The sequence below is a fragment of the Nonomuraea sp. NPDC052265 genome (genome assembly GCF_044547985.1).
Classification (GTDB): domain Bacteria; phylum Actinomycetota; class Actinomycetes; order Streptosporangiales; family Streptosporangiaceae; genus Nonomuraea.
In genome coordinates this window covers 585484-780481 of the sequence record NZ_JBIUBJ010000003.1, presented here as the reverse complement: position 1 = coordinate 780481, position 194998 = coordinate 585484, and the positions used below count along the sequence as shown (strand labels likewise).

195 protein-coding genes, 2 tRNA genes and 2 pseudogenes (1 of these 199 cut by a window edge) are annotated in these 194998 nt (G+C 69.5%); 50 read left to right on the top strand and 149 right to left on the bottom strand.

From position 1 onward, the window contains the following. Positions 1–183 precede the first annotated feature (183 nt). Positions 184–747 carry a lantibiotic dehydratase gene (locus ACIHAD_RS13455; protein WP_397354640.1) on the top strand — a complete coding sequence of 188 codons (564 nt, stop codon included), beginning with the start codon at positions 184–186 and terminating at the stop codon, positions 745–747. 459 nt (positions 748–1206) lie between these two features. After that, on the top strand, positions 1207–1773 hold the full coding sequence (locus ACIHAD_RS13450; RefSeq protein WP_397354639.1) for a hypothetical protein: 567 nt from the start codon (positions 1207–1209) through the stop codon (positions 1771–1773). Between the two features lie 443 nt (positions 1774–2216). On the opposite strand, the gene ACIHAD_RS13445 is transcribed toward ACIHAD_RS13450, so the two are convergent. After that, positions 2217–2723 (bottom strand): GNAT family N-acetyltransferase, encoded by a 507-nt coding sequence (locus ACIHAD_RS13445; RefSeq protein WP_397354638.1) that lies wholly within the window; start codon positions 2721–2723, stop codon positions 2217–2219. Positions 2724–3286: 563 nt separating this feature from the next. Here ACIHAD_RS13445 and ACIHAD_RS13440 point away from each other — a divergent pair. Together ACIHAD_RS13440 and ACIHAD_RS13435 are read left to right on the top strand one after the other, a co-directional pair. Continuing rightward, on the top strand, positions 3287–4846 hold the full coding sequence (locus tag ACIHAD_RS13440; protein ID WP_397354637.1) for a PHP domain-containing protein: 1560 nt from the start codon (positions 3287–3289) through the stop codon (positions 4844–4846). A gap of 231 nt (positions 4847–5077) precedes the next feature. Next, a complete protein-coding gene (locus ACIHAD_RS13435) occupies positions 5078–5281 on the top strand; it encodes a hypothetical protein (protein WP_397354636.1) in 204 nt (67 codons plus the stop codon). A 150-nt stretch (positions 5282–5431) separates the two neighbouring features. Here the strand turns inward: ACIHAD_RS13435 and ACIHAD_RS13430 are convergent. From ACIHAD_RS13430 to ACIHAD_RS13420, 3 genes and pseudogenes are all read right to left on the bottom strand, one after another. Beyond that, positions 5432–5917, bottom strand: a pseudogene (locus ACIHAD_RS13430) (ABC transporter substrate-binding protein); the annotation flags it as partial. 60 nt (positions 5918–5977) lie between these two features. Then, entirely contained in the window at positions 5978–6679 is a 702-nt protein-coding gene (locus ACIHAD_RS13425; RefSeq protein ID WP_397354635.1) for a response regulator, read from the bottom strand. Next, positions 6676–7908 (bottom strand): sensor histidine kinase, encoded by a 1233-nt coding sequence (locus tag ACIHAD_RS13420; protein ID WP_397354634.1) that lies wholly within the window; start codon positions 7906–7908, stop codon positions 6676–6678. The genes ACIHAD_RS13425 and ACIHAD_RS13420 overlap by 4 nt, the downstream gene beginning before the upstream one ends. Positions 7909–8401: 493 nt before the next feature. Between ACIHAD_RS13420 and ACIHAD_RS13415 the strand changes: the two genes are divergently transcribed. The 4 genes from ACIHAD_RS13415 to ACIHAD_RS13400 all read left to right on the top strand — a co-directional run bounded on the left by ACIHAD_RS13415 (position 8402) and on the right by ACIHAD_RS13400 (position 13389). Further along, positions 8402–9697 carry an alpha/beta hydrolase gene (locus ACIHAD_RS13415; RefSeq protein WP_397354633.1) on the top strand — a complete coding sequence of 432 codons (1296 nt, stop codon included), beginning with the start codon at positions 8402–8404 and terminating at the stop codon, positions 9695–9697. Between the two features lie 341 nt (positions 9698–10038). Beyond that, complete coding sequence (locus ACIHAD_RS13410; RefSeq protein ID WP_397354632.1) at positions 10039–10293, top strand: hypothetical protein; 255 nt, start codon at positions 10039–10041, stop codon at positions 10291–10293. A 627-nt stretch (positions 10294–10920) separates the two neighbouring features. Beyond that, a protein-coding gene (locus ACIHAD_RS13405; protein WP_397354631.1) for an IS5 family transposase occupies positions 10921–11822 on the top strand; the annotation gives its coding sequence in 2 pieces (ribosomal slippage) (positions 10921–11674 and positions 11674–11822; 903 coding nt in all). Next, positions 11731–13389 (top strand): NF041680 family putative transposase, encoded by a 1659-nt coding sequence (locus tag ACIHAD_RS13400; protein ID WP_397354630.1) that lies wholly within the window; start codon positions 11731–11733, stop codon positions 13387–13389. The genes ACIHAD_RS13405 and ACIHAD_RS13400 overlap by 92 nt, the downstream gene beginning before the upstream one ends. A 132-nt stretch (positions 13390–13521) precedes the next feature. Here ACIHAD_RS13400 and ACIHAD_RS13395 read toward each other — a convergent pair whose 3' ends face one another. Then, a complete protein-coding gene (locus tag ACIHAD_RS13395; RefSeq protein ID WP_397354629.1) occupies positions 13522–13965 on the bottom strand; it encodes a winged helix-turn-helix transcriptional regulator in 444 nt (147 codons plus the stop codon). A gap of 131 nt (positions 13966–14096) precedes the next feature. Between ACIHAD_RS13395 and ACIHAD_RS13390 the strand changes: the two genes are divergently transcribed. Together ACIHAD_RS13390 and ACIHAD_RS13385 are read left to right on the top strand one after the other, a co-directional pair. Then, positions 14097–14969 carry an aldo/keto reductase family oxidoreductase gene (locus ACIHAD_RS13390; RefSeq protein WP_397354628.1) on the top strand — a complete coding sequence of 291 codons (873 nt, stop codon included), beginning with the start codon at positions 14097–14099 and terminating at the stop codon, positions 14967–14969. Between the two features lie 142 nt (positions 14970–15111). Beyond that, entirely contained in the window at positions 15112–15264 is a 153-nt protein-coding gene (locus tag ACIHAD_RS13385) for a hypothetical protein (protein WP_397354627.1), read from the top strand. A 331-nt stretch (positions 15265–15595) separates the two neighbouring features. Here ACIHAD_RS13385 and ACIHAD_RS13380 read toward each other — a convergent pair whose 3' ends face one another. From ACIHAD_RS13380 to ACIHAD_RS13365, 4 genes are all read right to left on the bottom strand, one after another. Then, on the bottom strand, positions 15596–19048 hold the full coding sequence (locus tag ACIHAD_RS13380; RefSeq protein WP_397354626.1) for a LamG-like jellyroll fold domain-containing protein: 3453 nt from the start codon (positions 19046–19048) through the stop codon (positions 15596–15598). A 95-nt stretch (positions 19049–19143) separates the two neighbouring features. Beyond that, positions 19144–25095: an RHS repeat-associated core domain-containing protein gene (locus ACIHAD_RS13375; RefSeq protein WP_397354625.1), complete on the bottom strand. Its 5952-nt coding sequence runs from the start codon at positions 25093–25095 to the stop codon at positions 19144–19146. Positions 25096–26194: 1099 nt separating this feature from the next. Beyond that, positions 26195–26695, bottom strand: a complete 501-nt coding sequence (locus ACIHAD_RS13370; protein WP_397354623.1) for an SDR family NAD(P)-dependent oxidoreductase — start codon at positions 26693–26695, stop codon at positions 26195–26197. 251 nt (positions 26696–26946) lie between these two features. Continuing rightward, the gene (locus ACIHAD_RS13365; protein WP_397354622.1) at positions 26947–27213 is read right to left on the bottom strand and encodes a hypothetical protein; all 267 of its coding nucleotides are present in this window, start codon (positions 27211–27213) and stop codon (positions 26947–26949) included. A gap of 3 nt (positions 27214–27216) precedes the next feature. Between ACIHAD_RS13365 and ACIHAD_RS13360 the strand changes: the two genes are divergently transcribed. The 4 genes from ACIHAD_RS13360 (at position 27217) to ACIHAD_RS13345 (ending at position 29601) form a co-directional block, all read left to right on the top strand. After that, positions 27217–27624 (top strand): hypothetical protein, encoded by a 408-nt coding sequence (locus tag ACIHAD_RS13360; RefSeq protein WP_397354621.1) that lies wholly within the window; start codon positions 27217–27219, stop codon positions 27622–27624. A gap of 86 nt (positions 27625–27710) precedes the next feature. Further along, the gene (locus ACIHAD_RS13355) at positions 27711–28073 is read left to right on the top strand and encodes an SDR family NAD(P)-dependent oxidoreductase (RefSeq protein ID WP_397354620.1); all 363 of its coding nucleotides are present in this window, start codon (positions 27711–27713) and stop codon (positions 28071–28073) included. A gap of 74 nt (positions 28074–28147) precedes the next feature. Next, positions 28148–28612, top strand: a complete 465-nt coding sequence (locus ACIHAD_RS13350; protein ID WP_397354619.1) for a GNAT family N-acetyltransferase — start codon at positions 28148–28150, stop codon at positions 28610–28612. Between the two features lie 128 nt (positions 28613–28740). After that, positions 28741–29601, top strand: a complete 861-nt coding sequence (locus tag ACIHAD_RS13345) for a UvrD-helicase domain-containing protein (protein ID WP_397354618.1) — start codon at positions 28741–28743, stop codon at positions 29599–29601. Between the two features lie 721 nt (positions 29602–30322). Here the strand turns inward: ACIHAD_RS13345 and ACIHAD_RS13340 are convergent. Genes ACIHAD_RS13340 through ACIHAD_RS13310 form a run of 7 tightly spaced genes read right to left on the bottom strand, consistent with a single transcriptional unit; the run spans position 30323 to position 37811 of the window. Beyond that, positions 30323–32131 carry a glycoside hydrolase family 15 protein gene (locus tag ACIHAD_RS13340; RefSeq protein WP_397354617.1) on the bottom strand — a complete coding sequence of 603 codons (1809 nt, stop codon included), beginning with the start codon at positions 32129–32131 and terminating at the stop codon, positions 30323–30325. After that, the gene (locus tag ACIHAD_RS13335) at positions 32128–32616 is read right to left on the bottom strand and encodes a hypothetical protein (RefSeq protein WP_397354616.1); all 489 of its coding nucleotides are present in this window, start codon (positions 32614–32616) and stop codon (positions 32128–32130) included. The genes ACIHAD_RS13340 and ACIHAD_RS13335 overlap by 4 nt, the downstream gene beginning before the upstream one ends. 20 nt (positions 32617–32636) lie before the next feature. Beyond that, positions 32637–33983 (bottom strand): molybdopterin-dependent oxidoreductase, encoded by a 1347-nt coding sequence (locus ACIHAD_RS13330; protein ID WP_397354615.1) that lies wholly within the window; start codon positions 33981–33983, stop codon positions 32637–32639. Positions 33984–34020: 37 nt separating this feature from the next. Then, on the bottom strand, positions 34021–35493 hold the full coding sequence (locus ACIHAD_RS13325; RefSeq protein WP_397354614.1) for a glycosyltransferase 87 family protein: 1473 nt from the start codon (positions 35491–35493) through the stop codon (positions 34021–34023). Continuing rightward, positions 35490–36500 (bottom strand): NAD-dependent epimerase/dehydratase family protein, encoded by a 1011-nt coding sequence (locus ACIHAD_RS13320; RefSeq protein ID WP_397354613.1) that lies wholly within the window; start codon positions 36498–36500, stop codon positions 35490–35492. Before ACIHAD_RS13320 ends, ACIHAD_RS13325 begins: the two co-directional genes overlap by 4 nt. Next, positions 36497–37150: a TIGR04282 family arsenosugar biosynthesis glycosyltransferase gene (locus tag ACIHAD_RS13315; RefSeq protein WP_397354612.1), complete on the bottom strand. Its 654-nt coding sequence runs from the start codon at positions 37148–37150 to the stop codon at positions 36497–36499. Before ACIHAD_RS13315 ends, ACIHAD_RS13320 begins: the two co-directional genes overlap by 4 nt. A gap of 1 nt (position 37151) precedes the next feature. Next, positions 37152–37811, bottom strand: coding sequence for a glycosyltransferase family 2 protein (locus ACIHAD_RS13310; RefSeq protein ID WP_397354611.1), 660 nt, complete (start codon positions 37809–37811; stop codon positions 37152–37154). Between the two features lie 343 nt (positions 37812–38154). Here ACIHAD_RS13310 and ACIHAD_RS13305 point away from each other — a divergent pair, with 343 nt between their 5' ends. Continuing rightward, a complete protein-coding gene (locus tag ACIHAD_RS13305; RefSeq protein WP_397354610.1) occupies positions 38155–38766 on the top strand; it encodes an SAM-dependent methyltransferase in 612 nt (203 codons plus the stop codon). 651 nt (positions 38767–39417) lie between these two features. Here the strand turns inward: ACIHAD_RS13305 and ACIHAD_RS13300 are convergent. After that, the gene (locus tag ACIHAD_RS13300) at positions 39418–40638 is read right to left on the bottom strand and encodes an IS630 family transposase (protein WP_397354609.1); all 1221 of its coding nucleotides are present in this window, start codon (positions 40636–40638) and stop codon (positions 39418–39420) included. A gap of 31 nt (positions 40639–40669) precedes the next feature. On the opposite strand from ACIHAD_RS13300, the gene ACIHAD_RS13295 reads away from it, so the two are divergent. From ACIHAD_RS13295 to ACIHAD_RS13285, 3 genes are read left to right on the top strand one after another with little or no spacing between them, the layout of a single operon-like run. After that, positions 40670–41599: a type IV secretory system conjugative DNA transfer family protein gene (locus tag ACIHAD_RS13295; protein ID WP_397354608.1), complete on the top strand. Its 930-nt coding sequence runs from the start codon at positions 40670–40672 to the stop codon at positions 41597–41599. Positions 41600–41611: 12 nt separating this feature from the next. Next, on the top strand, positions 41612–42412 hold the full coding sequence (locus ACIHAD_RS13290; protein ID WP_397354607.1) for a replication-relaxation family protein: 801 nt from the start codon (positions 41612–41614) through the stop codon (positions 42410–42412). Next, positions 42406–43113 (top strand): hypothetical protein, encoded by a 708-nt coding sequence (locus tag ACIHAD_RS13285; protein WP_397354606.1) that lies wholly within the window; start codon positions 42406–42408, stop codon positions 43111–43113. Before ACIHAD_RS13290 ends, ACIHAD_RS13285 begins: the two co-directional genes overlap by 7 nt. Before the next feature lie 220 nt (positions 43114–43333). On the opposite strand, the gene ACIHAD_RS13280 is transcribed toward ACIHAD_RS13285, so the two are convergent. The 3 genes from ACIHAD_RS13280 to ACIHAD_RS13270 all read right to left on the bottom strand — a co-directional run bounded on the left by ACIHAD_RS13280 (position 43334) and on the right by ACIHAD_RS13270 (position 46294). Further along, complete coding sequence (locus ACIHAD_RS13280) at positions 43334–44146, bottom strand: cytochrome c biogenesis CcdA family protein (RefSeq protein WP_397354605.1); 813 nt, start codon at positions 44144–44146, stop codon at positions 43334–43336. Continuing rightward, on the bottom strand, positions 44139–44918 hold the full coding sequence (locus tag ACIHAD_RS13275) for a DsbA family protein (RefSeq protein ID WP_397354604.1): 780 nt from the start codon (positions 44916–44918) through the stop codon (positions 44139–44141). Before ACIHAD_RS13275 ends, ACIHAD_RS13280 begins: the two co-directional genes overlap by 8 nt. 176 nt (positions 44919–45094) lie before the next feature. Then, positions 45095–46294: an FAD-dependent oxidoreductase gene (locus ACIHAD_RS13270; protein ID WP_397354603.1), complete on the bottom strand. Its 1200-nt coding sequence runs from the start codon at positions 46292–46294 to the stop codon at positions 45095–45097. Positions 46295–47045: 751 nt separating this feature from the next. Here ACIHAD_RS13270 and ACIHAD_RS13265 point away from each other — a divergent pair. The 4 genes and pseudogenes from ACIHAD_RS13265 to ACIHAD_RS13250 all read left to right on the top strand — a co-directional run. Next, positions 47046–47216, top strand: coding sequence for a hypothetical protein (locus ACIHAD_RS13265; RefSeq protein ID WP_397354602.1), 171 nt, complete (start codon positions 47046–47048; stop codon positions 47214–47216). Continuing rightward, positions 47213–47404: a glycosyltransferase gene (locus ACIHAD_RS13260; RefSeq protein WP_397354601.1), complete on the top strand. Its 192-nt coding sequence runs from the start codon at positions 47213–47215 to the stop codon at positions 47402–47404. The genes ACIHAD_RS13265 and ACIHAD_RS13260 overlap by 4 nt, the downstream gene beginning before the upstream one ends. A gap of 87 nt (positions 47405–47491) precedes the next feature. Then, complete coding sequence (locus tag ACIHAD_RS13255; protein ID WP_397354600.1) at positions 47492–47716, top strand: hypothetical protein; 225 nt, start codon at positions 47492–47494, stop codon at positions 47714–47716. A gap of 261 nt (positions 47717–47977) precedes the next feature. Beyond that, positions 47978–48079: pseudogene (locus tag ACIHAD_RS13250) on the top strand (hypothetical protein); the annotation flags it as partial. A gap of 213 nt (positions 48080–48292) precedes the next feature. Here ACIHAD_RS13250 and ACIHAD_RS13245 read toward each other — a convergent pair. From ACIHAD_RS13245 to ACIHAD_RS13215, 7 genes are all read right to left on the bottom strand, one after another. Beyond that, positions 48293–48907: a TetR/AcrR family transcriptional regulator gene (locus tag ACIHAD_RS13245; protein WP_397354599.1), complete on the bottom strand. Its 615-nt coding sequence runs from the start codon at positions 48905–48907 to the stop codon at positions 48293–48295. Next, positions 48904–50379: an FAD-dependent monooxygenase gene (locus ACIHAD_RS13240; RefSeq protein ID WP_397354598.1), complete on the bottom strand. Its 1476-nt coding sequence runs from the start codon at positions 50377–50379 to the stop codon at positions 48904–48906. The genes ACIHAD_RS13245 and ACIHAD_RS13240 overlap by 4 nt, the downstream gene beginning before the upstream one ends. 87 nt (positions 50380–50466) lie before the next feature. After that, entirely contained in the window at positions 50467–51246 is a 780-nt protein-coding gene (locus ACIHAD_RS13235) for an ABC transporter permease (RefSeq protein WP_397354597.1), read from the bottom strand. Beyond that, complete coding sequence (locus ACIHAD_RS13230; protein ID WP_397354596.1) at positions 51239–52174, bottom strand: ABC transporter ATP-binding protein; 936 nt, start codon at positions 52172–52174, stop codon at positions 51239–51241. Before ACIHAD_RS13230 ends, ACIHAD_RS13235 begins: the two co-directional genes overlap by 8 nt. 63 nt (positions 52175–52237) lie before the next feature. Then, positions 52238–52891, bottom strand: coding sequence for a DUF998 domain-containing protein (locus ACIHAD_RS13225; protein ID WP_397354595.1), 654 nt, complete (start codon positions 52889–52891; stop codon positions 52238–52240). A gap of 150 nt (positions 52892–53041) precedes the next feature. Next, positions 53042–54187, bottom strand: coding sequence for an FAD-dependent oxidoreductase (locus tag ACIHAD_RS13220; RefSeq protein ID WP_397354594.1), 1146 nt, complete (start codon positions 54185–54187; stop codon positions 53042–53044). Between the two features lie 15 nt (positions 54188–54202). Then, positions 54203–55207 carry an NAD-dependent epimerase/dehydratase family protein gene (locus ACIHAD_RS13215; RefSeq protein ID WP_397354593.1) on the bottom strand — a complete coding sequence of 335 codons (1005 nt, stop codon included), beginning with the start codon at positions 55205–55207 and terminating at the stop codon, positions 54203–54205. A 309-nt stretch (positions 55208–55516) separates the two neighbouring features. Here ACIHAD_RS13215 and ACIHAD_RS13210 point away from each other — a divergent pair, with 309 nt between their 5' ends. After that, entirely contained in the window at positions 55517–55975 is a 459-nt protein-coding gene (locus ACIHAD_RS13210) for a GbsR/MarR family transcriptional regulator (RefSeq protein ID WP_397354592.1), read from the top strand. A gap of 30 nt (positions 55976–56005) precedes the next feature. Here ACIHAD_RS13210 and ACIHAD_RS13205 read toward each other — a convergent pair whose 3' ends face one another. Both ACIHAD_RS13205 and ACIHAD_RS13200 read right to left on the bottom strand, forming a co-directional pair. After that, positions 56006–57298, bottom strand: coding sequence for an ArsB/NhaD family transporter (locus ACIHAD_RS13205; protein ID WP_397354591.1), 1293 nt, complete (start codon positions 57296–57298; stop codon positions 56006–56008). Beyond that, a complete protein-coding gene (locus ACIHAD_RS13200; protein ID WP_397354590.1) occupies positions 57295–57738 on the bottom strand; it encodes a CBS domain-containing protein in 444 nt (147 codons plus the stop codon). Before ACIHAD_RS13200 ends, ACIHAD_RS13205 begins: the two co-directional genes overlap by 4 nt. Before the next feature lie 402 nt (positions 57739–58140). On the opposite strand from ACIHAD_RS13200, the gene ACIHAD_RS13195 reads away from it, so the two are divergent. From ACIHAD_RS13195 to ACIHAD_RS13175, 5 genes are all read left to right on the top strand, one after another. Further along, positions 58141–59352, top strand: coding sequence for a cation:proton antiporter (locus ACIHAD_RS13195; protein ID WP_397354589.1), 1212 nt, complete (start codon positions 58141–58143; stop codon positions 59350–59352). Between the two features lie 68 nt (positions 59353–59420). Then, positions 59421–60698 carry a TrkH family potassium uptake protein gene (locus ACIHAD_RS13190; protein WP_397354665.1) on the top strand — a complete coding sequence of 426 codons (1278 nt, stop codon included), beginning with the start codon at positions 59421–59423 and terminating at the stop codon, positions 60696–60698. Next, positions 60691–61353 carry a potassium channel family protein gene (locus ACIHAD_RS13185; RefSeq protein WP_397354588.1) on the top strand — a complete coding sequence of 221 codons (663 nt, stop codon included), beginning with the start codon at positions 60691–60693 and terminating at the stop codon, positions 61351–61353. The genes ACIHAD_RS13190 and ACIHAD_RS13185 overlap by 8 nt, the downstream gene beginning before the upstream one ends. A 216-nt stretch (positions 61354–61569) precedes the next feature. After that, positions 61570–61956: an STAS domain-containing protein gene (locus tag ACIHAD_RS13180; RefSeq protein WP_397354587.1), complete on the top strand. Its 387-nt coding sequence runs from the start codon at positions 61570–61572 to the stop codon at positions 61954–61956. A gap of 4 nt (positions 61957–61960) precedes the next feature. Further along, positions 61961–62521, top strand: a complete 561-nt coding sequence (locus ACIHAD_RS13175) for a hypothetical protein (protein WP_397354586.1) — start codon at positions 61961–61963, stop codon at positions 62519–62521. Positions 62522–62529: 8 nt separating this feature from the next. Here ACIHAD_RS13175 and ACIHAD_RS13170 read toward each other — a convergent pair whose 3' ends face one another. The 3 genes from ACIHAD_RS13170 to ACIHAD_RS13160 form a co-directional block, all read right to left on the bottom strand. Beyond that, entirely contained in the window at positions 62530–63033 is a 504-nt protein-coding gene (locus ACIHAD_RS13170; RefSeq protein WP_397354584.1) for a MarR family winged helix-turn-helix transcriptional regulator, read from the bottom strand. Positions 63034–63282: 249 nt separating this feature from the next. Then, complete coding sequence (locus ACIHAD_RS13165; RefSeq protein ID WP_397354582.1) at positions 63283–64266, bottom strand: STAS domain-containing protein; 984 nt, start codon at positions 64264–64266, stop codon at positions 63283–63285. A gap of 55 nt (positions 64267–64321) precedes the next feature. Then, positions 64322–65242 (bottom strand): IS3 family transposase, encoded by a 921-nt coding sequence (locus tag ACIHAD_RS13160; protein WP_397354580.1) that lies wholly within the window; start codon positions 65240–65242, stop codon positions 64322–64324. Positions 65243–65357: 115 nt separating this feature from the next. On the opposite strand from ACIHAD_RS13160, the gene ACIHAD_RS13155 reads away from it, so the two are divergent. Both ACIHAD_RS13155 and ACIHAD_RS13150 read left to right on the top strand, forming a co-directional pair. Further along, positions 65358–66482 (top strand): IS30 family transposase, encoded by a 1125-nt coding sequence (locus tag ACIHAD_RS13155; protein ID WP_397354579.1) that lies wholly within the window; start codon positions 65358–65360, stop codon positions 66480–66482. Positions 66483–66513: 31 nt separating this feature from the next. Next, positions 66514–66801, top strand: coding sequence for a tyrosine-type recombinase/integrase (locus ACIHAD_RS13150; protein ID WP_397354663.1), 288 nt, complete (start codon positions 66514–66516; stop codon positions 66799–66801). An 82-nt stretch (positions 66802–66883) separates the two neighbouring features. Here ACIHAD_RS13150 and ACIHAD_RS13145 read toward each other — a convergent pair. After that, positions 66884–66957: transfer RNA gene (locus ACIHAD_RS13145), tRNA-Pro, on the bottom strand. Between the two features lie 150 nt (positions 66958–67107). On the opposite strand from ACIHAD_RS13145, the gene ACIHAD_RS13140 reads away from it, so the two are divergent. The 4 genes from ACIHAD_RS13140 (at position 67108) to ACIHAD_RS13125 (ending at position 69442) form a co-directional block, all read left to right on the top strand. Further along, positions 67108–67476 (top strand): hypothetical protein, encoded by a 369-nt coding sequence (locus tag ACIHAD_RS13140; protein ID WP_397354578.1) that lies wholly within the window; start codon positions 67108–67110, stop codon positions 67474–67476. 71 nt (positions 67477–67547) lie between these two features. Continuing rightward, a complete protein-coding gene (locus ACIHAD_RS13135; protein WP_397354577.1) occupies positions 67548–68093 on the top strand; it encodes a hypothetical protein in 546 nt (181 codons plus the stop codon). 6 nt (positions 68094–68099) lie between these two features. Continuing rightward, on the top strand, positions 68100–69242 hold the full coding sequence (locus ACIHAD_RS13130) for a hypothetical protein (RefSeq protein ID WP_397354576.1): 1143 nt from the start codon (positions 68100–68102) through the stop codon (positions 69240–69242). Positions 69243–69247: 5 nt separating this feature from the next. Then, on the top strand, positions 69248–69442 hold the full coding sequence (locus ACIHAD_RS13125) for a hypothetical protein (protein WP_397354575.1): 195 nt from the start codon (positions 69248–69250) through the stop codon (positions 69440–69442). Between the two features lie 174 nt (positions 69443–69616). Here ACIHAD_RS13125 and ACIHAD_RS13120 read toward each other — a convergent pair whose 3' ends face one another. Then, entirely contained in the window at positions 69617–70030 is a 414-nt protein-coding gene (locus ACIHAD_RS13120; protein WP_397354574.1) for an ATP-binding protein, read from the bottom strand. Between the two features lie 38 nt (positions 70031–70068). Then, positions 70069–70842 (bottom strand): SigB/SigF/SigG family RNA polymerase sigma factor, encoded by a 774-nt coding sequence (locus ACIHAD_RS13115; protein ID WP_397354573.1) that lies wholly within the window; start codon positions 70840–70842, stop codon positions 70069–70071. A 176-nt stretch (positions 70843–71018) separates the two neighbouring features. Between ACIHAD_RS13115 and ACIHAD_RS13110 the strand changes: the two genes are divergently transcribed. Then, positions 71019–71375, top strand: a complete 357-nt coding sequence (locus tag ACIHAD_RS13110) for an STAS domain-containing protein (RefSeq protein ID WP_397354662.1) — start codon at positions 71019–71021, stop codon at positions 71373–71375. Positions 71376–71379: 4 nt separating this feature from the next. Here the strand turns inward: ACIHAD_RS13110 and ACIHAD_RS13105 are convergent, their stop codons facing one another. Then, the gene (locus ACIHAD_RS13105; RefSeq protein ID WP_397354572.1) at positions 71380–72087 is read right to left on the bottom strand and encodes an ANTAR domain-containing response regulator; all 708 of its coding nucleotides are present in this window, start codon (positions 72085–72087) and stop codon (positions 71380–71382) included. A gap of 73 nt (positions 72088–72160) precedes the next feature. Between ACIHAD_RS13105 and ACIHAD_RS13100 the strand changes: the two genes are divergently transcribed. From ACIHAD_RS13100 to ACIHAD_RS13090, 3 genes are all read left to right on the top strand, one after another. Further along, the gene (locus tag ACIHAD_RS13100; RefSeq protein WP_397354571.1) at positions 72161–73993 is read left to right on the top strand and encodes a SpoIIE family protein phosphatase; all 1833 of its coding nucleotides are present in this window, start codon (positions 72161–72163) and stop codon (positions 73991–73993) included. Between the two features lie 106 nt (positions 73994–74099). Continuing rightward, positions 74100–75203 carry a glycosyltransferase gene (locus ACIHAD_RS13095; protein WP_397354570.1) on the top strand — a complete coding sequence of 368 codons (1104 nt, stop codon included), beginning with the start codon at positions 74100–74102 and terminating at the stop codon, positions 75201–75203. Positions 75204–75329: 126 nt separating this feature from the next. After that, entirely contained in the window at positions 75330–76049 is a 720-nt protein-coding gene (locus ACIHAD_RS13090; RefSeq protein ID WP_397354569.1) for a glycoside hydrolase family 16 protein, read from the top strand. On the opposite strand, the gene ACIHAD_RS13085 is transcribed toward ACIHAD_RS13090, so the two are convergent. Then, positions 76034–77101, bottom strand: a complete 1068-nt coding sequence (locus ACIHAD_RS13085; protein WP_397354568.1) for a PucR family transcriptional regulator — start codon at positions 77099–77101, stop codon at positions 76034–76036. The genes ACIHAD_RS13090 and ACIHAD_RS13085 overlap by 16 nt on opposite strands. A gap of 76 nt (positions 77102–77177) precedes the next feature. Between ACIHAD_RS13085 and ACIHAD_RS13080 the strand changes: the two genes are divergently transcribed. Together ACIHAD_RS13080 and pruA are read left to right on the top strand one after the other, a co-directional pair. Then, positions 77178–78095, top strand: coding sequence for a proline dehydrogenase family protein (locus tag ACIHAD_RS13080; protein ID WP_397354567.1), 918 nt, complete (start codon positions 77178–77180; stop codon positions 78093–78095). Further along, the gene (pruA, locus tag ACIHAD_RS13075) at positions 78096–79787 is read left to right on the top strand and encodes an L-glutamate gamma-semialdehyde dehydrogenase (protein WP_397354566.1); all 1692 of its coding nucleotides are present in this window, start codon (positions 78096–78098) and stop codon (positions 79785–79787) included. Between the two features lie 67 nt (positions 79788–79854). On the opposite strand, the gene ACIHAD_RS13070 is transcribed toward pruA, so the two are convergent. The 19 genes from ACIHAD_RS13070 to ACIHAD_RS12980 form a co-directional block, all read right to left on the bottom strand. Further along, positions 79855–80208: a hypothetical protein gene (locus tag ACIHAD_RS13070; RefSeq protein ID WP_397354565.1), complete on the bottom strand. Its 354-nt coding sequence runs from the start codon at positions 80206–80208 to the stop codon at positions 79855–79857. Further along, positions 80205–80579, bottom strand: a complete 375-nt coding sequence (locus tag ACIHAD_RS13065; RefSeq protein ID WP_397354564.1) for a hypothetical protein — start codon at positions 80577–80579, stop codon at positions 80205–80207. Before ACIHAD_RS13065 ends, ACIHAD_RS13070 begins: the two co-directional genes overlap by 4 nt. A gap of 68 nt (positions 80580–80647) precedes the next feature. Continuing rightward, a complete protein-coding gene (locus tag ACIHAD_RS13060; RefSeq protein ID WP_397354563.1) occupies positions 80648–80854 on the bottom strand; it encodes a hypothetical protein in 207 nt (68 codons plus the stop codon). Next, positions 80851–81129 (bottom strand): hypothetical protein, encoded by a 279-nt coding sequence (locus tag ACIHAD_RS13055; RefSeq protein ID WP_397354562.1) that lies wholly within the window; start codon positions 81127–81129, stop codon positions 80851–80853. The genes ACIHAD_RS13060 and ACIHAD_RS13055 overlap by 4 nt, the downstream gene beginning before the upstream one ends. A gap of 148 nt (positions 81130–81277) precedes the next feature. Next, a complete protein-coding gene (locus ACIHAD_RS13050; RefSeq protein WP_397354561.1) occupies positions 81278–81745 on the bottom strand; it encodes a hypothetical protein in 468 nt (155 codons plus the stop codon). 46 nt (positions 81746–81791) lie between these two features. Beyond that, positions 81792–82184 carry a hypothetical protein gene (locus ACIHAD_RS13045; protein WP_397354560.1) on the bottom strand — a complete coding sequence of 131 codons (393 nt, stop codon included), beginning with the start codon at positions 82182–82184 and terminating at the stop codon, positions 81792–81794. A gap of 3 nt (positions 82185–82187) precedes the next feature. Continuing rightward, positions 82188–83126 (bottom strand): hypothetical protein, encoded by a 939-nt coding sequence (locus tag ACIHAD_RS13040; protein WP_397354559.1) that lies wholly within the window; start codon positions 83124–83126, stop codon positions 82188–82190. 53 nt (positions 83127–83179) lie between these two features. Further along, positions 83180–83464, bottom strand: a complete 285-nt coding sequence (locus ACIHAD_RS13035; protein WP_397354558.1) for a hypothetical protein — start codon at positions 83462–83464, stop codon at positions 83180–83182. A 436-nt stretch (positions 83465–83900) separates the two neighbouring features. After that, the gene (locus ACIHAD_RS13030) at positions 83901–85001 is read right to left on the bottom strand and encodes a helix-turn-helix transcriptional regulator (RefSeq protein WP_397354556.1); all 1101 of its coding nucleotides are present in this window, start codon (positions 84999–85001) and stop codon (positions 83901–83903) included. A 4-nt stretch (positions 85002–85005) separates the two neighbouring features. After that, entirely contained in the window at positions 85006–86046 is a 1041-nt protein-coding gene (locus ACIHAD_RS13025; RefSeq protein ID WP_397354554.1) for a hypothetical protein, read from the bottom strand. Beyond that, positions 86043–87428 (bottom strand): hypothetical protein, encoded by a 1386-nt coding sequence (locus tag ACIHAD_RS13020; protein WP_397354553.1) that lies wholly within the window; start codon positions 87426–87428, stop codon positions 86043–86045. Before ACIHAD_RS13020 ends, ACIHAD_RS13025 begins: the two co-directional genes overlap by 4 nt. Before the next feature lie 108 nt (positions 87429–87536). Then, positions 87537–87935: a hypothetical protein gene (locus ACIHAD_RS13015; RefSeq protein ID WP_397354552.1), complete on the bottom strand. Its 399-nt coding sequence runs from the start codon at positions 87933–87935 to the stop codon at positions 87537–87539. Positions 87936–88127: 192 nt separating this feature from the next. After that, the gene (locus tag ACIHAD_RS13010; protein ID WP_397354551.1) at positions 88128–88400 is read right to left on the bottom strand and encodes a holin; all 273 of its coding nucleotides are present in this window, start codon (positions 88398–88400) and stop codon (positions 88128–88130) included. Next, a complete protein-coding gene (locus tag ACIHAD_RS13005) occupies positions 88379–89161 on the bottom strand; it encodes an N-acetylmuramoyl-L-alanine amidase (RefSeq protein WP_397354550.1) in 783 nt (260 codons plus the stop codon). The genes ACIHAD_RS13010 and ACIHAD_RS13005 overlap by 22 nt, the downstream gene beginning before the upstream one ends. A 194-nt stretch (positions 89162–89355) precedes the next feature. Further along, the gene (locus ACIHAD_RS13000; RefSeq protein ID WP_397354549.1) at positions 89356–89646 is read right to left on the bottom strand and encodes a hypothetical protein; all 291 of its coding nucleotides are present in this window, start codon (positions 89644–89646) and stop codon (positions 89356–89358) included. Then, entirely contained in the window at positions 89633–89935 is a 303-nt protein-coding gene (locus tag ACIHAD_RS12995) for a hypothetical protein (RefSeq protein WP_397354548.1), read from the bottom strand. The genes ACIHAD_RS13000 and ACIHAD_RS12995 overlap by 14 nt, the downstream gene beginning before the upstream one ends. Next, on the bottom strand, positions 89935–90525 hold the full coding sequence (locus ACIHAD_RS12990) for a hypothetical protein (RefSeq protein ID WP_397354547.1): 591 nt from the start codon (positions 90523–90525) through the stop codon (positions 89935–89937). Before ACIHAD_RS12990 ends, ACIHAD_RS12995 begins: the two co-directional genes overlap by 1 nt. Positions 90526–90528: 3 nt before the next feature. Then, a complete protein-coding gene (locus tag ACIHAD_RS12985; RefSeq protein ID WP_397354546.1) occupies positions 90529–90972 on the bottom strand; it encodes a hypothetical protein in 444 nt (147 codons plus the stop codon). A gap of 14 nt (positions 90973–90986) precedes the next feature. Continuing rightward, positions 90987–91949 carry a hypothetical protein gene (locus ACIHAD_RS12980; RefSeq protein WP_397354545.1) on the bottom strand — a complete coding sequence of 321 codons (963 nt, stop codon included), beginning with the start codon at positions 91947–91949 and terminating at the stop codon, positions 90987–90989. Positions 91950–92094: 145 nt separating this feature from the next. Here ACIHAD_RS12980 and ACIHAD_RS12975 point away from each other — a divergent pair, with 145 nt between their 5' ends. Beyond that, complete coding sequence (locus ACIHAD_RS12975) at positions 92095–92409, top strand: hypothetical protein (protein WP_397354544.1); 315 nt, start codon at positions 92095–92097, stop codon at positions 92407–92409. Between the two features lie 358 nt (positions 92410–92767). Here the strand turns inward: ACIHAD_RS12975 and ACIHAD_RS12970 are convergent, their stop codons facing one another. The 18 genes from ACIHAD_RS12970 to ACIHAD_RS12885 form a co-directional block, all read right to left on the bottom strand. Continuing rightward, positions 92768–92968: a hypothetical protein gene (locus tag ACIHAD_RS12970; protein ID WP_397354543.1), complete on the bottom strand. Its 201-nt coding sequence runs from the start codon at positions 92966–92968 to the stop codon at positions 92768–92770. A gap of 25 nt (positions 92969–92993) precedes the next feature. Then, the gene (locus ACIHAD_RS12965) at positions 92994–94040 is read right to left on the bottom strand and encodes a hypothetical protein (RefSeq protein ID WP_397354542.1); all 1047 of its coding nucleotides are present in this window, start codon (positions 94038–94040) and stop codon (positions 92994–92996) included. Positions 94041–94042: 2 nt separating this feature from the next. Then, positions 94043–95368 carry a hypothetical protein gene (locus ACIHAD_RS12960; RefSeq protein ID WP_397354541.1) on the bottom strand — a complete coding sequence of 442 codons (1326 nt, stop codon included), beginning with the start codon at positions 95366–95368 and terminating at the stop codon, positions 94043–94045. Positions 95369–95383: 15 nt separating this feature from the next. Further along, complete coding sequence (locus ACIHAD_RS12955) at positions 95384–99262, bottom strand: hypothetical protein (protein WP_397354540.1); 3879 nt, start codon at positions 99260–99262, stop codon at positions 95384–95386. Between the two features lie 55 nt (positions 99263–99317). Next, entirely contained in the window at positions 99318–99905 is a 588-nt protein-coding gene (locus ACIHAD_RS12950) for a hypothetical protein (protein ID WP_397354539.1), read from the bottom strand. A gap of 3 nt (positions 99906–99908) precedes the next feature. Then, complete coding sequence (locus tag ACIHAD_RS12945; RefSeq protein WP_397354538.1) at positions 99909–100391, bottom strand: hypothetical protein; 483 nt, start codon at positions 100389–100391, stop codon at positions 99909–99911. 88 nt (positions 100392–100479) lie between these two features. Further along, entirely contained in the window at positions 100480–100920 is a 441-nt protein-coding gene (locus ACIHAD_RS12940; RefSeq protein WP_397354537.1) for a hypothetical protein, read from the bottom strand. A gap of 128 nt (positions 100921–101048) precedes the next feature. Next, a complete protein-coding gene (locus ACIHAD_RS12935; RefSeq protein WP_397354536.1) occupies positions 101049–101300 on the bottom strand; it encodes a hypothetical protein in 252 nt (83 codons plus the stop codon). Positions 101301–101447: 147 nt separating this feature from the next. Then, on the bottom strand, positions 101448–102083 hold the full coding sequence (locus tag ACIHAD_RS12930) for a hypothetical protein (RefSeq protein WP_397354535.1): 636 nt from the start codon (positions 102081–102083) through the stop codon (positions 101448–101450). Between the two features lie 164 nt (positions 102084–102247). Next, positions 102248–103423 (bottom strand): hypothetical protein, encoded by a 1176-nt coding sequence (locus tag ACIHAD_RS12925; RefSeq protein ID WP_397354534.1) that lies wholly within the window; start codon positions 103421–103423, stop codon positions 102248–102250. Further along, positions 103423–103866, bottom strand: a complete 444-nt coding sequence (locus tag ACIHAD_RS12920; RefSeq protein WP_397354533.1) for a hypothetical protein — start codon at positions 103864–103866, stop codon at positions 103423–103425. Before ACIHAD_RS12920 ends, ACIHAD_RS12925 begins: the two co-directional genes overlap by 1 nt. Positions 103867–103886: 20 nt before the next feature. Continuing rightward, a complete protein-coding gene (locus tag ACIHAD_RS12915) occupies positions 103887–104279 on the bottom strand; it encodes a hypothetical protein (protein WP_397354532.1) in 393 nt (130 codons plus the stop codon). Further along, positions 104276–104743, bottom strand: a complete 468-nt coding sequence (locus ACIHAD_RS12910) for a hypothetical protein (protein ID WP_397354531.1) — start codon at positions 104741–104743, stop codon at positions 104276–104278. Before ACIHAD_RS12910 ends, ACIHAD_RS12915 begins: the two co-directional genes overlap by 4 nt. Then, entirely contained in the window at positions 104743–105294 is a 552-nt protein-coding gene (locus ACIHAD_RS12905; protein WP_397354530.1) for a hypothetical protein, read from the bottom strand. Before ACIHAD_RS12905 ends, ACIHAD_RS12910 begins: the two co-directional genes overlap by 1 nt. A 95-nt stretch (positions 105295–105389) precedes the next feature. Beyond that, a complete protein-coding gene (locus ACIHAD_RS12900; protein WP_397354529.1) occupies positions 105390–105677 on the bottom strand; it encodes a hypothetical protein in 288 nt (95 codons plus the stop codon). Then, positions 105667–105993 carry a hypothetical protein gene (locus tag ACIHAD_RS12895; protein ID WP_397354528.1) on the bottom strand — a complete coding sequence of 109 codons (327 nt, stop codon included), beginning with the start codon at positions 105991–105993 and terminating at the stop codon, positions 105667–105669. Before ACIHAD_RS12895 ends, ACIHAD_RS12900 begins: the two co-directional genes overlap by 11 nt. A gap of 54 nt (positions 105994–106047) precedes the next feature. After that, positions 106048–106176, bottom strand: coding sequence for a hypothetical protein (locus ACIHAD_RS12890; RefSeq protein ID WP_397354527.1), 129 nt, complete (start codon positions 106174–106176; stop codon positions 106048–106050). A gap of 77 nt (positions 106177–106253) precedes the next feature. Continuing rightward, complete coding sequence (locus tag ACIHAD_RS12885; protein WP_397354526.1) at positions 106254–106505, bottom strand: hypothetical protein; 252 nt, start codon at positions 106503–106505, stop codon at positions 106254–106256. 137 nt (positions 106506–106642) lie between these two features. Between ACIHAD_RS12885 and ACIHAD_RS12880 the strand changes: the two genes are divergently transcribed. Further along, positions 106643–107125, top strand: a complete 483-nt coding sequence (locus ACIHAD_RS12880; protein ID WP_397354525.1) for a hypothetical protein — start codon at positions 106643–106645, stop codon at positions 107123–107125. Here the strand turns inward: ACIHAD_RS12880 and ACIHAD_RS12875 are convergent. The 20 genes from ACIHAD_RS12875 to ACIHAD_RS12780 all read right to left on the bottom strand — a co-directional run bounded on the left by ACIHAD_RS12875 (position 107122) and on the right by ACIHAD_RS12780 (position 137438). Next, positions 107122–107499, bottom strand: a complete 378-nt coding sequence (locus ACIHAD_RS12875) for a DUF4262 domain-containing protein (protein WP_397354524.1) — start codon at positions 107497–107499, stop codon at positions 107122–107124. The two genes, ACIHAD_RS12880 and ACIHAD_RS12875, sit on opposite strands and share 4 nt — an antisense overlap. A gap of 453 nt (positions 107500–107952) precedes the next feature. Then, complete coding sequence (locus tag ACIHAD_RS12870; protein ID WP_397354523.1) at positions 107953–108498, bottom strand: hypothetical protein; 546 nt, start codon at positions 108496–108498, stop codon at positions 107953–107955. Then, entirely contained in the window at positions 108489–109286 is a 798-nt protein-coding gene (locus tag ACIHAD_RS12865) for a hypothetical protein (RefSeq protein ID WP_397354522.1), read from the bottom strand. The genes ACIHAD_RS12870 and ACIHAD_RS12865 overlap by 10 nt, the downstream gene beginning before the upstream one ends. 109 nt (positions 109287–109395) lie before the next feature. Next, positions 109396–110199 carry a hypothetical protein gene (locus ACIHAD_RS12860; RefSeq protein WP_397354521.1) on the bottom strand — a complete coding sequence of 268 codons (804 nt, stop codon included), beginning with the start codon at positions 110197–110199 and terminating at the stop codon, positions 109396–109398. A gap of 200 nt (positions 110200–110399) precedes the next feature. Continuing rightward, positions 110400–110696: a hypothetical protein gene (locus ACIHAD_RS12855; RefSeq protein WP_397354520.1), complete on the bottom strand. Its 297-nt coding sequence runs from the start codon at positions 110694–110696 to the stop codon at positions 110400–110402. Between the two features lie 10 nt (positions 110697–110706). Continuing rightward, positions 110707–112161: a hypothetical protein gene (locus ACIHAD_RS12850; protein ID WP_397354519.1), complete on the bottom strand. Its 1455-nt coding sequence runs from the start codon at positions 112159–112161 to the stop codon at positions 110707–110709. A 125-nt stretch (positions 112162–112286) separates the two neighbouring features. Then, entirely contained in the window at positions 112287–112592 is a 306-nt protein-coding gene (locus ACIHAD_RS12845; RefSeq protein WP_397354518.1) for a hypothetical protein, read from the bottom strand. A gap of 165 nt (positions 112593–112757) precedes the next feature. Then, on the bottom strand, positions 112758–113225 hold the full coding sequence (locus tag ACIHAD_RS12840; RefSeq protein ID WP_397354517.1) for a hypothetical protein: 468 nt from the start codon (positions 113223–113225) through the stop codon (positions 112758–112760). A 26-nt stretch (positions 113226–113251) separates the two neighbouring features. Further along, positions 113252–113722 (bottom strand): hypothetical protein, encoded by a 471-nt coding sequence (locus tag ACIHAD_RS12835; protein ID WP_397354516.1) that lies wholly within the window; start codon positions 113720–113722, stop codon positions 113252–113254. A 67-nt stretch (positions 113723–113789) separates the two neighbouring features. Next, entirely contained in the window at positions 113790–114434 is a 645-nt protein-coding gene (locus tag ACIHAD_RS12830) for a hypothetical protein (RefSeq protein ID WP_397354515.1), read from the bottom strand. After that, on the bottom strand, positions 114434–115117 hold the full coding sequence (locus ACIHAD_RS12825) for a hypothetical protein (RefSeq protein ID WP_397354514.1): 684 nt from the start codon (positions 115115–115117) through the stop codon (positions 114434–114436). Before ACIHAD_RS12825 ends, ACIHAD_RS12830 begins: the two co-directional genes overlap by 1 nt. Next, complete coding sequence (locus ACIHAD_RS12820) at positions 115117–115296, bottom strand: hypothetical protein (protein WP_397354513.1); 180 nt, start codon at positions 115294–115296, stop codon at positions 115117–115119. The genes ACIHAD_RS12825 and ACIHAD_RS12820 overlap by 1 nt, the downstream gene beginning before the upstream one ends. 63 nt (positions 115297–115359) lie before the next feature. Further along, positions 115360–119772: a hypothetical protein gene (locus ACIHAD_RS12815; protein WP_397354512.1), complete on the bottom strand. Its 4413-nt coding sequence runs from the start codon at positions 119770–119772 to the stop codon at positions 115360–115362. Then, positions 119769–127406, bottom strand: coding sequence for a hypothetical protein (locus ACIHAD_RS12810; protein WP_397354511.1), 7638 nt, complete (start codon positions 127404–127406; stop codon positions 119769–119771). The genes ACIHAD_RS12815 and ACIHAD_RS12810 overlap by 4 nt, the downstream gene beginning before the upstream one ends. 1 nt (position 127407) lies before the next feature. Beyond that, positions 127408–127821, bottom strand: a complete 414-nt coding sequence (locus tag ACIHAD_RS12805) for a hypothetical protein (RefSeq protein WP_397354510.1) — start codon at positions 127819–127821, stop codon at positions 127408–127410. Between the two features lie 9 nt (positions 127822–127830). Next, on the bottom strand, positions 127831–128655 hold the full coding sequence (locus ACIHAD_RS12800; RefSeq protein ID WP_397354509.1) for a hypothetical protein: 825 nt from the start codon (positions 128653–128655) through the stop codon (positions 127831–127833). A gap of 92 nt (positions 128656–128747) precedes the next feature. After that, positions 128748–130382, bottom strand: coding sequence for a major capsid protein (locus ACIHAD_RS12795; protein ID WP_397354508.1), 1635 nt, complete (start codon positions 130380–130382; stop codon positions 128748–128750). Between the two features lie 158 nt (positions 130383–130540). Then, the gene (locus ACIHAD_RS12790; RefSeq protein ID WP_397354507.1) at positions 130541–131185 is read right to left on the bottom strand and encodes a hypothetical protein; all 645 of its coding nucleotides are present in this window, start codon (positions 131183–131185) and stop codon (positions 130541–130543) included. Positions 131186–131611: 426 nt separating this feature from the next. Next, entirely contained in the window at positions 131612–134740 is a 3129-nt protein-coding gene (locus tag ACIHAD_RS12785) for a phage minor head protein (protein ID WP_397354506.1), read from the bottom strand. Next, positions 134727–137438: a hypothetical protein gene (locus tag ACIHAD_RS12780; protein ID WP_397354505.1), complete on the bottom strand. Its 2712-nt coding sequence runs from the start codon at positions 137436–137438 to the stop codon at positions 134727–134729. The genes ACIHAD_RS12785 and ACIHAD_RS12780 overlap by 14 nt, the downstream gene beginning before the upstream one ends. A 430-nt stretch (positions 137439–137868) precedes the next feature. On the opposite strand from ACIHAD_RS12780, the gene ACIHAD_RS12775 reads away from it, so the two are divergent. Then, a complete protein-coding gene (locus ACIHAD_RS12775; protein WP_397354504.1) occupies positions 137869–138462 on the top strand; it encodes an NUDIX domain-containing protein in 594 nt (197 codons plus the stop codon). Here the strand turns inward: ACIHAD_RS12775 and ACIHAD_RS12770 are convergent. Both ACIHAD_RS12770 and ACIHAD_RS12765 read right to left on the bottom strand, forming a co-directional pair. Beyond that, positions 138459–139373: a carbohydrate kinase family protein gene (locus ACIHAD_RS12770; protein ID WP_397354503.1), complete on the bottom strand. Its 915-nt coding sequence runs from the start codon at positions 139371–139373 to the stop codon at positions 138459–138461. The genes ACIHAD_RS12775 and ACIHAD_RS12770 overlap by 4 nt on opposite strands. Positions 139374–139378: 5 nt before the next feature. Further along, complete coding sequence (locus tag ACIHAD_RS12765; protein WP_397354502.1) at positions 139379–140206, bottom strand: hypothetical protein; 828 nt, start codon at positions 140204–140206, stop codon at positions 139379–139381. 69 nt (positions 140207–140275) lie between these two features. Here ACIHAD_RS12765 and ACIHAD_RS12760 point away from each other — a divergent pair, with 69 nt between their 5' ends. Next, entirely contained in the window at positions 140276–140482 is a 207-nt protein-coding gene (locus tag ACIHAD_RS12760; RefSeq protein ID WP_397354501.1) for a hypothetical protein, read from the top strand. After that, positions 140467–140895 carry a hypothetical protein gene (locus ACIHAD_RS12755; RefSeq protein WP_397354500.1) on the top strand — a complete coding sequence of 143 codons (429 nt, stop codon included), beginning with the start codon at positions 140467–140469 and terminating at the stop codon, positions 140893–140895. The genes ACIHAD_RS12760 and ACIHAD_RS12755 overlap by 16 nt, the downstream gene beginning before the upstream one ends. Positions 140896–140900: 5 nt before the next feature. On the opposite strand, the gene ACIHAD_RS12750 is transcribed toward ACIHAD_RS12755, so the two are convergent. The 3 genes from ACIHAD_RS12750 to ACIHAD_RS12740 are packed head-to-tail and all read right to left on the bottom strand — an operon-like array spanning position 140901 to position 144129. Further along, positions 140901–142298, bottom strand: coding sequence for a formyltransferase family protein (locus ACIHAD_RS12750; protein ID WP_397354499.1), 1398 nt, complete (start codon positions 142296–142298; stop codon positions 140901–140903). Further along, positions 142295–143530 carry a DegT/DnrJ/EryC1/StrS family aminotransferase gene (locus ACIHAD_RS12745; RefSeq protein WP_397354498.1) on the bottom strand — a complete coding sequence of 412 codons (1236 nt, stop codon included), beginning with the start codon at positions 143528–143530 and terminating at the stop codon, positions 142295–142297. The genes ACIHAD_RS12750 and ACIHAD_RS12745 overlap by 4 nt, the downstream gene beginning before the upstream one ends. Then, positions 143527–144129 (bottom strand): hypothetical protein, encoded by a 603-nt coding sequence (locus tag ACIHAD_RS12740; protein WP_397354497.1) that lies wholly within the window; start codon positions 144127–144129, stop codon positions 143527–143529. The genes ACIHAD_RS12745 and ACIHAD_RS12740 overlap by 4 nt, the downstream gene beginning before the upstream one ends. Positions 144130–144638: 509 nt before the next feature. Here ACIHAD_RS12740 and ACIHAD_RS12735 point away from each other — a divergent pair. Beyond that, a complete protein-coding gene (locus ACIHAD_RS12735; protein ID WP_397354496.1) occupies positions 144639–145676 on the top strand; it encodes a hypothetical protein in 1038 nt (345 codons plus the stop codon). Positions 145677–145979: 303 nt separating this feature from the next. Here ACIHAD_RS12735 and ACIHAD_RS12730 read toward each other — a convergent pair whose 3' ends face one another. The 8 genes from ACIHAD_RS12730 to ACIHAD_RS12695 all read right to left on the bottom strand — a co-directional run bounded on the left by ACIHAD_RS12730 (position 145980) and on the right by ACIHAD_RS12695 (position 154826). Then, positions 145980–148115: a B12-binding domain-containing radical SAM protein gene (locus ACIHAD_RS12730; protein ID WP_397354495.1), complete on the bottom strand. Its 2136-nt coding sequence runs from the start codon at positions 148113–148115 to the stop codon at positions 145980–145982. Between the two features lie 96 nt (positions 148116–148211). Beyond that, positions 148212–149036: an endonuclease/exonuclease/phosphatase family protein gene (locus ACIHAD_RS12725; protein ID WP_397354494.1), complete on the bottom strand. Its 825-nt coding sequence runs from the start codon at positions 149034–149036 to the stop codon at positions 148212–148214. Further along, complete coding sequence (locus tag ACIHAD_RS12720) at positions 149033–150139, bottom strand: aldo/keto reductase (protein ID WP_397354493.1); 1107 nt, start codon at positions 150137–150139, stop codon at positions 149033–149035. Before ACIHAD_RS12720 ends, ACIHAD_RS12725 begins: the two co-directional genes overlap by 4 nt. Further along, positions 150136–151095: a GNAT family N-acetyltransferase gene (locus tag ACIHAD_RS12715; protein ID WP_397354492.1), complete on the bottom strand. Its 960-nt coding sequence runs from the start codon at positions 151093–151095 to the stop codon at positions 150136–150138. Before ACIHAD_RS12715 ends, ACIHAD_RS12720 begins: the two co-directional genes overlap by 4 nt. Continuing rightward, the gene (locus ACIHAD_RS12710) at positions 151095–151805 is read right to left on the bottom strand and encodes a hypothetical protein (RefSeq protein WP_397354491.1); all 711 of its coding nucleotides are present in this window, start codon (positions 151803–151805) and stop codon (positions 151095–151097) included. Before ACIHAD_RS12710 ends, ACIHAD_RS12715 begins: the two co-directional genes overlap by 1 nt. 104 nt (positions 151806–151909) lie before the next feature. After that, complete coding sequence (locus tag ACIHAD_RS12705) at positions 151910–152698, bottom strand: methyltransferase (RefSeq protein ID WP_397354490.1); 789 nt, start codon at positions 152696–152698, stop codon at positions 151910–151912. Further along, on the bottom strand, positions 152695–153339 hold the full coding sequence (locus tag ACIHAD_RS12700; protein WP_397354489.1) for a hypothetical protein: 645 nt from the start codon (positions 153337–153339) through the stop codon (positions 152695–152697). The genes ACIHAD_RS12705 and ACIHAD_RS12700 overlap by 4 nt, the downstream gene beginning before the upstream one ends. Then, positions 153336–154826 (bottom strand): NAD(P)-dependent oxidoreductase, encoded by a 1491-nt coding sequence (locus ACIHAD_RS12695; RefSeq protein WP_397354661.1) that lies wholly within the window; start codon positions 154824–154826, stop codon positions 153336–153338. The genes ACIHAD_RS12700 and ACIHAD_RS12695 overlap by 4 nt, the downstream gene beginning before the upstream one ends. 287 nt (positions 154827–155113) lie before the next feature. On the opposite strand from ACIHAD_RS12695, the gene ACIHAD_RS12690 reads away from it, so the two are divergent. Beyond that, a complete protein-coding gene (locus ACIHAD_RS12690) occupies positions 155114–156457 on the top strand; it encodes a helix-turn-helix transcriptional regulator (RefSeq protein WP_397354488.1) in 1344 nt (447 codons plus the stop codon). Positions 156458–156540: 83 nt separating this feature from the next. On the opposite strand, the gene ACIHAD_RS12685 is transcribed toward ACIHAD_RS12690, so the two are convergent. From ACIHAD_RS12685 to ACIHAD_RS12590, 20 genes are all read right to left on the bottom strand, one after another. Then, positions 156541–157053, bottom strand: coding sequence for a DUF6624 domain-containing protein (locus tag ACIHAD_RS12685; protein WP_397354487.1), 513 nt, complete (start codon positions 157051–157053; stop codon positions 156541–156543). A gap of 33 nt (positions 157054–157086) precedes the next feature. Further along, the gene (locus ACIHAD_RS12680) at positions 157087–157257 is read right to left on the bottom strand and encodes a hypothetical protein (RefSeq protein WP_397354486.1); all 171 of its coding nucleotides are present in this window, start codon (positions 157255–157257) and stop codon (positions 157087–157089) included. Continuing rightward, positions 157247–157465 (bottom strand): hypothetical protein, encoded by a 219-nt coding sequence (locus ACIHAD_RS12675; protein ID WP_397354485.1) that lies wholly within the window; start codon positions 157463–157465, stop codon positions 157247–157249. The genes ACIHAD_RS12680 and ACIHAD_RS12675 overlap by 11 nt, the downstream gene beginning before the upstream one ends. Positions 157466–157524: 59 nt before the next feature. Beyond that, positions 157525–158451: an integrase gene (locus tag ACIHAD_RS12670; RefSeq protein WP_397354484.1), complete on the bottom strand. Its 927-nt coding sequence runs from the start codon at positions 158449–158451 to the stop codon at positions 157525–157527. Between the two features lie 303 nt (positions 158452–158754). Beyond that, positions 158755–160713, bottom strand: coding sequence for a hypothetical protein (locus ACIHAD_RS12665; RefSeq protein ID WP_397354483.1), 1959 nt, complete (start codon positions 160711–160713; stop codon positions 158755–158757). Positions 160714–161277: 564 nt separating this feature from the next. Further along, positions 161278–161532, bottom strand: a complete 255-nt coding sequence (locus ACIHAD_RS12660; RefSeq protein WP_397354482.1) for a hypothetical protein — start codon at positions 161530–161532, stop codon at positions 161278–161280. Positions 161533–161690: 158 nt separating this feature from the next. Continuing rightward, on the bottom strand, positions 161691–161918 hold the full coding sequence (locus ACIHAD_RS12655; RefSeq protein ID WP_397354481.1) for a hypothetical protein: 228 nt from the start codon (positions 161916–161918) through the stop codon (positions 161691–161693). An 11-nt stretch (positions 161919–161929) separates the two neighbouring features. Continuing rightward, a complete protein-coding gene (locus ACIHAD_RS12650; RefSeq protein WP_397354480.1) occupies positions 161930–163507 on the bottom strand; it encodes a terminase large subunit domain-containing protein in 1578 nt (525 codons plus the stop codon). A 155-nt stretch (positions 163508–163662) separates the two neighbouring features. After that, complete coding sequence (locus ACIHAD_RS12645; protein ID WP_397354479.1) at positions 163663–164241, bottom strand: hypothetical protein; 579 nt, start codon at positions 164239–164241, stop codon at positions 163663–163665. Positions 164242–164372: 131 nt separating this feature from the next. After that, on the bottom strand, positions 164373–165149 hold the full coding sequence (locus tag ACIHAD_RS12640; protein ID WP_397354478.1) for a ParB N-terminal domain-containing protein: 777 nt from the start codon (positions 165147–165149) through the stop codon (positions 164373–164375). Continuing rightward, the gene (locus tag ACIHAD_RS12635) at positions 165116–166570 is read right to left on the bottom strand and encodes a hypothetical protein (RefSeq protein WP_397354477.1); all 1455 of its coding nucleotides are present in this window, start codon (positions 166568–166570) and stop codon (positions 165116–165118) included. The genes ACIHAD_RS12640 and ACIHAD_RS12635 overlap by 34 nt, the downstream gene beginning before the upstream one ends. Positions 166571–166594: 24 nt before the next feature. Continuing rightward, positions 166595–166684: transfer RNA gene (locus tag ACIHAD_RS12630), tRNA-OTHER, on the bottom strand. A gap of 14 nt (positions 166685–166698) precedes the next feature. Continuing rightward, on the bottom strand, positions 166699–167130 hold the full coding sequence (locus tag ACIHAD_RS12625; protein WP_397354476.1) for a hypothetical protein: 432 nt from the start codon (positions 167128–167130) through the stop codon (positions 166699–166701). A 150-nt stretch (positions 167131–167280) separates the two neighbouring features. Then, a complete protein-coding gene (locus tag ACIHAD_RS12620) occupies positions 167281–168345 on the bottom strand; it encodes a ParB/RepB/Spo0J family partition protein (RefSeq protein ID WP_397354475.1) in 1065 nt (354 codons plus the stop codon). A 161-nt stretch (positions 168346–168506) separates the two neighbouring features. Next, the gene (locus tag ACIHAD_RS12615; protein ID WP_397354474.1) at positions 168507–168836 is read right to left on the bottom strand and encodes a hypothetical protein; all 330 of its coding nucleotides are present in this window, start codon (positions 168834–168836) and stop codon (positions 168507–168509) included. 76 nt (positions 168837–168912) lie between these two features. Beyond that, complete coding sequence (locus ACIHAD_RS12610) at positions 168913–169356, bottom strand: hypothetical protein (protein WP_397354473.1); 444 nt, start codon at positions 169354–169356, stop codon at positions 168913–168915. Then, on the bottom strand, positions 169353–170198 hold the full coding sequence (gene istB, locus ACIHAD_RS12605; RefSeq protein WP_397354472.1) for an IS21-like element helper ATPase IstB: 846 nt from the start codon (positions 170196–170198) through the stop codon (positions 169353–169355). The genes ACIHAD_RS12610 and istB overlap by 4 nt, the downstream gene beginning before the upstream one ends. 87 nt (positions 170199–170285) lie before the next feature. Beyond that, positions 170286–170549 (bottom strand): hypothetical protein, encoded by a 264-nt coding sequence (locus ACIHAD_RS12600; RefSeq protein ID WP_397354471.1) that lies wholly within the window; start codon positions 170547–170549, stop codon positions 170286–170288. Between the two features lie 45 nt (positions 170550–170594). Continuing rightward, positions 170595–171659, bottom strand: a complete 1065-nt coding sequence (locus tag ACIHAD_RS12595) for a Mu transposase domain-containing protein (protein WP_397354470.1) — start codon at positions 171657–171659, stop codon at positions 170595–170597. Further along, positions 171566–172399, bottom strand: coding sequence for a hypothetical protein (locus ACIHAD_RS12590; RefSeq protein WP_397354469.1), 834 nt, complete (start codon positions 172397–172399; stop codon positions 171566–171568). The genes ACIHAD_RS12595 and ACIHAD_RS12590 overlap by 94 nt, the downstream gene beginning before the upstream one ends. Positions 172400–172652: 253 nt before the next feature. Between ACIHAD_RS12590 and ACIHAD_RS12585 the strand changes: the two genes are divergently transcribed. Then, positions 172653–173360: an alpha/beta fold hydrolase gene (locus tag ACIHAD_RS12585; protein WP_397354468.1), complete on the top strand. Its 708-nt coding sequence runs from the start codon at positions 172653–172655 to the stop codon at positions 173358–173360. 217 nt (positions 173361–173577) lie between these two features. On the opposite strand, the gene ACIHAD_RS12580 is transcribed toward ACIHAD_RS12585, so the two are convergent. Next, positions 173578–176022 (bottom strand): tyrosine-type recombinase/integrase, encoded by a 2445-nt coding sequence (locus ACIHAD_RS12580; protein ID WP_397354467.1) that lies wholly within the window; start codon positions 176020–176022, stop codon positions 173578–173580. Next, on the bottom strand, positions 176015–176977 hold the full coding sequence (locus ACIHAD_RS12575; protein WP_397354660.1) for a tyrosine-type recombinase/integrase: 963 nt from the start codon (positions 176975–176977) through the stop codon (positions 176015–176017). The genes ACIHAD_RS12580 and ACIHAD_RS12575 overlap by 8 nt, the downstream gene beginning before the upstream one ends. Positions 176978–177061: 84 nt before the next feature. Between ACIHAD_RS12575 and ACIHAD_RS12570 the strand changes: the two genes are divergently transcribed. Further along, a complete protein-coding gene (locus ACIHAD_RS12570; RefSeq protein ID WP_397354466.1) occupies positions 177062–177493 on the top strand; it encodes a hypothetical protein in 432 nt (143 codons plus the stop codon). A gap of 25 nt (positions 177494–177518) precedes the next feature. Here the strand turns inward: ACIHAD_RS12570 and ACIHAD_RS12565 are convergent, their stop codons facing one another. The 9 genes from ACIHAD_RS12565 to ACIHAD_RS12525 form a co-directional block, all read right to left on the bottom strand. Next, positions 177519–179924, bottom strand: a complete 2406-nt coding sequence (locus ACIHAD_RS12565) for a tyrosine-type recombinase/integrase (RefSeq protein WP_397354465.1) — start codon at positions 179922–179924, stop codon at positions 177519–177521. Beyond that, complete coding sequence (locus ACIHAD_RS12560; RefSeq protein WP_397354464.1) at positions 179917–181122, bottom strand: tyrosine-type recombinase/integrase; 1206 nt, start codon at positions 181120–181122, stop codon at positions 179917–179919. The genes ACIHAD_RS12565 and ACIHAD_RS12560 overlap by 8 nt, the downstream gene beginning before the upstream one ends. 1 nt (position 181123) lies before the next feature. Next, entirely contained in the window at positions 181124–181408 is a 285-nt protein-coding gene (locus tag ACIHAD_RS12555; protein ID WP_397354463.1) for a hypothetical protein, read from the bottom strand. A gap of 13 nt (positions 181409–181421) precedes the next feature. Next, positions 181422–181835 carry a hypothetical protein gene (locus ACIHAD_RS12550; RefSeq protein ID WP_397354462.1) on the bottom strand — a complete coding sequence of 138 codons (414 nt, stop codon included), beginning with the start codon at positions 181833–181835 and terminating at the stop codon, positions 181422–181424. 35 nt (positions 181836–181870) lie between these two features. Next, on the bottom strand, positions 181871–182308 hold the full coding sequence (locus tag ACIHAD_RS12545) for a hypothetical protein (protein ID WP_397354461.1): 438 nt from the start codon (positions 182306–182308) through the stop codon (positions 181871–181873). A 199-nt stretch (positions 182309–182507) separates the two neighbouring features. Continuing rightward, on the bottom strand, positions 182508–183596 hold the full coding sequence (locus ACIHAD_RS12540) for a DUF6744 family protein (RefSeq protein ID WP_397354460.1): 1089 nt from the start codon (positions 183594–183596) through the stop codon (positions 182508–182510). 51 nt (positions 183597–183647) lie between these two features. Further along, positions 183648–183899 carry a hypothetical protein gene (locus tag ACIHAD_RS12535; RefSeq protein WP_397354459.1) on the bottom strand — a complete coding sequence of 84 codons (252 nt, stop codon included), beginning with the start codon at positions 183897–183899 and terminating at the stop codon, positions 183648–183650. 41 nt (positions 183900–183940) lie between these two features. Further along, complete coding sequence (locus ACIHAD_RS12530; protein ID WP_397354458.1) at positions 183941–185554, bottom strand: VWA domain-containing protein; 1614 nt, start codon at positions 185552–185554, stop codon at positions 183941–183943. A gap of 19 nt (positions 185555–185573) precedes the next feature. Next, positions 185574–186800 (bottom strand): AAA family ATPase, encoded by a 1227-nt coding sequence (locus ACIHAD_RS12525; protein WP_397354457.1) that lies wholly within the window; start codon positions 186798–186800, stop codon positions 185574–185576. A 360-nt stretch (positions 186801–187160) separates the two neighbouring features. Between ACIHAD_RS12525 and ACIHAD_RS12520 the strand changes: the two genes are divergently transcribed. Then, positions 187161–187769 (top strand): hypothetical protein, encoded by a 609-nt coding sequence (locus ACIHAD_RS12520; protein WP_397354456.1) that lies wholly within the window; start codon positions 187161–187163, stop codon positions 187767–187769. Between the two features lie 35 nt (positions 187770–187804). On the opposite strand, the gene ACIHAD_RS12515 is transcribed toward ACIHAD_RS12520, so the two are convergent. The 11 genes from ACIHAD_RS12515 to ACIHAD_RS12465 all read right to left on the bottom strand — a co-directional run. Next, positions 187805–189016, bottom strand: coding sequence for a phosphoadenosine phosphosulfate reductase family protein (locus ACIHAD_RS12515; RefSeq protein ID WP_397354455.1), 1212 nt, complete (start codon positions 189014–189016; stop codon positions 187805–187807). Beyond that, positions 189016–189234 (bottom strand): hypothetical protein, encoded by a 219-nt coding sequence (locus ACIHAD_RS12510; protein ID WP_397354454.1) that lies wholly within the window; start codon positions 189232–189234, stop codon positions 189016–189018. The genes ACIHAD_RS12515 and ACIHAD_RS12510 overlap by 1 nt, the downstream gene beginning before the upstream one ends. An 8-nt stretch (positions 189235–189242) precedes the next feature. Then, the gene (locus ACIHAD_RS12505) at positions 189243–189392 is read right to left on the bottom strand and encodes a hypothetical protein (RefSeq protein WP_397354453.1); all 150 of its coding nucleotides are present in this window, start codon (positions 189390–189392) and stop codon (positions 189243–189245) included. A 58-nt stretch (positions 189393–189450) separates the two neighbouring features. Further along, positions 189451–189744: a hypothetical protein gene (locus ACIHAD_RS12500; protein ID WP_397354452.1), complete on the bottom strand. Its 294-nt coding sequence runs from the start codon at positions 189742–189744 to the stop codon at positions 189451–189453. 215 nt (positions 189745–189959) lie between these two features. Further along, positions 189960–190238 (bottom strand): hypothetical protein, encoded by a 279-nt coding sequence (locus ACIHAD_RS12495; RefSeq protein WP_397354451.1) that lies wholly within the window; start codon positions 190236–190238, stop codon positions 189960–189962. 68 nt (positions 190239–190306) lie between these two features. Further along, positions 190307–191023 (bottom strand): hypothetical protein, encoded by a 717-nt coding sequence (locus ACIHAD_RS12490; protein WP_397354450.1) that lies wholly within the window; start codon positions 191021–191023, stop codon positions 190307–190309. A gap of 13 nt (positions 191024–191036) precedes the next feature. Then, positions 191037–192065, bottom strand: coding sequence for a hypothetical protein (locus ACIHAD_RS12485; protein ID WP_397354449.1), 1029 nt, complete (start codon positions 192063–192065; stop codon positions 191037–191039). Between the two features lie 44 nt (positions 192066–192109). Then, positions 192110–192919 (bottom strand): hypothetical protein, encoded by an 810-nt coding sequence (locus ACIHAD_RS12480; protein WP_397354448.1) that lies wholly within the window; start codon positions 192917–192919, stop codon positions 192110–192112. A gap of 77 nt (positions 192920–192996) precedes the next feature. Beyond that, positions 192997–193542 carry a hypothetical protein gene (locus ACIHAD_RS12475; protein WP_397354447.1) on the bottom strand — a complete coding sequence of 182 codons (546 nt, stop codon included), beginning with the start codon at positions 193540–193542 and terminating at the stop codon, positions 192997–192999. A gap of 153 nt (positions 193543–193695) precedes the next feature. After that, positions 193696–194898, bottom strand: a complete 1203-nt coding sequence (locus ACIHAD_RS12470) for a DUF3560 domain-containing protein (RefSeq protein WP_397354446.1) — start codon at positions 194896–194898, stop codon at positions 193696–193698. Then, on the bottom strand, positions 194895–194998 hold the final stretch of the coding sequence (locus tag ACIHAD_RS12465; RefSeq protein WP_397354445.1) for a hypothetical protein. It continues 133 nt past the right edge of the window; only the last 104 of its 237 coding nucleotides appear in the window; the start codon falls outside the window, past its right edge; it ends in the stop codon at positions 194895–194897. The genes ACIHAD_RS12470 and ACIHAD_RS12465 overlap by 4 nt, the downstream gene beginning before the upstream one ends.

Below are 194998 nucleotides of genomic sequence, written 5' to 3'. Positions count from 1 at the left end.
TACTATCCCGCCCCACCCGACGATCGCACCAGCATCACGCTGGAAGTGGCCAACGGAGGCGTCTACCCGGCAGTCCCCATCAAGCGCTGACCGGCCGGGAGGCTGGGACAGGACGGCGAGTGGGACTCCGCACAGCCGTCGCGCTCCCGGTCAGGGCAGCGCGCCGGTCGTGGATGGACGCCCATGACCTGCTCGCCCCGCTGTCACCGATCAACGCGCCAACCTCGATCGTGTACGGCGACCAGCATCCGGTCTGTCCGCTCGGCCACGGCGAGGCCCTGGCTGCCGCGAGGCCCTGGCTGCCGCGATTCCAGGAGCGATACCGCACGCTGCATCGACGGCGTCCCATCGCACGCCGTCGAAGGAACGCCGTTCGAAGCGGCCGGCGAGCATGCAGCTGACCTGGACCCAGCCATATGCGTCAACGCGATCGGTACGCAGCACGGCCGTTCTTGGCACCTGTTCCCGCGCTTCGGCATGGCGCATGCCGTCCTGCCCACGGTCGAGCCCGGCGTGGAACTGGCCCAGTTGTCGTTCCACCCGTGCCGTGTCCCGGCCGACCTGCTCACCCGCGCCCCGCAGGTGCTGCCGCGCCTGGTCAGCGTCGGGGAGTTCCGGCCTCCCGGCAAAGGGGTGCTGTTCCCGGGCGATCTGGCGGTCGGCGTCCGGAACAGCCGCCTCTACCTGGCCGAGGCAGGCCCTGAGGCGGTCGAGCTTGGCCGTCTGAGCCGGCTGCTCAGACGGTGAGGGAATGCGAGCCGTATGGCACACCCGAATTCCAGACCAATGGCCCCCAGCCATCGCTTTCTTGGTTGGTGCACCGGCGCCGGACCGAGCTGGCGGCCCGCCAGCTCACCGACCCCTGGCCCTTCCTGGAGGACGAGACCTTGTCCGGCGACCTCCGCCCACCAGCCCGCCTTCACCGAACCCTACGTCAGGGCACTCGACAGCCTGCACAGATTCGGGGCCCGTGCCACCGTCGCGCAGCGGGCAGCCGAGCTGTAACACCGCGCACCCACGCCATCCAGGACAACACACCACAACACGCCGATCCGCCTCCGGACCCCTGCGCATCTCCCCCACGCTGAGCACATGCCTGAACACCGCCGTCATCCCCGCCTCTCCGCTCGAACCACCAGGCGACTCGCCACGCGCCGCCGGACGGGTCGGCCTCTGCGTCGCAGACTCACCTCCATCCAGCTCTGGGTGGGCGTCGCGGGGATCACCGGGAGTCTCATGTCGGTGCCCGCGTTCATCGTCTCCATGAACGCGCTGCGCGTCAGCGAGCAGCAGCGATCGGAGGTCCAGCAGGCGAGACTGGCCTCTGAGCGGGCTGGCCGGCGTGATTTCGCCCTGCGCGTCACCGTGGAACCGGGCGAAGTAGACATCGCCACCCCGCTCATGACCGGCGGCACGATCACGGTCAAGAACGGGAACGCCCTCCCGACCACGATCCAGGTCCATGTCGTGCTGTCCCACGACGAGAAGGCGCAACGTCCGGTGCAGTACGCCACCTTCGACGCTCCCGCGTGCAGCCAGGTCGACTACCACATGCAGCGCGACGAGGAGCGCGTACGGACCCTCACCAGGGCCGACGGCTGGACCACGCTCGTCGTCATCGTCAACCCGCTCGACCCGCACTCCCGCTTCTGGTCGGCCGGGCTCGGGGCGGAACCGGTCACGATGGATGAGGTGACGAGGTTGAGCGCGGCGGACTCCGTCTCCATCAGCGACTTCATCCCCACGAGCCGCTACCTCCCCACCTGCGTATGAACCCCCACCGGACATGACGGCTGAGCGCCTGGGCGACGTCCGGCCAGCCCGTCATCCAGCCGCTCTCGGGGAGTGCGCGGCGGTGACAGCTCGGCGTCGATCAGCGCCCGCCCGAGCGGGGAGGCGTAGGCCAGGAAGACGCCCACCTGGCAGCTCTCCACCCGGCCCGCAGTAGCCTGGTCGGCCGGCGCCGGCAGCAGGATGGCACCGGCATCTCGTTCTCGAGCAGCTTCAGGCTCGTGCGGACGTCAAGGCTCGGCAGGCGGTGGAGCGCGGCATCAACCGCCTTCAAGACACTGTGCCATGGCCGCCAGATACGACAAGCCCGCGGTCCGCCACGAGGTGACCGTCCTCGTAACGGCCATCAACGCGCCGCCATCCTGGCTGCAGGGCGGCCCATGCGATCATTGGTCTGATACATGCCCCTGCTGGTGAGGCGTGCATCAACTTCCGGGTTTTCCTCTTCGAGGATCATGCACGTCACTGGACGCTTCGGGGTGCCCCGTTCGCAGACGGAGCTCCAGGACGTCCTCCTTGCCGAAGACCTGCCCGGTGGGAACGAACCCGGCAGAGGTGTAGAGCGCCCTGGCCGCGATGTTGTCGCCACGCACTCCCAACCGCAGCACCGGTACGTCGAACGCGTCCCGCACGTGGGCGATGACCTGTTGGAGGGCCGCTCGGGCCAGCCCCTTCCCCTGGTGATCCTTGTCGATCATCAAACGATAGAGCCAGATCTGGCCGTCATCGGGATCGGGGCCGTACATCGCGAAGCCCACGGCGCGCTCATCGTGCATCACCGCACGGGTCACGAAGCCCGGCAAGAACCGACTCTCCGCAATCGAGTACAGGTTCGACGCGATGAGATCAGCCTGGTCGTCAGCCACCCTCAGCTCGGCCACCGCTTCCCAGGTCTCCTGGCACAGGTCGTCAAGGCGCACACGAATCGACATAGGTCCTCTCTATCGGATCATTGCGCAGACCGTCATGCGAATATCACTGCGCTCAGGCACGGGTGACCATTGCGCGAATCGCCGCACGTCACGCACGGATGTCGGACAGACTGACCGCCCCATTGCCGTACCAGCAGGCCGACAGTCACATGCAAGATCGCGCCTGGGCCTTCTCCCAGTCGGCAGCCGCTGTTGGATCGAGCGCAGCCAACCCGCGCCACCGCACCGAACCGCAGCGCCGGGAACTGCCTGACCTGTTGGAGACGCTGGAGAGGCCTGGCAGCGCAGAGGCGCCCCGAACAGCGCCACAGATGGCTCGCCGGAGCCTTCCGCCGTTCGGCAAGAAGTCGCCCAGCATTCGCTTCCTCCCCATGCAAGCCGTCACGCTCCTCTGCGAACGTGACGAAGGGCCGCAGGTTCGCCTGCTCCGCCCCACTTCGTGCGCAAGCTCATGGGCCACCCGAGAACGACGCACCAGGTATTCCAGATGAAAGGTATGTCCCATGTGCCGCACCCATGCACACTCCCACAGCGCACCGGAAGGAACGGCTGCGTTCGCCGACTTGTCCGTCTCAGAGACCGAACTGTCGCCCGCCGACCTCGGTCGGCGCCGCTTTCTGCTGACCAGTGGGCTGCTCGGCATCAGCAGTCTCGGTGTCACCGCTCTGGGAGGGCTGACCACGCGTCCCGCCGCCGCAACCAGCAGAGGCTCCCGCGCGCTCCACTGGCTGGCCGGCGACCATCACGTTCATACGCAGTACAGCTACGACGGCATGTACACCATCGAGCAGCAGGCTGCGGGCGCTCTCAAGCACGGCCTGGACTGGCTGGTCATCACCGACCACGGGCACGCCGCGCACGAGAAGTTCGCGGTCGAGTCCACTTACGCCGACATCGTCACCTCCCGGGCCAAGCACCCTGAGCTGCTGTTGTGGCAGGGGCTCGAATGGAACGTTCCCGGAGGCGAGCACGCCACGGTGTTCTTCGACGGTGCTCGCGATGAGATCCAACTGCTGCGCGCGTTCGAGCGGCTCTTCGACTCCAGGATCAACGGCACCGGCGCCAGCAGCCCGGCGAACGAGGCCAAGGCGCTGGAGGCGCTCGCCTGGCTCGAGACCGCGCTGCGCACGGGTTCGGCGAGTTCCGCGCTGTTCCTGATCAACCACGTGATGCGGCGCGGCAGGTACTCCCCACGTGACCTGCGCACCTATCGCGACAAGGCGCCGAACATCGCAGTCGGCATGGAGGGCGCGCCTGGCGCCCAGAACGAGCCCAGGGCCCGCGGCGACTTCAACAACACCGCCGACGCCGACTCCTGGGCCGGCTGGCGGCCGGAACACTACCCCACGTACGGCGGCTTCGACTCCATGACCGGAATCCTGGGCGGCATGTGGGACTCGATGCTCGCCGAGGGCAAGGGCTGGTGGATCACTGCCAACTCCGACGGCCACTTCTACAACGGTGACACGATCGTCGAGCCCTCCCGACCTGCTGACTGGTACGACCAGCACGGTAGATACCCCGATCCCATCGACGGCGGCGTCCCGCTGCGGCACGCCGACTTCTGGCCCGGTCAGTTCAGCCGCACGGTTGTAGGGGCGACCTCACGCAGCTATGGCGCGGTCATGGAGGCGATCAAGGCCGGGCGATCCTGGGTGTCGATGGGCGGCCTCATCGACGGGCTGCACGTCGACGCGCACGCCCCCGGCAACGCCCCGGCCACATTCGGCGGACGGCTGTCGGTGCGGCGCGGCGACGACGTCACCATCACCATTTCCGTCGATCTCACCGGCCGTCCTAACGCCAATGAAGAGATCCCCCGGCTCGCCCGCCTGGATCTGATCCGCGGTGCGATCAGCGGGCCGGCCGCCGACCCCGACGTCTTCACCGCCCCGGACGTGAGTGTGGTCGAGTCGTTCATGCCGAAGGGCAAGGGCCGGGTCGCCCAGTTCCACTACAAGTTCCGCGACGTGCGCGAGCCGTTCTACTTCCGGCTGCGTGGCACCGACGGCAGGCGCAGCGCTCCCGGCGGGATGGAGCCGGCGGCGGACACAGGCCGCAATGAGAACCCCTGGCACGACCTCTGGTGCTACACCAATCCCACCTTCGTAGAACTGACATAGAACGATTCGACGATGCCCGTCCCACTCGAAACATGGTTTCGCAGTGGGAGCGGGGATTCGCCGTGCGACCAGAGCGACAACTGGGACCATCGCAGGGTGTGGCTCTCGCTTGTCCACCGGTCGGTAAGAGGTCTGATCGTCTGCTGACGGTGCTCATGCGCTCTGGTCTGTCCAAGACGTTGAGCTACTGGTGCTCCGGCACGAGAACCAGGTACTCCGCCACCAGCTCCGATGGCCGACCGCAGTGGCACCGTGGCGTTCTCCACCCCTGACCGGTCCAGCGGCACACTGGTGCTCGGCGTGCTGACCGTCGAGGAGAACGCGACCGCCTGTCTCGCGCGCCCGGAACACGCCTTCACCGGCATCGCACCCGGCGCCTACGAGCTGCGTCGCCACCGTGAGCAGGCGGACCAGGTCCGGCTCGTCGCCGGCTGAGGCTCTGCGCCACCGGATGTCACGCTCCGGAAGGTGATGGCCTGCCGGCGCGCTCTGTCGGCGTGCCGGCGCAGGAGCGTGCGCGGGGAGCCGATCAACCTCGGCCGGCTACGTCGCCACTCGGCGGCGCCCTCGTCACAGCCGCCGGCATCACCCGGTCCACTCACGACGGCCGCCGCTGTAGCGGAAGTAGCCCGACGGGCTGTTGGCCATGCGGTCGGAGATCGACGGGTCGGACTGGATCCGCTGGAACTGCGGCGGCGAGATGAGCGCGTTGCTGATCGCGGTCCGGTCCTCGCCCTTGTCGTCGATGAGGCGCTGCACGATCGTGTCGTCGTTCAGGCCCGTGTCAAGAACGATCTTGTCCGGGCCGGCGAACCGTACCTGGTCGCTGTCGGCCGTCCGGTTCGGGTTGCGGTCCAGCACCGCCTGCGGCCCCTTGCGGAAGCTCGTCACCTGGTACGGGCCGCTGGCGACCGGGTGCTCGCCGTACGTCTCCGGCTTGGTGCCGGCCGCGGCCGGCACCGGCGCGAAGGCCGGCATGCTGACGATCCACGGCCAGTTGCCGAACGGACGCCTCAGGTGGAAGACGAGCTTGTGGTCGCCGGCGACCTCGATGGAGTCGAGCTCCTTGCTGTCGTACGGGCCGTCGTAGTCGGTGCCGCCGGTGCTCCCGAACCGGTGAGTTGCTGGGCATCAGGTGCGGTCTCCGGCTCCAGGGACGATCAAGCCGGTCTCGTATGCGATGACCACGGCTTGGGCGCGGCTGGACAGCTTGAGCTTGGCCATGAGGCGGCCCAGGTGGGATTTGACGGTGGCCTCGGCGATGTTCAGGCGCGTGGCGATCTGCTGGTTGGTCAGGCCCTGGCCGACCAGGTGGAGCACGGCGGTTTCCTGGCTGGTGAGCCGGGCGAGTTCCTCGGGCCGGCGCCGGTCGGGTTCGGGCGCGGTGACGAAATGGTCGACCAGGCGCCGGGTGACGCTGGGCGCCAGCAGCACCTCACCGCGGGCGACCGTGGCGATCGCGGCCAGCATCTGGTCGGCGGGGGTGTCCTTGAGCAGAAATCCCGAGGCGCCGGCGCGCAGGGCGGCGAAGACGTGTTCGTCCAGGTCGAAGGTGGTCAGGATGAGGATCTTCGGTGCCGGGCCGGCGGCGTGGGCGAGGATGTGGCGCGTGGCGGCGACGCCGTCCAGGTTGGGCATGCGGATGTCCATCAAGATGACATCCGGGGCGGTCGCCGCGGCCTGGGCGATGGCTTCGTGGCCGTCGGCGGCCTCGCCGACGACCGCGAGAGCGGCGTCGGTGCGGAGGAGGGCGACCAGGCCCGCGCGGACCAGGGCCTGGTCGTCGACGACCAGGACGCGGATGGTCCCGCGGTCGGTGTCGGGGCCGGTCATCGGGGCGCCCCGGGTCGTGGTGCGCTCTGCTGCGGGTGGGCCGTGGCGAAGGCGGGCTCGGCGAGTGGGGAGGCGGGCAGGTGCGCGGTCACGGTGAAGCCGCCGTCCGTACGTGGGCCGGCGGTGAGGGTGCCGCCGTAGAGGGTGGCTCGTTCGCGCATGCCGATCAGGCCGTGCCCGTCGGCGCTGTGCCCGGTGGTGGCCGGGCCGTTGTTGCCGACCTGCAGCGTGACCGCGGCGGGCTGGTAGGTCAGGGTAAGGGTCACGTCGGCGTGTGGGGCGTGTTTGAGCACGTTGGTCAATGATTCCTGGGTGATGCGGTACAGGCACCGGTCCACGCCGGGCGGCAGCGGGCGTACCTGACCGGAGGTTTCCCGCCGGATCGACAGGCCGGACAGACGGGAGCGTTCCAGCAGCGTGTCCAGCTGGGCCAGCCCCGGCTGCGGGGCGTAGGAGTCCTCGCCGGTGTCGGACGTGAGACGCAGGACCGACAGCATGTTCCGGAGTTCGGCCAGTGCCTCGCGGGTGGTGGCGGCGATCGCGGTGAATGCTTCGCGTGCGGCGTCGGGTTCGGTGTCGATCAGGCGGCCGCCGGCACCGGACTGGATCGAGACGACCGACAGGTGGTGGGCGACCACGTCGTGCAGTTCCCTGGCGATGCGCACGCGTTCTTCGGCGACCGCTCGCAGGGCTTTCTCCTCGCGTTCGATCTCCAGGTGGCGGGCGTGCTCGATGAGGTCCTGGTGGCGCAGCCGGCGGCTGCGCACCCCCTCCCCGATGGCCCAGGCCGCGCCGAGCTGAAGCGCGTTCTCGACCAGGCTTTTGACGATCGCGAAGGTCAGCCCGGACCTGATGAGGTCGGGAACGAGGATGCCCGCCATCAGCACCAGGGCCAGGACGCCGTCGCGGTGGCCCTCCCGGCGGTGGGCCGCGACGGTGTAGAGGCTGACCAGCACCGGCGGGGCCTGGAATCCGTTGGGGTAGCCGGCCAGGCCGCAGCAGATCAGGCCCGCCGTGATCACCGCAAGGACGGGGATGGGGTGGCGCCTGCGCAGCACCAGCGGCGCGCTGGTGAGCACCGCCAGCAGGTACGCCAGCACGACCGGGTCATGGGCGGACAAGGCGGCCTGCGTCACCGCCAGCGCGGTCGACACACCGGCCAGCAGGCTGTCGGCGACCATCACCGGCAAGCCGCGCCACCAGCGGCCCCATCGTCGCACCACGTTCATGAGACGAAGGTAGCCGCCAGCATGACCCGCTTTGTCCTCCTTTGGGAGGAGTCGTCGTTAGGGCAGCGGTTGCAGAGAAGCGGGCGGTTGGTGTGCCGGTGGCAGGGCCCGGATCGACCTTCCGCACGATGTCCGCGGGCTGCTCAGGCCCCTAGTCTGGATACAGCCGGTGATCAGTGATCAACAGGGGGCGCCCCTGAGACCGGACACATCACTACCGGAGCGTCGAAATCCGACGCGCGCCGGATCCGCAGGAAACAACCCCTTCACCAAGGAACGACGCATGCTCCTCATCAAGAGTGGAACGGCTGCCGCAGTGGCACTCACGGCCGGAATCGGATTGGGCGCCGCCGGACCGGCGCAGGCGGCCACCCCCCTGGACCGCTTCCACCATCAGACGATCACCTGGCGCGCCTGCGCAACCGGACCCGGCGATCAGATGGGCGAACAGATGGACGCCGCCGGTGCTCGATGCGCCACCGTTCTGGTCCCGATGGACTACCGCAGACCGCAGGGGCGGACCCTCTCCATCGCGCTCTCCCGGATCAAGGCCACCGATTCCTCCCGGCGCCGCGGCGTCTTGCTGCTCAACCCCGGCGGGCCGGGAGGCGCCGGCCTCTCGATGACGCTCCTGGGCAAGGAGATGCCCGCGGTCGCGGCCCGTTACGACCTGGTGGGCATGGACCCCCGATTCGTCGGCCGCAGCACACCGATCAGCTGCCGGTGGCAGACCGACACCTTCCTCCGCTCGGCGGGACCCGACCGGCGCACCTTCGATGAGGGGGTGCGCCTCGCCGAACAGTTGGCGGCGGGCTGCGCCAAGGGCAATCTCCAGACCCTGCCGTACGCCACGACCAGGAACACCGCACGCGACATGGACGTGATCCGAGCCGCGCTCGGCGAGCAGAGGCTGTCCTACCTCGGCTACTCCTACGGCACCTACCTGGGTGCGACCTACCTGCAGATGTTCGGCTCGCGGGCCGACCGGGTGGTCCTCGACAGCGCCGTCGACCCGCGGGTGTACGGCCCGCGCATGTTCTCACGCGCCGCCCCCGCGATCGACGCCGCGCTGCGGCGCTGGGCGTCCTGGGCCGCGTCACACGACAAGGAGTACGGGCTGGGCGGGACACGTGACGCCGTCCTGGCGACCGTAGAGAAGATCAACCGGCATCCCGTGAAGATCGGCGGATACCGCGTCAATGCCCATGTCGTGCCGTACTGGCTGTTCGCACGCCTCTACAGCGACGCCCCGCAGTCCTATGCCGTCCTCGCCGAGGAGGCGCGGGCGCTGAGCCGCGGCGGCGAGACACCGCCGCCCGCCTCGCTGAAGGAGTTCCTTGACGGCCTGTTCACCGGTTCCGGAGAGGCCTCGGACCGGGCGGGCACGGCGATCCTGTGCGGTGACCGGGCCGCACCCCGCGACCCGGCGACCTACTACCGCGACATCCAGCGGCATCGCACCGCCGAACCACTGTTCGGACCGCTCGTCCGCAACATCTCCCCGTGCGCGTTCTGGCCGGTCAAGCCGCTTGAAGCGCCCACGAGGATCGGCAGCTCCGTACCGGCGTTGATCGTCGGCGCGGCCGGCGACCCCGCGACGCCCTATCCGGGCCAGCAGGCCATGCACCGGGCGCTGACCGGCTCCCGCATGATCACATTGAACGGCGCCTTCCGCCACGGCGTCTACCTCGCGGCGGGCAACGCCTGCGTCGACACCAAGGTCACCAGCTACCTGGTCGACGGTGTCCTGCCCGGTAAGGACGTCACCTGCGGCCGGCCGGCCGTCTGACACGTTCGCGCCCCACCACCAGCCGTCCCGGCCCCGGGCCTCGAAGCTGGAGATCTACGCTGACCTCGCTGAACCGGCTGCACGAGATCCCTCGCGCCGTCGTGGACGACGTCGCGCCCCCTGGGGTCCAGCGACGGCGGTGGGCAAGATCCGCGCCTGGGCCGACGCGCACCCCGATCGCGGCCGTGATCGACTCGTTGGGGAAGCCTTCCGCGCCGGTGCCGCGTGGGTGAACTCCAACGCCCCCGACCGGCTCCTGGCCGATCCTCGGCCTGGCGGACGGCAACCACGCCAACATGTGTGGGACGACCACGATCGAACGTTGCGGCTGATCGACTGGGATGACTCAGGACACAACGACCTTCCAGGAGGTCGACCGGCTCGGCCGCAACCTCCTGGAAGGGCTCATCGTCCTCAACGACCTGTTCCAGCGCGGCATCGCGGTCAAGGTGCCGACGGGTATCGCGGCCGGTGAGCACACCGAGCGCCACGTCAGCCCCTTGGCGATGGATCAGGGGCGGTTGTCCCCTCTGCCGGTAGTTCTGGTGTCCCTCACAACTACGGTGCGGCTGGTGACACGAACCCTTGCGACATGAGGTCGCACGTGGCGAGTGACTACGTTGAAGGAGGATCGATCATGTCGGGAACGTAGTCCAGGTCAGTGTTCGAGGCCTGTCCTCACCCTGACGTGCGTCGCGGGTAACTGCGGGGTGCGGAGCTCAGGGGAAGCCCAAGGGCCGCCGTCCGTCCGGTGGCCACAGGCGAGAGGAAGGCTGGGAGGGGCGAATGATCGTGAATCCTCGCTGATGCCTCGTTATGTCAACGCTCCGGGGCGGAAGATTAGACCGGGGTGCCAGGGACCAGCCGTTGAGAGACGGCAGGCGGCGGCCGGAGAGGGTTTCCGGCCGTGGGAACACCGCCGTCCCCGGGGTGCAGAGGACGCCCGGCCCCAGCCGTGTCTCGCGCGTGCGGAACATGGAAACCCCGTCGGGGTCCGCGCCCTGAACAAGGGGCGTGGTAGGCCGACCGTAAGGAGAGCTGAACTCCCCGGCGGGAACAGGATGCCCAGGAAGCTAACGCCGGTGGCCGAAAGGCAACGGGAAACCGAGGCAGCTAGGCCGTGTTTCAAAAGATCACGACGAGTCGGCGTGTCGCTGGTCGTGAAATGAAGAGGTCTCCGGTAATTGGTTCAACGACCAAGAAGAACGAACACCGGAGACCTCGTGGCCAGCGTAGCGGCAACGAGGCGGCACGACCTCACTGACGCGCAGTGGGCGGCGCTGCAGCCGCTCCTGCCTGCCCGATCGGGCAGAGGGCGTCCGCCGAAGTGGAGCAGGCGGCAGTTGATCGACGGGATCAGGTGGCGGATCCGGACCGGGGCACCGTGGCGGGATGGCCCGGACTGTCATGGCCACTGGTTCACCGTCTACGGACTGTTCCGGCGCTGGCAGCGAGCGAGGGTCTGGGCACAGATCCTGGCGGCGTTGCAGGCGTGCGCGGACGCTGCGGGGAAGATCGGCTGGACGGTGAGTGTGGACTCCACCGTCGTGCGGGCGCACCAGCATGCGGCCGGCGCGCGCCGGGACGGTGATGCGCAGAAGGAGCCGCCCGGTGGTGTGCACGCAGAGCCGGCTGATCATGCGCTGGGGCGCTCGCGTGGCGGGCTGAGCACCAAGTCCCATCTGGCCTGTGAGCAGGGGCGCAAGGTGATGGCCGCGGTGGTGACCGCGGGGCAGCGGGGCGACAGTCCGCAGTTCACGGCGGTGCTGGGCCGGATCCGGGTGGCCCGGATCGGCGGCGGCCGTTCCCGGACCCGCCCGGACCTGGTGCTGGCCGACAAGGCCTACACCAGCAAGGCCAACCGCGGCCATCTGCGCCGGCGTGGAATCAAGGCGTGCATCCCGAGCAAGGCCGACCAGGACGCCCACCGCAAGGCCAAGGGATCGAGGGGAGGGCGCCCGCCGGCCTTCGACCCGTGCTCTACTGGCTGCGTCACGCCGTGGAGTGCGGCATCAGCCTGCTCAAACGCAACCGTGGCATGGCCACCCGCTACGACAAGCTCGCCGTCCGCTACGAAGCCACACTCACCATCGCTGCGATCAACGAGTGGCTCAAAGCCTCATGAAACACGGCCTAATCTTGTTCTTTATCCTCCGGATTGTTGTGCTAAGCGGCGGGTTGATCGTTTCCCGGACAGCAAGACGGCCTTGAGTGATCATGCGCGGTGTCGAGTCGCTACTGATCACTACAAGGCCGTGAGGGTGAGTCTGCTGAACGAAGCCGCCTGTGTCGAGTCTTCAGAGGTGTTGTCCCGGTTCCGAAATGATGTCTACGCCTGCCTCAAGGCGCGGGCCGATGCGTTGTTCGAGCTGGCAGAGGCGCTGTTGTGCGAGCCCGGACCGGTGCACTCGCCGGTGGATCTGAGCTTGTCGCCGGAGTACCGGCGCGGGCACGGAGCCCTGTACGGCGGGCTCAACCACGGCCGGATCGATGCGGACCAGCTGCGCCAGGTGCTGGCCGGGCTGCCGTTGCCGCGCTGGCCGGACGGTCGGATCGTGCTGGCGGTCGATGTGTCGCCGTGGCTGCGCTCGGATGCCGCCTGCTCGGCCGAGCGGTTGTTCTGCCATGTATACGGCCGGGCCAAGAGCGCCTCGCAGTTCATCCCGGGCTGGCCGTACTCGTTCGTGGCGGCGCTGGAGATGGGCCGCACGTCGTGGACGGCGCCGCTGGATGTGGTGCGGCTGGGGCCGGCCGACGACGCCACCGCCGCCCAGCTCCGCGGCGTGATCGAGCGGCTGATCGCTGCCGGGCAGTGGCGCAGCGGAGATCCAGATGTGCTCATCGTGACCGACGCCGGCTACGACATCACCCGTCTGGCCTATGTCCTGCGTGACCTGCCCGTCGAACTGCTGGGACGCATCCGCTCCGACCGGGTGCTGCGCCTGCCCGCCCCACCACGCCGCTATGACCCCAAGGGCGGTCGGCCGTCCAAGCACGGTGGCGAGTTCGCTCTGGCCGACCCCGCCACCTGGCCCAAGCCCGCGGTGGCCACGGTCACGGACACCACCCATTACGGCAAGGCCGAGACCAGCGCCTGGGACCGGCTTCACCCCCGCCTCACCCACCGCGCCGCCTGGCTCGACCACGAAGGCGAACTGCCCATCATCGAAGGCACCCTGATCCGGCTGAAGGTCGAGCACCTGCCCGGCGACCGAGACGCCCCACCCATCTGGCTCTGGTCCTCCAAGACCGGCGCCACCGGCGTGGACGTGGACCGCAGCTGGCAAGCCTTCCTGCGCAGATTCGACCTGGAGCACACCTACCGCTTCTGGAAACAGACCCTTGGCTGGACCCGGCCCAGGCTGCGCGCCGCCCAGGCCGCCGACCGCTGGACCTGGCTGCTCATCATCGTGCACACCCAGCTGCGCATGGCTCGCCGGCTGACCGAGGACCTGCGTCACTTATGGGAGAAAGCAGCCTCGCGGGGGCAGCTCACTCCCGCTCGGGTCCGGCGCGGGTTTCGGAACCTGCGTCCCGCACTCGCACAGCCGGCCAGTGCGCCCAAACCCTCTCGGCCCGGCCCGGGACGTCCATCCGGGATCCCCAATCGCCGGCCCGCACCCCGATACGACGTGGGCAAGACCGTCAAACGCGGCCGCACCCTCGCAGCCCTACAACAATCCGGAGGATAAAGAACAAGCTTAGAGCCTGCGCAGATAGGTGGGTGGGACGACCGCCTCCCAAGCGACGTCCTTGAGCCCCGTCCATCTGCCCGGCCTCTTACGCGCAGACCGTTCGGCGCTGATGAGCAACCCTGGTGTGGTTCAGACGACGCGGGCGTCGTAGGTCTCGCGGTTGGCAAGCACAGCGTCCATGTGCGTCTCGGCCCAGGCCTTGACGCCTCGCATCATCTCGTACAGCGACAGGCCGAGATCGGTCAGCTCGTAGGAGACCGTGACCGGCACGGTCGGCACCACAGTGCGGGACACCAGGCCGTCGCGTTCCAGGGAGCGCAGCGTCTGAGTGAGCATCTTCTGGCTGACGCCGGCCAGCAGGCGCTGCAGCTCCGAGTAGCGCATCACCCGGGGCCCGCCGGCGCAGTCGGCGCCGGGCTGATGCGCGCTGTCGCTGCCGAGCGCGGCCAGGATCAGCGTGACCCACTTGTCCGAGATCCGATCGAGCAGCTTGCGGCTGGGGCAGGCCGCCACGAAGGCGTCGTACTCCACCTTGGCCTGTGCCCTTTGCTGGGCTGCCGTCATCGTCGCCATGGACCATTCCTCTCACGCGTGGGTGCTTTACGCACTTCGAAGTGCCTACTTCCCGATATGAAGCTACGCACCAATAGTGGTGCAAGGCTGCCGTCAGGCACCACTCCCTGGCTCAACACGAAAGGCACACCATGGGCACCCTCTCCGGTTCGCTTCCCGGCGGCACCTGGACCCTGGGCGATCTGACCGTCACCCGGTTCGGCTATGGTGCCATGCAGCTCGCCGGCCCCTGGGTCATGGGTCCGCCTGCCGACCGCGAGGGCGCACTCGCCGTTCTCCGCGAGGCCGTCGGCCTCGGCATCACCCACATCGACACCGCCGACGCCTACGGGCCACACATCACCAACAAGCTGATCCGCGAAGCGCTGCACCCGTACTCCGACTCGCTGCACATCGTGACCAAGGTCGGGGCGACCCGCGACGAGGAGGGAGGCTGGCCCCCGGCACGCAAACCTGAAGAGCTGCGCCGGGCCGTCACCGAGAACCTGGAGAACCTCGGCCTCGACACGCTCGACGTGGTCAACCTCCGGCTCGGCGACGCCCTGGGCCCCGTGCCCGGTTCGCTCGCGGAGGCGTTCGGGGCGCTCGTCGACCTCCAGCGGCAGGGCCTCATCCGGCACCTCGGCGTGAGCAACGCGACGGCGGAACAGGTCGCCGAGGCACGCTCGATCGCGCCGATCGTGTGCGTGCAGAACATGTACAACCTCGCCCACCGCCACGATGACGACCTGATCGACGAGCTCGCAGAGCAGGGCATCGCTTACGTGCCCTTCTTCCCCCTCGGCGGCTTCAGCCCGCTGCAGTCCTCGGCACTCACGGCCGTAGCCACCCGGTTGGACGCGACGCCCATGTCGGTCGCCCTGGCCTGGCTCCTGCAGCGGTCGCCGAACATCCTGCTGATCCCCGGCACCTCATCGGTGGCGCACCTGCGCGAGAACGCCGCCGGCGCGGGACTCCCGCTGCCCGACGACGATCTCGCCGAGCTCGACAAGATCGGCCGCTAACCCTACGGCGCTCACCAGCGGCTGGGCCGGATCGACCGCGGGACGCTCGGGCAGCAGCGCCGTGAATTGATCCGCGGGGTCGGTCAGCTTGCCGGAACAACGGACACAGGTCTCCCCAGTGATCACGCAGCATCGCAACTCCATGATCAGAGACACCTGGCGCAGGGATGGGAACCCGTCCCTGGCCAGCATCCACCGGGCCCTGGCCGAGCACGAGAAAACACAGGTCTACCCCGAGGCCGTCGAGCAGGCGCACGCCGAGTTTGCCGTGCTTCGGGCCGCCGGTCACCGCTGACCTTCAAGCCTCGTCGCCATGACGAAGATTACAGAGAGTTACTTTGGGGCTGGTCGCGCCGACCCGAGTGTGCCCCAGTTCGCGCGCGCGTAGAGGCGGATGCGCTCATTAGTCTCGTTGAGGACGACGGCGTCGAGAGCGGACACCGGCGAACAGCCGGCGAGGTCGGCGTAGAAGCGCAGTGGCGAGTAACTCCCCCGAAGGTCCTCTGCGGACTCCGCTTGGTGGGACTTTTCGTTCCGATGCTCGTCATGCCCCGTCGACAACTCCGGGGTTGAGCCGTGGACCGCCCCCGGGCGTGGGAGGCCCAGGGCGGTCGTTTGCGCCGGCGTCAGAACGGAGAGCCGGACGGGAGCTCCGTGTAGCCCGCGAGGGTCTGGATCTGCTCCTGGCTGAGCACTCCGGAGAATGCCCAGACGTCGTCGATCGCCCCTGGCCAGAACTCGCCCCAGGCGCCCGCCGTCTTCGAGCGGCCCAGCTGGAACGGGCCGGTGGCGTCGAAGCCGATCGTGTGCCAGCGAGCCGAGACCCGCTCCTCGGTCTCCTGCAGCCAGCCGTTGACGTACAGGCGAAGGACGTCGGCGAAGGCGTCGTAGACGATGGCCACGTGGTCCCAGACGAGCTGGCTCTGATAGGCGGAGTGCTCCGCGCGCTGCGCGGGCGCGCCCGGCGCGTCGGAGCCCGGCATCTCCACCTGCCAGCCGCCCGCGCCGCCCGCCGCGGCGGGGTCGTAGCGTACGGTGAATCCGCTGTTGGTGCCGCCCGCCTGGGAGAAGACGGCTGAGCGCGCGCCGGGCCGGCCCGCGGCGGTCACCCAGCCGGCGACGGTGAAGCTCCGGATGGTCGAGACGACCGGACCGGCCGTGGCGGCGTAGTCGCCGGTTCCGTCCAGGACCAGGGCGCCCGGCGGTGTGCCCAGCCAGCCCGCCGTCTGGTCCACATGGGCCTCACCGGCAGTGGCGAGGTCACGGCCATGGCCGCTTCCGTCCGTTCCGTCGGTGTTGAGGGTCCAGCGGCCGGTGAGCACGGGATGCCGGGTGAACAGGTCGGCGGCCTCCTCCGCGCTGACCAGGCGGTCGTAGACCTGGACATCGTCGATCTCGCCCGGGAAGAAGTCCACTTTTGCGCCGTTGTGCTTGGCGCGGCCGATGGCCAACGGGCCGGCGGCGTTCCAGGTCACGGTGAACGGCTTCACCTGTTGCAGCGCGCCGTTGACGTACAGGCGGGCGGTCTTGGCGACCGCGTCGTACACGCCGAGCAGGTGGGTCCACTCCCCTACCTGGGGCGGCGCCGTGGAGAGCACCCGTACGCCGCCCTGCACCGCGTCGGCGTTGCTCAGGCTGAACGACCATCGGTTGTCGTCCTGGACGTACTGGAGGTAGAAGCCGCTGACCACATTGCCGTCCTGGTTGACGGCGGTGGCGAAGCCGTTGGTGTGCGCGAGCCTGACCCAGGCGCCCACCGAGTAGGTCTTGGAGGTGTCGATGACCGGCCCGGACGTCTCGGCGTAACCCGTCGCGCCGTCGCCGCGCATCGCGGTGCCGACCTGACCTCTCACGCCCAGCGTCACGCCGCCGGACGTCTGCGTGGAGACGGCGGCGGTGCCCGTCCGCACGGTGGCCGACAGCGAGGCGGACCCGGCCGGCTCGTCCAGGGACCACTGCGCCCGCGGGGCGGCGCCGGCGTTGACGCGGAACATGTACGTGGCGGGCGCGCTGGCGTTGCCCGCCGCGTCGAGCGCCGTGACGTAGAGGAAGTTCACGCCCGCCCTGGTGGGCGCCACCTGGATGGTGACGGGGCCGCCGGGCGTGGCGGGCCGGTATTCACCGGCCGAGGTGGGCGTCGTGTTGATGCCGACCCAGTAGCGGGTCACGTCGCTCTGCGTGGTGCTGAGGGTGAAGGAGCCGTAGCGGCCCACGCCGTCGTACCACGGGTCGTCGGGGTCGTCCGGGTTGGACGGCGGGTAGTCGGACGAGGTCAGCGAGGGCGGCGGCGGGGCGGTCGGGTCGTAGGAGAAGTAGCAGCCCGTCGCCTCGCCCGCCGAGCTCCACGGGCTCCACTGGTAGCCGTCCCAGGAGCGTACGTGCCAGCCCAGCGGCTTGTTCGACGGGATCGTCGCGGGTGCGGGCATCTGGAACGTCGAACCTGTCGTCTTGGCCGCCGTCAGCGGCGAGTCCCACACCCCGGTGTTGTTGTCCCAGACGATGCGGAACTGCGCCTGCAGCTTGGCCGCCGATCCGGAGTCGGGGTCGGTCAGCACGGCGTACATGATCGGGGGCCGGTTGACCGTGGGCGCCGGCGAGTAGACGCACGGCCCGCCGGGGCTCATGGACAGGTTCTTCATCAGCGGCTGCGGCGGCGGGGTGTTGTACTGGATGCGCAGGTCGGCGTCCGAGGCGAAGCGTTTCCACCAGGCCATCGTCGATTCGGAGTACGCGCGCAGCCCGAAGTAGATGTTGGCGTCCTTGTTGCCGACCGCGCTCTTCACGGCGGCCAGCAGGGCGCTGCCGCCGAACTCGACCGGGGTGCGGGCGCAGTACGCCACGTCACGCGAGGCCAGGTGCTTGATCCAGTTGTCGCCGGTGCTGTTCCAGGTCGAGGTGGAGCCGAAGCCACTGGCGTGCCACAGCTGAACCGACGTGGGATTGGAGCAGTTGTACGCGTGTGTCTCGTAGGCGACGAACTCCGCCGACAATACGAGCTTCCCCGCGATGGCGCCGATCGGCATGCGGTAGAAGATCCGCTTCTTCTGGTCCTTGACGCACGCGCCGTCGTACTGGACGTCGCACAGGCCCACGCCCTGGCTGCCCGACCAGTTGTAGTACGTCGTGGTGGGGTAGCCGCTGGAGACCATCAGCCGCGCCGCCTCGCCCACCGTCTTCCACTGCGGGTCTATGTAGACGGGGAAGCGGGTGGCGGGGTCGGTCAGCAGGCCGCGGTGAGGGACGAGGGCCAGCTCGTCACGTCCCAGGCCGACGCCCACCCGCTCGACGCGCGCCCCCTCGGCCGGCCCGGCCTCCTGTCTCTCCCCGGCAGGTCGTAACGCCGTGCTCGGCGGCCCGGAGTCCCACATCAGCGGAGCGGGAGCCTCGAACACCTCGCCGCCGCCCGCCTTGTCGGTGGCGCGCAGCACTCCGGCGGCGTCAGCCGCGAGGTTCAGATCGTGCGACTGCGTCCTCAGCCTCAGGCGGGCCAGTGCGGGGTTGCGCGCCGCCGTCGGCGTCTTCACCACCAGGACGTGCGAGAACCCGTCGACATCCGCGCGCACGCTCAGGTCCACGCCGGGCAGCACCTCGGGGTAGGTCGCCGTGTCGCCGTCCACCACCGGCGCGGGCAGCGCCCCGGGCCAGGACAGGCTGAGCGTCCGTCCCGCCCTGCCCATCGTCACGAACGGCCCCGTGCCCCCGTCGGACAGCCGCAGGTCCACCGTAGAGGCGACCGGGCGGAGACCGCCTCCGGGAAGCCGGGTCAGGGACGGGTCCACAGGCGTCCACGCGCCGTCCTTGCGGGTGCGGACCGGACGCTGGTGCTGGACGAGTTCGAAGTTGCCCGAAGGAAGGGCGCGTACCTCGCGCGACTCGCCGCGCAGCGCCAGTACCTCCACCGGCTGCCCCGACGAACGTGCCTGGCGCGTCGCCTCCGCCTCGGTGACGGCGCCCCCGCTGGGCGGCACGGTTCGCGCGGCCGTCGCGGGTCTCGTCCCGACCGGCACGACGGCGACGAGGCAGACGGCGAGGGCGGTCGCCATGAGCCGCCGGGCTCTCCCGCCGGATGGCATTCGCATGGGCGTGGCTCTCCTATCTCCTTGGCTGGCCGGGTAGGCGTCGTTCTCCTGTGACGAGCGCCCCCGGTCGGGGCGCTCGTCCTACGCGGATCGCGCTACGGGGGACAGATGGCCGGATCGGATGTGCGGGTGGGCATCTTGGGCCCGAACGGCGGCATCAGCACGGTGACCCCCGCGCATTGCCCGTTCTCCTTCGCCTTCCGCAGCCATTCACTGCCCATGTCGAGGACGAGGCCGATCGCGGCGCTGCAGGCGGCGACAACGGCGAGAGCGGCGGGACCGCTCATTCCGGCCGGCTTCTCGCAGATGGCGGCGCCCAAGATGGCGGCGAGGGCGATCATCGAGTACCTGCCTGTCCTGCTGTCGAGGAACTCGCTGATGAACCTCACCACCGACCTGGGGAACATGACGGTGCAGCTGAAGCGATTGCACCGTACGCCGACGAACGGGCTGACCCAGTCGAAGTCCGGCGGTCTCAGGCAGGCGATGGGAGACGTGATGCTGCACTTGGTGGGGTCCTTCCCGATGGGGGGAAGGGGAGGCAGGCCGGGCCCCGGCAGATCCGGGATGCCGGCGTCCCCGCCCCAGAAGTCGCCGATCTTGTCCTTGATGGCGCACCAGCCGGAGCACACACGGACCGGGCCGATGGGCGGAGGGTGGTAACCACCACCGCCGCCGCCACCGCCACCACCGCGGCCGCCGCCGCCTCCGCCACCACCGCCGCCGCCGCGGCCGCCACCGCCCCCTCCACCGCCGGGACGTGGGTAGTGGTCCTTGTCGTGATTGCCGGGCGGAGGGTAGTAGTCGCCGTCGTGGTCGCAGTCGCGGGCCGCCACGAGCGTCACCCGGCCCTCGTTACCGCAGCCCGCCAGGCCGCTCGGGTCGCTGAGGGTGACGGGTGTGTTGCCTGCGTAGCTGTAGCCGTGCATCTGCTGGGGGCTGTCCAGCAGGAGCGGGTCGGTGGAGACGAACCGGCCCAGCTCCGGGTCGTAGTCACGGGCTCCCAGATGCGTCAGGCCGGTGCTCGCGTCCTCCGTCCCGCCGACGAAGGCCTTCTCGTCCGGCCAGCCCGCCGGGGCCTGGCCGCGCTCGTCCCCGAAGGGGGTGAGGCGCCGCTGGGTGACGGACTGGTTTCCGGCGTCGATGACGAGCTGCGTCGTCCCCTGGTGGTCGGGCACGAGGAAGCGCACGCCGGAGGCGGAGTAGCGCATCGCCAGCGTCCGGCCGTCGTGGGTGTAGTAGCGGATCGCCGAAGGCTGGGCCGACACGGCGGCGCCGGCCGCGACGCGGACCTCCATGCCGGGCAGATAGAGCGTGCTGCCGCCGGCGTCCCGGCGGATGAGCCGGTCGTCGGTGGCGGAATAGACGAAGGACGTGTCGGAGTCGCCGGTGGAGACCTTCGCCAGCAGGCCTCCCGCGTCCCAGGTGTAGGCCTTGTCCTGCGAACCGGTGTCCCGCGAGGTCAGGTTGCCGGCCGCGTCGTAGCCGAAGGTCTCCGTCCGGGCGCCCGCGCCGCCGGCCTGGGTGACCGACCCGAGCCGGTGGCCCTGGCCCGCGGGCGCGTTGCCGTAGGCCCGGACGGTGTCGGCCGTGCCGCCGACCCCGTGCAGGACCTCCTGGGTACGGCTGCCGGTCACGTCGTAGGCGTAGCTGTGCCAGTACGGGGCGGGCCCGCCGACGGCGGCACCCGACGGATCGGCGGCGCAGGCCGGCGTGGCCTGGCTCCACGCCTGCCGGAGTCGCTGCAACCGGTCGTAGCTGAAGCACTGGGTGTCCGTGCCCGAGCGGGAGGCGTCCGAGATCGAGGTGATGGACCCGGCCTGGTCGTGGGTGTAGGTCGCGTTGCGGTCCGTCCCGGGCACGCCTTCGCGTTCGGCGCGGGCGCTCGCCAGGCGGCCGGTGCCGTACTCGTAGGTGAAGGTCTGCCAGGCCTTCTTGCCGCCGGTGGACAGCTCGTACTGCAGAGGACGTCCCGTCGCGGAGTAGGCGGTGGCGGTGACGTAGCTGCCGAGGTTGCTCGTGAGGCGGGTGGGCCGCGACAGTTCGTCGTACGTGGTCGTGACATTCTCGGCCGGCAGGCCGCCGGCCGCCGGGAAGCCCCGGGTACGGATCGTGCCGTCCGGGTTGTAGGCGGTGGTGAAGGTGTAGCTCCCGGCCAGCGCCCCTTCCTCCTGGGGGATGACGAGGGTGTACTTCACCGGGCGCCCGGCCGAGTCGTAGGCGTCGATGCGCTCGGTGTAGGCGCGCCCGCCCGAGTAGCGGGTCTGCGAGACGAGATCCCCCTTGCGTACGGCGTCGTAGGTGTAGGACGCCATGAGGGCGCCCGTCGCGGAGCCTTCATGGACCTCGGTCACGCGGCCCAGCGGATCGTAGACCGGTACGATCGCGCGGCCCCGGGCGTCGGTGGTCTTGACCGGGCGGTCCAGGTCGTCGTAGGCCGTGACGGTGGTGCCGGTGTCGGGGTCGGTGGTGCTGGTCGTGCGGCCGCGCAGGTCGTAGGTGTAGGACCAGGTGTTGCCGGCCGGGTCCCGCATCGTGGCCTTCTGGCCGGCGGGGGTGTAGGTGTAGGTCGTCGCCTGGTACGGGCCGGTCGGGGAGGCGCCGTCGTGCTGGCGCAGCGCCGTCCTGCGGCCCCGGGCGTCGGTGATGACCACCGTGGGCGTGGCGCCGTCGGGCGGGTCGACGGCCACCCAGTCGCCGCCGTACGTGGTCACGGTGCGCCACTTCTCCTGGACGTCGTTGTTGCCCGTGACGAAGCGGCGCAGGGTCTCCCGGTTCAGGCCGTCGTAGGAGAACGTCGTCTGCGCCTCGACGTCGCCGGGCGTGGCGACCCCGAACAGGGCGGCCTCCGGCGCGCCCGCCGCGTAGTAGAGGTCGTAGGTGCGGGCGGTGTTGCCGCGGCTGTCGTAGAAGGTGTCGGTGATGAGCCGGCCGCCGCCGGGCCCGTCGATCTGGGTCTGGCGCGGGCGCTGCAGGCCGTCGAACAGCTCCTGGGTGACGTGCCTGCCGCCCGTGGGGGTCAGGGTTCTGGTCGTGACGGCGCCGATCCTGCCCTCCGCGACCTGGTAGACGTACTCGGTGTCGGGGGTGCCGGTGGTGGCGCGGCCGGGCGACCAGACCCCGGTGAGGCGGCCGAGCGTGTCGTAGGCCAGGTGGGTGGTGCGCCCGGCCGGGTCCGTACGGGCGGTGGGCAGGCCGAAGGCGGGGTCGAGTGTCTCGGTGGTGACGTGCGCGCTGGCGGCGTCGCCCGGCGTGACAGGTGGGCTCGTGGTGACGGTCTTCGTGGTCAGGCCGGCGGTCTCGGTGTACCCGGTCGTGGTCGTCCGGCCGCCCGCGTCGGTGACCGCCTCGACCCGGCCGTACCCGTCGTACACGGTGCGGACGGAGGGCACGTACGTGGCGGTGTCGCCGTCGTAGTCCGCGATCTTCTCGACCCGGGTGACGTCGCCCTTGGCCGGCGCGGCGTCCAAGGCGCCTCCGTCGTAGAAGCTGCGTACGTCGGAGACGACCTGGTCCGGCCGGGAGGGCGTGGCCGAGCAGCGGACGGCGACCGTCTCGACGCGGGAGGGCAGGCTGCGGATCCACGCGGCGGCGTTGACGGCGTAGGTGGTGCGGGTGCACAGGTCGTCGTCCTGGCGGGCGACGTCGCCCTGGTCGTCGACCTGCGTCGGCACGCCTGTCACGGAGTCGTACGTCGTGTCGGTGCGGGTCTGCCTCCAGGCGCCGCCGTCCATGGCGGTCCAGGTGCGGGAGGTGGCGACGCCGGTGAGGACCGCGGCGGAGGTCCCCCATGAGCGGGTGCGGGAAGCGGTCTCGTGCTGCCAAGGTGTGCTGACGGTCTTGTCGTGGACGGCTCCGCCGGGCCCGGTGTGGACAGTGCGTTTCAGCTCGAACCCGGCCAGGGCGTCGGCGTCGGTGTACGTGCCACCTTCGCCGTCGGAGACGGTGACGTTCTTGACGCCGCCGGAGGCGTTGAGCCGGTCGCCGTGCATGCCCCGCAAGTACTGATGCGTCTCAAGGGTGAGCGGCTCACCGTCGCCGCCGGTGGTGACCTGGACCTGGCCGTAGCCGCGCCACTGCGACCAGGTCTTCTCCTTGGTCCTGGTCAGGCCGTCGTCGTCGTCGAAGTGCCAGGCCGCGCCGCCCAGGTAGTTGTAGCCGGTCACCATGTCCGGCGAGCGGCCGGTCCGGTCTGACCGGATCACCTTGGTCACGACGTACTTGTGGAACCAGTCGGTGATCGGGCTGTCCCGGCCCGCCGGTTGCCAGATGGCGGGGAAGCACCGCTTGGTGTTGGTCTCCGGGGTGGGCAGGGCGGAGAGCGTGCAGTCCTCGCCGGAGTACTGGACCTCGATCTGGCCGCCGTACTCGTCGAAGATCGCGCCGAGCCGGTACTTGATGAACGGCGGGATGTCGTCGCCGACCCGGTCGAGACGGTTCCTGAGCTGCACGTGGTTGAACGTCACCTCGGGGAGCGTCACCGGCGTGCCGGTCGCCTTGCCCGTGTGCTTGATGCCCTCCAGGAGCAGCGCCCGGTCCACGTCGGCGTCGCCCCAGGCGTGCCGCAACGTCCAGGTGTCGATGTCGTGGTAACTCCCGTCGGCCTGCCTGATCTGCGTGGTGATGCCGACCAATCGCTGACGCGACCAGAACGTCGGGGAGATCAGCCCCTTTTTGGTGCACTCCGCGGCGCAGTTCTGGTCCCAGGGGACGTCAGGCCACCGGTCCGGCGCGGTCGCGATCTTGGCGGGGGCGCAGTCGAACGCGCTGTCGGGGATGCACCTCTCGGCGGTGTCGAACGTCACCTTGGCCGGCGGTGCGGCGAACAGGTCGTCGGCGCGCATGCCGTATTCGATCCGGGTCAGGCGGCCGCCGCGCTCGTAGGCGGCGTCGTCGGTCAGAGAGACGTCGCGCCCATAGTTGTTGCTCTCCTTGTCGTAGTAGTACGCGATGGCGTTGCCGTGGGTGTCCACGACATAGTCGAGGTTCCACCGGTAGGCCTGCCGGCAGGACGACTTCGCGAAGCCGTCCGCGTCATGGCACGGCTCGCCAGGGTCGTTGCCGAAGACGGGCATCGTCCAGGCCGATTCCGTCTGGGCCCGGCCGGTCTCCCAGCGGGGCAGCCGGTTACGGCCGAAGAAGTACTGGGTGCCGTCGGTCGTTGTCGCCTTCCAGTACTCGCCGTCGTTGTCGCCGTTCTGCGTACCGGTCACCTTCTCGAAGCGGGTGCCGTCGTCGCCGCGCACGCGCCAGGTGCCGTCGGCGGCCTTGATCAGCTCGCCGCCCTTGCCGTTCCAGGTGACGGTCGCGTTGTCCTCGGTCCAGCATTGGTCGCCGGGCGCGACGCCGTTGTTCTTCGGCGCGCCGTCGTCCGCACACGCCTTGTAGCTGCGCTCGATGGAGCCCGGCCACAGGTTGAAGCCCTCCCCCACCCAGGAGGACTGGTTGTTGGTGCTGGAGGTGCGCCCGTCCTGGGAGCTGGCGGCGTAGCCGATCGCCAGCTGCGGGGTCAGCCCGCCGGGCACCGGCGGCACCCGCATCGGGTACGACCAGGTGAAGTCGCCGGAGTTGCCGCCGCTGTTCCAGGTCGCGGCCGGGGCCAGCGGCGTCGCGCGGTAGTCGCCGAGCGCGCTCGCGGGTCCGGCTTCGGCGGCGAGCACCGCAGATCCGGCCTGGACGTCGGCGGTCAGAGTACGGGCTTCGGCGTCGTTGTCCGCGGTGACCGGGGTGGCGGTGCGGCACTCGTCCGCGTCGGGGGTGGTCAGCGCGCAGCCCGGTAACCGGACGAGCCGGAGGCGGGAGCCGTACGAACCGCCGTAGGCGCGGGTGATCGCATCGTAGGACACCCGCACCTGGGACGGTCCCCGGCTGTCAACCGTGAACAGCAACCCGCCCACTCCGGCCTTCTCGGCGATGTTCCTGCCGAGGACCCGTACCCGGGCGTCTCCTTTCGCGCGCACCGTGGTGCCGTCGTTCTCCGACGGCCACCGGGGCTGCGGCACGCTCTTGCCCACGGCGGCGTCGGCGGTGCGCGGACGGACCGCCACGCGCTCTCCCGGCACCGTCCGATGGTCGTCGGCGATCGCCGGCGGTCCCTTGACGACCGGCTCCGCACGCGCCGGTGGAGCGTGCAGAAGATTCGCCACCAAGACGGCGGCTGTCGATGCGGCCAACCACGCTTTGCCTGCCAGCACAGAACCCTCCCTGAACCGGTGCGCCGAAGACGGGTGTAGAGGAGTGAGTGCAGCGGCCAGAGCTGGCCGACTCTCACATACTAGGAATAAGCGGGCGATTTCCGCGTCTAACCGCGGTTGTATATCTGGCGGCGTCCCAACCCGCCGATCCGCGGTTGCCTCAACCTGAGGGATACAACCAGGGGGGTATACGTCCGGTGGAAGCCTCGCGGCCATCGCGTTCCCGGCCGGCGTACGCGAACCAGGCGGGTGTCGCAGGTCGCCGCTCATGCGAAGAACCCGATGAGGGCACTGATGCGACCGCCGTGAACTCCACCACGTCATAACTGCCAGCCCGTGGTCGACGACAAACGCGCTGGCGGCGCGAGGAATCCATCCGCGCCATCACCGCCGGCGTCAACGTCTTGATTGGCGTCGTCCACAAGACCCTCGCCGAAGCTCTGGCCGAGACCCCGCCGAACGAGTAAGCGCCGAGCACCCGAAGCGCGGCCGCGTTTCTCCAGATCAGGGCCCTATTCGACGGAGATTCTGATAGGACTACCGGGGCCCCAGAGGCGTTCATGGCTCCCCCGCCTCTCTGGCAGGCCACAACGTTCGTGCTAGGTGGAGAAGCTCCCGATGGGAGCGGTGTCGACGCCGTAACCCGGCTTGAGGATCCACGCGACCGGGCCCATGCATCCTGGGAAGGAGTATGAGGTTGGAGAGATTTGGACCGGAATTGAAAGGCCGCCACGATCTGGTGCAGAAAGGCTTCCACGGCCGAAAAACCCAGGTGTTCCAGCGGTACTACGAGGGAATGGAGCACCAGTTAGGGGCTCTGGGCATTGTTTTGAACTGCCTGGCGCTGTGGAGCACGGTCTAAATTGACGACGCTTTGCGCCAGCTGCGGGCGCATGGATATCCGGTACTGGATGACGACGGGGCCCGGTTCAGTCCCTTATCAGGCGGCACATCAATGTGCGCGGCCGCTATTCCTTCCAACGTCCGCAGCTGGGCGCCGGGCGCGGGCCTTGCGCGATCCTGACGCGGCGGCGGCGGCGGTGGTCAGGTGGGCCAGGAAAGCTCCGAGGACGTTCATGACGCCGGTGATGTTCAGGTCGATCTGGCGCTGCCAGTCGTCCTGGCGCAGGTCGGTGATCGGTGAGATGAGCTGTACGCCGGCGTCGTTGACGACGAGGTCGGCGGTGCCGAGCCGTTCGGCGACCTGGTCCGTCGTGTCGTTGACGGCTTGCCGGCCGGTGACGTCGACGGGGATGGCGATCGCGGTGCCGCCGGCGGCGCCGATGGAGGCGGTCAGCTCGTCGAGCCGGTCCTTGCTCCGGGCCAGCACGGCGACGTTTGCGCCGAGCGCGGCCAGGCGCAGGGCGGTGGCGGCGCCGATGCCGCTGGAGGAGCCCGTGACGACGGCCACGCAGCCTGCCAGCGGCGCTCTGGTAATCAGGGCAGCGGTCATGACTGATCCTTCCAAGGATGAGGACCGGGCCAGAGGTCAGGCCGCGTCGTCCTGTGCGGTGGCGGCGGATTTGTCCCGCCAGGGGGCTGCGTCCTGCTCGGTCCGGTCCAGCTTTACCTGCAGGCGATCGAGCGTGTCGGGCCCGAGGTACAGGTGCCCCGGCAGCTCGTCCTGGCGGGTGACCTCGTAGATCAGCGCGGCGCTCTTGACGGGGTCGCCGAGCTGGGTGTGGTTGGCGGTGGCGGCCCCGTTCAGGGTGATGTGGGCGGGGGCCGTCGTAGGCGTCGATGCTCGCCCCGCACGCTCGCGAGCTGTACGCGAACTGGCCTCGTCGCCTCCGACGCGGCCGCCATGCTCCGCCGCGACGCCGGCTGGGCGCGTTCGCGCTGGAGGCGGGCGCGGCCGAGGTCGGTGATGTGCAGCAGGAGCTTGCGGCCGTCATGGGGGTGAGGCTCGGCCCGCACCAGGTCGTCGCCGAGGAGTTGCTTCACGGTCTTGGCGGCTGAATGGTGGGTCACACCGTGATGGTGCTGCCCCTGGCCGGCCCGATCGTCACTCGTGTCGGCCCCCGGTGGGTGGTCACCGCGGTGGCCTTGCTCGTCGGCGCCGGTCTCGGCGCGGCGGCATTCGGCTTCGCCTTCTGGCCGCCGCTGCTGTTCATGGGACTCTTCGTGCTGGGAACGGCCACAGGCGTCTGGGACGTCACGGTGACCGTACACGCCGCGGCCGTCGAACGGCGGCTCGGCCGGATCCTCATGCCCCGCTTCATCGCCGGGTTCAGCGCGGGCACGGTCGCCGGCGCCTGTCTCGGTGCGCTCATGAGCACGCTGCGCGTGCCGGTGAGCCTCCCCATCGGCACGGCTACCGCCGCAGTCTTCGCCCGCGAGGGCGCCCGGCTGATGATCACCGATGTCGCCGAACGCCCCTGAGGGAGCTGGCCGGCAGAATCGACGCCCTCGGCGCGGAGGCCGCCGCCGCCCGCCTCGACGTCTCCTCGATGTAGGAATGGGAGGAGGTGATCGGCCTCGTACACGAGCGTTTCGGCACGCAGAACGTGCTGGTGAACCTCGCCGGCATCGTGGACTGGCCCGGCATCGAGGACACAGCGGAGGACGCCTGGGACCGCGTCATCGACGTCAACCAGAAGGGCACCTGGCTCGGTAGGAAGGCCGCGATGCCACTCCTGCGCGCGAGCGGCAACGCCTCGATGATCAACACCTCATCGGTGCTCGTGCTCGTCGGCAGCGGCTCGGCCGCCGCCTACCAGGCGTCCAAGGGCGCGGTCCGAGCGGGAGTTCTGCCTGGATGTGCTGAACGGCGATGGCGAGCTGCCCATGCTTGGCATCGAGGGGGCGAGGCAGAAATGCCGTGGAGCTGAGCCGGGTCCGGACCTTATGGTCGAAGGGCATAGGCAGCAGGTGCTTCGGGGCGCGAGGTCTGGAGGGTGCGAGGGTGGCGGTCGATTGGTTCGAGGGGCCGCGTGAGGCGCTGGCCGGCCTGTTCGAGCTTGCGGACGACTCACCGGCGGCGGTGAGCCGGTACTGCGAGCTGGGGCGGGTGCTGGTGGCCCGAGACGGCGTGACCGTCATCGGCCACCTGCAGCTCATCGCGGGTGAGCGAGCTGGGGAGGCGGAGGTCAAGAGCCTTGCGGTTCGGGAGGATCGTCAAGGCGCTGGAGTCGGTCGGATGCTCGTGGAGCGCGCGGTGGCGGTCTGCCGGCAGGAGCATCGGCCGACGCTTCTCGTCGCGACCGCGGCTGCCGATACGCGCGTGCTGGGCTTCTATCAGCGACTCGGGTTCCGGCTGTTGCGCGTGGAGCGGGACGTCTTCACCCCCCAGGCCGGCTATCCCGCGATGGAGGTGGACGGTATTCCACTGCGGGACCAGGTCTGGCTCTCCCTTGACCTGCAAGGCTAGCCCGCGCGGGAACGGTTGCGGCGACGGGGCTTCGCGTGGCGCGACACACCGAGCGCCTGGACGAGCTCGCCGTTCACCTGTCCGCCATACCAGACTGGAGCCGTTCGAGCTGCGCTGGAACTCGACTCATGACCGAGCTCGATCTGACCGACCCGCAGAAGTTCCTGGTCGGCGCCCACGGCAGCCTTTTCGTTGAGGCATGTCCAGGGGCGGGCAAGACCAAGGCGATCGTCGCGCGCTACGTCCGGCGCGTCGCCGAGGAGCAGCGCAGGGGTATCGCGCTGGTGTCGTTCACCAAGACCGCGATCGACGAGGTGACCGACCGATGCCGGGACCAGCCCGACAGTCTCGTCGTTCCGCACTTCGTCGGCACCATCGACGCGTTCATCAACCGATTCATCGTGACCCCCCTCTACACCCGCGACTATCGGCGAAGGGTCCGCTTCATCGAGTCCTGTCTCGTGCTCGCGAAGACGCCTTCGGATGACGGCGGGGTCGATGCCGCCTGTGAGAAGCTCGGGATCACCCAGGCTTGGCTGTCCGACGTGGTGGTCCGTATGGCTCTCACCTTGAGCAGCCATACTGGTGACATAGCCGACTATACGAAGCGGATCCGGACGTTTCTTGCCGGGTTGGCGTGGCCCACAACTCCGCCCCGCGAATTCGGTTCCCTCAGAACTCCCAACGCTGACCAGTGGACCGGTCTGGGGCTCGGCGACATGAGTAGCGGGCTTAACTGGTCCACCGTTCACGGCGCCAAGGGACGCCAGATGTCGGCTGTGGGGATGGTGATTCCCAAGAACCTTCACTGTGACGAGGACGACCTCACCGCGCTCGATCACTGGGAGTACAGAACCAGTTCCGAAGCCAAGCGGGTGCTGTACGTGGGCGTTTCAAGGGCTGAGCGGTTGCTGATGCTCGCAGTCCACAAGAACCACCGCGATCGTGTCGCTGGGATTCTGGCACGTGACAACGTTCCGTATCACTAGCCGCTGCCTGGGGGCGTCGCGCACGCTTGGGCGGAACAGCTTGCCCTGCCCAAGCGTGGTCCCCTCCAGACCCAGCGCTCCGCTCGCCCAGCCATAAGACGTGCCGAGGCCAGATCGCAGATCGACGGGATGATCTCGACTCTGATGAATGCGCGGTCCAGTTGCCGCGCAGCCAGAGCAGTGGTCGCCGCGTTGGCGAAGGGGGGCGAGGACAGTGCCGCCAGGGCGACAGCCCGCGGCATGGCTCGGAGGGAGATGTGCAGCGGCGCAGTGTCTTCAGTGCCGTGACGCCCACGGCGGCGACCACCTCATCGAAGACGACAGTGAACTCGACATCCCGATTCGGATCAGGAAGCCGAACGACCCTGCCTGCTCGCCGAGGTCCATCAAAAGGTCGCGAGGCGTCGGCCCCGAGTCGGTGGGTGCGCAGGAGGCGCCGCACCGTCGCCTCGCTGACCTGAAGGCCGAGCCGTACCATCTCCCCGTGCAGCCGTGGGTGGCCCCGGCCGGGGTCTCCCTCGCCAAGCGAATGATCGGGTCTCGAAGTTCCGGGGACGTTCCTGTAACCCGGGTCGATGCGGGTGAGTCCAGACTCGTCGCGACAGGCGACGATCTCGCCCTCAGGGAGGGACGCCGTAACCCATGGGTCAGAGCCGTCGGGGCTGTACTCGACGTGGTACAGCATGCCCGGCGCCGATGACATTGTCGGCAAGCGCAGGGCTCAATGCCGGGCGTCCCTGATGGCGCGGGCGGCGTTGATCAGGCCGATGTGGCTGAGGGCCTGGGGAAAGTTGCCGATTGCTTCTCCCGTGGTGGGGTCTGCCTCTTCGCTGAGCAGGCCGACGTCGTTGGCGCAGGAGGCGGCGGCCTCGAACGTCCGCCTGGCCGCGGCGTCCTGACCGGTGAGGGCCAGCGCGTGGGCGAGCCAGAAGGTGCACAGCAGGAATGGGCCCTCCTGGCCTGATAGCCCGTCGGCGGAACGGTAGCGGTACACCAACCCTCTCGCGTCAGTCAGCTGACCGGCGACGGTCTGCACGGTGGAACAGATCCTCGGGTCGTCCGGCGGCAGGAATCCGACCAGGGGCATCATCAGGGTGGCGGCGTCGATGTGGGTGCCGCCGAACGTCTGGGTGAACGAACCCGCCTGCTCATTCCAGCCGTGGGTCAGGATCGCGGCGTGGATCTCGTCTCGGACGCGCGTCCAGTCGGCGACCCGGTGGGCGGCCCCCAGCACGGGGGCCAGGGTGATTGCCCTGTCCAGTCCCACCCAGCACATCAGTTTTGAGTGCGTGAAGTGCCTGCTGGGGCCACGGACCTCCCACAGGCTCTGATCCGGCTCCCGCCAGCGGCGCGCGGCGGTTTCGGCCACTCCGATCAGCAGCGAGCGGGTGAGGGGATCGAACGGGCCGATGTCCCGGTAGGTCTGGTGGGCGGCGTCGAGCAGTTCGCCGTACACGTCGAGCTGACGCTGGCGCCAGGCGTCGTTGCCGACCCGCACGGGTGCGCTGTCCCGCCACCCCCGCAGATGCGGTAGCCGCCGTTCACTCAGGTCGCGCTCGCCGCCGATGCCGTACATGATCTGCAGGTCCGGATCCGCATCGACCTGAGTCGCGCATGCGCGGGACAGGAAGGCGAAGAAGGCGGTCTCTTCCTCCTCGCAGGTGGCCGTGTTCAGGGCGTGCAGGGTGAAGCTGGCATCGCGGACCCATGTGTAGCGGTAGTCCCAGTTGCGCTCCCCGCCGATGCTCTCCGGCAGGGAGGTGGTGGCTGCAGCCACGATGGCCCCTGTCGGGGCGTAGGTCATCGCACGCAGAACCCTGCCACTGTGGTTGACGTGCCAGCGCCAGGGTCCCTCATAGTCGGCGTGGCCACGTGACCAGGAGCGCCATCCCGCGACGGTGTCGCGGATCCGGCGCGCGACGGCCCAGGAGGTACGGCACGGCGGGTCGGGCGCCCAGGCCCGACCCGCCTGCAGGGCCAGACCGGCGTTCTCTCCTGCGCGCAGGGTGAGCCGGGCGTCCGCGACCGAGCCGCCGGCCCGGAATTCCACCGGACTGGACAGGGTGAGCACGTCGGCACCTCCACGGGCGATCAGGCCGCCGCGGACCGTTTGCATCAGCGGGCGGACGAGCCCGAACTCAGGCCGGGGCGCATACACGATCTCCACAGGTACCTGCCCTTCGGTGCACGCGAGCCGGCGAAGGAGCAAGCCGGGGGATGACGTGCCCAGCGCGTGCTCACGTTCGCCACGGCCCAGCGCGAGAGCGTCCAGAAGCACCAATGTGCCGCCGCGCGTCCGGAACGTGGTCTCCAGCACAAGGGTGTCCTCGACGTACCGGCGAGTCACCTCGGCCGGACATGCCGGCCGGATCGTCCAGCAGCCGGCCTCTTCGTCCAACAGCCGGGCGAAGATCGCCGGACTGTCGAAACGCGGCAGGCACAGCCAGTCGACAGAGCCGTCGGACGTGACCAGCGCGGCGGACCGGCAGTCCGACAGCATCGCGTAGTCGCCGATCGGCCGGGCGCTCAACGGCCGAACCGCCCCACAGCCAGGCGTCGCAGCACGTAGAGCAGTGCCGAGGCGGCGAAGAGCACCAGGGTGACCAGAATCCATCGATTGAGATAAGGGATGGTGCTCAAGCCGACCGCCGCCCTGTAGTTGGGCTCGGCGCCGCTCAGGATGAGTGGGAACCACACCAGCAACAGCAGTCCGGAGAACGCGGTCGGCACGCGCAGGTAGTTGATCGGAGCCGGCCGCCGCCCCGGCGGCCGACGCCGAGGCCGCGCAGCCGTACGACCACGGCGACGGGCACGGGCGGTGGAAGATCGGGCGGCGAAGTCGGCGGCGGAGTAAAGAGGGAACAGCACCAGATCATGGAGGATGACGGCCCCCACGAACCACACCAGAAAGCCCGGCCAGATCCCCGCTTCGACCACCCGGGCGGCGGCGTAAGCGGCGACCAGGAAACACAGAGCGAGTGCGAGCAAGTGCCATGCAGGGGCGCCGTAGGTCATGGCCCATCGGCTGTGGCCGTTCAAGATCGTTCCTGGGTGAAGTCGAGCTCGCGTACCCACTTCGTGTTGTGCACTCCGGGAGCGTTGGGGACGATGACCCGCGCCGGGTAGCCGTGGTCGAGGGACAGGTCAGCGCCGTTGACCTGTAGCGCCAGCAGCGAGCGCGGGTCGGCCACCTGCGCGGCGCTGAGCGAGGCCTCTCCGAAATAGCCCCCGCGTTGCAGAGACCTGGCGGTGACACCTCTCGAGCCGGTCCGGATCTCAGCGAGGCGTGCGAGGTCGGCCAGCCGTACACCGGTCCAGGTCTGGACGGTCGACCAGCCCTCCACACAGGCGATCGGCAAGGCGTAGGTGTACAGCGGCATCGCCAGCAGGTCCGCGCGGGAGAGTTCCAGCCGGTTAGGTCCCGTTAGTGTCAGCCGCCAGGACTCGCCTGTCTGGGCCTGTGTGACGCCGAGGCTCGCCGCCGTCTTGTTGACCTGGAAGTCGTTGGGGCCCGTACCGTAGAAGCGCCCATGGGGAGCGAGCAGCGCGGTACGGCGCAACGGCCCGTCGACGCACTGACCGACGGACAGGCCGAACATGACCAGCGAGCCGCCGCCGGCGAAGGCCAGCAGGCCGCGCCTGGACATCGTGGGAGGCGCCGGATCGGTGGCGACCAGGCCATCGGGGTCCGGCGGCTCCGGGCGAGTGTCCGCCACGGAGGTGCGCAGGTGGTCGCGCAGGCCGTACGTCCGCAGGGTGTGGACGACGCGGGGCAGCTTGATGACGACATGTACGACGAACGCGGCCAGGAAGATCCACGCACCATAAAAGTGGGCCGGGTAGAAGGAAAACGGGAAGACGTAGAAGAGCTGGACGTTGAGGATCCCGGTCACGAACTGGAATACCGCACCGCCGACCAGGAGCAGCAGGCTGGCCCGCTCGACGGCCTCCGCCACGGAGCGGGCGGGCGGCCAGGAGAACAGCTTGGGGATGACCGACCACAGCTTGGCCAGCAGTATCGGCACCAGTGTCAGCCCGCCGATGACGTGCGCGCCCTGGGTGACCCGGTACAACCAGACCGGGTCCGTGGGCCAGTCGAACAGGTAGAAGCCCAGCAGGCCCCTGCCGGGCGTCGTGTCGTTGCCCGGCAGGCGAGGCTCGTAAGCGGCGTACGACACCAGCCCGGTGATCGCGACGAGGGTGATTCCAGCCAGCAGGATCAGTCCGAGCACCGAGGTCAGCCAGGGACCGCGCAGCGGGCTGCGCCAGAACTCTGGCCGGAACGGCCCGGGCGGCCAGCTCCACCTCCTGAGGGGCGCGACGAGGCGGCCCTTCTTGTCGGGCTTGACCTTACGATCGCGCCCATACGACGCATCCGGCACCGATCCCCCTGAAATCCAATGTCGGCTGTCGGTCTCCTTACCGAAAGCGGTCTTTCCAAAGCCACGTCCCGGCACCCATTCGGCAATGTCCGGGCGCTCTTCGCAGCCTCAGGAAGCTGTACGCGCTGCCGGCTGGTGGGCGGACCGCGCGTACCACGAATCCGGCGGTCACCATCAGTGCGACGAGGGCGTAGGCGATGGTCCCGAAGCCAGCGCCGGTGCCCATGTAGGCCGCGCCACTCGCCAGCGGAACGCCGAGCCACTCCCACCGGCCGTCGAGGGCGACCAGCGCGACGACCAGCACGGCGTACCAGGAATAGCCGGGCGTGAACACGAGGAACCCCACCCCGGTCAGCACCAGGGCGCCTCGCCACGGCCGATCCGCGTCACCGTGTCGGAGCACATGGAAGATCACAATCCCGAGGATGCCGAGGGCCGCGTGGAACGCCCACGAGTCGGGAAGGACCAGCCGCAGCAACGCGTACCGGTCCCTGCTGCCGGCATCGTCGTACCCTTCCTCGGTCAGATAACCGAAGAGGTATCCGAGCACCGACCCGCGCGAGACGAGCACGTACGGCAGGTAGGCGAGCGCCACGACGAGTGCGGCGGGGCCGACGACGGCCAGGGCATCGACCACCCGGCGCTTCGGCGTACTACCGCCTGACGCGAGGAGCCCGGAGAGCGCTCCGGGGACGGTGACGGCGGGCAGCAGCTTGACAGCGGTCGCCGCGCCGAACAGCGCGCCGCCGAGCACCCTGTACCTGTTCGCGGTGGTCAGGGCGAGGACGGCGAGCAGGACGCCGAGCGCGTCGACGTGGGCGTTGTTCACCAGTTCGAGCGGGACGGCGGGACACCACGCGTAGCAGGCGGTATACGCCGGAGCGTCGTCCCGGGTGCCGGCCCGGTTGCTGAGCGCGATCAGCAGCACGGCCGAGGTCGCGAGTGCCAGGAGCGCACCACCGATCTGCAGCGGCTTGTGCCGTGCCTCCGCAGGCGAGAGCCCGTGCACCAGGAGGAAGTATGCCTCCGCCAGGGGCGGATAGACCGTGTGCACGGCGGGGCGGTTGATCCGCGTGCACGACGTCATCGGGTCCGCTGATGGCAGCGGGTATCGATCGGGTCCCTCGCAGCCTGCACCGCGTGGGAAGAGCCAGGAATCGCGCAGCGGCATCAGCTCCGCCTCGGCCGGAGCGTGATCGTAGGGCGAGACGCCCGCGGCCTGCACCCGTCCATCCCAGGCGTAGCGGTAGGAGTCGGTGCTGGTCGCGGGGGGTGACAGGAGGCCGGTAGCGGTTACGGCGATCCCCCCGACGATCACCAGGGACATCGCCTGACGCCTCGGCAGCCCGCGCACGGCCCACAGCGCCGCGCAGAAGATCGCCCACGCGAGTGCGTAAGGCCAGAACAGGCCGTGGCGATCCGCTGGAACGGCTTCCTCTCCGATCGCGAGCACGAGCGTGCCGACAAGGGCGAGCAGCAGGACGGCCGTTCCCGCCGCGCGGCAGTTCACGCCGGACGGGCCAGGGGCGCGGTGGCGAACTCCTTCATCCCCTCGTCGAAGCCGACCCGGGCGCGGAATCCAAGCTCCGCAGCCGCCTTGTGCGGTGCGGCCACGATGTGCCGGACGTCGCCGAGCCGGTACTCCCCCGTCGTCACCGGCTCCGGCCCGCCATGGTGCGTGGCCAGCGCCCGCGCCATGTCCCCGACGGTGCGAGGCTCTCCACTGGCGATGTTGTACGCGGCCAGTAGCCCCGGCCGGCCGCCGAAGAGCGCGGCGACGTTCGCGCGAGCGACATCGCGGACGTGGACGAAATCCCGCAACTGCCCGCCGTCCTCGAACACCCGAGGAGCTCGACCGGCCTCCAACGCGGACCGGAAGATCGCCGCCACCCCAGAGTACGGCGTGTCCCGGGGCATCCTGGGCCCGTACACATTGTGGTACCGCAACGCGACGACCGTGCCGCCGGTCTCGCGCGCCCAGTTGGCGGCCAGATGCTCCTGCGCCAGCTTGCTGGTGGCGTACCCGTTGCGTGGATCGGCCGGCGCGTCCTCGTTGATGGTGGCGCAGACCACCTCCGAGTCGCACCGAAGGCAACGGGGCTCGAAAAGACCGCGTGCCAAAGCGGCGGCGGATCGCGGCGCGGGCCGTACCCGGCCGTGTCTCGGACAGTCGTAGGCGCCCTCGCCGTAAACCACCATCGAGGAGGCCAGCACCAACCGCCCGACCTCATGCCTGGCCATCGCGGCCAGCAGCACGGCCGTGCCGTACACGTTGACCGAGGCGTAGTCCGGCAGGTCGGCCACGTTCACGCCGAGCCCGACCTTGGCCGCTTGGTGCACGACGACGTCGACTCCTGCCATCGACCGGTCGAGCGCGGCGGCGTCGCGCACATCCTCGCCGGTCCTGAGGTCGAGGCGGACCACCTCATGTCCGGCCGCTTCCAGCGCCTCCGTCACATGACTCCCGATGAATCCGGCCCCGCCGGTGACCAGTACCTTCGCCTCGCCGTCGATCATGACAACACCGCCGTTCCGGCGAGCGCGGCGGCGAAGCGGGAGTGGGGAGCCAGGGCCGCCACCTCGACCGCGTCCGCCATGGTGTCCACATCGGTCAGGCAGGGCATGCGAGCGACACTCAGCCCTGCCTCTCTCAGTCTGTTCAACTGGATCTCTCCTGTGCTCGGCTCGGACATCGGCACGCCGAGCAGCAGATCGGGGTCGGGGGCGCGCAGCCCGAGAAGCCAGAACCCACCGTCCGTCGCGGGGCCGAACACCGCGTCATGGGCGCCGAGCAGCGACACGGCACCGGCCAGCAGACTGGCGGACACCTGCGGGGTATCCATGCCTATGAGCACGATCGGGATGGGCGACGCCCGGTGGGCGTCGTCGAACGCGGCGGCGAGCCGTTCGTCCAGGCCGTCGCCGCGCTGCGAAACGACCGTGAACCCGGCGGGCAGCCACGCCCCAGGAGCCCCGTCGAGAGCGATCACGCGGCGGGTCACCGGAGCACGGGCAACCTCCCGCAATGTGTCCTCCAGCGCGGCGCAGGCCAGTGCCGCGGCCTCGTGCGGAGTACAGGGCGGGGTCAGGCGGGTCTTCACCTTTCCCGGTACGGGCTCCTTGGCGATCACCAGGAGTTGCACACTCTCGACATCGTGTGAACTCATGTCATATCGTCCTGTCGGCCATGACCCGGCGCATGTCACCGATCGCCCGGAGCGTGCCGCGCACCGTACCCGTCACCTTCGACCTCCCCGTACGGGCCAGATAGTCCACCTCGACCTCGGCGATCCGCCAGTGGGTCGCACCGGCGCGAAGCACCATCTCCAGGGGGTAGCCAAACCGACGGTCCGCCAGCTCCAATGCCAGCAGGGCGGCACGTCTGCACGCCCGCATCGGCCCCAGATCGTGCAGGTCGGCACCGGTACGGCGGCGCAGCTTCCGAGCCAGCACGGCGTTGCCGAGCCGGGCGTGCACCGGCCAGGAGGCGCCCCGACCAAGGACACGGCGGCCGAGCACCAGATCGGCCTCACCCGCCAGGACCGGCCCGGCGACGCGCGGCAACTGCCCGGGATCGAGGGACGCGTCGGCGTCCATGAAGCACACCACGTCCGCCGTCGCGGCCGTCAGCCCCGCGTGGCACGCGGCGCCGAATCCGGGCCGAGCCTCTGTCACCACCATCGCGCCGAACTCCGCCGCGACCCTCGCGGATCCGTCGGTTGAACCGTTGTCGACCACGATCGGGCGGAAGCCGCGAGGCATCCGCCCGAGCACCCAGGGCAGGGCTGCCTCCTCATTCAGGCAGGGCAGCACTACGTCGATCTCCATAGGTGGACGCTAACGCGGCATCAGCGCCCCTTCCCTTACGAAAGTATGACGTCATTCCGAGAAATGACCACTTCGGGTCCGCAAAGATACGGTTCCCAAGACGGCCTGTCGCGCGATAAGGCCAATGCATCCTGCGCCCTCGGCAGGCATGCGCCAGATCTTGACTTTTCACTTAATGCGCGCTGGACGTGTTTTTGCAAGGCCGTTACGACTCCGCACCCATAACAGCTTCGCAAGAAACCGGCACCGATCTGCCGGGGTAATGTTGCGACATGATCAACACTAGTCGCGGCAACATTCCAGCAGCCCCTTTTCTCATCACCGGCCGCTGTGGAAGAGTCCCGTGATCGGCGCTTTCTACGAAGATTCTCTCAACGGCGAAAGCGTAGAAATCGAATATGCCGACGGCCGAATGCAGCCACTCTCCGCCATGCGCTGGCTCCGGTACAACGAGGGCGACGAGCACATTCTGGCCCGATGCGGCGGACCTACTCTCGATGTCGGTTCGGGGCCAGGAAGATTGACCGTGGCGCTTACCCGGATGGGGATTCCCTCTCTGGGCATCGACATCACACCTCTGGCCGTGGAGCTGACCCGCCGCGCGGGCGGCCTGGCGCTGCGCAGGTGCATCTTCGACCCCCTTCCGGGAACCGGGTGGTGGGCCGAGGCGCTCCTGGTCGACGGCAACATCGGCATCGGTGGCGACCCGGCAGTCCTCCTCCGGCGCCTGCGCGAGCTGGTCAGGCCGGAGGGAAAAGTGATCGCCGAACTCTCGCCACCAGGTTCACAGAGCGGGGTTCACACCCTACGGCTGCGCCAGGCTGGGCGCACGGGCGACTGGTTCAGCTGGGCAACCGTCTCGATCGACGACATCGCCCCCCTAGCCGGGCGATCCGGGTTCCCCACCGTCGAACGCTGGACCGCGGCCGGGCGATGGTTCGCATCCCTCTCATGACCTACCCTGCCACGGGGCCCGGCCTCGCCGGGCGGGTCCTGCATGAGGTGTAGGCATTCCGGGGCACCAGACCAACCCGCCAGCTCGGTGGCCACACGGCCCTCTTCGAGCAGGTCGAGTACCTTGCGCCGGAACTCCGCCTCTGCTCAACCCGGGGCGCAGCAACTCCATGCCCACCGAGATGGCAGATCGCTCTGTAGAGTGGAGCGACTCGGACGGTAACGGCCCCCCACATCGGTCCGACGTCCGGCCTCGCCTCCGTGTTCGCGGAACCATGCGCATAATCGTTGCCGCGGAGGGGCCGCCCCTTCCTTTCGCCCCTGGTGATGGCGAGGCGGGCCGCGATGTCGTGCAGGTTGAGGTTCCGCGCGCAGCTAGGGTCACGGAGAGCACATCGGTTACGGCGGCGCCGCCGATGGTCTTGCGGACCCGAGCGAGGGGCTGTGTTCCTCGACCATGTCGGTGTCGCGGAGGGCGGTGGCCGTCTTCTACGCGGTGGAAACCATGGCCGCGAGGTAGACGAAGGGCCGCCAGGCGGGGGTTGTCCGCCGACGGCTGCACGTGAAGGGCTCGCTCCCGATCAGGCACGAGCCTTTCTTGGGTCTGAGAGCCTGCTGACTAAGTGGTCCGGCTGGTAAGTTATTCGAGGGTTCACGTGATCGCTTGTAGTGCGGCAGGCTGGTGATCGCAGCCGGTGGGCTGCTGGAAGTGGTGCTCCTTCTGTTCGTGTCGCTCGATCCGGGCCATCAGGTCCTCGAGGTCGGCCGGGGTGAACTTCCATCGGAAGGGCCGGGCGGTCTCGTTGTAACGGCGCTCGAAAGCGATCAGCCGGTCTTCGACCTGGTCAAGGCCGGTGAAGTCGTTGGGTGTGACGACCTTGCGTTGCACGATGGAGAAGAAGATCTCGATCTGGTTCAGCCAGGACGCGTGCACGGGAGTGTGGACCATCACCGCGTTGGGGAACCGGGCGGTGAGCCGGTCGGCGGCTGCCTTGCCGCGATGGGAGGAGCCGTTGTCCACGACCCAGAACACCCGGCGGGCCGAGGCATACGGCTCTTGCATCATGACCTGCTCGGCCAGGTCCATGAACGGGATGATGCCCGTCTTGGGCGAGCAGCGCCCGAAGACGCGGGCCTGGTGGACGTCGTAGGCGGCCAGGTAGGCCAGCGCGCCGCCCCGGTCGTAGTCGTGGTTGACGCGCATCGTGCGGGCGGTGCCGGGTGGCAGGGTGGGATGGCAGCGGCAGCGGGCCTGGATTGAGGTCTTCTCGTCAGAGGAGATCACGTACTCGTTGCCGGCCAAGGGCCGGCCGTTCCAGATGCGCTGATAGAGGTCGAGCACGTGGGCGGCCTTGGTGGCGAAGTCGGGGTCACGGATGAAGATCCAGGAGGTGTGCTGCCAGGGATTGAGCACGTCGGCGGCCAGGATCCGGCGCACGGTCGAGGCGGACATCGCCTCGGCGATGCCCCGGCCGACCGCTTCAGCGGCCAGATCGGCGCTGCTCCAGCGGGACAGCGGCGTCCCGGTCTCGGCCGGTAACTGGCAGGCCGGCGCCGTGACCTCAGCCCGCTGGACGGGGGTGAAGCGAGGCGGCCGGCCACTGCGAGGACGGTCTTTGAGCCCGTCGATGCCCTGGCGGGCAAAGCGGCCACGCCACCGCCGCACGGTATCCAGGTGGACCCGCTGACGCAGGGCGATCCGGGCGTTGGAGTAGCCGTGCGCGGCGTCCAATACGATCCGGACGCGGATGACCTGCTGGTAGGGGGCTGTGTGGGAGTGGGCCAGCTTCCTGCTCGGGCTGATGCCCGACAGCAGGGCTGAGGACGTAGTGCTGATCGATCCCGACGACCGGCATCCGAGGCCGTCCCTCAACGTCCTTCGCGGATCTGACCTGGCCACAGGCGTGGACAACCTCGTCGGCATCTTCCACGAGATCTACGCCGACTACTGGGGGCCGCGCACCGACGACATCCTGCGTGGTTGCGCGCTCACCCTGGCTCGCAACGACGGCACCCTGGCCGACATCCCGACCCTGCTGACCGACGAGTCCTTCCGCCGTCGGCAGGTCGCCACCATTGGCGATCCGCTGCTGCGTGGGTTCTGGAGTTGGTACGCCTCCCTGTCGGAGTCGGCTCAGGCCAACGTCACGGCGCCCATCATGAACAAGCTTCGGGCGTTCCTGCTGCGCCCCTTCATGCGGGACGTGCTCGGCTCCACGAGCTCCACTTTCGACCTGGGCGAAGTGCTCGACGCAAAGATCCTTCTGGCCCGGCTGCCGAAGGGCGTGCTCGGTGACGACTCCGCCCGGCTGCTCGGCTCGATGGTGCTCGCCCAGGTCTGGCAGGCCGCCTCACGCCGTGCCAAGACGGGCCACTCGCAGCCCGCCTCCGCCTTGTACGTGGACGAATGCCACAACTTCCTGACTCTGCCGCACGCGCTGGCCGACATGCTCGCCGAAGCCCGCGCGTACCGCGTCTCCCTCACCCTCGCTCACCAGCACCTGGCTCAGCTCCCCCGCCAGCTGCGCCAGGCCATCTCCTCCGACGCCCGCAACAAGATCTACTTTTCGCTCTCGCCCGACGACGCGCGCGAGGTCGAAGACCACTTCACGCCCTTCCTGACCGCGCACGACCTGGCCAACTTCGACGCCTTCCAGGCCGCTGCCCGCCTGGTCGTCCGCTCGGCGGAGGCTCCTCCGTTCACCCTGCGCACCAGACCGCTCCCCGAACCCTCCAGCGACGTCGCCCGGCACATCAGGAGCGCCGCCGCGCAAGCCCACGGCCGCACGGCAGCCGCGGCCGCTCCCAAGCCGGATGCCCGGCGCACCTTTTGAAAGGAGACCATCGTGTCCATCCGCTACACCCCGAGGATGCTCGGCGAGCTGGCCGTCCGCCTCACCCAGCGCGACCGCACCCTGATCCGACTGATCCGCGACTTCCGCGTCCTGACCTCGCCCCAGGTGAGTCAGATGTTCTTCGACACCGACGACGCAGCCCGGCGTCGACTGCTGGCGCTGACCCGGATGGGCGTACTGGAGCGCTTCCGCCCCAACCTCCCGCCCGCCATGGGAACCGCGCCCTACCACTACGTCATCGGCGAGACCGCCGCGGCGGTGCTCGCTTCGGAGGAAGGCGTCGACCTGGCCGACTTCGGCTATCGCCGTGACCGCGTCCTCAGCATCGTCTACAGCCAGAAGCTCGCTCACACCGTAGGCACCAACGGAATCGCCGCCGGCCTGTACGGGTTCGCCCGGCGTCATCTGGTAACTGAGCTGACCACATGGTGGCCCGAACAGCGCTGCACCAAGGAGTGGGGCTCCATGGCCCGTCCAGACGCTTACTGCCGATGGACCGAGGGACCCCACAGCATCGAGTTCTTCCTCGAGTACGACACCGGCACCGAGCCCTTGGATCGGGTGGCTCACAAGGTCGACGGTTACGCCCGGCTGACCGAGTCCTGCCACATCGTCACCCCCGTCCTGTTCTGGGTTCAGGGCGAACGCCGGGAAGCCAACCTCCGCAACAAGCTCAAGCGCCACCCCGGCAACATGTTCGTCCCGATGGCCTCCCTAGCGTGCCACGGTCAGGAAAGACTTCGGACCTGGCCGAGAAGGTCTTCACAACGGTCGCCGCCAAACGAGTGCTGACTCGCACGCTGGACGTGCTCCGCCCCCATCTGCGAGCCGGCGCCTATGTGGTCGGCCTGGAGCTGAGCCGCACCGCCGTCTTCCGCGGCGACGCCCCAGAACTGTTCCCGCACGACGAAGACGTCGACCGGCTGCGCCGCCAGACCGTCACCCTGGCCGAACTCCTGCACGAGCACACCCCTGGCTGGTGGCCGCCCCAGGTGAGACGCACCGCCCGCGTCCAGACCCACTGCCATCAGCACGCGATCATGGGGTTCAAACCGGATCTGGCGGTGCTGACCGCCGCCGGGGTGAACGCCGACGTGCTGGACTCGGGCTGTTGTGGGCTGGCCGGCAACTTCGGCTTCGAGCAGGGCCACTACGAGGTTTCGGAGGCCTGCGCCGAGCGGGTGCTGCTACCTGCCGTCCGCGCCGCCGCCGAAACCGACGTGATCCTCGCCGACGGCTTCAGCTGCCGTACCCAGCTCGACCAGAGCCAGGCGGGCGGGCGGCGCGGGGTGCACCTGGCCGAGCTACTACGCGCCGGACTGCACGGCGACGACGGTCAAGGGCGTCCCGAACAGCGATGGTCTCGCCGTCCTGAGCCTCCGCCCCGAGCGGCGCGGCTGCTCGTCGTGCTCACCGGCGGGGCTGCAGTCGCCGTCGCAGCTGCCCCTTGGATACGCCGAGCTCGGTCTGCTCTACGCCGACAGCGTGGGTGATAGACAACAGTTGCACTATGCAATAAATTGGGTTTGCTGACTCTCATGGGCATCAGTCGGCGATGCGGAGGACGAGTTCTGAGCGCATCCGGCGCGCAACGACGTCGGATGTGCTCAGGCTCTCCTATTTTCAGGCGGCGGGTTTCCGCAGAGCTGACGTCCGCCGGCCGTGCGATGTCTGCACGTCTTGCCTATTTGTAGCCAGGGAGGGTCCGCATGATCATTTCCCTGTTTTTCGCAGCCGCCGAACAATGAGTACGGCCAGAGCGACTCCTGCTCCTGCGACCACCAGCAGATCCGGCACGGATACGGCTACCGCCGCCTGCTGGAGGCCGGCCTCCCACGCCTCGGGGATCGGCACTGTCAGGGTCCGGGTGCCGTCGAAGGCCAGGAAGAGCACCCCGAGGCCGATGAAGACAAGCCCGGAGGCCACGGTCGTGGTGTGCAGGCGCAACCCGCCGAGCCGCAGGCCACGACCCCGCAGCCAGCGCCGGCGGCCGAGGTCGAAACGCTGCCACACGAGGGCCAGAGCCAGCAAGGGCGCGGCCATGCCCGCCGCGTACAGAGCCAGCAGCACGGCGCCGCGCAGCGTGCTGCCGGACGCTGCTGCGATGGTGAGCACCGCGCCGAGCACCGGCCCGGCACAGAACCCGGCCAACCCCGAGACGGCGCCCAGCGCCAGCACGGCACCGGGCGAGTCCCCGCGGACATGGCCGCGCAGCCGTTCCAGCGGACCGATCGCCCAGCCCTGCCCGGTCAGCTGCATCACGCCGAGCAGGATCAGCATCGCTCCCGCTGCCGTGATCAGCAGGTCTTGGTGACCGTAGAAGAACCCGGTGACCAGCGCGGAGCCCATCCCCAGCGGGACCAGCACCGCGCACAGGCCCAGGTAGAACAGAAGCGTGCGGCCGACCAGGGCGGCATGCCCGGGGAAGGCATAGGCGAAGAAGGCGGGCAGCAGCAACGCACTGCACGGGCTGAGGAGGGCGAACAGCCCGCCCAGGAAGGCAGCGGCGTACCCGACCTCACTCATGGCGGGCCTTTTCGATCTGCTTGACGAACTCCGACAGCGGCTGGGCTCCGAAGAAGAACGTGCCGTTGATCAGGAACCCCGGGGTGCCGGGCATGCCGAGCTGGGCGCCGAAGGCGAAATCCTGCTCCACCGCCTCACGTAGGGCCGGATCACGGCGGTCGGCGTCGAAGGCGGCCATGTCGAGGCCGATCCTGGCTGCCAGCGAGCGCAGCTTCTCCTCGCCGAGGCCACCGGACTGGTCAGCGTAGACCGCGTCGTGGAAGGCCCAGAACTTACCTTGCCGAGCCGCCGCGCGTCCGGCGATCGCGGCCCGCATGGACTGGCGGCCCTGGGCGGGGAAGTCGCGCCAGAACAGCCGTACCACACCCGTGTCGATGTAGCGGCGGCGCAGCTCGGGCTCGATCTCGCGGGCGAACCTTCCGCAGTTCACGCACTTGAAGTCGCCGAACTCGACGATCGTGACGGGCGCCGACGCCATACCGCGGGCCAGGGAGACAACGATCGGCGGGACCGTCGGCCCCTCCCAGGTCGGCGTCGGTTGCGCGGTCTCCTCCGACGGCTCGACGGTGTGCGTCGCGCCCGCGTCCGGCGGCTCGGTGATGGTCGGTGCCGACCCAGTGACGGCTACCGGGTCGACGTCGGAACCGGAGTGCGGAGGCCGATCCAGTGCGGCGACCGCCAGCACACCCAGCACCACTGCTGCCGCTGCCGTCATGGCCAGCACCCGGCCATGCGGACCGAGACGGGTCCGCTCGACAGGCTCTTCTCTCACGTGCCCCGTCCTTCCTGATATCAGGGACAGGATCTCGCAGTCCCGGCACGGGCGAGGACACAGGTGTCAGCAGCGGCACAATGCCTGCGGTTTCCTGGGACCGTCGCCCGGCAGGCAGAGTGCGGACGCCAAGCAAGAACCGAAAGGGGGAAAGGTCATGAACCGCCCCGGCGGCGCTACGCGACCACCGGTCTGGTCGGGGTGCCGGACGCCTGGCGCATGACGTCGGCGAGCTTGACGTCCTTGCCGGCGAGAATGGAGGTCACGTAGCCGGAGACGAAGGGCACTCGGGTGAAGCCGAGCATGATGCGCCGGATGCGTAGATCCATCGGCGAGGCAGGCAGGAACCAGCGGGCCATCGACCGGGCGTTGCGTTGCTTCTCCTCGACCACGGGCCGCCACAGGCGCTCGAAGTCGGCGGTGGCCCGCTTGATGGACGGTACGCGCGCCAGCCTGTCGGCGAGCAGGAAGGCGCCGGCGATGCCGAGCGACGCGCCCTGCCCGGCGATCAGCGACACGGCGTAGGCGGCGTCTCCCAGCAGGACGACGTGGCCGGCGCTCCACTGGGGAAGCTCGATCTGGGCGACCTGGTCGTAGTAGATCTCAGCCGTCGGCGGGCACTGCTCCAATGCGCGGGGCGTGACCCAGCCCAGGCCGGTGTAGGCCCGCTGGATCGCCTCACGCGGATCGTCCGGGAGCGTGGGGTCGGCGCTACGGTGCACCGCGAACGCGGCGACACTGCCGTCACGCAGAGCGTAGAAGGCCATCTGCCGGTCGACCGAGTCGGTGAGACAGAACGCGCGCCTTGTGGCAGCATGCACGTCCGGCGCGTCGAAGGTGAACGCCGCCGTGTGCAGGCCCAGGTAGCGTAGGTAGCGTTCCTCTGGCCCGAAGACCAGCCGGCGGACGGTCGAATGGATCCCGTCGGCGCCCACGAGCAGATCGGCGTCCAGAACAGTGCCGTCCTGGAGGGTCACCGTCACGCCGCCGGCGCTGTTGGCCACGCCGGTCAGGGCCGCGCCATAGCGCAGCTCGACCTCGGGCGGAAGGCCCTCCCGCAGTACCGCCTCGATGTCCGGGCGGAGGAGGCTCATGAGCATGCCTCGCGAGAAGCTCTTGGTCCTGAGCGTGGCGCGGGGGTGGCCGTTCCGGTCGACCAGATGCCCCTCGTCATAGTGGTAGGCCACCTGTTCGAACGCGGCCAGCAGCCCCATGGCCTCGACCGCCTCCAGTCCCGGACCAAAGAAGTCGATCATGTATCCCTGAGGGCGAGGCCCGGAGGCCCGCTCGACCACCACGACGTCGCCGCCCTGGGCGGCGAGCTGGTGCGCCAGGGCAAGGCCGCTGATGCCCGCCCCGCAGATCACTGTTCGCACTGTGTTCCTCCATCCGAGACGCGCACGGCACCGCTGAGAGCTTGTACGCCTTCAGACCCGCCACGCGGTACAGCAGAACGCGTCCAGACAGGCCGCCAGCCCAGCGGCGGTCTCAAGTCGGACAGCATGTCCGACACCGCACATGAGGGTTCTCATCGCGGTCCCTCTCTTCGCACTCGCAACTGAGGGTCGAGGTGACGCTGCGGCACCAGGCCGTCGACGGCGGCGCCCGGCAGCGCGGCCACCGCCTCAGGGATTCCCGCGCACCACCGCGGACTCCCCCATGCCACCTCTTTTGTACGGATACCTTGAACGCTCTCTCGAATCTATTCCGGATTATTGCAATATGCAATCTTTGCTTGATGCAAGATAGCTTTTTCGTGCAGAGAGAGTGCGGCACCGGCGGGCTTGAGTGGGGCAGGCTCGTGATCCGGTGACAGGCCGACCCGCCGACGCCAGACGGCATGTGATATCCCGCAACTCGACTTGCAGGAGCGGCTCCGTCCGCCTCAACCGTGGTGTGCGGCGTTCAGCGACCGCCCCGCCTTCCGCGAGTTGGAGCATCCGCACTACTCCCCGGGTCGTACGGCGCCTGCGCGCTGCGCCTGGCGAGGTAGCCGGGAGAGTCGTCCCGGGGCCGACGACATCGGGCATCCGTCAGGGCCTCGTCGAACGGTTCCGGGTACGCGGTGAGCGCCGCGACCGATACCGGCTGGCCGAGGACGTCTTCGCCTGCGCCTTCCGCGCGAAGATGGCCGAGTTCGAGAGCTTCCGAGCTCTGGCCGAGCAGGGGCTTCGGGCGGTGGGCGACGATCCGGCGCGAAGGCGCAGGCTGGAGCTCATGCGCGACATGTACGCGTTCATGATGGACCGCTTCCCGGCCCTGCTGGATGAGTGGGACGCACTCAAGGACGAGCGATGAGACCGTTGCTGATCACCGTGGGCAGCCGCGGGGACGTCCAGCCGTACCTCGCCCTGGCCCGCGGGTTGCTGGCCGCCGGGCACCGGCCGCTCCTGGCCGCGCCCCGGCGCTTCGCGCCGCTCACCGCGCACCGGGCCGACGTGGTCGTCTACCACCCCAAGTCCCTCGGCGGGCCGTACGTCGCCTAGAAGCTCGGCGTCCCTGCCCTGGCCGGTCTGCTGCTGCCGCTCTACCTGCCCACTGCCGCCTTCCCCTCCCCCATCCTCCCCGTACGGGTGCCGCGCGCGCTCAACCGGGTGAGCTGGCGCGTCTCCTCCGCCGTCGAGGCGCCCTACCGGGGCACGGTACGCGACTGGCGCGCCGGGGCGCTCGGCCTGCGTGGCACGTACCGGCCGGTCGCCGACCTGGTCGAGGCGGGCGGCGTGCTGCACGCGTGGAGCCCGTACCTGCTCCCCTCCCCCGCCGACTGGCCCGCCCAGGCGCGTCCCACCGGCTTCTGACGACGCCCACCCGCAGTGACTGGACGCCACCCGGACGGCTGGCCCGCTTCCTGGACGCCGGCGACCCGCCGATCTACGTCGGCTTCGGCAGCTCCTACGGCGGCGCGCCGGAAGCGCTGACCGCCACGGTGCTGGAGGCCGTCCGCCTGACCGGGCGCCGGGCGATCCTGGCCACCGGCTGGGGCGCCCTGCGTGCGGGATCCGAGCCGGACGGAGTCCTGGTGATCGAGGAAGCCCCGGCACGAGTGGCTCCTGCCGCGGGTGGCGGTCGCCGTGCATCACGGCGGGATCGGCACGGTGGCCGCCGCCCTGCGTGCGGGTGTCCCGCAGGTCGTCCGCCCCTTCCTCGGCGACCAGCCGTTCTGGGCCGGACGCCTGCACCGCCTCGTGGTCGCGCCCGCCCCCATCACCGGCCGCCTCAGCCCGGACGGCTGGCCGCCGCGATCGAGGCCGCGGCGACGCTCACCCGAGCCGCCCGCGCCATCGCCGCCGAGGTCAGCACCGAGAACGGCGTCGCCGCGGCCATCGCCCGCATCACCGGCGCCGACGAAACGCGTCTGTGAGGTCTGATCTCCGTCATGCCTGCGAGGCGGGTGGATACAGGCCGGCCTGGCGGTAGACGGCGGTGAGGTAGCGCAGCATCTCGGCGGCGTCCGGCGGGTTCGGCTGGAGCACGCGGTAGGTCACCGCGCCGGCCATCATGTCGATCAGGACGTCCAGGTCGGCGTCGGGGGCCACCATGCCGTCCTGCTGGGCGCGTCGCAGCATCGCCGCGGCCAGCTCACGGCGCGGCAGGATGTAGTGCTCCCAGTAGACGGCCATGAGCTGGGGGTGGCTGACGGCCGAGCCCATGATGCGCGCGACCAGCGCACGGAATTCGGGGCTCGCGGCCGTCTCGGCCGCCACGGGCAGGACGCGTTCGACGAGGTCGCGCGGCGGCAGGGCGTAGACGTCGGCGGCCGACGGCGTCACCTCGGCGCGTACCCACAGCTCGATGGCCTGGGCGAGCAGTTCCTCCTTGCTGTTCCAGCGGCGGTAGACGGTCAGTTTGCCCACTCCGGCACGCTTGGCCACCTGCTCCATGCTGGTGCCCTCGACGCCGCGCTCGACGAACAGCTCCAGCGCCGCGTTCAGGATCGCCGCGTCGGTCTCAGGATCACGCGGACGTCCCCGCCCCCGGGACGCGCTCAACCGAGGGCTCCGTCCAGCCAGCGATCGAACTCGGCCGGGCCACCCTTGCAGGCCAGATGACCGTCCGGGCGCACCAGCAGGGCCGGCCCGCTCCTCAGGCCGTTGGCGCGAAGCCGTACGACGCGATCGCCGAGCCGCCGTCGGGCGGTTCCGAAGGCGGCCTCCGCGCCGCCGCCGACCACCGCCCACGCCCCGCGCAACTCGGCGTGCAACCGCGTGCGGGTGCCGTCACTGCGCTCGCACGCCAGGTCGGGCACACGGTCGCCGGGCCGGGGCTTGCCGCCTCTTCCCCCGAGCGGCCCGCGACGGTAGCTGACCCACAGTTGCGAGGTCGTGTAGGTGGTCCACCGCTGGATCCACGCCTGGCTGAAGACGCGCATCAGCACCTGGTCACGCAGGAAGCGGCCGAGCGGGCCGCCCGCGATGTTGACCTTGGTGGCAGCCGTACTGCCCCGCAGGACCGCCGTGGCCAGCGGACGCCGTTCGGCGTGGTAGGTGTCGAGCAGCCGTTCGGTGGCCAGGCCGCGCACGACGAGGGCGAGCTTCCAGGCGAGGTTCTCCGCGTCGCCGAGCCCGGTCAGCATGCCCTGGCCGCCGAACGGCGCGTGCACGTGAGCGGCGTCTCCCGCCAGGAGGATGCGACCGGCGCGGTAGCTGTCGGCCAGCCGCCGGTGCACGCGGAACAGCGACGCCCAGGTGACCTCGCCCAGGCGCAGGCCGGTCAGGCCTGTGCGCTGCGGCAGGATGCGCCGCACGCGGTCGGCGATCTGCTCCTCGGTCGGCTTGTCGTCGGTGAATGCGGCGTCATAGGCGAGCAGGCGCCACTGGCCGCCCGGCATCGGCATGGCGCCCAGTAAGCCGTCGCGATGCGCCCAGCCGCTGGTCCCCGACCGGTCCAGCGGCGGATCTCCGTCGAGGCGGCCGTCGACCAGCAGGAACCGCTCGCTCACCTGTACCCCTGGGAAGCCGATGCCGGCCAGCTTGCGCACGGTGCTGCCGGTGCCGTCGCAGCCGACTATCCAGCCAGCATGGACGGTGGCGCCGTCGGCGAGAACGGCGGTGACTCCGGTGGCGTCCTGGCGGGCCTCGGCCAGCCCGTTGCCCCATTCCGGCTGGCCGCCCAGCGCGGCCAGCCGTTCGCGGAGCTGTTCCTCGATCCTGGCCTGGGAGATCACCATGGGTGGGGCGGCGGTGCCGAGCCCGGGGTCGCCGAACCGGATGCGCATCATCGGGCGGTCCCCGGCGTAGGTGGTGATCGTCATCGCGCGTACCGACTCCTGGGGCAGGTCGCCCAGGGCGTCGAGGCGGTCGAGGACCTCCGAGCCGCGGGCGTGCACGAAGTTCGCCCGTGACGTGGTCGCCGGGCCCACGGCCTTGTCGACGACGCGTACCGAGACGCCATGCTGGCGCAACGCGCAGGCCAGCGCCAGGCCAACGGGACCCGCGCCGACCACCAGGACCTCGACATCCATCGCGTCACCTCATTTTATTTACGAGACGGTTCCGTAAACTAATAATGCTCCTGAAGGCACGCCGAGTCCAGAGGGTGGCCGGTTCGGTCAGCGTGTGTGGTCGGCTCGGTTCCACCAAGCGGTGGTCGCCGCGGCGCCGGCCGCTCCGGTGAGCATCACCCCCAGCAGGCCCGGCGGACCTGGCGGGTCCTGGCCGGTTCCGGCGATGCCGGCGTACAGGCCGGGCACCGACCAGGGGAAGACGGCGCCGTAGCCGAGTGCGGCGATGATTTGGGAGGCGAAGATGATGCCGAACAGGACACCGACGGCGGCCAGGTAGCCGCGGCCGGCGCTGGCGGCCAGGGCCAGCGGCGTGGTGGTCAGCGCGGCCAGACCCGCCGCGGCCACGAGGTGTGCGACTGCGGCGGCCACGACCGGCGCCGACCAGCCGGGCAGGGCGAGCACCGCGCCGATCAGCAGGCCCAGCCCGGCGAGCAGCAGGGCCAGCAGCAGCGCCCATATGGCGGCGACGGTGAACTTGGCGGCCACGACGGCGGTTCGGGAGGTGGGAAGGGCGAGCAGGTCGGTGGCGGTGCGGTCGCTGAACTCCCGGCCGAACAGCCAGATGGCGATCAGCCCGTAAATGCCCAGGCCGCCGACCGCCACGGCCTGGGCGAGCAGGGCGAGGTAGCCGGGCCAGTCGGCGGTGGCGCCCGACAGTTGGGCCTTGCCGCCGAGCAGGCCGAACGCCCGTGCGCGGACGGGGTCGGCCAGGATGAACATGAACATCCCGCACACCAGCGCGGCGATGGTGAAGGCCAGCGCGGTGATCCAGGGCAGGCGGCTGCGCCGTACCTTGAGCAGCTCGGCCCACAGCGCCTCACGCATGTCCGTCTCCTTCCTCTGGTGCGACCGTACGCAGGAAGAACGCCTCCAGGTCCTCTTCCTCTGGGTGGAGCTCGGTGGGCGGCACCCCGCCGTGCACGAGGACGGTGGCGACCTGTTCCGGTTCGGCCAGGGCGCGCGGGTCGGCGAGCAGCAGACCGGTCGGCGTGGCGGGTTCGGGACGGTAGCCGTGGGCGCGCAGCAGTGCTCGGGCGGCTTGGTCGTCGCGGGTGGCCAGACGCAGGTGGCGGCGGCGGTGATGATCCAGTTGGCCGGTGTCGTGTTCGTCGAGAAGGCGGCCGTGGTGCAGGATGCCGATGCGGGTGGCCAGGTGGTCGACCTCGGCCAGCAGGTGGCTGGACAGCAGCACGGTGGTGCCGTGCTGCTGGGCCAGGTCGGCGAGCAGGGCGCGGATCTCGGCGACGCCGGCGGGGTCGAGGGCGTTGCCGGGCTCGTCGAGGATGAGCAGGTCGGGGGCGTGGATGAGGGCTCTGGCCAGGGCCAGGCGCTGGAGGTTGCCGAGCGAGAGGGTGCGGGCGCGGCGGTTGGCGTAGGGGGTGAGCGCGAGGCGTTCGATGATGTCGTCGGCGCTGCCGGGCAGGCGGCGCAGCCGTCGTACGACCTCCAGGTTCTCGCGTACGGTGAGCTCGGGGTAGGCGGCGGCCGCCTCCACCAGGTAGCCCACCCGTGCCCACGCGGAGCGGTCACCGGCGGAGACGTCGGCCCCCAGGACGCGCACGGTTCCGGCGGTGGGCGCGATCATGCCGAGCAGCATGCGGATCAGGGTCGTCTTGCCGGCGCCGTTGAGGCCAAGCAGCGCGTAGATCTCGCCTCTGCGCACACTCAGGCTGACGTCGTCGACGGCCACGACGCCGGTGTAGCGCTTGGTCAGGCCGGCCACCTCGATGACCGGGGCGCCTGCGCTGCCCATATGGTGCTCCTTCATTGCCCGATGATGGCCAGCAGGATGCACAGGCCGTACACGACCTCCACCTCACACCTCTTTGACGGCGTTGCGGCGGCGCAGGCGGGCGGCGGCGACGGTGGTCCAGGCGAAGCCGACCAGCAGAGCGGCGTGTTCGAGCAGCCCGGCGGGCGCGGGCCGGACCACGCCCTGAGCATCCAGGCGGAAGGCGACTCCCGCGGCGACGGCGAAGGCGATGACAAGAGCTCCCGACCATCGCGAGTAGACCGTCCACCTTCGGCTCCCGGCGTGCGGACCCCGTGCCAGCACGAGCGGCACGGCCGCCAGCGCGGCGAACAGCACCAGGCCGGCCAGCCCGTGGACGTGGCCCGCGGTGGTGACCACCTCGGGTCGGCCCGGCGGATAGCCGAGGGCCGGATCAGTGGGCACGATCCCCGCCACGACCATCGCCAGACCACCGGCCACCAGGAGGATCGGCGCCCAGACGGCGGCTCGCCCGGTAGGAAGAGCACGGCGTATCCCGGCGGCGAAGGCGAGCAGCAGGAGCCCGCCGAGCACGAAGTTGGCCGTTTGCAGCCAGCCGCGCTCGCCGGTGCCGAGCTGGCTGGCGCCGTTGTGCCAGAGGCTGTAGCCGGGCCGGGTGGCGCCGTCGAGCAGGAGCAGCACTGGGACGAGTACGCCGGCGGCGATGCCGCAGCCGAGAAGGGTCGTGGTCGGGCGCATGGGGAGCAAGCCTCCTAGCTCCGCGATCGGACGATCGCGGGCCGACCAGGCTTCCCGGCTCACCGACGTTCGCGCCCCTTCTGGGGCACGTTCATGCAGACGCCTGGAATGTAACACCTGGCCGCCCGCCCGGCCAGGTGTCACATGGCTTCAGCCCTTGATGAAGCGGCGGGTCATGTACCGGCGCACCGGCGGCAGGGACGCCAGCCGCAGCGGAAGCAGGCTCAGCCACAGCACCAGGGGGTTGGCCGGGGCGTAGACGCCTTTGACCCGGCGGCCGAGCTTCTGCTTGCGTTCGGCCTCGGGACGGATCGCGGCCTCCCACGCGGCCAACGCGGCGGGGATGTCTCCGGGGTGGGCGGCCAGTTCGGTGCCGAGCCGGTCGGCGCCGCCGACGGCCAGCGAGGAGCCGTACCCGGCGAACAGGGTGACGCACCAGGCGGCGTCGCCGAGCAACACCACCCGGCCCTTGCTCCAGGACGGGGCGACGACCTGGCTGATGGTGTCGAAGTAGACCGAGTCGGCCCGCGCAAGCCCGGCGAGGGCTTCGGGGATGACCCAGCCGAGGTCGCCGTAGACGCGTCCCAGCTGGGTGGCGACGTCCTCGCCCGGGCGGGCGTGGTCGGTGCGGTAGCCGAAGAAGGCGACGTTGCGGCCGTCGCCGACGCTGATGACCGCCGCGGTACGACCGTTGGATGACAGGGTGCCGGTCGCGCCGGGGGCGATGGTGGCGGGCAGCCGGTCCAGCATGAAGACGGCGACCTTGTGCTCCAGGTCGAGCAGGAAGTCCTCCTCCGGGCCGAACAGCAGAGCGCGGGTGGCCGAGTGCAGGCCGTCGGCGCCGATCAGCAGGTCGGCCTCCTCGACCGAGCTGTCGCTCAGGGTGACGCGGACGGCGTGGTCGTCCTGGTCGACGTGGGTGAGGGTGGTGCCGAAGCGGATCTCGGTGTGATCGCGAACCTTCTCGTACAGGACGGCTTCGAGGTCGCCGCGCAGGATGGTGATCGAGCGCGGCCCGGTGGTGGCGGCGATGGTGGCGCGATCGAGTGCGAAGCGGCGGGAGCCGTCGCTCTTGTGGTAAACGAGCTCGGTGGTGTCGAAGGCCTTGGCTCGCAGGTCGGACACAATGCCGAGGTGTTCGGCGGCGTCGTAGCCGATGCCGCCGAAGGTGACCGCGTAGCCGCCGCCGCGGCGGGCCGGGGCGCGTTCGACGATGAGGGTGTCCCAGCCGATCTGGTGCAGGCGCAGGGCGGTGGCCAGGCCGGCGATGCCGGCTCCGATGATGACGGCGCGCATGATGGGGTGCTTCCTTCAGTGGGAGAGCTGGTCGAGCAGCCGCTGTTCGGCGGCGGCGTCCAGCCAGGTGTCGGGGGAGGGTGCGTCGGCGCGGGGTGCCGGGTCGCCTTCGGCCTGGAGCCAGGCCCAGGTGTCGGCGAGGGTCTCGCGCAGCGGGCGGGTGGTGAGCCCTTCAGCCAAGGCGGCGCTGACGTCGGCGTCGTGCATGCCGCTCGGTACGCTGCCGTCGGGCAGCCGTAGCCCGAACTCCATGCCGAGCGGCAGGCCGTGCTGCAGGAGCAACTCGGGCGGTGTCCACACCAGTTCGGTGTCGAAGCCGGTGACGTCAAGCGCCGTGGTGAGCAGGTCGCCGAGGGTGGTCGCGCCCGGCGGGCCGGTCACGGTGAAGGCCCCGTTCAGGCCGCGTTCGGCCGAGCGCAGCATCCAGATGGCCAGGTCCCGGACGTCGAGATACTGCAGGGGCGTCTGGGCGGGAGCTGGGGCCAGGCCCCTGCCGCCCTTCTCCAGGCGGCGCAGCCACCACGGGATGCGGCCGACGTCCTCGTACGGGCCGAGGATCATGCCTGCCCTGGCCAGCAGTGCCCGCTCGCCGAAGGATTCCAGGACGGCGAGTTCGCCGCCGCGCTTGGCCGCGGCGTAGTCGGCGTCATCGGTGCTGGCGGGGTCGCCATCGACCAACGGCGCCTGCTCGTCGGCGTCCGCCGGCCAGGGCCAGCGGTGTACGCCGCGGCTGGAGACGTATCCGTAGTGCCCGGCCCGGCCGGCCAGCAGGCGAGCGCTGTCGCGCACCACCTTGGGCGCCCAGGCCCAGGTGTCGATGACCCCGTCCCACTCCTCGTCTCCCAGTGCCTGCCGTACGGACTCGGGGTCGGTGCGGTCGGCGAGCAGCGGCCGCACGCCGGGCGCGGGGTCGCGGCTGAGTCCGCGGTTGAGGGTGCTCACCTCATCGCCCCGCTCCAGCGCGGCCTCCACGACGGCGCGGCCCACGTGGTGGGTGCCGCCGAGAACCAGTAGTTTCACGATGCTCCTGAAGTGAGGGACAGCCAGAGGGCTGACGGGTGCCAGTGGTCGTGCCCGGGTGAAGTGGTCGACGTCCGGGCCGGCTGAGCACAGGCGCACCGCACGGCTCGATATGGCGTAAGGCCGTGCACACGGGCTGAGGAAGGCATCGGGTTATCTCCTGGGGTCGGCAACGCTGCTCGCCGACCAGGCTTCCCGGCACACCATCGTGTCCTCTGGGGAGAGGCCGATGTGATGACTGTATCGAAGTTTCAGAAATTACTGAAGAGTGAGTGTGTTCGATAGCCTGCCTCTTGAGAAGGAGGCGCCTTGAACGACAGGCCTGAACAGTGGCAGGCGGCGGAACATCTGGCCCTGACCTTGATCGAGGGTGGGCTCCAGCGCATGCCCGCTCGCACGCTCGCGGTCTTCCTGTTCACCGACCAGGACAGTGTCACCGCCGGCGAGATCGCCGAACGACTTGAGGCCAGTGCGGGATCGGTCTCCGGCGCCCTCAAATCGCTGCTGGCCGTCGGACTGATCGAACGCCTGCCCGCCCCCGGCAGCCGCCGTGAGCACTACCGACTCCGTGACGACGCCTGGGCCACCCTGTTCACCAGCCAGAACACCGTCATCCAGGCCATGCTCCAGGCCGCGACCGCCGGAATCGCCGCCACCGAGGAGGGCGATCCCGCTCGGCGGCGTCTGGCCCAAATGCACGCCTTCTACGAATTCCTGCTCGGCGAACTCCCCGCCTTGCTGCACCGCTGGCACCATCAGCGCGGCTGACTCCGCCCAAGACCCGTCAAAGCGGTCACGTCACATCAGGTAGCGCAGCCACAGATACGGCGCCACCAGGGCGACGGTGACACTGGTGACGATCAGGCCGTACTTGGTGAACTGCCAGAAGCTGATCGGGGTGCCGTTGCGGGCGGCGATGCCGAGCACGACGACGTTGGCGGCGGCGCCGACCGCCGTGGCGTTGCCGCCGAGGTCGGCGCCGAAGGCCAACGCCCACCACAGCACCTGCCCGGACCCGTTGCCGCCTTCGGCCTGCACCAGCTGCTCCACGATCGGGCTCACCGTGGCGACGTAGGGGATGTTGTCCACGATGGCCGAGACCACCGCCGAGCCGCCCAGCAGCCCCATCGTGGTCAGCTCGGGCCTGCCGGCGGTCGCCGCGACCGCGGCCTGCGACAGCTGTCCGATGACGCCAGTCTCGACCAGGGCGCCGACCATGACGAACAGCCCGGCGAAGAACACCAGCGTCGGCCATTCCACCTCGGCGATGGCCTGCTCGGTGCGTACCTTGGTGGCAGCCACCAGCACGCCTGCGCCCAGCAGCGCGACCACCGACGGCTCGTAGTGCAGCACCGGGTGCAGCACGAACGCGGCCATCACCAGGGCCAGCACGGCCAGCGACTGCCACAGCAGCCGCCGGTCGGCGATCGCCTCCCGCTCGTCCAGCGCCATGACCTGTTCGGCGCGCTCGGGGTCGTAGCGGAACGACCTGCCGAACAGCAGCCAGCACAAGGCGACGAACACCGCCATGAGGACGATGATCATCGGTGCCATGTGGACGAGGAAGTCGTTGAAGGTCAGGCCGCCGCGGCTGGCGATGATGATGTTGGGCGGATCGCCGACCAGCGTGGCGGCGCCGCCGATGTTGGACGCCATCGCCTCCGCGATCAGGAACGGCACCGGGCTGACCGCCAGCCGTTCGCACACCAGGAACGTCACGGGCGCGATCAGCAGCACCGTGGTGACGTTGTCCAACAGCGCCGAGGCGACCGCGGTGATCAGCACCAGCAGCACCATCAGCCGGAACGGCCGGCCACGGGCGCGTTTGGCGGCCCAGATCGCCAGGTACTCGAAGACGCCGGTCTCCTTGAGCACTCCGACGATGACCATCATGCCGAGCAGCAGGAAGATGACGTTCCAGTCGATGCCGGTGTGCTCGGAGAAGAACGCGGCCTTGGCATTGGTGGCGTGGATCAGGAGCATGATCCCGGCGCCGCCCAGAGCCGCAGCGACCCGGTGGACCTTCTCGGTGGCGATCAGCGCGTAGGCGGCCAGGAACGCCGCCACGCTCACCCAGGCGAGCACGCTCACGCGGCGAGCACCCGGTCCAGCAGCGCCTGCAGCGTCACCGCGCCCAGCAACCGCCCGTCGTCCACCACCGCCACCAGCGGGCTGCGGGTGCGCGCCATCAAGGAGGCGAGCTCCAGCACGGTGGCGTCAGGATCGGTGACCGGCAGCTCGCGCGGACGCTCCGGCAGCGCCTCGCGCACGGTGCGGCCGTCCAGTCCGCGCAGGAACGCGTCGGCATGGGCCTCGTCCACCACCCGGGCCAGCGCGGGATCCTCCAGGCAGTAACCGGGCACCGCCAGGCGCAACACCTGGGTACCGGGCAGGATCGTGAACGGTGTGCCGTCGTCTCCGACGACGACGAGGCCGGGCAGATCCTGGTCGGCGAGCAGGCGGGCCGCGTCGATCACCGGGGAATCGAGCGCGACCACGGGGAAGTCGGCAAGCAGGTCTCGGGCGCGCACCAGCACATCCTTTGCGTCAACGGGACAAGGACCTGCCGACCAGACTTCCCGGCGCACCTGGACACAAGGTATCAGGACCTGCCGGGATCACAGCCGGCGCGCACAGGACAGGCAGCCGCCGGTCGATCAGCGGCAGCGTCTTCCAGGCGCTGTGTCGTGGTGCCGGCGCCTCCTCTCACCTGCGGTCAGGGGACCGGATCGGGAAGCCGTCGAACAGGACCGCGTTGTGTCCGGTTCCGGTGGGCTCACGCGATGCCGCCGTCAAGAACTCGTATGTGCGCGTCGCCAACGCCCGCTGTTAAGGTAATCGCCGGTGCGCCGGGAAGTCTGGTCGGCAATGTTCTTGACGACGATCCGACCGGAGACCCCCGCAGCCATGATCCTTTTCCCCCGGCGTGCTTGATGGGCGCCCTGCTGACCGCGTTCGCGGGCCTGCTCCTGCTGGCGGTGCTGCTGTCCAGCCTGGCCCACCGCACCGTCCTGTCCACGGCGGCGCTGTTCCTGGTGGCCGGGTTCGTGCTGGGCGACGGCGTGCTCGGCGTCGTCTCGCTCAAGCCCGGGGACGACCTGGTGGGGACGCTGGCCGAGCTGGCGCTGTTCGCGGTGCTGTTCACCGACGGGATGCGGGTGGGCTGGGCCGAGCTGCGCAGCGCGTGGCGGCTGCCCGGGCGGGCGCTCGGCTGGGGCCTGCCGCTCACCCTGGTCATCACCGCCGCCGGCGCGCACTACCTGCTCGGGCTGGGCTGGGTCGAGTCGCTGCTGATCGGCGCGATCCTGGCCCCGACAGACCCGGTGTTCGCCGCCGCCCTGGTCGGCAACGAGAAAGTGCCGCCCCGGCTGCGGCAACTGCTCAACGTCGAATCCGGCGTCAACGACGGGCTCGCGCTGCCGTTCGTCATCCTGTTCCTGGCGATCGCCGCCGGCTCGGCCGACCTGCACCTCGGCGAGCTGGGGCTGGAGCTCGGCCTCGGCGTGCTCATCGGCGTGGCGATCCCGTGGGCGGCGATCAAGCTGGAGCAGACCCGCTGGTTCGCCACCTCCACCGCCTACGAGCCGCTCAACGCCCTGGCCATCGGCCTGCTCGTGCTGGCCGTGGGCAAGGCCACGCACGGCAACCTGTTCCTGGCCGCGTTCTCCGCCGGGATCACCGTGGCGACCTTCGGGCAGCGGCAGCGCGAATCGTTCGAGCACTTCGGCGAGCTCATCGCGGAGATCTTCAAGCTGGCGGCGCTGCTGGTGTTCGGGGCGCTCATCACGCCGTCCCTGCTGGGCTCGGTGGGCTGGCAGGGGTGGCTGTTCGCGATCCTGGCGCTGGTGGTGGCGCGGCCGGCGGCGATCTGGCTGTCGTTCCTGCGTTCCGGGCTGACCGTGCGCGAGCAGGCGGCGGTGGCGTGGTTCGGCCCGAAGGGGTTCGCCTCGGTGGTATACGGGCTGCTCGTGCTCGCCTCCGGGATCGCCGCCGCGCAGCAGGTGTTCCAGATCGTCGCCGTCACCATCGTGGCCTCGATCCTGCTCCACTCCTCCACCGACATCGTCGTGGCCCGCGGCTTCGACGACGAGCACGACGTCCCGGCCTGGTTCGGACGCCTCCGCAAGCGCGACCAGACGCTGTGAGACGGCCGTACGGACTCCTCGGCCGCTTCCAGCACCCGGCCCAGGTGATCGTCACCGGGTTCGCCACCATGGCCCTGATCGGCACCGCCCTGCTCGCCTCGCCGATCGCCACCGAGTCGGGCGAGTCGGCGGGCTGGCTGACAGCCCTGTTCACCGCGACGTCCGCGGTGTGCGTCACCGGTCTGGTGGTCGTGGACACCGCCACCCACTGGTCGGTGTTCGGCGAGTGGGTGATCGCCGGGCTGATCCAGGTCGGCGGGCTGGGCATCATGACCCTGGCGACGCTGTTCACCGTCCTGGTGACCGGACGCCTCGGCCTTCGCGCCAGGATCTTCGCGCAGGCTGAGACCAAGACCCTGCACATGACCGACGTCCGGCACGTGGTCCGCAAGGTCGTCGTCTTCAGCCTGGTCTGCGAAGCCGTCGCGGCGCTGGTCCTGACCGGCCGGTTCCTGCTCGGCTACGGCGAGCCGTTCGGACGTGCCCTCTACCTGGGCGTCTTCCATGCGATCTCGGCGTTCAACAATGCCGGGTTCGCTCTGTGGCCCGACAGCCTGATGCGCTACGTCACCGACCCGTGGATATGCCTGACCATCGCGACCGCGGTGATCGTGGGCGGGCTCGGCTTCCCGGTGGCGTTCGAGCTGCTGCGCAGCTGGCGCAGGCCCGGCCGCTGGTCTGTGCTGACCAGGATCACCGTCGGCGTCACCGTGGTCCTGCTGATCGGGGGCACGCTGGTGTTCCTGGCCACCGAATGGCGTAACCCGAGGACGCTCGGCGCGCTCGACGACTCGGGCAAACTGCTGGCCGGGTTCTTCACCGCGGTCATGCCGCGGACCGCGGGCTTCAACAGCCTCGACCTCGCCGCGATGTACCCCACCAGCTGGCTGGCCACCGACCTGCTGATGTTCATCGGCGGCGGCAGCGCCGGCACCGCGGGCGGCATCAAGGTCACCACCTTCGGCCTGCTGGCCTTCGTCATCTGGGCGGAGATGCGCGGCGAGCGCGAGGTCAACATCGGCCATCGCCGCCTCACGGACGCGGCCCAGCGGCAGGCCGTCTCGATCAGCCTCGTCAGCATCGTGCTGGTCGCGGTGTCGACGTACGTGCTGCTCGCGCTGACGCCGCACAGCCTGGACCGGGTGCTGTTCGAGGTCGTCTCGGCCTTCGGCACCGCCGGCCTGTCGACCGGCATCACCGCGGACGTCACCCCGGCCGGGCAGGTGCTGCTGACGCTGCTCATGTTCATCGGCAGGACCGGACCGCTCACCCTGGGATCCGCCCTGGCGCTGAAGGACCGCGTCCGCAACTACCAGCTGCCCGAGGAGAGGGTCATCGTTGGCTGACAAGAACCGCGATCCGGTCGTGGTGATCGGGCTCGGCCGGTTCGGCGGCTCGCTGGCACTCGAACTCACCCGGCGCGGCACCGAGGTGCTGGCCATCGACAACCATCCCAAACACGTCCAGAGCCTGGCGGGAGAGATCACCCACATCGCGACCGCCGACACGACTGACATGGCGGTCCTGCGTCAGCTCGGCGTGCCCGACTTCTACCGTGCCGTCGTCGCGATCGGCGGGGACATCGAAGCGAGCATCCTGACCGCGTCCCTGCTCGTGGAGCTGGAGATCGAGAACATCTGGGCCAAGGCGGTCAGCAGGCAGCACGGACGGATCATGGACCGGACCGGCGTCCACCACGTGGTAATCCCCGAGCACGACATGGGCGAGCGGGTCGCCCATCTGGTCAGCGGCCGGATGCTCGACTTCATGCAGGTGGACGAGAACTTCGCGCTGGTCAAGACGCACCCGCCGAAGGACTACGTCGGCATCCCGCTCGGCCGTTCAGGCCTGCGCCGCAAGCACGGCGTCACGATCGTCGCCGTCAAGAGCCCAGGAGCGGAGTTCACCTACGCCAGCGCGGAGACAGAACTCTGCTACGGCGACATCGTCATCGTCTCCGGCCCCACCGACCAGGTCGAACGCTTCGCCGAACTGCCTTAGACACATGAGGCACATCACATGTGCCACACGGCCCTGCGATCTTTTGTTTGCATACCGGATCATTGCACAAGGCAAGAAAGCTGGTAACCTGGACGAAGGTGAGCCGGGAAGTCTGGGTCGGCGCTGTCGAGTCATGTCGATCAGAAGGAGCAGTCGCATGACGTGCTCGCCCCTCTCCCGCGGCTCGCAAGAGCCTGTCCGCCTTGGATGGCCTCGATGAAACCTGGCGAACCCTATATCTCCAAGGCAGAGGTGGATTTCGACATCCGGCTCGACAAATACGGAGACATCGTCGTACTGACGTTGACGGGACGCCTGGAGGGGGTGGCCTGTAACGTTCTCCAGCAGTACCTGGTCAAGGTGCTCGCCACCGCGATCCCGACGCTCCTCGTCGTGGATCTGGCAGGTCTCATGGTGGCCGACCTCTACGGTCGCGACATCCTGCTGGCAGCCGACCGCCATGCCAAGGCGTCCGGCGGACGCATGATCGTCACCGGTGGCGGCATGCCGCCCGTACTGGCCGACAGTGCCCTGGAAGGGCGCGCGTCCATCAAGGACGCGCTCGCCGAGCTCGGGCGCAGGCGCAGGATGGCGGACGGATGACGGCGTGGCGGTGCCTGCGGTGACGCGCTTGCTGTGGAGCGCCGCGGTCACGCTGGTCACACTCACTTCTGGGTTGACTCTCGTGCGTCTCCTGGCGATGCCGGTCGAACTGGGTTACGACAGGCACATGTACGTACGCTTCAATGAGGCCGCCTACCCTGGCTTGGCTTATGTGGGCGGCGTGGCCGAACTGCTTGCTGTCGTCGTCACCGTCCCGTTGGCCATTGTCGAGCGCAGGACGAACCGATTCAGGCTCGTGGTGATGTCAGGCTTTCTGACCATCGGAGCGCTGCTGCTCTGGGCCCTGGTCGTGCAACCGGCCAACGACGTGTTCGGCACCTGGTCCCGGCAACCCCCGCCCCTCGACTGGCACGCGTGGCGGATGAGGTGGGAACTGGGCCAGGTAGGCAACTTTGTGCTGACCAATGGTGCCCTCCTCCTTCTCCTCACCGCCGCGACGGGGCGGCGAAGGGTCACTGGCCGTGCCGTCGTGCCGTTCCTGAGGAGACCGAGCCGCGGGAGCGACACGGGCATACTTGGCCTGAGGGAAGAGCAGGTGCCGTAGCGGCGAGGTCAAGCGTCAGGCCACCCCAAGGGGTACTGCGGGTGCGCGGGAGGCTCGCCACCGGCTTCGTTGAAGGCGGTCATGGCCGAGACGAGCGCCTGGCGCTGCTCGGGCGTCATGCGGCTGACGATCGCGGCGATCTCCTTGTGGCGGCGCGCGGTCACCTCATCGACGATGCGACGGCCCTCCGGGGTGAGCCGCATCAGGCTCTCGCGGCGGTTGTGCGGGTTGACCTCCTTGACGATGAGGCCCGCGACCGTGAGCCTGTCGGCCATCCGCATCGCGGTCGAGCTGTTGACACCGAGGAGTTCGGCCAGCGTGACGAGCTTGGCCTGGCCATGCCCCGACAGGACGACGAGCATGCGGAACTGCGGCAACGTCACCTGGTCTTGCACCGCGGCGAGGGAATTGGCGGCGATGGCCACCAGCAACCGAGATCCGGTGAGGACGGCCGAGGTGACCGCCGCGAGATCATCACCTGTCACTCGAGCGGAAGCGTCACGCATGTCCATGGTGTCTGTTGTACATCGTGGCGGAGGCGCCGGCGCACCCTGGTTCGACCAAGATCGCCGGTCGTATTCGCCCAGAGGTTCCCGGGGCAAGCGTTTCGCGAGCTGGCGATCACTGGTCTGGTCGACGGACTCTGGTCACATCTCTTCGACGTCGGCCAGGGCGTCTCCTCGGGAGGAACGGGCCCCGGGCCATCACCAGCCGCTCTCATCGACCAGAGCCCAGATCGTCGAAGTGGCTGACCAGCTCTTCTACCGGCAGGGGTACAAGCACACCTGCTTCGCAGCGATCGCAGAGACCGTACGCATCTTCCGCGGGAACTTCCACTCCCGCTGAAGTTCAAGGACGAGCCCCGGCGCGGTCATCGCCACGCGGCGCCGGGAGGACACGCGGCGGATGCCGCAGAAGCGGGAAGCCGGAGAACCTGCCCCCGCCGGCCACTCCCCCGCCGCACGCGCGGCCGAGGTGACCACCAGGAGCACCCGGCACTGCACGACGAGGTCACCACCACCTACGACAGGCCAAACCGTACAGCGACAGCGGCGATGCGGTGAGAGGGCCGACAGCCGAATGTATTCGGCGACGACATGGTCGCCATGCGCGCAGCCCGCGCGAGCGCGGCCTACCGGGTCGAAGGTTGCGCCGCCGAGCTGGTCATCCCCATGGGAAAGACCAAGGGAAACCTTCCGTGTCTGGCCGGCGTCTACCGGGTACTCGTCGCCGAGGGCGAGGCAGCGCCGCGAGACACGGCTACCGGCGCCCAAGAAGCAGGCACGACAGCGGTCAGCGCGAGGGGCGCGGGCGGCGTCAGTGGCTGCCGGACAACTCGCCGGACAGGGCGCCATGCGGGCGCTGGGCGGGTTGAGGCCGATGATCTGGACGGTCTTGCCGCGTGCGGCGTACTTGGCCTCGACGGCGTCGAGGGCGGCGACGGAGGAGGCGTCCCAGATGTGGGCGTCGGTCAGGTCGATGACCACCTGGTCGGGATCGATGGCGTAGTTGAACTGGGAGACCAGTTCGTTGGATGAAGCAAAGAACAACTCGCCGGTGACGGCGTAGACGATCTGGCCGCCGTCGGGATCGAGGCAGGCGGTCACGTTGGCCAGGTGCGCCACCCGGCGGGCGAAGATGACCAGGCCGGTAAGCGAGCCGACCACGACGCCGATGGCCAGGTTGTGGGTGGCGACCACGACGGCGACGGTGATGACCATGACGCCTATCTCGCCGGCGGGCATGCGCTTGAGCGTGGCCGGGGCGACGGAGTGAACCGCCCCGGCTTTGATGGAGGCCTCAGCGGTTGATTGCAAGGGCTTCGTTGGGGTGGTGTTGAGCGTAGTAGATCGCCTCGAACTCCTCGGGCGGGAGGTGTCCGACGGCTGAGTGCAGGCGGGTGCTGTTGAACCAGGCCACCCATTCGGCGGTGGCCAGTTCCACCTCGGCCAGGCTGCGCCACGGGCCTCGGGGCTTGATCAGCTCGGTCTTGTACAGGCCGATCTGCGATTCCATCAGAGCGTTGTCGAGCGCGTCGCTGACCGTGCCGATGGACGCGTCGATGCCGGCCGCCAGCAGATGGGTGGTGAACCGGAAAGATGTGTATTGACTGCCCGCGTCCGAGTGATGAATCAGTCCCGGTCCGACCGGGTGGCCGGTGCGCTCGCGCCGCCACAGGGCCATGTCCAGGGCGTCCAGCACGAGGGTGGTGTGCTTGGTCAGCGAGGCGGCCCAGCCGACGATCGCCCGGGAGTAGATGTCGACGACGAACGCGACGTAGACCACCCCGCACCAGGCCGTCACGTGGGTGAAGTCGGCCACCCAGGTGGCGTTCGGCTGGTGGGCGGTGAAGTCGCGCTGCAGCCGGTCGGCCGCCCGCTCGCGCCCGGGATCGGGCGTGGTGGTGCGGATCTTCTTGCCCCGCCGCGCTCCTTGCAGGCCGAGCGCGCGCATGCGCCGTTCGACGGTGCAGCGAGCCACCCGATGCCCCTCCCGCAGCAGCTGCTGCCAGACCTTGCGGGCGCCGTAGACGCCGTAGTTATCGGCGTGGATGCGCTGGATGTGAGCGTCCAGGGCAGCGTCGCGCACCACCCGTGGCGAGGGCGGCCGGTTCTTGGCGGCGTAGTAGGTGCTGGTGGACATCGGGCAGCCGTGCTCGGTCAGGACACGGCAGATCGGCTCGACACCGAACACATCGGCGTGCTGGTCGATGAAGGTCACGAGTGCGTGTGTGGCCGGTCGAGCTCGGCCGCGAAGAAAGCCGACTTAGATTCAGACGATCAACGCAACACTGCAAGTGGATGGGTGGATCGTGGCTCGGATGGGTCGGCCGGGAATGTCGGACGCGATGAAAGAAGACTTGTGGCGGCGCTGGCGCGCCGGTGACTCCATCAGCGTGATCTCCCGGGCACTGGGCAAACCCCCGGGGTCGGTTTTCGCGGTGCTGAAGCACCATGGCGGCATCGCGCCGGCCGAGCGGGTGCGCCGGGCCGACCGTTTGAGCGCCGAGGACCGGGAATCGATCTCTCGCGGCCTCGAGGCTGGAGCCTCACTACGTTCGATCGCCGTGTCGATCGGCCGCCCGGCGTCCACGGTGAGCCGGGAGGTCGCCCGCAACGGCAGCCGGGCGAAGTACCGTGCGGTCGCCGCCGAGCAACGCGCTCAAGAGCAGGCACGTCGCCCAAAACCGTCCGCCCTGCAGGACAACCCGATGCTGCGCCAGCTGGTGATCGAACTGCTCGACAACGAGTGGTCCCCGGAGCAGATCGTGGGACATCTGCGGCTGATGCACGCCGGCGATCCGCTCATGCGGATCAGCCACGAAAGCATCTACCGTGCGATCTACACGACCCGGTGGAAACTGATCCCGCGTGAGCTGTGCACCAAACTGCGCACGCGCCGTCCCATCCGCAAGAACAAGAAGAACACGGTCAAGGGCCAATGGCGTTCGCAGATCACCGGGGCGCGGCCGATCGAGGAACGGCCTGACGCCGCCAACTCCCGAACCGAGCTCGGCCACCTCGAGGGTGATCTCATCATCGGAGCCAAGAACAGCCAGATCGCGACACTGGTCGACCGCAAGTCCCGCTACCTGACCATGGTCGCCCTACCCAGCCGCCACACCACGACGGTCATCCCCGCCCTGCAGCAGGCGTTCACACGGATGGATGCACACTTACTCAGCACTCTGGCCTGGGACCGCGGCATGGAACTCGCCGGCCACCAGCTGCTGACCGAAGCGACCGGCATCGACGTCTTCTTCGCGGCACCGCGCAGCCCATGGCAGAGGGGAACGAACGAGAACACCAACAAGCTAATCCGGCAGTACTTACCGAAGGGCACTGATCTCAGTCTGTACAGCCAAGCCGACCTTGACGCCCTGGCCGCCCGCCTGAACAACCGCCCACGCAAGTGCCTCGGCTACCGAACCCCGGCCCAATGTGTTGCCTTGACTCTTTGAATCTAAGTTCACCGGGCCACGGGGCGGTCGCATCAGCACCGCAGTCCTCCGCGACGCGACGCACTGGGACGAGGTCGTCACGCGGCTCGGCTACGAACACCTTCGCCGTCACGATCTCCGCCACACGGGACTGACGTGGATGGCGGATGCCGGGGTCCCCGTCCATGTCCTTCGCAAGATCGCCGGCCACGGATCTCTGACGACCACGCAGCGCTACCTCCACCCAGACCTCAACGCCATCGCTGAGGCCGGGAATGCGCTCAGCGCGCACATGGCGGCGACGCGGTCCCCAAATGGTCCCCAGCTGCGAGTTGCCTAGGAGATCACCCGTCAAGATCGAGAGATGAGAAAAGGCCGATTGACCTGGACTTACGCCCAAGTCGATCGGCCTTTCACAACCGTCGGGACGACAGGATTTGAACCTGCGACCCCTTGACCCCCAGTCAAGTGCGCTACCAAGCTGCGCTACGTCCCGATTGTGTCGGCCGCCCCCTGCGGGGCGGGACGTCATAACCTTAGCGCACATCGGAGGTAGGCGCGTACACGGAAAGCGGGAGCGGAGGGCGTGGTGGGGCGGAGGCCGAGCGTTGATCGGGCGGAGCTGGCGCGGCTGGTGGCCGGGGGGATGAGTGTGCAGGAGCTGGCCGCTCATTTCGGGGTGTCCGAGTCGGGGGTGCTCCAGGCCAAGCGGGCCGCCGGGCTGGCCAAGCCGATGCTCGACCACAGTGCCGCCGTCCCGTGGAAGCTGGCGCGCGCGCACGCGCAGTCCGGGCCGGCGACGAACCTGCGGAACCTCTCGGCGGCGGCGCAGGGGAAGCCGCCGGCGGCGGAGCGGTTGAACACGGCCCTGCGGTGGGCTCAGCGGCTCGTGGACGCGGGGCTCGACGTGCGGTACGACGCCGCTGAGGGGTTCAGCGAGATCCCGGCGTCAGCCGCGGGCTCACATGTCGCGACGGTGCTGGAGGCCGCCAGGAAAGGGCTTGCAGCTCACTGAGTACGCGAGTTTCGACAGCCTTGATCGTGGGCAGTCGCAGGTCTCATTACAGAGACCGGAGGCGAACATCAATGACCACCTTGATCTGGGTGGCCGTCGTCGTGGTCGCGGTGGTGGCGCTCGCCGCAGTGGGCTATGTCGTGCTACAGCAGCAACGCCGCAGCCGTCTCCGCGAACGTTTCGGCCCTGAGTACGAGCGTACGGTGGCCGAGAGTGACAACCGGCGCGACGCCGAGCGGGAGCTCATCGCCCGCGAGCAGCGCCATTCCGAGCTCGACATCCGGCCGCTGCCGGAGGAGACGCGCGACGCCTACGCCAGCCGGTGGACCGAGGTCCAGGAGCGGTTCGTCGACGCCCCCGGGTTCGCGGTCACCGAGGCCGACCAGCTCGTCACCTCGGTGATGGCGGAACGGGGTTACCCCACGGACGACTTCGAGCAGCGGCTGTCCGATCTGTCGGTCGGGCACGCGGCCACCCTCGACCACTACAGGACGGCCCACGAGATCAGCGGGCGGGCGGCCAGGAAGGAAGCCTCGACCGAGGAGCTCCGGCAGGCCATGGTGCACTACCGCGCGTTGTTCGAGGAACTGCTGCACGAGACCACGCGAGGGCGGTGAGTGTAGATGACCAGCAGCAACAGAAGAAGTGAGGACGAGCTCAAGGTCCCGTCGCAGCGGTCGGACGACGAGCGCAAGGACGACGAGCACAGGGATCCGGCCGACGAGACCGGCGACCGTTACGACGACACCCGCGGACGGCACGACGGCGGCTACCCGAACGACACCGGTCACACCCAAGTGATCCACGGGTACGCCTCCACGGTCCCCGACCGGGACCACGACGACGAGCCGCCCTACAAGGACCCCTACGCGAGCACCGGCGCCGCCGACGGCGACCTGCCGGGCGAGCCGGAACGCGACACCCCTCTTGGACGCGGTACCGACCACCGCTCCCCCGACCCGGCCCACGCCGACGCCCCCGCCGACGTGACGTCCGGATACGAAACCCCCCGGGATGTCCTGTCCGGGACCGAGGCACGCCACGGCGAACGTTCCGACGACGTGCTGGTCCACGACGACCGCCCGCAGGACGAACCGGCCCACGGTGGACGGGCTCAGGAGGACGTCCTGGTTCACAGCGAGCGGGCCGACGACGATCTGGCGCGCGACGATCTGGCGCGCGACGATCTGGCGCGCGACGATCTGGCGCGCGACGATCTGACCCCCGCTGGAGTGGCCCATGACGGAGTGGCCCGCGACGGGCTGACCGACCGCGATCTCAGCGACCGCGATCTCACCGACGGCTCGCTCCCCGAGGGCGGGCGGCCGGCCGAAAAGGCTCCCCTCGAAAAGGCTCCTGTCGAAGGGCTACCCGTCGAGGGGACCCCGGTCGAAGGGGCTCCCGTCGAGGAGACTCCGGTCGCGGGGGCTCCCGTGGACGACGTCCCCTCGCACGCGGCCCCTCAGGAGATCGCGCTGTTCGACCAGGACCCCGCCGACGTCCAGGCCCGCTGGCGCGACGTCCAGGCGTCCTTCGTGGACGACCCCGCCGACGCGATACAGCGTGCCGACGGCCTGGTCGGCGAGGTGGTGGAGTCGCTGACGAACTCTCTCACCAGCCGTACCGGCGCTCTGCGCGACCGCTGGAAGGACGTCGACTCCCCCGACACCGAGGACCTGCGGCAGGCGTTCCGCGACTACCGCAACGTCCTGGAGCGGCTGCTCGCGCTGTCCACGCACAATCTGTCCACGGAAACGAGGAGGTGACCGGCATGCTGGCGGTCGTCGCAGCGATCATCTTCGGGTTGGGCTTCCTGCTCGACCTCGTAGGCGTGAAGATCGGCGGAATCTCCGGCATGACGTTCGTCCTGCTGGGTCTGACCTTGCTGGCCCTGCACCAGGCAGGCATCGGCACGGCGAGCATCCGCGGCGGGCACGGCAACTGGCGCGGCCGCAGCCGCCGCTGAGCCGGGGACCACCACACCGAAAAGCCGAACGAGGCCGAACGAGAACGACGATTCGAGCGGGAGGCCGACGAAGCCTCCCGCTCGAACCGCACCCCCACCCGAACCCCGAACCGCCCCAAAAGGCTCAAACACCCAATAGAGCCAAATATCCAGAAGAACCAGAAACCACCCAGGTCACCCCTTCCCGGGAAACCTCATGATCACCGTGCTCCCCCCGCTCCCCACCCTCAACGTGAAATCGGAGGACAGCAGCCGGGCCACCCACAACCCCATCCCCCCCACAGCCCCCGGCAGGGGCCCAGGCTTCCAGGACCCCTCGTCGTGCACCTCGACCACCAGGTCCCCGCTGATCACCCAGGTCCGCATCGCGGCCCGGCCGGCCCCGTGCGTGACCGCGTTGGTCGCCACCTCGTTGACCGCGATGACGAAATCGCCGACCGCCTCCTCGGGCATCCCGACGGCGCGGGCCTCGTCCTCGGCGAACTGCCGGACCTCCGGCAGATTCGGCAGCCGGAAGCGCAGCTCCTTCACGGGCACGCCGGGTGGCGGGCTCGTGTAGCCCGACTGAGGCTCGACGTCCTCGTTCACCCGGCGACTCGCCTTTCTCTCACCAGCCGACCCAGCGGCTAACCGACCAGCAGCTCACTGCGGAGCTGGTCGAGTACCTTACGGAGAATCCGTGAGACGTGCATCTGCGAGATGCCGAACTCGGCGGCGATCTCGGCCTGCGTCATGTTGCCGAAGAAGCGCAGCAGCAGGATGTGCTTCTCGCGGCTGGGCAGCGCGTCGATGAGCGGCTTGACGGCCTCGCGGTCGACCATGGTGCTCAGCGTGTCGTCGTCCTCGGGGATGACGTCTCCGAGCGAGGCCGCGTCGTCGTCGGTGCCGAGCGGCGCGTCGAGCGACAGCGTGCTGTACGCGGCCGAGGCGTCGAGGGTGAGCAGGACGTCCTCCTCCGAGATGTTCATCTTCGCGGCCAGCTCGGCCACGGTCGGGGACCTGCCGAGGTCCTGGCTGAGGTCGGCGACGAGCCGGTTGAGCTCGGAGCGGCGCTCCTGGTAGAGACGCGGCACCCGGATGGCCCAGGTGCGGTCGCGGAAGTGCCGTTTGACCTCGCCGGTCATCGTGACGACCGCGTAGCCCCTGAAGGCGTGGCCGAGGCTCGGGTCGAAGCCGTTGACGGCCTTCATCAGGCCGACGTACGCGGCCTGGAGGAGGTCCTCCAGAGGTTCGCCCCGGTAACGGTAACGCCTGGCGATTTCCATGGCCAGCGGCCGGTGCATCTCCACGATGCGCTCGCGCAGCCGTTCCCTGTGGCTGTCGGGTGTGTCTTCCCTGACCATCTCGGCCAGGAGCTCTTCTGCTGACATCTCCTCGAGGACGTACTCCTGCACAGCCATCGCTGCTCCTCATATGGGTCGCAGGGCGGCCTCCGCCAGCAGAAAAAGCCCAGGCAGAGGCACGCCTCGCTCTACTCTCGAGACGGAAGCCCTCTGCTGGACTTCGGATCCAGTGTCCCCCCTGCCGCGGGAAGTATTCCTCGGTCGCGTGGTGACAGTAGGGTTGCTTCGTGACAATGCCCGAAAACGGCGAAGGGCCCGTGGCCGCCCTGAGCCTGACGTCGTCGACCGTCGACGAGATCACGGTCGTCAAGGTCGACGGCGTGCTCGACGCCACGACGCGTGAGCAGTTCGCCGACTACCTGTCGCTGGCCGGCTCCGACCTGATACTCGATCTGGCCGGGGTGACGTTCATGGATTCACGCGCGCTCGGGCTGATCGTCCATCACTGGCAGACGAGCCTGGCGTCGCGTGCGAGATTCGCCCTGGTGGGCGTGGAGTACTCGAAGTCGAAGGTGATGTGGATCACCGGGCTGGCCCAGCGCCTGCCGCTGTACGACACGCTCGACGACGCCCTGGCCGCCATCGGCTGAGGTCCTATGGGCGACGCGTCGACTTGCGCTGATGCTCCTCCACCAGGAGCCTGGCCAGATCGGCCACCTTGACCTGATGGTGCTGCGAGATCCTGCGCAGCTCCTCGAAGGCGGCCTCGGCCGTGCATCCGCTGGTCTGCATGATGATGCCCTTGGCCTGGTCGATGACCGACCGGCCGGCCAGGGCCTCCTGGAGCTGGGCGGCGTCAATGCGCACCTCCTCGAACTCCCACATGTTGGCCATGGCCACCCCGACCTGCTCGGTCAGCATCTCGGCCAGCGAGTGGGCGGCCTGCGCGGAGAAGGCACCCGGGCGTACGGAGTAGAGTCCGACGATGAGCTGCGCCGGCGCCACCTCGATGGGCACGATCAGGACCGAACGCACCCCCCAGCGGGTCGCCAGTGCGTTGTAGCGGGGCCAGCGGCTGTCGCTCAGCACGTCGGTCAGGCTCGCGCGGGCGCCGCTCTGGCGGGCCTCCAGGGAGGGGCCCTCGCCGAGCTCGCGTTCGCCCTCGACCAGCATGATCAGCTCGCTGTGCGAGCCGGAGACCAGCACCCGCTGGTCGCGCCAGTGTTCGGCCGAGCCGCCCGAGCACCCGGGCACACCGGCCGCCAGAGCCGTGGTCAGGCCGCGCAGAACGCTTTCCGTGGAGGTGTCCTCACCCAGCCGCCCCAGTGCCGCCAGGTCTCGGGCGAGCCCGGGAGTGATCATCGCCGTCGATTCCATAGCAAGAAGCCCCTACCCCTTATGGCTACCGTTATCCCCGGTGGCGTAGCGTCAAAGGATGACCATGCCGGACCTCGAACACGCTCTGGACGCGCTGGCGGGACGCGTGTCGTCCTTGCGTGAGGCGAGGACCGCCTACCCTACCGACCTCGCGCCCACGCTCGACGCCGCCCTGGCCGAACTGGACACCGCCGCCGAGTTGCTGGCCGAGGCGCGCGAGGCGCTGCGCAAGGCGCCCAAGCGCGCCGCGAGCAAGAAGGACGGCACGCAGCGGGAGCTGAAGCTGCTGCGCCAGGTGTTCCGGGCCTTCCCGGTGCCGGTCATCGTGCTCGACGGCGGCGGGGTGGTCCGGCGGATCAACCCCGAGACCTCGCGGGTGCTCGGCAGCCCCGACGGCTACCTGGTCGGGCGGTCGTTCCCGCTGCTGGTCGACGTCTCCAGGCGGGCGGCGTTCCGCTCGCACCTGAACTCGGTGCTGCAGACCGGGCAGCCGTCGGCGTTCGAGACGCGGCTGGCGCACCAGGGCCGGACGCACACCGTGCAGCTCGCGCTGACGCGGGTGACGATGCCGGGTGAGCCGCAGCAGATGGTGGCGGCCGTGGCGCTGCCCACCGAGGTGCAGCTTCCCGAGCCCGGCGGGCGGCGGCCGGAGCAGTCCGACGGGGCGCTGCTGCTGGCCGCGTCCAAGCGCCAGGACCTGCTGGCCAGGATCGGCGCGCTGCTGCTGGACGAGGAGGCGCTGCTGCGGCCGGTGGCGCTGCCGCGCACCACGCGGCTGCTGGCGGCCGAGTGGGCCGACTGGGTGATCGCCGATCTGGTGCGCGACGGGCTGCCGCGGCGTTCGGTGGTGGTGGCGCCGAAGAACCATCCGCTGGGCGACCTGGTGCGGCAGGTGGAGTCGGCCGACCCGGCCGGCAGCCAGGTGGTGGTGCAGGTGCTGGAGCGCGGCTCGGGCGTGGTGCACGAGATGGTCGACGACGAGTCGCTGCTCGGCTACACCGCCGACGGGCCGCTGCTGACCGCGATGGGGGCCGGCTCGCTGCTGTCGGTGCCGATCGGGCAGTCCGACGGGGTGCTGACGCTGGTGCGCACGCACGACAGGCCGCCGTTCTCGCTGGCCGACCTCGGCGTGCTGCAGGACGTGGGGATGCAGCTCGGCCTGGCCGTACGCGCCCAGTCGAGCTTCCAGAGCCGTTCGCGCGCCGCCGACGCGCTGTCGGCGAGCGTGGCCCCGCGCAACCTGCCCGACGTGCCGGGCTACGAGGCGTCGGCGGTCTACCACCCGGGCGCGTCGGTGGGCGCGGAGTTCTACGACGTGTTCCCGGTCGCCGGCGGCTGGGGGTTCGCCCTGGGCGGCGCGGCGGGCAAGGGTGAGGAGGCGGCCTCGGTCAGCGCCATGGTGCGCGGCGGGCTGCGGGTGCTCAGCACCTGGGAGTCCCATCCCGACCTGGTGATCCGCAAGGTCAACCAGGCCCTGGTGGCGCAGGGCACGGGCATGTTCGTGATGGCCGTGGCGGGGTTCGTCAAGGGCCGGACGATCCAGCTGTCCTCGGCCGGCCACCATCCGGCGGCGCTGCTGCAGCCCGACGGCAACGTGCGCTTCGCGGCTGGCGGCGGCGTGCCGCTGGGCATCTCCCCCGAGGCCGAGACGGGGGTGCAGGAGCTGACGGTCTCCGTCGGGGAGACGCTGGTGCTCTACTCCGAGGGCCTGATCTCCTCCAGGAACGACTCCGGCGAGCCGTACGGCGAGGAGCGGCTGGCCGACGTGCTGGGGCGTTGTGCGGGCCAGTCACCGGCCACCGTGGTCAAGGCCGTGGAGGCCGACCGGCACGCCTTCTCCGGCGGCCAGGTGTGGGACGAGATCGTCATCCTGGCCCTCAAGGGTGTCTGATCTGCAGGGGTTTGCGATCCGGCTAAACATGGGTATTGTCGTTCCGTAGAACAACGTGCCTAAGACGCAGGCACACCTTGAAGGCTTTTCCACGCTGAGGTGTGCCATGAATATTGCGATCGTCGCGTCCGCCAAGGGAAACCAGCGCCACCGTATCCTCTCCGTAGCGCGAGAGCTGGGCCGCGAGCACCACGTCACCATCTACTCCCGCCGTGACGACGCCGAGGGCAAGCCCAAGACGCGGGTGGCCCCGGGGGTCACTCTGGAGCAGATCGACGTGGGCCCGGCCAAGGACCTCACGCCCGAGGACGTCGTTCCGTACCTGAACGACGTGGGCGAGCACCTGATGAAGCGGTGGAACCAGGAGCGGCCGGACGTGATCCACGCCCACTCGTGGACCGGTGGGCTCGCCGCCGTGGCGGGCGCCAAGGGCCTGGACGTGCCGGTCATGCAGACCTTCCACACCGTGGACGCCACGCACCAGAAGCTGGAGTTGGCGCTCGGACGCCGGGCCAAGGCGGTCATCGCCGGCTCGGGCGACGAGGAGTCGGCGTTGATCAGGCTGGGCGTCCCGCGCGGGAACATCGCGATCGTCCCGCATGGCGTGGACACCGAGCGTTTCCAGCGGCGCGGGGCGATCGCCACCAAGGGCGCCCGCAAGCGGCTGGTGCACGTGGGCCTGCTGTCCCCCGAGCGCGGGGCGTACACGGCGGTGCGGGCGTTGCAGGGGCTGACGGACGTGGAGCTGGTCATCGCGGGCGGCCCCGAGCCCGAGGACCTGGACCAGGACAGGGACGCGCGCCGGCTGCGCGCGCTGGCCGAGCAGCTCGGCGTCGCCGACCGGGTGACGCTGCTCGGGCAGGTCAAGCGGGCCTCGGTGCCGAAGCTGATGCGCAGCGCGGACGCCGTGGTGTCGGTGCCGCGCGAGGCCGCCACGGGCGTCGTCGCGCTGGAGGCCATGGCCTGCGGCGTGCCGGTGATCGCCTCGGCCGTGGGCGCCCACCTCGACTCCGTGATCGACGGCGTGACCGGCCTGCTGGTCCCGCCGGACCGCCCGGCGCGCACCGCGCGGCTGGCCCGCGAGGTGCTGTGCGACCCGACGCTGCGCACCGCGCTCGGGTACGCGGGCGCCGACCGCGCCCGCTCGCGCTACTCCTGGGAGCGCGTGAGCCAGGAGCTGGTCCGCGTCTACGAGTCGGCCTGCGTCTGACGGAAGCGCTGGAGAGGCGGGCGGCGGCAGCCGTCCGCCTCTCGCCGTCCCCAGGGGAACCCGGCGCCCGGTCTGTCCGGTAGGGGCCCTTGTTACCGGAGTGACATCTTTGCTTCGATGGTCCGCATGTCTACACGCGGTTCGATCCTGGCGGCGGCGGCGCTCATCACGGCCCTCGCCCTCCCCCAGAGCGCACAGGCGGAGACGTCGAGGTGGGGCGCGCCCGTCCTCGTCGAGAACTTCGACGGCTCCTCGGTCGACACGAGCAGGTGGATGGTCTACCACTCTCCGGACGCGGCGCGTAACCCCCGTACGGGCAGGGCCGCCACGGTCGCGGACGGGATGCTGCGCCTCAAGGGCGGCCGGTACGGCGGCAAGGACCTGTCCGGCGGCGTGGCCACCAGGCTCGCCCAGCGGTACGGCAGGTGGGAGGTGCGCTTCAGGGCCGAGGCGGGCAACGGCTACACGCCGGTCGCGCTGCTGTGGCCCACCTCCCAGGGCGAGGGCGACGGTTACGCCGAGGTCGACTTCGCCGAGATCGTGGACCCGCGCCGGCAGGGCGGCGGCATCTTCGTGCACGGCGGGCGCGGGCGCGCGCAGCGGCAGCTGCGGGCCGACTTCACCCGCTGGCACACCGCCGCCGTGGACTGGCTGCCCGGCCGGCTGACGTTCTGGCTGGACGGCAGGAAGGTGTGGGACTACCGCGGCCCGTACGTGCCCGACGGCGACCGGATGGGCCTGGCGCTGCAGAACGACGTGGTCTGCGAGCCGCGCTGCCGCGACTCCTCCACCCCCGCGACGGTGTCCATGTACGTGGACTGGGTGAAGGTCTACCGGCCGTCCTGAGGCAGCAGTCTGGCCGCCTTCAGCCCGAGGTGCACGGTCAGCCGGTCGTCGCCGTCGGACAGGTCCCGGTGCAGGAGGCGTTCGGCCTTGCCGAGGCGGTAGTAGAGGGTCTGGCGGTGGATGCCCAGCTCGGCTGCCGTCTTCTGGGCGTGGCCGCCGAGGTCGAGGTAGACCTCCAGCGTCTGGGCCAGCTCGGCGTCCAGCGCGGCGGTCTCGGCGGCCAGCTCGCGCAGGTCGGAGCGGCCGAGGCGGGCCAGCAGGCGGTGCACGCCCAGGTCCTGCCAGCGGGCGATGGGGGCGTGCCGGGGGAAGTGCTCGGCGATGCGCAGCGCCTGGCGGGCCTCGCGCCAGCTCTGCCACGCCTCGGCCGGGTCGTTCCTGGGGGCGCCGATGCCGGCGGCGGTGCCGTACGCGCTCTGGAGGGTCTGGGCGACCTCTCCGGCCAGGTGGGCGGGGGCGAGCAGGGCGACGGGCGAGCCGGTGCGGGCCAGCACGCCGCGTGGGAGCGTCCAGAGGGCGGCCACCCGCTCGCTGGACTCCCGCACGGCGACGGCGGTGACCGGGCCGGGGATCTCGATGGAGGCCGCGGCGCGCTCCTCGGGGTCGGCCGAGAGCAGGGCGAGCAGGCCGCGTCCGAGGTCCTGGCGGCTCCTGGCCTCCTGGGCCAGCGCGGCGGCGGCCCTGGCGACCAGCGGCGCGACGCGGCGCAGCGCCTCGTCGGCGAGACTGCCCGAGTCCAGCAGCCACAGGTAGCCGTAGGTGACCTCGCCGTGCCGCAGCGGCCAGCAGACCCGGGCCAGCACCTTGAGCTCGGCGTCGGCGGGGATCCTGACCGGGCCGCCGGCCCTGGCGATGCCGTAGCGTTCGAAGTAGTCGCGCACCTCGCCGGTGGCGCGCCGGCGCAGGATCGACTCCTGGCGGACCGTGTCGATGTCGCCGTGCTGGGCGCCGTAGGCGAGCAGCCGGAACGAGCGGTCCTCCAGCGTCGCGGACGCCCCCAGCGTGGCGGCGATCTCGTCGACTATTTCTTGAAGGTCGGACGTGTTGTGCATTTGTATGACAGCCTGCCACATCGATCGTTACGCGCGTTCATGGCCCCCTCTGACCTGGAGTTTCTAGACTTGAGGCATGTTGGGTCAACTGCTCCTTGCCGCCTCCGGCAGCGGCCTCGTGCGCCGCTCCGTGTCAGGCTTTCCGCTCACCCGCAAGGTGGTGGACCGGTTCGTCGCGGGCGAGAGCGTCCAGGAGGCCCGGAACGCCATCGAACGGCTGCGTGACGCCAACCTGGCCGTGACCGTCGACCACCTCGGCGAGGAGACGCGCGACGCGCGCGCCGCCGAGACCGTGGCGCAGGCGTACGTGACGCTGCTGGAGGCGCTGAAGCCGCTGCAGCTCGGCCGCCGGGGCGAGGTGTCGGTGAAGCTGTCGGCGGTCGGCCAGCGGCTCGACGACGGCATGGCCATGGAGCACGCCCGCCAGATCTGCGCCGCCGCGGCGGCCAACGGCTCGACCGTGACGCTCGACATGGAGGACCACACCACCGTCGACTCGACGCTGGGCATCCTGCGCAAGCTGCGCGAGGACTACCCGGCGACCGGCGTGGCGATCCAGGCGTACCTGTTCCGCAGCGAGGACGACTGCCGCGACCTGTCCCACGAGGGGTCCCGCGTCCGGCTGGTCAAGGGCGCCTACCGCGAGCCCGCCTCGGTCGCGCACCAGGGCAGGCAGGCCGTGGACAAGGCGTACGTGCGATGCCTGCGCATCCTCATGGCGGGGAAGGGTTACCCCATGGTGGCGACGCACGACGACCGGCTGATCTCCATCACCGAGCTGCTCGCCGACCGCTTCGGGCGGACGCTCGGCGACCACGAGTTCCAGATGCTCTACGGGATCCGGACCGACCGGCAGGAAGCCCTCGCCGGGGCCGGCCACACGGTCCGCGTGTACGTCCCCTACGGCGACGACTGGTACGGCTACTTCATGCGCCGGCTGGCCGAGCGCCCCGCCAACGTCGCCTTCTTCCTTCGTGCCCTTGGGGGTAAGTAAATGGATGCCATCAGCAACGTCCCCGTCCCCGCGAACGAGCCCGTACTCGGCTACGCGCCGGGCAGCGCCGAGCGTTCGGCACTGGAGGACCGCATCAAGGAGCTGTCCGGCTCCGCCACCGACCTGACCATGACCATCGACGGCGAGCAGCGGCTCGGCGGCGGCGCGCCCATCGACGTGGTGCAGCCGCACAACCATGCCTCCGTCCTGGGCCGTACCAACGACGCTACGGCTCAGGACGTGCAGGACGCCATCGACGGCGCCCTGCGAGCGGCGCCCGCCTGGCGGGCGCTGTCCTTCGACGAGCGGGCCGCGGTCTTCCTCAAGGCCGCCGACCTGCTGGCCGGTCCGTGGCGTCAGACGCTGAACGCGGCCACCGTGCTGGGGCAGTCGAAGTCGGCGCAGCAGGCGGAGATCGACGCGGCCTGTGAGCTGATCGACTTCCTGCGCTTCAACGTGGCCTACGCCCGTCAGCTCTACTCCGACCAGCCGATCTCCTCGCCCGGCGTGTGGAACCGGATGGAGTACCGACCCCTTGAGGGGTTCGTGCTGGCGATCACGCCGTTCAACTTCACCGCCATCGCCGGAAATTTGCCGACTTCTGCCGCTTTGATGGGGAATGTCGTCGTTTGGAAGCCGTCGCCGACGCAGCAGCTCGCCGCGCACCACACGATGCGGCTGCTGGAGGCGGCCGGGCTGCCGCCCGGCGTGATCAACATGGTCACCGGCAACGGGCAGGCCGTCTCCGAGGTGGCGCTGACGCACCCGGCCCTGGCCGGCATCCACTTCACCGGCTCCACCCCCACCTTCCAGCACCTGTGGGGCACGATCGGCGCCAACATCGCCTCCTACCACGGCTACCCGCGCCTGGTGGGCGAGACCGGCGGCAAGGACTTCGTGCTGGCCCACCCGTCGGCCGACCCCGCCGTGCTCTCGACCGCGCTCGTCAGGGGCGCCTTCGAGTACCAGGGCCAGAAGTGCTCGGCGGCCTCGCGGGCGTACGTGCCGCGTTCGGTCTGGAACCGCATGCGTGACGACTTCGTGGGCGTGGCCGAGTCGCTGACCGTGGGCGACGTGGCGGCCGACCTGTCGACGTTCATGGGCGCGGTCATCGACGAGCGGGCCTTCGCCAAGCACAAGGACGCCATCGACCGGGCGCGGGCGGCCTCGAACATCGAGGTGCTCACCGGCTCCTACGACTCCGGCGTCGGCTACTTCGTCAAGCCGACCATCCTGGAGTGCGCCGACCCCACGGACGAGATCTTCGTCAAGGAGTACTTCGGGCCGATCCTCGGCGTGCACGTCTACGAGGACCGCGACTTCGACACGGTGCTCGACCAGATGGAGGGCATCGCCCCGTACGCGCTGACCGGCTCGATCATCGCCCAGGACCGGTACGCCATCGCGGCGGCCTCGGAGCGGTTGCGCTTCGCGGCGGGCAACTTCTACGTCAACGACAAGCCGACGGGCGCGGTCGTGGGCCAGCAGCCGTTCGGCGGCGCGCGGGCCTCGGGCACCAACGACAAGGCCGGCTCGATCTTCAACCTGATCCGCTGGGTGAACGCCCGCACGATCAAGGAGACGTTCGTCCCCCCGATTATCACGCCGCCATATAGGGGTGACATTCCGCAGACCGGTTGGCAGCAGCCCGATCTCGGAAAGCTCGGCTATTCGAACGGCGCCTCCGAATAGCCCGCAGTAAACGACGACGCCCGGGTCTCTAATTCGAGACCCGGGCGTCATCCATTTCCGTCGCCGATCACAGCCACGGCATCGACCCGACCCAGACGGCGCCGCCGTCGACATCGAGCCGGTACCAGCCCGGCCCGTACGCCGCCCGCAGCAGCACCGGCTCCGAGCATGGATCCTCCCCCGGGCCGAGCAGCAGCCCGGCTTTCCGGGCGATCGTCCGATTGGCCTCGATCCACGCGTGGCAGGCGTCGTCCAGGTCCAGCCCGTTGCACGGGCAGTTCGTGATGGTCCGCGGGTCGCCGCCCATCCCCCGCGGGTCCCGGTGGTGCTGCTGCGTCGCCGGCCTGCGCCCGCACGCTTCGCAGATCCCCATCGACCGGGAGCGGATCGCCGCCCGCACGGCCGCCGGGAACCCCGTCACTCCAGCTCCTCGAGCGCGGCCAGGACCGCGTCGGCGATCGCCATGGCGTGCGCGTCCGGATCAGCCGCCACCTGCTCGCGCACCCGCCGGTCCCACTCGGCGGTCGCGGCGCGCCGGGCGGCCGAGCGTCGCGACGGCGAAGCACCTCCGATCGGGTCCTGCGACTGGAACACCCACACCGAGTCGGGCACGTCCAGGTCGACGAGCGCCCGCGCCGGGCAGTGCCGGCATCGGAACGCGTGCCGCGACTGCCCCGGGCCGGGCCGCCAGTCGGCGAACCGGTTCACGGTCCACTGCATCGCGCTGGTCGCATGAACCATCGGCAGGCCGCAGTGCCGGACGGTGATCGCGCAGCCGGGCGGCAGGAACATTCCGCCATCGCGCGGCCGGCGTATCGGCTCTGATTCGCCGCCCGTCCACGTCACCGGCTCGCCGCCGCTCACGCGGGCTCTCGCACCGCGATGTTCACCGTCGCCGCGCACCGCTGGCACGCGAACTGGTTATCCGACAGCTGCTCGCCCTCGCCCGGTTTACCGGTCCACCGCGTTTGGCAGCCCCGCTCCGTCATGCGCTGGCCGCAGTGTCGCAGCGTGAACTCGCAACCGTCCGGCAGGAGCAGCGCCGTCTCCGGCAACTCGGTTGTCATCCGGCGTCCCTCGTCCAGCCGCGGCCGCGTGTCCACCCGCAGTCCAGGCACTGCGACCCGCCCAGCCACCAGAAATGGCCCAGGCTCAGCGCGCACCAGATGGCTCGCCACGGCCGGACGGGGATCGATTGCTGGGCGGCCGGTTCTCGCAGCGCCGCTTCAACGGGCGTCAGTGCCGGCGTGGCCGGAAGGGAGACCACCGGGATCGGCGCGGTGATCCGCGGAATCACATCCGTTACGGCGTCGGGGCCCACGTGCCAGGAGTTGCTGGTCATGGCCCAGAACGTAGCGAGCCGCACCCCGTGGTGCGGGGTGCGGCTCGCATTCGCGGACTTTGACCGGTTGTGCTTCCACCCGGTCAATCACCGGTCGGTAGCTGATGTCGCATGCTGTACGGCAAAGACGCCTTTACGTTGTAGATTCCTATTTGGGGTTTTCGCCGGTGAGCCGGTCGACCGTGGCCAGGCAGACGTCGCAGCTGTCGTCGGGCAGCGGCACGTCCGGCAGCGGGAACGGGTGCCCGCACTCCATCGTGAACTGCGGCGGCGCGGCGGCCCGGGCCGTCTGCGCCGCGCCGTCCCACACCAGCGCGCCGAGCTTCTCCAGCAGCATCAGGCCCTCGGCGACGTCGGCGACCGGCAGCTCTTCGTCGTCGGCGAGCTGCTGCAGCGACACCGGGACCGGCGGCCCGTCGAAGGCGAGCAGGTACGGCAGCGCCGCGAGGATCTTCGCCGGGGCCGGGTCTGCGGGATACCGCTCGCGGCATTCCCGCCATGCCCGCCACGGTGCCCGTGTGAACCGGTGCTGTTCCACGGCGGCCGGGCCCGCCTGGATGCGGCGAGCTCGCCGCATCTTCTCGGCGGCTACCCGGCGGGGGCGGCTTTTCGGCATGTGCGCTCCTTGATCGCTCAGTGGGATGGTCGGTGTATCGGCGAGGTCAGGTCCGGCGCCGGCGGAACGGGATCACGTTCTGCGGCTGCGGCTCGGCGGCCGGCAGGGCGCGGGATCCGCCGCGCGGCTGCGGCAGCCGGTGGATCGTCGACTCGACGACCAGGCCCGGGATCACCGGCTGGGCGGAGATCCGCCCACGGCAGGTCTGGCCGTGCGGGGTGAAGCGCTCCTCCAGCGGATGCGGCGGATGCTGGGCGGCGTCGGCCGCGAGCAGCGACCTGGCCAGCCACCGGCGGACGCCCCGGTAGGCGGCGACGCTGCCCTTCACCGGGGCGGGTTCGGCGTCGAGCGCCTGCAGCTCGTTGGTACGGGTGACCGCGAAAAAGATCGGCTCACCGCAGATCTCGCAGGGGGTTTTCTCCCGGCTGTTGGGCTTCATCGCTCAGGCCCCCTTGCTGATCGAGAAGTGGCACTGGGGGCAGGGGCCAAGGTCGCGGACTTCGGCGTCTTCGACGCGTCTGCGGATGGGGTCGGAGCACGTGCCGCACCATGGGATGACGGGCGGCCGGTCGACGGCCCGGGCGGCGGCGGGCCACCACGGGCCGTCATGGATCAGCCGGCCCGGGTGCTGCGTGATCGGGTCGCGGGCGAGCGCCAGGGCGGCGTGCCGGACGATCCACCACGGCCGCTCGATCACGTCGGGGTCGGTCAGGGTCCGGATGATCGAGCGGGTCGACCAGTCCGGGCGGATGCGGCGGAGGTCGTCGACCAATTCCATGATCCCCTCCACCTCCTGTTCGTCCACAGCCGGAACGTCTGACGGGAGGGGGGCAGGGGGGAGGTTTTCTTGTTGTTCTTTAAAACCTCTATAAGGAATAGCTACCGCTCCCTGCGGCAAGGGTTGCCGCTGTGTGCGGCCACCCTTGCCGCTCACAGCGGCCAGGACCCCAATATGCCCGTTCTGTGGTGGCCGCTCTGTGCGGCCACCCTGACCTGCGTCTTTTACTTCCTCTTGGGACTTCGCGCGACTTACCTGGGGGCGGTTATCCACAGGCTCACTATCCGCGGCCACGCCCGACTTCTTCTTCATGTCCCGTTCCAGGCGGGCCAGCTTGGAGTCGTACAGCAGGTATCCGGACGGCAGCCGGGACTTCGTTCCAAGCTTGTAGCGCACCAGCACTTCGACGTACCCGCACGCGACGAGCTGCTTCAGGCCGCGATCGAAGGAGTCCACCGACATTTTCATGACGGCGGCGATCTCGGCCCGCGTGAGCTCCTCCAGCGTCCGCTCGTAGTAGTCGGCCATGCGGACCAGACACACGTAGGCATCCCGCCCGTTGCGGTCCAGGCGGTCATCGTCGAGCACCTCGAAATAGATCATTCCGAAGGGGTCCTTGGCGGCGGACTGGACCCTGAACCGCTCAGCGTCGCCGCTCACCGGGCGGCCACCTGACCCCCTTGGCCGCCCATGGCGCGTGAGCAGAGGACGAACGCCAGCGGCTCCCGCGATGTGATCGTCACGTAGCCGTGCCGGATGAGCACGCGGACGGCCTGCAGCTGCGACTCACGCCGGTGGTAGGGCATGCCGCAGGCGATCTCGCCCCACACGTAGACGTGCCCCTCGGGGAACCCCGCCAGGTAGGCGAGCAACTGCAGCTGCTCCATCGTCAGCCGCCGGTCGGCCAGCCACGCGGCGGGCATCGGCCACTCACCGGTCACCGGTGTCCCCTTCGCCTCGGCGCCGCCGCGCGGGCCGCCTCGGGGAAGCGCGACGGAGGCGCTGAGAGCAGGGACGGAGGGAGGCGGATCCGCCCGTGAACGGACCGAATCCGACTCGTGTTTTGTACGGGTCTGTAACCCTCGAACAGCCGTAGAGCAAGGACCTGTATGGGTACAGTGATGCACAGCACCACGACCTCCTCGACTAGGTCGTCTAGCCCCGGACCGCCTGCCAGCGGACCCCGGGGCTCAACACTTTTCAGGGCTCTTGTACGGCTCCCGCCAGTAACGCTGCTGGGCTGTTGCGACGGGAAGCCGTGGGGGAACAGTAACCACCGTTACCCATCTATCGCCAGGGATTCCCGGTCACCACGCGAGTTCCGCGCCCGTCCGGCCGGCGGGCACACCAGCCGATGACACCGCCCCGGCAGGACCGTCACCCGTCTCCGCCCTCCAGCTCCTGGCCGTCGCCGGCTTGGTCTTCGCCACGGGCGTCGAGGTCCTCCAGCCAGGCGACCAGGGTGGCCGCCGCGGTGAGAAGCTCAGCACGCAGATCGGCCGGGCCGTCTCGGGTGAACGCCTGAGCGAGCGCGGCCTGCGTCTTGACCGCCCAGGTGAGCTGGTTGACGCAGTCGGCCTGGATCTCCTCGGTGAGCGCCTCGGCGGCGACGTCGGCCCACTGCGCGCCTGTCCCGTCGTCGTAGGAGGGGGCGCGCTTCGTGCGCTGGTCACTGTTGCCGCGGGCCAGGGCGATCTCCTGGAGGAGGCGACGCCGCCGCACCATCCCTGGCGGCGGGACAGGCCCGTCGGCCGGCGGACCGATGAAGACTTCGCGGCCGAGCGCCCGCGCGGCGTCGACCAGGTTCTCCACGCTTGGCGTCTTGATGCCCGTCGACCACCGGCCGGCCGTGTTCACGTGCACGCCGGTCGCTCTCGCCAGCTCCGCCTGCGAGACGCCGCTTTCGATCCGCGTCTGCTCCAGCTCGGCGACGAGCGGGTGCAGCACCCGGCGCCTGGCCGAGGAACGCGGCCGCCCAGACGGATGATCCCCGGCTGGGCGTGTGGGCGGCTCCTCCTGGAAGGGCAACTCGGCCGCGGCGACAAGCACCACGGACCATCTGACTGCGGCGGCGTAGCCGACGAGACCGGTCAGGGACGGCGGCTTGTCGCCGTTGGCCCACCGGCCGACGGTGGCCGGGGACACGCCGATGTCGGCGGCGACCTGCCGTCGTGGAATTCCGAGCCGGTCACGGCGCTCGTCAAGGACGGCCATCAGCCGCCCGGCCGGGTCGTCGGTGTCGTCGCCGGGCGGGTCATCGACGTGCTCGACCTCCCCGCCGGGGCCGGCGAACCCGAGGCGGCTACCGAGCACGGCGGCGTACTGGACGGCCTGCTTCAGCGTCGGCGCCCTCAACCCGGTGCCCCACCAGGCGACTTCGTCGGCGGCGGCGCCGGTGGCCTCGGCGATGGTCTCTTCCGGCAGGCCGAGCCTGAGGCGCGTGGCCTCAAGCTCGGCTACCAGAGGGTGAACGGTCACCCGGTCACGCCTTCCCCGCCGCGGGCTCGTCCGAGTCGGCTTCGGGGGTGGGGCCCAGGGCGAGGATGTCGCCCATGCCGCCGTCCCGGAACAGCTTCTCGATCCGCTGCTTGCCGCTCAGGGCGCCGTTCTTCGCGTTCGTGTACCGCAGGATGAACGCCCCGGTGCGCTGCCCAGGCCGGATGGTGGCGAGCTTGATCAGCTCGCCGGTGTTCGGGTCGGCCTTGCAGCCCTCCTCGTCGATCTCCGACTGCAGGCGCGTCATGTACGCCTCGCGTACCTTCGTGCGCACGTAGTCGGGGTGCGTCATGGCGATGAAGGCGACGACGTCGGGCAGATCCAGCGCGCCCGGCAGGACCTCCTGGGAGATCTCGGTCGTGGCGTGCTTTTCGCAGTACGCCTTGACCGCGCCCATGTCCCAGATGATCTCGGGCTTGATGTCCTGGATGTGAACGGTCGCAGCGGCGGCCCCGCCGTCGTCGACGTTCACCGACAGCGACTTCGTGCCGTGCAGAAGCTGCGTCGCGGCGAAGAGCTTCTCCGCCCGCTCGCGGGTGCGCTTGACCTGCCTGCCGAGCGCCTTGTGGACACCGTCGAGGTAGGTGTAGGCGTGGGCCATGTCCAGGGGGTCCTCGCCCCGATCGGCGGCTTCATCCAGCAGGTTGCGGGCGGCGACGATCTCCTCGTCGACGACGATGCCTTCGAGCGCCTGATCGGTGCCGGGCGGCGTCGGAATCCCGGCCATGCCTGCGAGCTGGGCCAGCTCTTTGAACGACAGGTTCTCGAAGCCGGGCATCGCCTGGTCGCCGGTGAAGGTCATCGGCTCGTCGCGGCCAGGCACGTCGTACACGACGGTGGTCGGCTCCGGCTCCGCGGAGGGCGGGTGGACCTGCGCGGCGTCCTCCTCGGAGGCAGCCGCGGTGTCCACGGCGGGCTCCGCGGGGGTGAACTCGCCCTTGTCGAAGTCGTAGTAGCCCGGCCCCATGTTCGGAGTCCACACAGGACTCTTACGGGTGATCTTCTTGTGGGGGGTGCGGCGGCTCATGCGGCGGGCCTTTCCTGAGCGGAGCTGGTCGAGTTCTGGGCGGCCATCAGTTCGGCCATGCGTTCCTGCATGACCTCGGTGAGCTTGTCGTTGGGCGTCGGCGAGGCGATCGCCGGAGCGAGCAGTCCGATCACGGTCGCGCCCAGCTGGTTGGTCAGCTGGTGGATGGAGGTCAGCCGCCTTCCGGTGAGGACCTGCAGGACGGTGAGCCGCCGATCTGGAGTGACCACGCCGCACTGGCCGAGCATCTGCGTAAGCGTCGTCTCCATCTGCTTGGTGATCTTGTCGTCGGGGCTGGGCGGCGGGGCCGCCGGTGGCTGCGCCTCGCCGACTGGGGCCGAGAGCGCCGGGGGGCGGGCGTCCGTCACGCTGTAGGCGACGGCGACAGCGTCGACGCGGCCGGACAGTCCGCGGATGCGGCGCCCGATCAGCTCGGGCAGCCTCTCCTCTTCGCCCCACTCGTTGTCGAGCGTCACACTCTGGTGAACGGGGTGGGCGGCCTCGGCCAGCAGCCGCTGCAGCCGGTCCCGGTCGGTCGTGGCCATGGCCTCGTCGCGGATCTGCTCGGGCAGGCGTTCGCGGCCGAGCCGGACCACCGGCCGTGGCTGGCTGGCCGCCGAGACGCGCATCATCTTGAACACCAGCGAAGCGAGGTCCAGGTCAGGGACGACGCGAGCCTCATCCTTGCCGTAACGGACGTTGAGGTACTTGCTCTTCGCGCCGATGATCGTGGGCGGGGCGTCCAGGCTGAGCCGGATCCACACGCTCGCCTCGTGCGTCAGGTCGCGGTGGCACTCCACCTTGTACGCCTTGACCTTCGGCACCGGGTCGGCGGGGTCGTCGGCGAGGTAGGTTTCGCGGCCGCGGGCGGTGACGACCACGACGCCGGGGAACGTGGTGAGCAGCTCCATCAGCCGCTCGTGGCGGGCGTGGACGTCATCCCAGATGTTGTTGGGGATGCGCACGTCGGCGTTCGGGTCGAACGCGAGGAGCCGCTGGTTTCTGATCGAGCCCTTGGCCCGGGCCCCGCCCCACGTCTTGAGCATCTCCCAGATGCGGGAGCCGCTGTCGACGCCCAGGACGTACGGCTTGTCGCCGGCCGCCAGCGCCTTGCCTGCCTCCTGATGGGCGGCTTCGACCTGGTCGATGATGGACGCCCACGAGCCGTCGTGCTCGATGATCTCGTAGGTGGGGGTGTCGCCTGCGGCGTCGCCGTACTCGTCGCTGTTGCCGTCACCGAGGTCGAGCATCAGGCTACGGCCGACCAGCGGGGAAGCGGTGAGCTCGACGAGCATGCGGGTCTTGCCGGAGTCGGCGGGCCCTTCGACGAGCAGCATCGGGAACGGGACGATGCAGGTCGGGGGGCGTGTCTGCAGTGTCATCTGTTGTTGAGCCCTTCTCCACGGGGAGTTGTGCGGGAACTTTCCTCGACTGTTCCCGTACGGCTGAAGGTCATAGTTCGCCCCAGGCTGGGGCGAACGTTGTGCTAGTTACTGCTCCGGCAGAGTGATGGGCCTGCCGGTCTTCCGGGCGAACTCCTCCCAGGGCGGGATCGTCCAGATACGCATCCGGCCGACCTTCCACTCCGCCTCGGGAGCACCGTTGTTACGCCGAAACCAGATCGACACGGTGTCCGAGTCGACGTCGAACATCTTCGCGACTTCTTTGACTCCGACGACGGGCGGCAGCTCAGGCAAGGGCTGGCCAGGGTTGTCCCACCGGGCTTTCAGCCAGACCGGAGTACCTGAGACGACCGCGTCAGGCGGGGGCAACTTGTCGTGATCTCCCCGATGTCGCCACGAGTGGATCGTGTTGATCGACTCGCCCAACATCTTGGACAGGTCGAGCTGTCCCACCAGCTCAGGCCGCCCCTGCGGGGCTTCCGTCACATTGTCACCTCCTTTAACTGTGCAATTCTTACCCTACACCCGTGAGGGAACTTTTTGCAACTTTTCCCGAACAGTAGTGGTAAAGAATGAGCAACGCGCTACTCTGATGGAGCTGGGCGCCACTGGGCGCAGCTCTCTTCCACGGGGAGCGAAGAAGGGCCTGCCACCTCGACGGCGGGCCCTTCGCCCGTTTCAGGGCCGGCTCGTGAACGCCGCCCCCGCCTCCCCCGTGCGGGACGCCGCCAGCGACAGCAGCAGCGACACCACGGCCCCGCCGGCGCCGATCACCAGCGCCGCCCGCAGACTCGGCAGACGCAGCGCCCCGATCTGGTCGGCGCCGACGCCGCCCAGGGCGGCCGCCGCTCCCGCCCGTACCGCCCGCTCGATCGCGTCCTTCCAGAACAGCCGCGAGAAGACGCCGCGCGCCGGCCGCCGATGCCCGGCTACGTGACCGGTGCGAGCCACGCCGCTTCCCAGTCGTCCCGGCCGACCTTGCCGGTGTAGCGCAGCCCCTTCTCCCGCTGAAACGCCCTCGCCACCTCCCGCGACTCCTCCCCGAACGCGCCGTCGACCGCCAGAGGCCACCCCCGCTGCTTCATCTGCCGCTGCCAGGTGCGGACGTCCTCGCCGACGGTCAGCGGCGGATACTCGAAGACCCTGCCGGGCCAGGGCGGCATCGGCTGCGAGGGCTTCGACGGAACCTCCCGACCAGGCCGCGGGCAGCCACGCCGAATCCAGTCGTACAGCCACTCGCCGGGGCATTCGGTGTCCCACCCGTCACGGTGGCCGAGAACCTCGTCGCCGCACGGCATCCGCTTCGCCGGCACGCCGCGCAACCATTCGACGGCGTCGACCAGGCCGTGCAGCATGTCGTCCGTCGGGACGACCAGGCCGGCCTCCCCCACCATCGCCATGATCGCGTAGTGGCCGCTGTTGAGGCCCTGGCCGTTCGCGGCCGGCAAGACTCCGGGCCCCCGCCCGACCAGGACCTGCCGGTGCGGACACACCAGCGCCGTGTAGCCGAGATCCCCCCACATGTTGGTCTCCATGTGGTGCCTCTGGATGGACTTGGCCAGGAGCAGGCACCGGGAGTGATGCCTCGCGATGCCCGGCTCCACCCGGTCACCCATGTAGTGGATCTTCACGCCCTTGGGTCGTTCCCTGAGCAGCACCTCACCCTTGGCGGAGCGTGCTCCCCACAGGTCCCGACCCACCAGCTGCACCATCAGCGTCTCCTTCTTGAGGCTCGGGCAGCGCGCCGCCGCGCCGCTTCCTTACGCCGGTCCCGGCGCGGCCGCCCCGCCACCACCGGCGTCTCCCCTTCGGGGGGCCTGCCGTACTGGGCGGCGTCGGCCGGTACGTGGCGCTCATGCGGAATGTGCTCCACCACATGCCAGTGGCAGACGTAGCCGGCGCCCATTCACCACCCCCGCCACAGCGCCACCGCGGCGACGAGCAGCGCACCGAACGCGATCAGCGTCGGCAGGCTCCTGGGCCACCGGTTGGCCTCCAGGTCCCGGACACGGTTCTGCAGGTCGTTCACGGTCGCCGCGATCCCGTCGACCTTCCCATCGACGGCGCCTACCTTGCCGTCCACGAGCTCGACCTTGTGATCCACCTGGACGACCTGCTTGCCGACTTCCACCACGGCGCCGTACACGTGGGCGGCCGTGACCACCCCTTCGAATGGGTCGCGCTCAACCATCACCACCGCCCATCCCCCGGTGACCCGACAGGCGGCGAGCGGTCGCCTCCGGGGCGCCCAGCGTAAGCAGCGCGTCATAGTCGGCCCGCCGTACAGCGTCGACCTTCGCGTTCTGCTCGGCCACCCACGCCTTCACCTGGGCGGCGTAGCCGGCACGTAGCTCCTCGGCCTGCTCCGCGGTGATCTCTTCCGCGTCGGCCGGGACGGTGAGCGCCATCGCGTAGGAGCCCTCCACCTCCAGGGAGCGGGAGATCAGCGTTCCGTCACCCAGCCGGAAATACTTCGTGATCATCATCAGAGTCCCGCCAGCGCTAGAACCCGCATCTGCCATCTGATCTCGCCGTACTGGGCGCCGCCCTGCCCGGAGCCGACGTCGATCGGCGCGGTGAACGTGTTGGACCCGCCGGCGGGAATCGTGCCGGACACGAGCGTCTGGGTGAGCTCCCAGTGCACCCCAGTCTCCTGCGTGCCGGCGGCCGGCGCCGGGTTCTCCGTCGCCAGCACCGAGTTGCCGTTGATGCGGAAGCCGGCGCGGGAGTCCGTACCGGGCGGCAGGTAGAAGTCCACGTCGACCTGGACCCACTGCACGACGATCGCCGGGTAGCAGTCGCTGGGGTTCTCGACCTCGATCTCCGCCTGGGCGACCTCGGTGAACCCGGCCGGGACGGTGACCAGGGCGCCGCCGGTCGTGCCCGACGCCGACGCCCGCCCCGCCTTGGGATACGGCGGCACCCACAGCCCGCAGTTCGGATCGACCCGCAGCGGGTTCTGCGAGGTGGGGCAAGGGTAGGGCCACGCCTGCTCGGCGGGGCTGCCGCACAGGTCCAGTCGCAAACGCCCGTTCAGGTCGACCATGAACTCCGGGCCGACGCATACCTGGGGCATGGGTCACTCCCCCTGGTAGCCGGACAGCCGCCGCGCGGTGTCCTCCGGGATGCCGACCGCGATCAGCGCCTCGTAGTCGCCGCGCATCCGCTGCTCGTCACCTTCCAGCAGGTCGGCGACGTGGCTTTCGCGGGCGGCGACGTGCTCGGCGCGGATCCGCTCGTACTCCTCCTGGCTGATCTCGGCGTCGCCGGGCTGAGCGATATGCTCCCCCCGGCCGAGGACCTCCACCGCGCTGACCGAGCCGTCGCCGTGGCGGACATACACCTGCTGGACGCGGCCCGACGCGGCGTCGGCGGCGGCCTGCGCTTCGACCAGGTGCTGCGGGGAGACGAAGTCGCCCCCGGTGATCTCGGTGGCGTCGGCCGGCGGGGCGTGCGTGTCGCGGTCGGTGCCGTCGGCCTGCGACAGGGTTCCGTCGCCGTGCCGGTAGTACAGCGTTTCCACAGGTCCTCCCGGAATCAGACGATGATCAAGAACGCGCGCATGAAGTGCTGGATGCGGTTGTAGGTCGCTCCGCCGCTGCCTCGGCCCATGGTGATGTCGAGGGACTCGACGGCCGACGCACCCGGGCCGATGCCGCCCGCCCGGTTGTAGACCTTCGTCACCTGGCAGTGGACGTCGGACGCCGTGGAGCCGCCGCGGTTGGCGAAGTACTGCATCTCGTCGGTGGTGATCCCGCCGGCGGCGCCGGAGTTGGCGGGCAGGTCGAAGTCGATGTCGACCTCGACCTCGACGAACACGAACGCCGTCCGGCACGGATCGGGGTTGGTGATGTTCATCGTCCGCGTGGCGATCACGTTGTCGAAGCCGGTCGGCACCGCCGTACTCGGCAACGTCTGGTTCTGCGAGGACTGTACGAAGTCGGTGCGGCCGCGCGGCTCCGAGCGGAGCGTGCCGGTCGAGTCGCAGTAGACGCCGCCCGCGTTGGCGTCGATCGCGCACGGGTACGGCCAGGTGCCGACTCGGGCGGCCAGCGGCGACGCGGCGCTGCCGTTGCCCGTCAGGCCGCAGGTGCCGACCGTCAGCGCGGCCCGCAGACCGGTCGCCGTGCAGCTCAGCAGGTTGCCAGCGGCTGCGTTGATGATCGGCGTCGCGGTGAGCGGCTGCGGCACGGTGCCCAGGCCGCCCAGGTCGATGCACGGCGTGTCCTGGACGGCGACGGTCGTCAGGCCGCCGCCTCCGCCGCCGCCAGCCGCGTATAGGCCGCCGTCGCCGCCGATCACCATCGCGTTACCGGCGTCGGCCGAGATCTTCGCGTTGATCCTGTTGTTCGCGTCGTCGTAGGCCAGGCCGTTGCCGAGGGCCTGGCCTACGCAGTCCTGGATCACTTCGCAGTCCGTCGTTCCCGTCGCCGAGACGACGTACGGGTTCGAGGCGCTGCCATTGCCGGTGACGTTGACCCCTGCACCAGGGGTGATCAAGCAGCTGCAGGAGCTGGCACATCCGCACCGTGCCAAGGCGAGCCTCCCTCCATGGGGGTAGGCCCGGCCCTCACGCCAGCAGCATCACGGTCAGCGTACCGGCGGCGGTCGTCGCCTCTTCGGAGCGCCGCCATCGGCCGGCACCATGACGGACGTCATCCTTTACCTGATCGCAGCTTTTCGCGGCGGGTCCGCGGCCTACGATCGGCGCGTGAATCTCTTCCCGTTCGGCTGGGCCGCGTTGGCGTTGACCGGCACGATCGGAGCCGCCGGGCTCGCTTCGCTGGTTGTGCGGGCACGCCGCGCGTCCGATGCGGTCATGATGCGGGCGCCGAGCGGCCATTGGACGGTGCCGGTTCCGCGCGGCGACGTGCCCGCCCAGTTCGGCGCTGACTTCCTCACCCAAGGCGGCTCGTCGTGTCAGGCGGAGGGGAGCGGCGGCGACTGCGGCAGCTCGTAGCCCGGCCGGAGGCGCGTCAGCCGATACGACCGCTGCCGCCCGGCTAGAACAGCGCGAGCGTCTGGTCGGCTACCTGCTCGCAGGCTCCCAGGCGCAGGCAGCGACGGCAGTTGACCGGGTACTCAGAGGGATACAGCCGCCCTGGGTCCCAGCCGGAGATGGGGGTGCGGCAGGCGGGGGCGGGCAGTTCCACGCCGTACTGATCCCGGCTCGTGCCGGGGCGGTGCACGATCCGGGAACCTTCAACGCGCAGGCCGCATGTTTCCACACGTCAACCCTACCAAGATCACCTTTTGTGTTCGTTTGGTTACGATAGCCGAACCGGTGCGAGCGCCTGCCCTGAGCGCGGAACCCCCCGCTACGGCGACGCCACCACGGTGACGGTGCCGGTGGTGGCGTGGCGGGCGGTGAGCCGGCCCGTGTCGTCGACCTCCAGCACGTAGGCGTCGGGGGCGACACCGACCACCACGCTGGTGCGGTGCTCCAAGATACGGAGCCGGTCGTCCAGGTCACGCAGGATCTCCGCAGGTGTGCGCGGCCGTACCCTCACCCTCGCCATGCCGTCCCCTCTTCCGGTCTTCCGGTCAGGCGGCGGTCGCCGCGGTGTCGACGCCGAGCGGCGCCAGCGTGATGCCGACCTTCTCGCCGTCGGCTTCGGTGAACGTCACCCGCACCCGCAGCAGCCGCAGCTCGGCGGCGATCGTACGGCACGTCGCGGTCGAGGTGACCGGGACGGTCACGCCGGGGATCAGGTCCTGGATGCCGATCGGCGCCTCCGGGGCGAGCTGGGAGTCGTCGGGGATTTCGAGGAACACCGGCGCCGGATCGCCGGCGGCGACCAGGGCGTTCGCCTCAGCTTTGGCGGAGGCGGCGTCCTGGATCTCCTCCTCGGTCGCGATGAACTCCAGCAGCCCGCACGTGCCGGTGCCGCCCGCCTCGGCCATGACGCCCTTGCCGATGACGGTCGCGTGCGTGATCGCCGCCAGGCCGTCCTCGATGACCGACAGCGGGCCCACGAAATGCTCGTCCGTCAGGCCGGGCAGTCTGCCCAGCGGCCCCTCCCCCGTCAGGATGATGCGCCGGCCCAGCACCGTGAAGTCGACGCCGGTCCTCGCGAGCTCCCGCAGGTGATCGAGGACGTAGCCGGAGTTGGCGGCGTACTTGCGTTCGCCGATGATGCCGGACGCGGTGACCCACAGGTAGGCCAGGACGTTCGGGTCGTCCGGCTCGAAGCCGTGTTCGATGAGGATCCGGGCGATCATGGCGAGGTCGGCGGCGTTGGTGCCGGTGTAGTCGAGCAGCTCGCGGATCTTCCTCCTGAACAGCCACTGGGTGACGTCGCGGGCGGCGATCATCGTGTCGTCGCCGCGGTGCGCGATCCGCGTGATCGGGCCCTCCCACACCCGTTTCTGATCGCGGTAGATCGTCAGCGAGTTACACCAGGTGCGGGTGTTGCCGAGCAGCTCGCAGCACTCCTCGCCCCGGTAGGGGACGGTGATGTTCGCCTCGGAGGTGTCGTCCAGGATGCGTGACCAGTCCAGCGCCGACGCCTCGACGGTGCCGTACTCGCGGCCGCCGGTCCGGTCGGCGATAGCGACCGTGTACGTCTCAGGGCACCCGAGCGGACCCATGATCACACCTCCCGGACGATGGTTCGCAACGTGACGGTCGCGTCGTCGGCGATCGTCGTGGAGTCCGCGGAGACGCACACCAGGTACGGGATGCCGCACTCCAGGACGGGCCAGCTCAGCGGCTGCCCCTCCGGTCCGGACACGATGCCCTCGGCCGGGGTGTCGGCCCGGCCGGGGCACTGCACCAGCACGGTGCGGCGGGTCGAGTCGAGCGTCAGTTTCGACGCCGCCGGCAGATACGAAATGTTGATCTCGGAGCACCAGGCGCACGGGTCGAGCTGCTCGTACGGCACACCGAACGGGTTGGGGTAGAACCTGACCCTGATGTTGCGCAGCACGTCAGACCCGGTGTACAGCTCCAGCAGCGGCACCAGGTCCGCCCAGATGGGCGCCGCCCCCTCGGGGATCTCCACGCACACCTGCCGGCGGGTGAACGGCTCGCACAGGCACGGGTTACGCGGCAGCGGCAGGTCCGGCAGGACGGCCGGCGGGCAGTTGGGGTCCAGCGGGCACGGCTGCGGCTGCTGGGCGGCGCACTCGCCGGCCTCGTCCAAACAGCCGGGGTCGGTCGACCACTGGACGCATTCGCCGTCGGGCGTCTCCGGCGGCCAGGTGACGGCCTCGGCGACGGTGACCGCGGGGCGCAGCGCGTGCGGCCGCCCCGCCGTGAGCTGGAACTGCACCTCGCGTAGCTCGCCCGGGCAGCAGGCGCAGCCGGTGATGCTGCGCAGCTTCTTCACCTCACTCGTCAGGGCGACGTCGCGCAGGGTGCGGAACACTCCGGCGCCGCACGTCTGGCTCGTGCACGGGCCGGGGCAGCATTCGCCCGGCGTGGCCGGAACGGTCGGGCAGCACGTCATGAACTCCAGGTCGTCGCCGCCGCACGAGCCTGGCCCGCAGCCCAGCGCGCCCTGCAGCACCGACGACAGCCACCGCTGCCCGTAGTCCACCGCGCAGGACGTCCTGCCGATCAGCATGCCGGTCACGGTGATCGTGCGGGCGCCGTACCGTTTGCGGCCGATGACGGCGCCGTCGCCGAGCCGGTTGGTCACCGGCCGGCTCACGGGCGCCGATTCCAAGCCCTCGATGTCGGTGCACAGGAACCCGGCGAAGTCCGTCGACGACGCCTCAGCCGGGTCGTACCAGGGGGCGTCGTCAGTGTCCGGCAGCATGTACGGCTCGTCGCCCAGGACATCGATGAGGCCGTCGCAGCCGCAGTCGCGGATCGAGGCGTGCGACGGCGCCAGCCCCGCCTGGCTGTAGGCGTACACCCGGGCGCTGTTGGCCACCTCGACGCCAGAAAAGCAAAGCCAGTCGGTGGATGCCATGTTCGGTCCCCTCTCCTATCGCAGCGCCTCGGCCAGCTGACGTTCCTGCTCGGCCCAGATATCGCCCGCCGACGCCATGACCTGCGTGTAGGTGTTGTTGAACGTGACATCCCGGACCGCTGAGCTGGCCTGGCCCCTGGCTTGGGCGGCCTGCCGGGCTGGAACGGCGGCGCTCTCGCGGACAGGCCGGAAGGCGGCGGCCTGGGCGGGTGTGATCGGCGCGACCATCTGGCGGGCGGCCTTCTCGATCCGCGGCGCCATGTCCTGCAAGCCGAGGAGGTAGCCGAGCCCGGTGTTGCGGCCGTCGGCGCGCATCCTCCTCGACGGGCTTTTGATCTTCAGTTCTTTTCTGACGGTCACCGAGATGCTCTTGGCGATCGCCGTCATGAGCGCGGTGATCTCCTTCTGCTGCGACTTCAGGCCCGCGAGGAAGCCCTTGCCGGCGTTGACGCCGCTGTCGTACAGGAAGTCGGCGCTGTCCCGGCCGAAGACCTTGCTGTTGCTGTTGATGCGCTGCTGCAGCGAGTTGATCTCACGGAGCGTCGACGTCGACGCCTTCGCCAGGGTGGCGGCGAGCTGCCCGGACTGTTCGGGCCCGCCGGTCACGAGCTGCTCGATCAGTGACTTGTCGGCGCCGCGCCGCTCCAGCTTCGCGATGTCGGCCCGGAACGTGTCGATCGCCTTCAGCCGTTTACGCAGGCTGACCGCGATGGACTCCGGTGTCGCCCGCTCTTCGTCGGTGAGCGTCGACAGGGCGGCCGAGGAGCGGGCCCGGTCGGCGACGTCGACCGCGGTCTGCGTCGCCTTCTCCAGCGTCTCCGCGAGCCGGTCACGCTCGGTGGCGAGCTTGCCCAGCGCCGAGTTCAGCGTCGTCAGCCGGGCGACCAGCAGGTTGTCCACCCGCGTGTTGGTCTTCTTCAACGCCGCGGTGATCTGCCGCTGCAGGTCGCGCAGCTGCCGGGAGATCTCCTCCGGGCTGGCCGAGATCAGGTTACGGACGAAGTCGCCGCTCACCGACCGGTTGATGTCGATCAGCTTGTCCCGCACACTCTTACTGATCTTGCCGAGTTCGGCGTTGATCGCCCGCTGCGAGCGGGCCAAGCCGCGGGCCAGGTCGGCGCCGAGCAGCGCCCCCAGGTCGATCACCGGGTTACGGCCGGACGCGAAACCGCCGGACGCGAACCTCGGTAGGCCGCCGCCCACCATGCCGCCGCTGGCGAACTTGTTGCTGTTGATCGCCCGCAGCAGCTCCTCGTACCGCTTGGTCGCCTTGGCGTTGACGACGAACTCACCGGCGCTGAGCCTGGCCAGGATCGAGTCACTCGTGCCGGTGCCCGGCCCGCGTAGCTTGCCGCCAGCCGCGAAGGCGGGGAAGGTGCGCGGCTTGAGCTCCTCGGCCATGCCGCCTGTCGCGCCCGCCGTGGCGGTGGTGCGGCCGATCCTCAACGTGACATCGACGATCTTTCCGGAGCTGTTACGGATGAACGACTGGACAGCGGCTTGCGCAGGCGCCGTGTTCGCCCGGATCGTGACAGTCTTCGACTTCAGGTTCTTGATGCTGTTGGCCAGGCTGTTGACCTTCGGCGCGGCCGCGCTGGAGGAGTTGCCGGCGCCCTGCGCCTCGGTCGCCAGGTTGGAGACGTTCCCGGCGGCACCCTGCGCCCGCCGGTCCAGGACACCCGCCTGCCGGGCCGCCTCCGAGACGCCGCCCTTCGCCCCGGCGGCTTTTCCTCCCAGGTTGCCGAGCGCGCCGCCCGCGTTGTCGGCGGCGGTCTTCGCCCCCGTCAGCGCGTTGCGCAGCTCGTTGATGAGCGCCCGGCTCTCAGCGCTTTTGCCGGCCAGCCCCGTCAGGGCGGGCAGCTGGTTGCGGAACGCCGCCGTGGTCTTGTCGACCGACTGGTTCGCGGCGAACTCGGCGTTCGCCTGGTCACGCAGCGACGTGATCAGGTTCTGCAAGGCGGTACGGCGCGCCTGCGACGTGGCGTTCCCCTGAGCCAGCACCTGGTTGGCGGCGATGAAAGCGTCCTTGACACGGGTCGTCGCGGTGAACAACGCCAGCGACGGGTTGACGGTGAGGTCGAACGCCGCCTGCAACGCTTTGACCCGGTCGGTCAGGTTCAGCGCTTCGTTGGCGGTGTTCGCGAACGCCGTCTGGATCGCCAGCGTGGGATTCTGCGCCGCCTGCACCGCCGCCTGGTAGGCGGCGAACTTCCCGGCCGCCGCCGCCGTCAGGTTGCCGCTCTGCGTGACCCCCTGCGACAGGTCAACACCGACCGCGTCGGCCAGGGCGATCGCCTGCGTCTTGGTGATCCCGTAGGTGGCGGCGACGGCCTTCGCGCCGGCGTCGATGTTCGCCAGCGCCTGCCGGTTCTGCTCCAGCGCCTGGGCGGCGGCGACGTTCACATCCGACAGGCCACGCTGAGCCAGTGCGGCCTGCGCGTTCGCGACGGTGTTGGCGTTCAGGTCGCGGTTCAGGTCCCGTAGGGCCAAGGCGATGCGTTCCTCAGTAGGCGCAACCTTGGCGGCCAGGACCTTGTTCGCGTTTTCGTAGCCGATGACGTTGTTGCGGACCGCCAAGTTCTGCGCCTGGATCGAGGCGACCAGCTCCTCGCCCCGGGTTTTCGCGGTCGCCAGCGAGATCGCGAACACGCCCAAGGCGGCGGCGCCGGCCAAATATATATTCGGCCCGGCGCTCGCGGCCGCGATGAGCGCCTTGGACGCCAGCGACGCCCCCTTCGTCTCCTTCGAGAACGTCTTGACCTTCCCCAGCCCGCCGGTGAAGGCGTTCCCGAGGGCGGTGATGGGGCCGCGCAACGCGACCGTCGTCACCAGCAGCTGAACCAGCCCCGGCGACAGGTCCGACACGGCGGTCAGCAGCTGCAGCGTCCCCGACACCACGCCGCCCAGGATCGGGGCGAGCGGCGCCAGGGCCTGCAGCAGCGCGGCCGCCGCCGCCCCGCCGTCCTGGACGATCGACACCAAGCCGTCGATCGCGCCGGGCGCCGACTGCTCCAAGAAGTCGAAGAAGCCCTGCGCCCGGTCGGAGTCGAAGCCGTCGCCGAGGGCGTTGACGGCGTCGGTCAGCGAGTCCGTCACCGATTTAGCGAGCGGCACCAGCTGGGGCAGCAGGTCCCGCGTCTCCGTGAGGGCCGCGTTGTAGACGCGCAATGTGTCGGGGGCGAGCGCCGCCGACAGCGCCTTGTACTCGTCGACCAGCGCACTCGTCGACGTGGCGGCGATCTTCTGGTCGTCGGTGAGGGACGCCCACTCGTCGGCCATCTCGGTCTGCGCCTTGATGACCTTCGTGATCGTCGGGATCGCGAACACGCCGAACGCGCCCACCCCGGCGCCGGCGGCGGCGAACGCGGGCGCCAGCCCGGCGGCGGCGGCGATCGCCGAGATGATCGCCTGCCGGGTGAAGGTCAGGCCCCGCACCACCCGCTCGGACGCCGGCGGCAGCCCGGCCAGGTCACGCAGCAGCCCGGAGAAGCCGCCGCGGCCCCGGCCTCCGGAGCCGATCCCGGCGAGCGCCTCGCGGATCTTCGTCGCAGCCGGCACCAGCCGCCGGTTGATCGTGTCGGCCGCCTGGTCGCTGGACTTCTTCGTCTCCACGCCGACCCGGGCGGCGGCCTTCGCGGTCTTGTCGAGCTCGGCGGCCGCGGCCTTCGCCCCGCGCTGCACAGCCTGGACGGCGGTTTCAGCGGTCCGCGCTGAGCGCTGCGTCTCGGCGCCTATCCCGGAGGCGGCCTGTTCGACCTTGCCGAGTTCCTTGGCCGCCACCGCGGCCGCCGCCTTGACGCGCCGCTCCAGCCCTTCACGGAGCTTCTCCGGCAGGCCCTCGAAGTCGAGGGTGAGCTCCACCTCGGCGCGGCTGAGCGGCTGACCTGCGGCCATGGGCGGGCACCCCTACCGGTCGCGATGGTGCCCGGCCCTCAGCTCAGCGACGACCCTAGGTTACGGGGACCGGGCTCCGCCCTCCCGCATCGCCTTGCGACCGGTACGCGTCCATGAACGCCCGTCCTTGCTCCTGCGGCGACCAGGCCGCCGTCGCCTGCCGCTTCGGCATCCCCGCCGGCGGGCGCGTCAGCTGCATGTCCAGCCGCCTCTTCCCCTTGTCGTCGGCGCCGTCGACCAGCCACCCGTACACCAGGTTGCACGTGCGGGCCGGGTTCGGCAGCAGCGCCGCCAGCTCCACTCCGCGCAGCGACAGTTGCCCGTCCAGCTCCCCCCAGGAGGCGGCCAGCGTGGCGTACAGCCGCTGCGCCACCCACCACTTGCGGCCCGTCGCCTGCTGCACGAGCCGTTCGGCCACCGCGCGCACCTCCTCCCGGGTCAGCGGGTCTTCCTCTCCGTCGAGCCGGTCCGACAGCCGTTCACCGTCGAGCGGGTGCAGCAGCCCGTACAGGACGTGCATGTGCCACCGCTCGGCCGGTAAATACTCCAGCAGCACCTGCCACGACCCGGCCAGCTCGTAGATCTCCTGATCGAGAACGAACGACGCCGGCGGCCCCAGGACCGCCGGCCGCCACTCCCCCACCGGCTATCGCGGCGCGGACGCCGAGCGGGCGGCACGCGCCCGGGCCGGGTGCGGCTGACGGCTGCCTGCGCCGGCCTGCTCCTTCGCCTGCAGCTTGCGGATGATCTGCGGGATCAGGTCGAACAGATCACTGCGCTCGAAATCGTCGTCGTCGTCCTTCGCCCTGCTCAGCAGCCGCCGCAAGCTCTCTGCGGTGACGACGGTGTGCAGGAACTCCCAGCCCTGCCACAGCACGTCCGGGCCGGTCGCGCGCCGCGCCGCCGTCTCCTCCAGGGAGACCAGCAGGTCCTCCCACTTGCGTGGCTTCACCAGGTAGTAGGTCTCACCATCGAGCTGGAAGGCGACCGTCCGCTCCTCAACGGATGTTTTCGTCAGGTGCGGCTTGGCCTTCGTGGTGAACACCAGCTCCGGATCGACGACGACCTCTTCCATCTCCACCTCGCCGACCGCCCTCTGGGCGTCGTCCTTCACCGCTGCGTCGCTCATCGTTCCCCCGAACGTGTCGATCCGCTGATCCCGTTGAAGCCCCTATCATTGCGCGAGCGTGGAGCTCCTCGAGCGCCTGAGCGTGCCGCTACTTCGGCCCCAGGTCCACGACCGGGTAAGGGCAGGCCGCCGCGAACGCCCGCCGCAACCACCGATCCCCCTTGATCCCTTTGACGGAGGCGGCGAAGACGGTGACGTTGGAGCCCTTCGGCGTGAACACCAGCACCTTCGCCCGCTTCGGCACGATCGGCTTGCCCGCCGGCCCGTAGATGCCCGTGCCGACGTCCAGCCAGTAGGCGTGCTTGGCCAGCGATCCGGCGCGGCCGACGACGTGGTTGGCCAGCCCGAGCGCGTTGCTGTAGATCGTGCCGCGGGCCACACCGGTGTCGACCCGGATGGTGCGCTTCCCGATGTTCGCCGTCTCCCGCATGATCTTCTCGACGTGCTGGACGACCGGCCCGTCCGGCGACCGCAGGAACCGGTTCAGCGCCGCCGGGTTGTTACGGACCCGCACCCGGTACGTGGCCACCGCACACTCCTGTCCGGCGGGTCAGGCCGCCTCGTCGTAGTCAGGCTCGCGCACCTTCAGCTCGATCTGCGGCGGGCTGCACAGCGCCTCATGCTCGTCGTCCGGGTCTCCGACCAGCCGCATGCCCGTCACCGCTTGCCCACCTTTCCAGCCGAGGCCGCCTGGCCGCCGGTCTTCTCCTCCTGGCCGCCATCGGCACCGGCCGGGTCATCGCCCCAGCTCTCTTCGACGAATGAGTGATCGGCCAGCAGCGTCAGCTTCCGCGCCTCGATCACCTTGCGGATGAACGGCGAATCCGCGACGTCGTACTGATGGCCATCACGCATACCCAGCACTGGCGCGTTCGCTTTCACGGTCAACATGCCCATGCGCAGCAGCAAAGCAGAAGGCCGCCCCCACGTCGGCGGGGGCGGCCCGAGGTGACCGCACGTGTCGTGATCTTACGCGGGGTGTAGCGGCCAGGCGGGACGCGTGCGTGAGGTCACCCCTGCGGCCGGTAGGCGCCGGCTCCAGGTCTCATCACCGGGTCAGCCGCCGGCGAGGTAGTCGCGCAGGTTGGCCGCCATGGTGTCCATCTGGTCGGCACCGCCCTGGCCGCTGGAATGCAGGACGACGCCCTCCACGACCAGGGCCAGGACGTTGTTCAGAGGCTGGGTAGCGCGGCACAGCACCATGAGCCGCTTCGCCTCCCCCTGGGTGAGCACCATGGCGACATCACCGAGGTTGAGCGGGCGGTGCCCCTCCAGTTCGGTGGCAGCGACCTCCAGCAGCGGGAAGAGAAACTGGTGGGTTTGCTGGCAGGCGGTCAATCCGGCGCTGGACGAGGCCCAGGACACCTCGTGGGTGCCATCCAGCAGCTTGGGATGGTCGGGGGTGGCGCGGAACTCCACGTACATGCCATCGTCGACGCCGGCGCACACCCCTTCCTCGTCGCCCTCCTGCGCGTAGCGGCAGGTGTAGATGGCTTTCGGTGCGGGTGTCGGCGGCCTCTGCAGCTTCTGGTAAAGCAGAACGCCCAATCCGGTGAGCACGGCGGCCAAGGCCAGCAGCGCTGCCCCGGTGGCGGCCCGGCGCGCCCGGACGTCCTCGCCCAAGGCCCGGCAGCGGCGGCTGTAGCCCCACACGCTGATCACGGCGATAAGGACGACCAGGGCGATCACCATGACGTGTAGCTGTCAGGGTCGAAGGTCACGGCATTCTCCATGGGGGTGGGAGAGCTGAACGCACTTACAGCAGGCGTCCGACCGATAACGGCCTGTGTTCGACACCAGCGTGGCGGTTCAGCTCTCCCCGTGTGACGGTTATCGCCTCACACCCCTCCACGGAGTCAGGCCGGCGCGGGGCGACCCGACATGCGAAGCAGCCCCTCACGCACGTAGGCGAGGACCTCGGCCGGCTCGTACGGCATCCTTTGCCGTTTGACGCCGGGGTGACTCCGGTAAGGGACAGAACCACCGCGGGGCCGCTCTCCCACCCACCCGTCCCAGTGTGGCGGGAACACGTCCCCCTCACGCACCGGCAGCGTCACCTCAGCGCCGGCCTCGCCCATCCTTCGCTCCAGCCCGTCGAGCCCGAAAAAGCACACCACCAAGCGGTGCCCGGCCAACTGCCGCACCTGGTCGACCACGTCCTCCGGGTCGGTGAACCTCGCCAGTTCCTCAGCTGACCCGTAGCGCAGACTCCCGGTGTGGCGCTGAGCGTTGAACCCGGCCCACAGGCTGACGCTGATCACCACCTGCCCGCTCAACCTCTCCACCCGCAGGTCGAAGTTCTGCCACGTCCCCGAGAAGTGGACGAGCAGCGCGTCCGAGTCGTCGAGCACGTCGCGCGCCCACGCCTGCGCCCGTGCCCGGTCGGAGGCCCGCTCAGCGTGCCACCATCGTTCGGCCGCCGGTTCCTGGCACGCCTCGCAGTAGCGCTGCCCGTCGTGGCCCTTCCTGTGCGGCTGGTCGGATCGCGTTTTGCAGTGGGCGCAGGTGCGCGCCAAGTCCCAGGCCGCCTGCCGTGAGGGCGGCAGCGGCGGCAGCGCCACCGAGTCGGCGACAGCGAACAGCTCCGCGTAGCCGCGCGGCATCATGTACGACGCGATCGGCTTCTGCCCTTCCGCGGGGCGTCGACGGCGGTGCTTCAGCATCGTCACAGTGGCCAGCTGGGCGGCCGGCAGTTCGTTGTAGCGGTAGATGAGCCGCTCCTTGGGGCAGAAGACACGCCGCCGGGTCTTACGTCTGTCGGCCAAACTCACCTCCGCCGTGATCATCCACTGGGCCGGGTCGAGCTGCACAGGGGGCGCGTCGCCGTCATTGTCGGCGTGCAGACGCGGCAGCCCCTCAGACGTGGCGGGCAGCAGCACACCGCGCACGCGCTGATCGTTGAGAATGCTGGTGGCGATCACCCGCCAGCCGACCAGGCTCGGCTTGTCCTCCTGCGGCACGGGCCTCTCGGCGTCGCTGCCGGGCTGCGGGTCCGGCACGGGAAGGTCGTAGCCGCGGGGTTGCTCGGCCATCAGAGGTCAGCTCCCGTCTGCTCCTGGGCGGTGATGACGGCCTCGTCCGCGCCCGCCCGGTGCACCGGCCCAGTGATCGGGGATGGTGCGGTCTGCGCCGCAACGGGTCCCGGACGCTCCACGTCCAGGAGGCTCTGGACCTCAGCATGCAGGGCTGCGCCGATGCGCTTCATGTTGCGCGCCGCCCGGCGCGCGTCCTCCAGGTCCTCCATGGCGTCCTGGTAGTCGGTGTGGCTCAAGTCGCCATCGGCGCCGGTGATCCGACGCAGCAGGTCGTTGAGGCAGCGGTCGACGTCGTTGAGCTTCTCGTCAACGCCGTCCAGGGCGCCGAGCAGGTCGCCGACGGTCTCCTTCTGATCCGCCAGACGCCGGCTGTGGGCGGCGTCGGGACGGCGGCTGTGGGCGGCGTCGGGACGGCGGCTGTGCAGGTCGGTCACGGTCACTGGGGTCTCTCTTCCATAGATCACAGGTCACCGCCCGGGCGGCACGGAGAATCAGAACGGTCACCTTTCAGGTCATGGCCGAGGACGTCGGCGACGTAGCGACTTACCAGGTCGCACCCAGCTTTCAGCCGGTCGTAGACGTCCCGGGCGCCGTTTCCGAGGAGGATGTCCTGGCCGGCGTTGATCGCCGTCTGAGACGCGCTGCCGACGATGTCGAACGCCTGCAGAAAAGTCAGCGAGCGACTGTCGGACCAGGCGCCGGCAGCGGCCTGTGCCGCACGCAGCTCCGACTCGGCTTTTGCGACGATCTCCTCAGCGGCGAGGATCTTCTCCTCGAAGTGCTGGGCGATGATCTGCTCGGCTGCCTTCTTCTCCTCGCCGGTCAGCGGCACCGGGCTGAGCTTGTGGTTCACCGGCCGGCGCCGACGGGCCCGGCGCCGTCCGGGGGTGGCGTGAGCGCGGCGCGCAGTTGGGCAGCCACACCCGGGCTGAGCTGGCCGGCGGCCGCGAGGATGTCGACGAGATTGCGGGTGGTGGTGATCGCGACGACGACCTGGGCCGCGTCGCGGACTATCTGCTTCCAGCCTTCGCCGCCCTGCGCGGCCGCCGCCTTGTGGAGGGCGACGTAGTGAACGGCCCAGACCGGGTCGTGACCCTCACCGCGCAGGCGTACGTACTCCTCGATGCGGGGCCACCGGTCCTGGATCTCACCCGGCAGGATGCCGGCCCCCATCGTCTTGTACGCCTTGCCCGCAAGATGCAGCGCGCCCTCGAGTGCGCGGGCGGACTCGTGTGGCTTCCCGCTCGCCGAGGGGATGCCCAGCAGGAATCCGAACACGTCGTGGACGTGCTTCGAATCCTGGACGGTGAGCGTCATCAGAGGTCACCGCCCTGCGTCAGCTGGATGTACTGCCGCTCGTCGAGCCGCCAGGACGCGGCCAGCGCATCATGGGCCGCCGGGGCGACGGTTCGCAGCAGGATCTGCGCCTCCTCTTCGGCGCGGGCCTGCCGCTGCGCCCGGAACGGCGCGCCCTCGGGCAGCTGGCGGCTGGCCCACGCGCAGTACAAGGCACGGGCGACCGGCATCACCTGCCCGAGCGCGTAGGTGGGATCCGGTTCGGCAGGACGCGGGGCCGGGACTCCGAAGGCGCCGGCGGCGCGCTTACCGTGCTTGCACCGGCAGTAGGACTCGGTCGTGACCGGGGTGAGCACGCCTTCCAGGACTGCGCCGAGTCCGGCGCGGGTCGCGGCGCCCTGCTCGGCGCCGACGTAGTGGCGGTTGAACAGGTCGGCCATCTGGTGCAGCAGCTCGGGGGTGAGGTCCCTGCGGGGGACGCCGGTCCAGGAGTAGCGGCCGGTGTCGTGGCAGCGCGCACAGTCCGGGGCGCGCTCAACCGCCGTTTCGGAGGATCTGCTGTTGGAGGTCATGCGGGTGTCTCCTTCTGGAGCGAACGGGATCGGGCAGGGGCTCGGCGGGGAAGGGCGAGCGGGTGCGGGCCGCCCGGCGCGGCGGATAGTGGACATCACGTGTCGTCGGAGCTGAACTTCTCGGGGTTGATCGCCTCCGCCCACTCCTCGCCCAGGTAGTGGCTCCGGCACAGGAGGTTGGCGCCGTCATGCACTGCGGCCGTGTTGGCTTGCAGGGCGTCGCCGATGCCGACGAGCGCATGCAGGATGCCTTCGGCGAAGCATGTGGCGGCGATGTCGGGTTGATGGCTGTGGCTCAGTCCTTGGGCCAGGGCTTGGCGAGCGCTGTCGAGGCCGGTGGCGGCATTCCGGTAGGCGGTGGGGCCGCCGTGCTTAGGAGCCATTCGCGGCCGCCGTCCGGTTCAGACGGCCGGCGACGGTCAGCCACTCGCGGTGCTCGACCGGGTCGCGGCGGCCCATCGCGCCGGGCGTGCCGAGCGCCGTGGCCAGGGTCTGGGCAGCGATTGCGTGGCCGATGCCGATCAGCGCGCTGGTCAGTGCGGCGCGGGCGTGCTCTTCCCGCCGGTCGCCGTGGGTGAGGACCTCCGGGTGCGGGTGCCGGTTGTCGGTCAGATGCTGGGCGGCGTCTGTGAGGTGGGTGAGCGCGTGGGCCAGATTCTCCGGGCCGGTCAGCGGGTGTTGCTCGCGTGCGGGGTGCAACAGGGTCTCCTGGGGGGACATGCGAAAGGCGCCCGCGGGGGGCGCCCTTGCTGGTTACAGGTCATGGATGTTGAACAGGCCGTCGCCTTCGGTCCCGGTGGCGGCCTGGATGTCGGACAGCGGCTTGGGTGGCGGCGGCTGTGCGCCGTAGTCCTTCGGATCGGTGTCGAGCCAGGCAGACATGCGAGGTCCTCCGCAGGCTGTTCAAGTGAACGCAATTCTTACACTACAGTCGTGCGGTAACCGTTGCAAGTGTTTCACTACATGTTGCTGGAGGGGCGGCGCCTGTTGGGTTTCTCGGCCGTTCGGGACGGGCGCGGCAGGTGGCGCAGCTGGGCGCGGACCTGAGCGCCGGACCCTGGCGCCATCCGCAGGTGCGCGGCGACCTCGGGCCGGCAGATCCGGCAAGGACGGACGTAGTCGTGGCCGTCCGCTCCGGCCAGCGTGATCCAGCCGTACTCGCACCCGACATGGAGGCATTCACAGGTCGTGAACGGGCAAGGGATCGTCATCGCGCCACACCTCCCGTGCGGGGACAATAGCGATTGCCATCCGTCATGCAGACGATACGCATCCTGACTGACAGAAACACCTGCATAAGCGCAGTCCTGCGACACGTCGGCCGTCGGAGCGGGCACAATCGGGCGCTATGAGTGAAGACGTGATCGACGCACGGGCACTCTTGCCCGATCTGGACGGCTTCCCGCCGCCCCTCTACCTGTCCCCGGAGGTAGGCGACCCGTTAGCTGACGTGCTGCCGCTGATCGCTCACCTCGGGCTGCCGCCCGTCAAAGTCACCGTCGACGGCGGCCACGCCACCATGAGCCTTTATCAGGCCCAAGGCGAGCAGTGGCGGATCACCATCGGCGCCCGCCGCGAGGTCGAGGTGCGGTGCCCCGGCCCCGCCGGCGGCGACCTGGCCCTCCTCAGCGGGGTCAGGATCACCGACCCGGCCGCCTGGTGCGGCGAAGTTCTGCGCCACCAGGCGGCGCTGATTTTTGTCGGGCCGCCGCTACCGTGGAGACGCGAGGAGGCCGGGCTGTCGCGCGTGCTGGCCATGCTCGGAAGGCGGGCGGCGTGCGCCGGCGTCGTCCCGGCGCAGCTCGCCAACCCCGGCAGCGGCGGCCGTTAGAACGCGAACGCCACCTGCAGCGCCCGCACCCGCTGCCCGTACAGGGCGGCCGCGACGGTCAGCTGGGCGACGGCGGCGGCCGGCACGGGGGCGAGCATCACCCGGGCCGGGCCGGTCGGCAGCGACAGCACGACCGCGCCACCCGACGCCACGACCGGGGTGAGCCCGGCGGCGAGGACGTTCAGCATCGTGTGCGCCAGGCCCTCGGCGACACCGAGCACGACCAGCTCAGGCAGGCCCCGCTCGGTGAGGCCGACCGTGTAGCACAGGTCGGGCGCTTGGCCGTCGCCGAGCTCCGACTGGACCGCGTGCCCGTGCTCGGCGATGACCTGCCGCACCTGGGCGAGGACGGCGTCACGGAGGGTCTGCTGCACGCGGGCAGGATACGCGGAAGGGCTCCCGCCGTTGCGGCGGGAGCCCTTCATCGGTGACCGGCTGGGTCTAGGCCCACTGGACGGCGGGAGCGCACCAGGACAGGCCGGGAGTCATACCGTTGCCGCAGGTCAGACTGTTCATGACATTCCCTTTCCACGGGGGATTTTTTGTCGCAATTCATACACTACAGATGTGGGGTTTCAGTTGGACATTGTTTCCTTGTCACAATTACGCAAAGAACCCCACCAGGACCATCTCGCCCCCGGCTACTCTTCAGGCGTCGCACGGCATCCGAACCCTGCTCGCCGCCGAATCCGCAGGCCCTCCCGCGCCAGGAGCCCCAGCGGACGGACGACCAGCAGGCGGAGGAAGCTCGTCGCGTGCCGCGCGACACGGCGACGCCTCCGCGGACTTTCCCCGTAACCGCGGGGGCGTTCGCGTTCCCGCCCGTCCTATGGTTGCGGGCAGCAGTCGTAGGCCGACACCGTCACCGACAGCTGTCCGCCGACGCATCCGCCCTCGGGGCCGAGCGGCTGCCATCCGCCGATGATGAGCTTCCGCGTCGACTGGCGGGCCGCCTCGCTGGTGCGGAAGCAGCAGCTCGCGGCGCGCCGCATCGCGGCCGCGTCATCCAGGATGATCTCAGCGTCACGGGTCAGCCGCGCGGCGCTCGGGAACCGCCCCCGATTGTCGATCTTCGCGGCGCAGCGGTAGGCGCCCATCTCCAGCTCGACCGCCCACATGTTCAGCGGACACTTCTCGACCTGGGCGAGCCGCTGCGGCCACGTCGCGGTCGTCGGCCAGATCTCCGCCACCCGCACCCACGCCTGCCCGTTGCCGGCGCCGCAGTCGCAGCACAGGTCCGCCGCGACGTTCGCGCCGGCCAGGAGACTGCACCGGCATGCCTCGCCCCCGGTCGTCTGCCCGAGCGCCACGCAGAAGCAGGCCAGCAGTTCCTTTGCGAGGTCGAACGCGACCTGGTCGATGTTCACTGCCACGAGGTTCTCCGCAGCTTCGGACGGTCAGGCGACAGCACCCGCGATCGCTGACGCAGACCGTACGGGTTCACCGAGCTGATCCACTGGTCGACTTCGGGGATACCGGTCCGGCCTCGGTCCAAGAAGTCCATCGGATCGACGAACCCGACCGTCATCCCCTGCCTCGTGATGGTGGTGACCCGCTCGGGCAGCCGGCAGCAGTCGTCGCCGTTGCAGGCGTTCAGCAGCTCGCACGCGTACGTCGAGTAGGCGTGCATCGCCGCTTCGTCGAGCGGCAGGCCGCGCGTGTAGGTGACGGCGAAGGCGCCGCCTTCCACCTCGTCGACCGGTGCCGTCAGGTCCGCGCACTCCGGCCAGCATCCGCCGTCCACCCGCACCAGCTCCCGGTGCAGGTCGATGCGGTACGCCTCCGGCGGCAGCTGGACGCCGTCGACCAGGACGCGGACGATCTCCTGGGCCGGGCCCTCCAGGTCGACCTTGCATACGTGGCAGCACGAGCAGGCGCCGGAGCAGACACGGCAGTTGATCCACCCGGCTTCGGTGAGCATCGGGTAGAACGGCGGCCCGAACCCGGCGTTGAGCGGCCCGTTGCCTCCGCATGTCTTGCCGCACGGCCGGACCGTCAGCTCGCATACCCCGTACTGATTGCCGGTCAGCGGCGACAGGATCTGTGCGGCGATTTTCCCGAGACGGGTCTTCAGTGCGGGGGCGGCGTCCGCCCAGCCTGCGCAGCAGGACGGGTCAGGGTCGGGGTCCGGCCAGCAGGGCGAGTGGTCCGTCATCGACATGCTTCCGGCCCGCCTTCCTGATCATGCTCTTATAGGAACGCCCCCGAAAGTGAGGGCTCCACCTTTCGGGGCCGAAGGTGGAGCCCAGTCCAAACGCCCCGCTCGGTGGCTACGCAGCCAGCGGGGTGCAGCCGCATGCCGGCACGGGCGGCGGCACGGTCGTCAGGTGAAGGTCCATATGGTCCTTCGGTCCGATCGGTGTGATCAGCGGACCCGGGACCGGCGGGTTGGCCGCGTTCGTCGGATCCACATCGTGCGGACCCGTGCCCCAGCCGGAACCCTTCTCGCTACGACCGCTGAGGGTGAACGTCGTCTCGCCGTTCTGGATCTCGAAATCACCGATGATCATGTCTTTGAGCCATGGGATCAGGAAGTACCCGTAGCTCGGCAAGCCTGTCGCCCCGCACACCTCGCCGGGGACTTCGGACCAGATCTCCAGGCCGACACCACCGTTGCACAGGATGTCCTCGCCGATCCGGTTGCCGACCGAGTTGCCCTGCCAGTCCAGCACCGTCTCGTATCCCGACAAGAGAGTGAACAAGTCAGGATCAACGCCACAAAGCGTAATCTCGAAATTCACCCACTTCAGCTGAGGACAGTCCTTCGACGCGATGCAGATTTTTCCGGCGGCGTTCTTCACCTCGATCTCGTCACCCTCGGCGATCTCCGGCGAGTACGACGCCGTGATGAACCCGTCCGTGGTGACAACGGAGCAAGGGCCGACGACCGGGATGCCACAGGCATCGACCTTCGTCGCGCGGACCACGAGTCCGTGGATCGACTTCCAGCATGTCGCAGGCAAGGGACGCACCTCCTGTCGGAGTTCGCGCCCGGCCCACGACCAGCGGCAATCAACTGTGGCCAGGGTAGCCGCATGCGCCGCATCCGGCCCGCAGTCGCGGGAGCGTGGCATGTCCACCACAATGGCCGCGCGGCGACCGGGACCAGGCCGGGTCGACGGCGGGCGGGGGCTGACCACGTAAGGGTGCGCCGGGGCCGACCGACTACCCCGGCTTCCCGGCGCCCCGCACAGGAGCACCCCCGCTCCACAGAGTCAAGCGGGGGTGCTCCTCTCCCGGGGCTCCGGGAAGCCAAGCAGGCGGATCCCAGCGGTTACGACACCTCGCCGTCGTACCCCGACAGGCGCCGCGCGCTCCTCTCGGGAATCCCGGCCGCGCGCAGCGCCTCGTAGGCTTCCCGCGCCAGCTCGGCATCGGCCGCCTCCAGGCCGGCGAGATGCTCGGCGACACCAGCCGCCCAGGCTGCACGCGCCTCCTGAAACTCCTCTTCGGTGGTCTCCACTGCCCCCTCGGGCAGCCCTACGGCACCCTCGTGAGAATCAGCGACCTCGCCGATGGTGCCGCTTGGCGTGCGGAAGTACCGCGTGTGCTCATCATTTCGCGCTTCCATACGTCCTCCTTTAGAGCGCGAACACCATTGCGCGCATGAAGTGCTGAATCCTGTTGTAGGTCGCACCGCCCAAGCCGAACCCCAGCCCGATATCCACCGAGATCGTGATCGTGGCACCCGGCGGAATCGTGGTGTTGCCGATGACCTTGGTGGTCTGGGTGTGGACGTCCGAAACGGTCGCGGAACCACGATTCTCGAACCGATACATCTCGTCGCCGTAGACGAAGTGGCCAGCCCTGCCACCAGGGGGAATGACGAAGTCGACATCCACTTCGACCGAGGTGATGGCGATCGCCGGGCGACATGTGTCCGGGTTCGTGATGTCCAGCGTCCGCGTGGTGACAGTCGTTCCGCCGGTCGTGGTGGTCGCCGGCACTGTCGGGTTCCCCGGGAACAGTTCGTTGAGCGTGCCGGTGAAATACTGGTACTTGGCGCGCGGCTCGGACCGCAGGTTGCCCGCGGAGTCGCAGTAGACCAGGCCGCCCTCCACGTCCAGGTCGCACGGGTACGGCCACGCGGTCACCGCAGCCGCTAGCGGCGCCCCGGCTGATCCGTCACCGGCCAGACCACAGCCGACTTCGAGTTCGACCGGCGCGGCGGACGGCGCGTACAGACCGCCGTCGCCGCCGAACACCACTTGGTTACCGGCGTCGCCGGACAGGAACGCGCTGATCTCACCGGTCGCCGCGTCGTATTCGATGCCGTCGCCAGCCGACAGGCACGTCCGGACGGTGTCGCATTCGACGAACAAACCGTCCGGCCCCTCCTTCAGGAGATTCGTGCCACCGCCCGGAGGGGCCGAATCCAGCACCACGTCAGCGGTCACCGTATACGGATCACCGGCGGCGCCGGTCCCGGTGAGCCCCAGGTCGACGGTGGGCGTGTCCGTCACCGCCAGCGCCGTACCTCCCGCCCCGCCAGCAGGAACGAACAGGCCGCCATCAGGGTTGATCACCACCTGGTTCCCCGGCCCCGGGGACACGTTCGCGCCGATCACACCCGTCACCGGGTCGTAGGTCGCGCCCGGCCCGGCCGACAGGCATGACCGGACCTGCGGGCAGTCGACGTACAATCCGTCCGGCCCCTCCTGGATCAGGTTGCTGCCGCCGGGCGGCGCTGGGTCCAGCAGCACATCCGCCGACACCGTGTACGGGTTACCGGCCGACCCGTCTCCGGCCAGGGTGAGGTCAACGGTCTGGGTATCGGTCACGGCGAGCGCCGTGCTCCCGCCCCCGCCGGGCGGGGCGTACAGGCCGCCGTCCCCGCCGATCGTCACCTGGTTACCGGCGTCCGTCGAGATCTCGGCGGCGATGACGCCCGTCACCGGGTCGTAGGTCGCGCCCGGCCCGGCCGACAGGCACGGGCGGACGTCATCACAGTCGACGGCGGCGCCGGTGGCGCTGATGACGTACGGGGTAGCCGAGCCGCCGTTGCCGTCCACCGTGATGTTCGAGCCGGCGACCACGAGGCATTCGCACCGTCGGCCACAGCAGTTGCTCAAGGGACGCTCCAAGGGAGAGGGTGCCTGAGCCCGGCCCCCGGCCAGCGGCTACTACGACTGTAATTGCTGCACTCCAGCCAGGCGCGGGGTCACACCCCGAACGCGGCCGCGTGCACGGTGACACCAGACGCCGGCACGCCGGCGGCCAGCACGCCGATGCCAAGGAGCGTGACCCCGGCGGCCGCCAGCACGTTCACTGTCGTGGACGTCGCCGAGTTCGCCGCGATCCGCGCCGACCGGAAACCCGCCCCCGCTGCGACGGCGAACGTGACCACGGGCGGGGTGGTGAACGTGCCCGCCGGCCAGGTGAAGGTGACGTTGCCGCTGCCGTCGGTGACGCCGGTGGCCCGCGCGATGCGCGGACCGGGCGTCTGGTAGCCGCCCTGGGTTCCCATCAGGCGACCTTCAGGTAGCGCAGTCGCGTGTAACCGTTGCCGTCGCTTTGGATCGCCATGTTCACCCCGGGAGCGAAGGTGCTGCTCGCGGTGCCAGTCACGTCATCCCCCAGATGGCGGCCGGGAACCCTGGCGTCTGCGCTCCTCCCGACGTAGCCATGCCAGCTACACCTCCCGGGTCGACAACACCGCGAAGTCGCTGCCAGCGACTCCGGTGAATACGAACGCGTCCTGCAGCTGCTCTCCGGTGTCGCCGCCATGGTCCACCGACCAGGTCGCCGACGACCCTGCAGGCAACGCCACCGGCGTGCCGCCGCCGATCGCCACGGTCGGGGCGCCCGTGAATACCATGAACGTCACCGACCGCGCCCCCGTGGCAATAGTGACGGTGCCGGCGCCGGTCTGCCGCTGCGCCGTCGAGTCGATCTGCGGGTTCGCCGGGGCCGCGCCGCAGCGCACGACCAGTCCGGTGGACACGTAGGCCGTGGTGCCGTCCAGAAGGGTGTCTGTCGTGGTCGGCGCGCCGCTGCCGCTGGCGGTGTAGCGGCGCAGGAATTGGCCATTGTCGTCGCACAGGATCTCGTATTCGGCGTCACTGCTCGCTGCCGCGACACTGCCGCTAGTTCCGGACATCAGGAGCCTCCAAGAGGGGTAAGGGATCAGGCGACGCGTCCGTAACGCAGCGTCGTACGGCCGGACACCGTGTCGCTGCCGATACCGGCCTCGATCGTGGTGCCGCGAAGGTTGATGCGAGCCGCTTCGAGGCGGATGGATCGAGGTCCCGGCACGCTGTACTCGATCAGGACCGACGCCACCGCGTTCCCGCCGAGGCTCGCGGCAGCCGCCTGCGTGAACCAGTACTGCTGGACGATGCACTCGCTGTCCGGGACGACAGCGCCGGCGGTGATGTCCCACAGCCTGGCTTGGAGCCACACGTTGAAGTCGCTCCCGCTGGCCTGGAGGTTGCCGCGTACGTTGGCGTCCAGCTGGTAGATCCCGGCGCTCGGCAATGTGATCTGCAATCCGGTGTTGACCCACGTGCCGGATGCGGTGGGTTGCAGGTTCACAGGCGCGGGCAGGGCTGCGTAGCCGTGCTCGGCGAGGCGAAGCCCTGCGGCGGTACCGGTCATGACGGGGTGTCTCCTTCCGGGGCAACCCAGTGGGCCGTGATGTACGTGCGGCCGCAGGCCCCCGCCATCAGTCGCTGACCTTTCGGAAGCGAAAGTTATGGGCCCAAACGACTTTCTGTGAGGTGGTTCCGGAGTCGGTACGCCAGGACCCCTCAACCCGGATAGTGGTCGGGCCAGCCACCTGATACAGCGCCGCCGCCGCAGCGTTGGCCTGGATGCCGTTCGTGCCCTCGGCGGCCTGATCGGTGAACAGGATCACCCGCCGCGCAGTCATCGGGACCTCGGCGCCGACGGTGACGTCGAAGATTCGGGCGTCGATGATCGCGTTGGTGACACCGACTCCCCACGCGATGGACCCCTGCACGTCGGCGGTCACCTCGTAGAGGCCGACCGCCGGCAGCACCAGTTGCGCCCCAGTGACGGGCACCCACGTGTTCGCGGGACTGCCGTCCAGGCCCACAACTCCACTCGTCTGCCCGGAGACCGGCGTGAGCCGGGCACCCACGGTCCAGGTCTCCGGGCAGGAGCCGGCAGCCGGCGCCTGAACGTCGATGTCCACGGAACGAGCCGTGCCGAGCGCCCCGCCCGGGGCCACGCCCTGGAGGACCGCGCGCGGCACGAGGAGCCCGCTCGCGCTCTCCTGGAGGGCGTTGCACCCGGCCGGGTCGAGCACCACCGCACCGCCGCGCAGCGCGGCGTCCGTACCGGTCATCAGTCGCTGATCTTCTTGAAGCCGAGCCGGCTGTTCGCGGTCTGGAGGCCCGTGGTGGAGACCGGGCTGCCGCTGCCGTCGAGCCGCATGACCTCCACGCGGATCGTCGTGGGCCCGGCGGTCGTGATGAACCGGTGGAAGGTGCCCATGTCCGAGTCGGACATGAAGCTCTGGGGGTTGTTGTCGGCGTTCTGCTGGATCGTGTACTGGCTGCCGCCGACCGCGTTGCCGTTGGTGACGTTCCACAGGCGGCCCGCGATGGCGATGTTGTACGAGCCGCTGGACGGGTTGGTCGCGATCACGGTGTGCAGGGTCGCGGTCACCTCGTAGATGCCCGCTTCCGGGAGGACGACGGACATGGTGCTGTCGACCCATGCGCCGCTCGGCGTGGCCACGAGGTCCACGAACGCGGCGAGCAGCGTCTCGCCGAACACGGGCGTGAGCCGCGCCCCGACCTGCCAGGTGGCCGGGCAGGCGCCGGCGGCCGGTGCGGTCACGTCCACGTCGACGGACCGCTCGGTTGAGACCGCGCCGCCGGGAGCGAGGCCGGCGACGGTGACGGTCGGGACGAGGAGGCCGGCCGCGGACTCCGACAGGGCGTTGCAGGGGGCCGGGTCGAGCGTGGCCGCCGCAGATCCGGAGCGGACGACCATGGTCCCGCCGCCGCAGCACTTACCAGCCATCAGGCACCTTCCACAGTGAGAGCGTCGGAGGCGGGCAGGCTCGCCAGATAGGCGGCCTCGTTCACTTCCTCGTATCCGAGATCGGCGTAGGGCGTGGCGTCCCGCAGGTTGTAGACGACCTGGACGCCCTCGCCCTCCTTCGTGACGTAGCGGGGGTTCGGGGTGGCCTCGTCGCTCATGACGGGGTGCCTCCTTGCGGCTGGAGGGGCCGCCGCCCGCAGGACGGGCGGCGGCCCGGGCGGTCATCGGTAGGTGTAGTTCAGGAGGTACTGAGCGTCGGCCGCGGCGCCGGTGAAGGAGGCCGCCGCCAGGGCACTGTCCTCGTCCTTCGCAACGGACCACGTCATCGTGACCCCGGCAGGGATCGGCACGGCGACACCGTCCGACATGCTGACCAGGACGCTCCCAGCGATCGCCGTGACGGTGACACTCTGCAGCCCGGGGAAGGCGGTGACGAGGTTCTGCGCTGCGGTGCCCGTCACGGCCCGTACGCCGGTGCTGAGCGGCGTCGGCGCGGTGTCCTCCTCGACGGTGCAGTCCACCGGGGCAGTCGGCGTGAACGGCTGGCCCGGGTCGCCGTCCTCGTACGTGCCGACGAGGACCGGGGCATCGGTGCCGCACGGGTCGATGGCCCACAGCTCGGTGTACATGACCTCACCGACGCCGTCCCCATCCTCATCCGAGCAGCCGCATCGCTCGATGACCTGCTTCGTGCACGAGTCCGCCGCGGTCGCCGTGCCAGCCGTCCCGGAGCAGACGCCTACCTGGCCCTGGGGCGTGTATGCGGTGCTGCCGTCCAGTTCCGTGTCCGTGGTGGTCAGGAGCAGTCCGGTGCAGTCGTAGGTGTACGCCCGCAGGAACGAGGTCGCGGTGACCTCAACGCCCTCCGTCTGCACCGTGTTGGGGCGGATGACCAGGTCCCGGTTCAGGGCGCCGCCGGTGCTGAGGTCGGTGAACCGCACGGTGACGGTGCCCGTCGGCGGAGCCACGAACGCGATGGGCGGCTGAGCGATCACCGGCCCGGCCGCGCCGCTGCCGTTGGACAGGTTGACGGTGCTGGTCGCAATGACGGTCGCTCCGTCGAGGACTTCCGCCAGGTAGACCGCATCGTTGCTGGCCGCCGGCGCGCCACCCCCGCCCCACCCAGCATCGAACAGCAGCTCGCAGGCGGCACCGCTGATGAGGCCGGTCACGGTCCGCTGCGCCACGCCATTCGGGGGGACGTTGCTGCGGGAGAACTGCAGCGTGCCGCCGATGACTTGGACGTTCCCCGTCAGGGTGAACGAGCCGGGCGGTACCGGGACGGGCGTCGCTGGTGTGCGCACCAGGTCACAGAGCTGGGCGATCTCGGTGTCCCCGCACGGGGTGGAGGATTCACCGCCGCAGCAGCCGCCCGGCTCCACCGTCATGCCCTGGAACGACAACGCCGAGCAGGAGACGCCGCCACCCTGGTTGAGGACGCTCCAGCCGACCGTGGCCGGCGGGGCATCCCAGTACATGTAACCGGTGCCGTTGTTCTCGGAGGGCACGATCCGGGTGTGGGCGGCGTTCCAGCCGGCGGTGCCGCCCATGCGGTCCGGCTCGGGCATGCCGGAGTTAATGCCGACCGGCTCGAACGTGTCGAAGTCGAGCAGATCGACGCGGAGGTAGCTCATCTCCTGCGCGACCGCGTCCAGCGTCAGCGTGTACGCCGCGGTGTTGGAGAAGGCCAGGTTGTTGATGTCGTAGGCGGCACAAGGTGGGCCAGCCGCTCGCGAGACGTGGACGCGGATCGTGCCGACCCTGGAGGGGTCGTTTTCCGGGGAGACGGTGTAGATGAAGTCCTGCCGGGGCAGGCCGGCCGGGTCCTCGATAACGCTGACGACCGTCCACGGCACCTCAATGGTCGAGGTGATGCCGCTGCCGCTCTTGCACTGGCAGTCGACGACCTGGACCGGCGTGTACGGCGTGGTGCCGTCCAGGCCGGTGTCATGGAAGCCAAGCAGATCGCCCGCGCAGTCGTAGGCGAGGTGGCGCAGGAACGGGACGGCGCAGCGCCGGCCGTCTCCGTCCGCCTCCACGGTCGGGTCCAGGTCGCACAGGCGGACCGTCTGCACGCTGGTCGTCTGGCAGGTGTCCGGGCCGCAGCTGCCTACGGTGCCGGTCACCGCGTACGGGGTGGCCCCGTCGAGTTCGGTATCGAGGACACTGATGACCACTCCAGTGCAGTCCCGGCACACGGTGCGCAGGAAGCTGTGCGGCTCGGCGTCGTCGGTGACGTCGCACAGGACAACGGCCTCACAGTTCCGGCATTCGGCGGGCTCGCTGGGCACGCACTGGCTGACCTCGCCGGTGACGGTGTACGGGTCGCCGTCCAGGGTCGTGTCCGTGGTGGAGACGACCTCGCCGGTCACACAGTCCGTGACCAGGGTCCGGAGGAACTGGGTGCTGCTGGTGACCTCGCAGCCCTCCAGCTCCAGGGTGGCGCTGAACTGGTCGGCGGTCCAACTCTTGGCGCCGAGGTGGTAGGTCTCCAGGATGAGGGCCACGTAGATGTCGCCGGCGGCGATCTCGGCGGCCGTGACGGGCGCGGAGACGGTGAGTGTTCCCTGCCAGCCGACCGGCGCCCACGCGAGCGCGTTGTGCGTGGCCAGCGCCGTCGTCCCCCGGAAGAGGCGGAGCGCACCGTCCCACGCCTGGCCGTCGTCCGGGCCGTCGTTCCTGACGCGCACGGAGATGGTCAGCGTGCCGGACGCGCCGTCACATCCGGCCATGTCGGCCGTGAGCTGGCCGGTGGCGATCAGGTGCTCCGGGCTTGGTCCGGGCCCGGCCGGGTAGACGAAGGGGCCGCCCGACCACAAGCCCGCGTACGGGCCGGGGTGGTTCTGGAACTGCGTCTGTGCGACGTCGGCCGCGGTGGCGTCCTCGATCGTCGGCGTGATCGCCGAGGAGGAGTCGGCGGGCACGTCGCACACCAGGACCGTGGAGGAGTTCCGGCACGGCTCGGTGGTGCCGCATGGCACGGTCACCCAGCCGTCCGGTAGCGCATCCTGTCGAACGCCGTGATCGTCGAGGTAGTAGACCCTTCCGTCGTCGCACATCACCTGCGTCCACAGCAGGTAGGAGTCCGGGTCGACGTCGTATTCGGCGATCACGTGCAGCAGCAGCCCGGCCGCGCCGCCGGCGGCGACCGTCTCCCGCACGTGAACGATGATCTCGTTGACGCCGGGCTGGGCGCCGGGTACCGCCGTGGGGGGCAGCACGTACGGCGGGTTGGTGTGGTCGGCGCCGGCGGGCTGCCAAGCGCCGCCGTTCAGCCGCCATTCCACGGCCAGCTGGTCGGCGTTGAGGGCGGTAGTCGAGATGCGAATCGAGGCAGGGTCGGTGTCGTCGGGCAGCGTGAATGCCGCGCGAACATACCAGTCGCCCGTCCCGGGCGGCTGCGGAACGTCGGGGCCTTCCCCCGGCTCTCCGGTGTTGGTGAGAACACCGCCGGGGTGCGGCGCCACCCAGTGCGCCTGCCCTTCGGGGGTGCCCCCGTCTACGGTCGTCCAGCCGGGGAACCCGGTGAGGCGGTAGGTGGGCCACCACGGCCCTGTCAGATTGGGGCTCCATGTCCAGTCGGAGTCCACGCTGTTGTCGGCCAGGCCCTCGGGGTTGGTCAGGAATTCCACCCGCCCCGAGGAGCGGACACACACCTGCGTGGTCTGGCAGCCTGCGCAGATCCCAACGGTGCCGGTCGGGGTGTAGGCGGCCCCGTCCAGGCTGTAGTCCGCGTAGCCGACGATGGCGCCGTTCTCGTCCCGCCGGTAGTCGCGCATGAACTGGGTCACGCCGCCGTCCGTGGCGACGTCGCACAGCACCACGAGATCCTGTTCCGGCTGCTCGATCCCAGCCGGGCATACGCTGATGGTGCCTTGCGGCGTGTAGGTGGCGCCCGTGGTGGCGTCGACCAGGCGCACCGAGTCGATGGTGCCGTCAGCCGCGTAGGAGTACTCGATGAGGACCAGGCCGACGACCTCACCGGCCGCGTCGATGTCGCAGAACGTGCCGGACACCTGAACCGACCGGCTGTCGCCGCACACGACCATCCCGGCCGGCGGCGCCCCCGCCGACCAGGCACCGGTGGCCAGGTTGATCCACCCCTCCGAGGTGACCACGCCGTCGCAGTCCCGCACCACCGTGACCGCGATCGGCGTCCCATCGGCCAGGCACAGCCCCACCATGGCGGTCGGGGTGGTCGGGGAGGCGCAGTTCGTCGTCTGCGGGCACATCTGGGCGACGCCGGCGACCGTGTAGGGGGTGCCGTCGAGCGTCAGGTCGACGGTGCCGGTCACCGCACCGTCGCAGTTGTACACGATGGCCCGTAGGAACGGAGTGGCCGCGCCCGCGCCGTCGACGTCGCACAGCAGCTGCGTATCGACGCTGCCGCACCCGCTGCCGGTCGCGCACGGGCCTAGCGTGCCGGTCGGGGTGTAGTCGGCGCCGGTGGCCGGGTCAACGGTGCGGGTGGCGACCCGCGCGCCGGTGTTGGTGTCGTACACCGGCTCCACCAACGCCAGGCCAACCACCGTGCCGTCCGGCATGACGTCGCACAGCAGCACCGTCTCCACGTCCACGCGCGGCGTCTGGGAGCCGCTCATGATGACCGGGCTCGGCCCGCAGCATCCACTCACAACAGCACTCCTTGCGTGTACGAGATGGTCACGGTGCCCGTCTGGGCAGTGATCGTCAGCGGGCCGACCAGCATCGCGTCGTCGTCACGCCCCACGGACCAGGTGACCGACTCCCCAGTGAACAGGGTCGAGGCTCCGTCAGCCGTGGTGATCTGCCCGGTGCCGCCGTGGGCGGTCGCGGTGACCGACTGCAGCAGCGGCACCGACATCGCCGACCAGGACCCGCCGGGGGCGAGCTGGACCCGGTGGGCTTGCACCCCGTACGCCGAGGGCGCTCCCTCCACGGGGCACTCGACTGGGGAGGCCGGCATGTACGGGCCCGTCAGGTCCGCCGTGTACGTCCCGAGCGTCGTGAGGGCGCCGGCGCAGTCGACGGCCAGGAGCTCGACGTAGTCCACGTCGCCGATGCCGTCACCGTCGCTGTCGTCGCAGCGGCACGCCTCGATGATGTTCTGCGCCGGGCACGGCTCAGTCGGGCAGCACTGCCCGCCTGCGGCCTCGCACTGCCCGACCTCGCCGGTGACGATGTACGGCTGCCCGTCGAGAGTGGTGTCCGTGACCGAGACGACCTCGCCCGTGGCGCAGTCCGTCGTGACGTTGCGGAGGATCTGCGTCGCGCATCCGGTCTGGTCGAATGCCACGGCCGCGGTGAAGCTCGACAGCTCCCACGACGTCCGGCGCGGGCTGCCTGAGCAGACACTGGGGTTGTCGTCGTAGGCGTCGAGCGCCAGGAGGACGGTGAGGCTCCCGGCGGCGAGGTCCGCGGCTGGGACGTCGGCCTCGACGGTGAGCGTGCCCGTCCAACCGACCGGCGTGTTACTGGGTGGTTGGGCGCTGGCCAGCGGGGAGGCAGCGGCGCCGTTGTAGAGGGCAAGGACGCCGGTGATCGCACAACCGGTGTCCAGGCCGAGCTGGGCGGCGTTGACCGACACCGTGACGTGCGCGGTCCCGGTGTCGCACGCGGGTCGCGTGGCCTGGATGGTCGCGGCGAGCGTGCGGACGCTGCCGGTGGTGCCGGGCTGCGGCGCCGTCCCGGCCGGGATGGTCAGCGTGCCGCCGTCCCACAGCGTTTGGCCGCCGGGCATCGCCGAGCCCGTGGCGTACGGGTAGTGCGGCGCGGGGTCGGTGTCGGTGACCGTCGGGTCCGGCTGCCCGTCTGTCGGCAGGTCGCACACGAGGAGCGAGCTCGTGTTTCGGCACGGCTTGGTACCCCCAGCCGAGGTGCACTGGCCTACGTCGCCGGTCACCTCGTACGGCTCGCCGTCCAGCGTCGTGTCCGTGACGCTGACGGTGGCTCCGGTGGCGCAGTCCTTGACGATCGTCCGCAGGAACTGCTTCTCGCACTCGGTGACGGGGACGTCAGCGGACCACTCGAACTCATCGACCAGCCACGCCTTGGCCCCGGGATCCTGGAAGGTCTCCAGGTCGAGGATGACGGCGATGTTCCCGGCAGCGAGCTCCGCGGCCGGCACGCTCGCGGTGAGGGTCAGGGTCTGCTGGTGCCCCACCGGGGCGCTCCCGGCGACGTCCCGCCAGACGAGGCGAGTGTTCGTCACGGTGTTCCACAGGGCGAACCGGCCGTCCCCATGGAAGCCCGGGTTGGGGCCCTGGTTCGTGACGCGGACCTTCACCGTGACGCTGACAGGGTCCGTCGCTGTCGGCGAACCGGCTGTGAGGCGGGCACCGATCGTGCGGTGCGTGTCCCCGTTCCCGCTCTTCGGGCACCGCACATCCGGGCCGAGGACGACCGACCCACCTGCCCATACCGGTGCGCCCTGCCCCGGGGTCTGGAGGAGGCACCAGCCGCCCGTGCCCCAGTTCGGGAACTGGGACGGGTTCGGCTCGTCCGCGATCGAAGGTGTGCCGCCGGCCTGGCAGTCCGGGTCCAGGTCGCACAGCAGGACCGAGGTGGCATCACGGCATTCACTGTCCGTGGCGCACTGGGTCACCTCGCCGGTCACCGTGTACGGCTGGCCGTCCAGGGTGGTGTCGATGGTGGTGGGCGTGGCCGGGTCGGCGTCGTTGTAGACGAAGGCCCGGACGAACTCGGTGCTGGTGCCGTCCGGCGCGGTGTCGCACAGGAGGAGGCTTTCGGCGTCGCGCCACGGGCAGCACTCCCCGTCTCCCTCGCCACAGGGCACGACCCGCTGTCCGGCGGGGATCTCCTCCTGGCGCTGGCCGGACTCGTCGAGGTAGTAGACCCGGCCGTCCTCGATGACCTGCGTCCACACCCGCGGCTCGTAGTCGTATGTCGCGGCGACGTGGAGCAGCATCCCGGCCTGGTTCGGGCTCGGGCAGTTGACGGCGGGCTGGGTCTCGATGATCTGGACGATGATCTCGTTCTGTCCGGCCCGGCCGCCGGGGATGGCGGTCGGCGGGAACGTCCAGGGCGGCGGGTTGAGTGCGCCGGCGCCTACGGGCTGCCATGCCCCGTCGTTGAGGCGCCACTGCACGACTCCGTTGTCCGCGTTGAGGACCGACGCAGCCACACGGATGGTGTCCGGGTTGACGTTGGCGGGGAGGTTCCAGGACGCGCGGGTGTACCAGGTGCCGGTGACGTTCGGGGAGGTCGCCGTGTTCGGGGAGCAGACGCTCTTGTCCTGGTGGGGGGACACCCAATGCGCCTGGTTCGGGGCGGTGTCCGTCACGGTCCACAGCGGGTTGGGTGCCACCTGGTACATCGGGTACCAGGTGCCTGCCAGGTTCGGCGCCCACCGCCAATCCGTGTCCTGGCCGGCGGTCGCGTTCGCTGCGTTGGTCAGGAACTGCGTGGCCCCGGTCTCAACGATGCAGATCTGACGGGTGATGCGGTCCGGGGACGGGCAACGTGCGAGGAGGGCACCGGCCGGGAGCTCCACCGGGTCGCCGGTCGTCGGGTCGGTGAGTCGCTGCTCCAGGCGGTCGCCGGTCTGGTCGTCGTAGACCCGCTCGACGAGGACCTGGTCCAGGACCTCGCCGGACGCGGTATCGCGGACGCACAGGAGCAGGGTCTCGACGTCGACCCGGGCCTCGGGGGCGGGCGGCTCGCAGCACTGCGCCACGGGCTCGCACTGCCCCACCGCGCCCACGACCGTGTACGGCTCGCCGTCTAAGGTGTAGTCCTGCGTCGAAACGACCTCGCCGGTTTCGCAGTCCACGGCCTGGCGGCGCATGAACTGGACGGTGCGAGGCAGGGCGATGTCGAGGCGGCCGGTGACGTTGTTGATGCCATTGACGTCGCGCACCTCGATCTCGATGACGTTCGGGCCAGCGGTGACGGGGATCTGCGCGGTGCCGGACGTGGCGGGCTGGTTCCACTGCCCATACATCCCGGCATCAACGTTGTTGATCCTGACCCTGGCGCCGCCGTCGCCGCGGAACCCAACGGACTGGGCAACCGCAACACCGTCCTGCGGAGCGTTGAACGTCTTGCGGAGGACCCAGCGAACTGGGGCGGCATCATAGCCAGGCCACTGGGACCCGCCGTAGCCGGCGCTCTGGTCGGCACGGGCGCCGAGAGCCGGATAGCCGAAGACGTTGCCGTACCGAGCCGGGTACGGCATGGCGGCCTCTGGTGGGGCGTCCGGCTTCGCCCCAGTGAAGCTGACGACTTCCCAGCCGTCCGAGTTCGGCCGGTTTGCGGGATCGAAAACGGTGATCGTGTCGGTGGCGGCGGTGTCGCACAACAGCGTGGACGAGGAGTCGCGGCACGGCTCCGTGCACGTGGTGACGACCGCCCCGGGAGTCACCTCTACCGGATCACCGGTGGCCAGGTCGACCAGGCGCTGCTGCACCCGCGCGCCGGACTGGTCGTCGTAGACCCATTCGGCGAGGACACGCCCCACAACGGTGCTGGACGCCTCATCGACCAGACACAGGATCTCGGTCTCCACGTCGAACCGGGTCTCCGGCGGGCAGCACTCCGCGGTCGGCTCGCACTGCCCGACCTCGCCCGTCACGGTGTACGGCTGCCCGTCCAAGGTGGTGTCAGTTACGGACACCACCTCGCCCGTCTCACAGTCCACGACCTGACGGCGTAGGAACTGCACCGTCTTCGTCATGACGATGTCGAGCCTGCCCGTGGCCCAGTTGAAGCCCCAGTCGTCCCGGACCTCGATCTCAATGACGTTCGGGCCGGCCGTGACAGGGGCCTGACCGCCGCCGCCGACGCCGGGCTGTCCCCACTGCGAGTACAGGCCCATGTCGGTGCCGTTGATCCGGACTCGGCCCGCGCCGTCCGCCATGAATCCGGTCGCGGTGAGGGTGGCGGTGCCGTCCTGCGGGGCGGTGAACTCCTTGCGGATGACCCAGCGGACGGGGACCGTTTCCCAGCTCGACCAGCCAGGCCCGGGGCCGATGTTGAGGTCCGGGCGCGCCCCGTAGGACATCTGCCCGTGGTTGTTCGCGGCCCGGTACACGTCGTACGGCATCGGGCCGGTCGGGCCGTAGCCGGGCTGGGCGCCGGTGTAGGAGACGACCTGCCAGCCGTCGGGGCCGGTCCGGTTCACCGGGTCGAAGACCGTTACGGCCTCGGTCGTCGTCGTGTCGCACAGCAGCGCGTTCGACGTGTCCCGGCACGGCTCGGTGCCGCAGCCGCAGCAGCCATCCGGGATGAGGGTCATGCCCTGGAAACGGACCGAGGAGCAGGCTAGACCGCCGCCGGTGTTGCCGTACCGGTAGGAGATCTGCGCTGGCGGGTTGTCCCAGTAGACGTATGCCGGCTGATCGTTCCGGTTCGCCGTGATCGTCGACCCGTTCCAAGTGACGTCACCCTCGACGCGGGACGGGACCGGGCTGAGGTTGGTGATGCCCTCAAAGGTGTCGAAGTCCACCAGGTCGAGCCGGAACGTGCTCATCTCCTGGGCGGCAGCGTCCAGGGTCAGCGTGTACGTCGTCGGGTTGTTGAAAATCGGGTTCGCCGGGTCGTACGTGCCGCAGCCGCCCGGGGCTTGACTGCTGGCGTGCAGCTTGACCCGCGCGACCTCGCCCGTCTCGGGGTTCGTGACCGTGTAGACGAAGTCCTGCCGAGCCGTCCCCGCGGGGTCCTCCGCGATACCGGTCTGCGGCCACAGCAGCTCACGGAGGGCGGGCACGCCGCCGCTGCCGCAGTCCGCGACCTTGACCGGGGTGTACGGGGTGATGCCGTCCATCTCGGTGTCGCGGGTGTCGGTGAGGGCGCCGGTGCAGTCGTGGACGAGGTGCCGCAGGAACGGCACCGCGCACCGCTTCCCGCTCTCCGGGTCCGGTTCCACGGTGGGGTTGAGGTCGCACAGGCGCAGCACCTGCACGGTGGACGCGCACGGCTCTGTCTCAGCCGGGTGGCAGACGCCGACCACGCCGAGCGGCGTGTAGGGCGTGGTGCCGTCCAGGAGCGTGTCAGTGGTGGAGGTGACGGCACCCGAGCAGTCCCGGCAGACCGTGCGTAGGAACTCGCCGCCGAGGGACACGTCCACGGCGCCGAACACCCAGTTACCGAGGCGTCGGCAGTCTGCGAGGAGCGCCCTCGGGCCCAGGTAGCGGAGCGCGAAGGACGACACTCCGGTGATGCGGAACCGAGCGCTGGTCGCGCGGGTGGGGGTCTGGAGGGGGGCGCAGCCGGTGAGGGTGGCGTCTGCGCTCAGGATGCCGGTGGCCCAGTTGTAGGTGTAGCCGGGCGGCAGACTGAGCGGGACCGCGCCGACCGGGAGCTGAACCGTGTTCTGCCCCGGGGCGGTGCCGGCCACGTAGACCATGACGACGCTGAACTCGGCCGTGACGGGCTGGTTGAACGTGTACGTGGTGAGGGGGACGACCGGGTTGGGGAAGAGCGCCACGCCCCACCAGGCCGCGCCGTCGCCCTGTGTGCTCGGGGGGAAGGCGGAGGGGCCCGTCGACGTCCAGGTGACCCCGTTGGGTAGCGTCCCGGCCGCGGCCGTCCCGGCGATGGTGGCCGGGGGGCTGGCGTCGGTGTCGCACAGGACGTGCGTGGTGCAGTTCCGGCACGCCGACTCGGTGGGGCACACGCCGACCGTCCCGGCCGCCGTGTACGGCGTGCCGTCCAGCAGGTAGTCCGTGTGGCCGGTGATCTGCCCGTTCTCGTCGCGGGCGTAGTCGCGCACGAACTGGGTGACTGCGCCGCCGGCGGCGGTGTCGCAGAGCTGCACCAGGTCCCGCTCCGGCTGTTCGACGCCGGCCGGGCAGGTGGTCACGTCGCCCTGCGGGGTGTAGGTGGTGCCGGTGACGGCGTCAACCAGGCGCACGGAGGCGATCGAGCCGTCCGCCGCGTAGGAGTACTCGACCAGGACCAGACCGTGAACGTCGCCGGTGCCAGGGTCGACGTCGCAGAACGTTCCGGCCACGGTGATGGATCGGCTGTCGCCGCATGCCATCGTCCCGGCCGGCAGCTCGCCCTGGCTGTAGGCGCCGGTGGTGAGGTTGAGCCAGCCGTCCCGGGTGACGGTGCCGTTGCAGTCGCGGGTGACGATGACGGCGATCGGCGTGCCGTCGGCGAGGCACAGGCCGAGCGTGGCGGCCGGGGTGGTCTGCGCCTCACATGGCGTCTCGGCCGTGCACGTGCGCACGGTGCCGGTGACCACGTGCGGGGTCTGCCCGTCGAGTGCGACGTCTTCGTACGAGGCGGCGCCATTGAGCCAGGTGTAGCGGCGCAGGAATGGCCCGCTGTCGTCACACAGGGTCAGCGCCTCGGAGGCGACGGCGCCGTACTCGCACTCGACGGGGGCGACCGGGGTGTACGCCACGGACGGGTCGTCCTGGTAGGTGAGGACGAGGTCGGCGGAGCCGTCCGCGTGGACGCACCACAGCTCCGAATAGGTGGCGTCCGCCTGGCCATCGCCGTCGGTGTCGTCGCAGCGGGTGCGGCATACGGTGTCGAGGCAGTCATTATCGGAGGCGCAGACGCCGACGGTGCCGGTGACAATGTGCGGGGTATGCCCGTCGAGGGCGACATCCTCGAAGCTGGCGGTCCCGTTGAGGAAGGTGTAGCGGCGCAAGAACGCGCCGGAATCGTCGCACAGCAGCACCGTCTGGGACTCGGGGCAGCCGTAGGTGCATTCGACCGGGGCGACCGGCGTGTACGGCTGGGAAGGATCGTCGGCGTAGGTGAGCACCAGTTCGGTGGAGCCGTCCACGTGGACACACCACAGCTCCGAATAGGTCTGGTCGGCCTGGCCGTCACCGTCGGTGTCGTCGCACCGCTGCACGCAGATCGTGTCGACGCACTCGACCGCACACGCCGAGCAGTCACCTGCCGCCCCCGCCACGGTGTAGGCGGTCGTGCCATCCAGCGTGGTGTCAGTCGTGGACGTGATCGCCCCGTCGCAGTCGCGCACCAGGTGGCGGAGGAACGGCACGCACCCGCCGCCCGGGGTCAAGTCGCACAGCTGGACCGTCGTGACGTCCAGGCACTCGCCATCACACGGTCCGGCCCCGGCCGGTGCCGGGCCAGGGGTGAACGTCCCGGTGGCCGGGTCTATCCAGCCGGCCGTCTCCGGGTCACCCGCGGGGGTGCTGCCGCAGGCGCAGCCTGAGCGCACCACCAGCAGGATCGGCGTGCCGTCCGCCCGGCACAACGGCTGAGAGGTGATCGACGGGCTGCAGCAGCCCTCATCTGTACCGCCGCCTCCGCCGGGGGCGCACGGCTGAGGCTCGACCGGCATATCAGCGTCCCTCCCCGGCCCTGGCGCGGCGGGCGGTCCTGCTGCGCGGCGCGGGCGGCGCCGCCGTCCTGGCCGGTGTCTCGGTGACCATGCCGTCGTCGACCAAGCCTTCGACGATGGCGTCCAGGCCATCCGGGACCGGCCCGTCGCCAGCGGGCGGCGTCGGCGGCTGGTCGTCGCCGGTGGGCGGCGCCTGCTCCTGCTCCGTGTCCCCTCGCGTGGTCTCCGGGGCGGGAGCAGACGCCACGTATGGTTGGCCGTCCATGAGGGCGCCCGCCAGGAGCTCCTCCGGGATGGCCGGGATCAGATGGTCGGGGACGGCGAACTCCGTCGTCGACGCGGTGCGGACGCCGAGCGGCGCACCCCACCGGGCGAAGTCGCGCCGCAGGTCTCGCCGGGGCCAGATTTTGATCATGCGGTCTCCCTAGGGACAGCACAGGCAGAGGTCGACAAGAACCGCTTCGACCGCGCACGTCGTGGACGGGACGAACGTCCGCTCAGCCAAAACCAAACGGTCGTTGTTGCGGATGTTCACGGAGGCGGACGCGGTGTTGGGGATGACGTCGACCGGGCCGCGCCGCACCACAACAGGCCCGGACGCGTACAGCCACGCCTGCCCGGCCGGAGCCGGCGTCCCGTCGGGGCCGGTGTTGGCGGCGTAGCCCGCGCCGAGCACCACACAGTTACCCACCCAGGTCCGCAACCTGGATCCCTGCGGCACCAGCTGGTGGAACCGCCCGAGGAGGGCGGCCGCACCCGCGGGGACGTGGATGACGCCGACGCCGCCGTAGTCGGTGGCCAGCCACCCCTCCAGAATCGAGATCCCCTGCGACACCGACACGGCGCCGGCCGCCGGGGTGCGGTCAACCGCGCCGGGGGCCAGGACGTTCTGCCAGAACCACTCCTCAAGCGCCCGCCCCTCCCCCTGTGACAGGCCGGCGCGGGCGTGCTGTTCGGCTTCGGCGTAGGAGAAGCCCGGCGCGGAACATACCGCACCCGCGTAGATGGTGACCGGCCCAGCTGTCTCGTTGCCGGGCCGCTCGAACGTCTTCGGCCCGGGCGGCGGCAGCGGGTTACCGGCATCGTCGGTCGGGCACCAGTCGGTCGTGTGGGCGTCCTTGCACGACAGCGACGTCCAGTCGACGCCGAGCAGCTCGTGCTCGTCCTCAACGTCGATCACGGTGGTGCAGCCGCCGAGCAGGCCGTTCGGCAGCGGCGTGCCGGGGATGGCGGCGACACGGCGCCTCATGCCGGGGTGCGGCATGTGGCCACCTCCTCACGAGGTCGAGGCGCCAGGCACACAGCAACTGCCCGTGCCTGGCGGGATCGGCGGAGGTCAGATCAGGCGATCGGGCAGGCGGCCGTGATCTGCGCGGCGGTGGCGCCGTTCGGGCAGATCGGCACCGTGACCAGACGCAGGTCCGGGCCGCGGTTGATGAGCGCCACGCACTCCTCGCTGAAGAGAGCCGTGTAGTCGTTGGTGCTGAACTTCGTCGAGTCGTGGATGACGCCCAGGCTGATCTCGCCGCCGCGTCCAGCCTGCAGGCTGCCGGCAACGTAGATGAGGAACTGCAGCTGGGATGGCCAGTCGACGGCGGGCGTGAGGCCGCCGATCTCGGTCGGCACAGCCGGGCCCAGGCCCCGCGCCCACTGGATGCGGACACCGAGCGTGGCGAACAGTTCGACGAGCTCGGACACGCGGACCTCGTCGAGGCGGCGGCCGTTCTGCCGGGCGAGGTCGGCCAGCATGAGGCTGCGGCTCCACCAGGGCAGCGTCACCTCAACATTGATGCTGTCGCACAGCGAGTGCCGCTCAACCATGTCGGCGGCCTGCAGCGCGATCGCCGCGTAGATGGCCGACAGGGCGCCGAACGTGGCGGCGATGGTGACCGGGGTGGCCTGCGTCAGCGCCGCCTCGAACAGGTGCTGGCGGATGCGCAGCTCGTGCGCGACCATCACGTTGCGCTGATACCAGGCAACCAGCTCAGGAAAGTGCCGCTGGGTCAGGATGCCCGACTCCAGGCAGACGCCGATGGCGTCGCAGCGGACCTCGATCGGGTCCGGGCAGGGGATCTTGAAGCAGGGCTTCGTCGAGCCGGCGATGTCGTCGGCTTCGGTGTGCACGAACGTCATGGAGGCGACGTCGAGCGACGGGATCGGGAAGTAGCGCAGGCCGCCGCGGGCGAGCTGGATCTCCGGCAGGTCCCACAGCATCTCGGGGCAGGCGATGTCGGTCAGCTCGTAGACCGTCTCCGACGGCGCACACCAGCCGCCGGACGCGACGATGTTCCTCTCCGGCAGGCGGGACTGGTCGGCGGCCAGGATCACCGCGCGGGTGCCCTCCGTGCCCGACGACGAGTCGTTGATGATCAGATCGCGCTCGAACGGCAGCCGGTAGGAGGCGGTCAGGCCGACACCGCCGCCGGCGGTCTTGAGCGCGTTGGCGCGGCGGATGATGCCCTCGGTGACGCCGTCCATGTCGAGCGGCTGGCCGGGCTGGTAGCCGGGCACGTCCACCGACGCGGTGATCTCCGGGCCGGGTGCGGGCGGCGGCGGCAGCACCGACGGCATGCGGCGGCGCACCCCGGACAGGTCCAGCGCCGGACGGGTGCGCGGCACCACGGCGGACGCGGTCACCGGCTCCGGAGCCGGCGCAGGCTCAGGTTCCTCAACGGCGGCCGCCTCGCCGCCCTCAGCGGCGGCCTCCACCGGCTCGCCGGCGGGCGTGCCACGCACCTGGGCGGCCAGCTGGTCGATCTCAGCGGCGGCGGCCTCGGCCGCTTCCAGCCGGGTCTGCATCTCGCCGCGGATGTCGTTCACCGCACCCGACAGGCGACGTAGCTCAGCCAGGTCATCAGCGGACACTCGGTCACTCGTGGACAGCGCGTCGAACGCGGCGACAGCACCCTCCAGGAGCGCTGACAGTTCGACGTCGTCCAGGGCGGTAAAGTCGTCGGGAAGCTCAAACCGCTCCACGGGGCCTCTCTCCTGTGTGAGAAGGAGAGCCCGGCCCGCGGCCAGCAGCTATCTAGGCAGGTAGCGTACCCGCATCACCCGTTTCAGATCGTCCTTGCCTCTCGTGCCGGTACGTGTTTCGCCCGCTCGACGAGCCGTGGGCGCCCGTCTCACAACGATCACGGGGGCAAGATCGAGTCGTACACCCAGTTGGTAAGCAACCCGACGAGGAAGCCTGCAACTGAGCTCACGGCGAAGAAAAACCAGTTGGTGCGGCGCTGACGACGATCAAGGTCCTCGTTTTGGAGCCCCATGAAAGCGCGCACTATCTCCGTCCGCTTCCGGAATTCCTCGGCGAGTATCTCGTCCCGTTCCACTTGACCTCGGGCATCCACGGACCTCTGAAGCAACTGCTCGATCATCGTGGCGCGATGAGCGGCCATCATCTGTAGCTCGGCGAGTTCTCGGGATGTGTCGTGAAGCCGCTGCGCTGCCTGAGTCAGGCGTTCCTCAAGCTCGTTGTCCTGGACGTCGAACAGCTTCCCGTAGGCGTCGGACGTCTGCTGACGATGCTGCTCAAGTTCGCGCGCGGCTCTTCGGCGAAGGCCGGTCGGGATAGCGACGAGTACTGCCAAGAACAACAAAACGAAGAACGAGGTCTCTTCCGATAGCTCGTACCCCTTCTGGATGGCGCCGAGGGCAATCATGGACGCGAATACAAAGAACCAGGAAGCGTTGACCCATTTGGTGAGAATGGCATGGCGTCGGACCAGTTCAGTCATCTGCTCGCGACGATCATCCGCTAAAAGATCATTGGAGTCCACGGGCCGCAGGGTAAAGCATCTCAACGCCAGCTGACGACTACCCTGAAGGGAAGAACTCGGAAATAGCAGCGCCCGAGCACCTTACGGTGGATTGCCCCTGCGTCGCTCAAGATGGACAAGTCTGCCGTCCCCAGGCGGTGCAGCCGCACAGCATGTGGGCGCATCGATAAGCCGGACTGCCACACCCACGGAACTCGGTCGCACCGCATCTGCAGGTGTGCGGTGCGCTCCGTGAGCCCATCTATGCAGAGGGCTCCAACTCGGCCGAGTCTGCCGTGGCGGCAGCAACGTCGCCACCCGGATAACGCTCAGCGACCGCATCTGCCGTCGGCCGTGAAGCGGACTCGTATACGACGCGGCCGGACACGTCCTTCACCTGCCACACCTCAGTCGCAGCCGCACGGGCGGCACACGGACGGCACGCCATCAGGCAACCTTCACACCGGCAGCCAGGCCCTGCGCGAGCGCGGCGCGGACGTCGTCCAGCCCGGCCGACAGGGCTTCGATCTCGGCGCGGGCGGCATCGCGGCGTTCCATCTCGTCGACGACGGCGGGAGCGAGCGCAGCCGCGAGCTTGTCGTAGTCGATGACCGGTCCGGGCGCAGACGGTACGGGCGTGGCGGCCGCGGTGAGCGCCAGGTTGGACCGGTCGATGACCGCGGACGCGGCCAGCCGGGACGGGTGCCCAGGCACCGGCACCGACAGGACCGCACGCAGCGACCACTGCCCGTTGGGGTTCTGCCGCATGTGGTAGCTGGGCTGGCAGGCGGTGAACACCATGCGGTCCCAGTCGGACATCCAGGGCGCGGCCGCGCCGGAGAACCACATGCCGCGTTCGTTCATGCCGACGGTGATCACTCCGGCGACGGTGCGGGTGTCGTCGAACTGGCAGCTCGCGGTCTCGCACTCAGCGCCGTCGCGGTGGTGGCCGGCGTTCATGGTGAACGCCCCCACCTTCACCGTGGAGCCGTCGTCGAGCTGGAAGCGGGCCCGCAGGAACATCGTCAGGTCGATGTCTCCGAGGCTCTCCACGGTCAGCTTCCGCCCAGGGAAGCCTTCGTGCGGGACGCCGGCCTGCGCGACCCACCCGTAGATGCGGCCGTCGGCGTAGTGGACGCCGCCGGAGTCGGGCGGCAGCTCTCCGATCGTCGGCTCTTTGAACCAGGCGGCGGGCAGCGGCGGCATCGCCTGCAGCTCATGCCACGCCGAAGCGGTCAGCACGTCCAGCGTCTCCGGCTGTTCGACGGTCTCGCAGTCGGCGCAGTCACCGGCGGCCGCGGCCAGGCCCGGCGCGTACGAGTCGGCCGGGTCGAGGGTGATGCACGCGCCCGCGAACGCCGGCATCGCCACGAGCGTCGCCCCACGGACTCGCGCCTTCGTGATCCGCATGACGAAGTCGCCGGCCTGCTCGGAGAACAGCACCTCGCCGGGCTTGTCGTCGCTGTCGCCCGCCGCCGCGGTGATGCCGGCGGCGGTGAGCGCTGCGCGCAGCCCGTCGCCGGACATGGCGCCCTGGTCGCCGGTCGTCCACTCCACGACCTGCGTGGCCCGCACCGACCAGGCGCCGTCCGGCAGCTGCATGATCGACGCCTGTTCGAGGGAGGCGAGCAGGATCACCCCGTCATCGGCGGCGTCGGGTTCCCCCTCCTGGCGAGGGCGCCGGTCGACGAGCTCCATGTCGACGTCGTCCAGGTCGACGGACACGCCGAGCGGCGCACTCTGGTCAAGCAGGTCGATCGCCGTCTGTCCGGCATCCCGGTCGGCGTACAGGACGCCCGCGCCGGCGATGCGGCCGCCCACCCGGTTGATCTGCTGGATCTCTCCGGCGAGGACGGCGCCCTGGTGGCCGCCGCGCATCTCGGCGGCGTACTGCAGCGGCCACGACTCGCCGTCCCAGTACAGCGCCCTCGGTGCGAAAATCCGGCCGTCGCCGGTCTCCTGGCCCTCGAATGCCAGCGCCGTCTCCCCGGGGGTGGACCAGCGGCGAGAGGGCAGCGCGGCGGCGGACAGGTCCTGATCAGGCATGAGATCGTCTCCTTCGGTAACAGGCGCGGCGAGCGGAATATCGGTGACGTCGCCGCCGAACGCGACGCGCAGCCGGTCGAACGTGATCGGCCCGGTCCGGTTGATGAGCTCGGCGACCTGGGCGAGGTCGTCGCTGTAGGTCAAGGTCACATGCGCCACCCACGGCGCGTGCTGGGCCGGATAGTCGTACACGTCGCCGACGATGTAAGCCACCGTGCGGTGCACGGCGCCGAGGCCCTCACCTCCGACACCGAGCACGATCGCCGTGTCCTGCTCGTCGGAGGCCGGGTTGAACACGCTGATCGCGAACCCGTTGCCTTCGATCCCGCCCGGCCCGTCCTGGCCTTCCCGCAGGACGGCGACGTCCTCCCGCAGCCGGTCGACGATCTCCACCCGCGTCTCCGTGCTGATGCCGTCGGCGTCGCCGAGGAACAGCAACGTCAGATGCAGATCCTCCGGCAGTTCTCCGCCGTCCACGGCGAGCCGGTCGATGTCGGCCTGCGACGGCACCAGCGCGACCATTCCGCCGCTGTATGGCCCCCCGGACGCGGCGCTGATGTCTTTCACGATTCTTCGCTCCTCGAACGCGTTGACGATGTCGCGGATCTCTCCGGCGGACAGCCCTTGCCGGCCATCGTCTGCGGGCGGGTCGGCCGAGTCCCCGAACGTCATGGCGCAGCGGCAGTTCACGACGTTCCCGGGGCTGGCGATCGGGTCGCCGGGAAAGTCGAGGAACTCGCCACCCACGTCAAACGCCGCATCGAGCAACACCGTCTGACCGTCTGACCGATGATGGGCGTCACGGGTGCGCAGGTCCAGCGTCGCCAACCAGGTCTTGACCAGCGGCCGGGACCCGGACGGGCGGGAGCGGGCGACGTGCAGGGCTGCCCAGTTCCACGCGGCCACCATCTCGGTCCGCGCGATGCGGGCCGCGCGGGCCTCCCCCAGCTGGGTGCCGCCGTCGCTGAACGTCTCCTGCAGCCGGGCACGGAGCCCGTCCATGCTGTCGCCGGCGGCGATGCCGTCCGCGAGGGACTGCCGGGCGACTTGCCACAGACTGTCACCGACGTCACGTAGCCGGTTCTCGGCCGCGGCCAGGTAGTCGCGGACCGCGTCCGATAGCTCCAGCGGCCGGGTCAGGTACAGGTCGACCAGGTCGGGCACCTCGCCCGTGTCGTCGACCTCGTCGACGTCCTCCACCTCCGGGCCGTCCGGCTGGCCGGGCTGCTGGCGGCGCCCGCCGAGGACGCGGTGTGCGGCGACCATCGCCGCACCGAACACGGTCAGCAGCGCCAGCAGGATCACCAGCAGCTGCGCGATCCACAGGTCGGCGATCCGGCGCGCGTCGGCATCGTCGACCGGCTCCCCTTGAGCAATGAGCTCGGCGAAGGACGCGCGCAGCGAGGCTGCGTACTGGTCGGCGACCCGGTTCAGGGCTCGCCGTACAACATGTTCGACCATCGGCTCCAGGCCGGCGAGAGCTCGGGCCGTCTCGTCGCGGTGCCGGGCCCGCGCGTCACGCCCGGCCATCGCGTCTCCCCATCAGCAGCATCACACGCAGCAGGTCGTCGAGCTCGGCGTCGTCCAGGCCGTGCTCGCGCTTCATCTGCTCGGCGAGCTCGCGGCCTCGCGCGTCCAGGTGGGCGAGCGTCACCGCCGAGTTGTGCAGGGCGGCGGCGGGCAGTGTGTCGGGCATCGCTTCGGTCTCGTCGACCGGCAGAGCCGGGTCGGCAGGCTCCTGCTCGAACGGCTCGTCGCGAGCGTCGCGGTCGGCCTTCTCCGCCGGGGTAGGAGCGTCGTCCTCGTCGAAGCCGGTCTCCCTACGGAGGGCCTGGTCGGAGATGACGCCCCGGTCGTACACCTCCAGCGCGGTTTGCGGCCGGTTCGCGCGGATCCGCAGCAGGCTGGTGTCCCACCAGACGAGCGCCTCGCCGGCGTCGGCGTGGCCTTCCTCTTCCAGGGTGGGGCGCAGCCACTGGGAAGTGAGGGAGTCGGCGATGGTAGCCAGGCGCGGCTCCACCGCTAGCGTGATCGCTTCCTCCTTCAGCTGCCAGCCGGAGTTGCCGGTGTAGAACACGGTGCCTTCGTGCCGGGCCAGCCATGTGCCGTTCGGCGTGGTCGGGCACCAGATCGTGCCGGTGTAGTTCTCCTCGCTGAAGCTGCGGCCGCGGGGCGCGAACGTCGCCCGGTCCGAGCCGACCACCATATGCTGCGTCTTCCGGCGCGGCCCGGACGCCGATGCTCCCCATCCGGTGTGCTCGGGCCGGTACGACGAGCGGCCGGACAGGATCAGCGCCAGCTCGAACGCGTCGCACATGCGCGGGTCCTTCTGCCCGAACACCGGCGTCTTGCCCTGCATGTAGTGGCCGTCTCCGCGGATCGCGGTGTCGATGAACAGCTCCAGCTGCGCGGCGGTGAGCGAGCGGACGAAGTCGAGCGTGACGACGCGTCCGGGGGCGTGCTCCAGGATCACCTCGGCGGCGGCCGCGTTCAGCTTGAAGGCGGTCAGGCGGTCGTCCTTGGCCCGGCTCATCCGCCAGCGCGGCACACTGTCGCGGGTCTTGGCGTCGTGGGCGAGGTATTTGCCGACCATCACCTTGGAGACGCCGAGGGTCCGGGCGATCTCGGCGTTGCTCATCTTCGGGTTCTCGGCCTTCAGCCGCCTTGCCTCCTCACGGCGAGTCACCGACTCGGCGCTGGCGTAGCGGCCGCCCTTGTCGAGGGTGTCGCTGGGCGGCCCGAACAGCGCCGTGAGGGCGCGGGTGATGCGGGCGACGTTGTCTGGGTTGATGCGGTGGGACTGGTAGATCACTACGCGTGGCGTGTGGCGACCTTCCCTTACGCCTGCGGTGCCTTCGGTGAAGTACCAGGCGACGAGTTCCACGAGGGCGTCGCTGTACTTCGACTCGGCGGGCAGGCCAGCGTGCGGCGCGGACAGCACCAGGTATTCCTGGCGCTGCTTGTCCGGGCCGTCCTGGCGCGCTGCGGCGGCGAGCTCGCCGCTGGTCGTCCAGGTGCGGTCGCGGCTGCGTCCGGCGAGCAGCGGCCAGCGGTGGTTCGCGGTCGTGACGGAGACGTGCCGCCTGCCTTCGATCCGGATCATGGGCTCGTCGATGACATCCCACGTGTTGACCGCTTCGAGGGGCTGCCACTCCGACAGGCCGGTCTCGTGGTTGAGGGTCAGGACCGGCTCACCGACCGACAGCTGGTCATAGGTCTTCCAGCCCGCCGCAGTCATGATTTCCACAGACCGCACGGTACACCAGTGGTTTACTTCACCAGTGCCCAGCAGGATTTCCGCCGGAGTGTCCAAACCTGTCGCGAATCGCCTGATGGTCTCCTCGCGCAGCCGCATCGCCAGGTCATCGAAGTCCGATTCGAACGTCAGCCGTGTGATCTTGCCGATGGCATCGGCTGGGACTTCCAGGATGATCGGCACGGCGGCGGCCGCGGACTCCGGATCCTTGTAGGCGGTCTCGGCGACCTGCATAAACACTTCCAGCAGGTCGTCTTCCTCACCGTCGAGGGTCGCGGTGCTCTTCGTCGGAAAGCGGGTGCCGTGCGGCACCAGTAGCACGCCCCGACCGGTCAGGCGGGAGCGGGCGATGGCGGCGACGGCGGCGTTCAGCAGCCGCAGTTCCTCCAGCAGACCCAGCGACGACCGGATAGGCGAGTCGGCTTCGATGTGGCGGCGCGGGTGCGGCTCCCACACGCGGATTGCGGCGGGCGCGAGCGGGTCCGGCTTGTCGGGGTCGTGCGGCGGGATCGCGACCGCCTCGCCGTCGATCTCCGCTTCGAGTGACTGGCCTTTCGACGTCACCTCCAGCACCGACAGGACCCGCCAGTCCTCGCCGCGGTGCCGCCCGGTGATCGGGTCGATGGTGGGGCGGATGACGACCCAGCCTTCGCCAGCGACGACCAGGTGCGGGCCGAAGCTCTGCAGCATCTCCGACTGGCCGGCGGGGCCTCCGGCGACGGACGCGACCAGCTCGGACGCGCGGTGGCTGTCGGGCAGTGGTTTGACGGTGCCGTCGGTGTCGCGGACGCCGGCGAACAGGCGGCCCTTGCCGAGTGCGTTGCCGATCCAGGTGGCGGCGAACCGCACCTCGGGCGTGTTGTCGTAGTAGCCCCATGCGCGGTGCTGCCACGACTGGTCGGGCTGGGCGGTGCGGAAGCGGCGGACGGCCCACCGCTGTGCGGCTGCGACGAGCTCACGCGGAGCCCTCACGGTGAGCCGCCGGCCTGGTAGCTGGTCACGTCACGGGCCCCCGAGCAGACGCAGGATGCCCGGCCCTCAGCTCAGCGGCGCACCGGCCAGCCTAGCGGGCGGCCCTAGCCGATCTGGGAATGCAGCCTGATCGGGCGGACATCGACGTCCCACGTGGGGAGCGTGGCGGCCGCCGTCTGCTGGCCTATCCAGCAGTGCGCACCGCCGTATCGAGGTGTTCGAACGCCTGATCCAAATGGTCTGCAGCTGGTCGCCGACCACTGCTCTCCTGCTCATCAAGCGAATCTCCTTGATCAGGAGTTACGCCGGTTATTTGTCCAGTCCCCCGTCCGCAAAGCCGGGCGCCGATAGGGTGCCTGTGCGGCGACTAGTGGTGCCGGTGAGTCGCAGGATGTCCACGGTGTTGGTCGAAGTTCTCGGAGGATTGGCGATGTTCCCGATCGAGGATGGGCCCCGTTCCGTTGTGCGGGATCTTGTTGCTGGGGTCTCCCCTTATGACGACAAGGAGGCTGCGGACCGGACGTGGATGCTCGACTGGGTGGCGTCCGGGGCGCAGTTGTTCCGGCTGGCGAAACCGGCGACTCCGCCTCAGCATCTGGCGGTGTACGCGGCCCTGCTGGATGAGGAGTCCGGCTCGGTCATGCTCGTCAACCATGTCAAAGCCAACGCTTGGCTGATGCCCGGCGGCCACGTCGATGACGGGGAGGATCCTCGCCGTACGATCGTGCGTGAGCTGGACGAGGAGCTGCGCATCTCCCCGCCGTTTCACCCGCGGTTCGGTGATGATCCGTTCTTCTTGACGGTGACCCAGACCCGCGGCGCGCATTCACATACCGACGTGACCATGTGGTTCGTGTTCAAGGGTGATCAGCGGACGCCGATCACCCCGGACCCAGCCGAATTCTCCGATGTGCGATGGTTCGCGCTGGAGACCGCCGGGTGGGCGGCTGATCAATTCGACCCCGGCATGGCGCGATTCGTCGCCAAGCTGTCCAACGCTCTGGACCGCGTCGCCGCAGGCTAGTACGTCGCAAGCGCGCTGATCTCCTGCGCGTCGGGCAGGGGGCCATCGTGGGTGCGGCTGCACCACAGACTGCCAGCCGCGCATCCAAGCCGCAGCATCCCTTCGAGGTCCTCGCCGCTCAGGCGGGAGTGAATGAGTGCAGCGGAGAACGCCGCCCCGGCTCCCTGCACCTGACGTACCTCGACCGCTGCTGCGGCCGTCGTTACTGACGCGCCTTTGCTGGTGCGGCCGGTCGCGCCGCGCCGTCCGGCAGTAACCACGGCCACGTCGGCAATCTGCAGATCGCAAAGCGCATCAAGGGTGCGCGCGGCGGCGGCAGGATCGTTCTCATCGGCGTTGGTTTGCACCACGCCGACCCGGCGTTGGCGCGTGGCCTCGGCAAGCCACGCAGGCGGGGGTGACCCTCCAAGATTGAGCACAACATCGCACCCGGCCTCCAGGGCGGCCTGGAGGATGGTCCGGGGAGCGTCGTGCAGAACCTCGTAGCAGTCCAGGTACACCAGCGGGGCCGAGGAGAGCCGGTCAAGATCGACGCCGTTGAGTTCGTCGACAATGCCGCGCAGTCCGGAAAACCAGGTCCGGTTGCCGGACTGGTCGACCACCACGGTGTTGGTGCGGGTCGCGTGGACGGCGGCCGTGCTGGGGGCGAGGGTGGCGCCCCAGGCGGCCAGGCGGGTGGTGATGGCGCGGCCGGCGGGGTCGCCGGCAACCGGGTTGCTGTAGAGGGTGGCGGGGTGTCCGAGCGCGTGCAGGAATCCTGCGACCAGGGGTCCGTCTCCGGCCATGAAGTCGTCGGTGCGCTCCACATCGACCCCGTAGTTGATCGGCGGGTAGGCCTGAACGTACAGGGTGTGGACGCGGGCGAGGTAGCTGAAACAGCTGACCGCAATGCCCGTGAAGGTGGTGGTCACAGTGGTCAGTTGCTCCGGGTGTCAGCGAGTTGAACGGTGGTGAGCAGGGCGGCGTGGTCGGTGAGCCGTTGAGTGCGGGGGCTGTGGTCGTAGCTGCAGGCGGTGATGTCGCCGGTGGCGGCGCTGATCAGGGTGTGGTCGAGTCGCTGGGCGCCGTAGCGGTCGCTGATCCAGCTGTGATCAGCGCCGTCGGGACACATCGTCCGGTAAGCGTCGGCCATGCCGAGCTTGAGCAGACCGGTGTAGAAGGCGTAGTCATGGTCTTCGAAGGCGGGCAGGTGCGGCAGGTGGCCGGGCTCGACGACGTTGAGGTCACCTGCCAGTGCCATTCGGGGATGACATATGGCGGCCAGGTAGTCCAGGAGCCGCTGCTGGAAGGCGCTGCGGCGCTGGCTGCTGTCGCTGCTCATCCCGTTGGTCGGCCCGTACACCGCGACCAGACGCAGCCTCCCAGCCCCGGCCGTCAGGTCCACGGCGATGATCCGGGGGTCGAACGCCGCCGGGTGGACCGATGCCACATCAAACCCTCGGGTGGCGATCACGGCCAGGTAGCGGCTGTTTTGCCAGCCTGAGCCGCACGTGACCGTGAACCCTTCGGCTTCCAGGCAGCTCATGATCAGTCGGCCGCCGTCGCTGGGCTGCATCTCGGTGAGGACCAGGGCGTTGCTTTTGCTGGAGAGCAGCCAGTCGACAACGCCTTGAGCCCGCTGAAGGCTTGGGCTGTTGACGTTGAGAGCGCATAGCCGCAGCTCTCCGTCTGTTGCCGGAGCGGTGGGCTCCTGGTCGGCGTCCATGGAACCGAACAGCATGCCTTGCATTCCGTCGCCGGTCATCGTGCCTCCACGGTCGTGGTGGGCGCGGCAGGGTGGGTGTGGAGGCCGGTCAGTTCGCGAACGCGGCCAATGGCAGCTGCGAGCTGCTCGGCGTTCATCTGCTTGGCGGCACGCTGCTCGGGTGTCTCGTTCGCTGCGCCGTACACCCAAAATGATCGTCCTGCCTCGGCGTCCAGGACAAGGAATCGGTCGCTGGTCGCCGGGCCGCGCACCAGGATCGAGATGGTGTCGGCCTCGGCCTGCACGGTATGGACCGTGGCGTGGTGCAGCGCGTAGGTGCAGCCGGGCCGTTCGATGCGTTCGATGAGCGGCCGCAGGGTGCGCGGATCGGTGCCCTCACCGAAGTTCTCATCGCTGCCGAAGATCCGGTGCAGGTAGCTGCCCCGGTAGATGCCGGCGAAGAAGTCCCATCGGTGCGGGTGCGGCCGGTCGAAGTAGCCCGCGCGATACAGGTGGAGACGGACCCGAACCTGGGCGGCCGGGTCGTCGTAGAGGACGAGCTTGTCGAGAAAGTCGTAGCGTTCGCACATCGGCGCCAGGTGCTCATCGGCCGGAAGGCGTTCCAGCAGCTGACTCAGCAGGGCCGCCTCGACGGTGATCGCCTCATACACCGGTGTGCAACCGGCCAGGATGGAGGCGGTGGTGGTCCAGTCGATGGCCGACAGTCCTTTAAAGGCCGGGTGCGGTAACGCGGTCATGGCTGAGTTCTTCCTGCGTGGTGGTCGGGGATGGTTGCGTACGGTGAGGCGTCGAGGATCCGTTTGAGGTGGGGGTGCAGCCGGTAGAACTGGCGGCCCAGTCCGGCGGGCTGGGCCGTGGCGGCGGGGAGGGCGCCGGTGGCTGTGATGTGGACGGCGGCGGCGGCCAGCATCTGCAGCTGGGCGGTCTTCACCCGGGCGCGCAGCGTGCCGGCGGGTGTGACGGGCACCGCGGTGGTGGCCAGGACTCCCCCAGTGTCCACGCCGGGCTCGGCCAGGTGCAGGGTGCAGATGACCGGGTCGTTGTTCAGGATCGCCCAGGCCACGGCGTCCATGCCCCGGTAGGTCGGCAGGGCACCGTTGTGGGCGTTGATTACTCCGAGGCGGGCCCGGGTGAGCACGGCGGCGGGAACAATCGGCATGCCGGCCAAGATGACCAGGTCGGCGTCATGCTCGTCCAACGCGTCGGCGACCTGGTCCCATGTGGCGGCGCTGATCTGCGGGACCTGCAGGGCCGGCGCCGTGAACTGGTCTGCGGGTGGCTGCTCGGGCGGATACCAGGCGTCGGCGTATCCCGACGGGGTGCCGTCGAGGGTGGGGGCGGCGTACCAGCACATCGCGGTCAACTGCAGGCCCGCGGCCGCGGTCATCGCGGCCAGCCGTGCGGGGCTTCCCGATCCGGCGCCGGCCAGCACCACGATCCGCGGTCGCTGTCCCTGATGTCGGTTCAGCCGCACAGTAACTGGGCCGCCCGCCTGCGGGGTTTCGTCGTGCAGAGGAGGGGAGCTGGAGGGCGGCAGCCGATTGGCCAGCTGGGCTGCCAGGTCGCTGGTGGCGATCTCGACTAGGCGGGCGACCGCTCCGATCTGCCCGCTGAGCGCGGAGCCGGCGACGGCTTGGTGGTGGATCGACACGGCACCGAGTAGCTTGCAGGCGGCGTTGAAGAAGCGCAGGTCCCCGCTGGCGGCGGTGACGCCGATCCAATGCGCGGCCAGGGTGAGCCAGTCGCGGGCGATGACGGGGCTGAGTGCAGTGGTGCGCTCAGCCACCGGGGGACGCAGGGTCGGTGAGGTCTCGAAGGAGTGCAGCAACGCGACGTCGACCGGCGCAACCTGCCCGGCCGGGAGCGCAACCGCAGGTGTCGGCGTGCCTCCGGGTAGCGCTTCGGTGGACGGGGCGGTGCCGGGATCGGGCAGCCGCCACAGCCGGGCCTTGGCTGCGGCTTCGGCGACTCCCGCCAACGGCGCCGCGCGCTGGCCTTCCCTCGCTTGCGGCCTCGGCCGCTGGTCCGCCGCGGCCAGGAGGCCGGCGAGGTCGAAGTCGGCGTCGGTGTGCGTGCGGATCGGATAGCGGGATCCGGCACCGCCCGATCCGGTCATCGTGCTGGTGGTCATCGGCTGACCGCGCCGGTGACCTTGTTCAGCGCCGCCAAGTACCCCTCAACGAGCTCCTGGTCGCCGGGATACCCCCAGATCGGGATCTTCAGGAAGGAGCCCTGGAAGGCGCGTACGCCCGGCAGCATGGCCTGCTCAACGTGGCCGCTCTGCCAGGGCGCGAACGGATCGTGGCGGGCGAACAGCGGTTCGCCGCTGATGTCGCGGGTCGAGCCGGGCGCATCGACCTCGTGCGCGCCTTCGGCGACGCACAGGTCAATGAACTCCTGCCGGGTGACGGTCGCGTTCTCAACGTGGAAGCGCAATCCGATGACGTACAGGCCGTGCTCGCCCTGACCGGCCGGAGTGCTGACGGGCGTGATGACCGGATTACCGTCCAGGCCCTTGACGAAGGTGTCCAGGACGGTGCGGCGCCGAGCTTGGATGTCGTCGGCGCGCGCGAGTTGGTGCAGGCCGATGGCCGCACCCAGCGTGGTGATGCGGTGTTTGAGGCCCATCCCGGTGAACGCGAACGGGTAGAACTCCGCGCCCGGGTCGATCTCAGTGAGGCACCGTTTGTTGTAGTGCCCATACAGCAGCGCGAGCTCGCGGAACCGGTCGCTGCGAGTGACCAGCATCCCGCCCTCGCCGGTCGTGATCGCCTTCTGGTTGGTGGAGAAGACGGCCATGTCGCCGAACGTACCGGCCCGCTGCCCGCTCCAGGAGGCGAAATGGGCGTGTGAGCAGTCCTCCAGCAGCAGCAGACCGCGTTCGGTGCACAGCGCGGCGATCTCGTCCATCCGGCACGGGTTGCCCCACATGTGGGTGACGATCACGGCCTTGACGTTCGATTGCAGCTGCTGGGCGATGGTCTGGGCGGTCACGTTCCCACACGTGTCGGCGTCGGCGAACAGGACCTGGATGCCGTCGAAGCCGAACGGTGAGGCCGTGGCGAAGAAGGTGTAGGCCGGCGCCACGATCGCATCCCCGGGTTTGAGACCGGCGATGCGGCTCATCGCGTGGATCGCCGCAGTGCCGGAGGCAAAAGAGATCGCGTGCGGCACTCCGACGAACGCCGCGAAGGCGCGCTCGTACTCGCCGATAACCCCGCGAGCGTCCCGGTCGGACAACGAACGGTGCAGCTGAACCCGCAACGCCTCTTCGAGGCTGTCGTCCACCGTCGGCCACTGGTAGTGCGGGCCGTCGACGTTCAGGGTGCGGGGTCCGCCGTGGGCCGCGAGCGTGGTTGTCATCTTCGAGCCTCCATGGGTTCGGTGCTGGCGACGGGAAAGGAGCCGCGCAGTCCGGCGATCACGCCGGTGAGCTGGGCGGTCGACTCGGCAACAGTGGCGGCCGGATCCAGAGCCACGACTGGCCAGGCGTGCCGGGCGGCGTAGGCGTGTAGCTGCTCCAGCCCGGCCCGCTGGTAGTCCACGAACGTCGTCCGGTTCAGCTCGCCGTATCCGGCGTGCATGCCGAGCTCAGCGGGCCGGAACTGTCGGCGCCGGTCATACAGTGCCTCAGGGTCGGCCGACAGCAGCACCACGGCATCGGGCACCCGCACCCGCCCGAAGATCACGTCAAGGTCGGATTGGGTGTAGCCCTGCAGCAGTAGCTTGGAGCAGAACTTGTAGATCCAACCGTCGACGATCACGTTGTGGCCGGCCTCCAGCAGCGGAGCCAGCACGGTCTGGCTGTGGGCGGTGAACCAGGACGTCTGCAGTCCCACCCAGAAGGCGTCCGGCAGGTCGGGCGCATCTCCGCTGTGCCACAGCATGGTGGCCAGGTGTTCCATCAGGGTCGCGGCGTAGCGGGAGGTGGCCGAGATCTGCCGCCGGGGTGCGAATACCAACGGCCGTAATACATCGCCGTCGGCTGACGGCTGACCGAGCGGGAGTGGGGCCGCGATCGCCTGGTCGTAGGAGCATTCGGCCAGGCGTTGGGCCAGAGTCGTTTTACCGACGCCGTCTGGTCCTTCCAACACGAGGAGTCGTCCGGGCACTCAAGTCCCCCACATTGCTGATCGGTACGGCCTGGTGCGGCGCAGCGGCCCAGCAGGGCGCTTGCGGTGTGCTGTGCCCATGCTGCTGGCTGCGCGTCCACCACGCCCGGATATGGCCGGTTGCGGACGCACATCGAAGACACACGGTGGACATCATGTGCCGCACGCCATCGCGTCCTCCTTATGGACCTTGCGATAAGGAGAAAGGACAGATGAGCGGCGCGGCCAGAGCTGCGGACGGACCCGGACGCCCCCGTCGCCGCGCCCTTCGCTGTTCAGGGCAAAGCCCGGCGGGGCGGCGTCCGGACAGCTAGGCTCTCGGACAGTTTCGGACACCTCTCTGCCGGTCCGGAGACCTTGTGCCTGATCACGACGACATCGACCCCACTGCAGCCCGCACGGTCGAGGAGTTCGCCCTTTGCCTGCGCCAACTGCGGACGCGCGCCGGCAACCCCTCCTTACGCGACTTGGAAAAGTGGGCCCGGCGATACAACAAGCAGCTCCCCCGCAGCAGCGTCTGCGATGCGTTGGCCGGAAAATGGCTCCCGCGCAGACAGCTCGTGCTCACCTTCCTCCAAGCCTGCGGCGTTGACCCCGCAGCAGATCCTCGATGGGTGCGGGCCTGGATCCGCCTAACCGAGCAGGTCGGCCCCCACGAGGTAGGACCCTCCCCACAGGCTGCCGCCACGGTTGGATCTGCCGAGGTCCACGCGCTGATGGAGGCCAAGCGGCTCCTTGCCGAGGCCGCACAGGCCCGCCGCGCCGCCGACCTGGAGATCAAGCAAAGCAAAGCTGCGGCGCAACGGGACATCGACCGCAAACTCGCGCAAGCTGAACAGGCGATGCAGCATGCACGCCTATCGGCCCAGCTGGCCCGCGATATCCGCACCACAGGGCTACGCCGTATCGGCGCCACCTACCTGAGCGACCTGGAATGGAATGCGCTGTTCGCCAGCGTCACCGAACTGGACATTTTTATGGCCTACGGGCAGACCTGGCGAAACCTGCACGCCCGGCAACTCGCCCTTCTCGCCGCCCGCCGCGACAGCCGTATCCGGGTTTTCCTCGCCGACCCCGATGACCAGACGAGCATTGACACTTTAGCCACCCGGTTCGTCCTCACCGTCCACGAACTACGAGAACGCATCGAAGCCACCCGCCGTGACTACGCGGCTCTGCGCCAACCCGGCGGAGCCGACATCCAGATCCACTACTGGCCAGGCGACCGCACCTTCAGCTTCTTCCGCCTCGACCAAACAGCGGTCGTCGGCTTCTACAGCCACAGCCGCAGCCGGGCCTCGGCCGTGCCTTTGTTCGTCTGCGAGGCCCCCGGTGAGCTCTATCAATTCGTTCTCGACGAACTCAACGCCATCCAGCAGTCCAGCCGCCCCGCCTGAGCCGGGCCGCCAAAGCAGCCCGGCCTGTCCATCTCAGAGTTCCTGATGGAGCCGAACCCGGCCCCGTCGGACACGGTGAGGAAGTCATCAAGTGCGGGAATCGTCCCCCCTTCCCTTGCTGGTCCGCGCGCTGGGATGATCGGGGATCACCGTGCCGGCCATCGGCATCGGTTGCTGGCACCGGAGGCTCGGACCACAACTTCGGCATACCCATGGGCTGGGCCAGCAGATTCGACGAAGCCGCCGCCCTTGCTGGCCTGGGAACTGGGTGCCGATCCCCAAATACGTCTGACCTTTAGCGGGTCAGGTCCCACACGGATCAGCCGCGTTGATCAACTCCCAGCCTGTCGCGGCCGCCCACCGAGTGTGCTCATAAAGGAGCCGGTCGGCGGCCTGCGGCGGGAGCGCCGCCACGACCCCCGGCACTGTGTCGTCCATGCGGCTGCGGAGCCGCTCGAACTGCTCCTCCAGCATCGTGTCCAGCCCGGCCGTGAGCTGCGAGCCCAGGGAGGCGTCAGCGCATTCGTCGATGAGGTCGAGCATGCCGGTGAAGACGGCGAACGCGGCGTCCTTGATGACGACCCGCGCTTGGCGGACCTGTCGGCGCGGCTCACCGTCCAGAACTTTCTCCAGAGACTTCAGTGTGTAGTCCAGCGCGAAGTTCCGGTCGACCCACAGCTGCGCCCGGCCGGAGCAGACGCCGATACGCGAGTCAGCGAACTCCGCGTCGACGCGGCCCATCGACGGCCGTGCCGCCCCGGCCAGGCCGGCGGCCTGAACCATGCGGGTGTAGGCGGCGCCGGTCAGGCACTCCATCGACACCAGCATGTAGGAGATGCCCTTGTAGAACGCCATGCCGGTGCTGTGCTCAGCGACGAACGCCGGGTCGCGGACACCGTCGACGATCTCTTCGGCGCTCAGGTGCGGCAGCGGGCGCAGCAGCAGATCGGTCCGGGCCTGGAAGGCGTGCGTGGCGCGCAGCTCCTCCAAACTCATCAGCTGGTCGAAGGTGATGTACGTGAACCTCCTCGGCACGCCCAGCGCCGACAGGGTGCGGATCGCCAACACATTCTGCTCGGCGTCGGTTTCCTTGTGGAACCGCTCCAGGATGGACGTGACGCCGGACTCCACGCCGAACAGGCAGCGGCGCAGCCCGTCCCGGACAAGGGTCCGCCACATGGTGGCCCGCTCCACGTGCCAATCCCGGCCATAGCCCGGCTGGACGACCTGGTCGATACGGCACGACGTCTCCCACTGGAAGCCGGCTTTGGTGATCTCAGCGGCGACGGCCAGGGCCCGCGGGACGGCGTCGTCTCCTCGGCCGATGGCCTCCTCATCCACCAGGTACAGGGTGCGGGAGATCTCGGGGTGGCGAGCGAACTCCTCGTCCAGGGCGGCCAGCATCCACGGCAACTGCTCTGGGGCACCGCCCGCCCACGTGCCCTTGTGCCCTCGCGGGCAGAACGAACAGTTGCTGGTGCAGCCTCTCGTCGTCTCCAGCTGCGCCACCCCGTGGTGGGCGAAGGTGTCCTGCAGCAGGTCGAGCTCAGGGAAGAAGTCGTCTGCGTCGCGATTGGGCACGGTCGCGGTGCGGCGGCGGCCGACAGTCAGCGCGCCGCCGCGAGCCGCGCCGACGTAGCCGATGCCGTGGACCTGGTCGCGCTCGAGGTCGCCGTGCCAGTGCGCGATGACGTCGCGGATGGTCGGTTCGCCAGCGCCGCGAGCGATGAGCAACTGCGGGTAGCGCTCCAGCAGCACCGCCTCGTTGCGGATGGTCAGGCTGCCGCCGGCGAGAATCAACGGCACCTTGTCCTGGACGGCGTCGAGCAGGCTGATCATCAGGTCGTGCTGGCCGAACGTCGCGGAGACGCCGAGGATGTCGGGGCGCTGGGTGCGGACCGCGGTGATGATGTCGTCCAGGGTGACACCCAGCTGCATGTCCATCAGGCTGACGTGGCCGGACAGGGTGGAGCGGGCCGCGCGGGCCAGGTCGGAGATGGCCAGCGGGAAACGCGGCAGCGGGAAGTACTCGGGCCGGTACAGCGCGGTGAGGAGGATACGGGGCCTGGTCAGCCGGGTCACGGCGGCCGGGGTCAGGTCGGCGTGGCTGATCCACGCGCCCGGCGTCTGCAGCTGCACATGTTGGGCGGCCCAGTCGGGCCAGACGCGCGTCTCGTGCGGCTGCCCGGACAGGTCGGCCAGCAGCCACGCGCCGGGCCGGCCGGTGCTGACGGCGAGCAGCCGCCGCTCCAGCGTCCCGGTGAGCACGACGTCACGGCCGGGCAGAAGGCCGACCACGGCGTCGCGCACCGTGTTGGGCTGGCTGCGGGGGATGTCCCGGATTACCTGCTGCTGAGCAGGGGTTAGCGGGGTGAGCCTGAGCCGGCCGACGGCCTCCAGGAGGAGGCTGTGGCTGGCGCTGACGGCGGTGGGGGGCATGCGGAACCTCCGTACGCGAGATACGTGAGAGAAGAAGGGCATGACGAATCCGCCCTGTGGCGCCGCGTGGGCGCCCAGGGCTGCGAGCTGAGGGTGTTAGAGGGTGCCGGCGGGTACGGCGATGGTGGCGGTCATCGCCGCGTGGTCACTGAGTCCCGAGGTGCGGGCCTCGTGCACGTAGGAGCAGGCGACGGCCGCGCCGACGGGTGAGCAGAACGTATGGTCGAACCGGTAGCCTTCGCCGCTGCGGCGCCCGTACCAGGAGTGATCGACCACGTCGGGGTGGCAGTGGCGGAACGCGTCGCCGTAGCCGGCGGCTGCGAACGCGTCGTAGAAGTCGTACTCCCACTTGCCGAACACGGCGTGGTGCGGCTGGTGGCTCCGCTCGACGACGTTGAGGTCTCCCGCGATGACGATGGGCCCGGTCACGGCGAGATCATCGGCCAGGGTGGGCAGCAGCTCCGCCGCCGCATCCTGAAAGGCGCGTTTGTCGACGTTGCGCCGCTCCTGCGGTCCGCGGGACGGCGCATACAGGCCGACCACGCCGATGCTGGGCCCCTCGTCGAGGTAGAGGCGGACGGCGGTGCACCGGTGCGGCAGATGGCCGGGACGGATAGGGACGGGCTCCTGCTTGCCGATACGGGACGCGACGATCGTCAGGTAATCCGAGCCTCCATCGACCGCGTGCACGGTGAACCCGTGCTCGCCCAGGGCCTGGATGATGGAGTGCCCGCCGGGCGTGACTTCGGTCAGCACGACGACGTCGGCGTCCTGGGCGGCGAGCCACTCCGCTTGCCGCCGGGACCGGACAGGGCTGGCGTGCTGCACGTTGAGGGTCAGCACCCGCACCCGGCCCGGCTCAGCGTGGTGAGTGCCGGGCTGCAGCAGGCTGAGCTGATGGCGACCGTCGCTGCTGCTCATGGGCTTTCCCTCACGGTCGTCTCGTCGGTGAAGACCTGACCCTGTTCGTCCAGCCGCGCCTGCACCTGCTCCATGATCGTGCGGGCTTGGGCGATCACCGTCGGGTGCGGGGGGCCTCCCAGCGCGGACAGGTTCGTCGCCACCTGCTCGGGGCGGGTGAACCCGACCAGCACAGCCGCATGAGCATAGCGATCCAGGCACGCCCACAAGGCGATACGGATCAGATCCTCCCGGCGCCACCCGACCAGGCCCTGCAGTTCCTTCAGGCCCTCGTCGATGACCGTGACTGCCTGGGGTGTGAACCACCTCTTTCGGCGGCGATGGTCGCCCTCGCCGAACAAAGGCATGGCGGATGGGTCGTAGGAGCCGGTGAGCAGACCCTGAGCGAGCGGTTTGTTGATCAGCACGCCGACGCGGTGCTCCTTCGCGAATGCGAAGATCCCCGAGCGGACCGCAGGCGACAGCAGGTGGTCGCGGACGGCGAGCACGTCGGGGCGGACCATGTCGAACACCCGCCGGAAGCGGTCGGACTTGTCCTCGCGCTGCTCGGGAGAGGTCGTAAGACGTTCGGGGGCGTACCGGTGCGGGCCACGCATCCCGATCACCCGGATCAGCCCCTCACGCCGAAAGGCCCGCATCGCCTCCACCGCGGGCTCCAGCCACCGGTCGGCGGCGCCGAAGTTCGAGTGATGCAGAGAGTAGATGTCCACGTAATCCGCGCCTAGGTTGTCGAGCGTCTGTTCCAGCTGACGGCGCATGTGGCGCGGCTCGAAGCCGTGTTCGGCGGTGCCACGGAAGTATCCGACCTTCGACGCCAGCACGATTTCCTCGCGCGGCACCTGCGCGACCAGGTTGCCGAGCAGCCGTTCGGAGCGGCCGTGCCCGTAGACGTCGGCGGTGTCGAACAGGCGGGCGCCCATTTTCCATGCGGTTTCCAGGCCGGCGGCGGCCGCCTCCGCGGATGCGCCGGTGGACCAGCCCATCGGCATGCCGAGGTTCTCGTCGGGGCCGCCGATGCCCCAGCAGCCGATGCCAACAGCGGGAACGGTGATGCCGCAGCGGCCGAGGGTGCGCTGCGGAAGAGACGCAGGGGACGACGTCATAGAGCTGCTCCTTGGGTGTGCGGCGTCGCAGGCGCCTGGTAGTAGCGGATCTCCTCCTCCATGGCCATGCCTGCCGCTTGCAGGCGAGCCAGGAGGTCATGTGCGGTGGTCGGGACGATGGCGCGGGCCACCACGGCGTCGTGCCGGGTGCCGGCGGCCAGCGCCGCCGTGATCAGCGGACGAGTCAGGGCGGTCCGGTCGGCGGCGGGGTGCATGAGCACGTCAGCCAGCAGCGCCTCCGGCGGCTCGCCACAGCCGCTGTGAATGAGCGGGTAGACCAGGGCTGCCGCCTGCAGTTGTCCGTCGGAGCCGTCGACGACGAGTAGCCCGTCGTCGACGAACCGCTCGTCGGCGGCCCACCGCCTGTAGGTGTCCTGCGCGACGTCATGCCCGTGCTCGGGGTGGACGGCGTGGTAGAGGCGGCCCAGCGCGGCAGCATCAGAAGCGTCCGCTGGCCGTACACGCGGCTGCTGGTCGTCGTCCGGCGCGTCGCAGTCGGGGATGATTCGCGCTTTCAGCAGCGCCGCGGCGGAGTACAGACGCCACCCGGCCCGCTCGAACATTCTGCAGCCGTGCCCGCGGGTGGCGGGGATCTCCGCGGTCAGCACCGTCGCCCGGCTGGGCAGGCACTCGGTCGCCTGCTTCAGCAGCGCGCTGCCCAGCCCTTTTCGCTGCCATTCGGGGGCGACCGCGGGCCCCCACAGCCGCGCCGACGCGGCTGGCCCGGCGGGCTGGCGCAGAGCAGCCGCGGCGGCCAAGCCGCCGCTGGCGGAGCGCATCAGGAACACGATCGTCGGCGGCGTCTTCCCCTGCGGGCGCAGCCGGGAGCGCACCAGCGCGGCGGTCACCGGCCGCTGATCCGGCCAGCCGCGCATCGCGGCGTAGCCGAGACCGGCGAGTTCCTCATCCAGGGCCGTTCCGGGCCGGTAGACGGCCGTGGTGATCGCGAGCGTCATCACAACTGGCTCCTCGGGTGAGTAGCGGTCACGCCGACGCAGACGCTGCCCCGCCCGGTCAGGAACGCCGGGTGCATGGCCAACGCGAGTGTGGGCGCCGCCGTGCGGGTGACCACGCGCACCTGGTCGAATCCTCCACGGAAAGCGTCGGCGACCTGCTCCGGCGCAGTGAACGGGCTGGGCCGCGATGGGCGCTGCAAGCGGTGCCGGGCCAGGCGCAGCCGCTCGGCGGGCGGGGCAGGCCAGGCGGCGGCGGCCAACGCCTGAACGACCCGGCCGGGCCGGTCGTACTCCAGCCGGGCCCGGCGTCCGGCGATGCGGGTGGTGTAGATCAGCACGCCGTCATCGGCTAGCAGACCGGCCAGGCGGGTGATCAGCGCGTTCCGGTCGGCCGGGGTGGGCAGGAGAGACAGCAACCCATCGGTGACGATCACATCGAACGGGCCGGACAGGCCGGCCAGATCAGGAGCGTGTGATCGTACGGTGGCCACGTCAGCGCCGCCCCAGGCCGCCCACGCCTCGACGAGTTGCAGCGGCGTGGAGCAGGCGTCGGCGACCGTGAGGCGCAGGCCGGGCACGATCCGGGTGAGGACCTGCGGCATGGTCTCGTCGCTGGAGCCGCACACCAGCGCGTGCGACGGCGTCCGGTCGGCCAGGGCCCGCCGGTAGAGGCCCGCATGCCAGCTGGGGCTGCTCTTCAGACCGCTCACACGAAACAGCCTCCACGCGGCGTGGTAGCAGTAGCAGGATCGCGCGCAGGTGCGGCGGGCCACCGACCAGGCGTCGGTAACGGTGATAGGGGCCTGTATCGTCATCAGCTGTCGTGCCGCCCTGTCCACGCGAGGAAATGCAGCAGGCGGCCGATGCGCCGGTATGGCTCGCGGCGCCCGGCCTGCCACTCGGCGTCCAGGATCAGGTTGAAGTCTTCGCCGACCGGCCTGTCGCCGAAGTGGTCGGTGAACATGCGCAGGCCATACCAGACCGTGGTGAAGGCGCCAGCGGCGGCCAGCATCGCCTCGACTTCGGCGACGGTGTGGGCTCGGCTGGTCACGCCGAGATTGCCCGTCTCGGAGTTGGTGTCCAGGACGGCGAGCGTGTCAGCCCACCGTTCCTCCAGCGCCGGCCGCATGGCCAGCGCGTCGCGGTTCTTCACCAGCAGCGACAGCATGCCGCCGGGCCGTACTGCCGACACGAGATCACGCACGAACGTCGCCGGGGTGTCGACGTACATCAACACGCCGTGACACAGCACGAGGTCGTAGCCGCCGCCGACCAGGTCCTTGGCCTGCTCACCGGTGCCCTCCACCAGCCTGACGCGGCTGCGGACCTGCTCAGGTTCGGCCGCCAGCCGATCCATGGCCTGCTTCAGCATCGCCGGGTCCGGGTCGAGCAGTGTCACGTGGTGACCGATCCGGGCGAGTTGGACGGCCTGGTGGCCGTCTCCGCCGCCGACGTCCAGAACTTGCTGCGCCCCGGCGGGCAGGTGGGTGCGTAGCGCGCGGGCGACCAGTGCGTGACGCAGCGCACCGCGCAGTGTGCCGGCATGGCGCGCGTACCCGGCCGACAGGTCACCGCCGGACGCCGAAAGCCAACTGTTGGTCACGAAGCCTCCTTGAGCGAAAGCAGAGATGCGAACAAATTCGGGTGTTCCAGCACCAGCCGGATCGACATGTAGCGGGTCGTCAGCAACTCTTGCAGCGCACGAGCAGTAGGCGTGTCGGGCAGGGCGCCGGCGCGGACGGCGCCGCGTAACGCCAGCAGCGTCGGCAGCCACTCCTCGATCGTTCTGAGGTCGACCGAGTCGCGGCCGAGCCAGGAGCGGAACCGATCAGCGGGCATCACCTCCCACACGGCGACGTCCCGCCACACCCCGTCGGGTCCTTGAACGGTGGCCAGATGCGGCAGGCGGCACAGCCCGCCGCGCGGCAGAGGCGGCTTCACCGGGCTTGTCACGCACGCCCTCCTCATTCCGCGGCGGCACCGCACCTCGTACAGGTGCTCGCCGAAGGCCAGGGCGAGACCGGCCTCAGCCAGGGCGACACCGGCGGGAACGACGGTCACGGCGTCGAGCCACGACCGGCGGGATACGACGAGCGCGATACGAACTGCGGCGTTCAGGTTGTGCTCCTCGTACCAGACGCGGCGCCGGTGCTTGCTGCTGGTGACCACTCCCGGGTCGAAGATCCCTCCGACGTCGGAGGCGGTGAAGTACCGCTCCCCCTGCGGCGTGGTTCGGACGGTCATCGTGCGGCCTTCGGGCCGAACAGGTCGTAGTACCGATCCAGCAATCCGCACGATTCCAGGACCTGATCGCTGCGAGCCACGTTGTGCCCTGGGGTGAAGCCGTGATTGAGGGCGGCGAGGGTGGCCGCGCCGACGAGGAGACTGGCGAGGATCAGATCGGAGTAGGCGTTCGGCAGCGATTCGGCGTGGTGAAAGTTCACCGGGAACCCGTCACCGATGATCGTCGCGTGGGCTCCGGACCGCAGGCGCAAGCGGATGCCCAGCACGCCGGCGTCGCTGACCTCTGCGGCTTCCTCCACCAGTTCGGCTATCGCGAACTCCGTGTTCCGGGAGGTCGTCGACACCAGGTAGCAGTCGCCGCCGATGGCGGCAGCGTGCTCACCTCGCACGCTGGTGCGGCCGGTGCTGCCGACGATCAGCATCGGCCGGTGCTCGCGCAGCAGCGTGCTCAGGCTGCGGCCGGTGACGAAACCCCGCTCGTGGGCGGCGATGAGACGGACCAGTTGCTGGTCGTACACGGCCACTCGCATCCGCCGCGCCCGCAGCACCTCAGCGATCTGCTCGCCGATCCGCCCATGCCCTATGACCAGCGCGGCCCGGCCCTCCAGCTTCTCCTCAGAGATCAGCTTCAGGGCGTTCCGGATCGCTGCGTCAGCGACACCGTATGACTCCACCGTCGCCTTCATCCTGGACTCGGCGACGGAGAAGATCGGCAGCGGCGGCTGCGGCCACGGCTCCAGCCGAGTGATGCCAGAGATCGTCTGTTCGACTAGGCCGATGAAATGCGGCAGCAGGCCGGGACGGCTGTTCAGCATCGTCGGCAGCGTGTAGCCGCCGTCGTCGACGAGTAGCCCCCGCCGGCCAAGTTCGGCGGCACGCCGGACGTGGTCCTCCAGGGCGTCCGGCGTCCGGGTCCAAGGCCACACCGTGATGCCCTGCCGAGTCAGGTGGGCATCCACCCGATCGGTGTATCGGTACGGGTAGCCCTTGTCGAGGACGGTTATCGCCTGTGGTGGCACGCCCATCGCCTGCACCGCCTCCACCAGCATCAGGAAGTCGGTCATGTGGTGCACGGTCAGCACCGGAGCCACCGACGACAGGCAGCCCGCCGGGGCGAACATCGGCAGCTCTCCCGTCAGCGGCATCTGACCGCGCAGCGTGGCCATCTCGGTCGCGGTGAACGGCACCCGCCGCACAGCACCCAAGATCGCCTTGATCTGGTCGGAGGACAGCCCATCGGTGGCCTCCAGCACCATCGTCAGGACGAGCGTGTCCTCCGGAGAGGTTTTCGGCTCGGCCGGTGCGCCTCCCAGCAGCCGGACGCATCCGCCAGCCCCTACACGTACCCGCAGGTCCAGCTTGTCGCCGGTTACTTCGCTGACGTCGACGACTTTGGCGATCGCCTCGATCACCGATTCGAACGCCATCGGCAGGTCTGCGGCACCGCCGCGGAAGTCGATGGACGCGGCACGCCCCAGCGGGATCATGCGCACCCCCCGATGCTCGTGCCGACCGCGTCGCCACGCTGGGCGGCGTGGCCACGGTCCCGGAGCCGGGAGGGTTCACCGCTGACAGCGGCCACCAACATGAAGATCATCACCGCAGAGCTCCTTCTCGAAGCATGGGGGAAGGGGATGGCCTCACGGGCCCCTCCCGTCGCACCGCGCGCTCTCCTGGTTACGTTCTGATCTCACCCAACCGCGTGCCAGGGGCTCCGGACAGGGCAGCGCCGTAGTCTCGCTGTAGTCCTCCCCCTCCCCCTAAGGGGCACGACATGAGCAACGATCAATCTCTGTTCCGCCACCCGCTGGCCTATCTGCGGGATCAGCGCGGCTGGAGCCAGACCGACGTCGCCGAGCTGGTGCAGCGCCGTTCAGGTCTGAACATGGCCGTAAATCGGCAGAAGGTCTGGCGGTGGGAGCACAACCTGGTCACGCCGGAGCTCGACGCGCAACTCGCCATCGCCGCAGAGGTGGGCATCGACCGGCGGAAAGTGTTGAATCATCCTTGGCCGTCGTGGTTGCTGATGGTCGATGGGACCGAGCCGCTCGGTCAGGCGTGGACGGTCGAGGCGGCGAAACACACCATGGCGGGGTGCATGAACGCGGACACCGATCGGCGATCGTTCCTCCTGATGTCCGGTGACGACGCCGTCCAGCTGGCCGGGGCCTGGGCGGCCGTACCCGCACAGAAGATCACCCACGCCGCCGAGGGCGGCACCGTCGACACCGAAATCGTGGCATGGGTCGAAAACCACATCCACCGGCTGTGGCGCCTGGACGACCTCGTCGGCGGCGACTACTGCCTCCACCTCGCCCAAGCCGACCTGCAGCTGGTGGCCCGTCTACTGCAGCGTGGCCGCTACCGCTCAGCCGTCGAGCAGCGCCTATTCGCCGCGGCCGGTGAACTGCTGCGGTTCGCTGGCTGGTGTGCATTCGACGGCGACCGGCACGCCGCCGCGGGACGCTACTGGCACGCAGGACTGCGCACCTCCGCCACCGGCGGCGACACGCTGACCGGCGCCTACATCCTGTCGCTCATGGCGATGCAGCACACCTACGCCGGCGATGGCCGCGCTGCGATCAACCTGCTGGAAGCCGCCCGGGAACGCATCGGCCCGGGCTCTTCCCGCGCCGTGCACGCGATGCTGGACGCCTGGCAGGTTCGCGCCCACGCCGTTGCCGGCGAACCCCGTCAGGCCGTTGAGGTGCTGTTTCGCGGTGACGACCATTGGGGGCGCCGCGACGCCGACGAGGATCCGCCGTGGATCTACTGGATGCGGCAGCCGTCCCACACGATCGAGGTCGGCATGGGCTTCGTACAGCTCGGCCGCCCGGACATCGCGGTGCGGCTGTTGGAGGGAGGCATGGCAGAGCGTGGCAGCGACTACACCCGCGACGCCGTGCTCGGCCTGACCACCGTCGCCGACGCCCAATTCGACCAGGACGACCTGGACGGCGCCGTCGACACAGCGCGCCGCGCCATCGAACTCGTCACCGGCGTCGACTCCAGCCGCGTCATCGACCATCTCCACGCCTTCGCCCAGCGGCTACCTGTGGGGGAACCTGTCGCCGAGGAGTTCCGTGCCTGCCTGAACGCTTTACCCTCCTTTATGTGACAAGCCGCTCCCAGACAGGCGGCCGTTTCAACGTGCAGACCGAACCCAGCCAACGGGCATGAATTCCGCGTGCCCCCGCAGCGTCACTCGTACAAATCGCGCATCGTGCGGCCATAGTCCGCCTGCGGGGCCAAGCCGACCTCGGCGCGTCGTTTGTCGAGGCGATCGGGATCTTCGGTCGGCCGCGGCCCGAACACCCCGTCCTGCACCCAGTACTGGGTGCCGTACACCTGAGGGCGGCCTTCGGCCACGCGGACGCGGTCGATGAGATACGCCAAGTCGGATGCCTTGGCCTGACCCGCGTCAACAGCAGCTCGGAGGAGCGGCAGGCAGCTGCGCTGAAACTCCAGATCCAGGTCAGCGTGTTGGATCAGCACCCACGCGACATGAGCGGCTTCCTCGCCGACCATGTCGTTGCCCGGCCAGCCGCGTTCAGCGATCAGGCCCTTCATGAATGCGGTGTTGCCGGTATCGACGGCATCCCACTCCTCGTCAATCTCCCGCGGCAGGGGGACACCAAGGGGTGCCACGGTTCGCACAGCCTGATCACGGTCCATGCGACGCAGCAACTCGTCCCGAAGCTCGACATCAAGCAAGACACTCTCTTTCCGCTGCAGCAATGGCGACGTTTACATCGCCCTCTCCAGGGCAGACGCGCCGCCCCGGTTCAAGATGTCGGCGATCTCCTCGGCCGTGCAGCCCGCGTCGTAGAGGGCGAAGATCTCGCGCACGAGATCGGCAGGGGTCGCGTCGGCGTAGATCGGCATGCCGGGCGGTGCAAGCGGTGCATCAGATGGCATACGGCCACGCTATCCCGGCCCGCGCCAGCAGCGCCTGCCGTCCGGGCCCGGGGCGGCCCACGTCGAAGCATGCGACGCAAGTGATCCCGCCGGTGTCGCCCTCGATGTAGGTGCGCAACTCGCCGAGCTGGGCACGGACGTCGAGCGGTGTGGCCGCGCGCGCGTACAGGGCCCAGCGGGGCGAGGCGGGTGCCAGCTCTTTGCTCAACTGTCGTTCTCCTGGTCAGTGAGGCGCGGGGTTTCGCAGCTGCTCGTCAGGTCATTGGGTTACAGGCCGACGTTACGCATGGCATTGTCGCGCCACCGGTCGACGGCGCGAATGTAGCGGAGCAGCACGGGCGAGGTCGGGGACCAGCGGCCGTGCTTGGCAATGACGGACACCGGGACCCTGGCGGCGTACGCCACGGTGGCGCCGCCCGCACGGAGGCTGTGCGCGGTGTACTCCTCCGCGCGCGGCACGCCGGCCCGGATGGCGCAGCCGCGGACGATCTCGTTGATGGCGTCGCCGCCGAGCGACCGGCCGATGCTGTCGTGCACGTACAGGCGGCGCAGCAACCGGCCGCCGTGCTCGCCGGCGTCGTCGAGGATGCTGGTCCAGGCCAGCCAGGCGTCGACCGGGTCGGTGAGCGGGTGGCTGCCGCTCGGCACAGAGATGACCTCGCCGATGCTGTTCTTGTCGGTCTTGCTGGTGCGGATCGTGATGTCCAGACCTTCGCCGGTCTGGACGACGTCGGCCCGGTTGAGGTTGACCAGCTCGGAGCGGCGGCCCATGAGCGCCAGCCCGACCACCAGGATGAGCCGGTCGCGGACGCCTATCACGGTGTTCTGGTCGCAGGCGTCGACCATGGCCTGTAGCACCGGGATGGTGACCGGCGGCGCTTCTTTCTGGTGGCGTTGGCCGTTCTCGGCTCGCTCGCGGCGGTACTGTCGCAGCACCTGCAGGGCGGCGCGGCCGTGAGGCTGGCTTTCGTAACCGGCGTTGGTGTGGCAGCTGCGGATCGCACCCATCGCCTGCTCGATGGTGGCCGGGGCGTACCCGGCGTCGGCGAGGTGCGTCACGTAGTCGACGAAGGTCTGTGCGGTCGCCGGTAGCGGCACCCGGTGGCCGTTGGAGGTGCACCAGGCGGTGAAGGCGTTCCACTGGCGGGTGTAGGCCCGTTTGGTGTTGGCGGGGATGCTGTCGGCGAGCCGCACACGGGTGCTGTCCGAGATTGCGAAGTCTGCGTCCGTGTAGGCGGGTTCTAGTGTCGTGAGCGCGGTGCCTGTCTGGTCGCGTTTGGCAAGCTCCACCCCATGCCTCCCCCAGGATTTCCATACCCGTGATAAGCCACGTTATCGCGGGTACAAAGCCAGGGTCAGGCAACCTCCGAAAAAGCCAAGAGGTAGTCAAGCGAGATCCACGTACACCTACATGAAAGCTGCGGCGAGGTGCTCATCTAGGCGGGACGCCCATCTAATGGGACACCGCCAACCAATTCGGGAACATACGTGTGTAGCTCACCACGGATCGCTGATCCGACCATCAGCCTTCAGCCCGAACCGCAGCAGATCATTCCAGCTTCCGCCTCTAACGGCTTCCTCTGGCAACCGCATCCAGAATAAGAAAAGCATCACGTTGCTGTACCCAGCGTCAGCCGCCTGCCATGCCACCTGCTCAGCACCTGCTCGATCCCCCTCCTTCTCCAGCGACTTCACTAGCGACGTCAACATCCCCACAGTGGGGCCATAATTACTCATCTTCCAAGGTGTTTTCATATTCGCATAAGCGACTATCACCCTAACAATCCCCATGTCAGTCCCATCCGGCGGACTTTCGTCCCGCGTCCGCAGCCATTCCAGATCCGGTAACGCGCTGAAGTCCCCAGTAACAGCCGCGGTCCGAAACAGTCGCTCAGCATCCACTTGATTTGTGACCGACTCCCGCAAATGAGTCAGCTTTCGCAACGCGTCGACATCCCCAGCATCAGCCGCCGCCTGATACAGAGCTGCGGCGTACCGGTAACGGATGCGATCCTCGGCGGCGCCAGCCAGGATGACGAGGTCGGTGGCGTGAGCAGCAGCGGCCTGCCAGAACTCAGCCGGAGGACACAGCCGGTGACGCTCACCGGCGCCGTGCTGTTCTAGGTAGTCGGCCAGTCGATAGCAGGGCTCGCCACCGTTCGTGCCGGCCGACCCTGCCGAGCGGCCGGGGCGGGAGCGGATGCGGGTCAGCGGCGGGCGGGCGCCCCGACAGGGCTCCGGATCGGTCAGGTAGGCGAACGCGCGCTCCAGCCAATCGTCTGGGAGAAGGTCCCACTGCTCGTCGGTCAGGTAGCCGGCGGCGGCGTCTTCCAGAAAACGACGCGGCAGGGCTAGGCCATGGCGCAAGCGGCGGGCGTCCATGGCCGCCTTCACGATGGCCTGAGCGGCGGGTTCAGCCTTGTCGTAGCGTTCGATCAGGGCCGGGCCACCAGCGAGGTACTGGGTCAGATGCCCCGAGGAGGCTCGGCTGAGGGCTTCAGCGAGCCGCAGGTCCTTGCTCTGGTCGGTGCGGCGGATCGCGACTTCGTGGTCGGCGCCGGTGAACGTTTCCGGCAGGCTGATGCTGGTGCCTTTGAGAAGCTCCCGAGCCTGGGCGTACGGGTCAGGCGGGAAACTGGGCGGGGTCGTCAGGATGGTCCAGTACTTCCGCCAGAGCGTGCCGACCACCAATACCGGACCTCGCTCAGGAGTGCGCAGTAGCTCGCGCAGCTCCGCGGTGATCTGCTCGCCGACGGCCGGGTCGGCGGTCATCAGGTAGTGCTGGGCTTCGTTGAGCCACACCACCGTGTGCGGGCCAACACGGGCCAGGTCGGCGACAGCGGCCGCAGGTCTTCCCGGGTTGAGGGGATGCCACAGCCGCCACGGCTCGCCCAGGCCGCAGACCGCTTCCCAGCAGGCGCGGGTCTTGCCGGTGGAGGAGTCGCCGATCAGCATCACCAAACGGCAGGCGCCAGCCTGGACTTCGTCCACGATCGCGGCCAGGGCGTCGTCATGGGCGCGGCGGATGTAGGCCGGCAAGTCATCTTGGGGGTGCAGTAACCACACGTCGGGGTCGGACACGAACAACCCGGCGGTGATGGCAGGATGCACCTCCAACGCCAGCGGGTTCAGGTCGGCGATCGGCTGTCCCAACCGTTCGGGTAGCTGTTCGAGTGGCCGGGACGCGGCCAGCTGTGCGGCGGTCCACAAGCTGCGGGCCTGGGCGGCAGCGTCCGTCTCGTCCCAGCGCGCTTGGCGAGCCAGCACCCTGACCACGGCCACCACGTCGGCCTGAGCCGGGGGAAGCTGTGGCCACCCGATGATCCGGTTGACGCTGTCGCGTCCAGGGGCGCCCGGCAGGTCATCATCGGCGGTGATGGCGGCGGCGATGTCGTCCAGGGACGGGCGATCGGCCTGGACGTACAGCTCGTACAGCAGGGCCTTCAGATCGGCCAATGGTCCTAGCGGCACGCTGGGGCGGACGATCGGCCGTGGCCGACGCTTGCCACCTTCGCTCCCATCGCGACTCATCGCTTCATCATCACCCCGGTTGGCGCGGTCTGCAGTCTCAAGTGCTCACGAACCGGCAACGGTGAGCCGTCTCATCGCAACTCATCCCGGCGCTTCGGGGCGGCCGGACGCTGGTCTCGGCTGGCCAGCCCGTCCTTTCCGAACTCACCATGCAGGAGCCGATCATGCATCACGTCCCCGAGTGGATTCCGGTGATCGCCAGTTGCGTCAGCCTGGCCGCCGCCGTCGTCCGGCTGATCACCGTGCGTCTGCAGCACCGCGGTGCTACCCCCGTGCCCGAAGCCGATGGCCCCTCCCGGCCGGGGCCGGAGTCCTCCGCCGGTCGCGAGGGGCGGCCCACCCTCCGGCGGTGAGCACCCACCCTGCAGCGCCTGGCGTCCGCCACGGGGCCGCCCTGCAGGGTGAGGTGTGAGATCATGCCGGCCGCGCGGTTCCCGGCATACGCGACGCCCCGCTTCCGAGGAGCGCGGGGCATCTGCGGGCCGCGGACTACAGGGCGCTCCGGACCTCTGCGACGCCGCCCGCCGCGTGGACCTTGGCGAGCAGGCTCAGGAGCAGCTCACCTTCCCCGCGGCTACCTTGCGCGAGGCCCTCGATGAACTCCCACTCATCGGGGGTGAGGGCGGCGTCCTCCAGGAGCGCCCACGTGCTGGCCATCATCGCGTTGAAGGTCGCTTCGTCCTTCGTGATCTCGTGGCCCTCGGTGGCGATCACGAGGGGGGCGGTGGCGGTGATGGCGGTCATGCGGGCCTCCGTGGCGGGGTGGTGGTGGGGTGGTGGTTTTTGTTATATCTATATCATAGAAAACTATCATTTCTATAGTGCAGTGTGGGGCGAGAATTACCGAAGTTTTCGCAGTTCACCGCCACTTCCCGCTCGGGTGGGGCGTCGACGGTCTGCGACTACACCGCTGCACCCGCGTACTGGTAGACCCACGACCCGCCCGCCGGGCCGACCTTCAACCGGTACCGATGCCGTACCGGCGTACCCTGCTCCCCCGCACCCACCAGGACGTCACGCACCGACGGCGGCACACCCGCGTCCCCCGCCAGCTCGACCACGGCGAGCTCACCGTCGGCGGGGCCGCCCACCATGGCCACCTCGGCGACGGCCTGGCCCTCCCCCTCCACGACGCCCCCGCCTACCGTCCGCCACTGCCGAAACTCCGCGTGTAGCCGGCCGCCGGGCCCGGCCCGGTCGAGGTCGGGCGTTGCGGCAATGGCGCGTGGATCGCCGTCCCGCTGTTCGGCATCGGCAACAGCCCATACACCAGGTACACCGACGCGTCGATCCGGCCGGGCGAGTCCGGGTCGGTCGGCATCCACGTCGCCCACTCCCGTTCGAGGTCAGTGTGCACCCCACGCAACCGCACCTTGTCCAGGATCATCTGCTGCGCGATCGGCTCAGCCCGCAAGACTTTGCCCTGCTTGGCGCGGACCGACTTCACCAGCGGCGGCAGCTTCCGCTCCGGGATCTCCCCGTCGCGCTGCAGCGCCTCCCACGAGGTGCGTATCGCCAGCTCGCACATGTCGCCGCCGTAGTTGCTCTCCACGAACACCACGCCCGCGTTCGTCTCGTACGCCAGCCTGCACGCCGCAGTGGACCACCCCGTCGACGACATGACGCCCGACCAGTCGTGCGTGATCCACACCCGGCCGTCATCGCCGAGGAACCCACCCACCACGCCGGCGGTGTCGCGGCCGCCGCCCGACGGGTCGACCGACACGGCGACCTTCTGCGGTTCGACGTTCTCCCCACGGTCGCGGAGCTGCCGCAGCAGCTCCTCCGACACCAGGGCGCCCTCGGCCGGCTGCGGGTCACCCTGCCCGAGCGCGTGCCAGTCCCGCACGATCGACGTGCGTTTCATGTCGTGCCACCAGGCCAACAGCGCCGCCCGGTCCCGTGTGCGGATCTTCGGGTGGGGCAACGGGTCGCCGGGCTGCCTGCCCAGCGGGTCGGCGCCGAACTTGGGGTCGGCGATCGCCGGCAGGTGCACGACTTTCCAGCGGCCGCCTTCCTCCAGGCTGCCTTCTTCGGCGAGGCGCCGGCCGGCGAGGTCGTCCGGGTGCCACCTCGTCAGGATGATCACTACGGCGTTGCGGTCGGGCTGCAGCCGCTTGAGCGCCGTGCTGGAGTACCAGTCGTGGACGGCCTGCCGCATGCGTGAGGACTCGGCGTCAGCGCGGTCCTTGTGCGGGTCGTCGACGGCCAGCAGGTTCACGCTGAACCCAGTGAGGCCGGCCCCGACGCCAACGGAGCGGACGCCACCGCCGGTGGTGAGGTCCCAGTCCTTGGCCGCGCCGGAGCCTGGCTTGACCTGCAGGTCGTACTCGTGGCCGTGCTCGTCGACCAGGTCACGGATCACCTTGCCGCGACGCAACGCCAGGTCATCGGAGTACGACGCGACAGCGATCTTGTCCTGGGGGTGCTTGGCCAGCCACCAGAACGGGCCCCACTCCGCGACAGACGTCGACTTCCCGACCTGCGGTGGGGTCACGATGAGCAGCCGGTCGTAGTCGCCGCGCTCGACACCAGCCATCGCCTCGCCGATCACCCGCAGGTGCGGCCGCATCCGGAAGTTCGCGTCCAGGCCGCGAGCCAACGAGACCGGAGTGCGGAGCAGGTCGCCTCGGGTGGCCTGCGACGCGGCGGCGAGCTGCCGGTACAGATCGACGTCGTCCAGGTGGGCCAGCCGGTCGGTGAGGTCCTGGCCGCTCAAGCGCGGACGCTACCGGGGATCGGCCCGCATGCGATCAGATGCGGCAGTCGCCGGCACAGCGCTGCGGACACATGTAGCCCCTCTGTGGAAGGGCCCGGCCCACGACCAGCGGCTGCGGCACATGGTACTGGAGCCGTCAGCCGTCCCCGTGGCGATCACTCGTCGTCGAAGTCGCCGACCGCCTCGATGCGCCGCGCCACCTGGTCGGCCAGCGCGGCGAGCTCAACCCGCCGCTGCTCGGGTGTCAGCTCGGCGAAGCGGGTGACCAGTGCGGCCATCGGGTCGGCGCCGCCCGGCCCGGTGATCGCGATCGTGCTGGTCGGGTCGCCGAACAGCTGACGGCGTAGCCGCATGGTGGTCTCGGCGAGGCGGGTGAACTCAGCCCACGTCATCTTGTCGGGCCGCATGTTCGGCAGCGCCTGGCCGACGAGACCCGTCATGGCGCGCAGGATCGTGGCGTCGGATTCAGCGGCCCGTCGCCGCTCCTGTTCGAGCATTGCCTGGTACTGCTGCGTGTTGTGCGCGTCCCAGGCGGCGACCCGTTGCTGCCACAGGTGGGTGGTGGCGAGGTTACGGGTGTGGCCGTAGGACAGTGTCAGCCTTTCCGCAGCTTTCGTCAGCGTGCGAACGAGCCCGAGGTCCCGGTAGGTGACGAACTGTCCGTATTTCTTCGCGCTTTCGCCTGGCTGACGATCCCAGGGGGGCACGGTGGGGTCGAGCTGGAACGTAGTCATGTGCCTCCTCGGGAAGGTTGGGCTCCGGCGTGGGCGGTTCCGATGGTGTGTCCCGGGGGCTGCGAGGGGGGTGGTGGGCGTGTCTGGGGGCGGTCTGGGCCTGTGGGGGGTGCCGGGGTGGAGGTGGGATTTCAGCCGGCGAGGGCCGGTTCACTGTCGGTGTCGGTGTCGCTGTCGGCGCTTTCGAGGCGGGCTTGTTCGACTTCGCGGCGGGCGAGGTCGGTCAGGAGGGCGACCATCGTGGTGAAGTTGCGGATGTCGCGGCAGCGGCCGAACTCGTAGACGGCGGCGGAGAACGCTTCGAACTGTTCGGCGTCGGCGACACCGATGAGGTCGGTGGCGTTGTCGATGAACTTGATGGCGTCTTTGAAGTCGGCCATCTGGCGGGGCAGGAACATCAGGGTGGCGATGCGCCAGTCGAACTCTCCATGGGGGATGGACAGTTTCGTGTCGTCGGGGTTGACGGTGGGCAGGGCGTCTTCGGGGAGGCCGGTGGCGAGCAGGTCGTCCACGTTGTCGATCAGCGCGACGAGGTGGGCGAGGATGTCGCGGTCGGTCTCGCCGTGGAGCTCGTTGTGTGCGATCTGCTTAGCGATGATCTCTGAGCGTCGCATGGAGCGCATGTCGACGATGGCCCAGACGTGTGAGAGGCCGGCGGCGCGGGTGGCGCGGCAGCGGTGGTGCCCGCTGATGACCTCAATGGGGCCTTCGCCGTGAGGCTGGTGGCAGTACGGCATGCTTTCCAGGGCTCCGCGGTTGCGGATGTTCTCAGTGAGCCGCTCGAAGTGGCGGGGCTGCATGACCTGCGCGTTGATGTCCTGCTCGCGCAAGGAGGTGATCTCTACTTGCATGACCCACAGGTCGTCGCCGATTTTCAGGCGGTCTGCTGACGGCGTGCCTTTCGCCATGTCTTCTCCTTCGTGAGGAAGCGGGTACGGATGTCGTCGATGCTGTCGTCGGTCCAGTCGGCGCGGTAGGACAGCTTGTATCCGTCGGGGTGGGTGTCGCGCTTCTCCAGGGTCATGAGGCCGCGCAGCCCCTTGACCTCGGGGTGGCGGGTCATCTCGACGGTGACCAGGCCGTGGGAGGCGGCGAGCAGGATGCTGGACTGGCCGGTGAACACCTGCTTGGCGGTGTCGCGGCGTAGCGCGATCATCGTGATCAGGCGGGTCAGGCGGTAGTTCAGGGTGGGGGCGCCGAACGCGAACCGCAGCAGCAGGTGCGACTGCCAGCGGCTCTTGCCGTGTGGGAAGGGCCGGGTCATGGTTTCGGCGCCGTAGCCGATGACGCCGGCGGCGTAGCCGTCGATCGCGACGAGCAGGTTGTAGGAGCCGGGCGTGGCCGACAGGCGGTGCATCCACAGGCTGCGGTAGTAGTCGCACTCGCCGCCCTTGACGGGGATCAGCTGGATCGTCGACTCTTCGGTGACCTCGTGGCCCGGCGGGATGACCGGCAGCGGGGCGGGCTGGTAGGTGCGGGAAGCGCCGAGCGCCACCTTCGGCCCGCCGGTGTAGGTGAAGATCTCGTCGGGCCGGTTGGAGATGACGTACGCGCAGGAGCCGGGGCCGAGCGGGTGAGCGAACACGGGGCGGGGGTGCGCGGCCTGGCCGGTGCGGTCCTCCTGCAGGAACATCAGCAGCGCGGCCTTGCCTTCCATGTCGTCGGCCAGGCGCTGCATGTCGGTCTCGGGGTCGAAGATGCTGTAGGTGGGCTCGGCCCATTCGATGCGGCCGCCGGTGTCGAAGAACTTTTCGAAGCCACTTTTGTACGTCGGGGGTGCCGCCACGATGATCGTTCCTGGGTCGTCGGCGACCTGGGCGATGTGGTCCCACATGCACTGGGGGCGGAAGCTGATGCCGGGCAGGCGGTCGACGAGGCCCTGCAGCGAGTGGCTCAGGTGGGCGCGGTGCTCATCGGCGCGGTCCACGAGGTCGGTGACGAGACTCTGCCAGTAGTCCACTTCGGGTTTGGCCTGCATGCGGGCCAGCCAGTGGACGTACAGCAGGTGCGCGGCCTGGGCGACGGGGTCGGCGTCGGGTAGTTCGACGGGTTCGCCGTCCAGGGTGATGCGGAGCGTCTCCAGGTCGCCTCCGGACAGGAGGGTTCCGACGATGGAGGAGTAGAGGGTGACGTCGCTGCTTTCCACGGCGCTCGGGGGGATGCCGGCGTTGACGGCGACGAGCGTCGCGGCGAAGGACCCGACGCCGACCTCGACGTAACGGGTGTAGCGGTCTTTGGGGAGGGCGTTGAACACGCACCGGTAGAACGCCCTGTCGGGGGCGGCGGAATTACCCGCGAAGAGCACTCCGGGGGCGGCGAATCCTGGCATGAGGTTTCCTCCCGTTGTGCGTAGACCGCAGAGAAGGATTCGAACCTTCGACCTCCGCCTTAGGTCTTCGGCTTACGCCGAAGGGCGGTGCTCTATCCGCTGAGCTATCTGCGGTGCAGTTGCAGCGGTCAGAATGCTAGCAGTTGTGCCGGCCCTGACTGCGCTCCGATTTCTGGTACCTCCCAGCCGTAGTTGGTGTGGAACCATTCGGCGGCCCAGCGGCGGTGGCACGCCTCGCCTGCGTTGACGTTTTCGTAACAGAGCAGGACACCGGTTCTGCCGGGATATTTGGCGGCGATTTCGGTGAGTTCCCGCAGGATGTCGTCCTGGTGGGCGACGAGCCGCTTGTTGTAGACCCACCGTTCGGTGGGGATGTCGTCGATGTCCTTGTAGGGGGGTGCGAACAGTTCGTGCGGGGCGAGGGACATTGCTTTCTCGTACGGGTATCGGACGAATCGTGGGTGACCGACGGTGATGCGGATGGGGACGCCGAGTTCTGGGTCGAAGGATTTCCAGCTGCTAGTCGCCAACATCACCGGCCGACCTTTTATCAGTTCCATAAAGACCATTCTAACCATTGTTTGACCGACCTCATTTGTTTTGCCGAATTAGCGGTAATTGTTTTTGCTATGGCTATTGTCCTTTCGGTGGTGGTGGTGGGGGGGTCGGGCCGGGAGCGGGCCGGGAATGGGCCCGCTCCCGGCCGCGTTTCAGGCGGCCGCGGTGGCGTCGCCGGCCGCGATCTCGGGGGAGATCTGCAGGGCGCCCGCGCGGACGGCGGCCGCCGCGCCGGCCTGGCGCAGAGCCGTGGTGGCCTTGGCGGCCTGGTCCTTGAGGTGGTCGATGCACATCCGCTGGGCGGGCAGGCCGCCGGGGGCGCCGGCGAGCAGCAGCGCCAGCTCGGCGGGGTCCATGGCGGCGATCTCGGCCAGGATGGCGCTCGCGGCGCCGAGCCGCTCGATCTTGCTGACGAGCTTGCGCCGGTCGATGACGAGCTGCTCGCGCTTGTACTCGGGCAGGTCGAGCTCGCCGAGCAGCGCGGCCTGGTGGCCGCTCGCGATCTGTGCCGCCTCAAGGGCGTCTTCGGACAGGACGAAGAAGCTGCCCTGGCTGGCCTGGTCCTCTTCGGCCCGCCGGCACGCCTGGGCGAATGCCTCGGCCTCGCGGATGTTGGGGAACTCCCCGCGGGTGAAGCGGACGAGGAACCGGTCCTGGTTGGCCGGGGTCAGGCAGGCGACGTACCAGGCGAGACCCACGGGGATGTGGCCCTTGGCGAGCGCCTCGCGCATCGGGCCGGTCAGCTTGAGCAGGTCCAGGCGAAGCTCGACGAAGTTCAGGGACTTGCCGCAGACGGTGGCGACCTTCTCCATGGTGTAGCCGAGGTCGATCAGCTTCTGGAATGCCTTGCCTTCCTCCAGGGGGGTCATGTCGACCCTGCCGACGTTCTCGGCGACGGCCTTGGCGAAGGTCTCGGGGTCGCCCTCCTCGATGCCGTGCAGCACGAGGCAGTGCATCTCGGGCAGCTCGGCGATCTGGGCGGCTCGCCAGCGTCGCTCGCCCATCACGAGGGTGTACCGCTTGGTCGAGGGGATGTAGCGGACGCTGATCGGCTGGAGCTGGCCGAGTTCCCGCATGGAGGCGGCCAGCTCGTTGAGCTGGTCGGGGTCGAAGAACTCGCGGGGCTGGCCGGGGTCGCGGTCGATCCGGCTGGTCTCGATGGTCTTCTGGCTGACCTTCGCGGGTGCCGCCTTGGTGGTCGCGGTGCTGGGGGCCATCCGACGCTCCTTCATGGTAGGGGCCATAACTGCTTTGCTTATATCTAAATCATATGACACTGTTCTTTTGATATCCATCTGGGGCGGGGAATTGACCTGCAGAAAGTCCACCCCGCCCGGCGCCTCGAAGCCCCCGCGGGCTCGCTTCCACACGGGCGGGCTCACGCCGCGATCTCCAGCTGTCTCGGCCCCTTGAGGCCCTCGGCCCACGCCTCGTCGAACCCCGGCCCGATCTTGTCGGGGACGACGTCCGGGACGACGGTCAGCGTCGCCTCGACGCACGGGTAATACAGGTTCCGGCGGTGCAGCCAGACCCGGCGGTGGGCGCCGTCGGATTCCACCGTCGCGCCGAGCGAGCGGGCGTAGCCGGTGAGCGCGTCGAGGACCTCCGCCCGGTTGCCGCCACCCAGGCGGACGGCCGAGCGGACCGCGTTGGCCATCTTCATCATGTCGTCGTCGCGGGCGCGGAAGGCGCGGCGCACCTCGTACACCGCTGATGAGGCTCTCCGAAGATCCTCAGGAGTACTCACCGAAGATCCTCACTTGGTTGTTCAGTACAGTACGGCTTTAGCTGTGGTTCGTCACGGATCGTGACGGCGTGTTGACGTACGCTGCGGCGGGTGCGACGAGCAGGTTGATGACGGCGACCGGTTGGTGGCAGTTCGGGCAGTTCTGGACGCCGCTTGGTGCCTGGTCGGTGCGGTAGCCCGAGACGTACGGGTCGAACGATTGCGTGACGGCGTTCGCCGTACTGGCCGTGTCGACATGGTCCGTACTGACGTGGTCAGCCGCCGTACTCGCCGTACTCGGGGACGCCGTGACGGTGACGGTGTCTGGGTGCCCCGCGGTCGCCGGGGTCCTGGGGCCGCCGTTGTTGCTCGCGCGCCACCAGCGGGCCTTGCAGATCGGGTCGCAGAACCGTCGTTTGGGGTTGCGGCTGGTCCAGGTGAACGACTCGCCGCAGGTGGCGCACTTGCGGGTGGCAGTGCGGGTCTTTTTAGCCCGGGTCATGACCGGACCGCTTTGCCGGTGACGGGGGTGCCGTGAGCGGCGGCTTTGCGCAGCGCGTCGGCGCGGGCTTGGTGGGAGCGCATCCGATAGGACGGCCCGTCGATACCGACGATGATCCCTCGGTGCAGGAGCCGGTCGATGAGCGCGGCCGCGAGCATCGGGTCCCCGAGCCGCTCGGCCCACCCGTTGATGCCGACGTGACTGGTCGTGATGATCGAGCCCTTCAAGTATCGGGTGTTGACGACCTCGAACAGCAGGGACCGGCCGTCCTCGTCGAGTTTGCGATAGCCGAACTCGTCGATCACCAGGAGGCGGGGCTGGGCGAAGAACCGCAGCCCCGTTTGGAAGCGGTGTTCGGCGACGGCTTTCTTCAGCCGGCGGACCAGGTCCTCACAGGTGGTGAAGTAGGCCTTGTGTCCGGCCTCGGCGGCGGCGCGGGCCAGGCAGATCGACAGCATGGTCTTGCCGACGCCGGGCTGGCCGATGAGGATCACGTTCGCGGCGTCGTCGAGGAAGCGCAAGGTCGCGAGCTCCCGGATCAACTTTTCGTCGACGCCGGGCTGAGCGGAGAAGTCGTAGTCGTCGATACCCCACGGGGCGGGCAGGTTCGCAAAATGCAGTCGTGAGGCCTGCTGCCGGTTCTCGGTCGCGTCGACCTCGATGGCCAGGAGCTGCTCGATTGCCTCCAGCTCAGAGGTTCCCTCCTGGCGGGCGGCGTCCAGCACGCCGGACAGCGCTTCGGCGGCCGCCCCCATCTTCAAGAACGCCAGATGCGAGCGCAGCCGCTGATAGATCTGCGCCGAGGTTCTGGGCGGGACGGTCGGGTCAGTGGTGATGGTCATGAAGAATCCCCCTTGTTCGGTGGTGTTCGCCCAGACCCCCGGGCCCGTCCGCCGGGCAGGCGAACGGCCCCGAGTTCGAGATGTGGTTCAGCTGTCGGCAGCGGCCCGGTCGATGTCGACCGGGCCGCCGTTGTCAAGGTCACCGGCCAAGATCGGGCGGCTGGCGGCGGCATAGGCCGCGAAGTCGACCACCGGGCCTGCCTCATCGGTCACCGCAAGGCCCGTCACCCGGGCGCGGATCTGCTCGGCCTCGGCGAGCGCCTCGGCTGACGGCGGGATCCGCTGCTTGCGCTTGCAGGGCCCGCGCGTGTCACCGGACGCGGACAGGACCGCCTTCTCCAACGCGGTCACGTGTTCGTCGGCACAGACGATCGCGTGAGCGCCCTTGGGTTCGAGTCAATGCCGGGCCAGGGTGTTGCCCGCAGCCGAGGTGATGTCGGCGACCTCGGCGCCCAGCACTCGGCTGACGGTGACGTCCTGGCCGCGATGGCCGGGCGGGACGGAGTAGAGGTTCCCGTCGAAGGACACCAGCGCCTGCGGCGACACCGTCCGGGTCACCGCCAGGACCGCCGGGAACGGAGCCGGCAACGACGACAGTGGCTCGGCCTGGGCGAACGTCGCCACGTTCTGCTTGATCCCGCCGGCCCACCGGACCCGCAGGTCAGCGGTCCGCTGGCACCAGGCGTCCAGGGACGCCTGGGCCCGCTCCGGCGTGAGGTCGTCCGCCAGGGTCCGCCACCATCGCTGGGCGGCCATGTCGTTAGACTTTTCCACCGATCCCTTGCGCTGCCCCCGCCTGGGCGGACACACCACCGCCGACACCCCGTAATACTTCGCGACCTGCGCGAACGAGGCGGAGATGTCCTGGGTCTGATGGTCGAACACCGTTGACATCCGGTCGAAGCGCCACCCCAGTGTCAGCCCGCCCAGCCGCTCAGCGATCTGGTGCAGGCCCTCGATCAGATGCGGCTGGTCCTGCGAGGCTGACAGCCACCCCCGCCATCGGCCTGAATACGGCAACGACCCGACCAGCAGATATGCCTCCCGCCGCCACCCCCAGTGCTTGGGCGGGTCTGGCAGGTGGACCCAATCCCACTGAGTCTCCGCCCCGGGCTCGTGATCGATGACCGCGACGTCTCGGCCCTTGCCCTGATGACACGGCTCGCAGTGCGGCCGCAGCCCCCGCACCCGGATCGCCCGCGTCAGCGACGAATACCCACCACCGAACCCCAGCCCCTCGAGCTCTTCCAGCAGCGTGGTCGCCTGCAGATGCGGATCCTGCCGGAACCGGACCCGGCAGTACTCCTCGAACACCGCGAAGCCGTCCGGCCCCGCCGGCTTACGCTGCCCTGGCACCCGCTCCCCGCTCAGATAAGCCCGGATGGTCTTACGATCCCGGCCCAGATGCCGGGCGATCGCCGAGATCGACCACCCCCGGCCGCGCAATGCCTGCGCTTCCACGTCTTCCCCCTGTGTGAGCATTCGTTGTGAGCTCCCTCGACGCCAACGGACTTCAGACATCCGAAGCGTCGAGGGAGCCCCTCACCAACCGGAACGATCTCCGGCAACGACACACCCAAGCTGGGGAAATTCAACGAGCAGGACTGAGGATCTTCACAGAGCGTCATCACCGCCCACCGCTGGCCGTCCAGGTACTCGGCGAACTGGCGCAGCAGCGGCCCGGAATCCGGGGCGGCGGCCAGGAGGTCGACCAGCCGCTTCCCGCCGGCGAGGCCCTGGCGCGGGTTCAGCGCGACCGCGGTGTGCTCCATGAGGAGCGGCAGCATCGCCTGATCGGGGTCGGCGATGTAGCGGGGGATGGTGCGGACCCTGCCTGCTTCGCTGGTCAGGGCATAAGGGCAGAAGGTGCAGGCGCTCTTGATCCACTCGGTTTTGAGGTGCTCGCGAATGTACGCCTCGGCGTCTTCACGGTGCCAGCCCCATTCGATCAGCGGGTAGACCGGGTTGCGGCCGGGCATGCCGAGCTGCGCCTGGTCGGCCATCATCCTGCCGAGCTCGCCCAGCTCGAAACCCACCACGTGGTCGTAGGGGCGGCCGCCGGTGAACTCCTTCACCCACCGGTCCAGGACCCAGCCCTTGAACTTCAAGCTGCTTCTCTGCACCAAGCAAGCCGACACGCCGGAACAGCTTTGAAGCTGTTGCTGCGCGCCGCTCGCCGCCGATAAGGCGGCGCGCAGCAACAGCCGTCCGATTGCCTGTCGTCACTCGCCCTGCTTCTGAACGACCATCTGGTTCGGGGCCAGCCCCTTACGGCCGAGTATCCGCTCATGCCGATGAGCGAGCGTGACAGGATTGAGGTTCGCGGCGGCAGGAGATGCTAGGTGTCATGCCGTCCGAATGTGTGGGCCAGCCCTGCGGTTTCCCGAGAATGCCCTCGGTTGAGCGTCCGGCACCGGCCGGGCGAACGAGCGGACTCGCGTCGCTATCCTGATCATGGACCGCACCGGAAGGAAATTGCCCGTGACCACTTATCTGCTTGTACCTGGCGCCTGGCACGGCGGCTGGTGGTACGACCCCGTAGTCCCCGCTCTCAAGGATGCCGGGCACACCGTGATCGCGCTCACTCCCTTGGGCCTGGATCCGGACGCAACTCCGCCACAACAGGCGATCACCCTGGACGACCACGTGCACCAGGCTATCCAGGCACTGCGGGCAGTTCCCCCGGAGGCGGACGGCAAGCGCGACGCAGTGCTCGTCGGCCATAGCTACGGCGGAAGCATCATCAGCGGTGTCGCGGACGCCGAATGCGACCGAATCCGAGCACTGGTCTACCTGGATGCCCTGATCCCCGAAAATGGGGATTCCAGCTGGTCGATGACCAACGACGAGGAACATGCCTGGTACATCGACGGGTCAGCCCGTACCGGAGTTTTCGTTGACCCCTTGCCGTTTTTCGACAGGCGTGCACGCCCGCACCCGCTGGCCACACTGATGCAAGCCTCGAAACTCACGGGGGCGTGGCGCCGCGTACCCGTCAAGCACTATGTCGAAGCAACAGGTTGGCCTGGTGAATCCCCGCTCGCGGCCATGACAGCGAAAGCACGCGCCGACGAACAGTTCACTGTGCATGCCTGGGACACTCCACACAACGTCATGCACAACGCTTCAGAGTTCGTCCTGAAGCTCATCATCGACCTCTAAGCTTGGCGCAGGTGCCGTGACCTCGATGGCAGACCACACGTGGGATGCGGTCCCGAGGGCTTGTGGGGTCGGATAGCTGACCAGTCGGCTCACGGTCGGGTGTCCCGCCGACCAAGTGCCACCGAACGTCCTCATCTGCCGCGAAGTGAGCGTTCTCCAGCGTCGTCGTCTGGATCGCCACCGTTGTGGTCGCGGTGGCGATCCAGCCGGACTCGGGTTATCGGGATGTGGGGAAGGTCGGCAGGCCGAGGTTGACCTGGCGGGTGATGCGCGTCAGCCTCAACGCGTCAGCCCGCTTGTCGCGCAGGCACTGGAGGGTCCGGTCGACCCCCTCGATCTCGCCCAGCCAGCCCTCGGACGCGGCACGCTTCCTCCGCTCCTCCAGGTCGGCCTCCAACTCGTCCAAACGGGGCAGCATCTTCGGGTTGACATGCAGCTGGGCGCACCTCAGACAGGCGTGCTCATGCGGGCAGTCTGTCCCATATGGGCGCCCGCAAGAGCCGAGCTCGACCTTGCGCTTGTCGAAGTGCTCCTCGAACTCGGTCCACTCCTCCTCGGTGGCCGGGCGGTACTCCTCCTCCGGCCGCATGGCGCGGCGGCGCGCGAGGAAGTCCTGGACGTGCCGAATCACGTCCTCGGTGAACACCGCGACATAGCCCTGAGTGGTCTGAAGCGACAAATGACCGAGCAACGCCGCCCCGATGTGGATCGGCAGGCCGTTGTTAACCACGTCCGTGGCGAACAGCCTCCGGAAATCATGCGGGGTGAAATGCAGTCCCCGGAACTGCGGGTCGGTCTCGCTGATGGCCTCGCAGCGCTTGCGCAGGTTGTTCAGGACGGTGCTGGCGCTGGTCACCCGGCGGACCCCGCCGATCTGCCGCTGAAACAGGTAAGGCATCGGCGCGGTGAACTGCCGATCGTGGGCGTCGTAACGGGGCACTAGCGGGACCGGGCCATGCTGGGTCTGGCGCATCACGATCATCGCGATCACGTGGAACAGTTCCGCCGACATGGGGATGACGCGCTCCCGGTCGGTCTTGGACGGGGCGATGACCAGCAGCGCGATCACCTCCCCGTTGGGCCGCTGGTACTGCCGGACGCTGGTGTGCGCCAACTCGACCAGCTCCTCCGCCCTCACACCGGTGTGGCGCAGGACCTCCACGTAGGCGAATTCCCAGAAGGCCGCCTCCTCCTCGTCGGCCAGCGAGCGCACCTTGCCGGTCTGCTCGTCGCGCACCCGCACCGACGGGAACTGCGGGTCGTCGTGGTGCCGCTGGTCCTGGCGGCTGCCCATCCGCGTGTAGGAGCGCCCAGCGTGGCTGAACCCCTCGCCCAGCGGCGCGGCGCGCGCGGCCTCCAGCAACTCCTTCAAGCCGCTGTAGCGCTCCTCGACATGCGCCACCAGGGTCGGCAGCAGCGGCTGGCGCACCCGGACGCGGTCGGCCATACGCTCGTTGATCCGCCTGCGGCGCTTGCCGAACCCCCGCAGGTCCGCAGGTGGGATCGGGCACGGCGCGGCCCACCGCGCCCACCGCTGCGGTTCCTCCAGCGCCCAGCTCTGCAAGTCCATGTAGAACGAGCGCACACTCAGCAGGATCGTGGCGCCGCCGTCCGCCCGGGGCTTGCCGTCCTTGCGGACGCGCACCTCCTCGCGCCACTGGTCGTAGACCTCTTGCGGGATGCTGAGGTCACGCTGCCCCGGGGCGAGTTTCTCGATCTTGCCCCAGAACTCCCCCGCGAGCTGCCGCGCGAGGCCTTCGCGGGTCGGGTAGTCGGTGTCGCCCTGGCGGCGCACGAGGTAGTCGATGATCAGCTGCCGCACCTCAGGGTCGCGGACCCCTTGGAAGTCAACCATCTCCTCGGGCGACTTCTGGCCCTTGTAGATGGAGGAGCGCAGCGTGGGCGGCGTCCCCGGCGGGAAATGGCCCATGCCGTGCAGGATGTCCCAGGCCAGCAGGCCCGCGAACCGGTTGGAGTCTGAGCGCGCGGACACGACCAGGTTCAGCCTGCGGCACTCGTTGGCGTAGAACAACAGCGCCTCCGGGGACAGGTCGGCTATCGCGATGCCCTGGGTGGTCAACGCGCAGCACACGTCGGCCAGTGCCCGGTACTGGTGGCGCTCGGACGCGCGGGCGCGCCTGGCCTCCTCGAAGAACTTGTCCAGCAACGGGTCGCCCTGCGCCTCCTGGAACGCGTAGGGGTACTGGTTGAACTTGTTGCCCCGGAACGCGGTCAACGAGGGCGTGATCACCCGCAGGCACAGCAGCGCCTTCAACCCGTGGGTGAGGTTGTAGCCGCGGTACTTGTCGGGGTCCAGGTCGCTGACCGGTCGCTCGCCGGCGTCCAGGCCGCTGGCCAGCCATCGCTCCTGCCAGGTCCGGCCCTCGAAGCCCTCCAGGCGCTCCAGCAGGTGCCGGGTACCTGACCTGCGCTTCTGCCTGGGCGAGTCGACCTGTGAGCCAAGCTTGTCGCCCGCGAGCTTCACCAACTCCTCGATCGTCGCCCGGGACAGGTCGCCGAACGGCCGCGGCGGTGTAGCCGGGGCGGCGGGGGCCGCCTCGATCGCGTCGATGGCGAACCGAGACCGCAGTTCCCTCCTCTCGGCGTCCCTCTCGCGCAGCACGGGGGAACGCCGGTTGCGCAACGTGTACCGCTCAGCCACCGAACACCGCCTTGACGTCGGCCTCGTCGTACCCAGCCGCGAACGTCCGCTGCGGGCGCGGCCGGTTGTAGTGCTCCTGAAGCTTGTCGAACATGTCCTCCACCCGGACGGTCATGTAGCGGCCCGTGGTCTCGATGTTGGCGTGCCGCAGCACCGCCTGGACATCTCGCAAGGTCATCTCCGAGTCGTTGGCCATCCTGGTCGAGGCAGTGTGCCGAAGATCGTGCAGCGACCAGTTCGTGCCCAGCTTCTCGTTGGCCCGCTGCAAAACCCGCCGCATCGCCCAATACGACAGCGCCCTGGTCACACCCCGGCGCGTGCGCCACAGCGGCTCGTCAGGGCCGGGAAGGCCGACGGCGTCCAGGTAGCGCGTCAGGTACCGGATCGCCTCCGGTGAGATCGGCACTGCCTGCCGCAGCCGCGTGCCCTTCGAGATCACATACAGGCGCGACCCGGCCCAGTCCACATCCCCCAGGGCCACACCGAGCAACTCGCTGGCCCTGGCCCCGCTGGACACGTAGCACAACAACAGCGACCGGTCCCGGTCGCAGGTCATGGCGGCGAACAACTCGTCCCACATCGCGTCCGGGATCGCCCGGGGAGTCGTGTCCGCGACCCGCTGCCGCAACCGCGCCCGCTTGAACCGCTGCTTGGCGTCGATCGGGCTGCGGTGCGCCAGCGCCATCCGCCGAGCCCGTGAGGACGGCACCGGGTTCGCCGCCGGACCCCTGCCGAAATGCTGGTGATAGGCGTAAAACCCATACACGGCAGTCAAACAGTGGTTGATCGTCCTCGGGGCGTACCCCTCGGCCAGCGTCGGCTTGCCCGTCCGGATGTTCACCGTCCCCGGCGTGGCCCCGCCCGCGCGAGTCCGCCTGCGCTGCGGGTTGCGCGCGGTCCTCATCCAGCCGACCAGGACGTCAACATCCGAGCCGGTCGCGCGCTCCCAATCCACCTCCAACGCCCACAGCACCCTTCTCTGCACTTGTCAAGGTCCAGGCACTATCGGTCCGGCGTAGGCCAGTCGTAGAGTCCGCGTATGACGGATGATCAGCCAAGAGCAGACGGCCCGCCCCGGGAGCAGCTTTGGCCTGCGGCCAGCGTCTTCATGCAGGTAGACCATGAAGGCAGGGTGCTGCTGTCGTTTGATCGGACACCGGACACGACCAAGGTGGGTCTGGAGCTTCCGCAGCAGGCAGATCGTCTCGTTGCCATGCACGTTGCGGTAGTGAGGGCGGCGCGGATGTTGACGGGCGCCAAATCTGAGTCCGATGCGATCAGGCTGCTTCTTGAACTGGCGAAGAGGGAAGAGCGTGAACGTCTTCGCCCGGCGACCAAGGTCACCGAGCCTGCAAAGGCATGGCGTAGTACCCCACTGCCGGACTTGAAGCGCGAATATCCGGTCGGCAAGGATCGAGATCCTCGCGAAATCCCAAGTGGCCTGCCTGATAGCAATCGACAACGGCACTGATTGCCGGTGCCAGCACCGGGCTTTCTCATGGAGGCCTCTGGATCGTGGGTATACCGAGGTTGACGGGGGCGATGCGGGCCAGGCGTCGGGTCTGGTCCCGTTTTTGGCGCAGGAAGGTGAGGGTGAGGTCGATGCCTTCGACTTCTCCGAGCCAGCCCTCGTGCTGAGCTCGACTGCGGCGGGCTTGGAGGTCATCTTCGATCTCGTCGAGCCGCGGCAGCATCTTCGGATTGATGTTGATCATGGGACATCGCAGGCAGGCGTGTTCGTGCTGGCAAGGGGTGCCATAGGGGCGGGCGCATCCGCCGAGTTCGACTTTGCGCTGGTCGAAATGCTCCTCGAACCCGAGCCATTCGGGTTCGGTGATCGGCCGATACTCATCGGAGGGTCTGGCTTGGCGGCGCCGGTCAAGAAATCCCTGGTAGTGACGGATCACGTCTTCGTTGAACACGGCAACGTATCCCCGAGTTGTTTGAAGATTCAAGTGTCCGAGTAGGGCTGCGCCGATGTGGATCGGCAGCCCGCTGTTCACCAGTTCCGTGGCCAGCAGCCTCCGGAAGTCGTGCGGGGTGAAGCTGGCGGCGAGGAAACCGGGATTCTGCTCGGCGAGTTCCTCGCAGCGGCGTTTGAGCATGTTCACGATGGTGGTATCGGAGATGACCTCGTGTTTGGTGCCGATCTTGCGTTGGAACAGGAACGGCATGGGTGGGCTGCTCTGCCGCTCTTTCGGATCGTAGCGGGGCAGCAACGGGATGGTCTTGCCCTCGGTGGTGTGACGCCGGACCATAGCCGCGACGACGGCGAACAGCTCGGCAGACATGGGGATGACACGTTCCCGGTCACTCTTGGACGGGGCGACGACCAGCAAAGCGATCACTTCGCCGTTGGGCCGCTGGTACTGGCGGATACTGAGATGGGTGAGTTCAAGAGCCTCTTCTATGCGGACGCCCGAATGCCGAAGAACTTCAACGATCGCCCACTCCCAGAAGGCAGCGTCTTCGGTGTGGGTGAGGTTGATGTACTTGCCGTTGTCCAGGTCGCGGACGCGGACGTTGGCTTGTCCTCCGAGCCTGACGCGTCGTTCATCCACCCGGCTCCACAGACGCTCGTAGGTGCGGCCCTCAACAGTGACGGTTTCGCCGCCCGTCGCGGTAGTGGCCTGCTCGAGGAGTTCACGCAGGTGGCCGTACCGGTTCTCCATATGCTCCACGAGCGTGCTCAACAGCGGTTGCCGCTGGCGGGTGCGGTCGTCCATACGTTCCTTGACGCGGCGTTTGCGGATCCCGTAGCCGCGGACATCAGCGTCGGAGACGGGACAGGGTGCCACCCAAATCGCCCACTGCTCGGGTTCCGCGGCAGCCCACGCCTGCAGATCGGAGTAGAACGCTCGAACCGCTCGCAGGATGGGATCGAAATCGCGGCGCCCTTTGCCATCGACGCGGACCGCGACCTGATCCCGCCATCGCTGATAGAGCTCGGAGTCAATCCGCAGGTCCGGCTGGTCGGGGGCAAGGTGCTCGATCGTTGCCCAGAAGTTGCTGACCAGATGCCGGGACAGGTTGTCCAGCGTCGAGTAGTCCAGCTCGGGTTTGCGTCGTTCCAGGTAGGCGATGAGCAGTTGCCGGGCCCCTGCATGGCGAATCTTGTAGCGGTCGACCAGCTCTTCGACCGTCAACCGCCCGTTCAGCAATGCCGCCTTCAACGTCGCGGGCCCGTGGGAGGGGAAGTGGTCCATCGCGTGGAGCACCTGCCAGGCCAGATGCCCGGGGAACCGGCTGCCAGCACCGCGCGCTCCCAGCACCAGCCCCTGGCGGCGGCACTCCCACGCGTAGTGCAGAAAAGCTGCGGGAGTCAGGTCGGCCAACCTGATGCCTTGGGTGGTGAGCGCGACCGCGACGTCGAACAGTGCGGAGCCATGGTGGATCGGGTTCACCGGCGTGGCCTGCACCTCGGCCCAGAACTTCTCCAGCAGCGGGTCGCTCTGTGCGGCGAGGAAACGTCGCCCGTAGTAGAGGAAGATGTTCGACCGGAAGGCCTCCAACGACGGCTGGATGATCCGCAAGCAGAACAGGCAGGCAGCCCCCGTCCCGATCTGGCTCCTCTCCCGGGGCGCCGATCGCAGGACGGAAACGGGACTCCCTGATTTGTTGAACCCGCTAGCCTCCCACCGGTCTTGCCAGGTCTCGCCCGGGAATTGGCTCAGGTGATGCAGGAGGTCGCGGGCGCCGCGGCTTCGGTTCCACCGGTTGTCGGCTGACTTGGTCAGCCACGTCGTGCGAACCGCCTCCGCGATTTCCTCGATGGAGGCGCGCGTCAGATCGCCTTGAGGTCGCGGCGGGACTGCAGGGATTGGGGCCGGAGCGGCCTTCACGCTGACGAAGCGGCTGATGCCCTTCTTGCTCTGCCGGACGGAGGCATGGGCTTCAGCCACCGAATACCGCCTTGATGTCGTCGGGGTCATAGCCGGCGGCGAACGTGCGCTGCGGGCGGGGTTTGGTGTAGTGCTCCTGGAGCTTGTCGTGCATGTCCTCGACCCGGGCGGTGAGGTAGCGCCCGGTGGTGTCGAGGTGCGCATGCCGCAAGATCGTCTGAACTTCTGCGAGAGTGAGCCGTTCGTCCCCGGCCATCCTCGTCGCCGCAGTGTGACGGGCGTCGTGCAAGGTCCAGTTCGTGCCGAGCTTGTCGTTGGCCCGCTGGAGGATGCGCCGCATCGCCCAGTAAGTCAACGGTCGCGGATTCCCGCGGCGGGTGCGCCACACGGGCTCACCAGGTGCCGGTAGCCCATCGACGGCCAGATAGCTGCCCAGGTAGCGGAAGGCGTTCGGGGAAGCCGGCACGGGCTGCCGGATGCGGGTCCCTTTGCTGATCACGTAGATCAGCTGGCCCGGCCAGTCGATGTCGTCCAGGCCGACACCCAGCAGCTCGCTCGCCCTGGCTCCGGAGGAGACGTAGAACTCCAGCAGTGCCCGGTCACGATCGCAGCCCATCCCGGCGAACAACTCGTCCCACAGGTGGTCGGGGATAGATCTTGGTGCCTGCACGGGTATCTTCTGCCGCAGCCGACCCCGGCGGAACACCGGTACCGCCTCCAACGGGGAACGGTGCGCGAGAGCCTGACGACGCCCGCGCGATCCTGGCACCGGATTGACCACCGGCCCGGCCCCGAACCGAGCATGGAAAGCATAGAAGCCGCTGACCACGGTGAGGTTGTGATTGATCGTGCTCGGTGCGTACCCTTCCCGCAGCGACGGCTTGCCAGTCTTCAGGTTCACCGACCCTGGGGGCGGAGACGAACTGTTCCGTCGGCGGAGCCGTTGCGGGTTGTGCGCCTCCCGCAACCAACCCACCAGCAACGCGACCTCTGCCTCCGTGGCCTTGTCCCATGAGGTCTGCACAAACCAGAGCAGCCGGTGCCACCGCAACAGCCCGAACCCGTAGCTACGGCACGTCAGCGGGCTGACGTCTCCCAGCATCAGATCCCGTAGGTAGGCGCTGACCGGCTCCACCTCGCAGCCATCCGCGTCGACCACCACGTACGGCAGATACGGGACCGCCCCAGTGATGACCGCGCCGACAGCGGGCACCGAGCATTGCCCTTCCAGCAGGGCACGTCGTACGTCCTCGACCACATCATGCTCCTTGAGAAGCCAAGCGATCCACCTGGCTGAAGATCAGAGACATAGTGCAGTTAATAGGACTGAACCATCGCAGCAGGTCGTAGCCGTAGCTGCGGCTGGTCAGCGGGCTCATGTCGCTCAACGCCAGGTCTCGCAGGTACCGGGTCACCGGCTCGACCTCCACGCCAGCCGAGTCGACCACCACGAACGGGGGAAGCTTCCCCTTCGCCGCAGTTACCGCCCCGACCCGGCCGAGGTCCGCCTGCCCCTCCATGAGCAGCCGTCGTAGATCAGACATTCACCAAACCCTTTCAGTCCCGGATAGACAGTCCATCCTTGATCAGATCGGACTTGGTGCAGTCAACCGAACACTTGCGGACGCCTGCCACCTGGGGGACCGTGCCCACGGCGAGCATCTCGTCGGACAGCCTGTAGACGCCGCCGATGTGGCAGACCCGCGGTTGCCGGGTGTCGTCCAGGACCACGATGCCGTCGCTCTCGGAGGCGCCGGCGCGGGCGACCTGCACGGTGCGGACGCCGTAGCGCCGCAGCAGCGGGTAGACGAACCGCTCGACCAGGCGGGCGCTCTCCGGCCATTCAATGCCCGTCTGCGAAGTGATCACGACAAGATCGCGCAGGTCGAAGTCGCGGGAGCTGGGGTCGAGCAGCCAGCGCAGCAGGATGGCTGTGCTGTCGACGCCCAGCCCGTAGGAGAGGATGACCAAGCGGCGGGTCTCCCCGCCGCTTGGCGCCGGGGAGGTCATCCCTGCAGCGGGGGAAGCACGCCGGCGAGGCGGGCGGCGCGGGCCCGGCGGGCCTGCATCCGGAGCTTGATCTGCGGCTGGGTGGGCGGCTCCCAGCAGTGGGAGCCGATGAAGCGGTCACCGTCGTTCATGCTGATCCACAGGATCCCGTGGCCGCGCCTGTCGACCTGGCACCACCGGCAGGAGTAGGGGGCGATGGTGCCGGGGTGGCCGAGGTTCGTGTCGGCGAGCTGAGGCACCGTACCGTGCGGCTGCCACTCGTCGCCGGGCGTCTCCCGGACCACGATGTGGCAGGCGATGTCGTAATCGGCCCACTCGCCGCGCTCCCGGCGGGCCGCGTCCTGCGCCCAGGCGAGGTCGCCAAGCTTGGGGCCGCGCCGGACGGTCCGGACGTTGCCGTAGATGCGGTCGGTGTAGCGGATTCCGTACTCCATCGCACGTCCCCTTGGGTAGTGGTGGAATTTTTGTTGTATCATAATCATAACTTTCAATGCTTTTGATAGCACTTGATTGGTGCGTGAAGTGCAGAAATATTGCCTTCGCCCACGGCGGCCATGCCTCAGCCGGCCGGCTCTTCCACCCCGAGGAAGGGGCGGCCGCCCCACAATCGGGGCCGCCCCTCCCTGGCGGTACTCACCCGGCTTGGGTGAGCAGATTGCTGAACTGGTCGTTGACCAGCTGCAGCGACGCCTTCGTGTCATCCAGGCTGGAGTTGAGCAGCAGGGCGTGCTCGGCGGTCGCCGCCTGCAGGGCGCGGAACCTCTTGTACAGGTCCTGGACTTTTCCCTCGGCGTAGCCTCCGGCCTGGGCTATAGCGATGTCGGCCGCCAGCTTGTCCAGGTCCTCCTTCGCTCGCGTGGTGAACGCCGCGATGACCATCTCCTGTAGCTCCTCCTCGTCGGGGAGGGGGACGCGGGCCAGGTGGCTGCCCGCTCCGAACCGCTTGGCCAGATCACGCAGCGCGGCGAGCGGTTCGGCGTGCGCGCGGTGCACGAAGTACACGCCGCCGGAGGCGCGGACCCTCACCGCGTTCAGCGCCTCCACGTAGGTGCGGATGACCGAGCGGAGCCGGTCGCTGGTGTAGAAGTGGCACCGGTCCTTGTAGGTCTTCTCGATGTCGGCCAGCGTCTGCTGCACCTTCGCCTGCTCGTCTTCGGACAAAGCGGCGATCGCGGTGTGGTCGGGGTTGACCTGCAGGACACCGACACCGGGCCGGCCGCTGTTCAGCGGGTCACGCCAGAACAGGATCTCCGCGAGCCGCGTGTTGTAGGACAGCTTCTTCTGCCCTTCGTCGCGCACCTCACGTACCAGGTGGCGGGTGATCTTCAGGTTGTCGCGGCTCACGTGGCGGACCATCAGCGTCACCTCGGTGATCTCCTCCCCCGGTGCGCGGCGCCGCCGGCTGGAGGCGTCGCCGAGCCGGTAGGTGGAGCGAACCCCGGTCTTGCCGGTCACCTGCTCGTAGGCGTCGCACTCGCGGATCGGCGGGGGCAGGAACTTGTCGTCCAGGCCGAGCTCCAGGAACGAGCGGTGCAGGGCGTCGCGGGTGACCCTCCCATCGAAGATCGAGTAGAGGACGAGGTAGCCGAGGATCGGGGTGTCGCCCTGCTCCATCGCGGTCGCGTACGCGCTGAACCCTTCGAGGGTCTCTCTCGCGCCGCCCTGCTTCGCTCCGGTCTCCGGGGCTGCGTCGAGGATGGGGGCGGGTGTCTGGCTGCTCATGGTGGTGATCCCCTCTGATGGAAGCTGAAACGGCCGTTTGTCTCCGGTCGCCTACGGTGTGAGGTGCGTGATGCCAGGGATGGAGTCGACAGCGCGGCCGGTGGCTTGCGCCTGCTCGGCGGTCGCGAGGAGCTGGTGGTCAGGTATTCCGAGCGTTTCGCGGAGCTGATTCAGCGTGCAGCCGCACATCTCCCAGGACTGGTGGAGCTCACCGCCGTCGGAGGTCGGCTCGGTGATGCTCAAGACGCCGGAGGTGTGGTCGGCATGCGGGCCGACTCGCTCAGAGCGGGGTCTGGGGGCCATGCCGGTTCTCCTGAATGACGGGGCGTTGATCACTGGGCGGGTCAGATAAGGCGGAACAAGTCGCGGCTGCCGTCGAGGTCGACCAGGTCTGTGACGCTGCGAAGGTTGTCGCACAGCTCCTCCAGGACCTGGCCGGGGTGGAACGCGACGGACACGCCGAACACCCGGTAGCCCAGGGTGGTTTTGCGTTGCCGCCACTGCTCCATCCAGTCGGGGGCGACATGGCAATCGCCGTCGGTGATCAGCACGATGTCTCCGCGTTGCGTGCCGTCCGCGTTGTACTGCTCGGCCAGGACGTCGGCCGCCAGGTCGAGCGGCTCCTGAAAGTCGGTGCCTCCGCCGAAGAAGTGCTCCCCCATCTCCAGAAGGGCGCTGATGTCGGCCCGGCCTTTCGGGAAGTGGAACGCCTTCTGCTGCCCGGAGCTGGAGAACAGGATGCCGACGAAGTCCCGGCCGGAGGCTCGGGCCTGGTCCAGCAGCGCCAGCGTGCAGGCTTTCGCCCACGCCTCCCGGGAGATCCCGGCCGCCTCTTCCTCGGCCATGGAGTACGAGCAGTCGACGCAGGCGATGATGGCTCCCTGGCCGGCCTGCTCCTCGTCCCGCGAGTCGTACATCATCAGCCGCCCCTCGGCGAGGCGGACAGCGAACTCTCCTCGCAGCACCGGCACGGCGAGCGCGACCAGCTCCGAGGGCACCAGCCGTGACAGGTCATCGCCGAGGGTGATCCCGACCAGCTCGCCTGCGGTGTGCTCCATTTTGCGGGCCCGCTCGCCGGCCGCCATGGTCCGAAACCGGCCGATCAGTTTCGCGAATGCCGCCATCCGGTTCCCGGCGAGCCGCTGGGCGAGCTGGCTGCGCTCCTCGAAGCTCATCCGTTCCAACCGGCCGGGGTCGATACCCCAGCCGGACATCAGGTCCGCCTCGGCTTGGGCCTCTTCGGCGGCTTTGGCGGCGGCGGCGCGCGCCGCGGCGCGGATGCCGGGCGCCGCCTGGGCCAATGCCCGCCGGGCATCCGCGTCGGCCTGACCGGCGGCGGCCTCGGCGGCTTCGGCGGCTGCGATCGCGGCCGCCGCCTGGTCCCCGACGTCGTCCGGGACGTGGCCGTCGTCGTCGGCGGAGGCCTCCGCTTCTTCCATCGCCGCCTGCACGGCCTGCGCCGCCTGCGCCGCCTGCTGCCGGGCTTCCGTCGCGGCATGCTCGGCTTCCCGTGCCTTCCGGGTGTGCTCCAGGGTGCCGCGTAGCGCGGTGCCCTGCGCCAGTACCGCCATCGCCGCGGCGTAGGGGTCGCCGACGGTGTTGCGGTGCAGGTCCCGGAACTCCGGCGATTCCATCAGCGCCGAGACGACCTGGTGGTTCACCATCCGGGAAGGGTCCATGTGGGTGCGGTCGCGCATCTGGGGCGCTGCCTTGTAGGCGGCGGTCCACATGTCGCGCAGCAGGTCGGTGGTGTAGCTGTGCCGGTCGGCCAGCTCGTCGGCCAGCTCCCCCAGCGCGGGCGCCTGGCCGTAGGTCTCCTTCCAGCCCATCTCGTCGAACCGGTCGAATCCGACCGCCTGCGTGTGCAGGGTCGGGGCGGGGGTGGCGGCCAGGCCGAGCCACCTGCCGGCCCGGGTGGCGAGGTCTTTCAGTTTCGCCAGCGGCTTCGTCGCGCTCATGTAGCTTGCTCCTTCGGTCTCAGATGCTGACGTTGAAGCCGAGGGCCTCGGTCATGATGCGGGTGTGCACGGCCCGGTGGCGGTCGAGGACCTCGTCCAGGGTGGTGGTGGACCTACCGGCCGCCTGCGACTGATCGCGCAGGTCCTTCAGCTTCGAGCCCGCTCGGGCGAGCTTCCCGTTCGCTTCCTGAATCGCCCAGTTGGACAGGTCCTCACGGCCCTGGCCCGCCATGGCGTCCAGCTGGGTGTTCAGCTCCTCGATCCCATCGAGCAGGTCCAACGCTGCGCGGGAGTGCGGGTTGACGAGCTGCAGCACTTCCCGCTCGACGGTGGGCCGGTCCGCGGGCCTGTCCCACAGGACGTGGACCAGCATCGCCAGGTCGTCGGGGGTGACGTGGCCGCGGCCGTCGAGGTAGGCGGCGGCCTGCAGCAGCCTGACTGATTTCTTCCACCGGCGGTCGGAGGCGATGAGTCCGGCGTGGCGGAGTGCGGCCCGTAGCGTGCACAGGGCCTCCAGGATGGGGTCGGGGACGTCGATGCGGGGTACGTGAGTTTGGACCGCGGTCTGCAGGTCGGCCAGCAGTACCGTCGTCGGCGCGGCCGGCGGGGCGGCCGGGGTGGTGGCCGAGCGGAGCAGCTGCGTGAAGTTGGACGGGTCGGCCAGGTAGCCGACCTCGATGCGGACCAGCAGGCGGTCGTACACCGCGGAGTTCTCATCCGCCGGTAGTTCGTTGGACGCGGTGATCGCGGAGATGAGGGGGCAGCGGATCGGGGCGCCACCCGACTCCGGGTGGTAGAGGCGCTCGTTGAGGAGCGCCAAGAGTTCGTTCAACGCCGCCGGCCCGCACTTGAAGATCTCGTCGATGAACGCGATGTCCGCCCTGGTCGCACGGCCGTCCCACACTTGCTGGTAGTCGCCCTTCATGAGCGCCGCGACGTCGATCGGGCCGAACATGCGCTTGGGGTCGGCGTACTTGCTGAGCAGGATCTCCCAGTACTGGGCGCCGTGGATGCGGCCGGTGAGGTCGCGGGCGACCTCACTTTTGGCGGTGCCGGGCGGGCCGAGGATCAGGCTGTGCTCGCCGGCCAGCATGCAGGACACCAGCACCTTCACCACGCTGGTCCGCTCCAGGTAGCGGGCGGCCAGCTCGCCGATGATGGCTCGCAGTCGCGCTGAGGTGGCGGACCCGTTGCCGGGGTCGGCGGGCGGTGCTACCGGTGCTGCCTGCTGGGTGCTGTTCGTCATTGCCCCTCCTGGTCCAGTGCGGATCCTCAAGATCCGTTGCATATCTGAATCATATGAAACCACTGATTTGATATCAATCGATTTGCCATTAAAGACCTTCCTACCGGCAGAGATAACTCAACAAATCGGGACAGGGACGCTCCGCGATCCATTGGCGGTGGAAGCGGGCACCGGCTCGGCGTTCACTGGCGCCCGCTCCGGCACGGCACACCCTGAGCGCACGCACGCACCCGGCCGATGCGGTCGCGAGCCCGTCAGCGTGGCCCTCCCCGACCCGCACGGGCCGACACCATGGCCGGCCGAGGACGTCGTTCCCCTGTTCCTCGTGACCGTGACGGAGATGCGTTTCACACTGAGGCCATGACTGACTTTCTGATCGAGGCGCGCAACCACCTCGTGTCCCCTGAGCGCCTGCGCGAAGTGACGGCGCTGCTGGACATCCCCGGTCTGGACGAGGCCGAGACGAACAGCGGCGCACCGCGACATCGACAGCAGGCGACGCTGTACGCGAAGATCGCCGACTGGGCCAAGGTGTCGGCGCGAGCGTCCGATCAGCTCGGAACGCAGGACTTCTCCCAGATCACCACCCAATACGCGTACCTGATCGAGGCGGTCGAAGAGCACCTCACGTCCTGGTGGGCGGCTCCGGGCGAGGAGTCCACGGCCGGCGTCGAGAAGTCGGCCGACACGGCGGAGACCTTCGCCCTGGCCGTCCTGGACCGCTACCTGCGGTACCTGACCGAACATCTCGACGACTTCAGCATGTGGCTGGACTCCGACCTCCACCTCCGGGTGTCCGTCTGGGATGCGCGCGCAGTCGCCGTCTCCAGCAGGCACGCGCCACGTCTCGACGACTACCCGCCGGACATGTACGGCCGGGTGCTCAAACAGACCAAGGTCGCGCCGCACGCGGTGGAGATCCGCACCCCCCGCCAGGTGCGGCGCCACGTGGACAACCATCGGGCTTGAGCGACGCCCCGGCGGGCGGAGCATCAGCTCGGCGGTCATCGCGCTGCCGCCCCGGCCAGGACTGCCGCCGCCTGGTCGTCGAGCGGATCCAGGAGCACGATGCTGGTGTCCGCCTGGGCGGCCAGGTCGACCGCGCGCCGCCCGGCGGCCAGGATCTCGCCGGTGCGGGCGCTCGCCCTACCGGTCAGTTCCTGCTCGGTCCACGGCCGGCGCGGCTTGCCCGACGCGGTGAGCCCCTCACCGAGGGCGGCCGGGGTCGAGGCGAGGTGCCCGCGGATCATCTCGTACAGGGCCACCACGGCGTCGGCGGCCGCCGCGTCGCCGGCGGCATCCAGACGGGCGGCGTCCAACCCGGCGAGGATCTCCCCCATCGACAGGCGTTCGGTGAACCGGTCGCCGAGCTCGGTCTCCGCCCACCGGTAGTCGGCGGCCAGGGCGGGACGTAGCGCCGCCGCGAGCATCAGGTCCTGCAGCGACGCCAGCACACATAGAGCGCATGAGAGCCGGGCCAAACCCCACGAGTATCCGGCGTGCGGGCGCAGACCCGACTCCTTGATCTGGTCCCATACGTCGCGGAGCGTCCAGTCGCGGATCGGCAACCAGCGGGTGATGGTCCGGTTGCCCGACGAGCGGCGTTCGTTGATCTGAACCACCGGCTGGGCGGCGCGGCCGGCGGACTCCTCGCCGCGCAGGCCCAGGCAGTACAGCACTTCCACCGGCCGGTCGGGGTCGACGCCGAGCGCCTGCCAGAACTCGGCGACCGCCTCGGTGATCCACGTCATCGACGGGTTTTCCTTCTGGTCGCTGGTGCACCAGCGGGCGTTGTTCGCCATCCACCGGCGACGCTGGCCGAGGAGCTGGTCCCACAGGCCGCCGCCCGGCCGGCGCCGGACGACGAACTCGAACCCGTACGCCTCGGCGTGCTCGCGGGCGGCTGCTTCGACGCCCGACCATTCGACCGGCTCGCCTGAGCGGGTGACGCCGAGGTGGTTGTGCAGGACGACGACGCGGCCTCGGTAGCCCTGCTCGCGGATCAGCTTCGCGACGTACGCCAGGAGCGCCATGCTGTCCTTGCCGGCCGAGCTGCAGATCACGATCAGGTCGTAGGCGTGCAGGTTGAGGACCGGCCGGTCGGCGAGCTGGACCGCGACCGGGGCGGGCTGGGCCGGGGCGGGCATGTCGAGGGCGAGCTGCTGCGGGGGACGCAGGGCGGCCAGCGCCGGGTGTGGTGTGGCCGGCCCGCCCATCAGAGCGCCCCGTGGCAGGTGACGGTGTAGTTCGGGTTTCCGACGCGCGCCTCGATCCTGGAGCCCGCCCAGTCGCCCGCCGCGACCGACTGAACGAGGTGACCCGCGGGGCACAGGATCATGATTCGGCCGTAGTCGGTACGGCGGGCCAGGGGGCGGCCGGTGTGCGGCTCGGGGTCGGGACGCCTGAGGGCGGGGATGTCGAGGGCCAGCTGCACGGGGCGGATCACAGCTCTTTGCGCCAGGCGGCGTTCTCGCGGCGGCGGTTGATCCGCACCCACTTGCGGCGGTTCCTGCGGGAGACGAGTGCGAGCGGGTCGTGGCCCGCGCAGCACACTTCGAGATCCCTCTTCTTGCCCAGCATCTTGGTCTGCATGAGGACTCCTCCTGTCAGGCGGCGGAGGGCCGGGCGCTCGGCGACCGGCCCGGGTGGGCTACTGGACTGCGGCGCTGATCCGGAAGATGACGTCCCCGGCCGCCATCTTGTGCTCGTAGTACTCGAAGCTGTCCTCCAGGTAGTGGACGTAGACGATGTGACCACCGGCCTCCTGGGCGGAGACCTGGCGGACGACCGCGGGGAAGCTGTCGGCCGCCTCGCCCGGTTCGGTGGGCTCACCGGGGATGGCTACGACGTCGCCCGTGTTGAGGTCGTCCGCGCCGACCGTCTTGTTGTCGGCGATCGTGGGGACGTCGATGCAGGCGCTGATGGGGGTGATGCACTTGCTCATCTGCTTGCTCCTCAGGTGGAAGGTGGGAAGTAATTTTTTGCGATATCAAAACAATATCAATCCATCGTTTTGATATCACATTGTTCACACGAGGATTTCGAGAAGTTTTCGCAGCTCATAGCCAGTTTCGGGGTGCCGACGCCTCAGCCGCTGCGGCTCTCCCCCGGCGCGCCTGCGGGCTCCCGCCGCGACGGGAGCCCGCGGGTGATCGACGATCACCAGGGGCGGGCGTCCCAGACGACGGTGACGCGCCAGCGGCCCGGAGTGATGGGCAGCTCGTCGGCGGCGGCCTCCGCGTTGGTCAGCTCTTCGAGGTGGCAGTTGTGGTAGAGCCAGATCAGGACCCGCTTCTCGGCCTCCGGACCGTTGCCGGCGTCGATCGCGTAGAACGCCTTCGCGGTCCGCTCATCCAGGTCGCCTTCGCGGCCGAGCTGGTCGACGTTCCACTGGTTGTTGGGCAGCTTCGGCATCAGGTCGTCCAGGGTGCTTCCCATGTCGGAGGTTTCCTTTCCTCGGTGTTCGGGTGTGGAGCCCGGCCTACGCCGGTGCTTGAACGGCCCTTTCAGGCGCGCGGCGGCTCGTTCGCGCCATGTCGTCGAAGCCCTTGACTTCCGTGAGTGCTCGATGAAGGCGCAGGCGCACCGCCCGCGCAGGACTGTTCAGCGCAGACGGCGCAGCTGCGGGCGGACCGCCAGGCCCCGTCTCCTCCGGCGGGCCGGTGCGTGGCCGGCTCGCCGCAGGCCCGGCAGAGGTACGGCGCATCCGGCGCGAACTCGGCGGCCGCGCACCTCCGGCACAGCAGCCGCCCGTCCCAGGTGTGGACCCAATGCCGGCTCGCAGCCTCGTCAGCTGCGGCCTGGGTGTCGTGGTGGCCGACCCACATGCCGCCGTCGTCGGCGCTGGCGTCGATCTCGCCACAGCCGGCGCAGTCGGCGACGTAGCAGGAGCGGTCCCTGTGGACGATCCGGTATGGCGCGTCCTGCGGCCGGGCCTCGATCACCGAGACGAGACGCCGGCGAGCACCTTCCGCGCGCGCGAAGTGCATGCGGGCGCCGGTCCCGTCGACGGCCTCCCCTGCGACGCTGACGATGGCGAAGCAGCACGCCGGCAGGTCGACCAGGTACCGGTCGGCCAGGTCCGCGACCTGGTGGGCGAGGACCATGCGGTTGACCCCGAGCGGCGTCTCCCGGTACTCGCTCACCAGGTCGATCAGCTGGTTGCCGATCTCCTCCGGCACCTGGTCGGCGAGGTTATGGATCGGGCGTTCCGAAAGGGACATGATGACCTCCAGGTCAGGGGGCGGGGTGAGTGGCTACGGGTGCGGCTGAGACGGCCGTGAAGGGGCCGGGGAGTTCCACGTCGTGAAGGGTGTAGGACTCGTCGCCTTCCTGACGACGCCGGATCTTGAAGTACAGCTCGACCGCCTCCTCGTCGTCATCCGGCGGCGTGTCCGGCACCTCGGCGTCCTCCTCGTCGGTGACCCGATGCCAGGTGTCGCGGATCTCCCCCGCCAGGTGGGCGACAGCCTCCTGCCGGGAGGCGTGAACGGTGACCTCACCGGTGGTGCGGGCATCGGTGTCGTGGTGCAGCACCCACACGGTCACGTTGGCGAGCACAGCCGCGACCGCCGCAGGGATCGTCACCATGTGCAGCCAGTACCACTCGTCCTTGACCACGCGGAAGAACGCGTCGACCGCGCCCTGGTCGTCGTCCGGCGGAGTCGCAGGCAGGCCCAGGTCGCTGCGACCCGCCCACCGTTCACGGACCTCGATGGCCAGGCAGTGAATGGCCGCTTCCCGGGAGCCGTGCAGAACGACGTCGCTGGGGCTGCCGTCGTCGAACCGCAACGCCCACACGGTGACCCACTCCGGCTCGGGGGCGGCCGCGCCGGGTGCGGGTTCCGGCAAGTTGATGTCGCGGACATAGAAGTCGTACGGCCGGCGCTTCCAGTCGACCTCATCCAGCACCTGGTGGCAGACGCCGAAGAGGAGCGCGTCGGCCAGGGTCCTCTCGATCTGCTCTCGGGCGTGACGCGGGAGGCCGATGCCAGGGACGTCCGACTCCCGGTGCCAGGCGGTGCGTCCGTCGTGGACAGACACCAGGCTGACGCGGGAACCGCGGGTGCTGTGGGGGATGGCGTGGGAGAAGTCGGCCGCGATGCGAGACGCGTTCGGAAAGTGCTCACGGATCCGGTGGGCGGCCAGGGCGAGGCACCGCTGCAGGTGCTCCCGCCGCGCCTGAGCGGCCGCCTGCCGCGCCTGGTCTGCCAGGTTGGCCAGGGCCTTCTGCGGGTCCGGGGTCGCGGTGTCAGTGCTGGTCATCTCGGCGTGCTCCTCAGGCTGGTCAGGTATGGCGGGTTGGGTGGTCATGACGTCGGCGTGTCCTCGCCTTCGAACTCAGCCATGTGAAGGTCGTAGGCGCGCTCAGCGAGTGCGAGCTGGTGGGCGCTGAGGGTTTCGTCGCCAATGCCGTTGCCGCCGCCGGCCGCTTCGCCGGCGGTGCGGGCCAGGCAGTCGAGTTCGAGCGGCGTGAACTCGCCGGCGATACCGGGCAGCGGGGCGGGCACGGTCGTGCCGTTGGCTCGGGCCAGGTTGCTGTCATCGAACACAGGCGTGCCGTTGATAGTGACTTGGAGGGGGATGGTGGAGTCGGGCCGCCGAAGCGCCGACCATGTCTCCTCCAGGTCGACGGAGACGCACAGGGCTCCTGTCTCGTGGTGCAGATAGACGAAGACGAGGACACCGGCGACGGACACGGCGGGCAGGGTCTCGTCATCGATCTTGGGCAGGGGTCCGGCGAGCCGGTTGGCTGCGGCGCAGTAGGCGTCGCTCAGGACGTCGTGAGCGTCGGGGAATGTCTCGGCGGCGGCGTCCAGGACCTGCCGCTGCTGCTCGCCGGTCAGCCCGTTGAACACGTTGTCGTTTTTCAGGTGCGCGCGGGCGCGCACCTTCGGGAACAGGGCCGCCTTGGCGGCCGCGAACACCGCGTCGTGCATGAACGGGTAGTCGTCGTGCCCGGCGCCGCGCAGGGCGGCGACCTGCGCGAGGGTGGCGAGCGCCTGGGGCAGGGTGCCGCCGCGGGCCAGGCACTCGTGCGCGGCCTGGATAGGGCTGCTGGCCGGTGTGGGGGTGGCGGGTCGCTCGGCAGTGGCGGGGGTGGTGTCGGGGGTTGTCATGCGCCCTCCCTGGGGATGGGGCCGGGGGCTGCGCGGTGCGCGCCCCCGGCGGGTTGGTCACTGGTCGGTGCAGGTGGTCAGAGGAGGCCGCCGTGGGCGGCGTACCAGCGGCCGAGGACCTCGCCGTACTCGTCGTGCTGGCCGTCGTCGACGATCTCGACGTCGCGGGAGAAGCCGTCGTCGGTGCGGACCGCGATGGCGGTCAGGCAGGTGGCGTTGCCGCCGGCGAGTTCGGCCTTGGCGGGCGCCTTGACGTATCCGACGTAGTAGCCCTTGGCGGCGTCGTTGGCTCGGGCGTTTTCGGCCTTCTTGGCCTTGGAGGGGCCGAACCAGCCGCGGGTGCGGCCGTTGGGGTCGTCGGTGGCCAGCAGCACCCAGTAGTAACCCCACTCGCCCTGTACCCGCTTGGCCGCCACCAGGTTGCCGGTGGTGTCGAACAACGCGGGGAAAACCGCCCGGCCGCCGGCCTCCTCGATGTCGGCCTGCAGGCGCTTCTCGGCGGCCATCAGGCCGGATGCCCACTGAGACCGGAAGCCGTCGGTGTCGCAGCGCTCGCGGGACTCGTAGACGTCACGGTCGTGCTGGGCTGCCTGCTCGCGGAGGGCGGTGGCGGTGGCGGTCATAGCGGGCGCTCCTGCCTATAGGGGGTAGAAGTGGTCTGCAATTCATACACTACAGATGTACGGTTACAGTTGCAATTGTTACCAGACATGAAGTGGGCAGAATTGCGCCCTGAGCAGGGGTTTTTACTCGGCCCGCCTCGCGTCTGTCGCGGGCTACGCCGGCTGGATGTCGGCGGCGGGCTCGCCGCGCGCCTCACGAATCTTCGCGACGATCAGTCTCCGAACCTGGGCGGCGTCCAGCCCTTCGAGTTCGGCCAGCGTGACCTTGCCCTGGACCTCGTCGTAGCTCACCGTGTCGGTGTGCATCTTCTGGTGGGCGAGCTTCTTGCATTGGGCGATGGTCCACACCGGGGAGCCCTTCGCAATCCAGTAGTGCGCCCACGGGATGCTCACGCTCTTGGCGTTGGCCCGCACTACCTCCACCGCCGTCTCATGGACGATCACGAAGCCGCCGTCCTTGAAGTCGTCGCGGCTCCAGATCTTCACTCCGCGCGCCTGGGCTTCGGCGATGATCCCGCGCCAGTACTCGATCTGCTCGTCCAGGTCGGCGATGTCGGCCTCGCGGCGGGCTTTCCACGCATCCGACGGCTCGACCCGGTAGCTGCCGCTGCCGTTGCCGTAGTCGTGGATCAGCGTGGCGCCCTCGGGTGCCTCCTCGCCTTGCCCCACCTCCTTGGTCCAGCCTTTTTCCAGCTCGCGCACGATGCCCCGCCGGCCGGCTTCCAGCTTGCTGATGCGCCGCAGCGTCGTGCCCGGGTTGGTGCGGTGTTGTTGCTGGTGCTCGGCCGCATCGGCGCGGGTCGCCCAGTACTTGCCGCGCTTCACCTCCCCGAAGCCGCGGTCCTCCTTGTCGTTGCGGCGCTCCTCTTGGCGGACGGTCCGGTTGTAGCTGTAGTGGCCGAGCAGGTGCGGTTGCCCGAGCGGGATGTGCGAGCGTTCTTCCCGGACCTGCTCCAGCATGCGTTCGCCTCGCGCGATCGCGGTGTCGGCACGCGCGCCGTAGCGTTCGGCCCGGTCCTCGGCCCGGTTGTTGCGGTCGGCTTCGGCTTCGGCGAACGACCGGCCGCGGGTGACGTCGTCGACGTCGACCTCGACGGTGAAGCCGGCCGCGCGCAGCGCTCCCGCTGCCGCGTCGATGATCCAGCGCTTCGCGGCCTTGTCTTGGGACTGGGGGACGTACAGGCCCACGTTGTGGGAGAAGCGGAACCCGTGCTGGCGGATGATCGGCCACACGCCGTCGCCCTTCACCGAGTTCTCGACCAGCGTGCCCTCAGCGCGGGTGTGCACGATCCGGATCACATTGCTGCCGTCGTCGGCCTCGGGGCCGGCCTGGGCGGTGTTGCCGGTGTGGGTCATCGGACTCCTCGCTCTCGTTGTGTGCGGGTTGCGGCGGTCTGGCGGGTGCCGCCGTGGCCGGCCACGGCCTGCACGGTGGAGTTGCGGTCGCAGGGGGCGC

Bases quoted from the DNA above. Each gene is read 5' to 3' on its own strand.
- ACIHAD_RS13135 (WP_397354577.1), top strand. From the start codon at position 67,548: ATGACCACCTTGATCTGGGTGGCCGTCGTCGTGGTCGCGGTGGTGGCG.
- ACIHAD_RS12905 (WP_397354530.1), bottom strand. From the start codon at position 105,294: ATGACCTCCAACAGCAGATCCTCCGAAACGGCGGTTGAGCGCGCCCCG.
- ACIHAD_RS13455 (WP_397354640.1), top strand. From the start codon at position 184: ATGACCTGCTCGCCCCGCTGTCACCGATCAACGCGCCAACCTCGATCG.
- ACIHAD_RS13345 (WP_397354618.1), top strand. From the start codon at position 28,741: ATGACCGAGCTCGATCTGACCGACCCGCAGAAGTTCCTGGTCGGCGCC.
- ACIHAD_RS12910 (WP_397354531.1), bottom strand. From the start codon at position 104,743: ATGACGCTCACCGTCCAGGATTCGAAGCACGTCCACGACGTGTTCGGA.
- ACIHAD_RS12500 (WP_397354452.1), bottom strand. From the start codon at position 189,744: ATGAGCAAGTGCATCACCCCCATCAGCGCCTGCATCGACGTCCCCACG.
- ACIHAD_RS13005 (WP_397354550.1), bottom strand. From the start codon at position 89,161: ATGGTGCAGCTGGTGGGTCGGGACCTGTGGGGAGCACGCTCCGCCAAG.
- ACIHAD_RS12965 (WP_397354542.1), bottom strand. From the start codon at position 94,040: ATGGGTCCGCTCGGGTGCCCTGAGACGTACACGGTCGCTATCGCCGAC.
- ACIHAD_RS12840 (WP_397354517.1), bottom strand. From the start codon at position 113,225: ATGTCCGGAACTAGCGGCAGTGTCGCGGCAGCGAGCAGTGACGCCGAA.
- ACIHAD_RS13315 (WP_397354612.1), bottom strand. From the start codon at position 37,150: ATGAGTTCACACGATGTCGAGAGTGTGCAACTCCTGGTGATCGCCAAG.
- ACIHAD_RS12765 (WP_397354502.1), bottom strand. From the start codon at position 140,206: ATGACCGGCGACGGAATGCAAGGCATGCTGTTCGGTTCCATGGACGCC.
- ACIHAD_RS12745 (WP_397354498.1), bottom strand. From the start codon at position 143,530: ATGACAACCACGCTCGCGGCCCACGGCGGACCCCGCACCCTGAACGTC.
- ACIHAD_RS12730 (WP_397354495.1), bottom strand. From the start codon at position 148,115: ATGCCCCCCACCGCCGTCAGCGCCAGCCACAGCCTCCTCCTGGAGGCC.
- ACIHAD_RS12865 (WP_397354522.1), bottom strand. From the start codon at position 109,286: ATGTCGATGACGGACCACTCGCCCTGCTGGCCGGACCCCGACCCTGAC.
- ACIHAD_RS13055 (WP_397354562.1), bottom strand. From the start codon at position 81,129: ATGACCAGCAACTCCTGGCACGTGGGCCCCGACGCCGTAACGGATGTG.
- ACIHAD_RS13090 (WP_397354569.1), top strand. From the start codon at position 75,330: ATGTCTACACGCGGTTCGATCCTGGCGGCGGCGGCGCTCATCACGGCC.
- ACIHAD_RS13025 (WP_397354554.1), bottom strand. From the start codon at position 86,046: ATGAGCCGCCGCACCCCCCACAAGAAGATCACCCGTAAGAGTCCTGTG.
- ACIHAD_RS13065 (WP_397354564.1), bottom strand. From the start codon at position 80,579: ATGTTCCTGCCGCCCGGCTGCGCGATCACCGTCCGGCACTGCGGCCTG.
- ACIHAD_RS13390 (WP_397354628.1), top strand. From the start codon at position 14,097: ATGGGCACCCTCTCCGGTTCGCTTCCCGGCGGCACCTGGACCCTGGGC.
- ACIHAD_RS12475 (WP_397354447.1), bottom strand. From the start codon at position 193,542: ATGACCGCCACCGCCACCGCCCTCCGCGAGCAGGCAGCCCAGCACGAC.
- ACIHAD_RS12530 (WP_397354458.1), bottom strand. From the start codon at position 185,554: ATGAGCGCGACGAAGCCGCTGGCGAAACTGAAAGACCTCGCCACCCGG.
- ACIHAD_RS13385 (WP_397354627.1), top strand. From the start codon at position 15,112: ATGATCAGAGACACCTGGCGCAGGGATGGGAACCCGTCCCTGGCCAGC.
- ACIHAD_RS12570 (WP_397354466.1), top strand. From the start codon at position 177,062: ATGACGGATGATCAGCCAAGAGCAGACGGCCCGCCCCGGGAGCAGCTT.
- ACIHAD_RS13445 (WP_397354638.1), bottom strand. From the start codon at position 2,723: ATGTCGATTCGTGTGCGCCTTGACGACCTGTGCCAGGAGACCTGGGAA.
- ACIHAD_RS13020 (WP_397354553.1), bottom strand. From the start codon at position 87,428: ATGACACTGCAGACACGCCCCCCGACCTGCATCGTCCCGTTCCCGATG.
- ACIHAD_RS12545 (WP_397354461.1), bottom strand. From the start codon at position 182,308: ATGGAGTACGGAATCCGCTACACCGACCGCATCTACGGCAACGTCCGG.
- ACIHAD_RS12585 (WP_397354468.1), top strand. From the start codon at position 172,653: ATGGACCGCACCGGAAGGAAATTGCCCGTGACCACTTATCTGCTTGTA.
- ACIHAD_RS12900 (WP_397354529.1), bottom strand. From the start codon at position 105,677: ATGGCTCCTAAGCACGGCGGCCCCACCGCCTACCGGAATGCCGCCACC.
- ACIHAD_RS12690 (WP_397354488.1), top strand. From the start codon at position 155,114: ATGAGCAACGATCAATCTCTGTTCCGCCACCCGCTGGCCTATCTGCGG.
- ACIHAD_RS12930 (WP_397354535.1), bottom strand. From the start codon at position 102,083: ATGGTGATCGCCCTGGTCGTCCTTATCGCCGTGATCAGCGTGTGGGGC.
- ACIHAD_RS12470 (WP_397354446.1), bottom strand. From the start codon at position 194,898: ATGACCCACACCGGCAACACCGCCCAGGCCGGCCCCGAGGCCGACGAC.
- ACIHAD_RS12835 (WP_397354516.1), bottom strand. From the start codon at position 113,722: ATGACCGGTACCGCCGCAGGGCTTCGCCTCGCCGAGCACGGCTACGCA.
- ACIHAD_RS13425 (WP_397354635.1), bottom strand. From the start codon at position 6,679: ATGACCGGCCCCGACACCGACCGCGGGACCATCCGCGTCCTGGTCGTC.
- ACIHAD_RS13105 (WP_397354572.1), bottom strand. From the start codon at position 72,087: ATGATCACTCCCGGGCTCGCCCGAGACCTGGCGGCACTGGGGCGGCTG.
- ACIHAD_RS13100 (WP_397354571.1), top strand. From the start codon at position 72,161: ATGACCATGCCGGACCTCGAACACGCTCTGGACGCGCTGGCGGGACGC.
- ACIHAD_RS13410 (WP_397354632.1), top strand. From the start codon at position 10,039: ATGACTCAGGACACAACGACCTTCCAGGAGGTCGACCGGCTCGGCCGC.
- ACIHAD_RS12805 (WP_397354510.1), bottom strand. From the start codon at position 127,821: ATGATCAAAATCTGGCCCCGGCGAGACCTGCGGCGCGACTTCGCCCGG.
- ACIHAD_RS13435 (WP_397354636.1), top strand. From the start codon at position 5,078: ATGGCCGACCGCAGTGGCACCGTGGCGTTCTCCACCCCTGACCGGTCC.
- ACIHAD_RS13165 (WP_397354582.1), bottom strand. From the start codon at position 64,266: ATGCCCGCCGGCGAGATAGGCGTCATGGTCATCACCGTCGCCGTCGTG.
- ACIHAD_RS12525 (WP_397354457.1), bottom strand. From the start codon at position 186,800: ATGACGAACAGCACCCAGCAGGCAGCACCGGTAGCACCGCCCGCCGAC.
- ACIHAD_RS12860 (WP_397354521.1), bottom strand. From the start codon at position 110,199: ATGCCACGCTCCCGCGACTGCGGGCCGGATGCGGCGCATGCGGCTACC.
- ACIHAD_RS13335 (WP_397354616.1), bottom strand. From the start codon at position 32,616: ATGACCTACGGCGCCCCTGCATGGCACTTGCTCGCACTCGCTCTGTGT.
- ACIHAD_RS13195 (WP_397354589.1), top strand. From the start codon at position 58,141: ATGGGCGCCCTGCTGACCGCGTTCGCGGGCCTGCTCCTGCTGGCGGTG.
- ACIHAD_RS12800 (WP_397354509.1), bottom strand. From the start codon at position 128,655: ATGAGGCGCCGTGTCGCCGCCATCCCCGGCACGCCGCTGCCGAACGGC.
- ACIHAD_RS13125 (WP_397354575.1), top strand. From the start codon at position 69,248: ATGCTGGCGGTCGTCGCAGCGATCATCTTCGGGTTGGGCTTCCTGCTC.
- ACIHAD_RS12750 (WP_397354499.1), bottom strand. From the start codon at position 142,298: ATGACCACCAGCACGATGACCGGATCGGGCGGTGCCGGATCCCGCTAT.
- ACIHAD_RS13115 (WP_397354573.1), bottom strand. From the start codon at position 70,842: ATGGCTGTGCAGGAGTACGTCCTCGAGGAGATGTCAGCAGAAGAGCTC.
- ACIHAD_RS12535 (WP_397354459.1), bottom strand. From the start codon at position 183,899: ATGGCCCCCAGACCCCGCTCTGAGCGAGTCGGCCCGCATGCCGACCAC.
- ACIHAD_RS13095 (WP_397354570.1), top strand. From the start codon at position 74,100: ATGAATATTGCGATCGTCGCGTCCGCCAAGGGAAACCAGCGCCACCGT.
- ACIHAD_RS13380 (WP_397354626.1), bottom strand. From the start codon at position 19,048: ATGCGAATGCCATCCGGCGGGAGAGCCCGGCGGCTCATGGCGACCGCC.
- ACIHAD_RS12480 (WP_397354448.1), bottom strand. From the start codon at position 192,919: ATGACAACCCCCGACACCACCCCCGCCACTGCCGAGCGACCCGCCACC.
- ACIHAD_RS13140 (WP_397354578.1), top strand. From the start codon at position 67,108: ATGAGTGTGCAGGAGCTGGCCGCTCATTTCGGGGTGTCCGAGTCGGGG.
- ACIHAD_RS12760 (WP_397354501.1), top strand. From the start codon at position 140,276: ATGGCAGCTGCGAGCTGCTCGGCGTTCATCTGCTTGGCGGCACGCTGC.
- ACIHAD_RS13370 (WP_397354623.1), bottom strand. From the start codon at position 26,695: ATGACCGCTGCCCTGATTACCAGAGCGCCGCTGGCAGGCTGCGTGGCC.
- ACIHAD_RS12890 (WP_397354527.1), bottom strand. From the start codon at position 106,176: ATGTCTGCCTGGCTCGACACCGATCCGAAGGACTACGGCGCACAGCCG.
- ACIHAD_RS12990 (WP_397354547.1), bottom strand. From the start codon at position 90,525: ATGCCCCAGGTATGCGTCGGCCCGGAGTTCATGGTCGACCTGAACGGG.
- ACIHAD_RS13310 (WP_397354611.1), bottom strand. From the start codon at position 37,811: ATGGAGATCGACGTAGTGCTGCCCTGCCTGAATGAGGAGGCAGCCCTG.
- ACIHAD_RS13415 (WP_397354633.1), top strand. From the start codon at position 8,402: ATGGACTACCGCAGACCGCAGGGGCGGACCCTCTCCATCGCGCTCTCC.
- ACIHAD_RS12960 (WP_397354541.1), bottom strand. From the start codon at position 95,368: ATGGCATCCACCGACTGGCTTTGCTTTTCTGGCGTCGAGGTGGCCAAC.
- ACIHAD_RS12515 (WP_397354455.1), bottom strand. From the start codon at position 189,016: ATGGGCGGGCCGGCCACACCACACCCGGCGCTGGCCGCCCTGCGTCCC.
- ACIHAD_RS12810 (WP_397354511.1), bottom strand. From the start codon at position 127,406: ATGCCGGTCGAGCCTCAGCCGTGCGCCCCCGGCGGAGGCGGCGGTACA.
- ACIHAD_RS13230 (WP_397354596.1), bottom strand. From the start codon at position 52,174: ATGGGCAGCGCAGGCGCCCCGGTCATCGAGGTGGCCGGCCTGACCAAG.
- ACIHAD_RS13225 (WP_397354595.1), bottom strand. From the start codon at position 52,891: ATGCGCCCGACCACGACCCTTCTCGGCTGCGGCATCGCCGCCGGCGTA.
- ACIHAD_RS13130 (WP_397354576.1), top strand. From the start codon at position 68,100: ATGACCAGCAGCAACAGAAGAAGTGAGGACGAGCTCAAGGTCCCGTCG.
- ACIHAD_RS13060 (WP_397354563.1), bottom strand. From the start codon at position 80,854: ATGACAACCGAGTTGCCGGAGACGGCGCTGCTCCTGCCGGACGGTTGC.
- ACIHAD_RS12620 (WP_397354475.1), bottom strand. From the start codon at position 168,345: ATGGCCCCCAGCACCGCGACCACCAAGGCGGCACCCGCGAAGGTCAGC.
- ACIHAD_RS13085 (WP_397354568.1), bottom strand. From the start codon at position 77,101: ATGCACAACACGTCCGACCTTCAAGAAATAGTCGACGAGATCGCCGCC.
- ACIHAD_RS13260 (WP_397354601.1), top strand. From the start codon at position 47,213: ATGAGACCGTTGCTGATCACCGTGGGCAGCCGCGGGGACGTCCAGCCG.
- ACIHAD_RS13265 (WP_397354602.1), top strand. From the start codon at position 47,046: ATGGCCGAGTTCGAGAGCTTCCGAGCTCTGGCCGAGCAGGGGCTTCGG.
- ACIHAD_RS12485 (WP_397354449.1), bottom strand. From the start codon at position 192,065: ATGACCAGCACTGACACCGCGACCCCGGACCCGCAGAAGGCCCTGGCC.
- ACIHAD_RS12520 (WP_397354456.1), top strand. From the start codon at position 187,161: ATGACTGACTTTCTGATCGAGGCGCGCAACCACCTCGTGTCCCCTGAG.
- ACIHAD_RS13110 (WP_397354662.1), top strand. From the start codon at position 71,019: ATGCCCGAAAACGGCGAAGGGCCCGTGGCCGCCCTGAGCCTGACGTCG.
- ACIHAD_RS12970 (WP_397354543.1), bottom strand. From the start codon at position 92,968: ATGGCGAGGGTGAGGGTACGGCCGCGCACACCTGCGGAGATCCTGCGT.
- ACIHAD_RS13220 (WP_397354594.1), bottom strand. From the start codon at position 54,187: ATGCGCGCCGTCATCATCGGAGCCGGCATCGCCGGCCTGGCCACCGCC.
- ACIHAD_RS12955 (WP_397354540.1), bottom strand. From the start codon at position 99,262: ATGGCCGCAGGTCAGCCGCTCAGCCGCGCCGAGGTGGAGCTCACCCTC.
- pruA (WP_397354566.1), top strand. From the start codon at position 78,096: ATGGATGCCATCAGCAACGTCCCCGTCCCCGCGAACGAGCCCGTACTC.
- ACIHAD_RS13240 (WP_397354598.1), bottom strand. From the start codon at position 50,379: ATGGATGTCGAGGTCCTGGTGGTCGGCGCGGGTCCCGTTGGCCTGGCG.
- ACIHAD_RS12785 (WP_397354506.1), bottom strand. From the start codon at position 134,740: ATGGCCGGGCGTGACGCGCGGGCCCGGCACCGCGACGAGACGGCCCGA.
- ACIHAD_RS12885 (WP_397354526.1), bottom strand. From the start codon at position 106,505: ATGACGATCCCTTGCCCGTTCACGACCTGTGAATGCCTCCATGTCGGG.
- ACIHAD_RS13050 (WP_397354561.1), bottom strand. From the start codon at position 81,745: ATGCCGAAAAGCCGCCCCCGCCGGGTAGCCGCCGAGAAGATGCGGCGA.
- ACIHAD_RS12700 (WP_397354489.1), bottom strand. From the start codon at position 153,339: ATGACCGTCCGAACCACGCCGCAGGGGGAGCGGTACTTCACCGCCTCC.
- ACIHAD_RS13180 (WP_397354587.1), top strand. From the start codon at position 61,570: ATGAAACCTGGCGAACCCTATATCTCCAAGGCAGAGGTGGATTTCGAC.
- ACIHAD_RS12505 (WP_397354453.1), bottom strand. From the start codon at position 189,392: ATGCAGACCAAGATGCTGGGCAAGAAGAGGGATCTCGAAGTGTGCTGC.
- ACIHAD_RS12555 (WP_397354463.1), bottom strand. From the start codon at position 181,408: ATGTCTGATCTACGACGGCTGCTCATGGAGGGGCAGGCGGACCTCGGC.
- ACIHAD_RS12830 (WP_397354515.1), bottom strand. From the start codon at position 114,434: ATGACCGGTACGGACGCCGCGCTGCGCGGCGGTGCGGTGGTGCTCGAC.
- ACIHAD_RS12540 (WP_397354460.1), bottom strand. From the start codon at position 183,596: ATGAGCAGCCAGACACCCGCCCCCATCCTCGACGCAGCCCCGGAGACC.
- ACIHAD_RS12610 (WP_397354473.1), bottom strand. From the start codon at position 169,356: ATGACCCGGGCTAAAAAGACCCGCACTGCCACCCGCAAGTGCGCCACC.
- ACIHAD_RS12995 (WP_397354548.1), bottom strand. From the start codon at position 89,935: ATGATGATCACGAAGTATTTCCGGCTGGGTGACGGAACGCTGATCTCC.
- ACIHAD_RS13420 (WP_397354634.1), bottom strand. From the start codon at position 7,908: ATGAACGTGGTGCGACGATGGGGCCGCTGGTGGCGCGGCTTGCCGGTG.
- ACIHAD_RS13155 (WP_397354579.1), top strand. From the start codon at position 65,358: ATGTCGGACGCGATGAAAGAAGACTTGTGGCGGCGCTGGCGCGCCGGT.
- istB (WP_397354472.1), bottom strand. From the start codon at position 170,198: ATGACCATCACCACTGACCCGACCGTCCCGCCCAGAACCTCGGCGCAG.
- ACIHAD_RS12880 (WP_397354525.1), top strand. From the start codon at position 106,643: ATGAGTGAAGACGTGATCGACGCACGGGCACTCTTGCCCGATCTGGAC.
- ACIHAD_RS13235 (WP_397354597.1), bottom strand. From the start codon at position 51,246: ATGCGTGAGGCGCTGTGGGCCGAGCTGCTCAAGGTACGGCGCAGCCGC.
- ACIHAD_RS13080 (WP_397354567.1), top strand. From the start codon at position 77,178: ATGTTGGGTCAACTGCTCCTTGCCGCCTCCGGCAGCGGCCTCGTGCGC.
- ACIHAD_RS13320 (WP_397354613.1), bottom strand. From the start codon at position 36,500: ATGATCGACGGCGAGGCGAAGGTACTGGTCACCGGCGGGGCCGGATTC.
- ACIHAD_RS13170 (WP_397354584.1), bottom strand. From the start codon at position 63,033: ATGGACATGCGTGACGCTTCCGCTCGAGTGACAGGTGATGATCTCGCG.
- ACIHAD_RS12975 (WP_397354544.1), top strand. From the start codon at position 92,095: ATGACGGACGTCATCCTTTACCTGATCGCAGCTTTTCGCGGCGGGTCC.
- ACIHAD_RS12825 (WP_397354514.1), bottom strand. From the start codon at position 115,117: ATGGCTGGTAAGTGCTGCGGCGGCGGGACCATGGTCGTCCGCTCCGGA.
- ACIHAD_RS13280 (WP_397354605.1), bottom strand. From the start codon at position 44,146: ATGAGTGAGGTCGGGTACGCCGCTGCCTTCCTGGGCGGGCTGTTCGCC.
- ACIHAD_RS12635 (WP_397354477.1), bottom strand. From the start codon at position 166,570: ATGCCAGGATTCGCCGCCCCCGGAGTGCTCTTCGCGGGTAATTCCGCC.
- ACIHAD_RS12855 (WP_397354520.1), bottom strand. From the start codon at position 110,696: ATGGAAGCGCGAAATGATGAGCACACGCGGTACTTCCGCACGCCAAGC.
- ACIHAD_RS12945 (WP_397354538.1), bottom strand. From the start codon at position 100,391: ATGAGCGACGCAGCGGTGAAGGACGACGCCCAGAGGGCGGTCGGCGAG.
- ACIHAD_RS12490 (WP_397354450.1), bottom strand. From the start codon at position 191,023: ATGTCCCTTTCGGAACGCCCGATCCATAACCTCGCCGACCAGGTGCCG.
- ACIHAD_RS13040 (WP_397354559.1), bottom strand. From the start codon at position 83,126: ATGATCTATTTCGAGGTGCTCGACGATGACCGCCTGGACCGCAACGGG.
- ACIHAD_RS12845 (WP_397354518.1), bottom strand. From the start codon at position 112,592: ATGGGAACCCAGGGCGGCTACCAGACGCCCGGTCCGCGCATCGCGCGG.
- ACIHAD_RS13395 (WP_397354629.1), bottom strand. From the start codon at position 13,965: ATGGCGACGATGACGGCAGCCCAGCAAAGGGCACAGGCCAAGGTGGAG.
- ACIHAD_RS12715 (WP_397354492.1), bottom strand. From the start codon at position 151,095: ATGACGCTCGCGATCACCACGGCCGTCTACCGGCCCGGAACGGCCCTG.
- ACIHAD_RS12925 (WP_397354534.1), bottom strand. From the start codon at position 103,423: ATGGCCGAGCAACCCCGCGGCTACGACCTTCCCGTGCCGGACCCGCAG.
- ACIHAD_RS13045 (WP_397354560.1), bottom strand. From the start codon at position 82,184: ATGAAGCCCAACAGCCGGGAGAAAACCCCCTGCGAGATCTGCGGTGAG.
- ACIHAD_RS12495 (WP_397354451.1), bottom strand. From the start codon at position 190,238: ATGGGAAGCACCCTGGACGACCTGATGCCGAAGCTGCCCAACAACCAG.
- ACIHAD_RS12680 (WP_397354486.1), bottom strand. From the start codon at position 157,257: ATGCCATCTGATGCACCGCTTGCACCGCCCGGCATGCCGATCTACGCC.
- ACIHAD_RS12720 (WP_397354493.1), bottom strand. From the start codon at position 150,139: ATGACGTCGTCCCCTGCGTCTCTTCCGCAGCGCACCCTCGGCCGCTGC.
- ACIHAD_RS12640 (WP_397354478.1), bottom strand. From the start codon at position 165,149: ATGGCGAAAGGCACGCCGTCAGCAGACCGCCTGAAAATCGGCGACGAC.
- ACIHAD_RS12820 (WP_397354513.1), bottom strand. From the start codon at position 115,296: ATGAGCGACGAGGCCACCCCGAACCCCCGCTACGTCACGAAGGAGGGC.
- ACIHAD_RS12625 (WP_397354476.1), bottom strand. From the start codon at position 167,130: ATGGAACTGATAAAAGGTCGGCCGGTGATGTTGGCGACTAGCAGCTGG.
- ACIHAD_RS12645 (WP_397354479.1), bottom strand. From the start codon at position 164,241: ATGACTACGTTCCAGCTCGACCCCACCGTGCCCCCCTGGGATCGTCAG.
- ACIHAD_RS12775 (WP_397354504.1), top strand. From the start codon at position 137,869: ATGTTCCCGATCGAGGATGGGCCCCGTTCCGTTGTGCGGGATCTTGTT.
- ACIHAD_RS12725 (WP_397354494.1), bottom strand. From the start codon at position 149,036: ATGAGCAGCAGCGACGGTCGCCATCAGCTCAGCCTGCTGCAGCCCGGC.
- ACIHAD_RS12695 (WP_397354661.1), bottom strand. From the start codon at position 154,826: ATGATCCCGCTGGGGCGTGCCGCGTCCATCGACTTCCGCGGCGGTGCC.
- ACIHAD_RS12660 (WP_397354482.1), bottom strand. From the start codon at position 161,532: ATGACCGCCATCACCGCCACCGCCCCCCTCGTGATCGCCACCGAGGGC.
- ACIHAD_RS13190 (WP_397354665.1), top strand. From the start codon at position 59,421: ATGGCCCTGATCGGCACCGCCCTGCTCGCCTCGCCGATCGCCACCGAG.